We start from the raw sequence: 223,277 nt of genomic DNA, 5'->3' as shown, positions 1-223,277 counted from the left end.
CGTTCACCGGTGTGCGGATCGCCATTGGTGTGGTGCAAGGTCTGGCGTTTGCGCTGGATCGTCCGGTGCTGCCGGTGTCCAACCTCGCCGTCCTGGCGCAACGTGCATATCGCGAACACGGCGTGAGTCAGGTCGCGGCGGCTATCGATGCGCGGATGGATGAAGTGTATTGGGGCTGCTACCGCGAGACCGCCGGCGAGATGCGTCTGGTCGGTGCCGAAGCGGTGCTGCCACCGGAAGCCGCGGCGCTGCCGGGCGATGCCAGCGGTGAGTGGTTCGGTGCGGGCACCGGTTGGGGCTATGGCGAGCGGATCGCGCTCAGCCTGAGCGGCTCGGATGCCGGCATGCTGCCTCACGCCGAAGACCTGCTGACCCTGGCGCGATTTGCCTGGGAACGCGGCGAGTCGATCCCGGCCGACGAGGCGCAACCGGTTTACCTGCGCGATAAAGTCGCTACTCCAAAGGCTCGCTGAGCCCTTAAAAGATCGCAGCCTGCGGCAGCTCCTACAGGGATTGCATGCTTTTGTAGGAGCTGCCGAAGGCTGCGATCTTTTGCTTCTACAGCTGCCAATCATCAGTTTCCATCCCCTCGCTTTAAACCTTTTACGCTTTATGTGTTCTAGTTATCACTCGGCGGTTTGCTAAGTCGGTCAAGTGCCGCTAAATTGCCATCATCGATACCGAGCATGAAATTATGCGTATAGACGGCCTTTCCTCTCAGTCCTACCCCATCAAGCGCAAGCCTCGCAAAGGCAATGTGGTGCTGGATGAGTCCGTCGACGATATCGATGGCGAGCTGGAATTCCCGACTGAAGAGCAACTGGCCGCCCGCGCTGCCAAAGCCTCCGCACAACGCCTGGCCAATCTGCCTGCCCGTCAGCAAGACATGATTTATCACCGCGCCATGAGCAAAAGCGTAGCGATGGCCCTGGCCAGCTACCTGAGCACCGCCGGTTTTGTCGATTGGGATGCGGATGTGCTGGGCCTCGACCTGTACATCTGATGGATCTGCCTTACTACCTCGGTTGTCCGTCCTGGAGTGAAAACGCCTGGCGCGAGTATCTGTATCCCGAAGACGCCAAGACCTCCGACTTCCTCGCTCTCTACTCCCAAGTATTCAATGCCGTCGAAGGCAACACGACCTTCTACGCCAGCCCCTCGCCGGCCACCGTGCAGCGTTGGGCCGAGACCATGCCCGAACATTTTCGCTTCACCGCCAAGTTTCCCGGCGATATCAGCCACAGCGGTGACCTGCGCGATCAGCTGACCGCCGCCGAAACGTTCGTAAATCTTCTCAGCCCGCTCGGCGAACGGGTTTCGCCGCTGTGGCTGCAATTGTCGAAAAGCTTCACCCCGCATCGATTGCCCGAGCTGACGGCGTTCATCGACGCGCTGGACCGGCCACTGGCAGTGGAAGTCCGTCACGAACAGTTTTTCGCCAAGGGCGAGAGCGAGCGCCTGCTCAATCGTCTGCTGCTTGAACGTGGCGTGGAGCGCATCTGCCTCGATCCACGGGCGCTGTTCAGTTGCCTGTCGACCGAGTCTTCGGTGATCCACGCGCAATCGAAAAAGCCTCGGGTGCCGACCCGTCCGGCGGCGTTCACTCAATGTCCGCAGGTGCGCTTCATCGGCCACCCGGAGCTGGAAGCCAACGATCCGTTCCTCGTGCCATGGGTGGCGAAAATCGCCGAGTGGATCGAAGAGGGCCGCACGCCGTACATCTTCCTGCACACCGCCGACAACGTGATGGCGGCGAAGCTGGCGCAACGTTTTCACGCACAATTGATGCAACGTTTGCCTGGCCTGCCGTCCCTGCCTGAGCTATACAGAGAACCCGCCGCCGAGCAACTCGGCTTGCTCTGAAGGCGGATTTTTCCCCTGCCCAGGAGCCTGCCGATGGACGCCCACGCCCTTCAAGAACAAGCCCGCAAAGCCCAGGCCTTCAAGGCTCTGCATGAAGGTGCGGGGATTTTCGTCATCCCCAATCCGTGGGATGCCGGCTCGGCGAAAATGCTCGCCAGTCTGGGCTATCAGGCGTTGGCGACCACCAGTGCCGGTTATGCGTTTTCCCAAGGCAAAGCCGATGGCGCCCTGAGTCTCGATGACACCTTGGCCAATGTCCGGGCAATTGTCGCAGCGACCGATCTGCCGGTGGCGGTGGACCTGGAAAACGGTTTCGCCGATGACCCGGCCGAGTGCGCCAAAAGCTTGCTGCGTGCGGCCGAGGCCGGCGCGGTCGGTGGTTCGATCGAGGACGCCACGGGCCGTGCCGACGCACCGATCTACTGCTTCGAACACGCCGTGGCACGCATCGAAGCCGCCGTCGCTGCGGTGCGCACGCTGCCATTTCCCTTCATCTTGACCGCCCGCGCGGAAAACTACCTGCACGGCAATCCCGATCTCAACGACACCATTCGCCGCCTGCAAGCCTTTGCCGAGGCGGGCGCCGACGTGCTGTATGCGCCGGGTCTGCGCAGCGCCGAAGAGGTGTTGGCGGTGGTGCGCGCGGTGGCGCCAAAACCGGTCAACGTGCTCATGTCCGGCGGTTTGAAACTGACCGTACAGGAGTTGGAAGAAATGGGTGTGCGCAGGATCAGCACCGGCTCCGCGCTGGCCTTGGCAGCGTTCGGCGAGTTCTTCCGCGCGGCTGAAGAGATCCAGCAGCGCGGCACCTTCGGCTTCACTGCGCAGTCGATGCCGTACGCCCAGGCCAATCAGTTCTTCAAAGGCTGAGCATGGGCCGCTGGATCGCGCTGTCGGTACTGTTGATGATTGCTGGCGCCATGGTCAGCGTCTGGCGCGGCTGGCTCGACGTGCCGGCCGAGTGGAACCCGTGGGCGCCGCTGGACGTAAAGTCTGCGCCGAACTGGCTGACCGGTTTCAAGCTGATGCGCCTGCGCGGCAATCCCGAGTTATGCGCACAAGTGCTCAGCAACTCGGGTCTGCGCATCACCGCGCAAGCCGACAGCCCCGACGCCAAGTGCCCGCTGATCGGCGCCGTGCGCGTGCAGGGCGGCGAGGTGGCGCTGAGCAGCAGCTTCCTCGCCAGTTGTCCGTTGGCGGTGGCTTACGCGATGTTTGAACGGCACACCCTGCAACCCGTCGCGCAAGCGCTTTACGGACAGCCTGTGGCGCGGCTCGATCACCTTGGCAGCTTTGCCTGCCGTAATGTCTACAACCGCGAGAGCGGGGCGCTCAGCCGCCATGCCAGTGCCGATGCGCTGGACATCAGCGGTTTTCGGCTGGCGGACGGGCGCAGCGTCAGTGTGCTCAAAGACTGGCCGAAGCAAAATCAGGACGCGCAGTTTCTGCGCCAGGTGCGCAATGGCGCCTGCGAGGCGTTCAGTGTGGTGTTGAGTCCGGATTACAACGCCGCCCACCGCAATCACTTTCATGTCGATGTCGGGCGCTGGAGCGTGTGTCGCTGAGGGATCAGGCGGCGAGGCGCAGGTTCTGCAACACGATCGGGCGCGCCCAGCCGTTATCGAAGTCCAGCGCTTTCTGCTGCTCGACGATTTCTTCCGGCGGGAACGGCGGATAAGGTTTTTGCAGCAGGTCGAGGTCGAATTCGGCAATCGGCAGGTACAGCGGCTTCTTCTGTGGCGCCGGGCCAGGCTCTGGCACAGGCTGACCGTTGTTGATTACGATCGGGCGAACCCAGCTGCTGTCGAAGTCCTGCTGCTCTTGCTGAGCCTTGAGTTCTTCTGGCGGGAACGGTGGGAACGGCTTGTCCAGCAGATCGGTTTCGAACTCGGCGATCGGCAGGAACAGCGGCTCCGGCGGGCGCACTTCGGTCTCGACCACATCGCACTGACGCTGCTCGACGATGTGCGCGTGCAGCTCGCTGCCCAGGGTCGGTTCTTCCGGGCTGTTCAGGTCAACCGGTGGAAAGGTGCCACAGGCCGGCACCACATCACTCGTTTGTTCGGCCATCGCCTGGGCAAAGAAATCCTGCCACAGGTGACTGACGCCGCCCAATGCTTGAGTGTTATGACGGCTGAAGTCGCCCTTGGGCGAAATGTAGCCAATCGATGTGGAAAGAATGCCTGACATTTTTTTCGGTTGACGCTCAGCTCTGGCAAAATGCGCGTTGATTGGTTTATCGGCCACTTTTTGCCGATCCTTAACTTTTTTGAGCGTGTTTTCATGATTGAGCAACCCGCGGCCTGCCGCATCCATGTCCAGGCCCTCGGCCCGACGTTTGAAGCGCAAGCCGAGCAATGGGCCGAGCGCCTGGGCCTGCCGCTGCAGGAGGACGACGGCGAGTTCGCCTTGCAGGTCGGCGAGCAGGGTTTGCAGCTGCAACAGCTCGGCCCGGATGCGCCGGGACCGGTGCGGGTGGACTTTGTCGAGGGTGGCGCGGCGCATCGGCGTCTGTACGGCGGCGGCAGCGGGCAGATGATTGCCAAGGCGGTTGGCATCGCCCAGGGCGTGCGCCCTCGGGTGCTGGACGCTACGGCGGGGTTGGGCAAGGATGCGTTCGTGCTGGCCAGTCTGGGCTGCGAGATGAGCCTGATCGAGCGTCAGCCGTTGATCGGGGCGTTGCTGGAGGATGGTCTGGCGCGGGCGGCGGAAGATTTCGACGTGGCGCCGATTGTCGCGCGGATGAAGTTGCTCAAGGGCAACTCCATTGAGGTCATGTGCAATTGGCAAGGCGAGCCGCCGCAGGTGATCTACCTCGACCCGATGTTTCCGCACCGCGAGAAAACCGCGTTGGTGAAGAAAGAGATGCGCCTGTTCCGGCCGCTGGTCGGCGATGATCCCGATGCGCCGGCATTGCTAGAAGCGGCGCTGGCCCTGGCGACACATCGTGTGGTGGTCAAGCGCCCGCGCAAGGCGCCGTGTATTGAGGGACCGAAGCCGAGCCATGCGCTGGATGGCAAGTCGAGCCGGTATGACATCTACCCGAAGAAAGCACTCAAGGCTTGATACCGAGTCGCCTCAATCGCTGGCAAGCCAGCTCCCACAAGTTTTTGTGTCGTTCGCACAATTTGTGTTCAGCACGATCAATGTGGGAGCTGGCTTGCCAGCGATGACGTCAGATCAGGCGCTAAAAAATCAGGGCCGATACGCCCGCATGAACAACCCCACCACTTCTTGCACATGACTCTCTGCCGCTTCTTCGCTCAGCGGCTCACCGCAGCAATACAGCAAACGAAAATTCCCCGCACCCTTGAGCAGGCAGAAAAAGTGCTCGGCGGCATTGCGCGGCAGGTCGATGCTCAGCACGCCGGTCTCGTCGATGCGTTTGAGTAGCCGCTCCATGCCTTGCACCATGCGCTCAGGGCCAGCGTCGAAGAAGATCTGCGACAGCTTCGGATCCTGCGTGCCCAGCGCCATCATCAAGCGATGCAAATTCACCGACTCGTCGCTGTTGATCAGCTGATGAAAGCCCCGGGCAATGTTCAGCAACACATTTTCCACGGGGATGCCGGCGGGCAATTCGAAGAACAGCGGCGGTAACTGCTCCTCGCATTTGGCCATTACCGCGGAGGAGAACAACGTCTCCTTGTCGTTGAAGTGGCTGTAAACCGTCAGTTTCGACACGCCCGCCTCGGCGGCGACCGCGTCCATGCTGGTGTTGGCGTAGCCGTGACTCAGAAACAGGGTTTTCGCCGCATCGAGGATCGCCCGGCGCTTGGCCGGATCCTTCGGACGGCCCGGGCCGTTTGGAGCTGAAAGATTGTTCGACATTCTTCGCTTTTAATACTGGACTGGTGAGTTTGCTATTAATACCATACCGGCCAGTATAAATATTCCAAGCACCATAAGCGAAAGGTCCGTCACCATGTTCCGCTATGCGTTGTCCTTTGCCGTGCCAGTCAGCCTGGCTGTTTTATTGTCCGCATGCGGTCAGGAAGAGGCGACGCCAGTCAGCATTCGACCGGCCATGGTGGTGCAGCCAGAGCCTTCAGCGCAGGCGATGGAAAGTTATCCGGGCGAGGTGCGCGCCCGTTACGAACCGGATCTGGCGTTCCGCATTGGCGGCAAAGTCAGCCGACGACTGGTCGAGGAAGGTCAGCGCGTGAAGGCTGATCAACCATTGGCCGAACTCGATCCGCAGGATGTGCGCCTGCAACTGGAAGCCACCCGCGCCCAGGTCGCCGCCGCTGAAGCCAATCTGAACCTGGTGCGCGCCGAGCGTGACCGCTACAAAACCTTGATGGAGCGGCAGATGGTCAGCCGTTCCGCCTATGACAACGCGGAAAACCTCTACCGCTCCGGCGAAGCCCGCCTCAAGCAGATCAAAGCCGAATTCAACGTCTCGACCAACCAGGCCAGTTACGCCGTGCTGCGCGCGCCGCAGGACGGTGTGGTGGCCAAGCGTTCGGTGGAAGTCGGGCAGGTGGTCGCCGCCGGGCAAACCGTGTTTACCCTCGCCACCGACGGCGAGCGCGAAGTGTCGATCAGCCTCCCGGAGCAGAGCTTCGGGCGGTTCAAGGTCGGCCAGCCAGTCACCGTTGAACTGTGGACCCAGCAGAACCAGCGCTTCGCCGGGCAGATTCGTGAGCTGTCGCCGGCGGCCGATCCGAAATCCCGTACCTTCGCCGCGCGCATCTCGTTCACCAGCGGCAAAGTCCCGGCTGAACTCGGGCAGAGCGCCCGGGTGTTCGTGCAATCGGCAGACAGTGTGCCGCTGTCAGTACCGCTTTCGGCCCTGAGTGCCGAGAACGGTGCGACCTATGTCTGGGTCGTCAGCGCCAACAACACCCTGAAGAAGACCCCGGTGCGCATCGGCCCGTTCGGCGAGAAAAGTGTGCCGGTGCTCGAAGGCCTCAACGCCAGCGACTGGGTGGTGGCAGCCGGCGTCCATGTGTTGCTCGATGGTCAGCAGGTGCGTCCCGTGGATCGCTCCAACCGAGTAGTCAATCTGGCGGACAAGGAGTAAGTCCCGATGCGCTTCAACCTTTCCGAATGGGCGTTGCGTAATCGCCAGATCGTCCTGTTCCTGATGCTTTTGCTGGCCATCGTCGGGGCCTTGTCCTACACCAAACTCGGCCAGAGCGAAGACCCACCGTTCACCTTCAAGGCCATGGTCATCCAGACCCGCTGGCCGGGGGCGACCGCGCAGGAAGTCTCGCGGCAGGTCACCGAACGCATCGAAAAGAAATTGATGGAAACCGGCGAGTACGAGCGCATCGTGTCGTTCTCTCGCCCCGGTGAGTCGCAGGTCACCTTCATTGCCCGTGACTCGATGCACTCCAAGGAAATCCCCGACCTCTGGTACCAGGTGCGCAAGAAGGTCAGCGACATTCGCCAGACCTTGCCGCCGGGAATTCAGGGACCGTTTTTCAACGATGAATTCGGCACCACGTTCGGCAATATTTACGCGCTGACCGGCGACGGTTTCGATTACGCAGTGCTCAAGGATTACGCCGACCGCATCCAGATCCAGCTGCAGCGGGTCAAGGATGTCGGCAAGGTCGATCTGCTCGGTTTGCAGGACGAGAAAATCTGGGTCGAGCTGTCCAACGTCAAACTCGCCACCCTCGGTTTGCCACTGGCCGCGGTGCAGCAAGCGCTGGAAGAGCAGAACGCGGTGTCCACCGCGGGGTTCTTTGAAACCGGCAGTGAACGTGTGCAACTGCGGGTTTCGGGGAATTTTCAAACGGTCGAGGAGATCAAGAACTTCCCGATCCGCGTCGGTGACCGGACGTTCCGTATCTCCGATGTCGCCGATGTGCATCGCGGTTTCAACGACCCTCCGGCGCCACGCATGCGCTTCATGGGCGAAGACGCCATTGGCCTCGCTGTCGCGATGAAGGACGGCGGCGACATTCTGGTGCTGGGCAAAGCGCTGGAAGGCGAGTTCTCGCGCCTGCAGAAAAACCTCCCGGCCGGCATGCAACTGCGCAAAGTCTCTGACCAACCGGCGGCGGTGAAGACCGGTGTCGGCGAGTTCGTCCAGGTGCTGGTCGAGGCGCTGGCGATTGTGTTGCTGGTGAGCTTCTTCTCCCTCGGCGTGCGCACCGGCATGGTGGTCGCGCTGACCATTCCGCTGGTGCTGGCGATGACCTTCGCCTGCATGTATTACCTGGGTATCGGCCTGCACAAAATCTCGCTCGGCGCGCTGGTGCTGGCGCTGGGCTTGCTGGTGGACGACGCGATCATCGCCGTGGAAATGATGGCGATCAAAATGGAGCAGGGCTTCGACCGGATCAAGGCCGCGAGCTACGCCTGGACCAGCACCGCGTTCCCGATGCTCACCGGTACGCTGATCACCGCCGCCGGGTTTCTGCCGATTGCCACCGCGCAGTCCGGCACTGGCGAATACACCCGTTCGATCTTCCAGGTGGTGACCATCGCCTTGCTCGCGTCATGGGTGGCGGCGGTGATGTTCGTGCCGTATCTGGGGGAAAAACTCCTGCCGGATCTGGCGAAGATTCATGCGGCCAAACACGGCACGACTGACGGGCAAGCCGACCCGTATGGCACGCCGTTCTATCAACGGGTGCGGCGTCTGGTGGAGTGGTGCGTGGCGCATCGCAAAACCGTGATCGTGCTGACGGTGGGGCTGTTCATCGCGTCGGTGATGCTGTTCCGTTTCGTCCCGCAGCAGTTCTTCCCGGCCTCCAATCGACTGGAGTTGATGGTCGATCTGAAATTGGCCGAAGGGGCGTCGCTGGCCAACACCACGGCCGAGGTCAAACGCCTGGAAGCGCTGCTCAAGGATCACGCCGGCATCGATAACTACGTGGCGTATGTCGGCACCGGTTCGCCGCGTTTCTACCTGCCGCTGGATCAGCAACTGCCGGCGGCGAGCTTCGCCCAGTTCGTGGTATTGGCGAAAAACATCGAGGAGCGCGAGACCCTGCGCACCTGGTTGATCGAGACCCTCAACGAGCAATTCCCGGCCCTGCGCTCGCGGGTCACGCGTCTGGAAAACGGTCCGCCGGTGGGCTACCCGGTGCAGTTCCGCGTCACCGGTGAGCACATCGAGGAAGTCCGTGCGCTGGCGCGCAAAGTGGCGGCCAAGGTGCGCGAGAACCCGCATGTGGTCAACGTGCACCTGGACTGGGAAGAACCGAGCAAAGTGGTGTACCTGAACATCGATCAGGACCGCGCCCGGGCACTCGGTGTGAGCACGGCCAATCTGGCGAAATTCCTCCAGAGCTCGCTGACCGGTTCGAGTGTCAGTCAGTATCGCGAGGACAACGAACTGATCGAGATCCTGTTGCGCGGCACGGTGCATGAGCGTACCGAGTTGTCGTTGCTGCCGAGTCTGGCGGTACCGACCGATAACGGTCGCAGTGTGGCGTTGTCGCAGATTGCCACGCTGGAATACGGGTTTGAGGAAGGGATCATCTGGCACCGTAATCGTCTGCCCACCGTGACGGTGCGTGCCGACATCTATGGCAAGGAGCAGCCGGCGACGCTGGTGAAGCAGATCGCTCCGACGCTGGATCCGATCCGTGCCGAATTGCCTGACGGGTATCTGTTGGATGTCGGCGGGACGGTGGAGGATTCGGAGCGTGGGCAGAAGTCGGTGAATGCCGGGGTGCCGATGTTTATCGTGGTGGTGCTGACGTTGCTGATGGTGCAATTGCGTAGCTTCTCGCGCACGGCGATGGTGTTTCTGACGGCGCCGTTGGGGTTGATCGGGGTGGTGTTGTTTCTGATGGTGTTCCGTCAGCCGTTCGGGTTTGTGGCGATGCTGGGGACGATCGCGCTGTCGGGGATGATCATGCGTAACTCGGTGATTCTGGTGGATCAGATCGAGCAGGATATAGCCTCTGGTCTCAAGCCTTGGCAGGCGATTATCGAGGCGACGGTGCGGCGGTTTCGGCCTATTGTCTTGACGGCTTTGGCGGCGGTGCTGGCGATGATTCCGTTGTCGCGCAGTGTGTTTTTCGGGCCGATGGCGGTGGCGATCATGGGGGGGTTGATTGTGGCTACGGCTTTGACGCTTTTGTTTTTGCCTGCTTTGTATGCGGCTTGGTTCCGAGTGCGTCGGGAGGGATGAGGCTTTTTTGGACTTGGCGGCCTTTGGGCCGACCAGGTTCTTGGGGTTTTGGGTGTTTATCCGTTGCTTCGGAGGTTGCGGCTGGCGGTTTCGCCCTTACGGCGAGTCACTTTGGCAAACGCCCCAAAGTAACCAAAGGTCTTGGCCCCGGCGTACGGCCCTCGCCTAGGCTCGGGTTCCTTCGTTACGAGGTTCATCCGGGGGCATCGCCTCCGGTTTGCTTCGCTGCACCTCCTTTCGATGTGTTTGGCTACGCCAAACGGTCGCTGCGCTCCCACCCCCGGATAACCCCCGCCACTCAGCCTGCCGAAGGGGCCGGCACGGCAAGATCAAAAGCTGCAGCCGAGCTAACGCTCATCCTGTTGAGTGGTGAAAAGCATGCGGTCTGCCTGGGCTGCTTTGCTTTTTTGTGGGAGCGAGCTTGCTCGCGAAGGCGGCCTATGGGCCGACCAATTTCCAACAGACCGCACCCAATCCACCTGTGGGGGCTGGCTTGCCAGCGATGGCGGCCTGACAGCCGACCAGTCTCCAGCTGCCAACACCCATTCCCACTGTGGGAGCGAGCCTGCTCGCGAAGACGGCCTATGAGCCGACCAATCTCCAACTGCCTGCACCCAATCCAAATGTGGGAGCGAGCTTGCTCGCGAAGAGGCCCGCCCAGCCACCCAACATCTTTGGTCTTTTTAAAGATGTTCCAGATATCCAGAACTTTCCCATAAGGTTTTCAGGTTGCCCGTCGCAAGCGCGATCCCTAGCCTGAGTCTGTCGCTGCCAATTCACCGACCGGATCTGCAAGCCCGCCCATCATCTTCAAACACACCCCGAATCCCCCCGAATCCGAACCAGAATGTCCAAGCGACCCTGCACCTTACGCCTTCCTCGATTCGCGCAAGCTCCACGACGCCCTCGGTCAAACGCCTCCTCGATCAAGTCGATCCGCAAGGCTGACACGCAACAAAAAGCCCGCTGACCTTCACCGGTTCAGCGGGCTTTTGCGTGCAACGGCAAAAATTACAAAGTGCCGAACACTTTCTTCGCCAGACCGGTCGCTGCAGCCGCCGGATTCTTGCGGATGGTTTCTTCCTGTTTGCCGATCATTTCGAACAGGCCATTGAGCGCTTGTTCGGTGACGTAGTTTTCGACGTTGGCGCTTTTCGCATCCACCACGCCCAAGGTCGCGGCCTGGCCGGCGAAGGCGTTGTACTTTTGCGCTACGCCGACTTTGTCGGTGGCTTGTTTGACGATGGGCAGGAACTTGGCGCGGATCTGTTCGCGGCTGGTTTTGTCCAGGTATTGGGTGGCCGAGTCGGTGCCGCCGCTGAGGATGCCTTTGGCGTCGGCCACGGTCATTTTCTTCACGGCGTCGACGAGGATCGGCTGGGCCTGGGTCACGGCGCTTTCGGCGGCCTTGTTCATGGCGGTTTCGAGTTCGTCGACCTGGGCGCCCATGCCGAAGGCTTTCATCTTGCCGGCGACTTTGCCGAGTTTGCCCGGCAGTTCGATTTTCACTTCCGGGTTGTTGCTGAAGCCGCCTGGGCTGCCGAGTTGTTTGACGGCGATTTGCGCGCCTTGGGTCAAGGCATCCTTGAGACCGCCGGTGGCGTCTTGTTGTGAGAGGTCGCTGAGCGACAGCGCCAAGGCGCTGGCAGAGATCATCAGGCCCGCGCACAGGCCGGCGAAGCGAAGGGTAGGGCGGAGCATGGCAGCTTCCTTGAAAGACAGTTAGCGAATGGCGTCGACGCGGATTTTCAGCGGCTGCGGATCGTTGCCGTCCAGTTGCACGGCGTGGTTCTCGGTGGTGATGAACATCAGCTCGCCGTTGACTTCGATGCGCGCGCTGACCGAGTAGCGGTGGCCGGGTTTGACCTGGGCCGGATCGTAACTCAAGTGGAACGGCAGCGGCACCTGGCCTTTGACCGGGCCTTTCTGCTCGTCGAGGACCACCGCCGGGGCGTCGGCCAGCGACACGTCCTGCAGGCTCACGCTCAACGTCGCGCTCGGTGGCAGGGCGATGCGTTGCAGGTAGAACACTTCACCGTCGAGGCCGACTTTGCCGGCGGGGGTGGTCGACTGGCAGGCGCTCAACAGGGTGGCTGCGGCGAGAAGGGTGAGTTTTTTCATCGGGACCTCTGAGGCAGGTGCGCCGGAAGAATCCCGGCGCCGATGGAAATCTAGCGGATTTTGCTTTCAGCGTCAGTGAACAAACGTAAGGGTTTTTCCAGCCACTGCGCCAGTGTCTGCATGAACCACCCGCGTTGTTCGCGTGGCGGCGGGCACAGTTCTATTCGACCGGGACTGACCGCAATACGCTGGTGGTAGCGATTTTCGATGCCGCTGAGTGCATAACGTTTGCCGGGAGTAACGCTGGCCGGGTCGTATCGCAGATAGAACGAAGTCGCGGTCTGTTCGTCATAGCTGACGCGCACCAGTTCAACTTCAGGGCTGTCGGCTTCATGCAGGCTGATAGTGACCGCTTCTTCGGTCGGGAAACTTTCCGGCTCTTGAGCTTCAACATACAACAGCCCGATCGGGCTCAAGTGCACAGTCTGGCGATGAGGCAGCGTGTTGACGATAACAAAGTGTTCCTGATCAAGCAGCAGGGGTTGGCGGTTGTGGAACATCCGCACAGTAATCCGGTAGTTCACGCCGATATTGGTATCGGAATGGGCAAACTCGAACTTCCAGTCGCCTTCGAACAGTCTCGCGAAGCGCTGTTCCCTGGCGGGCGTCGCCAACTTCGGATTAACCACCTCGATACTGACAATGGTTTCATGTTCACCGTCGAAGGGGATTTGAAAGGCTGCAGGCAAGCTGAAGTTTAAAGTCACTGCCGAAGCGGGATCTTGTAACAGGCTCATCTCGATATCCTTATCGTGATTGTTTTAAAGAGCCTATTAATTCACGGATCAACTAACGGGGGAACCCGAGTGGCACCCCGTTAGTTGTCGGCAAGTTTCAGACTTGCGGTGTCACTGCCGTTTCCGCGGCATCTTCACTGCGATGCAGGGCCACTTGACGAATCGACAGACGAATCTCCGCCGGCAACACGCGTTTGGCCGCGCCCTCCGCCAGTTCGCCGAGCAGTTCGTGGTAGCTCAACTTGCCGGCTTCGTCGCGGCGCAGGACGTCGAGGTCGAGCATCGTCTGGATGAAATGACGGAACAGGCTCTTGTCGAAGAACTCCGGGGCATTCAGGCCGTGCAGGATCGACAGGCGCTGGGCCATGACCGTGCACAGGTCTTCCAGCTCTTCGGCACTGATGCTGTTCTGCCCGGCGTTGAGCAGCAGCGAGACGGTCATGTAGAAGCGCTGCAGGGTCTGCGCGATGCTTTTCGACAGCAGGGTCAGCAGCACAAAGTGCCGCGAACTTGGAGCGGGGCGCAGGTACACGTCCTTTTCGAAACGCAGCAGGCCTTGCTCGACGAACGCTTCCAGCCATTGATCGATTACCGCGTCCAGTTCCTCCAGGCTCCAGCGGATGAACAGCTCCGACTGCAAGTACGGATACAGCGCGCGGGTGTAGCGCAGGATCTGCTCGCGGCTCATGCGCGAAGTGCTCTGGAAGAAGCTCGCCAGCAGCGCTGGCAAGGCGAAGATGTGCAGCACGTTGTTGCGGTAGTAGGTCATCAGGACGGCGTTCTGCTCGTCCAGATACAGAATCTTGCCCAGCGCATCGTTCTGCTCGGACAGCAGGTCCATGTCCTTCACATGCTCGATCAGTGCGCGACCGTCGCCTTCGGGCAACGTGGTGTGCGGCGAGTAAGGGACTTTGCGCAGCAGCGCCAGATACAGATCCAGCACCCGCGCCATGGCCCGATCGTCCAGCGCCAGGCGGGTGGTCGAGAGCAGCGCCAGCGCCACCAGATTGACCGGGTTAATTGCCGCCGCTTCGTTCAGGTGCTGCGCGACTTTCTCGCCGAGGCGGTTGGTGGTTTCGTTGAGCCAGGCCGGTTTGTACTGCGGGCCGAGTTCCTGCTGGCGCCAGTCTGGCTGTTCGCTGTCGAGGAACTCTGCAAGTTTGATCGGTTCGCCGAAATTCACCGCGACCTGACCGAAGCGCTGCTTGAGCGCGCCGATGACTTTGAAGATGTCAAAGATCGACTCTTTCTTCTTGCTCGCGCCACGCAATTCGCCAAGGTAGGTGCGACCTTCCAGCACGCGCTCGTAACCGATGTACACCGGCACGAAGACGATCGGCATCCGCGATGAACGCAGGAAGCTGCGCATCGTGATCGCGAGCATGCCGGTTTTCGGTTGCAGCATGCGCCCGGTGCGCGATCGGCCGCCCTCGACGAAGTATTCGACCGGGAAACCTTTGGTAAACAGGGTGTGCAGGTATTCGTTGAACACCGAGGTATACAGCGGATTGCCCTTGAACGTGCGGCGCATGAAGAACGCGCCGCCACGGCGCAGCAGGCTGCCGATCACCGGCATGTTCAGGTTGATCCCGGCGGCAATGTGCGGCGGGGTCAGGCCGTTGCGAAACAGCAGGTACGACAGCAGCAGGTAGTCGATGTGGCTGCGGTGGCACGGCACGTAGATCACTTCGTGACCCTGGGCGACCTTCTGCACGCCTTCGATGTGGTTGACCTTGATCCCGTCGTAGATCTTGTTCCAGAACCAGCTCAGCACCACTTCGAGGAAACGGATCGCGGTGTAGGTGTAGTCCGAAGCGATCTCGTTGCCGTAGCGCAGGGCCTGGGCCTTGGCTTTTTCCAGGGAAATGTTCTCGCGTTCGGCTTCGTCGACGATCGCTTGCTTGACCAGTGGCTGATTGAGCAGACCCTTGACCAGATTGCGCCGGTGGGAAATGTCCGGGCCGATCACTGCCGCCTTCAGGTTGCGGAAGTGCACGCGCAGGATGCGCTGGGCCATGCGTACGGTGCGTTCGTGGCCCTTGTTGTGTTCAATCAGTTCGCGCAGGTGGATCGGCGCGGAGAACTGCACACGGGTCTTGCGTCCCAGAACGATGATGCTCAGCAGTCGGCGCAGACGCCCGGTGACGGCCCAGCTGTCGGCGAACAGCAACTTCCACGGACTGTTTTCGCTGTCCGGCGACTGGCCCCAGAACACGCTGACCGGAATGATCTGCGCATCTTCGGCGGCGTTCTGCGTCAGGGCGCTGACCAGACGGGTCAGGGTCGGCGGTGCACCGCGCTTGTCCTGACGGCCGAGCCAGTCCGGGTCCGGCGTCAGGTAGAAAAACGCCGCCGGTTCGATCAACGGTCCCACCGACACCGGCAGCACCGGACGCGGCAGACCGGCCTTGGTGCACTCGGTGTCGACCACCGCCAGATCGGTGAGCGAGGGGTTTTGCAGGACGTAGAACACCGGACGACTGCGGTCGAGGTTGAGGGTGAGCGACGACTGGTTGATCGTCTCGGAGCGAACCCAGAGGTACAACAGTCGGCGCAAGGTGCCAAACACAAGACGGCGGAACGGGGAACGGGTCATACGGCTTCTGCGTGAGTGAATAAAACCGAGCGTTTGCTCGGGCGGTCGACAGTTTGCCGTATTAGTCGAAAATCGGCAAAAAAGCGGCGAAGTAATCTCCTGTTGAGAGTTTTTGCGCCTGTCATATACTCGGCAATCTGTCGCCGGGGCCCTTTATGGACGTCGGGCGCAGGCTGACGTTCCGCAAAGGCTTTCCTGCGAAAAGCCTGTTCAATAATAAAAAAGGAGTATGAACAGATGGCAACACGTGAAACCGGCAATGTGAAGTGGTTCAACGACGCCAAGGGCTACGGCTTCATTCAGCGCGACGACGGGGTGGACGTGTTCGTGCACTACCGCGCGATTCGCGGCGAAGGGCATCGCTCGCTGACTGAAGGTCAGCAGGTTGAGTATGCGGTGATTACTGGCGAGAAGGGTTTGCAGGCTGAGGATGTTGTAGGCCTGTAACTTTCAAGATCAAAAGATCGCAGCCTGCGGCAGCTCCTACAGTTTGGAATGCATTCCCCTGTAGGAGCTGCCGAAGGCTGCGATCTTTTGCTTTCAGGCAGTCTTCCAGGTGATTTCTTCTTCACCGTCGGCGCTGATGCGAATCCAGCGATCCGCCGTTTCCTCACCTTCTTCCTCTACCCACGTGCCCGGTGCGCAACGTACTTCCACGTTCAGCGCGGCAAAGGCTGCACGGGCGCAGGCGATGTCGTCGTCCCACGGCGTCGCGTCGCTTTCCAGGTACAGGCTGTTCCATTTGCCCACGGCCTTCGGCAGCCAGGTCACCGGGATGTTGCCGGCCTTGCACTTGTAGGTCTGGCCTTTCTGTACCCAGTCGCTGCACGGGCCCAGAGCCTCACCGAGCCAGGCGGAAATCGCCTTGTGGTCGACGTCGGCGTCTTTCAGGTAAATCTCGATATCCGGTTGGCGCATGGATGTCCTCACTGCGGGTCTGAAAAATCCATTCGCGGATTTAGCCGGCCCCGGGCACTCGCCCGAGACCAAAAGTTATTGAAGAACGAAATAATCGTAGCGCATCGACACGGTGGTCACGAACGGCTCGGGCTGTTCGATCACTGCGGCGCGGCGTTCGGCACTGGCGCGCCAGCCGTGGGGTGTCATCGCCAACAGGTTGGCGCGGTCCTCGGGCTTGTCCAGTGTCAGTTGGAATTCCAGGGTTTCGCTGTGCGCCAGCGTCATGCCTTCGGGCACTAATGCCAGATGCTTGTCGTCGGTGTACTCGCGTACTTCGTCGTACAGGCGTTCGCGCAGTTCCATCAGGTGGCCGCTGGTCGGGCCGACTTTCATCAAGCCGCCACCGACGCTGAGCAGGCGTTTGGCTTCTGCCCAGTCCAGCGGACTGAAAACGCTGGCGAGAAATTGGCAACTGCCCGACGCCAATGGCACGCGGGCCATGCTGGCGATCAACCAGGTGAGCGCCGGGTTGCGCTTGCAGGCGCGTTTCACCGCCTCGCGGGAGATGTCCAGTGCGTAGCCATCGGCGTCCGGCAGGGCATCGGCGATCTGTGCGGTGTAGTAACCCTCGCCGCAACCGATATCGACCCAGCGTGCCGGGGCATAACTCGCCGCCAGCTCGGCCAGACGCTTGGCCACCGGCGCGTAATGCCCGGCATTCAGGAAGTCGCGGCGCGCCTCGACCATCGCCTGATTGTCGCCAGGGTCACGGCTGTTCTTGTGCTGCACCGGCAACAGGTTCAGGTAGCCCTGACGCGCGCGGTCGAAGCGGTGGCCGGCGGGGCAGACCACGCCGTTGTCCACGCGGCTGAGCGGTTCACTGCAGATCGGGCACGCGAGCATCAGGCGAGCAACTTGATCAGGGTCTGGTAGTAGATCTCGGTCAACACGTCGAGATCGGCCGCCAGCACACGCTCGTTGACCTGGTGAATGGTCGCGTTGACCGGCCCCAGCTCAACCACTTGCGTACCCATGGTGGCGATGAAACGACCGTCGGAGGTACCGCCACTGGTCGACGCGTGGGTCTCGCGGCCGGTGATGTCCTTGATGCTCGACGACACCGCGTCGAGCAGCGCGCCCGGCTCGGTGAGGAACGGCAGGCCGGACAGCGCCCAGTCGATGTGCCAGTCCAGGTTGTGTTTGTCGAGGATGTCGGCCACGCGTTTCTGCAGGCCTTCGACGGTGGATTCGGTGGAGAAGCGGAAATTGAACACCGCCACCAGATCACCCGGAATCACGTTGGTCGCGCCGGTGCCGGAGTTGAGGTTGGAAATCTGGAAACTGGTCGGCGGGAAGAAATCGTTGCCATGATCCCAGTGCTCGGCGGCCAGTTCGGCCAGCGCGGGGGCGGCGAGGTGGATCGGGTTCTTCGCCAGATGCGGGTAGGCCACGTGACCCTGCACGCCGCGCACGGTCAGCTTGGCGCCCAGCGAGCCGCGACGACCGTTTTTCACCACGTCACCGACCAGCGTGGTGCTCGACGGTTCGCCGACGATGCACCAGTCCAGACGCTCCTTGCGCGCCACCAGACGTTCAACCACCGCTTTGGTGCCGTGGTGCGCCGGGCCTTCTTCGTCGCTGGTGATGAGGAACGCGACCTTGCCCTTGTGATTCGGGTAGTCGGCAACGAAACGCTCGGCGGCGACGGTCATCGACGCCAGGCTGCCTTTCATGTCCGCTGCGCCACGGCCACAGAGCATGCCGTGTTCATCGATCACCGCGTTGAACGGGTCGATCTGCCAGGCAGTCACCGGACCGGTCGGCACCACGTCGGTGTGACCGGCGAAGCACAGCACCGGGCCGTCGTCGTTGCCGTGGGTGGCCCAGAAGTTGTCCACATCTTCGATGCGCATCGGCTCGAGGGTGAAACCGGCATCGCCCAGGCGCTGCATCATCTGCTTCTGGCAATCGGCGTCGACCGGCGTCACGGACGGACGGCGGATCAGGTCGATGGCGAGTTGGAGGGTCGGCGAAAGGTCGGCGTGGGCCGTCATGTAATAACTCCGGGGTGCGCACGGTAAACCTGTAGGAGCTGCCGCAGGCTGCGATCTTTTGATTTTGTTTTTTCAAATCTACAGCAAGATCAAAGGATTGCAGCCTGCGGCAGCTCCTACAGGATGTGTTGGCATTGAAAAAGGCGACTATTCTAATGCAAAACGGCGGCCCGAAGGCCGCCGTTTGACGTTCAACAATAACTGATCAAGCGGCGGCCGGTTCAGGCTCCGCCGCCGGTTTTGGCAGCGACGACAGGAACGCCATGATCAGCGCCGCGACGTACGGCAACGACTGCACCAGCAGCATCGCCACCCAGAAGCGCATGTCGTTGCTCGGAATGCCTTGCACCAGGTAAATCCCCAGCGCCGCGCCCCACAACAGCAGCATGATGAACAGCTCTTCCCGTGCTTCGGAAATCGCCACCCAGAAGCCGTGGTTGTCGGCGTTTTTCGGCGTGCGGAAGAACGGAATGCTGCTGGTGAAGAAGCCATACAGCACCGCTTTGGCGATGGTGTGCGACAACGCCAGTCCGGCCAGTGCCGCGCAGAACGCATCCTTGAGGTTCACGCCGACGGCGCGACGGTAGAGGAAGATGATCTTGCCGACCTTGAACACGAACAGCGCCAGCGGCGGGATGGCGAAAATCAGCAGCGGCGGATCGACCCGTTGCGGCACGATGATCATCGCCGCCGACCACAACAGTGCGCCGACGGTGAAGAAAATGTTCATGCCGTCCGCCACCCACGGCAACCAGCCCGCGAGGAAGTGGTAACGCTGGCCACGGGTCAGCTCGGTGTCCTTGCCGCGCAGCAGGCTGCGGGTGTGGCGCTTGATGATCTGGATCGCGCCGTAGGCCCAGCGGAAACGCTGCTTCTTGAAGTCGATGAAGGTATCCGGCATCAGGCCCTTGCCGTAGCTGTCGTGGTAATACGCCGCCGACAGGCCTTTCTCGAACACGCGCAGACCGAGTTCGGCGTCTTCACAAATGCACCAGTCGGCCCAGCCCAGCTCTTCCAGAACCGAACGCCGGGTCATGGTCATGGTGCCGTGCTGAATGATCGCGTCGCGGTCGTTACGGGTGACCATGCCGATGTGGAAGAAGCCTTTGTATTCGGCGTAGCAGAGCTTCTTGAAGGTGCTTTCATTCTGGTCGCGGTAATCCTGCGGCGACTGCACCACGGCGATTTTCGGGTCGGCGAAGTGCGGCACCATGTGCTTGAGCCAGTTCGGGTGTACGCAGTAGTCGGAGTCGATCACCGCGATCACTTCGGCGTCCTTGGCGGTGTGCGGAATCAGGTAGTTCAGCGCGCCGCCCTTGAAACCGGCCAGGGGCGAAACGTGGAAGAACTTGAAGCGCGGGCCGAGGGTTGCGCAGTAGTCGCGCACCGGCTCCCAGACCGCCGGGTCCTTGGTGTTGTTGTCGATGATCAGGACTTCATAGTCCGGGTAATCGAGGGCGGCCAAAGCGTCGAGGGTCTGTTTGACCATGTCTGGCGGCTCGTTGTAGCAAGGCACGTGGATCGAGACTTTCGGCCGGTAGTCCGAATCACCGATCACCGGCAGGAATTCCCGACGACGCTTGTGAATCCACACGGCTTCGGCCAGTTCATGCGCCTCGGTCAGCAACACGATGAATACCCCGAGCGCACCCAACGCCAGGAGGAAACCCACCGTCAGGCTGAACCACGTGCTGTATTGCTGGCTGTAGTCGTAGCCGATCCACACCAGCACCGAACCGCAAAGGAACGCGATAAAGGTCAGGAAGGTACGGCCGCGCTGACGCAGGGCCGAACCGTCGATCATCAGCAGGGTCAGCGACAGCAACGCCAGCACCACCGAACCGATGGCCAGCACGCGCCATTGCGGGATGGCGACCACCGGGCCTTCGAAGTTGAATTTCTGCTGGCGCGCGGCGTTGAACACGCCCCAGTAGGCGCCCACCGAACCTTCGTCACTGGCCTTCCACGGCTGGTCGAAGGCTTCGATCACGAAGTAGTTGAAGCCCTGACGGTTAAGTTTGTTGACCAGCGTGCGCAGGTAAATCGCCTGATCCGCCGGCGACGCATCGGCGCCACCGCGCATGCGCCCGTTGCTCGGCCAGCCGACTTCGGACAGCAGCAACGGTTTTTTCGGGAACAGTTTTTTCAAGTCGCGGGCGCGGTCGAAGACGAACTGCCCGGCCTTGTCCACCGGAATGAATTCCCAGTAAGGCAGCACGTGGGCGGCGATCAGGTCGACGTGTTTGGCCAGTTCCGGGTGTTCTTCCCAGACGTGCCATTGCTCGGAGGTGGTCACCGGCACTTTCACCGCAGCGCGCACGCGATCCAGCAGCACGCTGAGTTGTTCGGCGGTGATTTCCTTACGGAAGATCGCCTCGTTACCGACCACCACCCGCACCACGCTGCGCGAGGTGTTGGCCAGTTCGATGGCGCGCTGGATCTCGCGCTCGTTGCGTTCCTGATCGGGGCTGATCCAGATCCCGAGGGTCACACGCAGACCAAACTCTTCCGCCAGTTTCGGGATGTCCTGCAGCGAACCGTCAACCGAATAGATGCGGATGTTGTCCGTCAGCTTGCTCATGATCTCCAGGTCACGGCGCATTTCATCGTCAGTCGGATACTGATCCTTCTGCGGGAATTGGCCCTGCTGGAATGGCGAATAGGAGAAACCGGAGATCTGCTCCGGCCAGTTGGGCGCGGAGACCGGGCGGTTGATCAGCGCCCAGAAACCGGTGAACAGGGCGGCGATTGCCAGAACCACCACCAGGTTGAGACCAAATTTACGCGATGACATAGCTATTTCGGGTTCCAAAGGCTGTGGAACGAAGGAACGGTTGGCAAGCGCCAAAAGGGCGCGAATCCTACACCGGCAGTTCACTGCTCGTACACCGGACAGGGAAATGCCCGACATTGGGCAGTCCAACCTGATTTAAGTTCTTTAGTAACAGCTTGTAAGAGAAAACTTTGTTATTCAGTTATAGCAATTCCCGGTGGCGAGGGAGCTTGCTCCCGCTGGACTGCGAAGCAGGCCGCTTTCAAAAGGCCGCTTCGCGACCCGGCGGGAGCAAGCTCCCTCGCCACAAGGCTTGTGCAAATCGGCGGCGTTCACCGTTCATAGCGTCAAAGATGCTCTTGGCCGCCGACGGCCCTATAATGCGCGCCGGTTTTTGGGGTAATGGTCATGAGTACAGAAGATCCGCGGTTTGCAGGCATCGCCCGTTTGTATGGCATCGAGGGCCTCGAGCGCCTGCGTGCGGCCCATGTGGCGATTGTCGGCGTCGGTGGCGTCGGTTCCTGGGCGGCGGAAGCCATGGCCCGCTGTGGCGTCGGCGAGATTTCGCTGTTCGACCTCGATGACGTCTGCGTCAGCAACGCCAACCGCCAGTTGCACGCGCTGGACAGCACCGTCGGCAAACCCAAGGTCGAGGTGATGGCCGAGCGTCTGCGCGGGATCAACCCGGACTGCACCGTGCACGCGGTGGCGGATTTCGTCACCCGCGACACCATGGCCGAATACATCACGCCGAACATCGATTGCGTGATCGACTGCATCGACGCGGTCAACGCCAAGGCTGCGCTGATCGCCTGGTGCAAACGCCGCAAGATCCAGATCATCACCACCGGCGGTGCGGGTGGGCAGATCGATCCGACGCTGATTCAGGTCTGCGACCTCAACCGCACATTCAACGATCCACTGGCCTCGAAAGTGCGTTCGACGTTGCGTCGCGACTATGGCTTCTCGCGTACCGTGACTCGCCATTACAGCGTGCCGTGTGTGTTCTCCACCGAACAACTGCGCTATCCGAAACCGGACGGCAGCATCTGCTTGCAGAAGAGTTTTGTCGGCGACGGGGTGAAGCTCGACTGCGCCGGCGGGTTTGGCGCGGTAATGATGGTCACGGCGACGTTCGGCATGGTCGCGGCGACCAAGGCGGTGGACAAGATTGTGGCGGGTGTGCGGCGGCCGGCTGACCGAGTAAAACCTCAGGTTTGATCTGTGAGGCTGATGACCTCATCGCTGGCAAGCCAGCTCCCACACCTCCCTTGTAGGAGCTGCCGAAGGCTGCGATCTTTTGATCCTGATTTTAAAAAACAAGATCAAAAGATCGCAGCCTGCGGCAGCTCCTACGGGGTGGTGGCCAATTCATTCATGCGTTTGAGCACGGCATTCAAGCCATTACTGCGCGAAGGCGACATCTGCCGCGACAGTCCCAACTGATTGAACCAGTCCGGCAGATCCACTTGCTGCAACTCGACAGCGCTCAAACCGTTAACCCGCAACAGCAACAACGCCACCAACCCACGAATCATTCGCGCATCGCTGGCAGCGCTGAACTGCCAGTGGCCGTCCTGCAATTCCCCCACCAGCCACATTTGACTCTCACAGCCATGCACCCGATTGGCTTCGCATTTGTCCGCGTCGTTCAGCGGCGGCAGACGATCGCCAAACTGCATCAGCAACCGCGCGCGTTGTTCCCAACCGGCGGCATTGTGAAAGGTCAGCAGCGCTTCGGCGGCGGCGAGCGGCAGGTTCATCGCAGCAACTCCAGAGCCTGATCCAGCGCGTCGAAGAAACGCTCCAGATCCTCCGAATCGTTGTACAGCGCCAGCGACACGCGGATCGCCCCGGCCAGTTCGAAGCTTTTCAGCAACGGCATGGCGCAGTGATGCCCGGCGCGCACGGCGATGCCTTGCTCGGTGAGCAGGTGCGCCAGATCGGCGTTGTGCACACCCTCGACGACAAAACTGGCCAGCGCCAGTTGCGGCTTGCCCAGCAGACGAATGCCGTTACGCGCGGCCAGGCCTTGCAGCAGATAGGAGTGCAGTGCCGCTTCGTGAGTGGACACCGCGTCCTGATCCAGCCCGGCCAGATAATCGAGCGTGGCACCGAGGCCAATCACGCTGGCGATCGGCGGTGTGCCCGCCTCGAAACCCAGCGGGGCAGGGCGGAAGCGTGAATCGTGATAATTGGCTTCCAGCACCATTTCGCCGCCGAACTGCCACGGCTGCAGTTGCTCAAGCGCCTTGTTGCGCCCGAACAGGACGCCGAGGCCATCGGGGCCGTACAGCTTGTGGCTGGAAAACACATAGAAGTCGCAACCCAGCGCCTGCACGTCGTGCCGACCGTGCACCACACCCTGGGCGCCATCGACCACGGTCAGCGCGTTGTGCGCCTTGGCCATCGCCAGCAGCGCCGGCAGCGGTTGCCAGGCACCGAGCACGTTGGACAGCTGACTGACCGCCAGCAAGCGGGTGCGTGGACCGATCAGGTGAACGGCAGCATCGAGGTCGATCACCCCGTCTTCGTCCAGTGGCAGGATCACCAGTTTCAGTTCGCGACGCTGCGCCAGTTGCTGCCACGGCAGCAGGTTGGCGTGATGCTCCAGGGCGCTGATGACAATTTCATCGCCCGGGTGGAAAAGAGGTTCCAGGCCATAGGCCAGGAGATTCAGCGCGCTGGTGGCGCCGTGGGTGAAGATGATCTGCCCGCTGTCACCGGCATTCAGCCACTGGGCAACCTTCAGGCGACTGTCTTCGAACGCCTGCGTGGCGTGGGCGCCGGGCAGATGCTGCGCGCGATGCACATTGGCCGCGCCGTTGGCGTAGTAATGCGTCAGTGCGTCAAGCAGAGCCTGGGGTTTTTGCGTGGTGGCGGCGTTGTCCAGATAGGTCTGGTCTTGCCGTTGCAGGGCGGCGATGGCCGGAAAGTCAGCGCGCCACGGGGAGGGAATCATCATAGGTTCAGCCCTGTGAACTTGGGCGGGGGTACATCGAACCTTGTGGGAGCGAGCTTGCTCGCGAAAGCGTCGTGTCATTCAGCACTGTTGTTGACTGACCGGACGCCTTCGCGAGCAAGCTCGCTCCCACAGGGGGATCGTACGGCTGCTTAGTTGTGCGCGTGCAGCGCTTCGTTCAGCTCGATCGCCGATTTGTGGGTCTTGCATTCCACGGCACCGGTTTCCGAGTTGCGACGGAACAGCAGGTCGGTCTGACCAGCCAGTTCACGCGCCTTCACCACTTTGACCAGGTTGTTGTGCTCGTCCAGCAGCGCGACCTTGGTGCCGGCGGTCACGTACAGGCCCGACTCGACGGTGTTGCGGTCGCCCAACGGAATACCGATACCGGCGTTGGCGCCGATCAGGCAGCCTTCGCCAACCTTGATCACGATGTTGCCGCCGCCCGACAGGGTGCCCATGGTCGAGCAGCCGCCGCCCAGGTCCGAACCCTTGCCGACGAATACGCCAGCGGAAACGCGGCCTTCGATCATGCCCGGGCCTTCGGTGCCGGCGTTGAAGTTGATGAAGCCTTCGTGCATCACGGTGGTGCCTTCGCCCACGTACGCACCCAGACGCAGACGTGCGGCGTCAGCGATACGCACGCCGGCCGGCACCACGTAGTCGGTCATTTTCGGGAACTTGTCCACCGAGAACACTTCCAGCAGCTCGCCGCGCAGACGGGCTTCCAGTTGCATTTCGGCCAGTTCGCTCAGGTCGATCGCGCCCTGGCTGGTCCAGGCCACGTTCGGCAGCAGCGGGAAGATCCCGGCCAGGCTCACGCCGTGCGGTTTGACCAGGCGATGGGACAGCAGGTGCAGCTTCAGGTACGCCTCTGGCGTCGAGGTCAGCTGTGCGTCTTCGGCCAGCAGGGTGGCGACCAGCGGCTTGTGGCTCTCGGCCAGACGGGTCAGCAGTTTGCCTTGAACGGCGTCGATGCTTTTGACCGCTTCAGCCAGTTGCGCCGCCTGCGCGGTGGTGAAGGTGATGGCCTGGTTGCCTTCGGTGTAGCCGAGGATCGGCGCAACGGCAGCGACCAGTTCGGCCGACGGGTTGAGCAGTGGCTGGGCGTAGAACACTTCCAGCCAGGCACCTTGACGGTTTTGCGTGCCGACACCAAAGGCGATGCTGAACAGAGAGTTGGACATGTGAATACCTCTAGCAATAAGTGACGGGCTGCTTACTTGAGTGCGGCCGCGTAGATGTCTGGCTTGAAGCCAATCAGGGTTCGATCACCGAGATCAAGCACCGGGCGCTTGATCATCGAGGGCTGCGCGAGCATCAGTTCGATGGCTTTCGACTGGTCGAGATCGGCTTTACGTTCGTCGTCGAGTTTGCGAAAGGTCGTGCCGGCACGGTTCAACACCGTTTGCCAGCCGTGCTCGTTGCACCATTGAGTCAGGTGCTCACGGTCGATACCGGCGGTTTTGTAGTCGTGAAAGTCGTAGCTGACAGCGTGTTCATCGAGCCAGGTGCGCGCCTTCTTCATGGTGTCGCAGGCTTTGATGCCGAAAAGGTGCAACGTTTTACTTGAAACGGTCAAGGAATCGCCCCCTTTACAGGTGCTGGAAAAAAATGGTGTCGGATTATGCCATGACCAAACGGTTTCGCGGCGCCCGGCTTCATTACGCTGCACAAATCCCTGTAGGAGCTGTCGAGTGAAACGAGGCTGCGATCTTTTGATTTTGTTTTTAAACATCAAAAGATCACAGCGTGCCGCAGCCCCTACACGGGGATCAGTGTGGACGTGCGACATAGGTGCAAACGCCAGACGCATCCTAAGCGGCTAATATGGCAGTTCAACGCTGTCGATTGTCTGAGATTTCCGCTTTATGCAAACCGCTTATACCGTCCTGATCCTGCTGATGCTGGTCAGCGTCTCGCGGCTGGTCGGACGGGTCATCCCGCTGCCGCTGCCCCTGGTGCAAATCGCCGCCGGTGCCTTGCTGGCCTGGCCGACATTGGGCCTGCACGTAGCGCTGGATCCGGAGCTGTTCCTGTTTCTGTTCCTGCCGCCGCTGCTGTTTTCCGACGGCTGGCGGATGCCCAAACGCGAGTTCTGGCATTTGCGTGGGCCGATCCTGACGCTGGCGGTCGGCCTGGTGCTGTTTACCGTGGTCGGTGCCGGGTACTTCATTCACTGGCTGTTGCCGACAATTCCACTACCGGTGGCCTTCGCGCTCGCCGCTGTGCTGTCGCCGACCGACGCCGTGGCGGTGTCGGCGATCTCGCAGAACCGTTTGCCGACGCCGCTGATGCATATCCTGCAAGGCGAAGCCTTGATGAACGACGCTTCGGGTCTGGTGACGTTCAAGTTTGCCCTGGTTGCGGCAGTGACCGGAGTGTTCTCACTGGCCAATGCCAGCCTGACCTTCGTGCTGGTGGCGGTCGGAGGCTTGGCCGTCGGCGTGGTGCTGAGCTGGCTGGTCGGGCGTTTGCGCGCGTGGATGATCGCCCGGGGCTGGGACGATCCGGCCACCCACGTGGTGTTCATGTTGCTGCTGCCATTCGCGGCTTATGTGCTGGCCGAGCGGTTGGGCGCTTCCGGCATCCTGTCGGCGGTGGCGGCGGGGATGATGCAGAGCTGGCTCGATCTGTTGCCACGACAGACCAGCACTCGTTTGCTCAACCGTAGCGTCTGGTCGCTGCTCGAATTTGCCTTCAACGGTCTGATCTTTCTGCTGCTGGGCCTGCAGTTGCCGGACATTATCAAAGCGGTGGTCAGCCACGAACCGACGTTGTGGCCGACGCTGCTGTACCGTGGCCTCGATGTGGTGGCGATTTTCCTCGCGCTGGTGCTGTTGCGCTTTATCTGGGTGCAGAGCATCTGGCGCCTGTCGGTGCTGCTGCGCCGTTTGCGCGGCAAGGGCGACCTGACGCAAGTGCCGACCGCGCGATCCTGCTGGCTGCTGACCGTCGGCGGTGTGCGCGGTGCGGTGACGCTGGCCGGTGTGATGTCGGTGCCGATGTTGATGGGGGCCGAGGCGTTCCCCGAGCGCGATCTGCTGATCTTCATCGCCGCCGGGGTGATTCTGTTGTCGCTGATTTGCGCCTGCATCGCTTTGCCATTGCTGCTGCGCGGCATCGAGAAAAGCCCGGACGACAAGCGCCGTCAGGAAGTGCGCGACGCCTGGCGCAAAACCGCCGAGGCGGCGATCCATGCGCTGGAAACCGAAGAGGTCGCGCCGCAGGACGCTGCGCAGGCAGCACTCTCGGCCGAACTCAAGGCGCGGATCATGTCCGAGTACCGGCATCAGCTTGAGGTGTTCAACGATTCGGCGGAAGCCCAGGCGCTGGCGTTCCAGATGGATCTGCTGGAGCGCCGTTTGCGACTCAAGGCGTTGCGGGCGCAACGCCTTGAGTTGTATAGCCTGAGCCGTCATCACCAGATTGGTGATGATGTGCTCAGAGAAGTATTGAGCGAGCTTGATTTGAGCGAGGCAAATCTGGGGCAGGTCAAATAACCCGATATGGATCTGGCGCGCTCACTGACTTGCGGGGTAGGGATAAATGTTCGACATGAAGGTTTTATCCTGTTCGCTGAGACCCAGATTGATGAAGATCTGGAAGTCACCGAGTGTCCAGGACTGGCTGACGGGGTAGTGCATGATCGACTTCTGGTCGTACTCTGAATAAATGCTTTCGTCGGGATTGCCGACGTCAAAGTACCAATCGTGCAGTCGTTTGCGCGTCACGCTGGCCTGGTAGTTGTCTTCTTCCGGGTCGGCAGTTATTCCGTGTTGTTTATAAATGGCCGGTTTGTCCCAGGGAATGTTTGCCGTGGGGTTGGTCTGTTCATGTTCTGCACCGAGCATGTGACCGAACTCATGCATGACATTGGCTGCGAAATAACGTGCCTGGCTCGGTGGGTGTGGCCAGAGTCTCATGGTCGGCTCATCGGGATGTAAGAGAGCATCGGTACCGATCAGAGAGGAAAACGTTCCCGGTTGACTGAGTATGCGGATATCGCCTTCTTCACCTTCGACGAAATCGAAACTCAAGTTGATGTGCGGCAACCAGTTGCTGGCGGCGGCGATCGTTTCGTCCTTGAATGCCTGCGTACCGTTGAGGAAGGCGATGCGAAGTGTGCTGCCGGGAGTCCAGAATTTTGCCGGATTGTTTTTAGCCCACATGTTTTTGAATCTCCCAAGTACATTTAATGTTGCGGGAGATGCGTGTGTGTTCGAATTGTTTGTTTGGCTGAAGCCAGGTTGATTGCATTACGGAACATCCATGTTTTCATTCTTCAGGTTTAACTTATCCGGTCGCTTATTGTTCCCGGAAAGTTGCTTTGAATGAGGGATGCTAGTGACTGAGCTGGAGTCGGTAAATTGAATATATGTACGGTTTTATGACCGGTTACCGTGCCAGCGGAACTGGCACGGTAAAGACACTTACGACTGGCGAGAGACAAACGCGCGAATCCGCTCTGCGGCCTCGACGCATTCAGCCAGTGGCGCAACCAGCGCCATGCGCACTCGACCGGCGCCCGGATTCACACCGTCTACCTCGCGGGACAGATACGAGCCTGGCACCACGGTCACGTGTTCCTGCTCGAACAGGTCGCGACAGAACGCCGCGTCGTCACCTTGTACGTTCGGCCACAGATAGAAACTGCCGTCCGGACGCTGCACGTCCATCACCGGGCTGAGGATCGCCAAGACAGCGTCGAATTTCTCGCGGTACAGCGCACGGTTGGCGCGCACATGCACTTCGTCATTCCACGCAGCAACGCTGGCCAGTTGGGTTTGCACCGGCATCGCGCAGCCGTGGTAGGTGCGGTAGAGCAGGAAACCTTTGAGGACATCGGCGTCGCCCGCGACGAAACCGGAACGCAGCCCCGGCAGGTTGGAGCGTTTGGACAAGCTGTGGAACACCACGCAACGTTTGAAGTCCTTGCGGCCCAGTTCGACACACGCGCTGAGCAGGCCCGGCGGTGGGGTCTGTTCGTCGAAGTACAGTTCGCTGTAGCACTCGTCGGCGGCGATCACGAAGTCGTGTTCGTCGGCCAGGGCGATGAGTTTTTTCAGCACATCGACCGGGATCAGCGCGCCGGTCGGATTGCCCGGCGAACACAGGAACAGGATCTGGCAGCGTTTCCAGATGTCTGGTGAGACTGCGTCGAAATCCGGGTTGAAGCCGTTTTCGTCCAGACACGGCAGGTAGTGCGGCTTGGCGCCGGCGAGGAACGCTGCCCCTTCGTAGATCTGATAGAACGGGTTCGGGCTGACCACCAGTGCATCGTCACCGCGATTGACCACGGTCTGGGTGAAGGCGAACAGCGCTTCGCGGGTGCCGTTGACCGGCAGCACGTTGCGCGCCGGATCAATCCAGCCGCTTGGTACGCCGAAGCGACGTTCGCACCAGCCGGCGATGGCTTCGCGCAGGGCCGGGATGCCGAGGGTGGTCGGGTACACCGCCATCTGATCCAGATTGTTCGCCAGCGCTTCGGCGACAAAGCTTGGCGAACGGTGTTTCGGCTCGCCGATCGACAGGGCGATCGGGCGTTTGTCCGGGTTCGGCGTCACGCTGCCGAGCAAGGCGCGGAGCTTTTCGAACGGGTAAGGCTGGAGCTGGTTCAGAGCGTTGTTCATGGGGGCCTCGTTCAATGTGGAGAGAACTCCGTGGCGAGGGGATTTATCCCCGATCGGCTGCGCAGCAGCCGCAAAACCATCGCGTGCGGTGTAACGGATACTCCGCGATTGCCGGTTCGGGGCTGCTTCGCAACCCATCGGGGATGAATCCCCTCACCACAAAAGCCCCGGCAGCTATATCTGCCTCCACAGGGGTAGTTTGCTGATTCAAATACTGATGCGCGAAAGCTTGATATCCGGTTCCTGATTGACGCTCAGTTGCTCGACGATTGCGTCCTGCAGGCGGCTGCACAGCAGCGGGTCGGAGAGCGGCTGGTTGTGGGCGTCGGTGATGAAGAACACGTCTTCCACGCGTTCGCCCAGGGTCGCAATCTTGGCGTTCTGCAGCGACAGGTCGAACTCGAGGAAGATCCCGCCGACCCGCGCCAGCAGGCCCGGGCGATCAGGGGCGGTGAGTTCCAGCACCGTGACCGGACGCTGAGCGTCGTTGTGGATCGTTACCTGCGGCGCGAAGGCGAAGTGCTTGAGCTGGCGCGGCACCCGACGCTGGATGATCGTCGGGTAGTCGTCCGGGTTGCGCAACGCTTCGGTCAAACCGTCGCGAATCTGTTTGATCCGTGTCGGGTTGTCGCCGATGGATTCACCGTCGTTGTCGAGCACGATATAGGTGTCGAGGGTGAACTGGCTGCTTGAGGTGATGACCCTGGCGTCATGAATGTTCAGGTTGAGCTGATCCATCGCGGCCACGGTCACGGCGAAGAAGTCGTGTTGATCCGGTGCATAGATGAAGATCTGCGTGCCGCCCTCGAACTCGCGCTGGGTGGTTTCCTTGATCAGCACCAGCGGGCCGCCATCGGCCGGTTGCTGCAGGATCGCGTCACTGTGCCAGGCCACGTCGCCAGCGGTGTGACGCAGGAAATAGTCATCGCCCAGTTGTGCCCACAACTGCTCGACGTCGTCCGGATCGGTGCCGCCACGCACGAGGATGTCCAGTGCGGCGCTCTGGGTCTGGCGGATCTGCTCTTCGCGATCCACCGGGTTTTCCAGGCCACGGCGCAGAGCGCGTTTGGTCTCGGTGTAGAGCTGGCGCAGCAGGCTGGCGCGCCACGAATTCCACAGGGTAGGGTTGGTCGCGTTGATGTCGGCCACGGTCAGCACGTACAGGTAATCCAGACGGGTTTCGTCGCCGACGATCTGGGCGAAATCATGGATCACCTGCGGATCGGACAGATCCTTGCGCTGTGCGGTGGTCGACATCACCAGGTGGTTCTGCACCAGCCAGACGATCAGGCGGCTGTCCCACAGGGGCAGCTGATGGCGCTGGCAGAACGCTTCGGCATCGACCGCGCCGATGTCCGAGTGATCGCCATGCCGGCCCTTGCCGATGTCATGGTACAGGCCGGCCATGTAAATGAGCTCAGGCTTGGGCAGTTTGGCCATGAGCTTGGCGGCCAGCGGGAATTTTTCCGACACCTGGGTGTACTGCAACTTACGCAGGTGTTTGATCAGATTCAGCGTGTGCGCATCGACCGTATAGATGTGGAACAGGTCGTGCTGCATTTGCCCGACGATAAAGCCGAACTCCGGCAGATAACGCCCGAGGATGCCGTAGCGGTTCATCCGGCGCAGGTTGCGGTGCACGCCGATCTTGCACTTGAACAGCTCGATGAACAGGCTGGTATTGCGGATATCGTTGCGGAAATTGTCGTCGATCAGGTGCCGGTTCTCGCGCAGCAGACGAATGGTGTCGGCGCGCACACCTTTGATTTCCGGCTGCTGGGCCATCAACACGAAAATCTCGAGCATGGCGAACGGCGTGCGACGGAACACGTTGTCGTTGCGCGCTTCGATGTAGCCGTCGTGCAACTGGAAGCGCGAGTTGATCGGCTGTGGCGGCGCTTCGTCTTCCGGGGCGAGGATGACTTCCTCGAAATGCTGGATGATCAGGTCGCTGAGCTGGGCAATGCTCATTACCACGCGGAAATATTGCTGCATGAAGTTTTCGACCGCCTGTTTGGCGTCGTCGCCTTCAAAGCCGAGCAGGCCGGCAATGGTCCGTTGATGATCGAACAGCAGACGGTCTTCGGAGCGACCGGCGAGCATGTGCAGGGCATAGCGCACTTTCCACAGAAATTCCTGGGACGACGCCAGCAGGGCGTTTTCGCTCTCGACCAGAAAACCTTCGCCGGCGAGGGCGCGCAGGTTCAGGGTGCCGTACTGACGCCGGGCCACCCACAGAATCGTCTGGATATCCCGCAGGCCGCCGGGCGAGCCTTTGACGTTGGGTTCCAGGTTGTATTCGGTGTCGTTGTACTTGTGGTGACGGGCCTTCTGTTCGGCGCGTTTGGCCAGGAAAAACTCCTTGGCCGGCCACATGTGGGCCGTGCTGGTGACATCAAGCATGCGCTGACGCAGGCGCTCGGGGCCGCAGATGGTGCGGCTTTCCATCAGGTTGGTGACCACGGTCAGGTCGGCACGGGCTTCCTCGGCGCATTCATCGACCGAGCGTACGCTCTGGCCCACTTCCAGGCCGATGTCCCACAGCAGCGTCAGAAAACGCTCAATGGAGTCGCGGAAAACTTCGTGATCGGCGCTGTCCAGCAGGATCAGCAAGTCGATGTCAGAGTAGGGATGCAACTCGCCCCGGCCATAGCCACCGACCGCGACCAGCGCGATGTCGGCGTCTTCGCTCCAGTTGAACTGCTCCCAGGCCTTTTGCAGGATGTTGTCGACGAACCATGCGCGGTCTTCGATCAGGCGGCGGATGTCGCGGCCATTGCGAAAACGCGTGTCGAGGACCTCGCGCGCCTGGCGGATCGCCTTTTTGAACGCCGCGATAGGACTCGCTTTCAGGGCCAGTTCAGCCTGGAACTGGCCGCGGTCGAAGAGTTCGGGATCCACCTGCGGCATCGATTGGCTTTCCTTCTATAAAGGTGGGAGCGTTCTAGGGGTCAGGCCGAGACGCGCGGGATCGTGTCGTCGGCGCGCAGGGTGAAGATCTCGTAGCCGGTGTCGGTCACCAGCAGGGTGTGTTCCCACTGCGCCGAGAGCTTGCGGTCCTTGGTGATCGCGGTCCAGCCGTCGCCCAGCACCTTGGTGTCGGCTTTGCCCTGGTTGATCATCGGCTCGATGGTGAAGGTCATGCCGGCCTTCAGTTCCATACCGGTGCCGGCGCGGCCGTAGTGCAGGATCTGCGGTTCTTCGTGGAACACCTTGCCGATGCCGTGGCCGCAGAACTCGCGAACCACCGAGAAACCGTTCTTTTCCGCGTGCTTCTGGATGACTTCACCGATGTCGCCGAGGCGGCAGCCGGGCTTGACGATTTCGATTGCCTTGTACATGCATTCCTGAGTGACCTGCGACAGGCGCTCGGCCCAGACGGGCACTTCGCCAACGTGGAACATGCGGCTGGTGTCGCCGTGGTAACCATCCTTGATCACGGTGACGTCGATGTTCAGGGTGTCACCGTTTTTCAGCGGCTTATCGTTCGGGATGCCGTGGCAGACCACATGGTTGATCGAGGTGCAGATCGACTTCGGAAAACCCTTGTAGTTGAGCGGGGCCGGGATGGCCTGCTGCACGTTGACGATGTAGTCGTGGCAGATCTGGTTCAGTTGATCTGTGGTCACGCCCGGTTTGACGTGTTCGGCAATCATTTCCAGCACATCGGCGGCCAGTTTGCCGGCGACACGCATGCCAGCGATGTCCTCGGGGGTTTTGAGGTTGACAGTCATACAGGCTCTCTCTGCGCTCGGCGGCGCTTGCTGATACGGATAGGGTGGCAGGTGTACGTTTCGCGACCCTGAAAAACCCGATTCTAACAGACGAAAGGCGCAAATCCGCGCCTGCGTACATCGTCTCTCTCTATACAATGGTGTGCCTGACGGCGATTCCAAGGGGGCTGCGCCCATGTCTCTGGTGCGAATACAGATTCCGGGTTCCGTTTCTGTGCACCTTGTGGTATAAAATGCGCCGCTTTCCGGGGATGCCCCGAGAAGCTTAAATCCACACACGTGTCGACACGATGACCTGGGTGCTTTTGGCTTTATGCCACTGGTTGGTCATTGGGATACGTGGAGGCCAAACCCGACTTATTAAGGAACTATCATGTCCCAAGTCAACATGCGCGATATGCTGAAGGCCGGTGTGCACTTCGGTCACCAAACCCGTTACTGGAATCCGAAAATGGGTAAGTACATTTTCGGCGCGCGTAACAAGATTCACATCATCAACCTTGAAAAAACCCTGCCAATGTTCAACGAAGCTCTGACTTTCGTAGAGCGTCTGGCCCAGGGCAAAAACAAGATTCTGTTCGTCGGCACCAAGCGTTCCGCTGGCAAGATCGTTGCTGAAGAAGCAGCACGTTGCGGTTCGCCGTACGTCGACCACCGCTGGTTGGGCGGCATGCTGACCAACTTCAAAACCATTCGTGCTTCCATCAAGCGTCTGCGTGACCTTGAAGTTCAAGCCGAAGACGGTACTTTCGCCAAGCTGACCAAGAAAGAAGCGCTGATGCGCTCCCGTGACCTGGAAAAGCTGGATCGCTCCCTGGGCGGCATCAAGGACATGGGCGGTCTGCCAGACGCACTGTTCGTGATCGACGTTGACCACGAGCGCATCGCGATCACCGAAGCCAACAAGCTGGGCATCCCGGTCATCGGCGTTGTCGATACCAACAGCAGCCCGGAAGGCGTTGACTACATCATCCCAGGCAACGATGACGCAATCCGCGCTATCCAGCTGTACATGGGTTCGATGGCTGACGCAGTGATCCGTGGTCGCAACAATGTTGCTGGCGGCACTGTTGAATTCGCAGCTGAAGAAACTCAGGCTGCAGCTGAGTAATCGACGCCCTGGCGTTGGCTCAGTAAGCAAAAAGGGGGCTTGGCCCCCTTTTTGCCACCTCGAAAACCGTTTGTTGGCGCCCACGTGTGGCAGCGCACCTCCTGCATTTGTAACGTGCAGCAGCTACAAGGTGTTTCGGGAAGAATTGAACGCCCGTTCGATCGGGTGGAATGGTTGAAAACCTATCCAAGAGGAATTTGAAAATGGCAGCAATTACTGCAGCGTTGGTTAAAGAACTGCGCGAGCGTACCGGCGAAGGCATGATGGACTGCAAGAAAGCCCTGGAAAAGGCTGACGGCGACATCGAAAAAGCCATTGATGACATGCGTGCTTCGGGCGCGATCAAGGCTGCGAAAAAGGCTGGCAACGTTGCCGCTGAAGGCGCAATCGCAATCAAGGACGACGGTAAAGCTGCCGTTATCCTGGAAGTGAACTCGCAGACCGACTTCCTGGCTCTGCAAGACGACTTCAAAAACTTTGTTGCTGCCAGCGTAGAAAAAGCCTTCGCTGACAAGCTGACCGACGCTGCTCCGCTGATCGCTGCTCAAGAAGCCGCTCGCGAAGCACTGGTTGCCAAAGTAGGCGAAAACGTCAACATCCGTCGTCTGACCCGTATCGAAGGTGACGTTGTAGGTTCCTACCTGCACGGCAACAAGATCGGTGTTGTTGTGGCTCTGAAAGGCGGCGACGTCGAGCTGGCCAAAGACATCGCGATGCACGTAGCTGCAAGCAACCCTGAGTTCCTGCTGCCTTCGCAGGTTTCGGCTGAAGCGATCGAGCGTGAAAAAGCTGTGTTCCTGCAGCTGAACGAAGAGAAGATCAAAGGCAAGCCGGAAAACATTGTTGAGAACATGGTCAAAGGCCGTATCAGCAAGTTCCTGGCGGAAGCGAGCCTGGTTGAGCAGGCGTTCGTCAAGAACCCTGAAATCAAGGTTGGCGAGCTGGCCAAGAAAGGCGGCGCAGAAATCGTTTCCTTCACTTACTTCAAAGTAGGCGAAGGCATCGAGAAGCCGGTCGACAACTTCGCTGAAGAAGTTGCTGCCCAGCTGGCTGCCGCCAAGCAATAAGACGGTTTTTCAACTGTCGCCCGAAAGAGGCTGCCCGCTCACGCGCGCAGCCTCTTTTCAGATGGGTTACCAATTTTTAATTGGTTTCCACTGGGAACTGACTTACAAAGCCAGGTTCCGATGGCGCTGAAGCAGCGCCAAGCTAGAGTGAACGGCAGCTGTAAAACAGCTTGCACAGAATTTTTTAAATACGCCGCAGGAGAGATTCGCAATGGCTCAGCAGGGCAGTGGTTATCAGGCTCGCTATAAACGCATTCTACTCAAGCTTAGCGGCGAGGCCCTGATGGGCTCGGAAGAGTTCGGGATCGATCCAAAAGTGCTGGATCGGATGGCGCTGGAAGTCGGCCAGCTGGTCGGCATCGGCGTGCAGGTCGGTCTGGTGATCGGCGGTGGCAACCTGTTTCGTGGCGAGGCCTTGAGCAAGGCCGGCATGGATCGGGTGACAGGCGACCACATGGGCATGCTGGCCACTGTGATGAACGCCCTGGCCATGCGCGACGCGCTGGAACGTGCCAATATCTCGGCCATCGTGATGTCTGCCATTTCCATGGTTGGCGTGACCGATCACTATGATCGCCGCAAAGCCATGCGCCACCTGAACTCCAAGGACGTGGTAATTTTCGCGGCCGGTACCGGCAATCCGTTCTTTACCACGGATTCGGCAGCCTGCCTGCGAGCCATCGAAATCGATGCCGACGTCGTGCTGAAAGCGACCAAGGTCGATGGCGTCTACACTGCCGACCCATTCAAGGATCCGCATGCCGAGAAGTTCGATCATCTGACATATGATGAAGTGCTGGATCGCAAGCTGGGTGTAATGGATCTGACAGCTATTTGCCTGTGCCGCGATCACAAGATGCCGCTGCGCGTATTCAACATGAACAAGCCTGGCGCCCTGCTGAACATCGTACATGGCGGCGCTGAAGGAACCCTGATCGAGGAAGTTCAACAATGATCAACGAAATCAAGAAAGACGCCAAAGAGCGCATGCAGAAGTCGGTGGAATCGCTGTCCCACAACTTCGGTCGCATCCGTACCGGTCAGGCGCACCCAAGCATCCTGGAAGGCGTGATGGTGCCGTACTACGGCGCTGACACCCCGATCAAGCAAGTGGCCAACATCACCGTCAAAGACGCCCGTACCCTGCAAGTCGTTGCGTTCGAACGCAACATGCTGGGCGCCGTCGACAAGGCGATCGGCAGTGCAGGTCTGAACCTGAACCCGACCAACCTCGGCGAGTTGCTGCTCATCAGCATGCCGGCCCTGACCGAAGAAACCCGTCGTGGCTTCACCAAGCAAGCGCGTGACGTTGCTGAGGACGCGCGTGTTGCCGTGCGCAACATTCGTCGTGACGCGAACAGCTCGCTGAAGGATCTGGTCAAGGAAAAAGAGATCAGTGAAGACGAAGAGCGTCGCGCGACTGGCGAGATCGACGATCTGACCAAGAAATTCGTGGCTGAAATCGACGCGAAGCTGGCAGAGAAAGAAAAAGACCTGATGGCCGTATAAGGGTCGCGTTTCAATGGAAAAGACCAAGCAGTCTGCGCCGTCCGCGGTGCCGCGCCATGTCGCGATCATCATGGATGGCAATAATCGCTGGGCGAAAAAACGCTTTATGCCGGGTGTCGCCGGGCATAAAGCCGGCGTGGATGCTGTGCGGGCGGTAATCGAGGTGTGCGCCGAGGCCAAGGTCGAAGTGCTCACCCTGTTCGCCTTTTCCAGTGAAAACTGGCAGCGCCCGGCCGATGAGGTCAGTGCCTTGATGGACCTGTTCTTCAAGGCCCTGCGTCGTGAGGCCAAGCGCCTCAACGACAACAACATCAGCTTGCGCATCATCGGTGATCGCTCGCGCTTCCACCCTGAGCTTCAGGCGGCGATGCGCGAAGCCGAGGCCATGACCGCGGGTGCCAACCGCTTTATTCTGCAGATCGCCGCCAACTACGGCGGTCAGTGGGATATTGCTCAGGCAGCGCAACGTCTGGCGCGTGAGGTTCAGGCCGGGCATCTGCGTCCGGAAGACATCACTCCGGAGCTGTTGCAAACCTGTCTGGCGACCGGCGACCTGCCGCTGCCGGACTTGTGCATCCGTACCGGTGGCGAGCACCGCATCAGCAACTTCCTGCTGTGGCAACTGGCGTATGCCGAGTTGTACTTCTCCGACCTGTTCTGGCCGGACTTCAAACACGAAGCCATGCGCACTGCGCTGGCCGATTTCGCTTCGCGCCAGCGTCGCTTCGGTAAAACGAGCGAACAGGTCGAAGCTGGAGCCCGGGTTTAATGCTTAAACAACGAATCATCACTGCGCTGATCCTGCTGCCGATCGCTCTGTGCGGTTTTTTCCTGCTCGAGGGTTCCGGTTTTGCGCTGTTCATCGGTCTGGTCGTGAGCCTGGGTGCCTGGGAATGGGCGCGTCTGGCTGGCTTTACCGCGCAGTCGTTCCGTGTCGGCTTTGCCGCTGTCGTCGCGCTGATGCTGTTCGTCATGTACGTCCTGCCGGGTCTTGCCCCTTGGGTGTTGGGCGCTTCGGTATTGTGGTGGGCGGTGGCGACTTACCTGGTGCTGACGTATCCACGCTCGAGCGAGCATTGGTCCACCGCAGCCACCAAACTGGTGATCGGCTTGCTGATCTTGCTGCCGGCCTGGCAGGGGCTGGTGCAGATCAAACAATACCCACTGGGTAACTGGCTGATCATGGCGGTGATGGTGTTGGTCTGGGGTGCCGACATCGGTGCTTACTTCTCCGGTCGTGCTTTCGGCAAGCGCAAACTGGCGCCGCAAGTCAGTCCGGGCAAAAGCTGGGAAGGCGTTTACGGTGGCCTGGCGCTGAGTCTGGTGATCACCGCGATCGTCGGTCTGGTTCGCGACTGGACGGTGGCTGAGCTGCTCAAGGGGCTGGTCGGTGCTGCGCTGATCGTCTTTATTTCGGTGGTGGGCGACCTCACCGAAAGCATGTTCAAGCGCCAGTCCGGCATCAAGGACAGCAGTAACCTGCTGCCCGGTCATGGCGGCGTGCTTGATCGCATCGACAGCCTGACCGCTGCGATCCCGATTTTCGCTGTATTGCTGTGGATGGCTGCACCGTGAGCCGTCCTCAACAGATCACTGTTCTGGGGGCTACCGGTTCGATTGGCCTGAGCACCCTCGACGTCATCGCGCGTCATCCCGAGCGTTATCAGGTGTTCGCCCTGAGCGGTTTCACGCGCCTGAGCGAGTTGCTGGCCTTGTGCGTGCGCCATGTGCCGCAATTCGCAGTCGTGCCGGAAGCGGCAGCGGCGCGCGGTTTGCAGGATGACCTGCGGGCTGCCGGTCTGTCCACTCGCGTGCTGGTGGGGGAGGAGGGCCTGTGTCAGGTCGCTTCCGCGCCTGAAGTGGATGCCGTGATGGCCGCCATCGTCGGCGCCGCGGGCCTGCGCCCGACGCTGGCGGCGGTGGAGGCTGGCAAGAAGATCCTGCTGGCCAATAAAGAGGCGTTGGTGATGTCCGGCGCGCTGTTCATGCAAGCCGTGCACAAGAGCGGCTCGGTGCTGCTGCCGATCGACAGCGAGCACAACGCGATCTTCCAGTGCATGCCGCAGGATTTTGCCCGCGGCCTGAGTACAGTCGGCGTGCGACGGATTTTGCTCACGGCTTCGGGCGGGCCTTTCCGCCAGACGCCGTTGAGCGAGCTGGCGCACGTTTCGCCTGATCAGGCGTGTGCGCACCCGAACTGGTCGATGGGTCGCAAGATCTCGGTGGACTCGGCCAGCATGATGAACAAGGGCCTGGAGTTGATCGAGGCCTGCTGGCTGTTCGACGCCAAGCCGTCGCAGGTCGAGGTGGTGATCCATCCGCAGAGTGTGATTCACTCGCTGGTCGACTATGTGGATGGCTCAGTGTTGGCGCAGTTGGGCAACCCTGACATGCGCACACCGATTGCCAATGCACTGGCCTGGCCCGAGCGTATCGACTCAGGCGTGGCGCCGCTGGATCTGTTTGCTGTTGCGCGCCTGGATTTCGAAGCGCCGGATGAAGAACGTTTCCCTTGTTTGCGTCTGGCGCGACAGGCGGCCGAGGTGGGTAACAGTGCGCCTGCCATGCTCAATGCGGCCAACGAAGTGGCAGTCGCCGCGTTTCTCGACGGACGGGTGGGTTATCTGGAAATCGCGAGTATCATCGAGGACGTGCTGAACCTCGAACCAGTGGTTTCGCTGGGGGATCTGGATGCGGTGTTTACCGCAGACGCGAAAGCGCGGGCTCTGGCCGGGCAGTGGCTGAATCGTCACGGCCGATAGCCGTTGCAGTACCATGGCGTCACGCGGCACTGAACAGGATTGCGGAGAAAGTAGATGAGCGCGCTCTATATGATTGCCGGCACCCTGATCGCTTTGGGTGTGCTGGTCACCTTTCACGAATTCGGCCACTTCTGGGTCGCGCGTCGCTGTGGCGTCAAGGTTCTGCGTTTTTCCGTGGGCTTCGGCATGCCCCTGTTGCGCTGGCACGACAAGCAGGGCACTGAATTTGTCGTCGCCGCGATTCCGCTGGGCGGCTACGTCAAGATGCTCGATGAGCGTGAAGGCGAAGTCCCGGCCGATCAGCTTCATCAATCCTTCAATCGTAAATCGGTGCGCCAGCGCATCGCCATTGTCGCGGCGGGGCCGATTGCCAACTTCCTGCTGGCCCTGGTGTTTTTCTGGGTGCTGGCCATGCTCGGCAGCGAGCAGATCCGCCCGGTGATCGGTGCCGTCGAGTCCGGCAGCATTGCGGCCAGGGCCGGTTTGAGTGCCGGTCAGGAAATCGTTGCCATCGATGGCGAGCCGACGTCTGGTTGGGCGGCGGTCAATTTGCAGTTGGTCCGTCGTCTGGGGGAAAGCGGTTCCCTGCAATTGCTCGTGCGCGAGCAAGGCTCAACGGCAGATACGCCGCGCGAACTGGCGCTGGATCACTGGCTCAAAGGGGCTGATGAACCCGATCCAATCCGCTCGCTGGGCATTCGCCCATGGCGTCCGGCCTTGCCGCCGGTGCTGGCGGAACTCGATCCAAAAGGTCCGGCGCAGGCTGCTGGTCTGAAAACCGGCGATCGTCTACTGGCGCTTGATGGTCAGGCGTTGAATGACTGGCAGCAGGTGGTAGATACCGTTCGTACGCGTCCTGATACCAAAATCATGCTGAAAATTGAGCGTGACGGTGCTCAAATCGACATCCCGGTGACCTTGGCGGCACGCGGAGAAAGCAAGTCGCCGAGCGGTTATCTCGGTGCAGGCGTAAAAGCCGTAGACTGGCCGCCGGAAATGATTCGCGAGGTCAGTTATGGTCCGCTGGCCGCGATTGGCGAGGGTGCCCGTCGTACCTGGACCATGAGCGTGCTGACGCTGGACTCGTTGAAGAAAATGCTGTTTGGCGAGCTCTCGGTAAAAAACTTGAGTGGGCCGATAACCATTGCTAAAGTGGCGGGCGCTTCTGCCCAGTCGGGCGTTGCTGATTTCCTGAATTTCCTTGCTTATCTGAGTATTAGCCTGGGGGTTCTGAATTTGCTGCCCATTCCAGTACTGGATGGGGGGCATTTGTTGTTTTATCTGATTGAGTGGGTGCGTGGTCGCCCCTTGTCGGATCGGGTGCAAGGTTGGGGGGTGCAGATCGGTATCAGTTTGGTGGTCGGAGTGATGTTGCTTGCTCTGGTCAATGATCTGGGTCGACTGTAAAGCTTCGCTGAATTGCGAATCTGCCGCATTTTGCGGCAGTTTGTTTATTGCCAGTTGGAATAAGAAAGGACTTCATGAAACGTCTGCTGCTAACTGCGGTTCTCACCGTATTGATGATCGCCGAAGTTCACGCCGAGTCCTTCACTATCTCTGATATTCGCGTCAATGGCCTCCAGCGGGTCTCCGCGGGTAGCGTCTTTGGTGCCTTGCCGTTGAACGTCGGCGAGCAGGCGGATGATCGTCGCCTGGTGGAATCCACTCGTGCGTTGTTCAAAACCGGTTTCTTTCAAGATATCCAGCTGGGCCGCGAAGGCAACGTTCTGGTGATCACGGTCGTCGAACGTCCGTCGGTTGCCAGTATCGAGATCGAGGGCAACAAGGCGATCTCTACCGAAGACCTGATGAAAGGCCTGAAGCAGTCCGGTCTGTCCGAAGGTGAAATCTTCCAGCGCGCCACCCTCGAAGGTGTCCGTAACGAGCTGCAGCGTCAGTACGTTGCCCAGGGCCGTTACTCGGCGACCGTCGATACCGAAGTGGTCTCGCAGCCGCGCAACCGCGTGGCGCTGAAAGTGAAGATCAACGAAGGCACCGTGGCCGCGATCCAGCACATCAACGTGGTGGGTAACACGGTCTTCCCTGATGACGACCTGATCGACCTGTTCGAGCTGAAAACCACCAACTGGCTGTCGTTCTTCAAGAACGATGACAAGTACGCCCGTGAAAAGCTGTCCGGTGACCTGGAGCGTCTGCGTTCCTACTACCTGGACCGTGGTTACATCAACATGGATATCGCTTCGACCCAGGTGTCCATCACCCCGGACAAGAAGCACGTCTACATCACCGTCAACATCACCGAAGGCGAGAAGTACACCGTACGTGACGTCAAGCTCAGCGGTGACCTGAAAGTCCCTGAAGACCAGGTCAAGTCGCTGTTGCTGGTGCAGAAAGGCCAGGTGTTCTCGCGCAAGCTGATGACCACCACTTCCGAACTGATCACTCGTCGCCTGGGTAACGAGGGCTACACCTTCGCCAACGTCAATGGCGTTCCTCAGCCGCATGACGACGATCACACCGTGGACATCCTGTTCGCCGTCGATCCGGGCAAGCGTGCCTACGTCAACCGTATCAATTTCCGTGGCAACACCAAGTCCGAAGACGAAGTGCTGCGTCGTGAAATGCGTCAGATGGAAGGTGGCTGGGCTTCGACCTACCTGATCGACCAGTCCAAGACCCGTCTTGAACGTCTGGGCTTCTTCAAGGAAGTGAACGTCGAGACGCCGGCTGTACCGGGTGTCGACGACCAGGTGGACGTGAACTACGCCGTTGAAGAACAAGCTTCCGGTTCGATCACCGCCAGCGTTGGTTTCGCCCAGAGCGCCGGTCTGATCCTCGGTGGTTCGATCACCCAGAACAACTTCCTGGGTACCGGTAACCGTGTGAGCGTGGGCCTGACTCGCAGCGAATACCAGAGCCGCTACAACTTCGGCTACGTTGACCCCTACTGGACCGCCGATGGCGTGAGCCTGGGTTACAACGCGTTCTATCGCACCACCGACTACAAAGATCTCAACATCGATGTAGCCAGCTATGCGGTAGACAGCCTGGGTGCCGGCGTCAACGTTGGCTATCCGATCAGCGAGACTTCGCGTCTGACCTTCGGTCTGTCCGCACAGCAGGACAAGATCAAGACCGGTCAGTATACCGTTGACGAGATCTTCGACTTCGTGAACAAGGAAGGCGATCAGTACCTGAACTTCAAGGCGTCGGCCGGCTGGTCCGAGTCGACCCTGAACAAGGGTGTATTGCCGACCCGTGGCCGTTCCCAGAGCCTGACACTGGAAACCACGATCCCAGGCAGCGACCTGTCGTTCTACAAACTCGACTACCGTGGTCAGCTGTTCCAGCCGATCACCGAGAACTACACCCTGCGTCTGCACACCGAGCTGGGTTATGGCGACGGCTATGGTTCGACCGATGGCTTGCCGTTCTATGAAAACTACTATGCTGGTGGTTTCAACTCGGTTCGCGGTTTCAAGGACAGCACGCTGGGTCCTCGTAGTACGCCGAGTCGTGGTACCAACCCGGGCACTTCGATTGACCCTGACCAGGATCCGCTGCCGTTCGGTGGTAACGTCCTGATCCAGGGCGGTGCCGAGGTTCTGTTCCCGCTGCCGTTCGTCAAGGATCAACGCTCCTTGCGTACCTCGGTATTCTGGGACGTGGGTAACGTTTTCGATTCGCAGTGCAAGGACACCACCAACGCAAATGGCTCGACGTCCAACACCAAGTGCAACGACATCAGCCTGAGCAATATGGCCAGTTCCGTTGGTGTGGGTGTGACCTGGGTCACCGCACTGGGTCCTCTGAGTTTTGCTCTGGCGATGCCGGTCAAGAAACCGGATAACGCTGAAACTCAAGTGTTCCAATTCTCCCTCGGCCAGACGTTCTAAGCGTCTGACCCAAGATAACGACAATGGATTTTGTAGGAGTGCATCGTGCGTAAGTTGACTCAATTGGTTCTCCTGGCCTCCGTACTGGTGGCAGGCCCGGCGTTCGCCGACATGAAAATCGCCGTTCTGAACTATCAGATGGCATTGCTGGAATCCGATGCGGCCAAGAAATACGCGGTGGATGCCGAGAAGAAGTTCGGTCCGCAACTGACCAAGCTCAAGACGCTGGAAAGCAGCGCCAAAGGCATTCAGGACCGTCTGATGGCCGGTGGCGACAAGATGCAGCAGGGCGAGCGTGAGCGTCTGGAGCTTGAGTTCAAGCAAAAGGCCCGTGACTTCCAGTTCCAGTCCAAGGAACTGAACGAAGCCAAGGCAGTTGCCGACCGCGAAATGCTCAAGCAACTGAAGCCGAAACTGGATAGCGCAGTGGAAGAAGTCATCAAGAAAGGTGGTTTTGACCTGGTGTTCGAGCGTGGCGCAGTGATTGATGTCAAACCTCAGTACGACATCACGCGCCAGGTTATCGAGCGCATGAATCAGCTGAAGTAACCCATGACCGTGACTATCAAGCTCGGCCAGTTGGCCGAGTTCCTCGGCGCCACCCTGCGTGGCGACCCCGAGACGCAAATTACTGGGCTAGCCACCTTGCAGGAGGCTGGCCCAGCTCAGTTGAGCTTTCTGGCAAATCCTCAATATCGCAAATACCTGGCAAGTTCCCAGGCGGCTGCGCTATTGCTCAAGGAGGCTGATGCCGACGGTTTTGCCGGTCACGCACTGGTGGTGCCGGATCCTTACCTGGCTTATGCACGCATCTCGCACCTGTTCGATCCGAAACCGAAAGCCACTGCGGGTGTTCATCCCACAGCGGTGATTGCGCCGGATGCAGTGGTTGATCCAAGCGCCAGCATTGGTCCGTTCGTGGTGATCGAGGCGGGTGCGCGCATCGGTGCGCAGGTCACGTTGAGCGCCCATTGCGTCATCGGTGCACGCAGTGAAATCGGTGAGGGCGGCTGGCTCGCTCCGCGGGTGACGCTGTACCACGACGTGCGCATCGGCAAGCGCGTAGTGATCCAGTCCGGTGCCGTGCTCGGTGGTGAAGGTTTCGGTTTTGCCAACGAGAAAGGTATCTGGCAGAAGATCGCCCAGATCGGTGGCGTGACCATCGGCGACGATGTCGAGATCGGCGTGAACACCGCCATCGACCGTGGTGCGCTGGCAGATACCGTGATCGGCAACGGCGTGAAACTCGACAACCAGATCCAGATCGCGCACAACGTCCAGGTCGGTGATCACACCGCCATGGCGGCGTGTGTCGGTATCTCCGGCAGCACCAAAATCGGCAAGCATTGCATGCTCGCCGGTGGTGTCGGCCTGGTTGGGCACATCGATATTTGCGACAACGTTTTCCTGACCGGGATGACCATGGTGACCCACTCGATTACCGAGCCGGGTGCTTATTCGTCCGGCACAGCCATGCAACCGGCGGCCGAATGGCGCAAAAGCGCGGCCCGCATCCGTCAGCTCGATGACCTCGCGCGACGTTTGAAGCAGCTGGAAAAGCGCGTCGGGGAAGTGACCCCCGGCAGCAATGCTTCATCTGATGGCTGATACCATTTCCATATCAAGTGTGCACAGCCTCTAGACTGCCTCCTTGATTTGCTAGAGGAGTGCGCGTCAGTCGCGCTCCCAATCTTTACATAGGCTTCCCCCCGAAATGATGGACATCAACGAGATTCGCGAATACCTGCCTCACCGTTACCCGTTCCTGCTGGTGGACCGGGTGGTGGAACTGGACACTGAAGGCAAGCGCATTCGCGCCTACAAGAATGTCAGCATCAATGAGCCATTCTTCAACGGCCACTTCCCGGCGCACCCGATCATGCCGGGCGTACTGATCATCGAAGCGATGGCCCAGGCTGCCGGGATCCTCGGTTTCAAAATGCTTGACGTAAAACCGGCCGACGGCACCCTGTACTACTTCGTCGGTTCCGACAAACTGCGTTTCCGCCAGCCAGTGCTGCCGGGCGACCAGTTGATCCTTGAAGCCAAGTTCATCAGCTGCAAGCGTCAGATCTGGAAATTCGAATGCCAGGCTTCGGTCGACGGCAAGCCAGTCTGCTCGGCTGAAATCATCTGTGCGGAACGCAAGCTATGAGTTTGATTGACCCTCGTGCAATCATCGATCCGTCGGCCATTCTGGCTGACGGCGTCGAGGTCGGCCCGTGGTCGATCATCGGCGCAGGTGTGGAAATCGGCGAGGGTACCGTGATCGGGCCGCATGTGGTCCTCAAAGGCCCGACCCGCATCGGCAAGCACAACCGCATCTACCAGTTTTCCTCGGTAGGCGAAGACACGCCCGATCTGAAGTACAAAGGTGAAGAAACCCGTCTGGTGATCGGTGACCACAACGTCATCCGCGAAGGCGTGACCATTCACCGTGGCACCGTGCAGGACCGTTCGGAAACCACGCTGGGCGATCACAACCTGATCATGGCCTACGCCCACATCGGGCATGACAGCGTCATCGGCAACCACTGCATTCTGGTCAACAACACCGCGTTGGCCGGGCATGTGCACGTTGACGACTGGGCGATCCTGTCCGGGTTCACCCTGGTTCATCAGTATTGCCATATTGGCGCGCACAGCTTCTCCGGCATGGGCACTGCCATCGGCAAGGACGTTCCGGCGTTCGTCACCGTATTCGGCAACCCCGCCGAAGCGCGCAGCATGAATTTCGAAGGCATGCGCCGCCGCGGTTTCAGTGAAGACGCGATTCATGCGCTGCGCCGCGCCTATAAAACGGTGTATCGCCAGGGGCTGACCGTGGAGCAAGCGCTGGCCGAACTGGTCGAACCTGCTGCGCAATTCCCGGAAGTCGCGCTGTTCCGTGATTCGATCCAGTCCTCGACTCGCGGCATCACCCGCTGATCATGGCCAATCTGCGTATTGCGCTGGTGGCGGGCGAAGCTTCCGGGGATATTTTGGGCGCCGGTCTGATGCGCGCCCTCAAGGCGCAACATCCGGCAGTCGAGTTCATCGGTGTCGGCGGTCCGTTGATGCAGGCCGAAGGCCTGACGTCGTATTTCCCCATGGAGCGCCTGTCGGTCATGGGGCTCGTGGAGGTGCTCGGTCGGCTGCGCGAGTTGCTCAAGCGCCGCAAGGACCTGATCGCTACGCTGATCGCCGAGAAGCCGGACGTGTTCATCGGCATCGATGCCCCGGATTTCAACCTCAATATCGAACTCAAGCTGCGTCAGGCCGGGATCAAGACCGTGCACTACGTCAGCCCGTCGGTGTGGGCATGGCGTCAGAAGCGTGTGCTGAAGATTCGCGAAGGCTGCGATCTGATGCTCACCCTGTTGCCATTTGAAGCAAAATTCTACGAAGAGAAGGGCGTGCCGGTGCGGTTCGTCGGTCATACGCTGGCCGATACCATTCCGCTGCAGGCCGATCGCACCGCAGCGCGTGCCGAACTCGGTTTGTCCGACGGTCCGCTGGTGGCGTTGATGCCCGGCAGTCGCGGTGGTGAAGTCGGCCGTCTCGGGGCACTGTTCCTTGATACGGCCGAGCGTCTCCGGGCCATGCGCCCGGGGCTGCGCTTCGTCATCCCGTGCGCCAATGCCGAGCGTCGCGCGCAACTCGAAGCGTTGCTGGTGGGCCGAGACTTGCCGGTGACCCTGCTCGATGGCAAATCCCATCTGGCGCTCGCGGCGTGCAACGCGGTGCTGATCGCCTCCGGCACGGCGACGCTCGAGGCGTTGCTGTACAAGCGGCCGATGGTCGTTGCGTATCGCCTGGCACCGCTGACGTTCTGGATTCTCAAGCGCATGGTCAAGAGCCCGTACGTGTCCTTGCCCAACCTGTTGGCCCAGCGTCTGTTGGTGCCAGAGTTGTTGCAGGATGATGCGACGGTCGAGGCGCTGGCCCAGACCCTGTCGCCGTTGATCGACGGCGGCGAAGAGCAGACCCGGGGCTTCGACGAGATTCACCGCACGTTGCGGCGGGACGCTTCCAATCAGGCGGCGGATGCCGTCCTCAACCTGATCGGTCGGAAACAATGAGCAAGACGATGCAAATGGGCCTGGATTTCACATTGGTCGCTGAAGTCGAAGAACTGGTGGCCGGTGTCGACGAAGTCGGTCGTGGTCCGTTGTGCGGCGCGGTGGTGACGGCGGCGGTGATCCTCGATCCAAACCGGCCGATCCTTGGTCTCAACGACTCGAAGAAGCTCACCGAGGCCCGGCGCGAGAAGCTTTACGACGAGATCATCGAGAAATCCCTGAGCTGGTGCATCGCCCGCGCCGAAGTCGAGGAAATCGACGAGCTGAACATTCTGCACGCGACCATGCTCGCCATGCAGCGCGCGGTGGCCGGGCTGCATGTGCAGCCGAAACTGGCGATGATCGACGGTAATCGTTGTCCGAAACTGCCGATGCGCGCCGAAGCGGTGGTGCAGGGCGACGGCAAGGTGCCGGCCATCGCTGCCGCGTCGATTCTGGCCAAAGTCAGCCGCGACCGGGAAATGGCGGCATTCGAATTGATCTACCCGGGGTACGGCATCGGCGGCCATAAAGGCTACCCGACGCCCGTTCATCTGGAAGCGTTGGCACGGCTGGGGCCTACACCGATTCACCGGCGCTCGTTCGCCCCGGTGCGACAGGCTTACGAGGCGCTGGAAGGTCTGACGCAGGTTTAGGCGCAAGGCTGATGTTTTGTTCGAGGCCCGGTACAATCCGGGCCTTGTTGTCTCTATGTAACTGGACAGGATCACTATGCCGGCTTCATTCGTTCATCTACGCCTGCACACTGAATACTCCCTGGTCGACGGGCTGGTGCGGATCAAGCCACTGGTCAAGGCGCTGACCGGCATGAACATGCCGGCCGTGGCGGTCACCGATCAGAACAACATGTGTTCCCTGGTCAAATTCTATAAAAACGCCATGGGCGCCGGCATCAAACCGATCTGCGGCGCCGACCTGTGGCTGTCGAACAAGGATCCGGACGGGCCATTGAGCCGGATCAGTCTGTTGGTGATGAACGCCAAGGGTTATCGCAATCTCACCGAGCTGATCTCGCGCGGCTTCATCGACGGCCAGCGTAACGGCATGATCATCATCGAGCGCGAATGGGTCGCCGAGGCCAACGAAGGCCTGATCATGCTGTCCGCCGCGAAGGAAGGCGAGATCGGCATGGCCATGATTGGCGGTAACCCGGCCGAAGCCGAGACCTTGGCGCGCGAGTGGATGGCGGTGTTCCCTGACCGTTTCTATCTGGAAATCCAGCGCACCAATCGCCCCAACGACGAAGAGCAATTGCACGGCGCCGTGGCCCTGGCCGACAAGCTCGGCGCGCCGCTGGTGGCGACCAACGATGTGCGCTTCATCAAGCAGGAAGACTTTGCTGCCCACGAAACCCGCGTGTGCATCGGTGAGGGCCGCGCCCTCGACGATCCGCGGCGCTCGAAGAATTACAGCGATCAGCAGTACCTGAAAAGCGCCGAGGAAATGGCCGAGCTGTTCAGTGACATTCCCGACGCGATCGAAAACACCGTCGAGATTGCCAAGCGTTGCAATATCGACGTGAAGCTGGGCAAGCACTTCCTGCCCGACTACCCGATTCCCGATGGCATGACCATCGACGAATACTTCCGCAAGGTGTCGTTCGACGGTCTGGAAGACCGCCTCAGCGTACTGCTGCCCAAGGACACCACCGAAGACTATGAGGCCAAGCGTCAGGTCTACGTCGACCGGCTGAATTTCGAGCTGGATATCATCATCCAGATGGGCTTCCCCGGTTACTTCCTGATCGTGATGGACTTTATCCAGTGGGCCAAGAACAACGGCGTGCCGGTGGGCCCGGGCCGTGGGTCGGGTGCCGGATCGCTGGTGGCCTATGTGCAGAAGATTACTGACCTCGACCCGCTGGAATACGATCTGCTGTTCGAACGTTTCCTTAACCCGGAACGGGTCTCGATGCCCGACTTCGACGTCGACTTCTGCATGGACGGTCGTGACCGGGTGATCGACTACGTGGCCGAGAAATACGGTCGCAACGCGGTAAGCCAGATCATCACCTTCGGCTCCATGGCCGCCAAGGCGGTGGTGCGCGACGTGGCGCGAGCCCAGGGCAAGTCATTCGGCCTGGCGGATCGTCTGTCGAAGATGATTCCGTTCGAAGTCGGCATGACCCTGGAAAAAGCCTACGAGCAGGAGGAGATCCTGCGCGACTTCATCAAGGTCGATGAGGAAGCGGCGGAAATCTGGGAGATGGCGCGCAAGCTCGAGGGCGTGGTGCGTAACGTCGGCAAGCACGCCGGTGGTGTGGTAATCGCCCCGACCAAGCTGACCGATTTCTCGCCGATCTATTGCGACGAGGCCGGCGATGGCCTGGTGACCCAGTTCGACAAGGACGACGTTGAGGCGGCCGGTCTGGTGAAGTTCGACTTCCTCGGCTTGCGGACCCTGACGATCATCGACTGGGCGCTGAAAACCATCAACCGCGACCGCGCCAAGGTCAACGAGCCGCCGCTGGACATCGCGTTCATCCCGCTGGATGACAAACCGACTTATCAGCTGCTGCAAAAAGCTGAAACCACCGCGGTGTTCCAGCTCGAATCCCGGGGCATGAAAGAGCTGATCAAAAAGCTCAAGCCTGACTGCCTCGAAGACTTGATCGCACTGGTGGCCCTGTTCCGTCCGGGCCCACTGCAATCGGGCATGGTGGATGACTTCATCAACCGTAAGCACGGTCGCGCCGAATTGGCTTATCCGCACCCGGATTACCAGTATGAAGGCCTGCAACCGGTACTGGCGCCGACGTACGGCATCATCCTGTATCAGGAACAGGTGATGCAGATCGCCCAGGTCATGGCCGGTTACACCCTCGGTGGTGCGGACATGCTGCGTCGGGCGATGGGTAAGAAGAAACCCGAAGAAATGGCCAAGCAGCGCGGCGGTTTCATTGAAGGTTGTGCGTCGAACAATATCGATGCGGATCTGGCCGGTAACATTTTTGACCTGGTGGAGAAATTCGCCGGTTACGGCTTCAACAAGTCCCACTCCGCCGCTTACGGCCTGGTGTCGTACCAGACCGCTTGGCTGAAAGCCCATTACCCGGCGCCGTTCATGGCGGCGGTGCTTTCGGCGGATATGCACAACACCGACAAGGTCGTGACCTTGATCGAGGAAGTGCGCACGATGAAGCTGCGCCTCGACGCGCCGGACGTGAACACTTCGGAGTTCAAGTTCACGGTGAACGACGAAGGCCGCATCGTATACGGTCTGGGCGCGATCAAAGGTGTCGGTGAAGGCCCGGTGGAAGCGATCACCGAGGCCCGTCAGGCCGGTCCATTCAAGGATCTGTTCGACTTCTGTGCCCGGGTCGACCTCAAGCGCATCAACAAACGCACGCTGGACGGTTTGATCCGCAGCGGTGCGCTGGATCGTCTCGGCCCGTACTTCCACGATGAGCAAAAGGCCTATCAGGCCAACATCGACCGCAACCGCGCCGTCCTGCTGGCGGCGATGGAAGAGGCAATCAAGTCGGCCGAGCAGACCGCGCGCACCCGCGACAGCGGTCATGCCGACCTGTTCGGCGGGCTGTTCGTCGAGGAAGATGCCGACGTCTACGCGACGCACCGCAAGGCCAAGGAGCTGACCCTCAAGGAACGCCTTAAAGGTGAGAAAGACACTCTGGGCCTGTACCTGACCGGTCATCCGATCGACGAGTACGAAGGCGAGATTCGCCGTTTCGCCCGGCAGCGCATCATCGACCTGAAACCGGCTCGCGACACGCAAACCGTGGCCGGGATGATCATTGCCCTGCGCGTGATGAAGAACAAAAAGGGCGACAAGATGGGCTTCATCACCCTCGATGACCGCTCGGGACGGATCGAGGCCTCGCTGTTTGCCGATGCGTTCCATTCTGCGCAGTCGCTGTTGCAGACCGACGCGATGGTGGTGGTCGAAGGCGAAGTCAGCAACGACGACTTCTCCGGCGGCCTGCGCCTGCGGGTGAAGCGGGTGATGAGCATGGAGGATGCACGGACCAATCTGGCCGAAAGCCTGCGCTTGAAGCTGCACACTCAGGATTTGAAAGGCGATCAGCTACGCTGGTTGGGTGAACTGCTCAAGCGTCACCGCGGGGCGTGCCCGATCACCATGGAGTACACCAGTCCCGATGCGAAGACCTTGCTGCAGTTCGGCGAGACCTGGCGAATCGACCCGGCAGATGCGTTGATTCAAGCCCTGCGTGACCAGTTCGGGCGAGACAACGTCTTCCTCCAATACCGTTGACCGGCAAGTGCCATCATTGCGCTTGCCCACAACCTGAATTTTTAATCTCGACCTCAGCGCGCCTCTCCCTTAAGGTAGGGCGCGAATAGACAACCGGCCGGCCCAAGCTCATTTGGGACACGACCCAAGACGGACGCCTATGAACCCGAATTTTCTAGATTTCGAACAGCCGATCGCCGACCTGCAAGCCAAGATCGAAGAGTTGCGCTTGGTCGGTAATGACAATTCGCTGAATATCGGCGATGAGATCTCCCGCCTGCAGGACAAGAGCCGCACGCTGACCGAAGACATCTTTGGCAAGCTGACCAGCTGGCAGATCGCTCGCCTGGCGCGCCACCCGAAACGCCCGTACACCCTTGATTACATCGAGCACATCTTCACCGAGTTCGACGAACTGCACGGTGACCGTCACTTCTCCGACGACGCCGCCATTGTGGGTGGCGTGGCCCGTCTGGAAGACCAGCCAGTGATGGTCATCGGTCACCAGAAGGGTCGCGAAGTGCGCGAGAAGGTGCGCCGCAACTTCGGTATGCCGCGTCCGGAAGGCTACCGCAAGGCTTGCCGTCTGATGGAAATGGCCGAGCGTTTCAAGATGCCGATCCTGACCTTCATCGACACCCCGGGCGCCTACCCGGGTATTGACGCCGAAGAGCGCAACCAGAGCGAGGCCATCGCCTGGAACCTGCGCGTGATGGCGCGCCTGAAAACCCCGATCATCGCCACCGTGATCGGTGAAGGTGGTTCCGGCGGTGCGTTGGCGATCGGTGTTTGCGATCAGTTGAACATGCTGCAGTACTCGACCTACGCGGTGATCTCGCCGGAAGGTTGTGCTTCGATCCTGTGGAAAACCGCCGAAAAAGCGCCGGACGCTGCCGAGGCGATGGGCATCACCGCCGAGCGCCTGAAAGGTCTGGGTATCGTCGACAAGGTGATCGGCGAGCCACTGGGCGGCGCCCATCGTGATCCGGCGGCTGCCGCTGCGTCGATCCGCGCCGAGCTGAGCTCGCAGCTGGCGATGCTGAAGAAGTTCGACAACGAAGCGCTGCTCAAGCGTCGTTACGATCGTCTGATGAGCTACGGTCTCTAACTCGACTGCGCAGTACCCCTGTAGGAGCTGCCGCAGGCTGCGATCTTTTGATTTTGCTGTATCAAGATCAAAAGATCGCAGCCTGCGGCAGCTCCTACAGGGTTCTTTATTAAGCGACCCTCTCTATGAATTCTTCGAAGAGTGATTTGCCGTCGCGACTTATGTCGAGCCTTGAGCCTTGGCGCAATGCCGCTCACTGGCGTATCGCCTTCTCCGGTGGTCTCGATTCCACCGTCCTGCTGCATCTGCTGGCCCATCTCGCCAGACACCATTCCCTGCCGGCGCTCAGCGCCATCCATATCCATCACGGCCTTCAGGCTGCGGCCGATGCGTGGCCGGAACATTGTCAGTCGGTCTGTGATGCGCTGGGCGTTTCTTTGCAAGTGATTCGGGTGTCAGTACAACCCGGCGCCAGTCTGGAGCGGGCAGCGCGGGAGGCGCGTTATGCGGCGTTCACCTCGCTGACCGAGGCGGATGAGGTGCTGCTGACCGGGCAACACCGTGATGATCAGGCCGAAACCCTGTTGTTTCGCCTGATGCGCGGTGCCGGCGTTCGCGGACTTTCGGCAATGCCGGCGCAGCGGCCGTTGGGGCAGGGCACGCTGTTGCGGCCTCTTCTCGATGTCACGCGTGCCGAGCTTGAGGCGTACGCCCGTGCGCATCAGTTGCACTGGATCGAAGATCCGTCGAACGAAGACCGGCAGTTCTCCCGCAACTACTTGCGTCATCAGGTGCTGCCGCTGCTCACCGCGCGCTGGCCGCAAGCGCAGGCGAACATGGCGCGCAGCGCGGCGCACCTGCGTGAGGCGCAAGGCCTGCTCGATGAGCTGGCGCAGCTCGATCTGGCACACGCCGCCACGCCGAGCGGGTTTCCATGGCTGGCTCTGCCGTCGCTGGAGCTGGCGCCGCTGGCGAAGTTGTCCGCCGCTCGTCAGCGCAATGCACTCAGCCACTGGCTCGCACCGCTGACCCGCCTGCCCGACACTGACCATTGGTCGGGTTGGAATGACCTGTGCGGCGCTGCCAGCGATGCATCCCCGGTCTGGCGTCTGGCCGATGGCGAACTGCATCGCAGCGCAGGTCGGATATGGTGGTTGAACGGCGACTGGCTGCGCGCGCCCGCGGTCAGCGTTGACTGGCATGACCCATCGATGCCGCTACCCTTGGCGAATAACGGGCGTGTCATGTTCAGCGGGCAGACTCCCATCGGGCCGTTGCGGATTGGCTATCGACAGGGCGGCGAAGTGATGGACCTGGCCGATCGTGGGCACCGCGATCTCAAGCGCCTGCTCAATGAGCGCGCGGTGCCGGGCTTCGTCCGTGGCAGATTGCCGCTGCTGTTTCGCGGCGCAGAATTGCTCGCCGTGGCGAACCTGCCGGGCCTTGACGGGCAGGGGGCGGACGGCTGGAAATTGCATTGGCAGCCAACAGACGAAGATCAAGGTTTGAGATGAAAGGGGCATTCCGGTAGACTACGCTCCCTTCTTGATACAACTTCTGTGGATTCGCCTGAATTGCAGGAGTTGCCGATTACCAAGCAGTCTTTGCTGGGCGATTCCAAAAAATGTGTAGCGAGCAACGTACCGGTGTTTCATCTGCCGGTCTGTCCCAACGCGGCGGTTTTTTTGAAAGGTGCACTGTGATTAATGCAGGTGATCGGGGGCTTCGGCCTTCCTTCGCTTTCCCCGGCGGCTCGTACCGCTTTAACGCAGACTTCTAGGGTTTTTCATGACGCGCTACATATTCGTCACGGGCGGTGTTGTTTCTTCATTGGGGAAAGGCATTGCCTCGGCTTCATTGGCGGCCATCCTGGAGGCGCGGGGGCTTAAGGTCACCATGCTTAAGCTGGATCCGTACATCAACGTCGACCCGGGCACCATGAGCCCGTTCCAGCACGGTGAAGTGTTCGTCACCCACGACGGCGCCGAGACCGACCTGGACCTGGGCCACTACGAGCGGTTCATCCGCACGACCATGACCCAGAACAACAACTTCACCACCGGCCGTGTCTACGAGCACGTGCTGCGCAAAGAGCGCCGTGGTGATTACCTGGGTGCAACCATCCAGGTGATTCCGCACATCACCGACGAAATCAAGCGTCGCATCATCAAGGGTGCCGGTGATGCCGACGTGGCCCTGGTGGAAATCGGCGGTACCGTTGGCGACATCGAATCGCAACCGTTCCTCGAAGCCATCCGTCAACTGCGTGTGGAAGTCGGTTCCAAGCGCGCGATGCTGATGCACCTGACCCTGGTTCCGTACATCGCCACCGCTGGCGAGACCAAGACCAAGCCAACCCAGCACTCGGTTAAAGAGCTGCGTTCGATCGGCCTGCAGCCTGACGTGCTGATCTGCCGCTCCGACCATCCGGTGGATGTGTCGTCGCGTCGCAAGATCGCGCTGTTCACCAACGTTGAAGAGCGTGCGGTGATCTCCCTGGAAGACGTCGATACCATCTACAAGATCCCGGCCGTGCTGCACGCCCAGGGTCTGGACGATTTCGTCGTCGAGCGTTTCGGCCTGCAATGCAATGGCGCCGACCTGTCCGAGTGGGAAAAGGTCGTCGATGCCAAGCTCAATCCAGAGCACGAAGTGACCATCGCGATGGTCGGCAAGTACATGGAGCTGCTGGACGCCTACAAGTCGCTGATCGAAGCGATGAGTCACGCCGGCATCACCAACCGTACCAAGGTCAACCTGCGTTACATCGATTCCGAAGACATCGAGAACCAGGGCACTGCGCTGCTCGAAGGCGTTGACGCGATCCTCGTTCCGGGCGGCTTCGGTCTGCGCGGCGTGGAAGGCAAGATCACGGCCGTTCAGTACGCTCGTGAAAACAAGGTTCCTTACCTGGGTATCTGCCTGGGCATGCAAGTGGCGGTCATCGAGTTCGCCCGTAACGTGCTGGGCTGGAAAGACGCCAACTCCACCGAGTTCGATCGCGCCAGCGGCCATCCGGTCGTGGGCCTGATCACCGAGTGGGAAGATGCCACCGGCGCGGTTGAAGTGCGTACCGAAGCGTCCGATCTGGGCGGCACCATGCGCCTCGGCGCTCAGGAATGCCTGCTCGAAGCCGGCTCCAAGGTGCACGACTGCTATGGCAAGGACGTGATTGTTGAACGTCACCGTCACCGCTACGAAGTGAACACCAACCTGCTGCCACAGATCATCGAAGCCGGCCTGAAAATCTCCGGTCGCTCCGCTGACGCCGCGCTGGTTGAAGTGGTCGAAGCGCCGGATCATCCATGGTTCGTCGCTTGCCAGTTCCACCCGGAGTTCACCTCGACGCCTCGTGACGGTCACCCGCTGTTCAGCGGTTTCGTAAAAGCAGCGTTGGCTCAACACCAGAAGAAGGCGTAACCCGATGGCACAGAAGATCATCCGCGTCGGCGACATCGAGATTGCCAACGACAAACCCATGGTGCTGTTCGGCGGCATGAACGTGCTGGAAAGCCGCGACATGGCCATGCAGGTTTGCGAGGAGTACGTGAAGGTCACCGAGAAACTCGGTATCCCCTACGTGTTCAAGGCCAGCTTCGACAAGGCCAACCGCTCTTCTGTGACCTCGTATCGCGGCCCTGGCCTGGAAGAAGGCATGCGCATCTTCCAGGACATCAAGCAAGCCTTCGGCGTGCCGATCATCACCGACGTCCACGAGCCTGATCAGGCCGCGGTCGTCGCTGAAGTCTGCGACATCATCCAGCTGCCGGCCTTCCTGTCGCGTCAGACCGATCTGGTCGTCGCGATGGCCAAGACCAACGCGGTGATCAACATCAAGAAAGCCCAGTTCCTCGCGCCTCAGGAAATGAAACACATCCTGAACAAGTGTGTGGAAGCGGGTAACGATCAATTGATCCTCTGCGAGCGTGGTTCGAGCTTCGGCTACAACAACCTCGTGGTCGACATGCTCGGCTTCGGCATCATGAAGCAGTTCGAGTACCCGGTATTCTTCGACGTGACCCACTCGCTGCAAATGCCTGGCGGTCGTTCCGACTCCGCCGGCGGTCGCCGCGCCCAGGTCACCGATCTGGCCAAGGCGGGCATGAGCCAGTCGCTGGCCGGTCTGTTCCTCGAAGCGCATCCGGATCCGGACAACGCCAAATGCGACGGCCCTTGCGCCTTGCGTCTGGACAAACTGGAGCCATTCCTGGCCCAGCTCAAAGCCCTGGACGAACTGGTGAAGAGTTTTCCGACGGTAGAAACCGCGTAACGCTCATTTCTCCGGTAAAGTACCGCACGATTTGTCGCACATGCCCTCGGGCATGTGCGTTGTCGTCTGCAAGCTGCCCGCTGCACACCACTTGCCGACGGTAAAAAGATTTCCTCTAGCTGCGTCGTTTTCGTCAACTTTGGAGTGTTTACAACAATGGCAAAAATCGTCGACATCAAAGGTCGTGAAGTCCTCGACTCCCGTGGCAATCCCACCGTGGAAGCGGACGTGCTTCTCGACAACGGCATCATCGGCAGCGCTTGCGCGCCGTCCGGTGCATCCACTGGCTCGCGTGAAGCGCTCGAGCTGCGTGATGGCGACAAGAGCCGTTACCTGGGCAAAGGTGTGCTCAAGGCGGTAGCCAACATCAACGGTCCGATCCGCGATCTGCTGCTGGGCACTGACCCAAGCGACCAGAAAGCCCTCGACCACGCGATGATCAAGCTCGACGGTACCGAAAACAAGGCAACTCTGGGCGCCAACGCCATCCTCGCCGTGTCCCTGGCTGCGGCCAAGGCGGCTGCACAGGACCAGGACCTGCCGCTGTACGCACACATCGCCAACCTGAACGGCACCCCGGGTGTGTACTCGATGCCGGTGCCGATGATGAACATCATCAACGGTGGCGAGCATGCCGATAACAACGTCGACATCCAGGAATTCATGGTGCAGCCGGTTGGCGCCAAGACCTTCTCGGAAGGTCTGCGCATGGGCACCGAGATTTTCCATCACCTCAAAGCCGTGCTGAAGGCCCGTGGCCTGAGCACCGCCGTTGGCGACGAAGGCGGTTTCGCACCGAACCTGGCGTCCAACGAAGACGCGTTGAAAGTGATCTCCGAAGCCGTGGCCAACGCCGGTTACAAACTGGGCACCGACGTGACCCTGGCGCTGGACTGCGCCGCGAGCGAGTTCTTCGAAGACGGCAAGTACAACCTGTCCGGCGAAGGCCAGGTGTTTACCGCTGAAGGTTTCGCCGATTATCTGAAAGGCCTGACCGAACGTTATCCGATCATCTCGATCGAAGACGGTCTGGACGAGTCCGACTGGGCTGGCTGGAAAATCCTCACCGACAAGATTGGCGAGAAAACCCAACTGGTCGGCGACGACCTGTTCGTGACCAACACCAAGATCCTGAAAGAAGGCATCGATAAAAAGATCGCCAACTCGATCCTGATCAAGTTCAACCAGATCGGCACCCTGACCGAAACCCTGGAAGCCATCCAGATGGCCAAGGCCGCCGGTTACACCGCCGTGATCTCGCACCGTTCGGGCGAAACCGAAGATTCGACGATTGCCGACCTGGCCGTGGGCACCTCGGCTGGCCAGATCAAGACCGGTTCGCTGTGCCGTTCCGACCGCGTTTCCAAGTACAACCAACTGCTGCGTATCGAAGAGCAGTTGAATGGCAAAGCCAAGTACAACGGTCGCGCCGAGTTCCGCGGTTAAGCTGTAGATGGTAAAAAGACACCGGATTGTGTCGGAAAAGTCGTGACAGCGATGGATTTGCCACTAATCTGATGCCTTATATGCACAAGCCTGGATCTTCCAGGCTTCGTGCTATCAGACGTTTCAAAGTTTTCGCGTGGCTGTCTTTTTTCACTGGATACCTGATATTCGATGCGCAGTCCTTACTGGTTGTTTCTCGTTTTGCTCTTGCTGCTGGCCGGTCTGCAGTACCGCCTGTGGGTGGGCAATGGCAGTCTGGCGCAGGTCGCCGAGCTGAAGCAGCAGATTGCTGATCAGCACGCCGAGAACGAAGGCCTGCTGGAGCGCAATCGGGTGATGGATGCTGAAGTCAGCGAGTTGAAAAAAGGCATGGAGACCGTTGAAGAGCGGGCTCGCCATGAGCTGGGCATGGTCAAGGACGGTGAAACCCTTTACCAGCTCGCGCAATGATCGATTCCCTGCCGGCCTTCTGGGCCGTGATTCCTGCCGCGGGCGTCGGTGCCCGAATGGCTGCGGACCGTCCCAAGCAATACCTGCAACTGGGCGGACGGACAATTCTCGAACACAGCCTCGGCTGTTTCCTTGATCACCCAAGCCTCAAGGGGCTGGTGGTCAGTCTGGCTGTTGATGATCCTTATTGGCCGCACCTTGCGTGCGCCAACGACTCGCGGATTCAGCGGGTCGAGGGCGGCGCGGAGCGTTCCGGGTCGGTGCTCAATGCCTTGCTGCATTTGCATGCGCAAGGTGCCGACGATGAAGACTGGGTGCTGGTGCACGATGCCGCGCGCCCGAATCTGAGCCGTGACGATCTCGACAAATTGCTGGCTGAGCTGGCGGACGATGCCGTCGGTGGTCTGCTGGCCGTGCCGGCGCGCGACACCTTGAAGCGGGTCGACAAGCACGGTCGTGTGGTGGAAACCGTGGATCGCAGCGTGATCTGGCAAGCCTACACACCGCAGATGTTCCGCCTCGGTGCCTTGCATCGGGCGTTGGCTGACAGTCTGGTGGCGGATGCGGTGATTACCGATGAAGCCTCGGCGATGGAGTGGGCTGGTCTGGCACCGCGTTTGATCGAAGGGCGGGCGGACAACCTTAAAGTCACCCGGCCGGAAGATCTGGAGTGGTTGCGTCAGCGTTGGGCTAACCGCCGCTGAAAGATCAAAGGATCGCAGCCTGCGGCAGCTCCTACAGGGAGTTCGCGGTTTCCCTGTAGGAGCTGCCGCAGGCTGCGATCTTTTGCTTTTAAATTCGATACTCCGGCCGCTCGGCCAACCCTTCCTTCAAGAAATCCACCAGCTTGCGCACCTTCGGCGACAGATGCCGCTGCTGCGGATATAACGCCCACACCGCCGTATTCGGCGGCTGATGCGCCTCCAGCAACGAAATCAGTGCCCCGCTGTGCAAATGCTCGAGCACGTAGTAGTCCGGCAACTGACACAGGCCGACCCCTTGCAGCGCCGCATCCAGTACCGCCTGCCCACTGTTGCAGCGCCAGTTTCCCTGAACACGTTGGGAAAATTCCCGCCCGTTCTGTTCCAGTTGCCACAGATCCGAGCTGCCGATCAGGCAATTGTGGCGGCTCAGTTCCGACAAACTGTGTGGGCGGCCATACCGTTCCACGTAGGACGGAGACGCGCACAGATACATCCGGCGCGGCGCCAGGCGAGTGGCGACCAATCGCGAATCCTGTAACCGGCCCAATCGGATCGCCAGATCCAGCCCCTCATGCACCAGGTCGAGCTGGCGGTTGGTTAACTCGATGTCGACGCGCAATTGCGGATATTGCCCCATGAAACGTGTCACCAGCGGCACGATGAACCGCTCGCCATAGGCCACGGCACAGGTCATGCGCAGCATGCCTTTGGGCTCGCTGGTCAGGTCGCCAACCGCGCGCAGGGCTTCTTCGCGACCGTCCTGCAGGCGTTGGCAATGCTGCAGAAAAGTTTGTCCGGCTTCGGTCAACGTCACGCGGCGGGTACTGCGATAGAGCAGACGCGTCTGCAAGCGCTCTTCCAGTCGTACGATTTGTCGACTGATGTGCGAGGACGAAACCCCAAGACGCTCTGCTGCGGCGGTGAATTGGCTGCATTCGGCAACGGCGACGAACTCGTCGATGCCTTCCCAACGATTTTCCGACATCGGGATTATCCCTGTATGGCAATAATGTTTTGCTTTGGTCCGGATTATTCATCAGATCGCGCTGTACTACACTGCCGGTCTGGTTTTTTTAATCAATGGATTCACTGGAGAGTCAGCATGATCAAGTCGCGCGCCGCCGTTGCCTTCGAGGCCAAGAAGCCGCTGGAAATCGTAGAAGTCGATGTGGCCATGCCCAAGGCCGGTGAAGTGTTGCTGCGCGTGGTGGCTTCCGGGGTTTGCCACACTGACGCCTACACCCTGTCCGGCGCAGATCCGGAAGGCATCTTCCCGTCGATCCTTGGCCACGAAGGTGGCGCAATCGTTGAAGCGATCGGCGAGGGCGTCACCTCGGTCGCCGTCGGTGACCACGTGATTCCGCTGTACACCCCGGAATGCGGCCAGTGCAAATTCTGTAAGTCGGGCAAGACCAACCTGTGTCAGGCGATTCGCGCTACTCAGGGCAAAGGTCTGATGCCGGACGGCACTTCGCGCTTTTCCTACAAGGGCCAAACGATTTTCCACTACATGGGTACTTCGACCTTCTCGGAATACACCGTACTGCCGGAAATCTCCGTGGCGAAAATCGCCAAGGACGCGCCGCTGGAAAAGGTCTGCCTGCTCGGTTGCGGCGTGACCACCGGTATCGGTGCGGTGATCAACACCGCCAAGGTCAAGCCGGGTGACACCGTGGCGATTTTCGGTCTGGGCGGCATCGGTCTGTCGGCCGTCATTGGTGCGGTGAAAGCCAAGGCTGGGCGGATCATTGCCATCGACATCAACCCGGCCAAGTTCGAAATCGCCAAGCAATTGGGTGCCACCGATTGCGTCAATCCGAAAGATTTCGATCGTCCGATCCAGGAAGTGATCGTCGACATGACCGACGGCGGCGTCGACTTCTCCTTCGAGTGCATCGGCAACGTGCAACTGATGCGCGCTGCGCTGGAGTGCTGCCACAAGGGCTGGGGCGAGTCGGTGATCATCGGCGTGGCCGGTGCCGGTCAGGAGATTTCGACCCGTCCATTCCAATTGGTGACCGGGCGCGTCTGGCGCGGTTCGGCATTTGGCGGCGTACGTGGCCGTACCGAGTTGCCAAGCTACGTCGACATGGCACAGAGCGGCGAGATCCCGCTGGATACCTTCATTACCCACACCATGGGTCTGGAAGACATCAACAAGGCCTTCGATCTGATGCACGAAGGCAAGAGCATCCGCACCGTCATTCATTTCTGATCAATCGCGACGTCCCGGCTACAGATCTTGAAGGGTTTGTAACCGGGGCCGCGTAGGAGTCTTTACATGAGTCTGGAAAACATCTCCTGTCAGAAAAGTTTCGGCGGCTGGCACAAGCGCTATCGCCATCGTTCCGATGTGCTTGGTTGCGACATGGTGTTTGCCGTGTACCTGCCGCCGCAAGCGGAGCAGGGCGGCAAGTTGCCAGTGCTTTACTGGCTGTCCGGTCTGACCTGCACCGACGAGAACTTCATGCAAAAGGCCGGTGCGATGCGCATGGCCGCCGAACTCGGCCTGATCATCGTCGCGCCGGACACCAGTCCGCGCGGCCCGGATGTGCCGGGTGATCCGGATGGCGCCTGGGATTTCGGCCTCGGCGCCGGGTTCTACCTGAATGCCACGCAGGAACCGTGGTCGCGGCACTATCGGATGCATGACTATGTCGTGCAGGAATTGCCTTCATTGGTTGAAGCGCATTTCCCGGCGTCGGACAAACGCAGCATCAGCGGCCATTCCATGGGCGGCCACGGCGCTTTGGTTTGTGCGCTGCGCAATCCGGGGCGTTACCAGTCGGTCTCGGCGTTTTCGCCGATCAACAATCCGATGGATTGCCCATGGGGACAGAAGGCGTTCTCGCGTTATCTGGGTGAAGACCGTTCGAAGTGGAAAGAATGGGATGCCTGCGCGCTGATTGCCGAGGCCGGCGAAAAACTGCCGTTACTGGTCGATCAGGGTGATCGCGACGACTTCCTCGAAAACCAGCTCAAGCCCGAAGCCCTGCAACAAGCGGCAAAACAAGCGGGTCATCCGCTGACGTTGCGCCTGCAACCGGGCTACGACCACAGCTATTTCTTCATCTCAAGCTTCATAGATGACCACTTGCAGCATCACGCACGCGCCCTGCGCGGTTAATGCAGGTAGAATCACGCCCTGACAAAAATCGGGGCGTTTTTTTATGCGTATTGGCCACGGCTACGATGTGCACCGTTTCGCTGAAGGCGATTTCATTACTCTGGGCGGCGTGCGCATTGCTCACAGCTTCGGGCTGCTCGCTCACTCCGACGGTGACGTCCTGCTGCACGCCTTGAGCGATGCCTTGCTCGGCGCGGCCGCGCTGGGTGATATCGGCAAACACTTTCCGGACACTGACCCGCAATTCAAGGGCGCCGACAGCCGCGTGCTGCTGCGTCATGTGGTCGCGCTGATCCACGCCAAGGGCTGGAAAGTCGGCAACGTCGACAACACCATCGTCGCCCAGGCACCGAAAATGGCCCCGCATATCGAAGCGATGCGAGCGTTGATCGCCGCCGATCTGCAAGTTGAACTGGATCAAGTGAACGTGAAAGCTACCACCACCGAAAAGCTCGGCTTTGTCGGTCGCGAAGAAGGCATCGCCGTGCATTCCGTTGCCTTGTTGCTGCGCGCATGAACGAACTGCAACTGCTCGGCCCGCGCGCCTATGGCGAACCCCTCGGCACTGCGGTTCTGAAAGCCATCGCCGAAGATTTTCAGGTCGATGAAGTGCTCGACATCCCGTTCAGCGGCGATGGCGAACACCTGTGGATCTGGGTGGAAAAACGCGGTCTGAACACCGAAGAGGCAGCGCGGCGGATTGCCAAGGCGGCTGGCGTGCCGTTGCGCACCGTCAGTTATGCCGGGCTCAAGGATCGTCAGGCGCTGACCCGTCAGTGGTTCAGCGTGCAACTGCCGGGCAAGGCCGACCCGGATCTGTCGGCGGCGGAAAACGACACGCTGAAGATCCTCAAGACCACGCGCCACAAACGCAAGCTGCAACGCGGCGCGCATTCGGCCAACGGTTTCACCTTGCGCCTGACCCAGTTCGCCGGCGACAAGGACGCAATCGAGCAGCGTCTGCAACTGATCGCCAGGCAAGGCATTCCCAATTATTTCGGTGCCCAGCGTTTCGGCCATGATGGCGGCAACGTCGTCGATGCGCGTGCGTGGGCGGCGCGCAAGGCATTGCCGGAGCAGCGCAATGTGCGCTCGCGGCTGCTGTCGACGGCGCGCAGTTTTCTGTTCAATCAAGTGCTGGCGGCGCGGGTGGCCGATGGCACCTGGCAGCAGGCGCAAGTCGGCGATCTGCTGGCGTTCACCGACAGCCGCAGTTTTTTCCCGGCCGGTGAGGCCGAATGCAGCGATCCGCGCCTGGCGATTCTCGACCTGCACCCGACGGGCCCGCAGTGGGGCGAAGGTGACTCACCGGCCGCCGGCGCTGTCCATGATCTGGAGCAGGGGATTGCCGAGCGTGAGGCGGATCTGCGCGATTGGCTGATCAATGCCGGAATGAGCCACGAACGTCGCATTCTGCGGCTGCCCATTGGCGGGTTGTCGTGGCATTATCCCCAGCCTGACATTCTGCAACTGGAATTCGTCCTCCCGGCCGGATGCTTCGCCACCGTATTGGTGCGCGAACTCGTTGATCTGGTGCCGGTGGGGCAGACGGACAGCCCATGCGTATTCTGATTTCTAACGACGATGGGGTAACCGCACCCGGTCTCGCCGCGCTTTATGCTGCGCTGGCGGATTACACCGAATGCGTGGTTATCGCCCCGGAGCAGGACAAAAGCGGCGCCAGCAGTTCGCTGACGCTCGACCGTCCGCTGCACCCGCAATACCTGGCCAATGGTTTCATCAGCCTCAACGGAACACCGACCGACTGCGTGCATCTGGGCCTCAACGGCCTGCTGGAGCGCGAGCCGGACATGGTGGTTTCCGGGATCAATCTCGGTGCCAATCTGGGCGATGACGTGCTGTATTCCGGCACGGTGGCAGCAGCCCTCGAAGGGCGCTTTCTTGAGCGCCCTTCGTTTGCGTTTTCGCTGTGTTCGCGCCAGGTGGACAACCTGGCGACAGCTGCACATTTCGCGCGCAAACTGGTCGAGGCCCATGCCGGGCTGGACCTGCCACCGCGCACGGTGCTGAACGTGAACATTCCCAATCTGCCGATCGACCATATTCGTGGCATTCAACTGACCCGTCTGGGCCATCGCGCCCGCGCCGCAGCACCCATGAAAGTGGTCGACCCGCGTGGCAAGGCCGGTTACTGGATTGCCGCTGCCGGCGATGCCGAAGACGGCGGGCCAGGCACCGACTTTCATGCAGTGATGCAGGGCTACGTTTCCATTACCCCGCTGCAGCTCGATCGCACCTTCAACGATGCCTTCAGGCATCTCGACGGCTGGCTGGAGGGACTGCGCTAATGGCTCGTGAACACGAAGACAGACTGCGCAGCGGCATCGGCATGACGTCGCAGCGTACGCGCGAACGTCTGATCCAGCGCCTCTATGAAGAAGGCCTGTCCAACGCCAAGGTGCTGGAAGTGATCCGCCGTACGCCGCGTCATCTGTTTGTCGATGAAGCGCTGGCGCACCGTGCCTATGAAGATACCGCGCTGCCGATTGGCCACAACCAGACCATCTCCCAGCCTTATATGGTGGCGCGCATGAGCGAGCTGCTGCTGGAGGCCGGGCCTTTGGACAAGGTGCTGGAAATCGGTACCGGTTCGGGCTATCAGACGGCGGTGCTGTCGCAACTGGTTGAGCGGGTGTTCTCGGTCGAGCGCATCAAGGTCCTGCAGGACCGGGCAAAGGAACGCCTGGTCGAGCTGAACCTGCGCAACGTGGTGTTCCGCTGGGGCGATGGCTGGGAAGGCTGGCCGGCGCTGGCGCCGTACAACGGCATCATCGTCACCGCAGTCGCGACTGACGTTCCGCAGGCGTTGCTCGATCAACTGGCACCGGGCGGGCGGATGGTGATTCCGGTCGGCTCCGGAGAAGTGCAGCAACTGATGCTGATCGTGCGTGAAGAACACGGCTTTTCCCGTCACGTGCTGGGGGCGGTGCGTTTCGTGCCATTGCTCAATGGTCCGTTGGCCTGAGCATTTATTTGCGCGCGCTGAATTCCTTGCGCTGGCCTGTGTCTTACACCGGCAGCGAAGGTTTAAACGCCACCAATTGCCCAAGGGCAAACGTGTGCGTGAAGCGTTTTCGCATCTTTAACGGTAAAGCCCATTCGGCCCGTTATACTTGCGACACTACTTGCCGCGATTCGGCATTCCACATATTTCAGCCACCACAAAGGGAGCGGCGGGTGAGTCTCACAGTCATTGCGCAGCGTATGGGTAACACGAGCTTTCAGCGCCTGGTGACTGGCCTTGTATTGAGCACCTTGCTGGTCGGTTGCTCCAGCACCAAATCGAGCAATGTGCGGGTGGTCGATCGCAACAGTGCGGCGGCTCAACGCCCTGCGGTAACGACCGGGCAGTACGTAGTCCGTCCGGGCGATACGCTGTTTTCCATCGCTTTTCGCTACGGCTGGGACTACAAAGCCCTCGCGGCCCGGAACAATATTCCTACGCCGTATACGATCCACCCGGGTCAGACAATTCGCTTTGATGGCCGCACCGGCTCAACGCCGACGGCGGTGGTCAGCAACAGCAGCTCTTCGCCGTCTTCGTCGAGCAAAACCACGGTAATCCGGCGTCAGGCGAATGGCACGACAACCACGACGGTGACCGGTTCCGGCGCCGGCTCTGCGGGGGCTGCACCGTCCGTCGCCAGCAAACCGGCCCCGGCTCCGCTGCCTCCACCGGGGCCAGCCCCGACCGGCTGGGGATGGCCATCTAATGGCATTCTGATTGGAAAATTCTCTTCAAACGGTAGTTTGAATAAAGGAATTGATATCGCCGGAGATTTGGGACAGCCTGTTTTAGCTGCGTCTGATGGGACGGTGGTTTACGCCGGGAGTGGCTTAAGGGGCTACGGCGAATTAGTCATCATCAAACACAGCGAAACCTACGTCAGTGCTTACGGACATAACCGCAGGCTGTTGGTACGGGAGGGGCAGCAGGTCAAAGTCGGACAGACAATTGCCGAAATGGGGTCAACGGGTACAGACCGGGTGAAACTGCATTTTGAGATTCGCCGACAAGGTAAACCTGTAGATCCGCTGCAGTTCCTGCCCAGACGTTGATTTGAGGCCAGCCTGTTCCGTCGCGTAGAGGGGACAGGCTCCAGCGCTGCCAAGGATAAAGGCGTCGCTTGAGCTTGGGGTCGAACTCACCAAAGGACTATAACAATGGCTCTCAGTAAAGAAGTGCCGGAGTTTGACATCGACGATGAGGTTCTCCTTATGGAGGCCGGCATCGATTCGGAATCTTCGATGTCGAATGATGAAGGGGCTGCTCCACCTTCCGTTCGTTCCAAATCCAAACACTCCGCTTCACTTAAACAACACAAGTACATCGACTACACTCGGGCACTCGATGCCACGCAGCTGTATCTCAACGAAATCGGCTTTTCACCACTGCTCTCCCCGGAGGAAGAAGTTCATTTTGCGCGTCTGTCGCAAAGTGGCGACCCTGCCGGGCGCAAGCGCATGATTGAAAGTAACCTGCGGCTGGTCGTGAAGATCGCCCGGCGTTATGTCAATCGGGGGCTGTCGCTGCTGGATCTGATCGAAGAGGGCAACCTCGGTTTGATCCGCGCGGTGGAAAAGTTCGATCCCGAGCGCGGCTTCCGCTTCTCGACCTACGCCACCTGGTGGATTCGTCAGACCATCGAGCGTGCGATCATGAATCAGACCCGGACCATCCGGCTGCCGATCCATGTGGTCAAGGAGCTCAACGTGTACCTGCGGGCCGCACGCGAGCTGACGCAAAAGCTCGATCACGAACCTTCACCCGAAGAAATCGCCAACCTGCTGGAAAAACCGGTGGGCGAGGTCAAGCGCATGCTCGGCCTGAACGAGCGGGTTTCTTCGGTCGATGTCTCGCTGGGTCCGGATTCGGATAAAACCCTGCTGGACACCCTGACGGATGACCGTCCGACCGATCCATGCGAACTGCTGCAGGATGACGACCTGTCGCAGAGCATCGATCAATGGCTCTCGGAACTGACCGACAAACAGCGCGAGGTGGTCGTACGCCGCTTCGGTTTGCGCGGCCATGAGAGCAGCACGCTGGAAGACGTAGGCCTGGAGATCGGCCTGACCCGGGAACGGGTGCGGCAGATCCAGGTGGAGGGCCTCAAGCGCCTTCGCGAAATCCTCGAGAAGAATGGCCTGTCGAGCGAGTCGCTGTTTCAGTAAGCGTCTCTGACAACCGCCCATAAAAAGCCCCGACTGGTTCGGGGCTTTTTTATTGCTCGGATATCGGCTGAAGACGGTCTGTGGCGAGGGAGCTTGCTCCCGCTTGAGTGCGCAGCGCTCATGAATCTCAGGGGTGGCTGCGCAACCCGGCGGGAGCAAGCTCCCTCGCCACATCGTTCATTGCCGGACAAATGGTCAGCATTTCCATCGTTTGTAGTCTCGCGACGTAAGCCTTGGCTTACTCTCTCGTAAGCGTTCCCTATTTTTGCAGGACGGTAGACGTCGATTGCTCACGGTTAACGTATTTAAGTAATTGATTTTAAAGCTTATTTAATAATATGAAGTGCTTATGACAGCGATCTTCAGCCTTTGGGGCCGATTGCTCTCGGCAGGGAACTCTCTAATATCGGCACTGTGTCGACGGACAGACACGCCCTTCAAGGAAGAGGGGAACGGACATCGCAGGACGCGATTCATCAGGACGATGAAAAGGAATACAGGGAATAGGGAAAAAATGTGGGCGGGTCAAACCGCCCCTTTTTTTGCCTGTAGAAAAGTGAAACCCGCAAAAGCAAAAAGGCCCGCAAGGGGCCTTTTCGTAACGCGCGACAGATCAGCGTTCGAGGTCTTTGATCTTGCCTTTGACGCCATCCCACTCTTCGGCATCCGGCAGCGATTCTTTCTTCTCGGTGATGTTCGGCCAGATTTCAGCCAATTCAACGTTCAGCTGAATGAACTCCTGCATCTCTTCCGGAACTTCGTCCTCGGAGAAAATCGCGACGGCCGGGCATTCCGGTTCGCACAGGGCGCAGTCGATGCACTCGTCCGGGTGAATCACCAGGAAGTTCGGGCCTTCGTAAAAGCAGTCCACCGGACAGACTTCTACGCAGTCGGTGTACTTGCACTTGATGCAGTTGTCGGTGACGACGAAGGTCATTTCTAATTTTCTCCTCAGGCGGCGGCAGCGTAGCCCCTTCACGGTTGGGGTCGCCAGGTTCGGGAGCGATGTCTGCCAGCCAGGCTATTAACCGGCAGCATCCCGAACCGCGCGAGATTCTAACAGCTTGAAGCCGTTTGCGTTATATCCGGTTCTTTGCTGCTTAGATCCGGTTCTTAAGTGCATATAACAATTCGAGTGCTCGACGCGGGGTCAGGTCATCGAGATCCACTTTCGCCAATTCGTCCAGTACCGGATGCGGCAGGCTGGCAAACATGTCGCTTTGCTGAGGGGCCGCCGGTTTGCCTTTGATGGCAGGCTTCGGCGCTTCGTGCGGCAATGCGGTGTCTTCCAGTCGGCTCAGATGCTCACGGGCACGCACGATGACTTCGCTCGGTACGCCGGCCAGTTGCGCCACGGCCAGGCCGTAGCTTTGGCTGGCAGGTCCCGGCAAGACGTGGTGCAGGAACACGATGCGCTCGTTGTGCTCGGTCGCGTTGAGGTGCACGTTGGCCACCAGCGGCTCGGCTTCCGGCAACACGGTCAGTTCGAAATAGTGTGTGGCAAATAAAGTATAGGCACGCAGATGTGCCAGGCGCTCGGCAGCGGCCCATGCCAGCGACAGACCGTCGAAGGTGCTGGTGCCGCGACCGACTTCGTCCATCAGCACCAGACTGCGTTCGGTGGCGTTGTGCAGGATGTTGGCGGTTTCGCTCATCTCGACCATGAAGGTCGAACGGCCGCCGGCCAGGTCGTCGCTGGAGCCGATCCGGGTGAAGATCCGGTCCACCAGCGACAACTCGCAACTGGCCGCCGGGACAAAACTGCCGATATGCGCCAGCAGCACGATCAATGCGGTTTGGCGCATGTAGGTGGATTTACCACCCATGTTCGGGCCGGTGATTACCAGCATCCGGGTGTTGTCATCCAGGCTCAGGTCGTTGGCCACGAACGGCGTGGTCAGCACCTGCTCAACCACCGGGTGACGCCCCTGGGTGATGCGCATGCACGGCTCGCTGACGAAACGCGGGCAGTTCAGGTCAAGGTTCAGCGCACGTTCGGCAAGGTTGCTCAGCACGTCCAGTTCGGCCAGCGCGCCGGCCGTGTCCTGCAGCGGTGGCAGTTGGCTGATCAGATCTTCCAGCAACGCCTCGTAGAGCATTTTCTCACGGGCGAGGGCACGGCTCTTGGCTGACAGCGCCTTGTCCTCGAATTCTTTCAGCTCGGGCGTGATGAAACGCTCGGCGCCCTTGAGCGTCTGGCGCCGGATGTAATCGGCTGGAGCCGATTCGGCTTGCTTGCTCGGCAGTTCGATGAAGTAGCCGTGAATGCGGTTGTAGCCGACTTTCAGGTTGGCCAGACCGGTACGGGCCTTTTCCCGGGCTTCCAGATCGATGAGGAACTGGCCGGCGTTTTCGCTCAACGACTGCAGCTCGTCGAGTTCGCTGTCGTAACCGGTTTTCAGCACGCCGCCGTCGCGGATCACCGCAGGCGGGTTGTCGATAATGGCTTTTTCCAGCAGCGCCGCCAGTTCCGGGTAGGTGCTGGTGGTGGCTGCCAGGCGCTGCAGGTGCGGCGCTTCCAGGTCGGTCATCGCCACTTGCAGTTGCGGCAGGGCACCGAGGGCATCGCGCAGGCGAGCGAGGTCACGGGGGCGCGCGTTGCGCAGGCCGATCCGCGCCAGAATCCGCTCGATGTCGCCGATTTCCTTGAGCTGCGGCTGCAGCTTTTCGAAGCGGTAGCCGTCGAGCAGGCAAGTGATCGAGGTCTGCCGCGCCAGCAGCACAGTCAAATCACGCAGCGGACGGTTCAGCCAACGGGTCAGCAGGCGGCTGCCCATCGCGGTCTGGCAACGATCGACCACCGATTGCAACGTGTTGTCGCGACCGCCAGCCAGGTTGGTATCGAGTTCGAGGTTGCGGCGGCTCGCGCCGTCGAGCACCACGGTGTCGTCCAGACGCTCATGACGCAGGCTGCGCAGATGGGGCAGGGCGGTGCGCTGGGTTTCCTTGGCATAGGCCAGCAAGCAACCAGCGGCGCCGATGGCCAGGGTCAGGGTTTCGCAACCGAAGCCTTTCAGGTCTTGTGTGGAAAACTGCTGGCAGAGACTTTTCAACGCCGAATCGCGCTCGAAATCCCACGGCGCGCGACGACGCACACCACGGCGTTTTTCCGCCGGCAGGTCTTTCGGCCAATCGTCCGGGATCAGCAGTTCCACCGGGTTGACTCGCTCCAGTTCCGCCAGCAGGTTCTCCCAGCCCTTGATCTCCAGCACAGTGAAGTTGCCGCTGGTGATGTCCAGCACTGCCAGACCGAACAGGCGCTCATCGCCCAGCACCGCTGCGATCAGGTTGTCGCGCCGCTCATCCAGCAACGCCTCATCGCTGACCGTACCCGGGGTGATGATCCGCACCACCTGACGTTCCACCGGGCCCTTGCTGGTGGCCGGGTCGCCGACCTGCTCGCAGATCACCACCGACTCGCCGAGCTTGACCAGTTTCGCCAGGTAACCTTCCGCCGCGTGGTAAGGAATCCCGCACATCGGAATCGCTTGCCCCGCCGACTGGCCGCGCGCAGTCAGGGTAATGTCGAGCAACTTGGCAGCCTTCTTCGCATCTTCATAGAAGATCTCGTAGAAGTCGCCCATGCGATAGAACATCAGCTGATCCGGGTGCTGATTCTTCAGGCGCCAGTACTGCTGCATCATCGGGGTGTGGGAGGACAGGTCGGAGACGGCTTTATTCATCGGATTGTCAGGTAACTCGTTAAATGATGTAGGGCAAAAGCGAGGGCAACCGCCGGGCTTTTCCGCGATGGACGCAAGGTTACCATGGGCGGTCGGCTCGACGCAGGCACGACGGCCCGCTGACACTTTCTGCGTTTAATTGTGATTTATGCACGATTTATGCAAATCAGCATTTGTCTTCGGAAAAAACTTCAAGCACTATGCGCGTTATGCAAAAACGCAACGTATCCTCCGTCTTAAGAGCACTGCTCGACCAGCACGGGATCTCCCCCACGGAGCTCCACCGTCGCACCGGCGTGCCTCAATCAACGCTCTCGCGGATTCTCAGCGGGAAGATCGTCGATCCTTCGGATAAACACATCTCGAAGATCGCCGAATACTTCAATGTAAGCACTGATCAATTGCGCGGTCGCGCCGATGTCGCGACCGCGACCGGTGGCGCGCGCGATGACGTGCATGCGGAACTCAAGGACATAAGCCTGTGGGACGACGATACCCCTGTCGATGACGACGAGGTGTCGGTGCCCTTTCTTCGTGAGGTTGAATTGGCTGCTGGATCAGGAAGATTCGTCATCGAAGAGAGCGAACGCTCTAGCCTGCGCTTCGGCAAACGCAGCCTGCGCCATAACGGTGTGCAGTTCGACCAGGCCAAATGCGTGACGGTGCGCGGTAACAGCATGATGCCGGTGTTGCGTGACGGCGCCACTGTTGGTGTGAATGCGGGCAAGTGCGGCATCGGCGATATCATCGATGGTGACCTTTACGCGATTAATCACAATGGTCAGTTGCGCGTGAAGCAGCTCTACCGCCTGCCGACCGGCATCCGTCTGCGCAGCTTCAACCGCGATGAGCATCCGGACGAGGACTACAGCTTCCAGGATATGCAGGACGAGCAGATCGTCATCCTCGGTCATGTCTTCTGGTGGGGCATGTACGCCCGATAGGCCCTCCCCTTTCTTGAAAACCCGTCTCATGACGGGTTTTTTTTCGCCTGGACGAATCCCTCGAACCCTTGATTTATGCGGGATTCATGCGGGATTCATGCGGCTGTGCATTTCTTGCGCATAAATAAATGCATTTATGCATTGACTGTATATGCATCCATGCATATTCTTGCCACCAAGCCGCTCGACAAAGCGGCTGGCAACAACAGCTCTTTAGTTCCACAAGAACAGGCAGCGATGAACCGGCCTCAACGGTTCAGAGGGTTGGCAACTGACCCGGGTGTGCAGCGTAAAGCACCAAGAGCAGTTATCCGGCGGGCAGGGACCGCGGTCGGAAAAACAATTTGAATGGACTCGTACCGCGCCAGTAGCGCCGAAAAGTCAGCTTCCTTCTCGGATACCGGATTTGAAGGAAGGCGAAGGAACGCGAAGGAACGCATTACTGAAAAGCCCGGTGCATTGCCGGGCTTTTTGGAATGTCGACGTGTCGTAATTGCTGTTTGCTCAAATTTTAATCAGTGCATGATTTACATAATGAAAACAATGTTATTTAAACCAGATAATAAGGAAAGATGATGAATCGCTACGTGTTTATTGACGCGTACAGCCGGCCATTTATCCGCGCTGTACAAATTGTGGATGCAGATGAGTTCCCACAGTTTACGCCACCGGGGCCGTCCGGTTATTGGGTAGAAGTATCTATCGATACTCCAGTGCAAGTGGGGTGGAAGGGGAATTACGTTGGTAATGGCTGGGTGTTCACTGAGCTGACCTATCAAGATAACGTCGATGTCCTTGATGTCCGAGCGCGCGAGCTATTAACTCAGGCAGCTAACTGGCTGACGGTCAATCCTCTGCAATACAAACTCGACTTAGGTGTTGCCAGCACTTCCGAGACCGAGCAGCTGCTTGCATATAAGCAGTATTGCGTCGCAATCAGTGAGATAAAAAACCAAACTGGTTATCCCTACACAATTAACTGGCCAGTTGCTCCCTTCTAATTGACCACTTTGAAAAAATCCAGCATCGGGATTGCATTGTGCAATGGCGCGACTTTTTAGCCTCGTCTTCAAAGTGCCTGTGTTCACTCAGACGATCAAAGAACGAGCCAATACTAAAGCCCTTTTTGCTTTCAGCGGCAAGACTGGTGTCGTCACAACTCAATGTGTACTCCTCCGGGCATCCCTGGCATGCCCGCTTTCAGAGATATCGTTTGAACGGACATAAAAAGCGAGTAACTCATCCCCCCGGAGGCGTGACATGACAAACGAGCAACAAGCGTTGGCGGACATGCCTATCTGGCTGGTCATCCTCCTTGCCGTGGTGGGCGGGGTGTCCGGCGAAATGTGGCGCGCCGACAAGGAGGGCGCTCGTGGCTGGTCATTGCTGCGGCGTCTGGCCCTGCGCTCCGGTGCCTGCATGATCTGCGGCGTCTCGGCGATCATGCTGCTGTATGCCGCCGGATTATCCATCTGGGCCGCGGGTGCCTTCGGTTGCCTGACCGCCATGGCCGGTGCCGACGTCGCCATCGGTCTCTACGAACGCTGGGCCGCCAAGCGCATCGGCGTCTGCGAAGTTCCCCCACCGCGCGATCCCCAGTAACTCAAAACTTTCCTGCCTCGCTGCAACTGATGCGGCGGGGCTGCGCGTGGACATTTGAAAAGGAGGTCATGCATGCCCGCACCGATCCAGCAGCCTTCGCAGCTGTTCATGGCGATGGCGACAACCTTGCGCAACAGCGCCGGCCTGAATCTGCAGGTTGGCAATCACGACGACTTCACCGCTCCCGGCGCTCAGGCCTGGGCGTTGATCGACTTCGACCGTAATGCGCCCGGAGTGCGTGGCGCCGACGGACGTATCGCCCACGTCATGACCGTATCGCTGCAAGTCATTCCGGCACTTTCTGCGAGTGCATTTGCCGCGTGCGATCTGATCGCCGTACTGAAAAACCTGATCACCGACAACCGTTGGAACCTGCCCGGCGATCAATGCGATTTGCCGATGAACATTGATGGTTTGCCGTCAGTGCTCACACGCGCCGACCAGCCATACAAGGCGTGGACCCTGACTTTCACGCAGACCCTCTACCTTGGCCCGACGCTGCTCGACGACCCGCTTGGTACGCCTAAATTCGCCCGTACCTGGGAAGTCAGCAACATCGACGACCCCGACCAATACACCGCGCTGGAGGCCTGACCGATGTTCGACGCATTACTGCGCATGCAACTGGGGCCGATCATCGAGCGGCTGGCGGAGATGGAAGCGGAGATCGACGACCTGCACCGCCGTGCCGAGAGTTTCTGTCGCATCGGCGTGTGTCAGGCAGTCGATGCTGAGAGCAACACTTGCCAGGTCAGCCACGGTGGACTGCTCACACCGGCGATCAAGTTCTTCAACCCGAGCGCCGGAGCGCAGAGCGAATCGCGGATTCCGAGCGTGGGCGAGCAGTGTCTGTTGCTCAACTACGGCAGCGGTGAAAGCGGCGCGCAAAGCGTGGCGTTGTTCGGCTTGAACAGTGAGCGCTTTCCACCGACGGCAACGGTACCGACGCTGACGCGCCGCGTTTATGTCGACGGCACTGAAAGCGGCTACGACGACGCCACGCATACCCTGCATTGGCAAAACGGCCCTGCCGCATTCAGTGGCTCTCGCGAGTCGCTTGTACTGAGCATCGGCCCGGCGCAACTGACGATGACGCCGCAGCTGATCAGCCTGCAACTGGGCGGCGTCGGCCTGAGCATCGACGCCTCGGGCGTGCACTTCAGCGGCCCGTTGGTGGATCACCAGGGCCGCGTCATCAGCCCCTGAATCAAGAGCTTCCCATGATCGGAATCGATAGAGACTCCGGGGCCACGGTCGACGACTGGCTGCAGTTTGTGCAGCGCGCGACACGAGCCCTGACCACGCCGCTGGGCACCCGGCAAAAAAGGCCCCTTTATGGCTCGCTGATCCCGACGCTGCTGGGGCAGAACCTCGGTGACGACGTTCTGCTTCTGGCCCAGAGCCACGCGGCTCAGGCGTTCTACAACGCGCAGAACGGGATCAGCGATTTTCAGCCGAGCGTGATCGTCGCCAGCCGTCAGGGCGCGGGCCTGCTGCTGCGCTTCGCCGGCACCTGGAAAAACCGTCTACAGACATTCGAGGTCGTGACATGAGCATGTTGATCCCCGGCCAGAATCAATTGGCCGAACCGGCGCTGATCACCGTCGACGCCTTCGAAGACCTGCTCGCCGAGTTCAAGACCTTCGTCGTCGAATACGTCGGCGCCCGAGCGCCGGACAGCGCGGCGAAACTCAAGACCAGCCTCGACAACGAAAGCGAACTGCTGACCCTCGCGCTGGAAGCCTTCTGCGTACGCCTGCAAACCCACGAGCGCAAATACAACGCCCGCATCAAGCAGATGCTGGCGTGGTGGGCGACTGGCAGCAATCTCGACGCACGGCTGGCGGACATGGGCCTGGAGCGGCAGTTGCTCGACCCCGGCGACCCGGCGGCATTTCCGCCGGTACCGCCGATTTATGAAAGTGACGACGACGCCCGGTTGCGCTATTACCTGGCGCCGCATGCCCCGGCAGCGGGCTCGCGAATGCAGTATCGCCGCGAGGTATTCACCCTCGGTGAACGGCCAACGGTGAAGGTCGAATCCAGCGATGGCGGTGTGGTGAACGTCACCTACACCTTCAACCCGGACGGCCTCGCTGCACAGGTCAAGGACGGCAACGGTCGCCGCACGGCGCCGGGTGAGGTGCAGGTCACAGTGTTGTCCCGCGACGGCGATGGCACTCCGTCTGCAGCGTTGCTGGATGGCGTGCGTCAGCACTTCGCCCGCCCTGATGTGCGGCCGGAAACCGACCTCGTCACGGTCAAGGCTGCCGACATTCAACGCTACAAGATTCGTGTGGTGGCCAAGATCAATTCCGGTCCCGACTCGGGCCTGACCAAAGTCGCCGCACAGCAGCAATTGCAGGCCTACGCCGACAGTTGCCATCGCCTCGAAGGGCGGGTCGATCCGAGCTGGATCGACTACACGTTGCACAGCGCTGGCGCCGTGCAACTGCAGATTCTTGAACCGCTGGAGCCGATCATCACCAGCGCCTTCGAGGCGCCGTACTGCACGGCGGTCGAGGTCGAGGTGCTGACACTATGAGTGAGCCAACGCATAGCCCGACGTTGCTGTCGGCCAACAGCTCTCCACTCGAACGTGGACTGGATCTGGGCTTCGGCGCACTGCTTGATCGCATCGCGCCGCCGTTCCCCGAACTGATGAACCCGAGCGAAACACCGGTCGCATTCCTGCCGTATCTGGCAGCGGATCGCGGTGTCGCCGAATGGAGCACCAGCGCACCGGAAGCGGAAAAGCGCCTGACCGTCGAACTGGCCTGGCCCACTGCGCGCCAGGCGGGCACCCGCAAGGCGCTGGAGAACGCGGCCAAGGGTTTGCAACTGCGCCCCGAAGTCCGCGCCTGGTACGAACAGACGCCGCCCGGCGTGCCTTACAGCTTCTCCGTGCGGGCCTTCAGCGAGCAACCCTACAGCGCAGAAATCGACGCCCGTCTCGACCGACGCCTGGCTGATGCCAAGAGCGAACGGGACATTCTCTCGGTGACGGTTGGCTTGAGCGCGTTCGGCAGCCACTCCATCGCCGCCGCGACTTTCTGCGGTGAGCTGACGACGGTTTATCCGGTGTTCATCGAAGGGCTCGAAACCTCTGGCGAGGCGTTCATGGCCGCCGCGATGTACACCGTCGAAACATCCACTATTTATCCTCAGGGGGCCTGAATGGCTGACTATTACACCCTGCTCACCAACGCAGGGATTGCCTACGAAACGGCGTGCAAGGCTGCGGGCGTGCCGATCAAGTTGACGCAGATTTCTGTCGGCGACGGCGGCGGCGCGGTCTACAACCCGGCCGCGACCGCCACCGCGCTGAAACGCGAAGTCTGGCGCGGGCCGCTCAATGCCCTGTTCCAGGACGAGAAGAATCCGAGCTGGCTTCTCGCCGAAGTCACCATTCCGCCGGACGTTGGCGGTTGGTACGTGCGTGAAGCGGGGCTATGGACCGACACCGGCATTCTCTACGCCATCGTCAAATATCCGGAGTCATTCAAACCGGTTCTGGCGACTTCGGGCTCGGGCAAAGAGTTCTACATTCGCTCGATTTTCGAGACCAGCAATGCATCGCTGGTAACGCTGCTGATCGATGACACCGTGGTTAAGGCCACCCGTGCCTGGGTCATGAGTTACCTCGCCGAGGAACTCGGCAAACTCGATGGCAAGCAATCGGTGCGCGTCGCGGCCTCTACCAACATCGTGTTGAACGGTGCCCAGCAGATTGACGGCGTGGCCGTGATTGCCGGTGACCGCGTGCTGCTGGCGAACCAGACCCTGGCCAAGGACAACGGCCTGTGGATCGTCGCCAACGGTGACTGGATTCGGGCCAACGATGCCAACGTCAGCGCCAAGGTCACACCGGGCCTGACGGTGATGGTGGAGGAGGGTACGCTCAACGGCGATTCGCTGTGGCACCTGACCACCAATGCGCCGATCACTCTTGGCACAACCGCGCTGACATTCAAGATGCTGGCAGGGCGCACCGGGATTGCCGCCGGCACCTACAAAAGTCTGAGCGTCGACGAATATGGCCGTGCGACGGCCGGCTCGAATCCCGACACGCTGGCCGGTTTCGGCATCAAGGACTCCTACACCAAGGCTGAAGTCGAAGCGCTGATTGCCAAGGCCTCCGCTTTGCCGGTGGGTTCGATTGTCGCGTTCCCTGTCGATACGCCGCCACCGGGTTTCCTGGAGCTGGACAACAGCGTCAAGAGCAGCGCGACCTACCCTGACTTGAGCGCCTATCTGGGTGGCAAGTTCAACAAGGGTGATGAGGGTGTCGGGAATTTTCGGTTGCCTGAGGCGCGTGGGGAGTTCTTGCGCGGTTGGGATCATGGACGTGGCATCGATGGCGGTCGGGCAATCGGCAGTTCTCAGACTGACACCCTGCAGAACCTCTACGGCATCTTTGATGGCTATCTCGATATCACCACCGCAAATGGTGTGTTCGGCTTGGGCAACATGAGCAAGTCTTTAACGCAGACCACCCAGAAAGACGCTTATCACAGTGTGATCTTTGATGCTTCAAAGGTGGCTCGTACTTCCACGGAAACCCGCCCCCGCAATATTGCCGTCATGTGGTGCATCAAGGCCTGGAACGCTCCGATCAATCAGGGAAACATTGACGTAGCGGCACTGGTCAAGGAAGTGTCCCGGCTCGGATCTGCCGTTCCGGTGGGCGCCGTCATGGCGTTCCCGACGGGGATCGTTCCACCTGGCTTTCTTGAGCTCAATGGCAGTGTGCAGAGCACTTCGGCCTATCCCGATCTCTCCGCGTACCTGGGCACTACGTTCAACAAGGGCGATGAGGGCACCGGCAATTTCCGCTTGCCGGAGTCTCGTGGAGAGTTTCTGCGTGGCTGGGACCATGGGCGAGGGGTGGATACAGGGCGAGCTGCCGGAAGCTATCAGACGGATACGCTCAAGGCGCATAGTCATTACCTTCCGACAGGATCCGGAGGTGGACAGGCAATAGATCCCAATGGAGAAACTCCTTCTGTTGTGCTGAAGGACACAGCAGCCGATTGGGCTCTAAGGTCGACATTCGGGGGCGATAACGCGGAGTTGTCTATAGGTAGCGTGAGAACCTATAACTACGGCAATGCGACGGAAACTCGCCCACGCAACCTGGCTGTCATGTGGTGCATCAAGGCCTGGAACGCGCCGATCAATCAGGGAAATATTGATATCGCAGCGCTTGCCGTGCTCGCACAGCAAGCTTCTGAAACCAATCAAGGCACAGCGAAAGTTGCCACCCAGGCACAAACCAACGCCGGTGCCGATGACAGTGTTATTGTCACGCCGAAAAAATTGACGTGGGGCTTTCAGTTTCAGAAAAGCGGCATCGGTTACTGCGTTTTTCCGTCCTGGCTGGGTGGATTCATTATTCAGTGGGGGGTGTACAGCATCGTTTCCAGTACGACTGACCAAACAATCGCTTTTCCTCTCACGTTTCCCTCTGCGGCGCTATCAGCCGTCGCGCTCAGTGACTACACCCCCGGTTCCGGGGCAGTCGGATTCGTTGCGATGGGGGCTCTGAACAAGGCTGGTTTTACGGTTCGGTCTTCTATGGGTACGTCCACTCGATGGCTGGCAGTGGGTTGCTAAGGGGAAAACATGACTAACAAATACATGACATTCGATGCGTCCGGGCATATCAAGGAACGCCTGATTCAGGGCGTTTGCGACATTCCTGAAGGGGCGTTGCGCATCAGTGAAGAACTCTGGATTCAGTCGGCGACCGACACGACTGGACGTTGGTGCCTGATCGACGGAGTCCTTACCCGGGTTTCTGCTGAGGTCAAAGTTGATTTTGCACAGCGGATAGCCGCTGAGCGTTATCGTCGCGAAAGTTCTGGTGTGCTTTTTGAAGGCTATACAGCCGATACCACACGAGACGGCCAAGCGTTGATTGCCAGTGCAGTCATAGCGGCGTTACTCGACCCGGCCTACAAGTGCGCCTGGAAGTTTGCTCAGGGATTTGTCGAATTGGAGGCTGCGAGGCTCATTGCGCTGGCGACATTGGTTCGCACCCATGTTCAAGATTGTTTTGATCGCGAGCGAGTCCTTTTGTCAGCCGTTGAAGCTGGAGAGTGCACAGAGGAAATGGTTCTGCAAGGCTGGCCGGATTCAAGCCCGACGCCATAACGTTCCTTTGAATTTCAATTGGCGCCCCGCACCGTCGGGGCGTTTTCTTACCGGTTAAACACCCGCCAAGCCCCTCCCCAAGAGGGGCTTTCCCGTTTATGGAGAAACGAAAAATGGCAACCCGCCAAACCTACACCGTGCTCGTCCCATTCCCCACCGGCGGTGGGCACTGGTCGAGCGTCGGTCAAGACCTGGATCTGCTCGACGTCGAGGCCAGTGCGTTGCACAGCGCCGGTCGACTGGAACTGAAAACACCCTCCACCCAGGCCAAAAAGGCCGCTGCCAAGAAGGCTGACTAACCATGGCTGAGGTTTTGAACTTCGAGCACAACGGCATTACCGTCAATGCCACCGAATCCCCCGAGGCCATGGGTGGCCTGGGTGACAACGTCATCGGTCTGGTCGGCACCGCGCCGAAAGCCGATCCGCTGATTCCGCGTAACGCCCCGTTCCGCATCAACAGCTTCACCACTCACGCGTTGCTCGATCCGACCGGCGCTGAAGAGGGCACGCTGTATCACGCGGTTTACCAGATCCTCAAAGTGGTCAAGGTGCCGGTCTACGTAGTGATCGTCGAGGCGGGCGCGACCCCGGCCGACACCGTCAACGCAGTGATCGGCGGTGTCGAGCCAGCCACCGGCCGCAAGCTCGGTCTGGCGGCACTGGGCAGTGTCCCGGAAGACCTGACCATCATCGGCGCGCCGGGCTTCACCGGCACCAAAGCGGTAGCCAGCGAGTTCGCCTCGTTCGGCAAGCGCATCAAGGCCCGTGTGGTGCTGGACGGCAAGGACGCCTCGGTCGCTGATCAAGTGACTTACAGCCAGGAACTGGGCGGCGCCGACCTCGGTTTCGACCGCTGCCTGGTGGTGCACAACATGCCGGCGGTGTACTCGAAAGCGGCGAAGAAAAACGTGTTCCTCGCACCGTCGAGCCTGGCGATTGCCGCGCTGGCCAAGGTCAAGCAGTGGGAAAGCCCGGGCAACCAGGTGACCTACGCCGAAGACGTGTCCCGCGTCGTTGAATACAACATCCTCGACACCTCCACCGAAGGCGATCTGCTCAACCGTTACGGCGTCAGCTACTACGCCCGCACCGTGCTCGGCGGCTTCTCGCTGCTGGGTAACCGCTCGATCACCGGCAAGTTCATCAGCTACGTCGGCCTCGAAGATGCGATCAGCCGCAAGCTGGTCAAGGCCGGCCAGAAAGCCATGGCCAAGAACCTGACCAAGTCGTTCATGGATCAGGAGGTCAAGCGCATCAACGACTGGCTGCAAACCCTGGTCGCCGACGAAACCATTCCTGGCGGCAGCGTTTACCTGCACCCGGAACTCAACAGCGTCGAGAAGTACAAGAACGGTACCTGGTACGTGGTCATCGACTACGGCCGCTACGCGCCGAACGAACACATGGTTTATCAACTCAACGCCCGCGATGAAATCATCGAGCAGTTCCTGGAGGACGTTCTCTAATGTTTACCAACCGCGTAAGACAGGCCATCGCGGCCACCCTGCAAGGCCTGCCGTTGTCGGCGACCGTTGAGGAATTCACGCCACCGAAGATCGACTTCGACATGGAAAACATGACGGGCGGGCGCTTCATCGTTGAGGAAATGGCCAAGAGCGCCAAGCCGCTGAATGCTCAGATCAAGCTGCAAGGCACCGGTGCAGAAGTGTTGCTGGCAATGGGCGTGAAACTGGGCGACGACATCCTGCTGAATGTGCGTGAAGCCGGTCAGGATCAGGACGGCAACACCTGGTTCACCTATCACACCATCGGCGGCAAGCTCAAAACCATGGGTGAGGACGCGATCAAAATGGGCGGCAAAGCCCTGACGACGCTGGACTTCTCCTGCCGCACCTACAACCGCCTGGAAAACGGCATTCCGGTGATCGACATCGACGTGCGCACCCAGAAGTTCGTGCTTAACGGCGTTGACATCCTCGGTGATGCGCGTCGTGCGGTGCTGATGCCGTAACCCCGTAAGCAAGCCCTGCACCAAAACTTGTGGGAAGGAGCTTTTGTGGTGAGGGGATTCATCCCCGATGGGGCGCGAAGCGGCCCCAACATTGAGTTGGCGATTTAGCCGATACCGCACCCATCCATAAGCGGGGCTGCTGCGCAGCCCATCGGGGATGAATCCCCTCGCCACAAAGGTTTCTTCTCCCAAGTGCTGCAACACCCCCTCAAGAATCACCAAGGAATTCATACATGTCGTGGATGCCACCCCAGCATGACCTGCTGTCGCCAATCACCGGTGACGACGGCGCGCAGATCGAGCAGATCCAGCTCAAGCCACTGTTCTACGCCGCGCAAAAAGAAGCGCTGGAGCGCGCCGGCGATGATGAAGACGATCAGTTCTTCGAACTGGCGCTGCTCGCCACCGGCCTGTCGGTCAAGGAGCTCGACCAGCTCAAACGCCCGGACTACGTGAGCATCGCCCAGTACGTGCACGAGATGTCGACCCGTCCGGCGTCGTACTTTCTGGAGCAGGTCGAGGATGCAGAAAAGTCCGCCGACCCTGACGAAGTGCAACTGCTGCAACCGCTCGCCGTGACTGGCCGCACCGTGACCTCGCTGTCGCTGGAAATGCCCGCACTGCGCGCCACCAAAGTGATGAAGAAACTGAAAACGGCCAAGGAACGCGCCGAGTTCATCACTGCCCATTGCACCGGGCTGATGATCCCCGATCTGGCCCACATGAGCGTCCCTGACTGGACGCAATTGCAGGTGCGCATCGACGATTTTTTAAACCAGCCGGCGGCCTACTTTCGGAACGCGACATCGAAGTAATCCTCGATATCGTCCCGCTCATTTACCCGGTAAGTGAGGCGGAGATTCTGGAATGGGACGCCGAAAAGGCGTTGCGCCGCTACGACATAGCGATCACTCGCCTTGGCGTGAAACAGGAGTAGAGCGGCATGGCAGAGAGTAAAAATGCGCTCATGTACGCCGGTGAGAGCACAGGTTCCGCGAGCCGCAATATTGGTTTGACCACCGCAGCAACGAGCACGACTACAGCAGGCCTGGATCGGGATAAGGTCGCCGACCTGAGGCAAGCGTTGAGAACGGCAAGTGACCGAATCGTTTCGCTGACTGCAGCCATCGATTCGCTGATCCTCACCTTGGCGACCCAACGTTCTTTGTTCAAGAGCGCGGTCAATGGCGACGGCGGATCTTCCGCGCAGAAGGCTGCAGACAAGGTAGCCGGCGCCGTCCCTCCCGAACTGCTCAAAGCCGCTGTCGCGATGGACACAGCCGCTGCGAACCTGAGCGAAGTCGCTCGACTGACTCCGGTTCAGGGCAAGGAAATGGCTCAGGCAAGCCTGATCATGGCCAGCGCCCCGTTGGTGGCTGCCGGAGGAACCACCGGGGTTGAATTGCTCAATGCCGCGGCATTGGGTGCCAAGGCGGGGATTGGCATCGACTTGCCCAATGCCTCGGACAAGCAGTTCGAACTGCTGAAGTTTGCCGATGACGCTGCGCTCACCGCGTCAGCATTCAAGGTGCCTGCGCTACAAGTCGCCGAGATGATGGCGGCCTGGCGTACCTCGATGAAACTGACCCGTGATCAGGCCATCGATCTGGCAGATGCGGCTCACCACTTGGGCAAAATGCCTGGGGATGTAAACGCGGCAGACATCGGCTCGGTGTTGCAGCGTTCCGGCGACGCGGCGATTGCTGCGGGGTTGCAACCCGAGCAAGCCGCAGCGCTGTCGGCAGCCTTGCTGAACACCGGAACGAAAGAAGGTGAAGCAAGCGTCGCGTTGAAGAGCATTTCCACAGCCTTGAGCAAGGGAGACCAGGTCTCTGTTGCCGAACAGGGGGCGTGGAAACAACTGGGGCTCGATCCCAAGGCCGTGTCTGCGGCGATGCGTGATCCGAACAAGGACAATGCGCAAGGTGCGTTGCTGACAGTGTTGGCCGCATTGAACGCCAGACCGCCAGAACAACGCGCAGTGTTGGCCAGGACGTTGTTCTCCGATGGCGGTGATGCTGCGCAGAAACTCTCGCAAAACCTCGGCGAGGTTAATGAGACGTTCTGGCAGGTCAAGGACAAGCAGCGATACGCGACGTCGGAGCTGGGCGAGAAGGGGTCGATAAAACAGGCTGCCCTGACGCTTTCCGGTACTCAGCAAGGACAGCTGAATATTCTGAATGCCCGTAGCGAACGATTGGCCGTCGCCAAAGGCAACGCGTTGGCACCCTCCAGCGATTCGCTGGCCTCTGCCGGGGTCGACAAGCTCAGTGAACTGACTGAAGCCTATCCGAAAACTGCTGGCGTGGTGTTGACGGTGAGCGCGTTTCTCAAACCGTTGTTCGATCAAGCGCTCGATGCCATTGGCAGCGATATCAAAGAACGGGTTGGCAAGAAAGTCGTGGATAAGGGCCTGTCCGTTTTCACCGGCGCCGCCACCGGCACAGCGGGGGCCGCCGCTGCTGGCAGCGGTTTGAAGATCCTCGAGCAAACTTCACGGGTGCGGGCCCCGCTTCTGGAGTCGACCGCTGCTGCCATGCGCCCTCTGTCGCGCGCAATGCCCTGGCCTGTAAAAACCGTCGCTGCCCTCACAGGCCTGGCGGCCGGGGTGGCCAGCGGTGACGAAACCCAGATAGCTAAAAGCGTCGGCGCAGCGGGCGGTGGAATGGCCGGCGCTCTTGCAGGCTCTGCTTTCGGTGCGTCACTCGGAGCCGTGGGTGGCCCACCCGGCATGGCCATAGGTGGCCTTCTCGGTGGATTGCTTGGCGGGTGGCTTGGCAGTGAGGGCGGTTCCCTTCTTGGCGAAAAACTCGGCAATGCCGCACCAGACAAACTGGCAGCACCGGCTCAGGTCAGTCAGGCGCTGGCCAGCGCCCAGGCGCCCACGGTGCCAGCCCCCTACGCGCCCACCGTTCAGGTGTATTGCAGCGACCCGGGCAGTGTGGAAAAGATCGGTCAATTGGTCGACTTTCACCTGAGATCCCAATTCAACAACGAATTCATTCCACTGATGAACACCAACAGCCTCGCCACCCGCCGTGACGCAGCCCTGACCGATGGAGTCGCCTGATGAAACAACAAATGGCGCTGGGCAGTTTCATCTTCGGCCTGTCGCGCAACTTCGCCTACAGCACGCTGGCGCGAAAGTCCGACGGTGGCTGGAGCGACATCCAGATCCTGACCAGCAAACCCAAGTCCAGTCAGACCGGGCAGAAAGCGGAATCGCTGACCATCAGCGGCACCTCGATGTATGCCGTGGCCATGGATCGACTCGATGAATTGCGCGCACTTCAGGCATTGCGTGTGCCGCTGCCGTTGATTGACGGTATCGGGCGCAACTGGGGTCTGTGGCGGATCAACAGCATCGACGAAAACCAGAGCGAGGTCATCGATGACGGCACCGCGATGGTGATCAAGTGGGTGGTCGGATTGACGGAGTTCAACAATGCGTAAAGTCCGAAGCGTGGCCGGTGACTCGGTGAATATATTGCTGTACCGCGAAACCGGGCGCAGTGATGACACCGCCGAAGAGGCCCTGTGGACACTCAACCCGACCCTGGCCGAACACGGCTCGATCCTGCCTGCGGGCGTTTGGGTCACGTTGCCGGAACTCGATTCGAAACCGGCCACGATCAAACCGCTCACGGCCTGGGATTAAGGAGGTTGCATGGCACTGGGTTTCACCCCGGCGGTAAGACTCTACGGGGCCCACTCGGCCCTGCTCAATCAACGCCTGATCAGTTGGGAACACATTGATGCAGCCGGTTTCGAGTCCGATCAGCTGACGTTGACCATCGATCTTGAAGGCCTCGAAGGGCTGCCGGATCTGGGCGGGAAAATCGGCCTTGAGGTCGGTTATCTGGAATCGGGAATGGTCGACAAGGGCCAGTTCAAAGTGACACGCCTGACGCCGACGCTGTTCCCGTTTCGCCTGACGCTGGTGGCCACGGCGGCGCCGTTCAGCAAGGATGATGAGACAGGCTTCAAGCAACGTCGCACGGCCAGTCATGGCCCGACCACCTTGGGTGCGCTATTTGAAAAACTGGTGTCGAGCCATGACTTTTCACCGCGCGTCGCGCCCGAGGTGGCGATGATCAGGATCGAGCACGTCGACCAGTCCAACGAAACCGATATGAGCTTTCTGACGCGCCTGGCGAAAAAGTACAACGCGGTGACCAAACCCTACAACGACGTGTACGTGCTGGCCCGTCCCGGCCAGACCAAATCGTTGTCGGGCCAGGTGCTGGCGGACGTGACCTTGTCGGTGACCAGCAACAACCGTCCCGGCGATCACGCATTCATCAGCGCCACGCTGGAGGAGTCCGCCCGCGAGCAAACCAAGGGTTGCAAGACCTGTTTCGTGGAGGCTGCCACAGGTTTGTTGCAGTGGGTCGAAACGGGGCTTGCGCCGTTCAAGATCATCCGCCAGAAGCAACCCAGCGAAGCCGATGCGATTGCCGTTGGCGAAGGCGAAGTGCGCAAGATGCTCCGGCAGAAGTACAAGGTGAAAATCACTTGTCCCGGCAATCCGCTGCTGGCGGCCGAAGGGCTGGTGCTGCTCGATGAGACCTGGCCGGACTTCATGCGTGGGCGCTGGTCGATCGAAAAAGTCACCGCCAGTGGCAATCGCGAGAACAGCTATCGCTGCGTGATCGATGCCAGCGGCCTTGATCCCAAGGCCGCAGCCAAGGACTGATTCCCCGCTTTGTCACTGCGATGAAGATCCCTGTGGGAGCGGGCTTGCCCGCGAAGAGGCCAGCCCATTCAAAAGAGATGCCGGTTGATCCACCGCCATCGCTGGCAAGCCAGCTCCCACAGGTTTTGCAGTGTTCTGCAGACCGCTTTTCATTCAACTCTGGAACACCACCATGAAGATCACCCCGATCCTCACGCAGCTGCGTGGGCAATGCCCAAGCCTTGCCAACCACATTGCGGTGGGTGTCGATCTGGCCTTGCTGCAAGGCAATGCTGATCTGCCGACACCCTCGGCTCATGTTCTGCCCCTGGCGGATCTCGCCAGCACCAGCACCGCACAAAACCTCACCGCGCAACCGATCCGCGACCGCTTCGAAATCGTCCTGGCGCTCGACGCCACGGACGCTACAAAAGCGCTGGATCTGTTGCACGACCTGCGCGCCGAACTGTGGCGCGCGCTGGTGGGATTCAAACCGGGCACCGACTACAGCGCCATCGTCTACGACGGCGGCGAGATGGCCTCGATCAACAACAGCCGCACCTTCTATCGGCTGCGCTTTTTTACCGAGTTCCAGCTCGGCCGCAATCTGCCCAGTCAGCCTGCGGAGAGTTGGCACGAACGTGAACTGGACGGTTTATCGTCCTTTACCGGGGTCACCGTGCGGGTCGATGCGATCGACCCGGCCGACCCCAATCTGAAACACCCGGGCCCTGACGGGCGCGTGGAACTGACTTTCTCTGGAGACGTAACCCCATGAGCAATCGCATCACCGTACTGCCGGCCGCTGGCCGTGCCGTGCCTGACCCGGAAGCGGGCGATCTGCTGCCCAAGGAAGGCCGTGAAGTGCTGGACAGCGCCTGGTGGCGCCGGCGTCTGGCCGACGGCGATATCACACTCAAAACCGCAAAAGCGGCTAAACCACAGGGAGCCAAATAATGGCGATCGGATTCAGCAACATCCCCGCGGACATTCGTGTACCGCTGTTCTATGCCGAAATGGACAACTCGGCCGCCAATAGCGCGACTTCGGCCATGCGCCGTCTGATCGTCGCTCAGGTCAACGACAACATCGCCCCGACCGAAGTCGGCAAACTGGTGCTGGTCTCCAGCGTCGCGCTGGCAAAAAGCATCGGCGGTCAGGGCTCGATGCTCGCCTCGATGTACGAGACCTTCCGCAAGGCCGACCCGATCGGCGAGATCTGGTGCCTGCCGCTGCACAACACCGAAGGCGCCATCGCCAAAGGCGTGCTGACCCTGACCGGCACCGCCACTCAGGCTGGCGTGCTCAACCTGTACGTCGCCGGTGTGCGGGTGCAGGCCACCGTGGTCAACGGTGCCACCGCTGCTCAGGCAGCTACCGCACTGGCACAGAAAATCAACGCCACCGCCGATCTGCCAGTCAGCGCTGCGGCTGCTGAAGGTGTGGTCACTCTGAGCGCCAAATGGACCGGCGACAGCGGTAACGACATCAGCCTGCAGTTCAATCGTCTGGGCAAGAGCAACGGCGAAGAAACCCCGGCCGGCCTGACCACTGCGATCACCGCCATGACCGGCGGCGCCGGTGTGCCGGACCAGGTCGCAGCCGTGGCTGCACTGGGCGACGAGCCGTTCGAGTTCATCGCACTGCCGTGGTCGGATCTGTCGACCCTCAACACCTGGCAAGCAGTGATGGATGACAGCACCGGTCGCTGGTCCTGGGCCAAGCAACTGTTCGGTCACGTCTACAGCGCCAAACGCGGCACCGTCGGCACCCTGGTTGCTGCTGGCCAGGCACGCAACGACCAGCACATGACCATTCAGGCGCTGGAACCGGGCGTACCGCAACCGTTCTGGGTACAAGCAGCAGCACTGGCTGCGCGCACCGCAGTGTTCATCTCCGCCGATGCCAGCCGTCCGACGCAAAGCGGCAGCCTGCCGGGCGTTGATCCGGCGCCGGCCAGCGAGCGTTTCACCCTGACCGAGCGTCAGTCGCTGCTCAACTACGGCATCGCGACCGCTTACTACGAAGGCGGTTACGTGCGCATCCAGCGTTCGATCACCACCTACCAGAAAAACGCTTACGGTCAGGCCGACAACTCCTACCTGGACAGCGAAACCATGCACCAGTCGGCGTTCATCGTGCGTCGTCTGCAAAGCGTGATCACCAGCAAATACGGGCGCCACAAACTGGCTTCCGACGGCACCCGTTTCGGCGCCGGCCAGCCGATCGTCACTCCGGCGACCATTCGCGGCGAGTTGATCGCGCAGTACGCCAAGCTGGAACTGGAAGGCCACGTGGAGAACGCCGAGCTGTTCGCCGAGCACCTGATCGTCGAGCGTGACGTGCAGGACCCGAGCCGCGTGAACGTGCTGTTCCCGCCGGATTACATCAACGGTCTGCGCGTGTTCGCACTGCTCAACCAATTCCGTCTGCAATACGACGACGCGGCCTGATCGCCGCGTTTGGCCGTAAGCATTCAGCCCACCTCGGTGGGCTTTTTTATTTGAAGGGAGTAACACCATGGGTCAAGTGATTGCAGGCACCTGCTACGTCAAAGTCGACGGTGCACAACTGACTATCAACGGCGGCTGCGAAGCCCCGCTGATGGCCGTCAAACGCGAAACCGTCGTACCGGGTTTCTACAAGGAAACCGACGTCGCGCCGTCGTTCAAAGTGACCGCGCTGCACACCGCCGACTTCCCGCTGAAGAAGCTGATCGAAGGCACTGACATCACCGTCACTTGCGAATTCAGCAACGGCAAAGTCTACGTGCTGGCCGGTGCCTACCTGGTCGAAGAGCCGGTTTCCAAAGGCGATGACGCCACCATCGAACTGAAATTCGAAGGCATCAAGGGGACCTGGCAATGAGCGGCGCCGTGAAGCTTCAGGTTGCGATCGAAGCTCACGGCGAGCCCCTGACCGAACTCGTCCTGCGCCGTCCGACGGTGCAGGAAGTGCGAGCGATCAAGGCGCTGCCGTACAAGATCGACAAGAGCGAAGAAGTCAGCCTCGACATGGACGTGGCGGCCAAATACATCGCCGTGTGCGCCGGCATCCCGCCGTCGTCGGTCAACCAGCTCGATCTGGCTGACCTCAATGCGTTGAGCTGGGCCGTTGCGAGTTTTTTCATGAGTGCGGCGTCGGAGCCATCACCGACCTGATCGCAGTCGCCTATGACCTGGCCTGGTTCTGGAAGGTTGACCCCGAACAGATGATGGCCAGGCCACTGGATGTGCTCCGCGAGTCGCTGGAGCACGCGCAACGGATCAATGCGATGCAGCAGGTGCAGTGATGGCAGACGAAGAAAAGCAAGTCAAAACACCGGTGCTGATCACGGGCATCGATGAACTGTCGCCCAAACTCGGCGCCCTTCGAGTAAAGGTCGAGAGCTTCAAGAAAAATCTCGAACAGACCGGCCTCGGCAAACTGGACATCAGCGGTCTGTTCAAGGGCGGCAGTGTGATCACGCCGTTCGTGGACGGGATCAAATCGGCGGCGGCGTTTCAGGGCAAACTGACTGAAGTCAGCGAGACGGCGAAAACCGTTGATCTGCCCGCCGCACCGCAAACCGCCGCGCAGAACATGAACGTGTTCAGTGCGTCGATGGAAAAGGTTTCCTCCGCTGTCGACGCAGCGCTGGTGCCGGCGGTGGGGGCGTTGGTGATCGGGCTTGAGCCGATGATGACTCAGGTCGGCAGCCTGCTTGCCGACAATCCGAAACTGGTTGAGGGGCTGGCGGCGGGAGCCATCGCCTTTTCGGCGATGCAAACCGCAGTCACTGGCGCGACGCAAGTGTTCGATGTCATGAGCATGGTGCTCAAGACCAACCCGATCATGCTGATTGCCATGGGTATCGCGGTGGCGGCCGGTTTGATCTATGCCAACTGGACACCGATCAGCGCGTTCTTCACCGGGATGTGGGAAGGTGTCAAAAACGTCGGGGCGAATGCCATGGCGATCTTGCGTTCGGTGCTCGACTGGCGCCCGCTCGATGCGCTGGCGGCGCTCTGGCAACCGGTCACGGGATTTTTCTCGGGGATCTGGGACAAGGTCAAGGCGGTCACCCGCCCGGTGATCGACTTCTTTAAAACAGTTTTCTCCTGGACGCCTTACGGCATGATCCTGGACAACTGGGGGCCGCTGACGGGACTGTTTTCGGCGATCTGGGAACTGCTCAAGGCCTTGAGTGTGCCGGTGATGGCGTTCCTCAGAAATCTGTTCGATTTCTCGCCGATGCAGATGATCAACAGTGCGTGGGGCGGTGTTGTCAGGTTCTTCGAGCCGATGTTCGATGGTCTGCGAAAAGCCGCGCAGCCGGCCAAGGCGTTCCTGGCTTCGTTGTTCGACTTCTCGCCGATGCAGATGATCACCAGCGCCTGGGGCGGTGTTGTTGCGTACTTCCAGCCGCTGTGGACGACGCTGCAATCGGCTGTGCAAAGCACCCGGGAAACATTGCGGACGTTGTTCGATTATTTCCCGATGGAAATGATCACCAGCGCCTGGAGTGGTGTCGTCGGGTACTTCGAACCGATCTGGACGGCCCTGCAAACATCAGTGCAGCGGGTCCAGGGCTTTTTCACCAGCCTGTTCGAGTGGTCGCCGCTGGAGCAGATTGCGCAGTACTGGCAGCCGGTCGGCGAGGTTTTTTCAGCGCTGTGGGATGTTGTGCTGGCGGTGTCTGCGCCGGTCGTGGACTTTCTGCACACGCTGTTCGAATGGAAACCTCTGGATCAGCTCATCGAGAGCTGGGGGCCGATCGTCGGGTGGTTCGGCGAGTTGTGGCAAAAGCTGCAAACCGTCATCGCGCCGATCAAGGAACTGTTCGACGGTGGTTTTGCCGGGTTGATCGCCAAGGTCACCGGCAAGGTCGAAACGCTGACTGAGGCGCAACGCCAGACCAATGCCGAAGGCAAGGGTGAACTGGCGCCGGCGTTCTTTGGCGCGAATCCAGCGCCTGCAGGAAACGGGACGTTGCAAAGCGGTTCGCTGCCACAATCCTCCAGCGCCCTGATCCAGCAAAGCGCTGCCAACAACCGCACGCAACTCGAAGGCGGCCTGACCGTGCGCTTCGAAAATGCGCCGGCGGGGCTGCGCACCGATCAACCGCAAACCAATCAACCTGGCCTGGCGCTGTCTTCGCGCATCGGCTATCGCTCGCTGTCGGCAGGAGGTTCCAATGAATTGGCGTGACCGCTTGTTGCCGGCATCGTTTCGCGGTGTCGGGTTCTGGATTGATCAGGCGAAAACCCCGGTCGGTCGCAAAGGTCAGTTGCATGAGTATCCGCAACGCGACCTGCCGTATTTCGAGGATCTCGGCCAGCAGGCCAAGACCCACGACCTGACGGCGTTCATCATCGGCGCCGATTGCCTGGAGCAGCGCGACAAGCTGCTCAAGGCCTTGGAGGCGGGCAGTGGTGAACTGGTGCATCCGTGGCTCGGACGTTTGCAAGTCAAGGTCGGCGAATGCGACATGACCCACACCCGCCAGGATGGCGGGCTGGTGACGTTCAGTCTGAAGTTTTACCCCGACCGGCCGTTGCCGTTTCCGACCGCCACGGTCAGTACGCAAAAAATCCTGTTGGCCAAGGCTGACACGTTGCTGGGGTCAGCCGTGTCGCGTTTCGAGGAGGTGATTGTCCGGATTCAAGCGGCGCGGATCGGCATCAATAATCTGCGAAACAGCCTGACCGGGGTGTTCGATGTCATCAAGGAACAGCTGAAACCGCTGATCGCGCAATACAAGGAAATCACTGAACTGGTCAGAGCCGTCAAGGAATTGCCCAAGGAAGTGGCGGCGGAGTTCAAGGGCTTGCTCGGCGATATCAAGGAACTCAAGGCATTCGCGAAGGAGGGCTACCGTGGCGTGATTGCCGACGTGTCCCAACAACTCGAAGCCATTCGCAAGGCCGATGCGCCGAAGATCACCACCGGCAAGGACACCAACGCGGCGGCCCAAGCCATGGCCGATCTGGTGCAAGACACCCTGATCGTCAAAGTGGCGCAATGGGTCGCCTCGATGCCGGTGGCGTCGAAGCCAGTGAAGCTGGCGTCGACACCTTCGCTTGATCAGCAATCGAAGCAGCAGGTCACGCGTCAGGACGTGCCGGCCACGGATGATTTGCAGGCGCTGCAGAACAACCTGGTCGAGGCGCTCCAGATGGCCAAAAACAAAGCCGGCCCGGCGCACTATCAAGCGATCAGCGATGTACAGGATGCTTTGGTCGCGCACCTCAAAGCGGTAGCGTCTTCGGGTGTGCGTCTGGTCACCAAGTCGTTTCAGGAGAGTTTTCCGGCGCTGGTGGTGGCGTACAAACAGTTCGGAGATGCGACGCGCGTTACCGAAGTGATCCAGCGTAACGCGGTAACCAACCCGTTGTACCTGCCGCCCAATGACGTGAAAGTCTCCCGGGAGTAGTCATGAGCGAGATAGACAACCGCGTCACGCTGACCGTCAACAACATGGAATACGGCGGCTGGAAAAGCGTGGAAATTACCGCCGATCTTGAGCGCCAGTTTCGCACCTTCAAACTCGACATCACCTGGCAATGGCCGGGGCAGACGGTGGACAAACCGATCAAGCCGGGCGACCCGTGTGAAGTGAAAATCGGCCAGGACCTGGTGCTCACCGGCTACGTGTTCAAGGCGCCGATCCGCTACGACGGGCGCCAGATCAGCCTGAGTATCGAGGGCAGTTCCTGCACTCAGGATCTGGTGGACTGTGCCGCGATCAACCGCCCGAACCAGTGGAAAGACCAGCCCATGCTGGGCATCGTCGAGGCATTGGCGTCGTCGTACAAGGTCAAGGTGGTCAGCGAGATTGCCGAAACCACCCGATTGGGCAGCTACACCCTGGTGCCGGGGGAAACGGTTTTTCAATCGATCGATCGTCTGCTGTCGCTGTTTCGGGTGTTCTCCACCGACGATGCATCGGGACGGCTGGTGCTGGCCAGGCCTGGCAGCGCGGGCCGCGCCAGTGATGCGCTGGAGCTGGGCAAGAATATCCTTTCGGCTAACGCGCCGATGGATTACAGCCAGGTGTTCTCTGAATACCGGGTCATCGGCCAGCAGAAGGGCAACGATCAGAAAAGCGGCGCGGCGGTCAGCGAGATTGAATCGATCGCCACGGATCTGGGCTACAAGCGCCGCCGCGTCACCGTGATCAACGAGGGCCTGCAGATCAACCCTGATCTGTCGCTCAAACGCGCGCTCTGGGAAAGCGCCACCCGCATGGGTCGGGCGCAGACCACCACCTATCAGGTGCAGGGCTGGCGTCAGTCCAATGGCGATCTGTGGCGCCACAACACGCTGGTGAAGGTCAAGGATCCGGTGCTCGGTTTTGACGGCGACATGCTGATCTCCAAAGTGACGTATTCGCTGTCGGCGCAAGGCTCGGTGACCACGTTGCAGGTGGCGCCACCGCATACCTTCGATCCTGATCCCACGCCCCCGAAAAAAACCTCATAGGCCCGGAAAAGATCGCAGCCTTCGGCAGCTCCTACAGGTGTACGCCGATCATAGGTAGGAGCTGCCGAAGGCTGCGATCTTTTGACCTCGGCCCGTTTCGTACAGGAACCAAGCATGAGCCTACTGACACGCCTGCTGGCGCGCGGCACTGTCGTGCTCGCCAACTCGGCATCCAAGCTGCAATCGCTGCAAATGCGCCTCACCGCCGGTGAAGTGAACGACGACCTGGAGCATTTCGAACCCTACGGTTTCACCAGCAATCCGCTGGCCGGCGCCGAAGGCATCGTCACGTTTCTTGGCGGTGACCGTTCCCACGCCATCGCCCTGGTGGTCGCCGACCGCCGCTATCGCCTGCAGTCGCTGGCCTCTGGCGAAGTGGCGATCTACACCGACGAGGGCGACAAGATCCACTTCAAGCGCGGGCGCATCATCGACATCGAAACCGCCACCCTGAACATCCGCGCCAGCAGCGCGGTGAACTTCGACACGCCGGTGATCAACCAGACCGGCAAGATCGTTTCCACTGGTGATCAGCTCGCCGGTGGCATTAGCCAGATCAAACACGTGCACGTCGGCGTGCAGGCCGGCAGCGGCCAGACCGGTGCGCCGGCAGGAGGCAAATAATGCTTGTCAGCCAGAACCTCCACGCCGCACTGACCCGCGCCGTGCTCATCAGCCTGTTCACCTGGCGCCGCGCCGCCGATGACGACGCCCTCGACGACGAGGAGCGCTTCGGCTGGTGGGGCGACAGCTTTCCCACCGTCGCCGACGATCGCATCGGTTCGCGGCTGTGGCTTTTGCGTCGGGTCAAGCTGACCCGACAGACCCAGATGGACGCCGAGTTCTATGCCCGCGAAGCCCTGCAATGGCTGATCGACGACGGCCACTGCAGCGCCATCGACATCATCAGCGAACGCCTCGACGCCCAGCGCCTGAACCTGCGCACGGTCCTGACCCTGGCCGACGGCGAACGTCTGGACATCAACCCCGATAACAGTTGGCAGGTGATCTATGCCGTTTGAAACCCCTTCGCTGCCGGTGCTGATCAAGCGCACCCAAAGCGACCTGGCCGGCGATTCGCTGCGCCAGTCCGATGCGCAAGTGCTGGCCCGCACCCTCGGCGGTGCCGCTTATGGCCTGTACGGTTATCTCGACTGGATTGCCGAGCAGATCCTGCCGGACAAGGCCGACGAATCGACCCTGGAACGCATCGCCGCGCTGCGCCTGAACCAGCCGCGCAAACCGGCGCAAGTCGCCACCGGCAGCGTCAGTTTTACCGCCACTGCCGGCGCGGTGCTCGACGTTGACACGCTGCTGCAAGCAAGCGATGGCCGTACTTACAAAGTCACCACCGCGCGCACTACCGTCAATGGCAGCAACACCACCACGATTGCTGCGCTCGATGCCGGCAGCCTGGGCAATGCTGACGCTGGTCTGGCGCTGAACCCGGTACAGCCGATAGCCGGTGTGGTCGGCAATAGCTTCGTCGTGCTGGCGCCCGGCCTCAGTGGCGGCGTGGCGCGGGAAAGCCTGGAGTCGCTGCGTTCGCGGGTGATCCGTTCCTATCGGGTCATTCCGCACGGCGGTTCGGCCAGCGACTACGAGACCTGGGCGCTGGAAGTGCCGGGTGTGACGCGAGCCTGGTGCCGCGGTGGCTTCCTGGGGCCGGGCACGGTGACGGTGTTCATCATGCGCGACGAAGACCCGCAACCGGTGCCCAACGATGAACAACTGGCGGAGGTTCAGGCGTACATCGAACCGCTGCGTCCGGTGACCGCGGAAGTACACGTGCAGCGACCGATTCAGGTGCCGGTGGTGTATCGCTTCAAGAGCGTCAATCCGGACACCACCGCTGTGCGCGCCGCCGTGGAAGCGCAGCTGCGCGACTTGCACAACCGCGAGGCCGACCTCGGCGTGCCGCTGCTGATCAGCCATATCCGCGAAGCCATCAGTAGCTCCGGCGGTGAATACGATCACTCGCTGACCGCGCCGGCCGCTGACGTGCCTGCCGGGCAAAGCGAACTGCTCACCTTCGGAGGTTGCGTATGGGGGGCATAAGAACCGCCGCGCAATACCAGGCGCAACTGCGCGCCTTGCTGCCGAGCGGCCCGGCATGGGATCCGGAACGCGTCCCGGAACTCGAGGACGTGCTGCAAGGCGTCGCCGTCGAGCTGGCCCGTCTCGATGCCCGTGCCGCCGACCTGCTCAACGAGATGGACCCGGCAGGCGTCAGCGAACTGGTGCCGGACTGGGAGCGGGTGATGGAACTGCCCGACCCGTGCCTGGGCGCCACGCCGCTGTTCGACGACCGCCGCCTCGCCGTACGCCGGCGCTTGCTCGCGGTGGGCAGCCAGGCTGTCGGTTACTACCTCGACATCGCCAAAAGCCAGGGCTACCCCAACGCCAGCATCACCGAACACGAAGCCCCACGCATGGGCCGCTCGCGTTTCGGCGCAGCGCACTGGGGCACCTGGGAAGCGCAGTTCATGTGGACCCTCAACACCGGCGGCCGCCTGCTGCTGGGTCGGCGCTACGGCGCGAGTTACTGGGGCGAGCGCTTTGGCGTGAATCCGGGCTCGGCGCTTGAATGCCTGATCCACCGCAGTGCGCCGGCGCATACCAAGGTGCACATCAACTATGACTAGGGAGGAATGACGGGATGGACTATCCGAAGAGTGTGCCCAGCGCCGGTCTGGTGAATGGGAAATTTGTCGATGAAAACCCGCTGACCGGGACGCCGGGGTCGCTGATTCCGGCGCGATGGGGCAACAGCGTTACCGATGAAATCATCAACGCGATCACTGCCGCCGGACTTGTGCCTGACGAGGGTAACAGCACGCAACTGAGATTGGCGATTTCGACGATTGTCGAGAAGAACAAAAATGATTCTTTGGCGAGCAAGGATGAGGCCGAAGCAGGTACCAGCAGCAGCCGTCTGATGACGCCGCAGCGCGTTTTCCAAGCGATCGAAAAGAAAGTGGTTCAAGCCACTGAAACGGTTTTAGGCTGGGCGCGGATCGCGACCCAAAGCCAAGTCAATGCGGGGACTGACGACACCGCCATCGTCACACCGAAAAAGCTCCGGTTTGGTGTTTCCTACAGCATTGGCGCGAACGGCTATATCGCCTTTCCGAGTTGGTTGGGGGGCTTCATGATCCAGTGGGTCCTGATCACCATTGCTGCAGATAAAACCTATGCTGCCCAACCTTGGCCGGTGGCTTTCAAGACCCAGTGTGCCGCTACTTGGGCAAGTTATTCGCACGGCGGAAACGCACCCTATTTCGATATCACCACTCCACCCTTGGTGACCTATTTTGATTCTAGCCAGGTGCAGGTTTTGAGTAATTCCGGTGGCACCGGTTTTGTCACTGTGCTGGGAGTGGGGAACTGAAATGAAACGTTTCTATAGCCGCACCACTGGCAACACTTATTTGTCGGGCTATCACACGAGCTTCCCGGACGATGCCGTTGAAATTGACGACGAGCGTTACGAGTCGGTTATTGCTAACCCTGCAGCCGGAACCGAGCGGTCCCATGACGAGCTCGGCCTGCCGATACTGATCGAGTCGACGCCGCTTTCAGGCGAGCAAGCGCTGATCGAAGCAAAGGCGTGGCGCGACAAGGAATTTGATCGCGTGGTCTGGTTGCGTGACCGCCATCGGGACGAAGTGGAATTGATGAAAGCCACCACGCTATCCGACTCTGAATATCTGACGCTGCTGAATTACCTGCAGGCGCTACGCAAGTGGCCCCAGGCGAAGAAATTCCCCTCCAAACGCTCTCGACCGAAAAAGCCTGCCTGGATGACTGCCGAGTGAATGGATGCTGCATTGTCGGCATCGCCCATCAATGTTCCAGGTAAAGGAAAGTTAACTATGGATTATCCAAAAAGCGTCCCCAGCGTCGGCCTGGTCGATGGCCGCTTTGTCGATGAAAACCCGGTGGCGGGAACCCCGGGTTCGTTGATTCCGGCGGTGTGGGGTAACAGCGTGACTCAGGAGATCCTGAGTGTGATTAACGGCGGCGGGTTGGTGGCTTCTGAAGCCGATACCGGGCAGTTGTACAAGGCGATTCAGTCGATCATCGGCAAAGCGAGCCCGATGCGTTCGGTCATCACCCGACTGGCCGCATCGAAAACCCTGACCGAAGCCGAGCTTGGCCTGGTGCTGATCGACGGCAGCCCGGGGCCAGTGACCTTGCTGCTGCCACCGGCCAACGCCGCCCTCGGTGTGCGCGACGTGATTGTTCGGCGGGTGGACAACAGCGGTAATCGCATGGTCATCCAGGCGTCCGGTACCGACGGGATTCGTTTTCACACCCATCTGTCGGCCAGCGGTTATCCGTTCTTCGTATTGATGGGCGGCGGTGACTGGTGGCATTTGCGCAGTGATGGGGCGGGGAGTTGGTGGCCGGTCGGTCGTTTCGACAATACGCCATTGGGGCGGCCGTTTTTCGAGACGACCCTGATGCTCAGTCCCGGCGGATACGGTGCATTGAACGGCACCGTGATGAAACGCGCGGAATGGCCGTGGCTGTGGGATCACGCACAGCAATCGGGAATGCTGGGGACTGAAGCCTTACGCGTGGGCTCCGAGGGGAAATGGACCACGGGTGACGGTGCGACGACCTTTCGTGGTCCCGAAGGGCGAGGGGAATTTCTGCGGGTTCTGGATGAAGGTCGTGGCGTGGATGCCGGGCGTGCCATGGGCACTTTTCAGACTGGATCGACGCATTCCTATGCACAAGGTGCCAATGGCGCAGGCGCTGTGGGCGCGTACTGGTCAGATAGCTTGACCAATTTTGGCGCGGATACCCGGGAAGAACCGCAATACGTGACGGGATTGATCAATGGTGGTCCGACTTTTCCGGTGAATACCAGTTACCAGAGGGATACCGCAGCAACATTGCTCTACGCCTTCAAATCCCGCCCGCGCAACATCGCCTATCCCGGCCGCATCAAACTCATCTGAGGCACTTCATGTTCAATTATCTATTTGATGGCTCGGGCGCTCTGTCCGGGCCTGTCGAGTTCATTGTCACGCCGGGCATTGGCATCCAGTTACCCGGTAATGCTGTTGAGCTGGCGTACGAGTTGCCTGAGCCGGAAACCGGTCGTAGCTGGGCACTGATCAACGGAGTACCGCGTGAGGTGATCGACCGCCGGGGCATGGTTTATCGCAAGGATGGCGGCGCCCAACAGATCTGGACCGAGCTGGGTGAGTTACCGGACACCCTGACCGCGCAACCATGGCCAGGTGAGTTCCACACCTGGCGCGACAACGCCTGGGTGCTGGATGAGCAGGCTCGTTTGGCGAGCGCCAGACAGCAATCTCTCGGCCAGCGCGACGCACTGCTGCGCGACGCCGTCCTGCGCATCGCCCCGCTGCAATACGCCGAGGATATTGGCGATGCCAGCCATGACGAACAACTGCTGCTGATCGAGTGGAAGCTTTACAGCGTCGAGCTGAACCGGATCGAAAAACAGGCTGGTTTTCCTGACGAAATTACCTGGCCAGTCGCTCCCGGCGCAGCCATAACCAACTGATTTTCAGCACAGGGAGCAGTGCAATGGATTATCCAAAAAGTATTCCCGGCGTGGGCCTGGTCAACGGCGGCTTCGTCGATGAAAACCCGCTCGCCGGTTCACCGGGCTCGTTGATCCCGGCCGCGTGGGGCAACAGTGTCACGCAAGAAATTCTCAACGCGATCAAGGCTGCCGGCCTGACGCCTGATGAAGCGAAAACCGATCAGTTGGCAACGGCTATCGGCGCGTTGGTCGACTTCAACAAACTGAAAAATACCCCGACCACGTTGGCCGGTTACGGCATCACCGATGCGGTGGGGCGGTTGCTGGCGGTGCGGCAGATCGAGACGGTCGGGATCACGGTTTACAAGCCCAATCCCAGGGCCAAACGGATTCGCGTGCGTCTGGTTGGCGCTGGTGGTTCGGGAGGCGGCTGTGCGCCGGTGGCAGCGGGTTATCACAGTATTGGAGGTGGCGGTGGTGGTGGCGCCTACGCCGAGAGCTTGTATGACGTGACCGCAGAAATGATGACCGGCGTTCCTGTTTCTCTGGGGGCTGGTGGCGCCTCACGTAACTCGATGGGGCAGGCTGGCGGAGGCGCTTCTTTCGGCAGTTACCTGAGCGCGTCCGGTGGCCTGGGCGGGCAAATACTGACTTTTCCTGTGACAGCCACGGCAGTCGGCTTCGTTCAGGGGGGCGCTGGAGGACAAACCGTGACGGGTGGCAATCTCGCTAACGCACGTGGAATAGGCGGTGGCTATGCCATGTACAACGCCAATTGGGGTGTATTGGCCGGTGGCGGAGGCGCGAGTCCGTTTGATGGCGGTGGCCCGTTGATGGGCCTCAGTGGCGCTGGAACTTCAGGAAACCGAGGGTCAGGTGGCAGTGGTTCATGTTCGACCAGTGCCTCCGCGTCAGTCCTCAGCGGCGTCGGCGGAAACGCCTTCTGTGAAATCTGGGAGTACGAATAATGGCCCGTTATGTACGAGTGGAAAACGGTGTCGCGGTCGAATTGATCGACACCGGTGACTACGCGATCACCCAACTGTTTGCCCCCGCTTTCGTCGAGACGATGGTGCAGGTGCCGGAGGGTATGCAGATCGAAATTGGCGCGCCCGTCGGCGAATTGCGTCAGGAAATTGCGCCGTTGCCTGTAACGAGCAGCCCGGTCATTACCCCTGAAACAGTCCCCGATGAGCAAGAGCCTCTGGCGGCAGCACGCACCTGGCGCCAGTCCAGCCTGTCGGCCACCGAATGGTGGGTGACGCGTCATCGCGATGAGCAAGAGCTGGGGCGCGGGACGACGCTCAAGGCTGCGCAATATCTGGAATTGCTGGAGTACCGTCAGGCGCTGCGCGACTGGCCTGAAACAAGTCAATTTCCTTCCGCTGTTTCCCGGCCTTCGGTCCCCACGCGGTTAGCCGCACTCATAGGCTGAGACCAGCCCCAAATATTTCAGATTAAGGAGACAACCCTTGGACTATCCCAAGAGTGTGCCCAGTGTCGGACTGGTGAATGGACAATTTGCTGATGAGGACCCGGTTGCCGGCAAACCTGGTTCGCTGATTCCGGCGACATGGGGCAATGGCGTTACGCAGGAAATTCTTAATGTGGTGCAAGCGGCCGGCATGACGCCGAATGAGTCAGCCAATAATCAGTTGCTCGCTGCGCTGCGCAGCCCGACGCTGTTCAACACAGCACCGCAGTTTGATAGCGGACGCTCGGCGGCAACTGCGCAATTTGTACAACGAGCGTTGGGCAGTCATGCGAGTGCTCGCGGAATATCCGCAGCGACTCAGTTGACGCTGGCCGATGTCGGTTCCTCGATTGGTCTGGGCGGCACAGTGACTTATACCGTGACGCTTCCGGACGCAGCCTCGGCGCCGGATGGCGCGACGATCAGTCTGCATTGCCGCAACGCAGGCTCGGTCATGGTAGCCAGCAAAACCGGCTCACAAATCAGCCCTCAAGGGGCTTACGTGGCGTCGATCGTGATGAACGCCGGTGAGAGTGCGAACTTCGTCAGGGAGTCTGGTACTTGGGTGGTTTATGGCACGGCTGCGTTGAAGCACTGCGCCTCCTACGGCGCTCAGTTCACCACGCCGGGTTATCAGAAATTCCCCAGCGGATTGATCCTGCAATGGGTCGTCGGTGGCTCTGACGCCAACGGCAACATGACGCTTTCACTGCCGATCAAGTTTCCGTCGGCCATTTTGGGTGGCGTCGCCAATGAGGCAAATCCGACAGGCTGGAGTGCCGCAAATGCGACCGTCTGGGCGTTCGATCTGGGGTTATCGACCACCACTCAGGTGGTGGCGCGGGTTCGCAACATTGACTCCACAGGGATCAAGCCATCGACGGGAATTTCGGGGCGCATTCTGGTTTGGGGAGTTTGACCATGGCTATTTACTTTTACGCACAAACGCTTGGATTTGACCGGGTTGAAAATCCTGGAGCGGAACCTCCAGCAGGCGCAGTGGAAATCACTCAGGCCCAATACATTGAGCTATTCGCCGGGCAGGCCGCAGGCAAAGTCATCAGCGCCACTGCCACAGGTCAGCCAGTCCTTGGCGAGCCGCAAGTCTCCCCAGTGGCGCTGATTGCCCTGGAGCGCGGCTGGCGCAATAACGTTCTGCAGAGCACTCAATGGCTGGTTCTTCGCGATGCCGAAGAACTGGAAATGGGCGAGGGCACCACCCTGCGCAGCGAAGAATTCAAACAACTCCTGACGTACCGTCAGGCACTGCGCGACTGGCCTGACAATCCGGATTTCCCGAACGTACGTTCGCGGCCGGTTGAACCTGACTGGCTGGAAGGCTTGCTGCAGGCCAATGGTTGAGCGGTTTGCTGAGCAACCGAGGATAAATAAACATGGATTACCCAAAAAGTGTCCCGGGCTCCGGCCTGGTCGACGGCAAATTTGTCGACGAAGACGCCATCGCCGGAACACCGGGATCGCTGATCCCGGCCAGTTGGGGCAACAGTGTTACTCAGGAAATACTCAACGCAATTACCGCGGCCGGTTTGAAACCGGATGAAGCACAGACCGATCAGTTGGCGCAGGCGATCCGGCAATTATCGAAGCCTGACCCACTGCAGCAGTTTCCGGTGCAGGTCTATCGCCGGAATGTGCTGATCAATGGCGGCTTCGATATCTGGCAGCGCGGAACAACCAACCAAGGTCCCAATATCGGTGGGTATGTAGCCGATCGTTTTCGCTGTGACTGGAATGGGAATGCTGCCGTGGCCATTTCCCGCCAGGATTTTGCCCCTGGCCAGACAGACGTGGCAGGTGAGCCGAGCTATTTCTTGCGCTGGCAGCAAACCACGGCGGGCGTTGGCGCTACCGAGCACAAGATTTCCCAAGGCGTTGAATCGGTCAGGACTCTGGCTGGAAAAACCGCCACCGTGACATTTTGGGCGCGCTCCGACGCCGCGCGCCCGTTGAAGGTAACCATCGGTCAGTACTTCGGCAACGGTGGTTCGGAAGCCGTCGTTAAAGTGGTCGATGTCTTTGCATTGAACACTGCATGGACCAAATACAGCGCGACGTTTCAGGTGCCAGTGATCGCGGGAAAAATGCTCGGCACCAATGATTACTTGCGGTTGGCTTTTGATCTGCCACTTAACGTTTTGCAAACCGTGGATCTTGCACGGGTTCAACTCGAGGAGGGACCGGTTTCCACGCCGTTCGAATATCGTCCTGTTGGTGAAGAGCTGATGTTGTGTCAGCGCTACTTCGAGAAGTCGTTTGCCAGTCGTTTACCGATTCGTGCAAACAATGGTGTCGTAACCTGCATCGTTACGTTCACTCAGGCTGCGGCCGGGAATACCGGTCAATACGGCATGGTTATAGACATGCAGGTTCAGAAGAGAGTGCAACCCACCGTCGTCCTGTATTGCCCCGGAAATGAAAGCAGTCAGGTCTGGAACTACTCGCAGGGTGTGGCATGCACGGGGACCACGGTGCAAAGTGTGACACAGCGAAGTTTCGCCATCGGCACCGTGACGCCTGTGAGCAGTCAGCCCGGTAACGGATTGCAGATTGAATGGACAGCGGACGCTGAAATCTAGGGGTAGCTCATGACATATCAACTGACCGCCTGTGGTGTATTGCGCGTTGAAGATGCCGCGTTTATTCCACAGGACACGACCAATCGCGACTGGCTTGAGTATCAGCAATGGCTGTTAACCGGCGGACAGGTGCTGCCATCGAATGACGCACTCGAAGAGTCTGTACCCAACAACACCCTGACAACTCTGGCAAAAAAATGGCTGGGGGCCGTTGCTCGCCAACCATGATTCAATCGGAGCATCCAGGGAGGATTACGCATTATGCAAATAACTGAAGACAACCTTAAAACCATCATGCCCAACGCCCGCTCCCAAGCGGGCGTTTTTGTTTCTGCACTGAACAAAGCAATGACTCGCCGCCATATCGACTCGCCGAAACGCATCGCCGCGTTCCTGGCACAAGTTGGTCATGAGTCGGGGCAGCTGCAATACGTGCGCGAGCTGGGCAACAACCAGTACCTGAGCAAATACGACACCGGCACGCTGGCCTTGCGTCTGGGTAACACGCCCGAGGCCGACGGCGACGGGCAGAAGTACCGCGGTCGCGGGCTGATCCAGATCACCGGGCGCAGCAACTATCGCCAGTGCAGCCTCGGCCTGTTCGGCGATGAGCGTCTGCTGTCCTTGCCTGAGTTGCTTGAGCAACCGCAATGGGCAGCGGAATCGGCGGCATGGTTCTGGGAACAGAACGGCCTGAACGATCTGGCCGACCGCGACCAGTTCAACAGCATCACTCGCCGAATCAACGGCGGGTTGAATGGCCTGCAGGATCGGCTCGACATCTGGGCGCGGGCGAGGGCGGTGCTATGTCCATCTCCTGGCGCCTGATCGGCATTTTGCTGCTGGCTGCGGTGGCCGCTGCGCTGGCTTGGCAGTTTCAGGACTGGCGCTACGGTCGACAACTCGCGGAGCAGGCGCGGTTAAACGCCGACACTCTCAATCAGCTGAATGTGGCGGCAGCCAGCGCGCAGCAGATCGAGCAGGATAAACGTCTGGCCCTCGAGCGACGCCTGGCGGCCAGTGAAAAAACCCACTATCGAGCCATGAGCGATGCCCAACGTGATCAAGATCGCCTGCGCGATCGTCTTGCCACTGCTGATTTGCGCCTGTCAGTCCTCATCGACGCCGGCGACGCTGCCCAAGGCTGCGGGATGCCAGCCACCGCCGGCGCCGGCGGCGTGGATCATGCAGCCGTACGCGCCCGACTTGACCCGGCGCATGCTCAACGAATTATCGCCATCACCGACGCCGGCGACCGCGGACTGATTGCCCTGCAGGCCTGTCAGGCCTATGTCAGAGCGCTGGCGCCCGAACATTTTGAATGAGTCTGTGTATTGAAAGCGCAACCGGGTCGTGTACGGTGGTAGTCATTCCACCCGATCCGGAGCGCACCGTGAAAGAGATCACTCAACTGGCTGCCGAGCTTGGCCGACGTTTGCAGTTGCTCAACGCCCACGTCACCACGGCCGAGTCGTGTACCGGTGGCGGGATTGCTGAGGCGATCACGCGGATTCCCGGGAGTTCGGCGTGGTTCGAGGCCGGTTACGTGACCTACTCCAACCGGCAGAAGACCCAGCAACTGCATGTGCCCGCCGACTTGTTCGGCACGGTGGGTGCGGTCAGTCGCGAAGTCGTCGAGTCGATGGTGCGCGGCGCACAGAAAAACAGCCTGGCGCGGTTTGCTGTCGCCGTCAGCGGCGTGGCCGGGCCCGATGGCGGTACACCGAACAAACCGGTGGGCACCGTGTGGCTGGCGTGGGGCGTGGGCGATGCGGTTTCCAGCGAGGTTCAGCACTTCCCCGGCGGCCGCGACGAAGTGCGCCGACAAACGGTGAAGGCCGCGCTAGAGGGGCTGTTGCGACTAGCGGCACGAGAAATCGAAAATCAGGGGTAGGCGATCCGCGAACGCTGTGGAATAATACTGGCTACTTATACAGGTGTTGGCCGTCAGGCCTTATTGATTACGTGAGGACTTTAATGGACGACAACAAGAAGAAAGCCTTGGCTGCGGCCCTGGGTCAGATCGAACGTCAATTCGGCAAGGGTGCCGTAATGCGTATGGGCGATCAGGACCGTCAGGCGATTCCGGCCATCTCCACCGGCTCTCTGGGTCTGGACATCGCACTCGGCATTGGCGGTCTGCCAAAAGGCCGTATCGTTGAAATCTACGGTCCTGAATCTTCCGGTAAAACCACACTGACGCTGTCCGTGATCGCCCAGGCGCAAAAAGCCGGCGCGACCTGCGCTTTCGTCGACGCCGAACACGCCCTCGACCCTGAGTACGCCGGCAAGCTGGGCGTCAACGTCGACGACCTGCTGGTTTCTCAGCCGGACACCGGCGAACAGGCACTGGAAATCACCGACATGCTGGTGCGTTCCAACGCGGTTGACGTGATCATCGTCGACTCCGTGGCGGCACTGGTACCGAAGGCTGAAATCGAAGGTGAAATGGGTGACATGCACGTGGGCCTGCAAGCCCGTCTGATGTCCCAGGCGCTGCGTAAAATCACCGGTAACATCAAGAACGCCAACTGCCTGGTGATCTTCATCAACCAGATCCGCATGAAGATCGGCGTGATGTTCGGCAGCCCGGAAACCACCACCGGTGGTAACGCGCTGAAGTTCTACGCTTCGGTCCGTCTCGACATCCGCCGTACCGGCGCGGTGAAGGAAGGCGACGAAGTGGTCGGCAGCGAAACCCGCGTCAAGGTTGTGAAGAACAAGGTGGCGTCGCCGTTCCGTCAGGCCGAGTTCCAGATTCTTTACGGCAAAGGCATCTACCTCAATGGCGAGATGATCGACCTGGGCGTGCTGCACGGTTTCGTCGAGAAATCCGGCGCCTGGTATGCCTATGAAGGCACCAAGATCGGTCAGGGCAAGGCCAACTCGGCCAAGTTCCTGGCAGATAACCCGGAAGTCGCTGCCAAGCTCGAGAAGCAGCTGCGTGACAAACTGCTGTCGCCAGCGGTGATCGCCGACTCCAAGGCTTCTGCGGTCAAAGAGACCGAAGACGACCTGGCTGACGCTGATATCTGATCGCAGCGATGACCACCGCTGTACTGGATACCCTCGTCGCGGTGCGGCGAACCGCCATGGACCTGCTTGCTCGACGCGAGCACGGTCGAGTTGAGCTGACGCGTAAACTGCGTCAGCGCGGCGCTGAGGCGGAAATGATCGAAACAGCCCTCGACCGGTTGACGGAAGAGGGGCTGCTTTCTGAAGCCCGTTACCTTGAAAGCTTTGTTTCCTACCGTGCCCGCTCCGGTTATGGCCCCTTGCGCATTCGCGAAGAGCTGGGTCAGCGTGGTTTGCAACGCGCCGACATCGAACTCGCACTGCGTGAGAGCGGTATCGACTGGCAGGAGCAGCTTCGGGATACATGGCAGCGCAAGTTCTCCGGACACTTGCCGATTGATGCCAAGGAACGTGCCAAACAAGGTCGATTCCTCGCCTATCGGGGCTTTTCGATGGAGATGATCAACCGCTTGTTCAGCGGCAGAGGGATGGACGACTAAGTCGGTTTAAATAGAAACGGCCCGCTATGGAAATAGCGGGCCGTTTTTTTTTGCCTTCAAATAACCTTCGAAGGTTCGCGTGTGCGATGTGTGGTCTGCGGTTTGCTATGGGCCCAATTTTCCGGAAGGTTGATGTAATCCACCAGTTCCCTGAGTCGCCCGTGGTCCCGGGCGTTGAAGGCGAACGCCAGCCGCACCAGATGGCTGTACTGCGCTTCGTCGTGTTCTTCACCGCTGTAGGCGTGTTGATGGAACTGGTCGCTCAGACACAGATCGGCGAAAGCCGTCTGCATATGCGCCAATGCCTGGTCGCTGAGCTTGTGGTGCATACGAATAACGAACTGACGTTTGAGCCAGCGGCTGGAGTGGAAGTTGCTGTAGAACTGGTTGATTTGCTGCACCGCCTCATCGACGTTATAGACCAGTCGCATCAGTTTCAGGTCGGTGGGCAGGATGTAGCGGTTTTCTTCAAGTTGCTGGCGAATGAAATCCAGTGCTCCCTGCCAGAACGTTCCACCCAGTGTATCCAGCAATACCACAGGCACCAGAGGACTTTTGCCGGTCTGGATCAATGTCAGGACTTCCAGTGCTTCGTCCAGTGTTCCAAACCCGCCAGGGCACAGCACCAGCGCATCGGCTTCCTTGACGAAGAACAGTTTGCGGGTGAAGAAAAAATGGAACGGCAGCAGATTGCCTGTGCCGTCCACAGTCGGATTGGCATGCTGTTCGAAAGGCAGGGTGATATTGAACCCGAGGCTGTGGTCACGTCCGGCACCTTCGTGCGCGGCTGCCATGATTCCGCCACCAGCGCCGGTGATGACCATCATGTCTGAACGTGTCAGGGCCGCGCCGAGTTCCCGGGCCATTGCATACAGTGGATGCTCGACCGGCGTGCGTGCCGAGCCGAACACGGTGACTTTGCGTCGCCCCTTGAATTGTTCCAGCACCCGGAACGCCTGCTCCAGTTCGCGCAGGGCCTGCAGGGTGATCTTGGCGTTCCAGCGGTTGTGATCTTCCTGGGCCATGCGCAGCACGGTCAGGATCATGTCGCGATAGATCGGCAGGTTCGGGCTGTTGGGAGAAACCTGGTTGAGTTGTTCTTCGACCTTGTTGATGAGGTCGGGAAGTTGTTCCTGAAAATGCCGGCTGAGCAGGTCATTCGGTTGGTAAGGCATTCAACGTCTCCTTCTGCACAGAGCTTGTGGCCCTGACGTGCGGCGTCAGTGCCGCGCTGCAAAAAAACACACACTCGGCAGCTCCTTGTCCTGCCGTGAACAGATGATCGGGAATACTTTGAATCTAGACCCTCGCGAGCCATTGCGCTGAGTTGATCATTACGCCGCGCAGTCTTTTTCTGGCAGCCGTTGGGTGTCATTGGCAAAGAATGTTCACCGCTCGTCCGAACGTACGCCGTAGAGCAATCGCTCTGATTTACTAACTTACAGGCACTGTACGACAGCTTGGAGTCAGCCGCCGTACGCAGGGTGCGCGCTTTTCAGGGATTCGCGGGTAGCAGGCAAGGAGGCGGGATAGATGGCCAGAGTGGTTCTGGAAATCGATACGCAGCTGTATCGGATGTTGAAAGCGTCAGCCGAGGCCAATCAAGTCAGTCTCGAAGAGGAGTGCTGCCGACGTCTGGCAGGTGGTGAACGGCGTTCACGCTATTTACAGGCACTGGTGGCCGAATTGCGCGCCGAGGATGAACAGCGGCGCGCCAATACCCGGTGATTACTTCTTCTTCGCCGGGGCTGCTTTCGGGCAATCGGAATCCTGATAGCTGGCCGAGCCGATGGCTTTGTTGGTTTTATATTCAGTGAAGTCGTAACGCATGACCGCGCCTTTGGCCATCAGCTTGCGGTACGACGGGTTATTGCACACCGAAGCACCCAGCTGGAAATACACCGCTTTTGGATCAGCGCGCATCTTTTCGGCGTGGCTGGCCTGCACGCTCAGGTGGTTGATCAGGGTGATGCCTTCAACGGTGTAGCCCTGATCGAGAATGTCTTCGTTGATCGCCCGTGGCGTACCAACGCTGCTTTGTTCGGCGATGTTGCGCAGTTCTTTGTTCAGATTCTGCTCTTTCAACGACGCCGCTTGTGCGCTGAAGGACAACGCCAGCGCGATGGCGGCGGTGGGAACGATTAGGCGCAGCATGAAACTCTCCTGATTCAGTGACTGGTGGTTCGACCAGTCCTGTGGCTGTGCGTTCAGTGGCGCCGGATTATAGGGGAGCCGGTCGGGACGGTACAGGTTTGCGCTCGCCGCTCTGGTAAACTGCCAGCCTTTATTACCTTGCCGAGTGCTGTGCGTGTCGAGTTTTCCTGCTGTGGTGCGTTGCCTGTGATCAAACATGCCCCCAACGCTGTAGCCCGTTTGCGCGACCAGCGCGAGGACGAGGGCATCAAGCCGATTCAGGCCCGAGGTTTTCGCTCCGAACGTTGCCGCGACTGCCGGGTGATCATCAGCCATTGCCTGTGCGCCTGGCGACCAACGGTCGAGTCCCGTTCCGGCGTGTGCCTGATCATGACCGGCAAGGAAGTGTTCAAACCGAGCAACACCGGCTGGCTGATTGCCGATGTAGTACGCGACAACCACGCGTTCATCTGGTCGCGCACCGAGCCAGACCCGCAGATGCTCGCGCTGCTCAACGACCCGCAATGGCAGCCGTACCTGGTATTTCCTGGCGAATACGTAGAACCGTCACGGGTGACCAACACCGTCGCCGTCGATAGCAGCAAGCGTCCATTGTTCATTCTGCTGGATGCGACCTGGACCGAGGCGCGCAAGATCTTCCGCAAGAGTCCGTATTTCGATCGCTTGCCGATTCTCAGCCTGTTGCCCGACAGACTCTCGCGTTATCGCCTGCGTCGCTCCACCCGTAGCGAACATCTGTGCACCGCCGAAGTCGCGGCGTTGTGTCTGGAGTTGGCAGGGGACAGCGATGCGGCTTCGGCACTGGACGCGTATTTCGATGTGTTCAGCCAGCATTACCTGGGCGCCAAACAACAGCTGGATATGAACGAGTCGACCCCGGCGCATGCCGAGTTGTTGCCTTATATACGAAAGCCGCAGGCAGTGTTGGCGCCATAGTGGCCCATACTTCACGCAGCGGCGGCCGTGCTGCTTGACCACCCCGGCTTCGCTGGGCATGCTTGGCGCCGATTAGGGTGCGGCCAAGGTTTGAAACGCCGTGTTTGCTTGTGATTGGCGTTGAACGTGCCCCTGTGGATAGCGCTGTGCAGCGCTCTCTTGAGTTGCTTTGGCGAGGCCCGAATGCGTCGGGTCTGCCATCAAAAACAGGATCATTTGAATAATGGCCACATACGACATCCTGATTGCCGATGATCACCCTCTGTTTCGTAGCGCACTGCATCAAGCGGTGACCCTGGGCCTTGGCCCGGATGTACGACTGGTGGAGGTGGCGAGCATCGCCGAGCTGGAAACGCGCCTGACCGAGAAGTCCGACTGGGATCTGGTCCTGCTGGACCTGAACATGCCCGGCGCGTTCGGGTTTTCCGGTCTGGTCATGCTGCGCGGTCAATATCCGCAGATTCCGGTGGTGATGGTCTCGGCGCAGGAAGAAGCCTCGGTCATGGTCAAGTCCCGCGAGTTCGGTGCCAGTGGCTTTATTCCCAAGTCCAGCGACCTGAGCGTGATCCAGCAAGCCGTGCGCAAGGTGCTTGATGGCGACGTATTCTGGCCACCGCAGGCGTTCGAAGCGGTCAGCGTCTCCGCCGAAGCCAAAGCTGCCAGCGACGGCCTTGCCAGCCTGACCCCGCAACAGTTCCGCGTATTGACCATGGTCTGTGAGGGCCTGCTGAACAAGCAGATTGCCTATGAGCTGAACGTGTCCGAAGCGACCATCAAGGCTCACGTTACAGCGATCTTTCGCAAGTTGAACGTACGCACCCGGACACAGGCGGCATTACTTCTGCAACAACTTGAGTCAATTCCGAGCCAATAAAGGCTGGCGTCTTCACGCTTTTTTGACTTTTGTTGCTCTAGCTTTCCCACTCCTTTCTGGTTGGTTTTTACCTTATGTCACCTTTCAAGGGCCAGACCGGCCTGAAACGCATCCTCAACGCTTCCGGTTACTCGCTGGACGGCCTGCGCGCAGCCTTCACCGGCGAAGCGGCATTTCGCCAACTGGTGCTGCTCAATGTGGTGCTGATTCCGCTGACGTTCTTCCTGAATGTCAGCCGCGTCGAACAGGCAGTGCTGATCGCCGTCTGCCTGTTGGCGTTGATCGTCGAGTTGTTGAACTCCGCAGTAGAAGCGGCGATTGACCGCATTTCCCTGGAACTTCACCCACTGTCCAAGAATGCCAAGGACATGGGCAGCGCTGCGCAATTCGTAGCCCTGAGCATGATTGCCCTGGTGTGGGCGGTGATTCTGCTTTAAGCGATACTTGGCAAGACGATCTCGTCGCTGCGCTGCACCCCAGCGGTGAAAGCGCGGCACAGATCGAGAAATTCGCGCATGGCCGACGTCTGATATTTCTGCTTGTGCCAGATGAAGTAAAACTGTCGCGCCAGATCCAGATCAGGCGTTTCCACCGCCACCAGGCTGCCGCGCCGAAACGCATCGCGCAGCGCCAGCCGCGAAATACAGCCAATCCCCAATCCTGATTCCACCGCGCGTTTGATCGCTTCAGTGTGTTCCAGCTCCAGGCGGATATTCAGCGCACTGCGATGGTGACGCATGGCCTGATCGAACGTCAGTCGTGTGCCAGAGCCTTGTTCGCGCAGAATCCACGCTTCGTGCGTCAGCTCTTCCATGGTCGCGCTGCCGCGTTTGGCCAACGGATGTTGCGGTGCGCAGAACACCACCAGCTCATCTTCGACCCAGCTCTGCACTTCGATGTCCGGATGGCTGCAGTCACCTTCGATTAGACCCAGATCAATTTCGTAGTGAGCGACTTGATGCACGATATTGGCCGTGTTCTGCACATGCAGCTTTACCTGGCTTTCGGGATGACGCTGCATGAAGCCGCCGATCAACAGGGTCGCCAGGTAATTGCCGATGGTCAGGGTGGCACCCACCGACAGTGAGCCGAAACCGGATTTGCCATTGAGCAGGTCTTCGATTTCCTTGGACTGATCAAGCAGGGCCACGGCTTGCGGCAGCAGCTGTTTGCCCAGCGCGTTGAGGCTCAGTCGTTTGCCAGCGCGGTCGAACAGCTGGCAGCTGGACTGGCGCTCCAGTTCGGTAATGGAGGTGCTTGCCGCCGATTGCGAGAGGTTGAGCAGGCCCGCAGCACGGGATACGCTTTCCTGCTGGGCGACGGCGACGAAGACTTGCAGTTGACGAAGAGTAAATCGCATATCGATATAACCGATAACCCTTATCTTAATAATCCAGTTAACAGATATTGTCGTCGCTATTAGAATGCGTTGCAATTGCGCACTGTCGGCCGCAAAGGCGAGCGCAGACCCAATATCCAGGAGTCCCACGTACATGAGCAACATGAACCACGAGCGTGTCCTCAGTGTTCATCACTGGAACGACACTCTGTTCAGCTTCAAGTGCACCCGCGATCCGGGCCTGCGCTTCGAGAACGGTCAGTTCGTGATGATCGGCCTGCAACAGCCAAATGGCCGCCCGCTTATGCGCGCTTACTCGATCGCCAGCCCGAACTGGGAAGAGCATCTCGAGTTCTTCAGCATCAAAGTGCCTGATGGTCCGCTGACTTCGCAGCTGCAGCACCTCAAGGAAGGCGACGAGATCATCATCTCGAAGAAGCCTACCGGCACCCTGGTACTGGACGACTTGAACCCGGGCAAGCACCTGTATCTGCTGAGCACCGGCACGGGTCTGGCGCCGTTCATGAGCGTGATTCAGGACCCGGAAACCTACGAGCGCTTTGAAAAAGTGATCCTGGTGCACGGCGTGCGCTACGTCAACGAAGTCGCCTATCGCGAGTTCATCACCGAGCACCTGCCGCAGAACGAGTTCTTCGGTGAAGCGCTGCGTGACAAGCTGATCTACTACCCGACCGTGACCCGCGAGCCGTTCGAGAACCAGGGCCGTCTGACCGATCTGATGCGCAGCGGCAAGCTGTTCAGCGACATCGGCCTGCCACCGATCAACCCGCAGGACGACCGCGCGATGATCTGCGGCAGCCCGAGCATGCTCGACGAGACCAGCGAAGTGCTCGACAGCTTCGGCCTGAAGATCTCGGCGCGGATGCGCGAGCCGGGTGATTACTTGATCGAGCGTGCGTTCGTCGAGAAGTAAGCCCCACGAAAAAGCCCCCATTGCCGGCGAAGGCAATGGGGGCTTTTTCATACCCGAAATATTTCATTCCTGCCTGCCACAATCCATGTAGGAGCTGCCGAAGGCTGCGATCTTTTGATCTTGAAAAGGCAAAATCAAAAGATCGCAGCCTGCGGCAGCTCCTACATTGAGCGAGGTCTCAGGTGTTGGCCGGGATGACTTCCAGCACGCAAATCTGCTCCGGCGTCGGGTAATGCCAGCGCACGTCCAGATCCCAGAACTGTGCACCGTACTCGCGCTCCGGCGCCGGCGTCTGATACGCCGGGCGCGGATCTTGGGCCAGACACTGCTCGATCAACTCGACCAGTGGCTCGCCAAGGCGCTGAGCATGGCCGTGCGCCTGTTGCAGCGCGGCGTCCGTCCACTGCACGTCAATCAGCTGTGGCGCGGCGCTGGCGATGCTGTTGGAGGCTTCGGGGATGATGTCGGCGTAAGGCACATAGGGTTTGATGTCGAGGATCGGCGTGCCGTCGAGCAGGTCGATGCCCGAGATGAACAGCCGATGCGCCTCGACCTTGTCCAGCTTTACCACCGACTGGCCGATGCCATTGGGACGGTGAGTGGCGCGGGTGGCGAACACGCCCATGGACTTGTTGCCACCCAGACGTGGTGGGCGCACTTTCAGGCGCGGCTTTTCTTCCAGCGCCTGATGAAACAGGAACAGCAGCCAGACATGGCTGACCTGCTCCAGCCCTTGCACCGCGTCACCCTGATTGAATGGCGCCACCAGCTCCAGCACACCACGAGCGGCGGGGGCCAGTTGTGGCTGGCGCGGAATGGCGAACTTCTCCTTGAAGCAGGAGCGCACAAAACCAATGGGGGAGACGCTGTAAGTCATGTTGCGTGATCAGCCACGAACGCGCAGGGTCAGGCCCTTGAGGAAATTGCGCAGCAACTGATCGCCGCACGGGCGGTAGTTGGTGTGGCCGACCTTGCGGAACAGCGCGCTCAGCTCAGGCTTGGACACCGGGAACTCGGCAGCCTTGAGGATCGCGTGCATGTCGTCTTCCTTCAGTTCGAATGCCACGCGCAGCTTCTTCAGAATGATGTTGTTGGTCACCGGCACTTCGATCGGCTGCGGTGGACGACTTTCGTCCTTGCCACGCTTGAAGATCACCAGGCCATCGAGGAAGTGCGCCATGACCTCGTCCGGGCAGCGCACGAAGCCTTCTTCGTCTTCTTCTTTCTTGTCGAGGTACGCGACGACGTCTTTCAGCTCCACGTCCATGCCGCCGAGCTTGATGATCTCGATGACTTTCTTGTCGCTGATGTCGAGCATGTAGCGCACGCTGCGCAATACGTCGTTATGAATCATGTGGGTCATCCTGATAATCGTTGTGGGCAACGCGCAGGCACGCTGCCGGAATGTGTGGCGGCAACAGAGGTGTCAGAACTTCTCTTTGCCGGACAGGTAGCGCCATTGGCCCACCGGAACCTTGCCGATCGACACGCCGCCGATGCGGATGCGGCGGATGCCGACGACCTTCAGGCCAACCGCTTCGCAGAACTGCGCGATGATCCCCGGCTGCGGGTTCTTCATGGCGAAGCGCAGGCGGTTTTCGTTCTGCCAGCTGGCCTTGACCGGCGGCAGCTCCTTGCCCTTGTGGGTGAGGCCGTGCTGCAGGCGATTGAGGCCGTGGGCAACCATGTCGCCTTCGACCTCGACCACGTATTCCTGCTCGATCTTGGCCGCATCGGCAGTCAGTTTGCGCAGCACTTTCCAGTCCTGAGTGAATACCAGCAGGCCGCTGGCCTTGGGCTGCAGGTCGGCGCTGGCGGTCAGCCGCAGGAAGTGTCCGCGCAACGGACGTTTGCCGTAGCGGTGCTCTTCGCTGAGGGTGTCGGCGCTGAGCGATTGCATGGCGGTGTCGACGTCCATACCGGCCGGCACGTTGAGCAGAATCGTGACCGGCTCCGGCGCGGTGGCCTTGGCGTCCTTGTCGAGTTCGACCTTCTGGTCGCCGACCTTGAACTGCGGTTCGTCGATCACTTCGCCGTCCACGGTGACCCAGCCGCCCTCGATGAACAGCTCGGCCTCCCGGCGGGAGCAACCGACCAGTTCGATGAGGCGTTTGGAGAGGCGAATCGGGTCAGTCATGACAGGGCCGTAACAAAAAAGGGGTGGGCATTGTACCTGCCTGGCGCCGGTTAAGCCCGGTTCCATTTGCAGGGTGTTCGCAATTCCTGTGGGAGCTGGCTTGCCAGCGATGGCGTCACCTCGGTGTGTCTGTCAGACCGAGTCGCCGGCATCGCTGGCAAGCCAGCTCCCACAGGGTTCTACGATATGTCAGCCGTTGCTGGAGCGCTGCTGGTTCTGGCGCAAGCGCATATGCAGCAGCGGATATGGCTGGCCCATACCGTCGACTTCCGAGCGGCCGATCACTTCAAAACCCTGTTTGAAGTAAAACCCCAGCGCCTGCGGGTTCTGTTCGTTGACGTCCAGTTCATCGGCATTCAGATGTTGCATGGCGTAGTTGAGCAGTTTCTTGCCCAAACCCTGGCCGCGATGCTCGGGATCGATGAACAGCATTTCGATCTTGCCCGCCGCCACGCCGGCAAACCCGGTGATGCGCTGGTTGGCGTCCTTGGTGCAGATCAGCATCACCGCATCCAGGTAACGGGTGAGCACCAGATTACGCAGCAATTCGATGTAGCTGTCCGGCAGAAAGTCATGGGTCGCGCGGACCGAGGCCTCCCAGACCCGGGTCAGTTCCTGATAATCGCTGAGTTTCGGTGTATGAATGACCGAATGCTGACGCATGCCCGTCGCCTCTTTCCAGTGGATAAGCGGGATTCCTTCCCACAGCAAACAATAGCCGTAAAAAAGCCCCGCATCTCGTAAAAAGAGCGGGGCTTTTTTGTATTTATTTCGGTGTCTGGCTGGCTGTTAATGTTGCCTGCAAGAGCTTCCCCCTCACCCCAACCCTCTCCCCCCAAGGGGGGCGAGGGGGGAAGGGAGCTGATCTTCATGCTGTTCAAAATCTGAGGTCGACTCGATATTTCAAGTCGCCGTCATTCGAAAGAGCAACTCAATCAGTCCCCTCTCCCTCAGGGAGAGGGTTAGGGGGAGGGGCTTTTGATCTTCAGATCAGATCTGCTCAGCCCACAGGTCGTATTCGTCAGCGTCAGTCACCTTGCACCAGACCTTGTCGCCCGGCTTGAGGTTGCTGCCGTTGTCGATGAACACGTTGCCGTCGATTTCCGGGGCATCGAAGAAGCAGCGGCCGACGGCGCCTTGCTCGTCGACTTCGTCCACCAGCACTTCGATCTCGCGGCCGATGCGCATTTGCAGGCGTGCCGAGCTGATCGCCTGCTGGTGCGCCATGAAGCGCTCCCAACGGTCTTGCTTGACGTCGTCCGGGACCACTTCCAGGTCCAGGTCATTGGCCGGCGCGCCATCGACTGGCGAGTACTGGAAGCAACCGACGCGGTCGAGCTGGGCTTCGGTCAGCCAGTTGAGCAGGTACTGGAAATCTTCTTCGGTTTCGCCCGGGAAGCCGACGATGAAGGTCGAACGGATGATCAGGTCCGGGCAGATTTCGCGCCAGTTCTTGATCCGCGCCAGAGTCTTGTCTTCGAACGCCGGGCGTTTCATGGACTTCAGGACTTTCGGGCTGGCGTGCTGGAACGGGATGTCCAGGTACGGCAGGATCTTGCCGGCGGCCATCAGCGGGATCAGCTCGTCAACGTGCGGGTACGGGTAAACGTAGTGCAGACGCACCCACACGCCCAAGGTGCTCAGCGCTTCGCAGAGTTCGGTCATGCGGGTTTTCACCGGCGCGCCGTTCCAGAAACCGGTGCGGTATTTCACGTCGACACCGTAGGCGCTGGTGTCTTGCGAAATCACCAACAGCTCTTTGACGCCGGACTTGACCAGGCGCTGGGCTTCGTCGAGCACATCACCCACCGGACGGCTGACCAGTTTGCCGCGCATCGACGGGATGATGCAGAAGCTGCAGCTGTGGTTGCAGCCTTCGGAAATCTTCAGGTACGCGTAGTGGCGCGGGGTCAGCTTGATGCCTTGCGGCGGCACCAGGTCGATCAGCGGGTTGTGGTCCTGTTTCGGTGGCACCACTTCGTGCACCGCGTTGACCACTTGCTCGTACTGCTGCGGTCCGGTTACGGCCAGCACGCTCGGGTGTACGTCGCGGATGTTGCCTTCTTCCACGCCCATGCAACCGGTGACGATGACCTTGCCGTTTTCCTTGATCGCTTCACCGATCACTTCCAGCGACTCAGCCTTGGCCGAGTCGATGAAACCGCAGGTATTGACCACCACCACGTCGGCGTCCTGGTAGGTGGACACCACGTCATAGCCTTCCATACGCAGCTGGGTCAGGATGCGCTCGGAGTCGACCAGTGCTTTCGGGCACCCTAACGATATCATACCTACACGTGGGGCTTTCTCTGTCATCATTATAGGTAGATCCTCATCAGGGCTTGTTTTTTCTAATGGCTAAAAGTGGCGCGCGAGTATACAGCTATTTACGATTCTCTGATCCTAGACAGGCGACCGGCAGCAGTGCCGACCGTCAGCTCCAGTACGCACAGCGCTGGGCAAGTGAGAAGGGGCTTGATCTGGATGAGTCACTATCCCTGAGAGATGAAGGGTTATCCGCCTATCACCAGCGTCACGTCAAGCAGGGGGCGTTGGGCGTCTTCCTGCAGGCTGTCGAGGACGGTCTCATTGCGGACGGTTCTGTCCTAGTCGTTGAAGGGCTGGATCGGCTGAGTCGTGCCGAGCCGATTCAAGCTCAAGCCCAATTGGCTCAAATCATCAATGCTGGCATCACTGTGGTTACTGCTAGTGACGGCCGGGAGTACAACCGAGCCGGCTTGAAGGCTCAGCCGATGGACCTGGTGTATTCGCTCCTGGTGATGATCCGTGCGCACGAAGAATCAGACACCAAATCAAAGCGTGTGAAAGCCGCAATCCGCCGGCAGTGCGAAGGGTGGATTGCTGGAACTTACCGGGGCATTATTCGAAACGGCAAAGATCCGCAGTGGTTGCATTGGGATGGCCAGGTATTCGAGCTGCTACCAGAGCGTGTCGAGGGTGTACGCCTGGTGATCGATCTGTTCCGGCAGGGCTATGGTTCTGTTCGTATTATTCGAGAATTGACTGAACGCGGCCTGTCCGTCACCACGAAAGGCATCACAGCATTGCAGGTGCACCGGCTTGTCCGGCTGCCGGCATTGATGGGCGTGAAGGTGCTAGAGCTGGATGGTGAAACGTATCGGCTGGAAGGATATTACCCGTCGATATTGACCGCCGATGAATTCGCTGATCTTTCACTACTCGTTGAGAGCCGGGTCAGGCGCAAGGGTAAGGGGGAAATCCCCGGCCTCGTTACCGGTCTGGGGATCACTTATTGCGGATACTGCGGTACGGCCGTTGTTGGGCAGAACGTTATGCACAGGGCCAAAGCTGACGGCAGCTTATCTGATGGTCATCGGCGTTTGATCTGCGTGGGGTATTCACATAACAAGGGTTGTTCTGTCGGTGGTAGTTGCAGTGTCGTGCCTATAGAGAAAGCGTTAATGAGCTATTGCACCGACCGCATGAACCTCAGCAGCCTGTTGGAAGGCAATGACCAGTCGCAATTGATACAAGCACGGCTGGTGGCTGCAAAGAGCGAAGCGGCACTTATCGAGCAGCAACTGGAGCGGGTGAGTGAGGCTTTGCTGGCGGCAGAAGGTGGTGCGGCGCCGCTGGTATTCGTCCGTAAGGCTCGCGAACTTGAGGAGATACTGTCAGCAAAGCAAAAAGATATAGCTCAGGCCGAGCGCGAATTGGTGGCGGTATCAAACCGTGACCAACCTGGACTTTCTGAGGCGTGGGCAGAGTTGTCCTCAGGTGTTGAGATGATGGACTTCGATGCACGAATGAAAGTGCGGCACTTGGTAAGAGATACTTTCGAGCGAATAGTTGTCTACCATCACGGGATGCAAGCAACTGCAAGAGATGGAAATGTGATCGACTTATTGTTGGTCGGGAAAGGTGGCCAGCCCCGTTTGCTTCGTATTGATCGAAAAACAGGGGAATGGCGAGCAGGGATGGGGGCTTAGTCTAAATCCCCATCCTGCTTGGTAAAGTATTGATATTGCTTAATGGGACGGGCAGGGAAGTTTAGGTTTTTCTAACTGCTCGCCATCCTTTCCATTGTTCGACAGGTTTGGTTTCCTTGAATAATGAATAGAGCCCTCTTTGAGCTCTGCACCATGGATGGTTTTCAGGGGGGCGCCATATCACGTCATCATCAGCAAATAAGTGACTATTCTCGCGTACAAAGTTGCTGAGATTTTTGAATGTCATGGTTACCCTGCTGGGTGTCAAAACCGTATAGGTTTTGGACCGTGCGTTATGTTCTGCTGCTGCACTAAGTCCATCCATGCGTTGAGGTCTTCCCTTCATTTTCTTGCTTGCAAGTGCTGCCCGCTTAGCAACGACCTCGGGGCGCTTTGCTCCCTCCCGCATGGCGTGGATAGTTGCTTCTGGAGGGGGTTTCAATCTCCCTTCTTCGTGTGCTTTCAATAGTCCTCGTTTGATGCTTTCTCGGTGAGCTGGAGAAAGCGCCCGTCCAGTCAACATGGATATTCCAGATTTTTTTAGGCCTAGGGCTAATGCCTTTCGAGTTAATTGTGGAACAGTGCATCCAACTTCTTGGGCTAAATTTTTGTTCACCGTGGATGCATATTTCTCCGTTATCAGCACGACTTGGGCCTGAGTCCATACCCAAGTCGCGCGTTTGATCCCTCTACTTTTCGTCATGTTTTCGCTCTGGATCGGGCTGCGGCTATGCGGCTTTTTCTTGGGCTAGCGGTACAGGTTTGCTTAGTACCCGAAGATGGCCTTGGCCAATCCAGAAGTTGTGTTGCACTTGGATGCACACGTTCCAGGCTTCCTGGGCGACGTGGTTTCCGGCGTCGACAATGTTTCCCTGGTCGTCGACCAAGGCCATGCGGAGTTTTTTTCCGTCGTGGGTGATGCAGGTGAACCCTTCGTGAGTAACGCCGCTGATGGTTGCGGTAGGCAGCGTGTCGGTTTTGGCGTCGAAAATCATTATGCTGCCTCCAGTTTCATGATCGGCTCCCAGCTCGACTCGTTGACATTGTGAGTTCTCATGCATGAGCCTCCTGCTGTGCCACGCTCAGTCCTACTGCGACCGGGCGCACCCAGATCGGCATGCTGTTGAGCATGAAGGTTTCGCCGGCAGCTGCCAGCAGTAGGGTGGTGCCCATCACATGGGCGATTGCTTCGGCTGCGGCCGGCGGTACCGCGTTGCCGATGCGCTCGCGCCATGCCTGATCGCTCAAGCCGTCCAGCTCGAACTGTTCTTCTGGTTCGACCAGACTTTGCAGCGCGGCCAGCTCCAGCGTTGTGAATGGTCGGTGCCAGGTGCCGTCGAGACTTTCAATCACGCAGGTCAACCGGTCATTAGCTTCCGGCATGCGGGGATCAGCGACTGACCAGCGTCCGTTATCCTGCTTGGCACTGGCCGATACGGCGCCGCACTGCTCTTTCCAGCCGACAACGCCGTAGTGGCCACCAGTCAGGTAGGCGTCACCCTTGACACGCTTCATGCCGGGGCGGGGATCTGCGATCGACAACGCACCACTGGCAACCTGCTGCGATCCGGTGACAGTCCCAGCAGTTTTATCCCATGGACAAACACCCAGCTTCCGGCTGCTCGCTCCCAGGTGCCAGTTGTGATACCGGGGATCCTGCACGGCATAGGCGCCTTGCCCAGTGGTACTGCCGGCGATCACCGTTCCGGCGGCGTTGTCGAATGGCGTTACCAGATACTTGCCGAAGCCATCACCAGGCCGGCGAGGATCAGCAACGCTGAAGGTCCCTTGCCCGGGCGACTTGACACCGATTACCGCGCCGCTGGTTTCGTCCCATTTGCGGACGCCGTACTGCTGGTATTGCAGGGCGCCGGCTTTGGCGCGCGGATCGGCAACAGAGAACGCTCCGTTTGTTGGGCTGCTCCGACCTGCAACGGTGCCGGCGGTGTCTTGCCATTCATGCACGCCGAGGTATCCGGCGCGATACTCAGGAACGATCACCAAGTCACGCAGGTAACCGTCCTCTATCGCCAAGTCGTTCAGGCTGCGCCAGTCCTTGCCGGCGGTGACCAGGGCGAGACGAACCCACGTTTTCCACTGGAGTGCTGGAACCCGGTGCATCGGGCCGGCGGCTTCAATATTGCCGGCGAGCGGCATACGTCCGAGGATCGAGCCGACAGACTGGAGCGTTTTCTTTTCCGGCTCGTACAGGAACGGCGGCACCTTCTCGATGTGGCGGGCCACCAGCAAGAAGCGCTTGCGGCTCTGAGCCAGGCCGCCGATGACGCCGCAATCGTGCGTGGTTTCGGCGACTGCGTATCCGTAGTGGTTCAGCAGCTTGTTGATCTGGTCCAGCAGGTGGCGGCCACGGGTGGCTAGGCGGGGTACGTTTTCGAAGACGATCAGCGATACCGGGTCGTCCTTCCACGCCTCACACATCAGCCAGATGCAGCGCAACGTGAGCTCGTTCAGAGCCTGGTACTTCGGCGTCAGGCTCATTGTTTCGGACAGCAAGCCCGAGGCGCCTTTGCAAGGGCTGGAAATGAACACAGCGTCCGGACGTTCGTTGCTGGCAGCGCGGCGCAGGTCGTCAGCGCTCGCCTCAGTCCAGCCGGAAGGCGGCTCTTTACCGTGGAAGCGGATGTACTGGTCGCGGGTGAATAGATCCATCAGCGTTCCCGGAACACCGGAAAGACGTTGAAAGTCGCGCAGGCCGGCGGGGTCCACGTCAACGCCGCCGATGCATTGCCATTCGGCTTGGATATGCCCAACGATGGGCTTGGCCCGGTTGAAACCCTTAGCGCCGCCGCCGAGACCGCAGCACATATGGAAGTGTCTGAGAACGCGCTTAAGCATTGGCGTTCTCCTCGACAATGACCGCTTGCGCTTGGCTCTCACTGGCTTCTGTGTAGCTGCGCAGAACGTCTAGATCATTCGGCTGCGCCGTAGGGGTCTTATACCCCACAACAGGCTGCGCGGGCGGGCGTTTCTGAGCGTTTAGCGTTGCATCAGCGAGCGCTGCCCCGCGCAGCTTTTCGTGGGGTATAAGTGCCTCGGCAGTGGCTCTGGACGAAGCAATAATGCCTGCTGCTGCGCAGCAGAGACTGTTTTTTACAGGCGTGTCGATCCCGCTGTCGTCGCGAAGCAAAGCGGCCTGCACCTGCGTGTTGTCCTGTGAGTGCGTCATGCCGCTTTCCTCCGATGTTCGATAGCAAGTTGATCCATCAGGCGCTGGTGGTAAGTGTTGCGCGCCTCTGCGGCAGACCACGGACGGATGGTTTCAACCATGGGTTCGATGCCGACCAAGCAATCCCAGATAGCCGGATCGGTTGGCATGAGGTCGCGACGTTCGGTGGCCAGCGCTATCAGGTCGGCCTGATGGATGCAGGTAGGGAGTTCTGGGGCGATGTCGAACCGGTCGCAAACGCGCCACCAAATGCAGTCCTCGAAGTGTTGGTAGGCACTAATCCACTGCTTGAGTGGCCGTGTCATATCGCCCAGGTACGCCTCGGGAGCGTCATGGAGCAAGGCCATAAGTTTGTGTTCTTCTGGCACCAGGTCGGCGACGATGCAGCTGTGCTGAGCCACGCTGTAGAACTCGCGGGTGTGGCCGTTGAAGCGGCACAAATGAGCCAGCGAGTGTGCAATATCTCGCGGATCGATCATTTCGGCGTCCGGCTCAAGCAAATCAAAGCGTTTGCCGGTATGGGTGAGGATCCAGCTCATGCTGCACCTCTCGATTGCGCGGTGGTGGCAATGGCCAGGTGGTCTTGTTGGAAAAAAACGGCAGCTTTCTCTGCATCCTCCGTGCTGAGAGGAACACGGAGAGGCACTATCTCAACCTTTGCATGGCCAGTTATTTCGGCGGGCTTCAGTAATTCGGCCATGGCGAGCGCCTCTTCGCGCAGGGCGCGGGTTTCGCGTTCGAGTTTTTTCCCCGTACGGAAGGCGGCGAACGTATCAGCGGCAATGCGGAGCTTTTCGCCGATATCGAGCAGCGTCTGGCGTTCGGGATTGCCGAGCGTCAACGCTTGCTGAAGGCGTTTGCTGAATTGCGCCAAGTGTCCGTGGTCGGCCTTGATGAATTCTAGGGAGGCTCTCAACTCGCGAATGGTCTTGGCGCTTTCGGCGCGCAGGATGTCGTCGCTTTGTTTCATGCCAGCGGACATGCCGTCGGTACGGCCCATGATGTAGCCAGCCCAGACTAATAGTCCGGCAAAAATGATTAGGGCGATGAGTGCGCAGATTTGAATTGCAGTCATTTGGTTTGCTCCTGGTTCAGTGTCGGACTGGTGGTGGCAGTCCTTGGGATAAGGCTTACTCGGTTGGCTCGTCTTGCTGGCTCTGCATGTCTTCATCGGCCTGGTAGGCGCGAATATCGATAAGCGATGCAACGTGTCGAATGTGGGCGTACTTGGGCGCTTTCCGACTTGAGTCCAGAGTTGTGATCGGAAGCTGGATCCGACCGCTGTTGATTTCAATCACGAACTTTTGCTCGTTGAGGTTGCGGAAATACTTCTCGCGCACGGCCTCCAACGGAATCAGCACATCACCGAAGGTGCGGTACAGCAGCTCGATGGTCGTTGATTCAGGAGCGGGGCGTAGCCGCAGTGGGGCTTGGGCTGCATTACTCATGGCTTTGTATGGCCTCCTTGCGTTTGCTTCTTGCTGGATGGTTCCAGGCGTTCAGGCAATGGCGTTTGGTCAATTCCCGCAGATGCTCGGGCACCTCAAGGAGCGCGGCATTGCGCTCCTCTCGTGTCCGCATTGCGATGATCTGTCGGGCGTATTCCCTAGGCCACGTCACGGCGGTCTGCCGGAATTTCAGGTAGGTCGATGCCTAGTTTTTCAGCCAGCCAACGAATGCCGGCTTGCTTAACCCGCGTCGACTGGCTGTATTGCAAGCCGTACTTTTCGTCATACCAGCTGCCGTCCTTGACCCGCAGATACTCTTTGTCCCGTTTTGGGTAGGCCGGTAGGTTGCCCTTGAGCAGGTCTTTCTCCCGCATGAGTGCAATTAGTTTTGGACGTGTGAGGCCGAGTTGCGAGGCTGCTTGGGCGAGGGTGCGTTCCATGTCGTCCACCTCATGCCGCATGTGCGGCAGGCGTTGCTGCGGCCGCGAGATGGTTGATGGACTCGATAACCATTCGATAAATCTCGGCATCGGTGTCGCTCACGGTGAAGCATCGGGTGTTGGGGCTTTTGTTGCCGATGCTCAGGATGACGCTTGCCCCCCGGCGTGTGTGGGTGCGGTGAATGGCAACGTGCAGGGGGAGATCAAATCCCATGTCGAGGCTCAGCACGCCGCCGGTGCGCACCAGCTCAAGCACGCGCTGCTTGTCTTGCGCTTCAAAGCGGCCGTATACGCGGCTGGCATGCGGGAGATGAACCGGGTCGCTGTTATTGCTCGGATCGAGCGGTCCGTTAGCGATCTCTTCAATGAAGTCGGCCAGCTTGAGGTGAGTTTTCTTGTCGCTTGGAAGGGTCAGTGTGTGGCGCTCAGTCCCCAGCTCGACGCTGAATGCGGTCTCAGTTGCGCCCCGTTCTACTTTAAGGCGGAACGCAAGGCACTCGCGCGTGGGAGCGGTTCGTAGGACATGATTGAAGGTCTCGGTCAGGTTGACCTGAGCTTTGAGCAACTGCAGGGTGCGGTTGTCGATTCGGTATTTGCTCATGCTGCGTGCCCTCCGCCATTTGGATCAAATGGAGAGGATTGGGGCTTGGCAATAAGCTTTGGTTTGTTGTTGTGAATGATGACCAGGCAGCCGCTGAAGGACTGCAGCTGCTCGATCATCTTCTTGTTACTGACGCACGCCGGATGGACGTGGAGGGTTGCGTTGGTTTGCATAGGTTACGCCTCGCTCTGTGGTGATAGAGTGAGGCAAAAATAACCTAGGTTTTAATATTCGACAATAACCTAGCGATTATTTTTTTATCTGATCAATGAAACATTTGTCGGATTTAGGGTTGACCACCAGAAAACACGTCCGATGATCTGGATGTGTTGATCCATCACTTGTTCGAACGTGTAATCCTCATCTGCATATTCATCACGGTTGAAGCTGCGGAGTCGTATACCGCCTGGTATACGGTAAAGAAACTTGATCCTCAGAAGCCCGTCGTGCTCTAGCGCGTAAACCTGACCATCGATGATGCTCCTCATTCCTTTATCGATTCCAAGCGTTGCCTTGTCGAGAATCAGTGGGTGGTTTGAGTTGCCTGTGTTGGTCGCGCAGGCTGCATTGGAAGGGTCGATTCCCGCCTTTCTAAGGGTGTAGCTGGAAAAACGAACTTTCCTGCCCTCATCAATCTGGACTGAAGATCTGCCCATTCCTGAAGAAATCTCGACTTCCTTGTAAAGCGGCAATGCGACCTCGTCATCGTCTAATGGGGTTTCATCATCCCAAGGAGACAGCTCGCCCAGAACAAATGGCGTTCCATCTTTGGGGCGCAACTTGGTAACGGGCTGATCATTGAGCTGGTCTTTTGGAGGGGTTCCAAGTTCAAGCCAGTCGACATCAACCTGCAGCGCTCTCGCTATTGCTGCAAGGAACCGGCTCTTTTGGGATTTTCCAGAGCTGATCTTCTGGATGCTTGCCTGTGTACAGCCGGCAGCTATAGCTAGCTGCTCCTGTTTCAGGCCGCGCTCTGTCATCGCATGATTCAGGCGGTCAGCAAGGGTGGGAAGCTGATTTTTGTCTAAATAGTTCATGGATGAGAGGGTATGACTCTGGTTATAGAAAGTCTAACAGCCTATGTTGTTGACTGATTAATCTTTAGGTTATAATCTACGCCGAGTTACTCATGTTGAGACCTAATCATGACCATCAACCAAATCGAGCAGAACGAACACGCAGCGGGAAATAGAGCACTGCTACGCGTCCTAGAGGCTTGTGGCGGAAACCAATCCGAGCTCGCACGGCGTTGTAATGTTAAGCAGCCTCACGTCTGGAAATGGCTGAAATCGGGCCGTGTTCCTACTGAGCGTGTCCATTCCGTTGCTCGTGCTTCAGGGGGCAAAGTCAAGCCTCATGAGCTGCGCCCGGATTTGCCTGATCTATTTCCAATTCCGACTCTTGAAGCAGCCGCATAGTAGTTAGAAAAAAGGCGACCCAAGGGTCGCCCAGTTCCTCCCGACACGCACCACCACAGCGCTGTCGGGCCGCGATAGGGGGGGCGGGCAAACCAAATGCAAAACCGCCCACTCCTATCGCGTTTTCCAAGGCTCGGAAGCTTTGGTGTTGCTGCCTTTTCCACCACAGAGCTGGCAGCTGTTGCGCCTGGGGTGAACAACGGATTGTTCGCCCCGGCACGGTGCCGGTGTTGGTCTTAGGGATCTCGCCGGCGTTTGGGCACTTACACGCCACACGACAAATGTATCACTACTGCCTGTCGTGCGGCACTGGCAACATTCAAGGATTAATGCCATGAGCCGAATCGCTCTGAGTTCTGTTGATCGAGCGCAGCGGGAAGTCCTGCCGCTTGACCTCGCGCTTTACCACGCGGCACGCGACTACCCTGGTGGCGCCGCAGCTATCGCCGCTACCACTGGCCGCAACGCCACCACGTTGCAGCACAAGCTTTCCCCAACCCATCCAAGCCACACCGTGAACATCCAAGAGTTTGGCGAGATCCTGGAACTGACTAAGGATCGCCGCATTCTGGATGCGGTGCATGCGCTGGTGGGCGACACGATCTGGCAGGAACTGGCTGAGGCCTATACCAACGACATGCCCGAGACATTGACGACCGGCATCGCTGAGTATTTCCGGCAGGTGGCGGATCTTGCCGACACCTGGGCCAAAAGCATCGGTGACGGCGTCGTCTCCGATCAAGAGTTAGCAGCGATTCGCCTGCAGGTGTTCAGGGGGATTCAGGGCCTGCTCGGATTATTCAATCGCGCCACCTACGTCAACCAGACGACGCGAGGTGCTGACCATGGCTGACATCGCAGACTTCGCTAATGATCTGGTGCTAGAGCGCGTCGACCAGGCGCTCGCAGCACGTCGCATCGCCGCCAAACCTGCTTTGGCGGTGCATTCGTTTCTGTTCTGCGAAGAGTGCGATGAGGCAATTCCGGAGGCGCGCCGTGTGGCGCAGCCTGGCTGCACGCATTGTGTGGATTGCCTTTCCCTCGCGGAATTGAAGGGAGCTCGTCATGCTCGATGAAGTGCTGGCTCAGTTCGCAGACTACGGCCTTGTACCTGCGCAGCCGCTGGTGTTCGGTAAGCTTACTCGTTGCAAGACGGCGCAGGATAAGGGCACCGAAAAGAACGGCTGGTACGTCGCCCATGAACATCGCACCGAGAAAGGCGAGACGCTTATTTTTGGTTCATTCGGCGATTGGCGTTCGGGCGAGACGCAGAAGATCAAGGTCAAGGCTGGTCGGATGTCACCCGAAGAGCGCGAGGTCATGCGCGCCCGTCAGGAAGAAGGCAAGCGTCGTGCTGCAGAGGTGGCAGCTAATGCGGCGCGTCGAGCGGCAAAGCGAGCGGACAGCTTGTTCCAGCGCATGCCGGAGAAAGGTCGTAGCGAGTATCTGGACCGCAAGCAGATTGTCGGTTTCCGGGTACGCTACGCGCCGCGTTCCGGGGCAGTCCTGGTTCCCATGAGCAATGCGCGGGACGATATTGTCGGGCTTCAGGTGATTTACCCGAGCAAACAGGAAGATACCGGTCGAGACAAGTCTTACTGGCCCTACGGGATGTCAAAAGAGGGTGCTTTCCACCTCATCGGTCCGGATGCCGATCCGGGTGATCCAGTGCTGGTATGTGAGGGCTACGCAACAGGCGCCAGCCTGCATATGGCGACTTCGCTGACTGTGGCGGTGGCATTCGACGCGGGTAACCTGCTGGCCGTGTGTAAGGCCATGCGCGAGCGGTTTGCCGGTTGCCCTCTGATCATTTGCAGGGACGATGACTGGAAGACCACGAAGCCAAACGGTGACGCCTGGAATCCCGGTGAAGAGAAGGCGAATAACGCGGCACTGATCGTCGGTGGCCAGGTGGTTGCGCCGATCTTCTCCAGTGATCGGGAAGTGAAGTGGACCGACTTCAACGATCTGCATGTCGCCGAGGGTTTGGAGGCGGTGCGCCGTCAGGTGCTGGCCGTGGTCAAGCCGCCGGCTGCAGGTGGTTGGAAAGATCTACTAGCTCGCAGCGATAGCGGCGCTCTGATCGCTCACATGCAGAACGTTGAATTGATCTTGGCCAATGATCCACGTTGGGCTGGGGTCATCAGCTACAGCGCCTTCAGTTCGAAGCTCGTCAAGCTGCGTGCGGCGCCTTATGGCGGCGGCACGGGTGACTGGGCGGACATCGATGACGTGCGGGTGATGAAGTGGCTCGCGCAGCAGTACAACCTTCGGGTCAAGGCGTCCCATGTGATCGAGGCGGTCAGTGTGGTCGCACATGATCATGCGTTTCATCCGGTGCGGCAGTACCTGCGCAAGCTCGAATGGGATCGCGTGCCTCGTCTGGAAAGCTGGCTCACCGATGTCATGGGTGTGAAGGCCACCGACTACTCGTCCAAGGTTGGCAAGCGCTGGATGTTGTCGGCCGTGGCGCGAGTGATGAAGCCTGGCTGCAAGGCAGACTCGGTGATGATCCTTGAGGGTGCGCAGGGCGCTGGTAAGTCGACGGCGATGAGCATTCTCGGCGGCGAGTGGTTCATGGATACGCCGTTCGCCCTAGGCGACAAAGACGGCTTTCAGGCGATCCGGGGCAAGTGGATCGTCGAACTGGGCGAGCTGGATAGCTTCAACAAGGCCGAGAGCACCAAGGCCAAGCAGTTTTTCTCTGCGTCCACTGACACCTACCGAGAGAGTTATGGCCGTCGCACGATGGACGTGCCGCGTCAGTGCGTGTTCGTGGGTACGACGAACCAGGACGAATACCTCAAGGACGCTACCGGTAACCGGCGTTATTGGCCGGTGGCATGTACCAAGGTGGATCTGGAACTGCTGCGTTCAATCCGCGATCAGCTGTGGGCCGAGGCGGTGTTCTGTTACGACGCGGGCGACCTTTGGTGGGTAACGTTGGACGAAGCAGCATTGTTCGCGGAAGAGCAGGACGAGCGGTTCGTAGTGGACGAATGGGAAACACCAATCTTGACCTGGTTGGAAGAGTCACAGATCGGTGAGACCACGACCGGCAGCGAGGTGCTGACGCAGGCTCTCAAGCTCGACCCGGGACATTGGGGTAAGCCGGAGCAGATGCGTGTCGGTGCCATCCTTCATCGGTTGGGCTGGAGACGTTACAGGCTCGGTGCTATGACCAAGAGTCGGCAGCGGTTGTGGGGCTACAAGAAGCCAGCGGACTGGGGTAAGGCGCCTGAACTGGAGGTAGAAGTTGCCGAGGAGCTTTGTTTCGATGATTAAGGAGATCGATTCGTTGCTTCAGTTATGGGCTCGGGAGCTTCACTCCGACCATTCGAAAGGCGGTCTGGCCGGTGGAAACATGGTCGCGATGATGATGGAGAGTAACGGCCAGTTAATCCGCGGGCGGCGTGCATTCCGTGCGCCGTTAGAGAGCTCGTTGGATATCGAGCTTATCGTGAACAAGCACCTCGCGCCCGAGCTGGTGACGGTAGTGCGAGAGCACTACTGCACCCTGGATGTGGATATGCGTTTGCGTTATGCGCACTGCGGCTGCGGGCGTGACACCTATTATCAGCGTCTTCATGAGGCGCATTTGGTTATCTGGGGCGTGTTGATGGGGGTGGCTGCTTGACCCCAGGCATGGCTCCGGCAGTTGCTGTCCCACCGGCCCGCCTTGTCCCACTATGTTTTGGCGTAGTGGGACAGGTGCGGGCCTTGTCTTTGCTGGGCTGTCCCACCGTCCCACCTTGTAACGTCACCTGCCCGCATATGCGTAGCAGGCACAATGCACGCGCGCTTCACGCGCAAGCGTGTTTATAAATTTCTCTCTTTACACGAGAAAATAGATAAATAAGTAGGACGGTGGGGCTAAGCCCCGAATTTAGGCGCTCTCAGGCGTCCCACCTTAATTCCGAAAGGTGGGACAGATGGGACGCCGCCGAAACAACAGAATGCCGTGGTGAGTTATTCGCTTACATTCGCTAGACGTTCACACCACATTGACCACTTATTCACCGGGTGGCATTAAACCGGGGTTGCTGCCACCGGAATCGACCTGTAAAAAGTAGTCATCTTCGATAGGTGCGACCGCAGAGAGCGGCACGCACCAACCACCAAACCCGGCCATTGCGCCGGGTTTTTGCGTTTAGGGGTTGGCGATGACAAGCGAGCAACAAGCACTGGCAGAAATGCCGATCTGGTTAGTGATCGTCCTGGCCCTGGTCGGTGGCGTATCGGGGGAAATGTGGCGGGCCGACAAGGACGGGGCGCGAGGCTGGGCATTGTTGCGCAGGCTGGCACTTCGGTCCGGCGCCTGCATTGTCTGCGGGGTGTCAGCGATGATGTTGATGATCGCCGCCGGCATGACGATCTGGACGGCGGGCGCCTTGGGTTGCCTGACGGCAATGGCCGGCGCGGACGTAGCCATTGGGTTGTACGAACGATGGGCCGCCAAGCGACTGGGCGTGTGCGAAGTTCCGCCGAATGGCGGCGGGCCAGCCTGAAACCGCCGGGGACCCTGGGGTTATTCGGTGGGTACGGGGTCGGAAACCCGCGGGAAAGTGTTAGCGGGAGCGCCCCCAGCTTACTGAAATTTCAATCATTGAAATCTTGAAAGGATTCATTGAAAAACGTTGAAAAAGGAGGGCTCATGACAGAACCAACCTACCTGTCGAAGAGTGCCTTCGCGGCCCGGCTCGGCAGGTCGCCGAGTTACATCACCTGGCTAAAAGACAACAACCGTTTGGTGCTTTCGCCCAACGGTAAACAGGTTGATGTACATGCCACCGAAGCGCTGATTCGCGACACCGCAGATCCTAGCAAGGTCGCCGTCGCTGAACGACACCAGCAGGACCGGATTCAGCGTGACGTTTACAGCCAACTGTCCACCCAGACCGAGCCGACTTCCACGGCTGCGCCGCCGCAGGTGCTTACCGTCGACGGCAAACTCCCCGACTTCCAGAAGGCCCGCGCCCTGCGCGAGCACAACATGGCCAAGTTGGCGGAGATCGAGCTGGGCAAAGCCCAAGGCTCGTTGGTCTCCAAGGAGGCGGTCGAAACCGGTGCATACAACGCCGGCCGCTTGCTGCGCGATCAGCTGTTCGGGCCGCTACCACAGCTGTCCCACGATCTCGCCGCCATGACCGATCCTTGGCTGATCGAAAAACACCTGACCGCCACCTTTCGTCGAACGCTGGAGGAAGCCGAGCGGCTCTCTTCAGCAGATCTTGAGCACGCCATGACAACGGACTGAACCTATGCACACGGAATTTCCTGACGGTGCAGAGGTGTACCGTGAGGCTTATTTCCGTGGACTGCGCCCAGACCCCGATCTCTGGATCGATGAATGGGCCGACGAGTACATGCGAATCCCGCGTGACACCGGTGCCCCTGAGCCGGGCCAGTACCGCACCTCACGGACACCTTACGCCCGCGAGCCAATGCGCTGCCTGTCGCCGGCTCACCCTTGCAGACGCGTGATCACCATGGTGGCCTCGCAGTTGATGAAAACGCAGATCGCACTGAACTGGATGGGTGGCCTGATCCACATGGCGCCGTCAAACATCCTGGCGCTGCTCCCCAGCCTTGGCCTGTCCAAGCGGGTTTCCGGACGGATCAGCAAGACAATCAAGGCCACTCCCGTTCTGCGCGAGCGGGTCGCGGCCACCCGCTCGCGGGACGCACGCAACACGATGGACACCAAGGAGTTCGAGGGTGGCTCGCTGTACGTCACCACCGCCGGTTCTGCGGCCAACCTTTCGGAGCTGTCGGCGCGTTATATCTACGGCGACGAAGTCGACCGCTGGGAGAATGACGTCGGCCAGGAGGGTGACCCCATCAAGCTGGCAGAGACGCGGGCGACCAACTTCGGTCGCAACGCCAAGATCTACTTCTCCAGCTCGCCGACGATCAAAGGCGCCTCGCGGATCGCCGACCTGTTCGAGTCCAGCGACCAGCGCTACTACTACGTGCCATGCCCTACCTGCGGTCATATGCAGGTGTTGGAATGGGAGCGACTGCACTACAGCAAGGATCTCAGCACTGTGCATTACGAGTGCGCAGCACCTGAATGCGACGTGCTGATCGAGGAACACCACAAGAGCGACATGCTCGCCCGAGGCGAGTGGCGCGCCCACGCGGGTGGCGACGGCAAAACCGTTGGCTTTCATCTCAACGCGCTGTATTCGCCGACCGGCTGGATGGATTGGGCCGGCCTTGCCGAGGAGTTTGAAGACGCAAAGAAAGCTCAGGCCCAAGGCGACACGAGCCTGATGCAGGTTTTCTACAACACTCGTCTGGCGAAGGTCTGGGACAGCGCACTCGAACAGACCAAAGCGGAAGTGCTGATCGCTCGGGCACGGCTGGAGAATTACACCCTCGGCGCGATGCCGGTCGGTGTGCTGATGCTGACCGGTGCCGTCGACGTCCAGGCCAATCGTCTGGAACTGATGGTGATGGGCTTCGGCGTCGGCATGGAGCGCTGGGTGGTCGACCACCAGATCATCTGGGGTGACCCGGCAGACGAACGCACCTGGGCAGTGCTGGACGAGAAACTCAAAGCCCGTTACCGGCATCCTTGCGGTGTGGGTCTGGCGATCCTCGCCGTGGGTGTCGACTCCGGTGGACATCACACCGATGAGGTCTACCAGTTCTGCCGCGTCCGTCGCTGGCGCAACATCTTCGCCATCAAGGGCGCGAGCAAGCCTGGCAGGCCCGTGATTGCACAGCGTCCATCCATGGTCGACGTGACATGGAAGGGGCAGACCGAACGCAACGGCGCCGAGTTGTGGTTTGTCGGTACCGACACCGCGAAAGACTGGATCTACAACCGCTATCCATTCCCGGACGGTCCGGGATCGCTGCACTTTGCCAACGACCTGCCGGACGAGTTTTTCGCCCAGTGCGTCGCCGAACGCAAGGTCGTGCGCTACGTGCGCGGACATAAGCGCATCGAGTGGGTGAAGGGCAAGGCCGAGCGCAACGAAGCGCTCGACCTGATGGTGTACTGCCTCGCTATGGCGCATTACCTCGGCATCAACCGCTACCAGGAACACGATTGGGACAGGGTGCGACAAGCCCTGGCCCAGTCCGGTTTGTTCGATGACGCCTTGAGTATCAAGCCTGTTCAAGGCGAGCGCCTTGATGCTGAGCAAACACCGGCGCCCGCTGCTGTACGCCAAGCCCAACCCGCACCACCACCCGCTGCACCGGTTACACAATCGCGACCGGCAGCCCCCCCCCAACGCCGCAGCTCTGCCAGCGGCTATCTGAAGAGACGCTGATATGTCCTTTACAAAAAAGCACCTCGACGCGGTTGAGGCGGCCATTGCTCGCGGTGAAAAAACGGTGCGCTATACCGACCGTGCTGTGGAATACCGCACGGTCGATGAGCTGCTCAAGGCGCGCGAGGAAATACGCTCGTCGTTGGCAAGTGCAGCAGGGCCACGTTCGCGCGTGGTCCGGCTGTACCATGCTGGGAAGGGGGTCTGATGGCTCGACACTTCCCAACGCTGACCCGTAACGGATTTGTGCTGCCGTCCAATATCAAGGCCAGTTACGAAGGCGCTGGAGAAGGGCGTCGCTCCACTGGCTGGGACGCTCCCGACAACGGGATCAACAGCATCAACACTCCGGCCCTGCGCAATCTGCGGTCGCGCTCGCGGGCGGCGGTTCGCAACGACCCTTACGCCTTCAACGTCATCGACAAGCGTGTCAGCAACCTGATCGGCACGGGCATCACTCCTCGACCCACAACCGACGACGATGCTCTGCGCAAGCTGCTGCAGGAGCTGTGGGGGGATTGGGTTGATGAGGCGGACGCGGATGATCGCACCGACTTCTACGGCCAGCAGGCGTTGGTGGCGCGCACGGTGGAAACCTCAGGCGAATGTTTCGTCCGGTTGCGTCCTCGCAGCCTGGATGAGGGTTTGGCGGTTCCGCTGCAGCTGCAGATCCTCGCACCGGAGTTTGTGCCGCACGACAAGTTCGAGAGCACCAAGACCGGCAACGTCATCCGCGCCGGTATCGAGTTCACACCCGGTGGCAAGCGGGTGGCGTACTGGATGTACCTGTCACATCCGCGTGATGCGGCCTCGCTGAACGCCGGCTACAACCAGCTGGTGCGCGTGCCGGCGGCTCAGGTGCTGCACATTTTCGAACCGGTGGAGCCTGGTCAGTTGCGCGGTGTGCCCCGATTGTCGCCGGTGCTTAAACGCCTGCGCAGTCTGGACAACTACGACGACGCGGTGCTGTTCCGTCAGGAAGTAGCCAACCTGTTTGCCGGTTTCATCAAGCGTCCAGCACCGGAGTCGGGGCAAGCGCCACGCGATCCAGTTACCGGCGCCTTGCTGGATCTGGACCGCGATGGCTTCACGCCGATGGTTGCGCTCGAACCCGGCACCATGCAGGAACTGGGGGCAGGCGAGGAGGTTGAGTTCTCCAAACCGCCAGACGCCGGCAACAACTACCCGGACTTCATGCGGCAGCAACTGATGGCTGCTGCAGCAGGGTCGGGAACGCCTTACGAGATCCTCACGGGCGACATGCGCGGCATCAACGACCGAGCGCTTCGGGTGGTGCTCAACGAGTTTCGGCGCCGTCTGGAACAACTGCAATTCAGCGTGTACGTGCATCAGCTCTGCCGTCCAGTACGGGCTGCGTGGATGGATATGGCGGTGCTGTCTGGCGTCCTGGTGCTGGACGATTACGCACAGAAACGCCGTCAGTACCTGCGCACTCGCTGGGTGCCTCAAGGCTGGGCCTATATCCAGCCAGTGCAGGACGTGCAGGCACGCCGTATGGAAGTGCAAGCCGGGTTTTCTTCCCGCAGCGAGATGGTCCTGCGCACCGGCTACGACGCCGAAACGGTCGATCTGGAAAACGCTGCCGATCTGGCAAGGGCCACAAAACTTGGCCTCAACTACAACACCCTTGATGCCGTCGAAGACACCGACGACAAGGAGCAACCATGAGCAAACAAGCGCGACCGCGCATTTACAACCGCGCAGGCAAACGCGTCGAGGTTCAGGACAAGACTTGGTACGCCCTGCAGGCCAGCGGAGAAGCCACCGAGCGGGTGATCGAGGTTTTCGTCTATGGCGAGATCGGCGCGTGGGGCATCACTGCCAACCAGTTCGTGCAGGACCTGCGCGCCATGGATGACGGTGTTTCACCCGTGATCGCCGCGTTCAACAGTATTGGTGGCGACCTGTTTGACGGTCTGGCCATGCACAACGCGCTGTCGCGTCTGGGCGAGCGTTGCACCGGACGTATCGATGCGCTCGCAGCCAGTGCCGCCAGTGTCGCCGTGTGCGGTGCACACCGCGTAGTAATTGCGGCGAACGCCATGTTGATGATCCACAACCCATACACCTATGCAGGCGGTGGCGCTGAGGACTTCCGCCGTGTCGCTGATGTATTGGATCAAACCTTGGAGGCCATCATCGCTGCCTATAAGGCCAAGGCGCCCGACATCGATGACGCTGAACTGCGGCGAATGGTTGATGCTGAAACCTGGCTGACTGCTAACGAAGCGGTGGCTCTTGGCCTTGCAGACGAAGTCGGCGACGGCATCAAAGTCAAAGCATGCCTCGGTCAAGGCGCGGTGTTGCAACGGTTCCAGCACGCTCCGGTTGAGTTGGTGGCCCAGCTCGACGAGCCGCCTGAATCGGATCCCGAACTTGAACCTGTCGATCCGCCGCTGGTGCCGCCTGTAGTGGACTCGGCCAAGTTGGCATTGATGATTACTCAGCGTTGCACGGCGGCGGGCATCAGCAATCTGGTCGAGCCGCTGCTCAATTCTACCCAGCTCGAAAGCGAGGAAATCGTTCTCGCCGGTCTGGCTCGCGCCAAGGCGGTGAACGACCTCTGCGTCGCCGCGCGTCTGCCGGAATTCAGCGCCGAGTATGTCTCGGCCGGTCTGGATGCGGCGGCGGTTCGGGCGCGTCTGTTCGACAAGATCGTCACCAGCGGCAAGGGCTTTGAAATCGACAGCAGTCTGCCGTTGGCGGACGATCCGGCACCCAAGGTGCTGGCCAAACAACCTGACCCCAACTCGATTTGGGCTGCTCGCCAAGCGGCACAAACTGGAACCGCGCGCGGCGCGAAAGGAGCACGAGCATGACCATCAAACAGGAACCGATCCATGCAGGTGAATTCCTGCTGTCTGAGGGCGCCGGCACGATCTCGCGCGAAGCGATCAATGTCGCGGCGGGTCCAGCATTGTGGCCGGGGCAAATTCTCGGGCTGGTGACCGCTACCGGCGAATTCGCACCGTACGAACCGACGGCAGAGGACGGCACTGAAAACGCGGTCGCCATTCTGTACGGCCCGCTCGGTGAATCCGACGTAGTGCGTCGCGGTCGTGCCGTGGTGCGGTTGGCCGAGGTCAGCGAAGCGCACTTGACCGGCCTCGATTTGGCGGCCGAGAAAGCACTCGCCACTCATTTCGTGATCGTCCGCTAAGTCGATCTTTCTTTTATATGCATCCCGCCGCGTGCGGGATTTTTCGTTTCTGGAGAGTACCCATGGCCGATATCGCCATTTTTGACGACGAAGCGTTTACCGTTACCTCGCTGACCGCTGCACTCAATGATCAACCCTACCTGCCAGGGCGCATCAGCGCACTGGGTCTGTTTCGCGAGGAAGGCATTACCACCCTGACCGTGCAGATTGAAAAGGACGGCGACACCCTGGCACTGGTGCCTGCTGGCGAGCGTGGTGGTTCTGGCCTGGTGGTCGCGGCCAGCAAGCGCAACCTGATCCCGTTCAACACCGTGCACCTGCCTGAGCGCTTCACCATCAAGGCGGATGAGATCCAAGGCATCCGTGCCTTCGGCACTCGTACTGAACTGCAGGCGGTACAGGACGTGGTGAATGCGCGCCTGGCTAAGGCGCGGCGGCAGTTGGACGCCACGCACGAGTTCCAGCGTATGGGCGCACTGAATGGCCAGATCCTCGATGCCGATGGCAAAACCGTATTGCTCGACCTCTACGATCGTTTCGGTGTGGACCGTCAGAAGTTGCCCATGGGGCTGGCTGATGCGGGAACGGAGCTGCGGGTCAAATGCGGTGAAGCGCTGGATATGCAGGAAGACGCGCTCGGCAGTGTGACCAGCACCGGCTCTCGCGCCTTCTGCGGCAAGAACTTCTGGAACAAGCTGATCGTTCACAAGTCGGTCAAAGAGACCTACCTCAACAGCCAGCAGGCAGCGGCTCTGCGCGGTGATGCTCGTGAAAGCTTCGAGTTCGGCGGCATCATCTGGGAGCGCTACCGTGGCAAGGTGGCCGGCGTGTCATTCGTGCATGACGACAAGGCGCTTTTGGTTCCGGAAGGCGTGCCGGATCTGTACATCTCGGTGTTCGCGCCGGCCGACTACATGGAAACGGTCAACACTCAAGGTATCCCGTACTACAGCATGATCGAGCCGCTGCCTTTCAACAAAGGCATGGCCGGTGAAGCACAGTCCAACCCGCTGCACCTGTGCACCCGGCCGCGTGCGCAGGTCCTGCTGGAACTCTGACCGTGGGCTTTCGCGATCTGATCGCCGACGTCGACGCGGTGGTGTTCGAAACGCTGGGCGATACGGCGCGGATCGAGGGTCGCGACGAGCCAGTGTTCGGCATGTTCGCCGCACCCTGGCTGCAACCTAAGTTCGGCAAGCTCAACACCGGGTTGCGCGAGCCTCGCTTCGAGATCCGCGTCAGCGATTCGCAAGGTCTGGAGCAGGGCATGCTGGTCAGCGTTGACCTGCCTGCCTTGGATGGCGGCGGTGACTACGACTTGATTCAGCTCGAACCGAGCGGTGACGGCCTGGTCGCCCTGATTCTGAGGTTGCGCCCATGAGTGTCGGCAGCTATTTCAAACCCTCGGCCGGGGGCGGGATGATCTCCATCCAGTCATCGGCCGCAGACTTTCAGGCGTTCCAGGACTTTGCCAAGGTGGTACCGAAAGCCGCTGCTGCGGCCCATCGGCGTGCGATCAACAAGACGTTGGGCTGGTTGCGCACGCACATCGCCCGAGCGGTCAGCCGGTCAGAGCGCATCGCTGTTGCGGCGGTGCGTCAGCGATTGCGCAGCTATCCGGTTTCCGGTGGTGCTGCGAGCGGCAAGTTGTGGTTCGGTTTGAATGCCATTGAATCCAGCCGGATCGGCCGGGCGCGGCAAAGCGGCAGTGGGGTGTCAGTGGCCGGGCGGCGTTACCAAGGGGCTTTCCTCAAGAAGGTCTACGGCAACAAACCCGATATCTGGATCCGTACAGCCAGCAAGCATTTCAACGCGGACGATTATCCCGACAGTACGGTGTCACCCGGTCGCGGGCCGAGTTCGGGTTGGGTCGCTGAAAACGGTAGTCGTTTCCCGCTGGCCAAGGCCAAGGTGTCGCTGGAGCAAGCCCGACCGCACTTCGAAAGCTGGGTAAAAAAAGCGGATGAGCGCCTGCTGGAGATTCTCAAACAAGAACTCAACTTTGAGCTGCAGAAATACCTTAAGAGGATCGGCAATGTCTGAAGAACCGTTCAGCCTGGACCAGTTTTATCGGGCGGTAGAACAGCATCTGCGTACCCACTTGCCTGGCGTGCAAACCGTCACAGCCTGGCCAGACATTAAGGATCGCGTGTTGCTGCCAGCGGTGTTTCTGGAGGTGGCCGAGATCGAGCCGGGTAAAGATATCGGCACCGGCGAAACCTCGCTGGTGTGCAAGTTCGAGGCTCGGATCATTGTTGACCCGATCAAGGCGCACCATCATCAACAGGCCGTGCAATTGGCGACGCAGTTGGCGGTGCTGCTGCGTTCGCAGACGTGGGGGTTGCCAGTTGAACCCGCCGAGTTTGTGCAATCGCTGCAGGACTGGACCCAGCCGCACCTAGATGGATACACCGTGTGGCTGGTGGAGTGGACTCAGCAAGTCTATCTCGGCCCAGAGGAATGGCTCTGGCCTGACGAGCCGCCGGGCACGTTGCTCATTGGATTCAACAACGACGCCAAAGAGGACTTTGTCCCTGCGGAGGATGTGTGAGTGGCTACGCGAGCGCCCAGCACGACCGGATGCTCGCCGGCGTGGTCAAGGCTTGCTATGTGGTCGCGCTGGATCTGTCCGCTTCGCCGCCGGTGTGTCGCGTCTCGGATGGCAGTGAATGGGTCAGCGCCTGGGTGCGGTGGCACAGCATCGCGGCGGGCAAGGCCAGACACTGGCGGGCGCCGTCCATGGGCGAGCAGGGCAGTTTGATCAGTCCCAGCGGTGACGTGTCACAAGGCACGTTTGTGCCGGGCCTGTATGGCAATGCCGGACCGCCGCCGGATAACCGTGACCATGTCGAGGTCTGGCGTTTCGATGATGGCGGCTCGCTGATCTACGACTGGCAGGCGAAGTCTTACACCATCACCCTGCCGAGTGGCACGGTGGCGATCAAGGTCGGCGGCACGGACGTCGTTGTAACGGATAACGCGGTGACAGTGAAGTCGGGAACGATCGATCTTGAGGCCACTGTGAACATCAAAGGCCCGGTCAACATTGATGGCGCGTTACGCGTAACGGGCAACATCGACGGCGCCGGCAACATCATGGCCGTCGGTGACAGCGACAACCATCACAAACATTAACCCAAACATTCATCCAGCCCGCCAAGGTCGGGCTTTTTCATGCCTGGAGAAAGACATGGCCAAGATCGATACGACCGTCACTGAGGCGCAAGCGTCCACTGAACCAGTAATTGCATCCTCAATGTTCTCATCGCCGGAGTTCTTGAAATTCCGCGACAAGGTTTACACCTCGCGACTGTTGATCGTGCCAGGTACTGACCGTTCCTACCCGGTAGAGAAGGCGACGGTCGTTGTGCCGGCCTCCGACATCGAAGCGGTCAAGTTCCTGAAAGCCAGCGAAGAATACGAGCCGTTCAAGGAGTGACATAGATGATCGGAATGGATCGCCACACCGGCCAGCCCATTTCCGGCATCGAGCATTTGCGCCAATCCATCGCAGACATCTTGGGCACGCCGCTGGGCAGTCGCCGGCACCGTATGGAGTACGGCAGCAAGCTGCGCCGGTTTGTCGATCTGCCCGTTAACGAGGGCTGGAAAAGCGCCGTACAGGCTGAAGTCGCCCGCGCTCTAGAGCGCTGGGAGCCGCGTTTGAAGTTGGATCAGGTGCGCGTCATTTCCGTCATTGGCGGGCAAATCAATCTACAAATCGTCGGGAAGTACCTGGGCGACAGCGTCACGTTGGAGGTGGCCGCATGAGTACCGTTGATCTGTCGTCGTTGCCGGCACCGACCGTGTTGGAGCCTCTGGACTTTGAAGAGGTTTATCAGGACGGGCTGGGCGTGTTTCGCGGGTACATGGGCGGCAACTGGACGGCCGCGCTGGAAAGCGATCCAGTGGTCAAAGTGCTTGAGGTCGGGGCCTACAACAAGGTCGGCAACCGCGCCCGGGTCAATGACGCCGGCAAGGCGCTATTGCTGGCGCACGCCATTCGCGGCGACCTCGATCACTTGGGGGCCAACGTCAATCTGCAGCGCCTGGTCATTCAGGCCGAGGATCTGCTGGCGGTGCCGCCGGTACCCAAGGTCATGGAAGACGACGACCCGTTTCGCGAACGCATCCAGTTGGCCTATGAGGGTTTGACCACGGCCGGCCCGCGTAACAGCTACATCCTGCACGCGCGTAATGCCTCGGGGTTGGTGGCAGATGCCACGGCTGAAAGCCCGGCGCCTTGCTACGTTACGGTAACGGTGCTGGGGTTTGATGGGGAGGGTGAAGCGCCGCCGGAGCTGCTGGCGACGGTGGCCGCTGCGTTGGATGACGATGACGTCCGCCCGGTCGGTGATCGTGTGACCGTACAGAGCGCGGAGGTGATCCGCTACGAGATTGACGCCATCCTGCACATGGCCGGCGCCGGCCCCGAAGCGGATGCCAGTTTGGCCGAAGCGAAAAGCCGATTGGCCGGTTGGATCAATCCCCGCAAGCGACTGGGCGTCGAGGTCGCACGCTCCGCTGTTGACGCTCAGTTGCACGTTGCCGGCGTTGCCCGGGTTGAGTTGGTCGGTTGGCAGGACTTGGCCCCGACCAAGGCTCAGGCGGCGTTCTGTACGCGCTACAGCGTGAGGCTGGCGGGCTGATATGAAAAGTCTACTGCCACTCAACAGCACGCAACTGGAACGGGCCATGGAGGCCGCGTTTTTCGAAAAGACGATTGTCCCACTGCGCGACCTCTACAACCCCGACACCTGTCCGGTGCATCTGCTGCCGCATCTGGCGTGGGCGTGGTCGGTCGATCGCTGGGACTACCGATGGTCTGAGGCGACCAAGCGCGCGGCCATCAAGGCGTCTTTCTACATCCACAAGCACAAGGGCACGATCGGCGCGATACGTCGTGTGGTCGAGCCGCTGGGCTATCTGATTGAGATTGTCGAGTGGTTCAAGACCGTGCCCGAGGGCGTGCCGGGCACCTTCGCGCTGAAGATTGGCGTTCTCGATACCGGCATCACCGAGGAAATGTATCAGGAGCTTGAACGCCTGATTGACGACGCCAAGCCCGTCACCCGGCACATGACCGGGCTGGCGATCAGCCTGGAAACACAGGGTGATTTGAATGTGGGCGTGACCCTCTACGACGGCGACGAGCTTGATATCTACCCGCCGGAAATGCAGGACATCGAGATAACCGGCAGCTTCGGCGTGGTCGGCCGTGAACACTCCATAGACATCATGGATATTTATTAAATGATTGATGCGAACTCAAAGTTTTTCGCGATCCTGACGGACGTGGGGGCGGCCAAGCTGGCGAATGCCAATGTGCTGGGCGTGCCCTGGAACATCACGGAAATGGGCTTGGGCGATGCCAACGAAACCGATCCGCAGCCCAATGCCAAGCAAACCAAACTGATCAACGAATGGCGCCGCCGGCCGCTGAATCAGTTGCGCATCGATCCGGTCAACCCGGCGGTGATCATTGCCGAGCAAGTCATTCCGGCCGACGAGGGCGGGCGCTGGATTCGTGAGGTCGGTCTGTACGACGCGGACGGCGATCTGGTGGCGGTGGCCAACTGTGCGCCGAGCTTCAAGCCGGTGCTGTCGCAGGGATCGGGCCGCACGCAAGTGGTGCGGATGAACCTGATTGTTTCCAGCACGGCGCAGATCAGTCTCAAAATTGACCCGTCGGTGGTGCTGGCGACGCGTGAGTATGTCGATTCGCGCATTCTGGAAGAGCTGAGCAAGCTCGACATTAAGCAGTCGGTGCGCGCGGCGACCACGGCCAATATCGCTCTGGTCGGTTTGCAGGTCGTGGACGGCGTTTCGCTGAATGCCGGCGATCGCGTGCTGGTGAAGAATCAGGCAGCCGCCAAGGATAACGGCCCGTATGTGGTGGCTGTGGGTGCCTGGGCGCGGGCCAAGGATGCCGATAACAACGCGAAGGTCACGCCGAATCTGACGGTTGCGGTCGAAGTGGGTGCAACGCAGGCCGACACGATCTGGCAACTGGTGACTGATGGCCCGATTGTCGTGGGCACCACGGCGCTCACGTTCAAGGACATTACAGACGGCTTTGCCCGGCTGCTGTCGCCAAGCTTTGCCGGCAATCCCACGGCCCCGACGCCGGCGCAATTTGACAGCAGCAAGTCGCTCGCTACGGCGGAGTTTGTCAAGCGTAGTGGTGTCGAGTTCTCGGGCTTCTCCACGAACGCTGCAAACTTGGCTTTGACGGCCGCGCACGTCGGTGGCCTTCACAGCTTTTCCGGTGCTGCGCAACTTCAGGCCACTTTGCCGCCGACGGCAGGTGTCGCACAGGCTGCGACCATTACGCTTGTTTGCGCCGGCATTGGCGGGCTGAAAATCGTCCCGGCCGGCGCTGACGTGGTGTACACCTCGACCGGTGTGGCCGGCCCGTTGGTGTTGGCCTTGGGCGATACGGCTGAATTCATCCGCCTGCAAGACCAGTGGCGGCTTATCGGCGGCACGGTGGCGTTACGCTTTGCGGGAACGATGAGCGGCGCGCACTTCAGCACGCAGCCCCAATTCGATAGCGGCAAGGCGCTGGCTACGACGGAGTTTGCGCAGCGCGCGCAGGGGAATTTTGCCGGGCGTTTCGATATCGCGGCGTTGCCGGCGACATTGAGTGTTGCGGCCGCTGGCCATCGCATCGTTCTCGCAGCGTCAGGGACGTTGACCCTACCACCTGTTAATTCGGTGCCCACCGGCACCAATTTTTTCATGTTCAACACCACGCCGGGCGTGGTCAATATTGTTCGGCAGGGCACAGATGTAATTAGTGCGATGTCCGTTAATTCCCTGACTTCTGTACCCCTTCAGTCCCTGTCTACCATCGTGATCACTGCTGGCAATGGTCAGTGGGTCGTTGAAGACGGCATGTCTGCCCTGAAATATGCGCCCGAGTTCGCCTGCTACACCGCGTCGGGAATGGGGGGCAATGGTTACCAGCGATTGCCATCGGGAGCCATCGAACAGTGGGGTTCAGGCCAGACGGATGCGAACGGGTACGTTTACATCACATTTCCGATCCCATTCCCCAACGGGTTGCGAAACATCGCGCCGGTGCACGTCGGCTCGTTGTGCCTGATGCATGCGCTCATGGGGGGGAGCGTGACTACAACGGGTTGCACGGTACGAGTGCAAAATCAGTCGGGTGCTTCCCAAGTGAACTGGACGGTTTGGTGGCGAGCGATAGGGTATTGAAGATGAGCAAAATTGTGTTTTTCAGTCCGTCCATGTGTGGGGCTTATCGCCCTGAAATTCATGGCGCGGACATGCCCTCGGACGTGGTCGAGGTGTCGGAAAGTGTTTGGCTGTCGCTGCTCAATGAGTTGTCGGTAAGTCCAAAAAAAATGTCGTCCCGGCCTGACGGTCAGCCGGTGTTGATTGATCCGCCGGCATTGGATGCCGAGGCGCTGGCCGCTGTTGAGCGGGCTTGGCGTGATGGGCAATTGGCGCTGACTGATCCGTTGGTATCCCGGCATCGCGACGAGATCGAGGAGGGCGGCGCGACCTCGATCACCGCTGAGCAATACGCAGAGCTGCAGGCTTACCGCCGGCAGTTGCGCGACTGGCCGCAAGGGGATCACTTCCCGCTCGCCGAACACCGGCCGCAGACGCCGACCTGGCTGTCAGAACAATCCACCTAAACGCCCCTCACTGACGGGGCGTTTTTCTTTTCCGTTACGCGTAACACGAACACCCTCACAGCCTCGCTTATGCGGGGCTTTTTCGTTTCTGGAGACTGACCCTTATGAGTGGTTTATTTCACGGCATTACGACCACGGTGGTGGACACCGGCGCGCGCACCATCTCGCTGCCGTCGTCGTCGATTATCGGCCTGTGCGACACCTTTACCCCGGGCCAACTCGGCGGCGGTACGGCGAAAGCCGGCGAACTGAAGTTGATCACTACCGAGCGCGAAGCCATTGCCGCGTTCGGTGCCGACTCGGCCATCACCAAGGCCTGTCAGGCGATCTACGTCAAAGCCAAGGCCGTGATCGTCGCTATCGGCGTGCCCAAACTGGAAGACGCCGCGCTGCAAACCTCGGCGATCATCGGCGGCGTGCTGGCCTCGGGTCAGCGTACCGGCCTACAGGCGTTGCTCGACGGCAAAAGCCTGTTCAACGCCCAACCGCGATTGCTGATCGCACCGGGCCACACGGCGACTCAGGCGGTGGCCACGGCCATCGATAGCGTGGCGCAGAAACTGCGTGCCATCGGCATCATCGACGGGCCGGGTACTACAGACGAGGCTGCCATGGCCTACGCCGATAACTTCGGCAGTCGCAACCTGTTCATGGTCGACCCGGGCGTCAAGTATTGGGACACCGTCACCAGCGCTACGGTCGACGCGCCCGGCTCGGCTTGGGCTGCAGGCCTGTTTGCGTGGACGGATGCTGAATACGGTTTCTGGGCCTCACCATCGAACAAGGAGCTGACCGGCATCACCGGCACCGGCCGCGCGGTCGAGTACCTGGACGGCGACGAGACCTGCCGGGCCAACCTGCTCAACAACGCCAATATCACCACGATCATTCGAGATGACGGTTATCGCCTGTGGGGTAACCGCACGCTGTCGAGCGATCCGAAGTGGGCCTTTGTTACTCGCGTTCGCACGCTGTTCATCCTCATGGACGCTGTGCAGGCCGGGCACAAATGGGCGGTCGACCGCTCGATCACCAAGACCTATGTGGCCGATGTCACCAACGGTCTGGATGCATTCCTGCGCGACCTCAAAGCCCAGGGCGCGATCATCAACTTTGAAGTGTTCGCCGACACTGAACGGAACACGGCCAGCCAGATCGCCCAGGGCAAGGTGTATTGGCGCATCCGTTTCACCGACGTGCCGCCGGCAGAAAACCCGAATTTCCTTTTCGAAGTCACCGATCAGTGGATGACCGAAGTGCTTGAAGCAGCCTAAGGGGGCGTAGCAAATGATTCCTCAGACTTTGTACAACACCAACCTGTTCGTCGACGGCGTGAACTTCTCCGGCGACGTGCCCAGCCTGACGCTGCCCAAGCTGACCACCAAGACCGACGAATATCGTGGCGGCGGCATGGCCGGCCCCATCGAGATGGATCAGGGGCTTGAGAAAATGGAAGCCTCGTTTGTCACCAAGGGCGTGCGCCGCGAGTCGCTGAAGTACTTCGGCCTGGCCGACGGCACGGCGTTTAACGCCACGTTCCGAGGTGCCTTCAAGGGCCAGAAGGGCGCGGTAACAGCGGGCGTTGCCACCCTGCGCGGCCGGCTCAAAGAGGTCGATCTCGGTGACTGGAAAGCCGGTGATGCGGCCGAGATCAAACACGCCGTTTCGGTCACGTACTACAAGCTCGAAATTGACGGGCGCCTGATGTACGAAATCGACATGGTCGCCGGCATTCAGGTGATCGACGGCAAAGACCAACTGCTCGAAGTGCGTCAGGCGCTGGGCCTGTAAGGAATAGATTCAGATGACTCAAGCAATCGCTAAAAACCTGCCGACCTGGCTGTCGCTCAGTGCAGTCGGTGCCGTCGTAACGCTGACCCGCCCAAGCCAGGCCAACAGCATCGACGTCGAGACGCTTAACCTGCGTAACCCGACCGTGCGTGAAGTGCGGGCGGCTGACCGTGCTGCCAACGGCGATGATGAACAGCGCGAACTGATGCTGTTCGCAGGTCTGGCCGAGGTCGGACTGAAAGATCTGGAAGGCCTCAAGCTGACGGATTATCGCCGCGTGCAGACGGCGTATTCGCACCTGGTACCGAAAACCGATTATTCGGACTCGATGCCGGCGTGGTTGTCGCTGACGACCGATCAGGTAGTGGTAACGCTGTCGTGTCCGAGCGAAATCAACGGCGTGACGGTCGACAAGCTGGCCTTGCGTTCGCCGACTGTGGGCGACGTGCGAGCGGCCAACCGTGAGGTGGGTGGCGACGATGAGCAGCGCGAGCTGGTGTTGTTTGCGGCGTTGTCCGGCGCTTCGGTGGCGGATCTGGAGGGGCTGAAGCTGGTGGATTTTAACCGCTTGCAGGCCGGCTATTTTCGCATGGACAACGACGACGGGCTTTAACCCCAGCGTTATCAAGTCGGCGGCGAAACGTCTGGCGGCGGAAACCGGATTTTCCGCCGCTGAGATCCAGTCGATGCCGTTCGCGGATATGGTGTGGTGGCTCACGGATTGAGCCGCCATCGGTAGTGCTGGGCACATGAGGGCCATGACATGGCAAACAAACTCGCCCTCGGGCTGGTGATCGGCGGTGCCGTCAGTTCAACGGTCGGCGCCGCGTTCAAGGATGTGACCGGGCGCATCAAGCGCCTTGAGGCAGAAGGCAACAAAGCGCGCGTGCTGCAGCGCACGATTGGCGACACCATCCGCCTGCGTGAAGAATGGAAAAAGGCTCACGACACCGGCGCTGCCGGTGCGTCCAAATTACTCAGCCGTTTGAACTCGAACCTCGACAGCTTGAAAAAGCAGGGGGTCGAGGTCGGCCGGCTGGAAAAAGCCTATCGCTCGATGGGGCAGACGGCCAATAAAGCCGAGCTGAAAGCCAAGGGTCATCAGCAGATTGATTCTGGCGTAAAGGGCATGAAGGGCGCCGTCGGTGCGGCGGTGGTCGGTGTCGGTGCCATGGCGGTGCCGGCCAAGGTCAGCGCTGATTTTGGCGCGATTGTCCGTGACATCGCGATCAAGGCCGGCATTGCCAACAAGCCGCAAGAGCAGGAGATGTCGCGCAAGATCATCGACACTTCACGCGATACCGGCATGGCGCGCAACGATGTGGCCGACGTGGTCAATCAGTTGGTCGGCGCCGGTATGGATCTGAGCAAGGCGCTGGAGTACGCGCCTGTCGCGGCCAAGTTTGTCGTGGGGCAGGGATCCAGCGGCGTCGACACGGCGAAGATGATCAACGCCTTGGGGCAGAACGCCAAGATCACCGACCCCAAGCAGATGCAGCAGGCGCTGGAGGCGATCGCCTACCAAGGGCAGGCAGGCAGCTTTGAAGCGGCCGACATGGCCAAGTGGTTTCCCGAGCTGTTGGCCAACATGGCCAGCAACGGCATCACCGGCTTGGATGCGGTGACGCAACTGGGTGCCATGTTGCAGGTCCAGATGAAGCAGGCCGGCAGTTCGGACGAGGCGGCCAACAACCTGAAAAACTGGATGGGCAAAATCGGCTCGACCGACACGGTCAAGGCCTACGAAAAAGCCGGGATTGATTACAAGGGATCGATGCAGACCGGTTTGCAAAACGGCATGTCGACGCTCGAAACCAGTATGTCGCTGGCTCAGAAATACATTCAGGCGACCGATCCGAAGCGTGCGGCGGCCATGGCCGAAGCCACGTCAAAAATCAGCAAGGAAGCCGACCCGGAGAAGGCCAAGGCCATGATGGCCTCGCTGGAAGAGTCCCTGCGCACCGGCGACCTGTTCGCCGACATGCAGGTCAAGGCCGCACTGTCGGCCTACATGCAGAACAAGGCGCTGTACAGCCAGCTCAAAAACGATTCGCGTGACGCCACCGGGATCCTCGACAAAAACCTTGCCGAGCGGCGTGAGTCGTCATCGCAGAAATGGGCGGAAATGGCCCAGTCGATGGATGACGCCATGCGCAGCATTGGCGATGCCTTGCGGCCGGTGACGGATGTCGTCGCGGAATCGTTGACCAAGGTTGCGAAGGGCATCACTTCGCTGTCTGACAGCTCGCCCGGTGTCGTGACGGGAATCGGATTGGTCAGTGCCGCATTGGTTGGACTGTCCGGTCTGTATAGCTCCTTCAAAATGGGCAAAGGGATGCTCAACCTGGCGCGCGGAGCCTTGGGTAAAGGCAAGTCAGGTGAAGTGCAAAAGGTCTTTGTGACCAACGCCGAGGATGTCGACGGCGGCGGTATTGCCGAACCCAAGGGCAAGGCCGGTAAAGCGCTGTCGTTGGTTGAAACCGGCCTCAAGGCAGTGGCTGCGTTCAAGGGCACGCCGGCAGATGGCGCCGATGCCGGCGACAAGAAGCCCGGGAAATTCGATCTGGTCGCCACTGGCCTAAAAGTCGTGTCACTTGCCAAGGAAGCGGCCTCGGATGATGAGGGCGGGCCGGGTGGGGGAGACGATGCTGTTAAGAAGGTTTTCGTCGTCAATGCCAACGCTTTGGGCGGCGCGGATTTTCAAGGGGAATCTCGCAGGCGTGGTCGCGGCTCGCGGCGCAATGCTTCACGGCGTCGGCCGCTACCTCGCCCTGGGTCGTCGCGTCCGCCGGTTACGCGCCCACCTGTTCCCGTGTCCCGGCCACCCATCCCACCGGTACCGGCCGTTCCGGCTGGCACGATGGCCAAGCTGGGCGGGGTTGTGCAGGCCTTTGGTAAGGCCGGCAAAGTTGCCAAGATGATCCCGGGCGGTACGCTGCTGGAGTCCGGGGCCATGGCTTATGAGACGTTTGAAAACGCCAAGACCAAGGACGAAAAAGCCGAGGGCTACGGTGCGGCCGCTGGCAACCTGGCCGGCACCATGGCCGGTGCAGCAGCAGGCGCCGCCATTGGTTCGGTGGTGCCTATCATCGGCACGGCCATCGGCGGCTTGATCGGCGCCTACCTCGGCAGTCAGGGCGGTGCGGCGCTGGGCGGATCTTTGGGTAAGTCGCTGTTCGGTGGCGAGGATGAAAAGCCCGAACAAACGGCAAAGGCGCCGGTGCCGACCACGCCGCTCATGATGGCGTCAGCGGGCCAGCAAGGACCGGCGCTGGGGGATGTCGCGCGCTCGATGGCGGTGACGGCGCCGCTCAAGTCGGCGGCGCTCGTCATTCAACCCAGGGAGCCAGACAAACCGGTACCGGCCAAGGTGGATCAGCAGTTTCAGTATTCGCTGAGCATGCCTGTAACGGTGCAGGGGGATGTCAAAGACCCGCAAACCTTGGCGCAGGATTTGCTGCCGCACATGCAGCGAATGATGGAAGGCGCTGCGAAGCAGAACGCCGCCAAGCTGTACGACGAACCCCATGTGTAAGGAGGCCTCATGGCTTATATGGAGAACATGCAATCGAGCCTGAAGTATTTGGTCGAGGCAGCGGAAACCGGGCGGCGCAGTGCTGACGGCATGCTGACCCCGGTCAACGGCGCGATTCGCGAACTGACTGGCGCCGCGTCCGAGCTGGAAAACATCCCGTTTGTCGGCCCGGCCATTGGCGCCAAACTTCAGCGGGTGATGCGCAGCGTCGACGCGGCTCAGGCCAAGGTCGGTCAGGTGGTAGCGGTGTATGGCCGCGCCACCCGCGCGGCGGCTGAAGTGCAGGATCGGCTGGGCACGTTGAAGGAACAGGCGGGCAAAGCGGCCACGACGATCAACAACGTCGCCGGCAAGGTCAGTCCGTCGCTGGCCAACATCGTGCCCACCAGTTCCTTTGCTGGGGAAGCCACGCCGGCCCCGGAGGCGGTGAAGCCGTTCCCGCACCTGATGATCATTCAGCCGCGCGATCCGAAAATTGAGCCGTATTACTTCAACCTCGACACGGCAGCCTTTGATGAATTGAGCCGTTCAACCGAATTCCGCTGGGCCTCGCAGGAGCGACTGACGCGCAGGCCGGCGAAGCAGGCCGTGGGTATGGGCGATGAAAAGTTGACGCTCAAGGGCACAATCTACCCAGGCTTCAAGGGTGGATTGAAGCAGCTCGACACCCTGCGTTCGATTGGGGCCAGGCTGCAGCCGCTGACCCTGACCACGGGCTATGGCGAGGTGATTGGGACGTGGTGCCTGAAAAATATCAACGAGGAACAGTCCGCGCTGCTGCACGGCGGGATTGCTCGCAAACAGGGTTTCACTTTGGAGTTTGAACGCTATGGCGACGACATGCAGGACGTCTGATGGCGACATGCTCGATGTCATTTGCAACAACGTTTACGGCCATCTGAATGGCAGCGTCGAGGCCGTACTCGATGCCAATCAGGGGCTGGCCGATGAGCCTCAGCCGTTCCGATCTGGCGTGATTATCGTCCTGCCGGATCTGCCGAGTCCGACCAGTGAGGGCGTCAGCTTGTGGGATTGATTTTGGCCGATGCCCAGTGACGCGTTGTTTTTCTAACCCGCCCGGTGCGGGTTTTTTATTGGAAAAAATCCATGACTCCGATGTTTCGCATCGTCGCCGATGGGGCCGATGTCACGGCCAAGATCAATGATCGGCTGTTGTTGCTGCGTACTTCTGACAAGCCGGGTATGGAGTCCGACGAGTTTGAGTTGCGTATCGACGACCGTGATGGGCAAGTGCAATTGCCACGGCGTGGCAGCTCAATCGAGATTTACCTGGGGTATGCCGAAACGACGTTGGCGCGCATGGGGAGTTACACCGTCGACACGGTCGAAGTGTCAGGTCCACCCGATACCATCGTGATCAGGGGTAAGGCCAGCGACATGCGGGGCAGTGGCAAGACCATCCGAAGCGGGAGCTGGGAAGACGTGCCGCTGTCGAAGATCGTGGCTGACGTCTCCGCGCGCAATGGCTGGACGCCGGTGTGTCCAGTGTCGACCAAGGTCGCCCGGGTCGACCAGCTCAACGAGTCCGATTTTAATTTCATCACCCGTCTGGCCAAGCAATACGACTGCACGGCCAAGGTGGCCGACGGCAAGCTGTTGGTGATGCCGCGTCAAGGTGGCCAGACAGCCAGCGGCAAGACGTTTGGCGCCATCACCCTGACTCGACGCGACCTCAGCCGATGGCAATTCAGTCTCGGTGATCGCAACTCACACAAGGCAGTCGCCACCAAGCATCAGAACAAGAAGGACGGCAAGCTGGCAGTGGTCACCATCGACAACGATGATGCTCCGGACGGGTTGCCGGCAGTACATACCGACCGCCATATCTACCCCAACAAAACGGCTGCAGAAGCGGCGGCCAAGGCCCGTCTGTCGGCGTTCAACCGCTCGACCGCCGATGTGCGGCTTGAAATGCCCGGCCGGACGGACATCTTCGCTGAGCGTCCCATCATCGCTCAGGGTTTCAAGGTCGGGCTTGATGGCGAATACCTGGCGGATTCGGTCGAGCAAGTGTTCACCCAGTCCGGCTGGTCCACTACGGTCGAATGCAATGCCGGCAAAGCCGGTAAATCCAAGGGCAAGAAAAAGAAAGGGCCGAAACCACCCCTCAAGGTTGTGAACATCGAGAAGCAATAGCCGCATCCCATCGCCGCCTGAGTGCGGTTTTTTTACGTCTGGAGTTTGTATGTCCATCACTGAACAACAGCTGCAAAGCATCATGCCCAACGCCCGCCGCCAAGCGGGCGTTTTTGTATCCGCCCTCAACGCAGCCATGGCCCATCGACAGATCAACACGCCGAAACGCCAAGCCGCGTTCCTGGCGCAAGTCGGTCACGAGTCGGGTCAGCTGCAGTACGTCCGGGAACTGGGCGGCGACCAGTACCTGAGCAAATACGACACCGGCAGCCTGGCTGGGAAACTGGGCAACACGCCGGCAGCAGATGGTGATGGCCAGCGATATCGCGGTCGCGGCCTGATCCAGGTCACTGGCCACGACAACTACCTGCGCTGCAGCTTGGCGCTGTTCAGTGATGAGCGATTGCTGCGCACGCCTGAATTGCTGGAGCTGCCGCAGTGGGCCGCCGAGTCCGCCGCATGGTTCTGGTTCGTGAATGGGCTGAACGCGCTGGCCGATCAAAACGAATTCAACACGATCACCCGCAGGATCAACGGCGGCCTCAATGGTCTGCAGGACCGGCTGGAGTTGTGGGGGCGGGCGAGGGCGGTGCTATGCGTCTCGGCGAACTGATCCCGGCGCCGTATCGGCTGCTGGCAAAAGGTGTGCTGCTGGTTGTCTTGGCCGGTGCTTCCGCCGCCATCGCCTGGCACTTACAGGATTGGCGGTACGGCAAACAACTCGCCGAGCAGGCCCGACTCCACACCGAAACACTCAACCAGTTGGCCCTGGCCTCGGTTGCGCAGCAGCGTGCCGAACAGGATAAACGCCTCGCGCTCGAGCAGCGCCTGGCAACCAGTGAACAAACCCATTACCGAGTCTTGAGTGATGCCCAACGTGATCAAGGTCGCCTGCGCGACCGTCTTGCCACTGCTGATCTGCGCCTGTCAGTCCTACTCGACGCCACCACCGGCGCCGGCAACGGATCGGTGTCAGCCACCACCGGCACCGGCGGCGTGGTTCATGGCCCCACAAGAGCCGAACTTGACCCAGCGCATGCTCAACGAATTATCGGCGTCACCGATGACGGCGACCGGGGGCTGATTGCCCTCGCGGCCTGTCAGGCATACGCCAAAGAAGTCTCAACACCGAAGTGAAAAAAGAGCGGCCGGTCTGGATGCGTCAACATCCAGATCGACCGCCGTCCCTGCAGATGGTCCCTGCAAGTCCAGCCAAGGCTCTTGCTCCGTGCACAAAGCGCGGCGAGCCTAGCACCTGTTTATCCATACAGTAAAGGTCTTGCTTTTTATGTCTACACCCATCATCCCTTGGATGGGCGGCAAACGCCGCCTGGCCGACCGTCTCATTCCGCTTTTTCCGCCACACGAATGCTACGTCGAAGTCTTTGCCGGCGGTGCCGCGCTCTACTTCATGAAGCCTCAGCCATCGCCGGTCGAAGTCCTCAACGACATCAACGGCGACCTGGTCACGCTTTACCGCGTCGTGCAGAACCACCTCGAAGAATTCGTGCGCCAGTTTAAATGGGCGCTCAGTTCGCGGCAGGTGTTCGAATGGCAGAAAATGACCCGCCCCGAAACTCTCACCGACATCCAGCGCGCCGCCCGATTCTTCTACCTGCAGCACCACGCCTTCGCCGGCAAGGTCTCGGGTCAGACGTTCGGGACGGCGACCACCGCACCGGCCATCAACCTGCTACGCATCGAGGAGAATCTCTCGGCCGCGTGGCAGCGCCTGTCCGGCACCTACGTCGAAAATCTCCCCTGGCTTGAATGCGCTGAACGCTACGACCGTGCCCATACTTTCCATTACATGGATCCACCTTACTGGCAGACCGCCGGCTATGGAGTGGACTTCTCGTTCGAGAACTACGGACGAATGGCCGATTTCATGCGCCGCTGCAAAGGCAAAGTGATGGTCAGCATCAACGACCATCCGGATATTCGCCGTGTATTCGAAGGCTTCCACTTTGAGACCTTGGACATTCGTTACACCACAACCAACCAGCGACAGGGCAGCGCCGAAGTCAGTGGTGAGCTGGTGATCATGAACTGGGAGCCGGCGGCGCTTGGTGGATTGTTCTAGCGCTATGTGTAGCGCGAGATTCGTAAATCTCGCTCGCTACGCTTGATGACACTTAAAAGCTCACCATATAAACCTGCCATCATGCTCTTCGCCTTTTGCGTTTTTAATGATTTGAAAATCATACATTCCGTATTTGTACTTTTTTATAATTTTCAACACAAAACTCGCTTGCATCTGTAATGAGTGTTCAGCGGAGCTAGGTTTTATTGCATAGTTTCGAGAAGATTCCAGAGCTACGCCGCTATAGGCAATTGCATCTAATCCGGGGTTTCGACTAAAAATTAAATTAGCAAGAATTCTTGAGTGGATATAGTTCGTGTTTTTTGCATTTTTGTCTTTTAATAATGAAGAGAGAAAGGAATCTGTGAATACAAAGCTTTTGCCGAATTCGTGAGGCATGCTGCTCATGAATTTGTTTAGTAGGTTTCCTACAGTTTCAGACGTTAAGCCGGTGCCCCATCTGTTCATGTGGGTTATTTCGCCAATGGTCCCGCAGCGGATGGGGCGGTCTGTTAGTTGTTCATAGGCGACAATGTGTATATGGTCACCTTCTTCTGCTTTGATCTCGTCTAGAGTTGAATACTGATTGATTGAAGTATACAGAATGGGGTCATTGACTTCGTTGAGTCTCCCTTCTCGCGTCAGCTCCTTAGGAGGGGGGCCGAGCTCTGATATATTGTCGAATCCATTTTCATCAATGCATTTTCTCGCACGCCAGAATGCATGGCTGTAATGGGATTCGTAATTAATGACTTGATAATGATCAAGTATCAGGTTAAGTTTTTCACGAATGAATACAGGGTCTGTGCTTTTCAATATTAAAGATGATAGCTCGTCAAGGTAACCGAGGTGCAGCGTGCTAAATTTCATTGAGAGATCCTGTTGATTTGGTGGACCTGCTACTCGGTGAGCTCCACTGGGAGTGCCTGACTGTTAAACACTGTAAAGCAGTAGAAGCCAAATTAAAGCTGACTAAGTTAATCTATTCGGTTGATCAATTCAGGCCCGTGATTTCGTACATTGCCGATTGCTGGGTCCACCTTGAACCACTCGAACGCCTCGGTGTGCTCACCCTGCAGCAGCGCCATCTGCTCGGCGCGGTCTTTTGGCGTAGCCGGGTCCAGCCATTCGCGAGCCAATTCCGGCGATAGCGTCACAGGCCGACGGTCGTGAATGTCCACCATGCCGCCTTCACTGTCAGACGTGATGATCACAAAGCCGTCGTGCTCCCCTGGTGGGTGTTCGGTACTGGGGTACTGCCCAATCGCGGCGCACAGGATCGGCGCTCGGTCTCGCCGGCGAATCAAGTAAGGCTGCTTCTTGGGGCCGCCTTCGTCGACCCATTCAAACCAGTTGTTGATTGCAATTATCGCCCGGTGTGGCCAGATCGCACGGAAGAAGGGGCCATGGGCGACTTTCTCTACCCGGGCGTTGATCGGCGCGGCGCGGTCCTTCGCCCAGTGTGGACGCCAACCCCAGCGAACCATGTCGGCACGCAGGTACTGACCCTCCTGATGGAAAATCGCCAGTTGGGTGGTAGGAGCCGCGTTGTACCGCTCGAAAGGTAGGTCGCCGGTGTGATTGATCAGCGCGTTGGGCATGCTTAGCGCCGCTACAAAGTCGTGGATGCCGTCGTATTGTGAAAGTCGTCCGCACATATGTCGCCGCCTATCAGATAATTCCTACAGAAATTGACCGCGAGCGCTTCTGAAAGTTAACTGTATGTTCGTACAGTGTTGGAAGTCGTGCGTCATGAGCTATTCAATTTTAGGCCCAATTGCCGAGGTCGGCCTAAAGCTGCCTCTATGTTTGTTCCAGGTGCCTGCTGGGTTTCCTTCGCCGGCGGCGGATCACATTGAGGCACACATCTCCTTAGATGAGGTGCTCAACATCCGTGCCCCGCATGTCTATCTGGTGAAAATCACCGGGGAAAGCATGCAGGGCGCAGGCATCTTTGATGGGGATCTGGCGGTAGTAGATCGTTCGCTGGAGCCGGCCCACGGTCACATCGTCGTTGCGCTGCTGAACAACGATCCGCTCTGCAAACGACTATGCATTCGGGGAAAGGACGTGATCCTTTTGTCTGAAAACCCCAAGTATCCGCCTCGCTATGTGCTGGAGGGTGATGAGCTAGCCATCTGGGGCGTAATCATCGGCAGCGTGCGCAGCCATGTCTAAGGTGGCGCCGGTATTTGGCCTGATCGATTGCAACAGCTTCTACGCCAGTTGCGAGCGGGTGTTCCGTCCTGACCTGGCCAGGGTACCCATCGTGGTGCTGTCCAACAACGACGGCTGCGTCATCGCCCGAAGCTACGATGCCAAGCCCTACGTGAAAATGGGCGAGCCGTACTTCCAGATCAAGCACAAGCTCAAGCAGCACGGCATCGTCCCGTTCTCCTCGAACTACGCGCTGTACGGCGACATGAGCGAGCGCGTCATGACCTTGATCGAATCGCTGGTGCCGGCCGTTGAGGTGTACAGCATCGACGAAGCCTTCGCCGACCTCACCGGCATCAGTGACTTGGACGGCCTCGGCCGCAAGATCCGCAGCCAAGTACTGCGCTGCACGGGCATACCTGTCGGCGTTGGTATCGCGCACACCAAGACCTTGGCCAAGCTGGCCAACCACACCGCCAAGCGCCTGCAGGCGCAAACCGGTGGCGTCGTGAACATCTGCGACCCCATCAAGCGCGACTGGGTGCTGCGTAACACGGACGTGGCGGAGGTTTGGGGAGTAGGACGCCGCATGAAAGCGCACCTCGACGGCATGGGGATCAAGACCGCCATGGATCTAGCCAAAGCAGACGCGTGGTCGTTGAGAAAAAACTTCAGTGTGGTGATCGAGAAAACTGCCCGGGAATTGGCCGGCACACCGTGCCTTGAACTGGACGAGCCAGATCCGCCCAAGCAGGAGATCTGCTGCAGCCGGATGTTCGGTAAAAGGCTGAAGGAGCTGGCGCCAATTAGGGAGGCGGTGGCGACCTACATGATGCGGGCATCGGAAAAGCTTCGGGCACAGCGGTCGCTGTGCAAGAAGATTCGAGTCAGCATCCGTACCGGCATGTTCAACCCCGATGAGGCTAAGTACGCAAACGGCGTCGTGATCGATCTACCTTATCCAACGGATGACGTTCGGCTGCTAACGACGGCGGCCGTCGACGCACTAGATCGCGTGTACCGTGCTGGTTTCAGTTACAGCAAAGCGGAAGTCATGCTGCTGAATCTATGCCAGCCTGGTGAGTACACGGACGATCTTTTCGCCATTTCTCAGTCTACTGAGGCGTCCAGGGTGATGGCGGTGCTGGATGAAATCAATGGCCGTTGGGGTAGAGGTACGCTCCGGCCAGCGAGTGTGCCGAGCAATCCAGATTGGGGCATGCGGCGGGAGATGATGAGCCAGAGTTATACGACGCGTTTGGATCAACTATGGGAGATCAGGTGTACTTAGCTGATGTCGTCGCACTCGTCGTTTGAACAGCGGTACTGCCGAACGCCGTTAATCTTTGAGTTTTAAATAGGGTTCAATCACGTACGTCGCAAGGCACGAAGCACATTTTATAGTTTCTCCTATTTTAAGCTTTGAATGAAAAAGTTCTAACTCCTGACCACAAGGACAAGGACAATGAATTTTTGAGCCGAATCGTATGTGTTCATCGTCGCGTTCGATGAAATATTCTATCTTGCACTGATCGTTTTGGCATGTGATCTTGTCATGGTTGGTGACATACCAGTTTGTATATAGTATTTGCTGGTTGCAGGCTTCACATTCAAACGTGTCATAGTCCAACTTTAAGATTATTAAGTTACCTATGATGAGTTTCTTTATTGTCTTGAATATCTCAAGAAGTTTGTCTCTTTTGATTTGATACGAAGTTGCTTTAGCGGGCTGTGGGAGGTGCAGGTAGCTGCCTAAGATATTATATATTTTTGAAAGGTCAGAATTTTTTATGTTGTTATATTGAATTATGATAGGATTGCTACCGTCTTGCTCAGAGATTGTTAACCTTAAATCCATATCGGCAAGCCTGTCGAACATTGAAAGCATTTTCATTGCTTTGTTCGGTTCCCATTTTTCTATGACCGACTTTGGCAGTTGATCTGCATCCTTCAATAACCGCTCATATACATGAGCCTCCAGAAAATATCTCATCTCTAGGCATGCGTGTCGTAAAGATTGGATATCACTCCTTTGTAATAGTATTTTTGCGCGAGCTAAATGTTTTCGCTTAATGTAGGGTTTAGCGTCCAATTGCACGTCCTATATAGTGTGACGAGTCGGCGGTTAAATTGGCCATTCAGTATGTTTCTTTCTGACCGCTCAAGACGGCGAATTGGCAGTTGACCAGATTAATTCATAAGCTTGAACCTTCAGCAATGCCGTCTCCTCGTTTAAACGAACAAGTGCTGTTGGGGATCGTGTGGCAAGTGAATTGAAGGATTGTCCTAAACTCCAAGCTGTGCGCCTGTCCACAATTATGAGTCGGTCATGCAAGCTTCGTGGGGAGGTTAGTCGAACATTGATTGGCCGGCCAGTTCCGTATTGACGCTCCCACGCTCTTACTGCTGGGATGAGCCCGGGTTTCAAATACTGGCTGTCAGTCAGGATGTTTATCGCTATTTGTTCGTGAGCTTGAATGGCGAAGTCTGTGAGTAAATTGCTGTCTGCGTACGGATCTATAAAAAGTATTGAGTCAACCGCTCCGGAGATAACTCCAGCCACCGCAGCTAGAGCCGTGAACGGTTCGCCTACAGGGATGAATCCATTCTGCGCGATGGCAGGTGCACGAAGCTCAGCTACCGCTAAGGCGTGATAAAGGATGGAGGTCATTTTTTGAACGGATGCGTCGTGGCCGAGTGAATAAGTACTGGCGGTGAGACTCTGAGCAGTCACCTTGAAGGCAATTGCGTCAACGGTATTTCCACTCTCCTCCACTAAAGCTATTGCTCTGCCGAGCCAGCGCTGACCTGCGGGTGTATTCCATTCGTGATTTCTGAGGTCAGGCATATCCGTAATTAACTGCCCGATTTGAGCGTAAAGAGCTTCTGGGGTGAAGGGCATAATTAGCCTCCGGCTGACATTATTCTCAGAGTGTTTTTTGAGATCGCATTGGATCATAGACGAACATCGCCATGGAGGCGTCGCCCCCGCTCCTCTGTCAAAGCATAGCAATGACATTCATGAGCAAAGTGTTCAACGTTAGGGCTGGTCTAGAAAGGGGGGAGCTTAGAAATTCGACTCGCTTATTTAGGAAAAAGGCTTGGTGTGATTGCCTGGCGAGCCAATGAGGCGGTTCACACGCTCCCAGAAAGCACAATTGGGACTCAACCGATCTCGGACAGTCGAACAATACGACATGCCTAGAAGGTCGTTCGCCCCCTTTGGATGTTAGTTCTTACCTAGGTATAATTTCAGTATCATTCGGGCAACCCAGAGATACGAAGCCAACCTTTGGATTGGCCGGCGCAGGAGTGGTGGACATGTCTAACCTCGGTGTTTTGTGACGTCGCTTGCCCTGTGGGAAAGTCGACGGACGGGCGCTCAGGGTGCGCCTCTGATCAAAAAGTGCGCAATTCTAGCGATGAGCAACGCACTTGACCAGCTTTATGCAGGGAAATACGACGAGTGCTGCGCTATGCTTCGCGCCGTTGAGCTTTACCGTTTTTTTACAGTCAACAAAACGACTGTAACAACAGGTAAAACAGCGCATGCTGCACCACAAAGCATAGTGCTTCATTCAAAGAAGCCGGTTTGAGAATCAGGAGTGTTGGATGGGTCAGGCAAGTAGTCAGGCGGCGGGCGCCGAGCATTCGGCTGCAAAACCGCTGAGCATGCTGGTCGCGGCAGTCGGGGTAGTTTACGGCGACATCGGCACGAGCCCGTTGTACACCCTCAAAGAAGTATTCGCCGGTCATTATGGGGTGCCGGTCAATCACGACGGCGTCTTCGGGATTCTGGCATTGATATTCTGGTCGCTGATCTGGGTCGTTACGATCAAGTACGTGTTGTTCGTCTTGCGGGCCGACAACCAGGGCGAAGGGGGGATCATGGCGCTGACCGCCCTGGCGCGACGCGCATCCAGCCGCTATCCCAAATTGCAGGCGGTGCTGGTGATCCTGGGATTGATCGGTGCCGCACTGTTTTACGGCGACAGCATGATCACCCCGGCGATTTCCGTATTGTCGGCGGTGGAAGGTCTGGAGCTGGCATTCGATGGCCTGGAGCGCTGGGTGGTGCCGATGGCGCTGGTGGTCCTGGTCGGACTGTTCCTGATCCAGAAGCATGGCACCGATCGCATTGGCAAGCTGTTTGGTCCGGTGATGGTGGCGTGGTTCCTGGTGCTGGGCGGTCTGGGTGTCAGCGGGATCGTTCGACACCCTGAAGTATTGAGCGCGCTGAACCCGATCTGGGGCGTGCGATTCTTCATTGTGCATCCGGGCATGGGCGTGGCGATTCTCGGCGCGGTAGTGCTGGCATTGACCGGCGCCGAAGCACTGTACGCCGACATGGGCCACTTCGGGCGCAAGCCGATTGCCCGCGCCTGGCTGGCGCTGGTACTTCCGGCACTGGTGCTGAATTACTTCGGTCAGGGCGCATTGCTCCTGGAGAACCCGGAAGCGGCGCGTAACCCGTTCTACCTGCTGGCGCCGAACTGGGCACTGGTGCCTTTGGTGGTGCTGGCAACCCTGGCCACGGTGATCGCTTCGCAAGCGGTGATTTCCGGTGCGTTTTCGCTGACCCGTCAAGCGATTCAGCTTGGCTACATTCCGCGCATGCACATTCAGCACACCTCCAGTGCCGAACAGGGGCAGATCTATATTGGTGCGGTGAACTGGGCGCTGATGGTGGGCGTCATCCTGCTGGTGATCGGTTTCGAGTCCTCCGGCGCATTGGCGTCTGCCTATGGCGTGGCGGTGACGGGCACCATGCTGATCACCAGTATTCTGGTGGCGGCGGTGATCTTGCTGCTATGGAAATGGCCACCACTGCTGGCCGTGCCGATTCTGGTCGGCTTCCTGCTGGTCGATGGCATGTTCTTCGCGGCCAACGTGCCGAAAATCATTCAGGGCGGTGCCTTCCCGGTACTGGCGGGGATCGTGCTGTTCATCCTGATGACCACCTGGAAACGCGGCAAAGAGCTGTTGGTCGATCGGCTGGACGAAGGCGCGTTGCCGCTGCCGATCTTCATCAGCAGCATCCGCGTGCAACCACCGCACCGCGTGCAGGGCACCGCGGTGTTCCTCACCGCCCGCTCCGACGCCGTACCCCACGCGTTGTTGCACAACCTGCTGCACAACCAGGTATTGCACGAGCAAGTGGTGCTGCTGACCGTGGTCTACGAAGACATCCCGCGCGTGCCGCCATCGCGCCGCTTCGAAGTCGAGGCCCACGGCGAAGGCTTCTTCCGGGTGATCCTGCACTTCGGCTTCACCGACGAACCGGACGTGCCGCAGGCACTGAAGCTATGCCATCTGGATGATCTGGACTTCAGCCCGATGCGCACCACCTACTTCCTCAGCCGCGAAACGGTGATCGCCTCGAAACTCGAAGGCATGGCCCGCTGGCGTGAGGCGCTGTTTGCGTTCATGTTGAAGAATGCCAACGGCAATTTGCGGTTCTTCAATCTGCCGCTGAACCGGGTGATTGAGTTGGGGACGCAGGTGGAGATGTAGTCCTGCATCCACTGAAAAGCCCCCGTCAGCCTTGTGGCTGGCGGGGGCTTTTTTGTGGGCGGCAACTTCAGATCAAAAGATCGCAGCCTTCGGCAGCTCCTACAGGTTTCGCATTCCATGTAGGAGCTGCCGAAGGCTGCGATCTTTTGATCTTTAAACCTCTACGAGCATTCAGGTATCTCTGCTTCAGACTCGGTCTTCGTGCGCGCAGTTCGCGGCATCAGTGTCTGTATCACGTCATCAATCAAGGCTTTGCCCATCACGGTCAGGTAATGCGCAGCCCAGGCGTGGCGGTCAGTGTCTCTGGTGAAGGCAGCGTCTTCGGTGAAGGATTTGGCGAGGGATAACAGGTCGGAAGATTGGGACAATGCATCGAGAATCGGGATGCCAGAGCGGACATTGAAGAGCGCTTGATCCGAGTGGTAGAGGAAGGGGGTGCAGCCGATGGTTTTAACGTTTGCGTGTCCGTGCAGATCAGTTTCGGTCATCGTGTTACTCCTTGGTTCGAAGTGCCGCGACTTTCGTTACCACACGAAAGGGAGGCAACTGTACGCGGGGTGGTAAACCGGGAACCAAGGAAACCGGCACGCTCGAAAGCGTCCCACGCACAGCCGCCATTACTCGATGAGCGGGCTCTTGCGCTGGTTTCTCCGGGTTACCACACCCGATCGCTGAATGGGTCAGCGACGTCCGGAGAGTATCTCGTCAAAAAACATCGCAATAGAGCCGCAAAGCGCCCGAACACGAGTTTCGGAGTTTGCCTACAAGGTCTGTGGGCGTCATCTGATATTGCGAAACTGGAAGTAAACGATACTAAACGTCTGACACGAACTGGCGTGTGCAAATGAGCGAGACGCGTATGACGGAATCATCGAAACAAGAAATGCAGGATGATCTCGAGAACCTTCGGATTGAAGCGCAAGCTATGGAGCGATTGATCAACTTCGATCCGGCTCAAGCGATCAGCCATTACGATATGCGGGCAAGATACGCCCGCCGGGGCTAATGATTACTTGAGTCCAGCGCAATTCCCCTGTGGGAGCGAGCCTGCTCGCGAAGGCGTAGTGTCAGTCGACGAATATGTTAACTGACTAACCGCTTTCGCGAGCAGGCTCGCTCCCACAGGGGATTTTGGTGGCGGCTGGAATGTAAAAAGCCCCCGCAACCATGAGATTGCGGGGGCTTTTTGTTTGGCCGGCTCAGATCACTCTGCCGGCTGATCCTTGCTCTGACGCTTCTCGATCAAGTCCACCAGACGTTTGGCCAGCGCCGGGTAGTTCTCGTCGAAGTGGTGGCCACCAGGCAGTTTTACCGCTTCGCCGACGGCAGTCTTGTCGGTGCAGCCGCTCTCGTCGGTCTCTTCAGCGCCGTAGATGCACACCACTTTGGCCGCTGGCAGCTTGGCCATTTCCGGGCCGGTGGCGGCTTCTTTGCCGGCGTTGCCGAGCCAGCCTTCGACTTCGATTTCGAAGCTGCCGGTGCGTGCGAAGGCCAGCAGGATGATGGCGTCGACGCGTTGCTGCTCGGTGTCCGGCAGGCGGTTGTAGATCGCCGGCAGGACGTCGGCACCGAACGAGTAACCGGTGAGGATGAAGCGCTTGGTGCCCCATTTCTGGCGGTAGTGCTGCATCAGCTCGGTCAGGTCCAGCGCGCTTTGCTCCGGGCTCTTGTGCTGCCAGTAGTAGCGCAGGGTGTCGATGCCGACCACCGGGTAACCGATCTTGGCCATCTCGCCGGCCACGTCGCGGTCGAGGTCGCGCCAGCCGCCATCACCGGAAAGGAACAGGGTCACGGTGTCCTTGGCCTGACCGGCCGGCACTTCAACCACCGGGATCGCCAGACCACCGTTGGCCTTGTCGCCGCCGACGAGGATCTTGCGCAGCTCATTGTTCAGCACTTGCGGCAGATTGATGTCGTAGTCGCTGATGCTGGTTTCGGCGTTCGGTTGATCGCGCACGAAACCGGCGCTGGTGTCGTCCGGGTTGTCGTTCCACGCCACCAGCCAGTGGCCGTGGGCGGCAGATTTCGGCAGCAGGTGGGTGCAGCCAGGTTTTTCCAGGGCCAGGTCGACCGAGATCGCCTGGGCCTCGTCGTCCTTCTGCTCGGACAACCAGCGCCAGGCCAGCACCGCGCCAGGGCCGATACCGCTGACCAGCGTGGCCGGGCCATTCAGTTCGCGCAGGCCGGTTTGCAGGGCGCGGCTCTGTTGCAGGCAGTCCTTGGGCAGAATCACCTGAACGATCTGCGCCGAGGCGCTGCGGCTCAGGGTGCTCAATTGGTTGTCGGTCAGCTTCTGGTCGTCATTGACCGCAACCAGCACCTGAGCTTTGGGCTGGGTGCCGGGAATGACGCGGGTCATGACCGTGCCGTCGGCAGCCGTCAGTGGTTGCAGTGTCGGTTGCGGTGCCGGGCGTTTGAGGTACCAGTAACCGCCGCCGGCAATCACGGCCAGCACGATCAGTGCGGCCAGGATGTACTTCAGGGAGCGTTGAATCATCAGCGTTTCACCAATCCAGTCAAGCCGCCCGCGATCAGGGCAGCAGTATCGGCCAGCGCCACCAGCGGATCGAGTCCGGCGGGCACTGCCATATAACGGGGTTCCCAGTCAGGCTGGAACTTGTCTTTGAAGCGGCGCAAGCCTTGGAAGTTGTACAGCTGCTCACCACGGCGGAAGACCATCGAGCCCAGACGCTGGGTCAGCGGTGCACCTCGCCGGGGTTGCAACCCCGACAACGGCACCATGCCCAGGCTGAAGCGCGCGTATCCGTGACTCTTATAGTGTTGAATCAGGCCGACCATGAGGAACTCCATGGTCAGCTTGGGGGCGTCCGGGTGCGAGCGCATCAGATCGAGGCTGGCCAGGTCATGGCTGTAAGTCTCAAGCAGGTTGGCGAACGCCACCGGGCGGCCTTCGAAGCGAATCACCGCAATGCGGAAATGCTTCAGATAATCGTCGCTGAAACGGCCGAGGGAGAAGCCTTTCTCGCGCACGTTCTTGCCGGTCAGCCACGCATCGGAAATCACTTTCAACTCATCCATCGGCGCCTGGCCCGGCTCATGGATTTCCAGCGACAGACCGTCGCGGGTGCCACGGTTCCAGGTGTAGCGCAGGTCTTTCATCTCCTTGCCCTTGGCTTCCAGGTCAAAGCGATGCAGATCGACCCGGGCTTCTTCGCCGAGCTTGATCGCGGTCAGGCCGATGTCCATGTAGTACGGCAGGTTCTCGGCGCGCACCTGATAGAACACCGGACGGGTGTGATGGATGTCGCACAGGTCGCGGAACTGCCAGATCATCTCGGCACGCTGCTGGCCGGGGCCGATCGGGTCGTACAGCGCCACCAGGCTGCGGCCGCGACGGGCGTACATCAGGAACGCCTCGTCGTTGGGGTGAAACAGCAGCGCCTTGTCACCGGTCAGGGCGAGGCCGCCATCGGGTTGCGACGAGGCCATCAGGATTTTCGCGGCGCGATCCAGTTCGTCCGGGGTGGGCAGATGAATCACCGGGCGTGCGGTGCGCAGCAGCCAGGTCAGGGCGATCACCAGCAACAGCACCGCCGCGCCGAGCAGCGAGCGCAGGCCGCGCGGGGCGTCAGCGTCGAGGGTGAACTGCCACCACAGTTGATGGCTGTACGGCACGTCCTGATAGGCGAACAGCAGCAGCCAGGTCGAAGCGCCCAATACACACAGGCTGGCCACCAGATACAGCGGCGAGAACGGCAGTTCGGTCAGGCGACTCGGACGATAGAACGAACGGCGGAACACCCCGAGCAGCGCCGCGGTGAGCGTCATCAGCGTGGCTTCTTCCCAGTCGAAGCCTTTGAGCAGCGAAAGCAGGGCGCCGACCAGCAACAGAATGGTGGTCAGCATCCACGCGGCCGACAGGCGACGGCGCAGGCCCTGAGCGAGCAACAGACACAACACGCCAATCAGGCTGGCGCCGAAGTGCGAGGCGTCGACCAGGCGATGCGGGATCAGAAACCCGATGTGTTCAAGACGCGTGTCGATCTCCGGGGTGGCGCCGGAAAACAGCAGTACCACGCCGGACAGGAACACCAGCACCGCCAGAATCGGCGCGGCCAGACCGGACGCTGCGCGCATGGTCTGGGTCTGGAACAGGCGCTGGCCTTCGTTGATTAGCAAAAACAGGCAGGCCACCAGCAGCGGCAGCACCACATAGATCAGGCGATACAGCAGCAGCGCGGCGGCGAGTGGCGCGGCGCCGAGGGTGTCAGCGAAAGCGGCCAGCAGGATCGCTTCGAAGACCCCGACCCCGCCCGGCACATGGCTGAGGACGCCAGCGGCCAGGGCCAACAGGTACACCAGCAGGAAGGCGCCGAACGGCGGGGCTTCCGGCAGCAGCAGATAAAGCACGGTGGCGGCGGCGGCGACGTCGAGAGCGGTGATGATCAGTTGCAGGAAGGTCAGGCGCCGGCCCGGCAGGCGCAATGTGCGGCGACCGACCCTGACCAGCAGGTTGTCGCGGTATGGTTGCTCCGGCAGACGGCGGCGATAGATGCCGACGGCCAGAATCGCGCCAAGCCCCAGCACCACCGCGGCGATCGTGCCGAGCAGGCCTTCTGACAAACCCAATGCAGTGGAGGCGGCGGGCAGATCGCTCAGGGTCGCGAGGGCGGCCAGCGGAGGCAGGGCGCAACCCAGCGACAGGCTGGCGAACAGCGTCATGTGCGCGACTTCCGATGCCCCCAGACCATGTCGTGCATATAAACGGTAGCGCACCGAGCCGCCGGACAGCAGCGACAGGCCGATGGCGTTGCCAATCGCAAATGCGGTGAAGCCACCCAGCGCCAGAGTGCGCGGCGGCAGTGTCACGCCGGCATAGCGGCTGGCCGACCATTCATAGCCGAGCAATATGATGAAGCCGACCACCGTCGCACTCACGGCTCCCAGCAGGGCCGGTTTCGGCACGGCCAGGATCGAGTCATGCAGGGCGTAGAGATCGAGTTCGCTCAGCAGATGGCGGCAGGCAATCAGCGCAATGGCAAACAGCAGCAACGTGACCGCCAGACCGATCGGCTGGCGATATTTGCTCAACCGATCCAGCAAGCGCAGGCGCTCGGGTTTGATCGGATGTTCTGCTGTGACGGTGTCTTGTGAATCAGACGAGTTGGCGCGCATCAATCACCTCTTGGATTGTGCGCGACAGGATGGAGGTATCCAGCCAAGTTACCAATCCCTGTAGAAAAAAATAATCACAAAATACTACGCCTCTCATCCGGGATCGGCGAGGGCGGGTCATGGATTGCAGACGTCTTGCCTGCGACTCAAGCATAGTCGCAACTGGGCGGGTCTGATGATCCTGAGCGTTTCACTGCAGCGTGACAGATCATTGTTGCGAAAGGACTTTTTCCACAGATACAAAAAAGGCCACTCTTTCGAGCAGCCTTTTTTGATGTTTGGTTGCGGGAGCCGGATTTGAACCGACGACCTTCGGGTTATGAGCCCGACGAGCTACCAGACTGCTCCATCCCGCGTCTGTGTGGCGGCATTCTACAGGCGAACGGCGAGGTGTCAACCGCTAATCCCGTAAAGGGTCAAATAAGTGTGAATTTACGTCAAACGGTCGCAGCGCAACGGTAAGTTTCGGAAATGCAACGAATTCCTGTTTGCTCGACTGCGCGTTGATTGAAAAACAGACGCGCACAAAAAAGGCCACTCTTTCGAGTAGCCTTTTTTGATGTTTGGTTGCGGGAGCCGGATTTGAACCGACGACCTTCGGGTTATGAGCCCGACGAGCTACCAGACTGCTCCATCCCGCGTCTGTGTGGCGGCATTCTACAGAGGATCACCGGAGTGTCAACCTTGAATCTGGATAAATCTGTTCCTGTTCAATCGCTTAGCGCTTTTTGCAGGGCGGGAGAAGGGACGCAGGGCAGGTGGGACAAGGCTTTCAGCTCTATCGGCCAATGATTTTCGATTGAGAAAATAAATTCATTGTCGTTGTCCTACAGACTGAAAAGAACATTCGGACCACTGGTGCTATATACAGGTGTCAGTGAGATACTGCGTTTCCGGCTCACCATGTTGCTTTTTCTGTCATGACCCAGCGAAAAATCATCCACGTCGACTGCGACTGTTTCTACGCCGCCATCGAGATGCGCGACGACCCGAACCTGGCCGGCAAACCGCTGGCGGTGGGCGGGTCGGCGGATCGGCGTGGGGTGATCGCCACCTGCAACTATGAAGCGCGGGCGTACGGCGTGCGTTCGGCAATGTCGTCCGGGCATGCCTTGAAGCTGTGCCCCGACCTGACCATCGTCAAGCCACGCATGGATGCCTATCGCGAAGCCTCGAAGGAAATCCACACGATCTTTCGCGATTACACCGACCTGATCGAACCGCTGTCGCTGGACGAAGCCTATCTCGACGTCTCCGACAGCGCGCATTTTGGCGGCAGCGCCACGCGTATCGCTCAGGATATTCGCCGGCGCGTTTCCAATCAGTTGCACATCACCGTGTCTGCGGGTGTGGCGCCGAACAAGTTTCTGGCCAAGATCGCCAGTGACTGGAAGAAGCCCAACGGGCTGTTCGTCATTACTCCGGATCAGGTGGAAGATTTCGTCAGCGGTTTGCCGGTGAGCAAGTTGCACGGCGTCGGCAAAGTCACCGCGGACAAACTGGGCAAGTTCGGCATCGTCGATTGCCTGCAATTGCGCGAGTGGGACAAGTTGGCGCTGGTGCGCGAATTCGGCAGTTTCGGTGAGCGACTCTGGAGTCTGGCCCGTGGGATTGATGACCGGCTGGTGCATAACGACAGTCGCCGTCAGTCAATCAGCGTGGAAAACACCTACGACGTCGATCTGCCGGATCTGCGCAGTTGCCTCGACAAGCTGCCGGAGCTGCTGGACACCCTGAAAACCCGCATGGAACGGATCGACAGCAGTTATCGGCCGGGCAAGCCGTTCGTCAAAGTGAAGTTTCATGACTTTACCCAGACCACATTGGAGCAGGCCGGGGCAGGGCGCGATCTGGGCAGTTATCAGTTGATGCTGACGCAGGCATTCAATCGTGGCGGGAAACCGGTGCGGTTGTTGGGGGTGGGGGTCCGGCTGGAGGATTTGCGCGGCGGGTTTGAGCAGATGGAGTTGTTTGAGCGTTAAAAGTCAAAAGATCGCAGCCTGCGGCAGCTCCTACATTGGAATGCGTTCCCTGTAGGAGCAGCCGCAGGCTGCGATCTTTTAAGGCTTAATTCGGTCCTGGATCAGCCACCAGGCGCCCGGCATCCTTGGTCAGCGACTTGAGAAACTCGGCCTGCAACTCAGGATCGTTACGCGTCAGCTCGATCAGACTTTGCTCCAGTTCGCTGGCTTCTTCTTCCAGGCCCAGCTCCGACAGGCGCTTGACTCGGTGGACCCACTGGCTCACTTCGTCGTCTTCCAGATCGTCGTAAATCAACCCGTGGGCTTCGAGCAACTTGCTGCGCAAATGACTGCTGATCGCCAGGGACGAATCGCTGTGCACGTCATCCTTGCCGTCTTCGACGCTGATCTGCAGTTTGCCGATGTGATTCAGGTCATTTTCGGCGAACGGACTGTCCAGCAGGTTCAGGCGCAGCACGCCGTTGCGGTCAGTGGTCATGTCGAAGGTCTGCTTGCCGGCCTTGACCTGCACCGGGCGTTCGCTCCACGGCAGGCTCGAATATTCCGTGCGCTTGTCGCGCTGGACTTCATCGATACCGGCCAGGTTCTGTTGTGCACGACCGTGAGACTGCACGTTCATGAACGGGTTGACCCCGGCAATGCCGTAGTTCAGCCAGTCCTTGGTCACGCTGTCCGGCAGATTGCCCAAAGCGAACACGTTGACCACATTGGCACCGATACCAGCGACCACCGCCACTGCACCCAACGGAATCTCATAGATTTCGCGCCAGGGCTGGTAAGGCGTGTAGCGGTCGTAACGGCGTGTGACTTCGAACTCGGTGACTTCGAAGGTCTTCTGTTCGTTGATCTTCACACGTCGTTGCGGCAGCTCGAGCACCTTAGGCTCACCGACATCGATCTGCAGGCTGTGGTCGAGCAGTTTGCGCTCGACCCGCTCTTCGTGCTCGCTGCGCTGTGACATCTGATTGGCGCAGCCGCTGACCAGCAGGGCGCCGCACAAGGCGGCGCCACCGAGGCCCAAGGTGTTTCGCTTGAACATGAGGTCTCTATCTGGATTCAGCGGCGGATACGGGCCTGAAGGAAGGACAGCACATCGGCGACCGGCAGCGCTTGCGCTTCGGCCTCGGTGCGGCTCTTGTATTCCAGGTTGCCTTCGGCGAGGCCGCGGTCACTGACCACGATCCGGTGAGGAATGCCGATCAGCTCCATGTCCGCGAACTTGATGCCCGGGCTGGTTTTCTTGTCGCGATCGTCCAGCAGCACTTCGAAACCGGCCGCCGTCAGTTCTGCGTACAGCTTGTCAGTGGCTTCGCGCACCTGCTCGGTTTCATAGCGCAGCGGTACCAGGGCGATCTGGAACGGCGCCAGGGTGTCGCTCCAGATGATGCCTTTGTCGTCGTTGTTCTGCTCGATGGCGGCAGCGACCACGCGGGATACGCCGATACCGTAGCAACCCATCTCCAGCGTGACCGGCTTGCCGTTCTCGCCCAGCACTTCGCACTTCATCGCCTTGCTGTACTTGTTGCCCAGCTGGAAGATGTGCCCGACTTCGATGCCGCGCTTGATTTCCAGCGTGCCTTTGCCGTCCGGGCTTGGGTCACCGGCGACGACGTTACGCAGGTCGGCAACGGTTGGAACCGGCAGATCGCGCTCCCAGTTCACGCCGAAGTAGTGCTTGTCGTCGATGTTCGCGCCGATGCCGAAGTCGCTCATCAGTTCGACCGAGCGATCGATGATGATCGGCAGTGGCAGGTTCAGCGGGCCGAGGGAACCGGCGCCGGCGCCAATGGCGTCACGCAGTTCGGCATCGGAAGCCATGACCAGCGGGCTGGCAACGCCTGGCTGGTTGGCAGCCTTGATTTCGTTGAGCTCGTGGTCGCCACGGATGATCAGCGCAATCAGCTTGCCTGGCTCTTCGGCGTGGACGATCAGGGTCTTGATGGTCTTTTCAATCGGCAGATTGAATTTTTCCACCAGCGCGGCAATGGTCTTGGTGTCCGGGGTGTCGACCAGGCGCAGCTCTTCGGCCGGTGCCGGACGCGAGGTTTCGCGTGGCACGGCTTCAGCTTTCTCGATGTTCGCCGCGTAGTCGGAGCCGTTGCTGAAGACGATGTCGTCTTCGCCGGACTCGGCCAGTACGTGGAACTCGTGGGAGCCAGCGCCACCGATCGAACCGTTGTCGGCCTCAACCGGACGGAATTTCAGGCCCAGGCGGGTGAACACGTTGCAATACGCCTGATGCATGCGGTCGTAGGTGACCTGCAGCGAAGCCTGATCGGCGTGGAACGAGTAGGCGTCCTTCATGATGAATTCACGGCCACGCATCAAGCCGAAGCGTGGGCGGATTTCGTCACGGAATTTGGTCTGGATCTGGTACAGGTTGATCGGCAGCTGCTTGTAGCTGCTCAACTCGTTGCGCATCAGATCGGTGATCACTTCTTCGTGGGTAGGGCCCGCGCAGAAGTCGCGACCGTGGCGGTCTTTGATGCGCAGCAGCTCAGGGCCGTATTCTTCCCAGCGCCCCGATTCCTGCCACAGCTCGGCCGGTTGGGTGCTCGGCATCAACACTTCAAGAGAACCGGCAGCGTTCATTTCTTCGCGAACGATGGCTTCAACCTTGCGCATTACCCGCAAGCCCATCGGCAGCCAGGTGTACAGGCCCGAAGCGAGTTTGCGGATCATGCCGGCGCGCAGCATCAGCTGGTGGCTGACGACGACCGCATCGGAAGGCGTTTCTTTCTGTGTGGCGAGCAAAAATTGACTGGTGCGCATGGTTGGCCGTTGTCGGTTGCTATGACTGGAAATGACTGAGCAGTGTACCGGCGAGATTTGCCGACGTACAGGATTGCGCTTGGCGGTGAGGCTCGACGGCGGGAATCCTCCCACCGTATCTGAAATGTCCTACGACTCTTCGACGACGGAGGTCGGTGCAGGCTCGGGCGTTGGCGTCGGGCCCGCGCGGCGATTTTCCTGGAACCAGTGCAGGGCAATCAACACCAGCGTCGGCACACCGAGCAGCGCGGTGATCATGAAGAAGTTGTGGTAGCCGAACTTCTCGACCATGACACCGGAGTAACCGCCCATCAGGCGCGGTAGCAACAGCATGATCGAACTGAGCAGGGCGTACTGGGTCGCCGAGAACTTGAGGTTGGTCAGGCTCGACAGGTAGGCGACGAACGCCGAGGTGGCGAGCCCGGAACTGAAATTGTCGAGGGAGATGGTCACTACCAGCATCTGCAGGTTCGGCCCCATGTCGGCCAGCATCACAAACAACAGGTTGGTCGCCGCCGAAGCCGCGCCACCGATGAACAGGATCGGCAGGATGCCGAAACGCACGATCAGCAGGCCGCCCATGCCGGCGCCGACCAGGGTCATGATCAGGCCAAAGATCTTGCTCACGCTGGCGATCTGATCCTTGGTGAAGCCTTGGTCGATGTAGAACACGTTGGCCATCACGCCCATTACCGTGTCGGACATCCGATACGTGGCGATCAGTCCGAGCAGCAGCAACGCCTGCCAGCGGTAACGCAGGATGAAGTCGTTGACCGGCGTCAGTACTGGCGCCAGGCCGCGACGGCCCATGGTTGACAGGCACAGGCCGGTGAGCAGGGTATAGAGGATGGCACGCAGGAAGGCGCGATCTTCGAGCAGCAGGTCGAGCGGACTCATGCTGCCGAACAGCACACTAGCAAAATCGGTGTTGTAGAGCTGGGTGAACATCGCCGGAACCGACACCAGCAACACGATCAGCACGAATACCGAGGCCAGTTGATGCGCGAAGCTATAGCGGCCGGCCTGCAACTGCGTGCGCAATGGCACGGGCGGTTCGCGCATCAGCAGCGAGGTCAACAGGGCAGGGACCATCAACACCCCGAACAGGGCGTAGGTGCCGGTCCAGGCTGAATGTTGGTAGTTGAAGCCGGTGGACCCGAAACCTTCGGCGAAGAACAGCGCGCCTGCCGTGGCCAGCAGGGCGGCGACGCGATAGCCGGACATGTAACTGGCGGCCAGTGCGGCCTGACGGCTGTCGTCGGCGATTTCCAGGCGATAGGCGTCGACCGCGATATCCTGGGTGGCGGAGGCAAAGGCGACGATGACGGCAATGGCGATCAGCCAGGACAGGTGTTTCTGCGGATCACAGAAGCCCATGCCAATCAGACCCAGAATCACTAACGACTGCGAGAGCACCAGCCACGAACGGCGGCGGCCCAGCTTGCCCAATAAAGGCAGGCGCCATTGGTCGAGCAGCGGTGACCAGACCCATTTGAAGGCGTAGGCCAGGCCGATCAGGCTGGCGTAGCCGATGGTTTCACGGGCAACGCCGGCTTCACGCAGCCACACGGACAGCGTCGAAAACACCAGCATGTACGGCAGGCCGGCAGCAAAACCGAGCAACAACAGCACGAGCGTCGAAGGACTGGCATAGGCGGCTAGCGCGGCGCGCCAGGTTTTACGGGGCATGGGCTGAAGTCTGCCTCAAGATTGCGAAAACAAAGCGCGCACTCTAACCGCTGTGCTCTATCGGACGCCAGCCATGGCGCTGAATATCCACACGATTGTTCAGGATGGTGACGCCTTCAGAACGTAATCGTGCCCGTTGTTCGTCCCCCGAGGGGCTGCCCAGCGGCAGGCTGATCCGACCGCCGGCACCCAATACCCGGTGCCACGGCAGTCTGGTATCGCCGGGTAGTTGGCTGAGGGTCCGGCCGACCCAGCGGGCGGCGCGCCCCAGACCCGCGAGTTCGGCCAGCTGACCATAGCTGACCACTTTGCCTTCAGGTACTTGGGCAAGGGTGGAATAAAGCGCCGTGCGTCGGATTTGCGCTTCGCTTTCATCGGGAGGGTTCGGCTCTTTCACCGGTGCGGTTCCTGAACATCGGTCGTGTGGATGGGCTTAAGCGTAATCGCTTGTCGGCCAGATGAGAAATGAACTCAATGGAAATCGTCCGGTCAGTCCTTGTCAGGGTCTTATTCCTACGGATAATGCCGACCTTTTTTCGCAAACTTGAGCCCTTGAACTGCTTATGCTGTCCAGAACCCTGCTGTGCCTTGCTGTTTTCAGTGCGTCTACGCCCCTGCTTGCCGACACCGTCTGGTTGAAGAACGGTGACAAATTGAGCGGCAAGATTTCCGTTTTCGATGGCGGCAAATTGCTGATTCAGACCCAGTATGCGGGTGCGGTCACCATTGACTGGAAAGAGGTCAAGACTCTGCAGAGCGATCAGGAACTGCTGGTCAAACAGGACGCCTACAACGGTGAAAAGGCCAAGTCGCTGACCGCCGCCGATGATGGCAAGGTCACTCTGGCCAACGGCGAGGCGCCGAAAACCGTCGAGCTGGCGAGTATCCAGCAGATTCTCAAACCGAAACCGGTGGTCGAAGATCTGGTGTGGAAAGGCAATATCGGCCTGGCGATGGACTATCAGCGGGCGGAAAAGGACACCGACGATTACGACATCGACTTCAAGACCACCGCACGTCATGGTCGCTGGCGGCACACTGCCGAGGGCGAATACAACCGCGAAGTGCAGGACGACGCAGTCACCACCAATAACTGGCGCGCTGAATACGCGCTCGACCGTTTCCTCACCGACAAGTGGTTCTGGCAGGGGCGCCTGAACTACAAGCGTGATTACGTTGAAGAGCTGTCACGTCAGCGCGTGGTCGGTACCGGTCCGGGCTACCAGTTCTGGGACGACGAGCTGGGGGCGTTCTCGCTCGGCTCGCTGCTCAACCGCACCGATTACGAGTACAGCGATGGCGGCAAGGACAATTTCTATTCGGTCGCCATGAAGTGGGATTACAACCGCTACCTGATCGGCAAGAAAGTCGAGTTCTTCACCAACGGCGAACTGGGCAAGCCGCTGTCGGACGTGGCCAACTACGCGCTGGATGCCGAGATGGGCCTGCGTTACAAGGTCACTGACTGGGCGTCGCTCAATCTCAAGGCCGAGCGCGACATCATCAGTGGTACCAAGGACGCGGATTTGAACAAGACCCGCTACACCGCAGGGTTTGGCGTGGCCTGGTAAGGCACAAGCAAAAGATCGCAGCCTGCGGCAGCGCCTACAGGGGAATGGTATTTATCCTATAGGCGCTGCCGCAGGCTGCGATCTTTTTTTGCGTCTGGAAAACAGACACCCACAAAAAAGCCCCGCTTTTGAGGGCGGGGCTCTTTTCTAAAGAAGCTACAAGTTAGATAACTTGTACTTCTTCAGCTTGCATGCCTTTCTGACCGCGGGTAGCGATGAAAGAAACCTGTTGGCCTTCTTTCAGGCTTTTGAAGCCGTCGGATTGGATAGCTTTGAAGTGAACGAACAGGTCGTCACCGGATTGTGGAGTGATGAAGCCGAAGCCTTTTTCATCGTTGAACCACTTAACGGTACCGGTTTGGCGATTAGACATGGTGTAACTCCTTGAACAAAGATAACTGCGACTCAGGAAGAACCCTGGCCGAGACTGAGTGCAAAGAGCAGGAAAAATTCTTGTAGATGGTTGGATCGAAATTCAACATATCGTGTAGAGATTCTCAGTGACACAAGCAGCACAGTGGCGCCACCTTAACCCTTTTTCCGGAACGTGCCAATGCTTCTTGCGAAGGTTTCTCTGTTTTAAGGATCGGCGGTGTGACGCTTCGTCGCCAGGGCGCGTATTTCCAGCGTGTTCGCCGAGAATTGCAGCGCACACTTTGAACCCGGCGGCGCGCCCGGTAAGATGCCGGACAGATTTTTTCCACCTCGCTATTCAGGACACCCGCCATGAGCATCAAATCGGACAAGTGGATTCGCCGCATGGCGCAGGAACACGGCATGATCGAGCCTTTCGTCGAGCGCCAGGTGCGCGGCAGCGACGACAGCCGTGTGATCTCCTACGGTGTGTCGAGCTACGGCTACGATGTGCGCTGCACCAATCATTTCAAGGTGTTCACCAACATCAACTCGGCGATCGTCGACCCGAAAAACTTCGACGCCGGCAGCTTTGTCGACATTCACAGCGATGTCTGCATCATTCCGCCGAACTCCTTCGCCCTGGCCAGCACCGTCGAATACTTCCGCATTCCGCGCAACGTATTGACCATCTGCCTGGGTAAAAGCACCTATGCGCGTTGCGGCATCATCGTCAACGTCACCCCGCTCGAGCCTGAGTGGGAAGGTCATGTGACCCTGGAGTTTTCCAACACCACCAACCTGCCGGCGAAGATTTACGCCAACGAAGGCGTGGCGCAAATGCTGTTCCTCGAATCCGACGAACAATGCGAAGTTTCCTATAAGGATCGCGGCGGCAAGTATCAAGGCCAGCGTGGCGTGACCCTGCCGCGTACCTGATCCGTCCGGCAGTTCGCGGGAATTCTTTGGCGGGCAGACACTCTATGGGGTGTACTGCCCGTTTTTGCTTCTGGCAAAACGGGCCTTCGCCGAGGAGGTTGCATGAAGATCGATCCGCATATCACCGCCGAACTGGCAAGGCTTGAGCCCAATCAGGTTGGCGTTTTGGCCTGGTCATTGTTGGCACACCCGGCTTTCCATATGGCTGGCGGCATTCCCGGTCAGCCTGATCCCGATACGCCCAACGAACAACCGACCGAACCGGGCGAGCCGACGCTGCCGGACGAGCCGCCACCCGCGCCAGTGGCTTGAGCCGCTGCCCGATAATGGCCAGTTGGCCGAGGTGTGCCCTATACCTCAGCTGACCGGCCATATTTCGTTGTCGCCGACGACGAAAATCCTGCAGGTGTCATCCTTCTCCACCGCAACGCCGCCGGTAAACGCGCCAAACGCTGGCAGCAGGCTCAAACCCTCGCCCAGCCGGAAACACGCCAGACGCAAACGCTGCCGCCCTTTGCCGTTAAGCCGATAGACGGGATGCACGTGCCCGGCCAGCACATGCCGTTCCGGGTGCGGGTCGGGTTCATGTTGCAAGGCAAACGGTCCGAGCAGCATCGGTTCCGGAACCACGCGAATATTCAGTGCCGCCGGCGGGTCCCCGGCGCGCTTGTCGTGGTTGCCGCGAATCAGTGTCATCGGCAGATCCGCGTGACGTGCGCGCCATTCGGCCAAGGCATTGAGCGTGCCCGCCGCATGCGAACCGGGACCGTGCAGAAAGTCACCGAGGAAAATCAGCTGCCGGCAGGGCAGCCTCGCCAGCAAGCGGTCGAGCACTTCGATGTTCGCCGTCGTGGTGCCCTGTGGCACCGGCTGGCCGAGGCTGCGATAGGCCGCGGCCTTGCCGAAATGCACATCGGCGATCAGCAGTGCTTGCTGCGCCGGCCAGTACAGGGCCTTTTCCGGCAGCAGCCAGAGTTCTTCACCGGCCAGGCGCACTGGATACGCTGCGCTCATGAGGCTTGACCCTTGTCGGCGGATTTCTCCAGATCGCCGACCATGCGCCGGATGCGGTCAGCGAGTTTTTCCGAACTCATGCTTTCGCGCATCCGCTCCACCAGTAACGGAAAGCCTAGCGGTGTAGGACGTTTGATCAGGTGCATGTCCAGTTTCATCCGGTTGATCCGCTCCAATGTCTGTTCCAGTCGACGAATATCCAGCTCTTCACGCAGGACTTCTTCCCCGGCCTGGGCCAGCAGCAGGTTGTCGGCGTCGTATTGCTTGAACACCTCGAAGAACAATCCGCTGGAGGCCTGCACCTGACGGGTACTTTTCGGTGCGCCGGGATAGCCGGCGAACACCAGCCCGGCGATCCGCGCAATTTCGCGAAAGCGCCGCAGCGCCAGCTCCCCGGCATTCAGGCTGGCGAGCACGTCGCGCAGCAGATGCTCGGGGCTGAGCAGCGCTGCATCGAATTGCCCGGACCAATCGACCGGTGTGGCGCTGAGCAACTCCAGCCCGTAATCATTGACCGCAATCGAGAACGTCAGCGGCTGACGCTGGCTCATGCGCCATGCCAGCAGGCTGGCGAGCCCCAAATGCACCTGGCGCCCGGCAAACGGGTAGAGGAAAAGGTGCCAGCCTTCGCGGGATTTCAGCACCTCCGCCAACAGACTGTCGGAAGTGGGCAGACCCGACCAGCGCGCCTGGGTCTGCAGCAACGGTTGCAGCGCGTGCATTTCCGGGCCGGCGAACTCACCGCGCGCGGCCGCTGTGAAGCGACTGACCACGGCGGCGGCCAATTCGTTGGAAAGCGGCATCCGCCCGCCATTCCAGCGCGGCACGGCGGCTTTCTTTGCGGTGCTGCGTTTGACGTACGCGGTCATGTTTTCCACCCGCACCAACTCCAGCAAACGCCCGGCGAACAGAAAGCCGTCACCCGGTTTCAGCCGCGCGATAAACCCTTCCTCGACGCTGCCCAATTGCTTGCCGCCGCCACCCTTGCTCCAGAATTTCAGATTAATGCTCGCGTCGCTGACGATGGTGCCGATGCTCATGCGATGACGGCGGGCGAGCCGTGCATCGGGGACGCGCCAGACGCCGTTTTCGTCCGGTTCGACCCGGCGGTAATCCGGATAGGCCGTCAGAGAAAGCCCGCCGTGACGTACGAACGCCAGCGCCCAGGCCCAGTTCGCCAGCGTTAGGTCTCGATAAGCCCAGGCACCACGGACTTCTTCGTACAGCTCCTCGGGAATAAAGCCACCACCCAGCGCCATGCTGACCAGATGCTGCACCAGCACATCCAGCGGTTGGTGCGGCGACAGGCGCGGTTCAATGTGGCGTTGCGCCACGGCATCACGTGCGGCGACGGCTTCGATCAGCTCCAGGCTGTGGGTCGGCACCAGCGTCACTCGCGAGGTGCGCCCCGGCGCGTGACCGGAGCGCCCTGCACGCTGCATCAGCCGCGCCACGCCCTTGGCCGAGCCGATTTGCAGCACCCGTTCCACCGGTAAAAAATCCACGCCCAGATCCAGGCTTGACGTACAGACCACGGCTTTCAACTGCCCGTCCTTCAACGCTTGCTCGACCCAGTCGCGGGTCTCGCGAGACAGTGAACTGTGGTGCAGCGCGATCAGTCCGGCCCAGTCCGGCCGCGCTTCGAGCAACGCCTGATACCAGATTTCCGACTGCGCGCGGGTGTTGGTGAACACCAGGCTGCTGGCGCAGGCGTCGAGTTCGGCGACAACCTGCGGCAGCATCTTCAGACCAATGTGCCCGGCCCACGGAAAACGTTCGATGGCGGGCGGGATCAAGGTGTCGACCTTGAGTGATTTTTCGCTCTGGCCCTGCACGCTGATCCCGCCGCCCTGTGGGATCAGCACCTGTTCGGCGTGGGCTTGATTACCGAGGGTCGCGGACACGCCCCAGACGATCAGCTCCGGTTGCCAGTGGCGCAGGCGGGCGAGGGCCAGTTGCAGCTGTACGCCGCGTTTGTTGCCGAGCAATTCGTGCCATTCATCGACGACGATCATGCGCAGGCTCGACAGTGCGGTTTGTGCGTCGGCGCGGGCGAGCAGCAGGGTCAGGCTTTCCGGGGTGGTGATCAGCGTGGTCGGCAGGCGTCGGCCCTGACGTGCGCGTTCAGCGCTGCTGGTGTCGCCGGTGCGCAGACCGATGCTCCACGGAATCTGCAAATCGCTGACCGGCGCTTGCAGGGCACGCGCGGTGTCGGCAGCGAGGGCGCGCATCGGCGTGATCCACAACACGGTCAGCGGTTCGCTCTGGGGTTTGCGTTTGCTGGTCGTGGCTGCGGGCGCGGCTGACCGGGCGAAGCGGTTGAGCGCGGCGAACCACACCGCATAGGTTTTACCGGCGCCGGTGCTGGCGTGGAGCAACCCGGACTGACCTTTTTTAACGGCGGCCCACACCTGCTTTTGAAAGGCGAACGGCTTCCAGTTGCGTGCGTTGAACCAGGTTTTTGCGAGGTCGGTGGATTTCGCCATGCCGGTTGTGCGCGCTCTGGAAGTGTTCTTCCAGTGACCACGCCGACATACGAAAGGTTTAAAAACACCGCAATCTCAATGTAGGAGCTGCCGCAGGCTGCGATCTTTTGATCTTGAAAGGCAAATCAAAAGATCGCAGCCTGCGGCAGCTCCTACATTGGAGATTCGGGTTACTTGAGGTTACCGCTCAGGAACTGCTTCAGCCGCTCGCTGCGCGGGTTGCCCAGCACGTCTTCCGGCGCGCCTTCTTCTTCCACCAGCCCTTGATGCAGGAACAATACCTGGCTGGAGACTTTGCGGGCGAAGCTCATTTCATGGGTCACCATGATCATCGTCCGGCCTTCCTCGGCCAGCCCCTGAATCACCCGCAGCACTTCGCCCACCAGCTCCGGGTCGAGTGCCGAGGTCGGTTCGTCGAACAGCATCACTTCCGGCTCCATCGCCAGCGCCCGGGCAATCGCCACCCGCTGTTGCTGGCCGCCGGAGAGAAACGCCGGGTATTGATCGGCGACGCGCGCCGGCAGGCCAACCTTGTCCAGGTAACGGCGGGCGCGGTCTTCCGCTTCCTGCTTGCTGCAACCCAGCACCCGGCGCGGGGCCATGGTGATGTTTTCCAGCACGGTCATGTGGCTCCACAGGTTGAAATGCTGGAACACCATGGCCAGTCGCGTGCGCAGGCGTTGCAGTTCATTCGGGTCGGCGACGTGCATGCCGTGGCGGTCGGTGACCATGCGGATCGCCTGGCCGTCGAGGCTCATGGCGCCATCGTTGGGTTGTTCGAGGAAGTTGATGCAGCGCAAAAAGGTGCTTTTGCCCGAGCCACTGGCGCCGATCAGGCTGATCACGTCGCCGGTTTTGGCCTTGAGCGAAACGCCTTTGAGTACCTGATGGTCGCCATAGCTTTTGTGCAGACCTTCAACCGTCAATTTGTACATGGGACAGACATCCTCAAGGCGAAAGTAGATAGCCGCTGCGATAGGCTTCGGCACCCGCCACGTGGGCGATCACCATGCCGGCAGTGGCCATGCGCCGCAGCGATCGGGCGTACATCACGCCGGCAGCGGTGCAGCAAATGGGGATAACCCGATCACTGATCGGGTCGATGATTTCGGCAATCTGTTGCCCGGCTTGCAGGTACTGGCCGGCTTGCGCGGTGTACACCAGCAGCCCGCCGACCGCTGTCGTGACCGGCTCGACACCGGCCAGCGGTGTTGCGGGGAAGGGCAAGGGCGGTTGCGGCCGGGTCTCGCCGACGATCGCATCGAACTGGATCAGGTAATCGATCAAGGCCTGGCAGTCACGACTGGCCATTGGGTGATTGACGTCACCCTGGCCGCGCAACTCCACGGTCACCGAAAAACTGCCCAGCGGAATCTCGAAGTGCTCGCCAAAGCGTTCCTGCAGTTGCCACCACAGCAGGGTGAAGCATTCGTCGAACGACTGGCCGCCGGAATCGGTGGCCAGCAGACTGGCCTGGGCTTCGATATAACGCGCCAGCGGCTCGACCTGCGGCCACGCCTCGGGCGTGGTGTAGAGGTGAACCACCGATTCGAAATCGCAATGCAGGTCCAGCACCATGTCGGCATCACACGCCAGCCGTTGCAGGGTCAGGCGCTGGGATTGCAGTTGTGTGGCGGGCGTCTGGCGGGCGAGGGCGTTGCGCAGGCTGGCGCGGATCAGCTCAAGATTGCGTTGCGGGTCGCCGCCCAGCTTGCCCTCGATGGCGTTGCCGATTTCTTCGCTGAGGTCGACGAACCAGCGATTGAAATTCTGCCCGCTCTCCAGTTCGTAGCGGCCCAGCGGCACGTCCATCAGCACTTGTTCAAGACCGACCGGATTGGCCACCGGCACCAGCACGATCTGGCTGCGCAGGCGCCCGGCAGCTTCCAGCTCCGCCAAGCGCTGCTTGAGGTGCCAGGCCACGAGCATGCCGGGCATTTCGTCGGCATGCAGCGAGGACTGGATGTAGATCTTGCCTTGGGCCTGCTCCGGGCCGAAGTGGAAGCTGTGGATCTGTCGTGCGGTCCCCGGCACCGGGGCCAACAGGTCATGGATCTGGTGTCGCATTACAGGTTTTCCTAGTGGGTCGGCCCGAGGAATGCCAGCCATCGGCGTTCGGCGAGGCGGAACAGGCCGACCAGCGCGAAAGTGATGGTCAGGTAGATCAGCGCGGCGATGCCGAACGACTGAAAGGTCAGGTAGGTCGCCGAGTTGGCGTCCCGTGCCACTTTCAGGATGTCGGGGATGGTCGCGGTGAAGGCCACGGTGGTCGAGTGCAGCATCAGGATCACTTCGTTGCTGTAATACGGCAACGACCGGCGCAGCGCCGAGGGCATGATCACGTAGGCATACAGCTTCCAGCCGGTCAGACCGTAGGCCTTGGCCGCTTCGACTTCACCGTGGTTCATGCTGCGGATCGCCCCGGCAAAAATCTCCGTGGTGTAAGCGCAGGTGTTCAGGGCGAACGCGAGGATCGTGCAGTTCATCGCATCGCGAAAGAAACTGTCGAGCAACGGTTGCGCGCGCACGGCGGCCAGGCTGTAGATCCCGGTGTAGCAGATCAGCAACTGGATGTAGAGCGGCGTGCCACGGAACAGGTAGGTGTAAAACTGCACCGGCCAGCGCACATAGAAGTGCGACGAGACCCGGGCAATCGACAGCGGTATCGACACCAGGAACCCGATGAAGATCGAGGCGCTGAGCAGCCACATGGTCATCGCCAGCCCGGTGATGTTGGTGCCGTCGGTATAAAGGAAGGGTTTCCAGTATTCCTGCAGGAGTTCGATCATCGTACGGCCTCCCGGGCACCGGCGGCGTAGCGACGCTCGAGCCAGCGCAGGATGACGTTGGATGCACTGGTGATCAGCAGATAGATCAAGGCGGCGAGTACCAGGAAGTAGAACAGTTGATAGGTGCTTTTACCGGCGTCCTGCGCGGCTTTGACCAGATCCGCCAGACCGATGATCGACACCAGCGCGGTGGCCTTGAGCATCACCATCCAGTTGTTGCCGATGCCCGGCAGGGCAAAACGCATCATTTGCGGGAACACCACGAAGCGAAAGCGTTGACCGCGTTTGAGGCCGTAGGCAGTGGCCGCTTCGACCTGACCGCGTGGTACGGCGAGGATCGCCCCACGGAAGGTTTCGGTGAAATACGCGCCATAAATGAAGCCCAGCGTGATCACCCCGGCGGTGAAGGAGTCGATTTCGATGTAGTCCCACTCCATGACGTCGGTCAGGGCGGTCAGCCAGGTTTGCAGGCTGTAGAAAATCAGCAGCATCAGCACCAGATCCGGCACGCCGCGAATCAGCGTGGTGTAGAGTTGGGCAGGCAGGCGCAGCAGTTTGGATTTCGACAGTTTGGCACTGGCGCCCAAGAGACCGAGCAACACGGCCACCAGCAGCGACAACGCCGACAATTTGATGGTCATCCAGGTGCCTTCCAACAGCAACGGACCGAAGCCCTTGAGGCTGAAGGCGGAGAGCCCCAGATTTTGTAAGAGGTTTTCGAACATAAATCAGCAACCTGAGCGGATGGAAAAGGCGCCCATCAAGTGATGGGCGCCAGGGCATTATTTACCGCTGTACAGATTCAGATCGCCAAAGTGTTTCTTTTGAATCTCGGCGTATTTGCCGTCATCGTGTAACGCTTTGATACCTTTATCTAAAAGCGCCTTCAGCTCTTTGTTACCTTTCTTAATACCGACAGCGGTTTTGGCTGGCAGCAATTCGCTGTCGACCGGCTTGCTGACTTCGTAGTTGGCGCCATCCGGCGACTTCAAAAAGCCCAGTTCGGCTTGCAGCATGTCCTGGATCGAGGCGTCGAGACGGCCGTTTTTCAGGTCGGCGTAGACCTGGTCCTGGTTGGCGTAAGCCTGGATTTTCACCCCGGCCTTCTCCAGTACGGCCTTGGCGTAGGCTTCCTGGATGGTGCCTTGCTCGTAACCGACGGATTTGCCCTTGAGGGAAGCGACGTCATCGCTCAGGCCGGAACCCTTCTTGAACACGTAGGAAGTCGGGCCGGAGAACAGTTCGTTGGAGAAATCGATCGCCTTTTCACGGGCCGGGGTCACGGTCATCGACGAAATCACACCGTCGAATTTGTTGGCGTTGAGGCCCGGAATCATGCCGTCGAAGTCGCTTTCAACCCATTTGCACTTGACCTTCAGCTCGGCGCAGATCGCGTTGCCCAGGTCGATGTCGAAGCCCACCAGGCTGCCGTCGGCCGCTTTCGACTCGAACGGTGCGTAGGAAGGATCAACGCCAAAACGCAGCTCTTTGTATTCCTTGGCCAGCGCGGAGCCGGCAGCCATGCACAACGCCAGTGCAGAAAGGGTCAGCAATGCTTTTTTCATTATTCAATCCCTAAGAACCAATATGAGCGCTTGTGGCGCAGAATTATTGTTACTGGAACGCGTACGACCTATAGAAAGTAGCAATTTCCGAACCAGAGTCCCGAACAAGTGTTTTAAAAGGTTGGGGGAGGGGAGAGAGAAAGGGATTGGTGCACGGAACCGGGCGGCTGTTGAAGGTTGCACCAAGTTGGGTCGAGGCACGCATTTTTTAGTGATTCAGAATACTTGTAGCGAGGGGATTTATCCCCGATCGGCTGCGCAGCAGTCGCAAATCCGGTACACGCGGTTTACTGAAAGAATGATGGGGAGCCGCTTCGCGCCCATCGGGGATAAATCCCCTCACCACAAGATCTCCTCACCAGAAAATCCACTCACTACAGGATGTTCATTCAGCACGATTGGAGGTATGTCCCGGGAAACCGGGTCAGACCAGCAAATCCTGCAACGTCGCCAGGCTGTCGGCCTCATCCACCGTCTTGTCCTGCCGCCAGCGCAGCATGCGCGGAAAACGCACGGCAATGCCGCTCTTGTGCCGTCGCGACAGGGCGATCCCTTCGAAACCCAGTTCGAACACCAGACTCGGTTTGACGCTGCTCACCGGGCCGAATTTTTCCACGGTGGTCTTGCGTACGATGCTGTCGACCTGACGCATTTCCTCGTCGGTCAGCCCCGAATAGGCCTTGGCAAACGGCACCAGCGCCCGTTGGCTGGATTCGGGCGGTCCGTCCCACACGGCGAAGGTGTAATCGCTGTACAGACTGGCGCGCCGGCCATGGCCGCGTTGGGCGTAGATCAATACCGCATCGACGCTGAACGGATCGACCTTCCACTTCCACCACACGCCCATGTCCTTGGTCCGGCCCACGCCATACAGGGCGTCGCGGGCCTTGAGCATCATGCCCTCGACCCCCAGTCGCCGTGAGGCTTCACGCTGCCGGGCCAGATCCAACCAGTCACTGCCGGTGAGCATCGGCGAGGCCAGTAACACCGGGTTGTTACCGTGGGCGATGACCTGCTCCAGTTGCGCACGCCGTTCGGCCTGCGGACGGTTGCGCCAGTCTTCGCCCTGCCACTCCAGCAAGTCGTAGGCGAGGACCACCACCGGCACTTCTTCGAGGATTTTCTTGTCGAGGGTTTTGCGCCCGATGCGTTGCTGCAGCAGGGCGAAAGGTTGCACCGCTGGTGGCGCGCTCGATTGCGGATCGAAGGCGTCTTCGGTGCTCGGATGGGTACTTTTCCAGACCACGATTTCGCCGTCGATCACCGTGCCGTCGGGTAACGCGTGGATCAACGTATCGAATTCGGGAAAGCGTTCGGTCACCAGTTCTTCACCGCGCGACCAGACCCACAACCGCCCCTCACGTTTGACCACCTGCGCGCGGATCCCATCCCACTTCCATTCCACCTGCCAGTCGCTCGCCGGGCCCAGCAATGTTTCGAACTCCTCCACCGATTGCGACAAGGCATGGGCGAGGAAAAACGGGTAGGGCTGACCGCCACGCTGAGCGTGTTCGTCGGCGGATTCCGGGGCGATCAGTTTCAGGTAGCTGGCCGCATTCGGCCGGTTCGACAGGTCGGTGTAACCCACCAGTCGCTGCGCCACGCGTTTGCTGTCGAGGCCGGCCATCGACGCCAGAGCGCGGGTGACCAGCAGTTTCGACACGCCGACGCGGAAACTGCCGGTGATCAGCTTGATGCACAGCATCAGGCTCGGCCGATCCAGTTGCGCCCACAGCGCGGGCAGGTGGCGGGCGAGGTACTCCGGGGTTTCACCGCGCAGCGGCAGCAGCTTGTCTTCAATCCATTCGGCAAGACCGGCCTCGGAGCTGTGCAGGTTTTCTGGCAGCACCAGCGAAATGGTTTCCGCCAGATCGCCGACGGATTGATAGCTTTCCTCGAACAGCCACGGCTGCAACCCCGAGACCTCCACCGCCAGTTCGCGCAGGATGCGCACCGGCACCAGTTGTCGCGGGCGCCCGCCCGACAGAAAGTACACCGCCCATGCCGCGTCTTGCGGTGCAGCCTGGGCGAAGTAGGCTTGCATGGCGGCCAGTTTGGCGTTGCTGGACGTGGTGGCGTCGAGTTCGGCATACAACCCGGCGAAGGCTTTCATGCTTGCACCTCGGCGATGGCAGGTTCGGCGTCAATGTTTTCCTCTTCATCGTCGCCGTATTCGGTGTTGAAGCCTTGCGCATCCAGGCCTTGTTCACGCAGATGCCGGACCAGCACGCCGATCGAGCCGTGGGTGACCATCACCCGTTCGGCGCCGGTCTGTTCGATGGCCCAGAGCAGGCCCGGCCAGTCGGCGTGATCCGACAGCACAAAACCACGATCCACGCCGCGCCGCCGGCGGGTGCCGCGCAGGCGCATCCAGCCGCTGGCGAAGGCGTCGCTGAAATCACCGAACCGGCGCATCCAGGTGCTGCCGCCGGCCGAGGGCGGGGCGATGACCAGCGCCTGACGCATGATCGGGTCGGACTTTTTGATGTCGCCGGCGTAGATCGTCGGCGGTAGGTACACGCCAGCCTCGCGGTAGACCCGGTTCAGCGGCTCGACGGCACCGTGACTGAGGATCGGACCGAGGCTGGCGTCGATGCCATGCAGGATCCGCTGAGCCTTGCCGAATGAATAACAGAACAGCACGCTGGCCTTGCCCGCCGCGATGTTTGCCTGCCACCACTGGTTGATCTCGCTGAACACCTGCGCCTGTGGCTGCCAGCGGTAGATCGGCAGGCCGAAGGTCGATTCGGTGATAAAGGTGTGGCAGCGCACCGGTTCGAACGGCGCGCAGGTGCCATCGGGTTCGATCTTGTAGTCGCCGGACGCGACCCAGACTTCACCGCCGTATTCCAGACGCACCTGGGCCGAACCGAGCACATGCCCGGCGGGATGGAAACTCAAGGTCACGCCGTGGTGGGTCAGCCGCTGGCCGTAGGCGAGGGTTTGCAGGTTGATGTCCTGACCCAGGCGCGCGCGCAAAATCCCTTCGCTGGCGCTGCTGGCAAGGTAGTGCTGATTGCCGTTACGGGCGTGATCGCCGTGGGCATGGGTGATTACCGAACGCTCGACCGGGCGCCACGGATCAATATAGAAATCCCCGGCAGGGCAGTACAAACCTTCAGGGCGGGCGATAACAAGGTCCATGTCGTTACCAGAATGGAGGGCTTGTTAGCTATGAGGTGGGCGCGAGTCCGGAAGTTCTATCGGGTTTTTATGTGGGGCGAAAAGCAAAAGATCGCAGCCTTCGGCAGCTCCTACAGGATGTTCACCATTCCCATGTAGGAGCTGCCGAAGGCTGCGATCTTTTGATCTTGCTCTAGCGTTTATTTGCCCGGGGTGAGGGTCAAACGCGTCTTGCCATACACCCGGTCAAAGTTCTGCGGCTGCATCGGCAGACCGATGTACTGACCCTTGAGCCACGCATCAACGCCATTGAGGTAATTCGGGCTGGCCGGGTTGCCGGACTGGCCGGTACCGTTCTGCCCCATCAAGGGTTCGGTCTGGCTGAAGTCGACAATGAAACGCATCGACGGCGCCCGCGTGGTGTTGAAGTCCTGACCCCAGGCAAATGCCGAGGTATTGAGCGTGGTGTGATCGCCGCCGGCTGCCAGTGGGCCGCGAACGGTCTGGCCGTTGGCGTTTTTCCATGTGTAGCTGTGCAGTTTGCCCCACTGCCAGGCCTTGTGATCGCCACCCAACTGACTGTCGCCGGCGTTGATCGCGGCCGCCAGACTGCGCGCCAGAATCTGCGCCTTGTCTTCTTTCTGCGGGGTGTGGATGTCATCCCAGAACGGGCTGTCTTCGCGACCGAGCAGGTGATCGGCCTGCGCCGAGTAAGATAAGTCACCGTTGGCGATAAAGGCTTTCCACGCCGGGCTCGACTCGGGGCCGAGCTCATCGAGGAAGATCTGCTTCATGCTTGCTTGCAGGAACAGCTCATAAATCGCCGCATCCGCCGAGGTCGGGCTGAGTTTGCCGTCGAACGCCATCAAGCGGCTGAAGGCCTCGCGCGCCTTGCTGCGATCGGCTTCCGGCAGAGCGTCGATCGCCTGTTTCAGCGGCTGCTTCATGCCTGGCGCTTCAAACATTTTCTTCAGCTTGGCGGCGAAGGTGGTGGTCTGGTCGTACTGCATGGCGATCACGCTGCGACCGTCCTGTTTGCTGCTGTTGGCCAGTTCCGCCAAGCGCTCGCCGCGCTCCGGCGCCGCCCACGAGTTGGACAACTGCATGCCGTAGCCGTGAGGAATCACCCGCTGGTTGGCCGTGCCGAGCCAGCCCTGGGTCGGGTCCTGATCGTAGGGGTGGAGCATCGGGTCGGCGTAACCGTCCCAGTCGTAGCGACCTTCCCAGCCCGGCGATGGCAGCAGGCCTTCGCCTTCGCGACGGTTGGGGAAGCGCCCGGTGACTTGCCAGCCAATATTGCTGGCGTCGGCGAACACCATGTTCAGGGCGATGGCGCGGATTTCGCGACTGGCGTCCGAAGCGCGTTCAACGTTTTGCGCGCGGGTCAGGTCGAAAAAAGCGTCCAGCGATTTGTCGTCGGTGAAGTTCGGGGTTTGCAGGGCCAGGCCGAAACCGTTGCCCTGTGCCGCAGCCTGGGCACTGTTGAGCAATGCACCGTGACGGGTTTCGTACACCACTTCGCGAATCGGCCGCTGGCCTTTGACGAAATAGGTTTCGTTGCGCACGCCCAGCGGCTGCCATTTGCCGTTGACCTCGTAGGTCAGGCTGCTGCCCTGACGGCGGATTTTTTCGAGGAACAGGTCCTGGTTGTCGCCGAGCACGCTGGTGGCGCTCCACGCCACTTTGCCGTTGAAGCCACCGAGGACCATCGGCAAACCGGCGACGGTGACGCCGGCAGCCTGATATTTCGGCGCGCGGATCTGCACGAAGGTCCACAGCGACGGCGCGGCCAATGGCCCATGACTGTCGCTGGCAAGAAGGCTCTTGCCGCTGCGGCTGCGTTGCGGGGCGATGGCCCAGTTGTTCGAGGTGCTGGCGCCCAGCAGATTCACCGCCGCCAATTGTTGGCTGGCGTTGCTCAGTTCGCTCAGGCCAGGGATCTGTCCGTTGAGTTTGAGGCCTTGCAGCTTGTCGGCCTCGGCCAGCGGCAGGTTTTCATCCGGTGCAGACGGGGTCAGCCAGGCGAGTTTGTCGGTGGTCACGGTTTGCGCCAGCACCAGCGAGGAAATTTCCTCCGGCAGGTTGGCTGACTGGCTGAAGTTCAACAGTGCGAACAGCAGCGCCGAGTCTTCCGGTTTCCAGTATTCCGGCTTGTAGCCGCTGGACGCGAGGTCGCCTGGCAGTTTGTCGGCGTAGCGGAACAGGTAGGCGTTGACGCCTCGCGCATAGACTTCAAAGAAACGCTTGAGGCGTGGCGACGAGGCCTTGTACAGCTCGTCGGCGCTTTTCTTCAGGTTGACTGCGCGCATGTAGCGGTCAGCATCGAGCATTGAGGCGCCGGACATTTCCGCCAGACGGCCCTGGGCCAGCAGGCGCAGGGTCACCATCTGGTTGATGCGGTCGCTGGCATGCACGTAACCGAGGGTGAACAGTGCGTCGTGGAAGCTGTTGCTTTCGATCAACGGCATGCCCATCGCATTGCGACGCACCGAAACGTTCTGCGCCAGGCCCTTGAGCGCTTGCACGCCGGAGGTGGGCGGGAGGGTGTCCTGCGCGTTCCAGGTCTGGCAACCGGACAGGCTCAAGACACCGGTCACTGCTGCGGCAACGCCGAACCGGGGAAGAAAATGTGTAAGGGCTGGCGAGGCCATGGCAAAGCTCCTGCGGGGGTAGAGGCTGGGGGCGCAATAAAGCCGCTACGTTAGTGAGCAGGCGGTGGCCGCGCAAGCGGGCGCGGGGGTTATTTGTGTAATTCTGTCGAATGGAGAAGATCGCAGCCTTCGGCAGCTCCTGCATTGGATTGAGTACCCCCTGTGGGAGCTGCCGAAGGCTGCGATCTTTTGATCTTGGAGGGTTGGTCTTATGCACTTGCCTGATACCTGGAGGTGATGTTGAAGTGCGGGAAATTCACTGACCCGCATGAGAAAAAAACGCCATGGAGCTCAAGGCCAACGCTGCACTGATCATCATCGACCAGCAACAAGGCATTCTGCAGCCGCGCCTGGGCCGACGGAATAATCCACAGGCCGAAGAACGCATGCTTGATTTGCTGAGGGCGTGGCGCAGCAGCGGGAGGCCGGTGATTCATGTGCAGCATCTGTCGCGTGAAGCGGATTCGGTGTTCTGGCCCGGGCAGTCAGGGGTGGAGATTCAGCAGCGATTCATGCCGCAGGACGGCGAATGGCTGATCCAGAAACAGGTGCCGGACGCGTTTTGCGCCATGGGGCTGGAGGCACGGTTGCGTGAGGCGGGGATCGGGCAATTGATCATTGTCGGTGTGGCGACCCACAACTCGGTGGAATCCACAGCGCGAACGGCGGGCAATCTGGGATTTGACGCCTGGGTGGCAGAGGACGCGTGTTTTACCTTCGACAAGGCCGATTATTTCGGTACACCGCGTTCGGCCGAAGAGGTGCACGGGATGTCGCTGGGGAATTTGCACGGGGAGTATGCGACGGTGGTCAGTGCTGCGCAGGTTCTGGCAGTTGCCTGAGAAACCTGTGGGAGCTGGCTTGCCAGCGATAGCGGAGCGTCAGGCTACATCGATGCTGGATGCGCCGACCTCATCGCTGGCAAGCCAGCTCCCACAGTCGACTGCGTTCAGCCAGCGGGAACGCGGTCAACTGTGGGAGCGAGCTTGCTCGCGAAGGCAATGTGTCAGGCGAAGAGTACCTTCACCCGAAACATCAAGCGCCGTGGCACTTCTTGAATTTCTTGCCGTTGCCGCAAGGGCAAGGGTCGTTGCGACCGACGTCTTTCAGGGCGTTGCGCACCGGTTCCTGGTGGGCGTGGCCGCAGTTCGGGCCGTGGACATGGCCATGGTCGTGATCGTGATGATGGTCATGATCGTGGTTGCAGTCAGGGCCATGGACATGAGGTTGCTGAGTCATCGGTTGTGCTCCGGAATTAAATCGGCGGGGATTATCACGCCATTGCGCTCCAGGTGCACGTAGTGGGCGATGAATAAACCGGTTTCCATCTCGCCCTGCAATCGATAGGGCACCTGCTGGTGCTGACTTTTCAGCATTTTCACCACGTCCTTGACCCGCGGCCACAGGTTGGTGCGGATCGGTATCCGATAGAACGCGCTGCTTTTGGGCCCCACGGTGATCCAGTGTTCATGCTCGCCTTCGGCCAGCAACAGGTCTGCCAGATGAATGCGATATTCCATGCCGCGCACCGTCAGGTCGCTGTCGTTGGGGTTGTCGATGCGAAAGTGCAGGATGAATTTCTGTTCGAGCAGCTTGGCCCGCACCACCTCGACTTTCACGAGGTGCACGGCGGGATCGACGCTGTCGTCGCTGAACCATGAGGCGCAACCGCCGAGGTTCAGGATCAGCATCAATAACAAGCCATGCAGTGTGCGACAGTGACCGAGCATCGAAAAAACTCCCTTTGTGCCCCAGTCTAGTCGGCACTTCCCTTTATGCGCCGAAATACCCCGCACAGCACTTCTTAATGTAATGCAACAATTCACTACCAGATAAATGCATGCTCGCTTTGTTGCCCTCTGGAGAGGGTAGGGCAAGCGTAGCTTGCGGGTTGAAGCGGTAGAATCGAATCGCCTCCTCATCGGCTTTTCATTTAAGATGACGAATGGCTATTGACAATTCTGACGAATGGTACTATGCAAATTGCCATTGTCGTGGTACAATAGGTCGTAATAGGGAAGCTTTTCACGCAAGCTTCAGCTTTAATGCAGGACTCTACACCGGGCCAGACGCTAACTCTGAGTTCGGTTTTGTTGTTCCTGCATTTAAGAATTCCAGAATCACCCGCTCCGAACCTGTGTTGCCATAGAGTTTGGTGGTGTCGTGAGGCCGAGGCCCTCAGAATGCCTCTGACGCTGTATTGCAAGACAGTGGCCGTACATTGCTAGACCGGGGCAGCAACCCTCTTTAGCCGCTGACAGGGCGGTGGGTCGATACTCTGTTAACGAGGGCGTGTAGTTAGATCCTCCGCCCTCAATCCGAATTCGCTACGAATATACATATATACATTCTATTTTTAGAAAGCCTCCTACTTCTAGCCGGACATTTGTTCGGCTTCTTTTTGGTTAGGCTTATTTATTCTCACAAACACCCTTAATCTCACTGGAGGCCTAATGGCGCTATCCGTCGTAAGACCGTGCGTGGTCTGTAACGCACCTATGCAAACAAAACGATCATCAAAACAAACATGCAGCCATAAATGCTACATGCAACTACATCGCTCCAAGCAGCGTGAGCAGGAAATAGATACATCCATGAAAACAGAAGAAATCACACAGAGAGGCAATACCCTTATGAGTAAAAAAGCACAAGCCCCAATGCTATTTGTCTTTCAAGAAAGCGAATATCAATCTCGCTGCAATGAAGCGAAGGTGAGATACGAAAATACACTTGAAACATCTGTTATTGCTGCTCAGGGTGCAATCGTTGAGTTCACTCCTTCGTCTGTCGAGAGTGCATTTGAGGACTATCATAATTACCGAGTAGCAGGTTATGCGCCTCTTGATTCAGCATCACCGTTACCTTCAATTAGCGTCATTAGTAGCCCGGTAACCGGAGCATTGGTCGTGCTGTACATGCTAAAACCTGAAGCGTTGCAAGAGGCTGAGCTAAAAACCATTTACGCTGATGTCCGTGCCGAATACCAAGCAGAGCTTGATCGTGAGTTAGAAGCCCATATTGATCGAACAGTGCAAAGTTTGATTGATGCTGAAGATCGTGCCAAGGCGAAAGCAGAGGCTGAGCTATTGGAAAAGCGCCAAGAGGAGAAACGTGCTGAGGCTTTAGCTGCACGTGAAAAGCTGCGTGCTGAATTGATTGAGGCGGGCAAGCTTAACCCCGATGGAAGTGCAGCATGATTGACGGTCTAGAACGGATTCTGCTTGAGAAATACCAGCCTGATAGCCCTAAGTTGCAAAAGCCTCTAGAAGCCCCTATAAGCGCTTCTAAGAGTGAGCTGGTGTCATCAGAAGGAATAACCACTAAAGCCTCTCATATTAGCTCTCAGGGGTCTTTGTATAAGTCTGTAAGTGGTCGCACTGGTGTAATAACTGTCCTGATGGATTCAACGAAGTATCCAGACGAAATTATCGCCAAGGCTTGTGCGGAGTTCAATCGGAACAATCCCAGCCTAATGAGCAATAGCTACCAGCTACCAACAGAATTTGAAGGTGTTCCCGCTGGGAGCTGGATCTATATAAACTACATTGATAAGGAATAAATGAATAATACTGCTACACGGTTCACGGCTCTGAGAAAAGGCCCTTGCTTCACTCTGCTGCACCTAACCAATCCCGATATTGATATCCGCACATTTAACGATAACTGTCGCGCTTATGTTTCTTATGTGTCTGGCGGGCTATTCACATACGATTATTTTTGGTGGATTGCTGAGGACGACTCTGTCTATCTAGCTGTCTCGGGTAATCGTATTGCTATCACTGTCATCATGAATTACATAAATAATTCCTCTCACGCCTTTGAAGTGATGCACCTCAGTCGTGGCGTGCTTACATTCAATGCTCTTGTGTCCAAGCTATTCAAGCAACGTAAGCGCACAGTGGGGCATAAGAGATCATTCGGAGGATCTCGTAAATGAGTATCACTGAAGAGATTGCTCGTTTAACGGGCGTATTGAAATTTAATGTAGACACGAGCGGTCTACAGCGTTTCAACAGCATGATGCGTGCTGTTGAGCGCCAAATGAATCAGTTGGGCAAACAAGCGGACGCTCTAGGCAAAAAACTTAGTGCCAAGATGGGCATCAAGGTTGATGCAACCGGGCAAGCAAAATTGGCTAAGTCTGTTCGGGCGAATCTGGATCGTGAGCTAAAGCTTGAACAGGCTGTGCAACGTACCAGACGTGCAACCTTTGCCGCCGAGCTTCAGGGACAAAAACTCATCAACCTTCGCCAGAAAGAGACGACAGCAACTCAGAACCTGGCCCTCCGCGACAAGATCGCTCAGGCCGTTCTAGATGCCAAATCAGCAAAGGCTGAAGCTGAACGTTTGAAGGTGCAAGGTGTAGCTGTGAAGCAGGCTCAATCGCTTGAACAGCACAAGGCTCGCCAAGCTCGTTGGGAAGCGCTTCTAGGCCAGCAACAGCAGAAGACCGCGATCCTTCAGCAGAAGCAATTCCAAGCAATGACGGCCACCCAGAAAGCAGAGTTTGCCCTACAGCAATCGAGAGTGGCTGCCCACCGTGCAGCGGTGAAATTCGCAGCGTCGCAAGAAGCTGAAAAGCTTCGTGCAAAGCGCCTTGAAGTGAGCCATGCCCAACGAGGGGAGCGCTTCCAATGGGCGCAGACAAGACAAGCTGTATGGGCTGCAAAACAGGCCGAGCCGAAGCCATCCACAGGCTTTATGGGGCTTGGTACAGGTGCTTTGGCTTTGGGTGGAGTTACTGCTGGACTTGCCGCAGTTGTGGGAGCTGTGAGCGCCCTAGGGAATCGCCTTGCCGCTACACAGACCCGAGTGTCTGAGAGCCAGCAACTTGAAAACGTCTTGTCCCAAGCCGGGGGCAAGAATCCCGCTAATGCTGAGTTCGCCAAATCGGAGTGGCTACGGATCAATGCCAAATACGGCACCGAAGCCAGTCTTGAATCAGCCAAGGCATACAGAACATTCCTGATGGCAGAGATGGCCCGTGGTCGTAGCATTAGCCAAGCTACCGGCACATACGAAACACGACAAGCTGCATACCGGGGCGCTGGAATGACTTCTGATGAAAGTCGTAGGGCGAATTTGCAGTTGCAGCAGCTAAATTCCAAATCGGTTGCGGATAAGGAAGACTTAAATACCTTCAGTGAGGCCGCTCCTTTGCTTGTAGAGCCGATTCGTCGTGCATGGGCTGAACGTAACAAGCATCCCCTAGACGCCAATCTTGAAAAGGATTTCAGGGCTAGCACCAAGACGGGCAACTTGAAGGCAATCGACTTCACCAAGGGCATCGAGCTTTTCGTAAAGGAAAACGCCGCTGCTATTGAACGTCAGAGTGGCAGCATCGATGCCAACGCCACTCGCCTTGCCAACCAGCAGTTCCTGCAACAGCAGGGGCTGGATCAGAACCCAGAGCTGATTAGGTCGATCAATGATCGCATCAAGAGCGAAATGGAGCTGACAGAGGCCATGAAGCCACTGAAGGAAGCAGCGATGCAGGCGGATATTGCGCTCAACAAAATGGCTGCTTCGTTCTTCAGATTTGCCTTTGGCAAGGGTGATACGCCGGAGCAGTCTGCGAAGAAGATTGATGTGTTCTCACCGGATCAGCCAGCCATTGATCCAAGTGCATTGAGTTCACCTCAGCCATCAACCGGCGAGAAAGTGAAAGATCCAATCGACAGGTTTTACCGTTGGCTCACCAATGCACCGGATTACGAAGAGGGGCCAGCCAAGGAGCTGAAAGTGCGGGAGCCTAATCTTCTAGGCGTTCAGTTTCCGAAGCTGGATTTGTCAGCGTTTGAAGAGAAGCTTGCCGACATCGCTGAGCGCGTTGGGGAATACAAACGCTTCCGTGAGGACTCGATTCAACCCATCACCTCAAGGGAGTTGATGAGGGCGTCTGGTTCATCTGTGCAGTACCCAGTGCAACAGATCACTACTACGAACGAGCACGTCACGAACAACAATAACGAAGTGCGTAACGAAATCACTGTCAATGTAACGGCTCCTGCCGGTGCAGATGCTCCCGAAATTGGGAGAGTCGTTCGGGAAGAGGTTGGGAAGATGCTGCGTGAGACAGGCGTCAACCAACAAGAGGTGCAGTGAGGATGATGTCCATCATCAAGGCAATCCTGCTTGGTGCGTTGTTGCAGATAGCGGTGGGAGCTGGTCTCACCGTTTATTTGTTCAATCACACAAGCGATATGGCTCTGCAATATGCCCAAATGGCTGAGCGTAACGCTAATATCTACACCGATGTAACAGTGCGTGATCAATACAATCGCCTCCAGCGTGAGCAGAGCAGTGAGCGTGAGGATATGAAGAGTTGGGTTGATCGTCGTATATATTTGAAGGTGTCTCAGGCGTTAGGGGAGATCAAGCATTGAAATACGAAGACCTCCCTAACGAAGCTAATCACATGCAAGCATGTCGTGAATACGTCGCTGCTGTTTACGGAGAAACTGTGGTGCATCAAATGCCTGCTGTAATTGAAACTCTGTGGGATTGCGTCCTATTCGGTATGCCTGAAGGGCTGGCACACATTGCCATCTTTGGTCGGCACGGATTAGCGATACTCACGCAGAACTAACTGCACTCCATGCACATAAAAGACCTTGACAAAATAAGGTAAAAAAGCGTATAAGGGTGCTCTTTCCAGCAGTCCGCACCGAACGTTCTCGACACGCCATAGAGTGATGTCAGGCGTTGGTTTTCGTTCGTCTGGAATTCGACCCAACCCAATACACGACGAGGCACACGCCTATGTAATGAACTGACACAGGAGATACACAATTGAATAACCAAACACCGCTTTCGCAACAATGCCATACCAGTAACATCAATGGATTCAGAGTCGATCAAGAAACTGGTGAAATCTATGGCGAATACACCGTTACCCATTACACAGCAGCAACGGATGCGCTGAAGCCAGAGCTTGGTAAGTGCCGAAGCGTTGATGATCTACACATATTCCTTAAGCACGTAGACCTTCGCACACTGCCTCCCTTTTCCAAGTTTCCACTTGTTGATGCACAAGATCACGCTCATGGACAATGGAAAAGAACCGGGGTGGATTGTCGTATCACTCTTCCGATGATGAACACGCTTTACACTCTCCATGGTCTTGTGAGATACGCTAACATTATAATTATGACCAAGGCGGACTTGGCGAAGGCCCTGGGTGTCGCCGAATCCAACCTGACGAAGAAACTTGCACCTCTGGTCAAGGCGAAGCTTTTAAGGACATATACCTCCCGCGATGGCATTAGAAAGGGTGAAATCAAATTGCTCGTAAACCCTCGCCTGATTTTCCGTGGCTTCGACACTGTCCGCGAAGCATACGTAGAGAAATGGTACTTGGATGAAGCTAGAGAAAGTTGCCTGCTTTATGATCGAGATTTTCTTGCAGCTGCTGCGTAAGAATTTAAAAAAAATTACGCAAGAAATGGGCTGCAAGCCTTTGTATTCAAGGGGGGGTCAAAAGTCCTCTTATATATAAAAAATTTGCCTAGTGCGAAGCACTGAGGTGATAACACGTTGATGGACAATAGCCGCATCGTCCCGATTCTGGATCAGCTCACCAATAAATACATAAAATCAACACACATCAAAGCTCTTCGCTTTTGATCTGCTACACCGAAGGTGACGTGCAATGACTGTCAGCGGAGGCTGACGGGGTAACTACTGAATGCGTACGCATTCGTTTATGCACCGAAGAAAAAGGCAAGATCAAAAGCAAGAGCTGGATTTTTGTTATATTTTATTTATGTCGAGGTACACCCGGAGGGTAGTCGGCGGTCACGCCATAGCTTAATCAGATGAAAGCTAAACGCTTTCGGTGCGACCACCAACGCACATCAATCTTCGACGCTGTCAATTGCGAAGTTGATGAAGGCTGAACAACAGATGAGCATGAAACGAGCGTCAGCTTTAGTTGGTGCAGTGGCATTGTCTAACAGCGCATGCCTAATACCACTAGCATCACTGGTGTAGCCATAGAGTGTGAGGAATGCTGACTTCAAGCTTCCATGCAAATTGTGCTTGGTCTCAAGAATCTTCAGTGCTTGTCCTAACGTAGCTTTGTCATCGCCCACAAGTTTCTTTGCAAGAGACTCAACAGCACTGATGCTTTCTTTGATCGAGTTTCGATAATCAGGATTCTGTCTGTCGGTGAGGAATCCTAGAGACGTAGAAAGGTGAACTTTCACACCTCCATACTTATCTGAATTGAGAATCGCTTGCTCAATCTCATCAATCTCTTCAGGAGAGGTTACCTCCGTTATTTTTCCAGCAACAAAGCGGTAGGCTGAGTTCTCTTTCTCAAGTGTAGTATTGCAAAGGGAAAAATAACTTTCACCTAAATTTTCAGGAGCATGTATCGGTACAAACTCTAAAAGGCTATATATTCTATGCCATGAGATTGTAAAGAAGGTTTTACGCACTGAGGCAAGGAAATCATCCCAGTGTCGAGGAAGCTGATCTATAGGGGCTTTGAAAAATTCTGAATATAGTGCTATGGAAAATTGATGGAAATTCGATCCACGCAAAAGATCAGAGCTTACTCTATAAGACCTTCGGTAGTTAGAAAAGTAGCATGCTGTTAATACGTTCCAAAGGGAGTTTTTTAATTCGATGTCAATATTGTCAGCCTGAACGGCCTTTGCCTGTATCAGCCCCATCCGCTGCGAGAAGTCCATTACCACCTCGTTCGTGTGATCGCTTGCCTTGGCCAAAGCTGGCCGCGTCCTGACAGTTCCATTGTACATGATGGCTGGTCGCCAGTTGAGTCTCAGAGAAAACCTCTGAAAACCACCCGAAAACCCGTGCCAAACATGCCCTTGTGGCCGGTTATAACCAAGCTTCTGGTTAGATCCTCAGTCTATAGGCCAGCATTTCCGGGGCTTCCCATATTTCAGGATAAGTTCGATCCGCTGGCGGCACCTCAAAACTGACGTTTTCACACCAAAACGGTAGTTTTGAACCGGAATCACGGATTTTGTGCGAAAGCACGCTTTCCTTTCAGCCTTCTTGCACAAAGGCCTTCCTCTACTAGCTTTGATGGTGTCGCCGACGTGGCGACGTGCCATTAAGGAGCTGACATGGCAACGAGATATCGTGATGCGGTCACTGGTGAATACGTCACCAAGGAAGAGGCGGAGAAAAGGCCTAGGGAGACGGTAAAAGAAAAAGACAAGCCTCCACCCAAGAAGCCTAGCGGCCCCAAGAAGAAGTAGCGTTTCCGTGAGGGAAGTCGCTAGTCTCCCTCGCACCCTTCAAGGATGACCCTCCATGCCTAACACCCCTGATGCCAACATCGCCACAGCAGACGCACTCACGCTCCCGTTGCACAACCAGCATGCAATAGCCGCTGCCATCGAAGAGTTATCCCTGTGGGTGAGGTTACAGGGCGAGCCTGTGGTTCATCTGAATGTCATGACCGCACTGAAAACCATCGACAAGAACGCGGCTGCTATCAGCGCTGAAATTTACAAGCTCAGGCAATAATCGCTATCAAAGAAGTCTAGTTTATTGGTAGTGCGATAACCGTCTGTCTGAGGATTGATCTGACTATCAAATATCTATGGTTTGCTTGCTATCTGATAGACTATCATTGGTCTATCGGTTTATTACTCTATAGGATAGCCAGCCATGAACGCCCATCTCTACCTGAGAGCATCCACCAAGGATCAAGACGCAAACCGTGCTCGGGCAGCGCTGGAAGCGTTCGCTGCTGAAAAGGGTCTGACCATTGTCGGTGTATACGCTGAGAACATCAGCGGAACCAAGCTCAACCGTCCTGAGTTGATGCGTTTACTAGATGCAGCCAAGCCGGGAGAGATAATCACCTGTGAGTCAGTAGACCGTCTAAGTCGCCTTTCGCATGCTGATTGGGAGACTTTGAAGGCAGCGATCAAGGCTAAGGGTCTACGTTTGGTAATCGCTGATCTACCAACCACTCACATGATGGCTCAGGACAAGGGCATCACCGGTCAAATCATGGAAGTGATCAACGCAATGTTGCTTGACCTGATGGCTACCATGGCACGCCTCGACCAAGAGAAACGTGTTGAGCGGATCAATGAAGGGCTGAAGAACAAACGTGCTGCTGAACCTGACTGGAAGCCAGCGGGGAAGAGTAAGAACGCTGAACTCTGGAAGAAGGTGCAAGCGCTGATCAGTAAGAATCCAACCCTGTCAGCCGATGACGTGGCTAAGCTCTCTGACTGTGGTGTGGCGACTGTGTATAGGATCAAGCGTGAAATGAAATAGGAGTTCAGACAGCCTATCAGCCCGCCTTGAGCGGGCTTTGTCGTCTCTGATGTCACATGTGATTCAGGTTGGTATGGCGTGGCTTGTAGAGGCTCTGAGAGTGCCTGATAGGCTCATTATTTCCATATTCCGGCGCTCTGCATGTTCATCCGTGTCGTGGCGTTCAACACCTCTCGCTTAGTCACCGAGAGTAGGCCACTAGCTTATTTTTCCAGTTCTGAACACAGTCAACCCCACCCTTTGCAAAGTCTGAAAACGGCGGGGGAACCAAGAGCTCAAAAAAGGTGTAGTTCAAAAGGCTCGTACCAAGAATGCAAATACAAGCCCTTCGGCTTACCAGTCAGCAAAGCCCGCCTGCCCATATCCACACGCCATCACCGTTGCAGTGCATGGTTTTCCCGTTGTCGCAGACGGTGCCGCCGGGTGAATAAGTCGCACCATTCCATGAGCAGGTTACGCCGCTCGGCATGCCCTTGATATCACCGAGTGAAGACTTGCCCTCTAAAATCTTAGAGTTTTTCAATGATGGGTCTTGGGGTTTTACAACGACCGGTTTTTCAGTGGTCATGACAAATACCTCCTATCGTGGGAGGTATCAGTTAAGTTTAATTATATTATTTAAGTCCATTTTTCCGACGGCTGGTTGAAAAGTGTCTCGATTGGTTAACAGTTGTCGCCCTAGAATAATTGCGTTGTTATCGGGCTAGGAACTGAGATTCGCTATTTCAGATTGCAAGCCTGAAGAAACTTATCTGTCTCGCGAGTTGATCCAGTCGCAGGCACTGTTCCAGACCATTTGGAATCAAATTCTTCTGATTGCAATCCTAGCAAAATAGGCGCTTTCGCATTGCGAAGTTCTGTCAACAATTTAAGGATTTCTCCCTTCTCGTATGTGATGAACTGAACATATGCATCATTACGTTGAGCGCTTTGAGCCTTGAATCGGTGAATCTCGCCTTTGTCCACCTTAACCAGTAGATCCCAGTCGGTGCTCGCTCTAGTATCGGCCCACTTTTCTTTTTGTAGCAGTGCAAGGGTCAACTGTTCCGCGTCGCAATCGAAAGCAATGGCTTGAGCAGGGCTTATGGAGCCGAACATCATTGCCTTTTTTCCACCTGAGAAAATGTCGTCTTGAGTCGTTGTATTCCATTCAGCGAGCGTGGGTGATGAAAACGCTAATCCTAGTAATGCAATTGTTACCGCTATCCCTGTTCTCATGGCAAATCTCTTAGGCGTGAGTGTTTGCAAGAGCTTAGATCCTCATTGGGCACTGCGCTATCACGTGGCGCATTGTTCAATGGTTGGGATTGTCGCTCGATTGCTTCTGTAGATGATTTTCCGCCCGCTCAATTACCTCTGCTATCCACATCTTAGCTTCGTTCCAGCTTCTGAGTTGGTCGCCACAAACAGGGCAGTACAGTTCGTCTTTATCTCTCACTCGAAGCTTGATGCATCGGATGGAGAGGGTAGACCCGCACTTACTGCAATTAACGTGTTCTGTAGACAATTCTTGCTCCTCATCTCGTTTGAAGGGAATCACCAACCTGAATCAAGTTGGTGATTCGTCTCATTGATTACAGGTCGAGAACATATTGGAAAGGCGGGCTACGGAAATGCTGCCTCACGTGCTCCCACCGCCCAAAGCGCCAGCGGGGGTAGTCGTGGACGAAAACACTTTTGGTGCGTTGAGACGACGAGCGGTGACGGGGACGTCTAGCCATGAGAAATGGAGCCTCTAGAGAAATTGCAGTGATGCAATCCTCTGGGCGTGACAACGTACACTCAAAGTGTTGTTGACGTGACGGTCACGCTGTTGGCTTAATAACCGCCTGCCCAGATTCATGCGTTTTTGAAACGTGTGTGTCGGGGGTGGTGCGGGTGGATCACGTTCTGTCGCCAAACTTCGCGTGACCACTCGCAAGCATTTCCCTTCTACAGACCTATTACGGTCTTCCATCTACGGCAAAAACCCAATATGTAGGGTTTCTCTTGCCGTCGGGTACAGGATATTGCGTATCGTGTGGTGATTGCAATGTACTGCCTGTGGATAAACCTATGCGTAAATTGTGTAAGAAATCCGGAATTCCCGTGTAGGCCGCGAACCTGCTGAGCTAGACCGTCTGTCACTGTTTTTTCGACTGTAGAAACGTTCGCGATGTTTTTTAAGGGCGCGAACGCTATCACAAGAATTCTTGCTTTCAGCGGAGCTGACGTTTCAGTTCTGGCCGGGCGGGCACTTTGATTTCCTTCATCCAGTGCGTCGCCGCCCGCTGCCATTTTGGCGAATCGCCGTGGAGCTTTTGCAGTTCGTCAAACGCATCCGATGCGCTGTCGATCCGAATCCGCTTATTGGTATGGGTGATGGCCCCGATGACTGACGACTCTGATCCACCAGCCGACGTCACGCTGATCAAATATGTTTCATTACAGCGCCCGTTCTTCCGAACAAAGATTTTCGTGCCTAGCCGTTTAGTCAGGTTATTCGCAGCGTTGCGCCCCTCGAAGGACGTTAGGTCGAGCCTTTCAAAGAAGTGTTCTTTACTCATTACCCGGTCAACTGCCATTTGCTGACGGAGTGCATCCCTCTCAGCGTCTACAGCCGCAAGTTGGCTTTCCAGCTCGTGGAGTAGTTTTGCCGTTGTCCTGCTGGGGTATTCGTTGTGTGCATCTTCAGCGGCTGCAAGCTTGGCTCGCAGTTCTTCACCACGACCCTCCGCAACGTCCAGCTTCTTACGTATGGCCCCTGAACTCCCTTGAACAAGACTCAAGGAGTCCAGCTTCGCAAGGATTTCCCGAAACACAGTCTCGGTGCGTGTGGCGCTGACAACTCCCGCGCTGCACATTCCCCGGATGCTGAAGCTGCACTTGTAATATTTGTGGCCTCTCTGGCTTTGCAGGTGCATGGCAGCGCCACAATCGAAGCAAAAGAAGACGCCCGCCATCACGTTGAAGTCTTTCGTCTGTCTGGTGATCTTGTGTAGTCGCCGAGAGCCTCGTGCAGCCTGTGCCCGGTAGAAGGTTTCTTCATCCACGACAGCCGGGAAAAAGTCCTTGATGGGATCGCCATCTGGCGTCCTGACGCCGTCAATGAAGATGTGGGGCTGATACTCGCCTAACGTTGTTCGGCTATCTAGGATGTGGCGGACGGTGCTAAATCCCCAGAGGCCGGAGAAGTTCTTTCGCCCCGCAGAGAACGCCGGTATGCCTTCCTGATTCAGCGTGGCTGCAATGTTGCGCGACCCGTGTCCTTGCGTTGAGAGATCGAAGATCCGTCGCACCACTTGAGCGTGGTCAGGGTTGAGGGTGTAACCCTCCGGGGTGATATCCAGCCAAAGCGGCCTGAGCTTTCCTAGAGGCTTGCCTGTGGCACGGGCATCAGCCTGTTTCTTCCGCCACGCAGATGAAACCCTATTCCCCTTAATGGAAGACTCTTCATGAGCACGTGCCATTGAGATGATCGAGATGATCAAATCGAGTTCGTTGTACTCACGGGTATACAGACGCTTGTCAGTGCTGGTGTAGACGTTGATTCCCTTGGCAAGCAAATCAAGAAAGCGGGGTAGGGCGTCCCGCACCTTTTCACGTGACAGACGATCCAGTGACTCAACCACCAAGAAGCTACCGGGCGGAATGGTGCCGTCGTCTACGAAGGCGAGGAATCGCGCCAACTCACCTGTGTCGTCTAGATGCTTACCCTTGTAGGCGGAACGACCACGGTCGAAGAACAGATATTCAGTTGGGTCTGCGAGTTGGAGCCCGCGCTCTACAGCAAACTCCTTCGCGGCTCTCATCTGGCGGGCTTCGCTGTCGCCCGCTGACTGCTTCGCTGAACTGAAGCGAATGTAACTGAACACCTTGGACATCACACTACCTACTGATTCACGTTCCTTGTAGGTAGTTGTAGCAGCATTTCTTGAACTTCTGCCCGCTGGCACATGGACACGCGTCATTGCGCCCCAGCTTCAACTGCACGGTCGGGTCGATGAAGTACCAGCGCCCGGCGTTCTGCACGAATGAAGAGCGCTCGCGGTGGCTGTGTTCGCCCTGGCTGTCGTGCCAGCGCGCGGTGAAGGTGACGAAGGCGTGCTCGGGCTGGCCGCCGAACACTTCCGAGCTTTCGACCTCAAGGCCGAGCCAGGTGCTTTGCGCGCTCCAGGCACTGATCGACTGGCGATCCAGACCGGCCTGCTGGGCGGGCAGGGTAGTGGCCACCAGATAATCGATCAGCCCCAAAACGTAGGCGCTGTAGCGCGACCGCATCAGCGCTTCGGCGCACGGCGCCGGGTGGCCTTCGTGGTAGGGACCGCAGCAGGCCAGCAGCAGGTTGCCGCTGCCGCATGGGCAAATGGCTGTACTCATTGCATTACCACCAGTATTTGCCGAAGTTTTCCGGATTGGCCCAGAACCGCGAGTTGAGCCAGTCGGGGACTTGCTTGTAGTCAAGCAGATCGTAAGTGAACAGGGTCAGTACCTGCTCGTCACGCTGAAAGCGCTCACTGGCTTGCAGCGCCAGCGAGTAGAAATCGGTTTCCTGCCAGCCGCTGGCCGGCAGATCCGCCAGCACCGCAATGCGACTGGCGTTGAGGTTGCGAATCCCGCCCAGCAGGTTCAGACCGTCACGCTTGGGCAAGTGCTCCAGGCAATCGACCACCAGCGCCAGGTCGAAGCGCCGCGCCGCGAGTTCGGCGGGCAACGCACCGGGTTCGGCGTGGGCCACGCAGCAATCCGGGTGCGCCTGTTTAAAAGCGGCGAGCGCCGGAAATTCGCTGGCGCCGATCAGCAGCAAACGCGCCGGGGCATAGCGATCCAGTAAAGCGGCCAGCGCCTGTTGCGGCGTGCGCGAAGAAATGGCGACGTTCATCGAAGCTCCTCAATCAGATCGCCAAGACTAGCGCGCCAGACGGATCCGGCCTAGACCCCGATTTGTCGCGCGTGGCAAAAGTGCCGAATCCCTGTGAACACGGTCCCAAATGCCAGTGGCCTATTGCTGGCGGAGATTAAAACTCCGGTCTTTACTCCGTGAATCGGTTCTAAGCCGATCCCTCAGGAGAAAACCAGATGAGCATAGTTCGGACAGCATTACCTTTGATTCTGCTAACCAGTGTGTTGACTGGTTGCGCAGGTTTGCAGAAAACCGATTGGCCGACCTGTGCGGCGGTCGGCGGTGTGGTCGGGGCCGGTCTCGGTGCGACGGAAAGTTCGGCGTGGGCCGGCTACGGCGCACTGTTGGTCGGCGGTACGGCAGCGGCCTATTGCTGGGTGCACGGTGATGGCGACGAAGACGGCGACGGTGTGCCGGACAGCCGCGACAAGTGCCCGCACACGCCTAAAGGCGTGCAGGTCGATGCTGACGGCTGCCCTCCACCAGCCCCGGCGCCTGTGGTAGAAGAGGCGGTTGTGGTCAAGGAAGAAACCATCGTCATCCGCGATGTGCACTTCCAGTTCGACAAAGCCACCCTGACCGGCTCCGATAAACAGGTGCTGGACAAAGTTGCCACGCGCCTGAAACAAGAGTCGTCCACGGCGCAACTGACCGTGACCGGTCACACCGACAGCGTGGGCAGTGATGCCTACAACAAGAAACTGTCGGATCGTCGTGCGCACTCGGTGGTGGAATACCTGATCCAGCAAGGTGTGCCGCGTGCCAGCTTCGTTTCGGTCTCGGGCATGGGTGAAAGCCAGCCAGTGGCGGATAACAAAACCGCTGACGGTCGCGCACAGAACCGTCGTACCGAAATCAAAATCGTCCGCTAGCCCCTCACGCATCCGCGGCTTGTGCAGTCGCGGATGCGCGTCTTTACTCCTGTGTAACCGGTATGGGCCGGTGACACAGGAGCTTTCACAATGACTGTTTTCTCAAGGTCCGTCTTGCCGGTGCTGCTGCTGGGCAGCTTGCTCACCGGTTGCGCCACTCACAGCGACGGCGACGCCCCCCTCAATCAACGTACGTGGCCGATTTGCAGCCTGATCGGCGGGCTGGTCGGTGGCGGCCTCGGCGCCATTGAAAGTGGCGGCTGGGCCGGTGGCGGTGCCGCGCTGGGGATCCTTACCGGCGGGCTGATCTGTTATGCCCAGGATGGCGATGAAGATGGCGATGGCGTGTTCGATCGCCGCGACCGTTGTCCGGACACTCCGGCCAATACCCCGGTCGATCATCGTGGTTGTCCGCTGCCGCAATACCCGGTCACGGAAAAAGCGCCCGAGCCTGCACCGCAATCGGAAGTCATCACCCTCAGCGATGCCGGAAATGTGTTGTTCGATTTCGACAAGTCGGACCTGACCCCGGCCGCGAAAGCCCAGCTCGATACGCTGATGGACAAGCTGCGCAATGCTGACGTGGTCAGCATCAAAGTCATCGGCCATACCGACAGCAAGGGTTCGGACGCCTATAACCAGGCGTTGTCGGAGCGGCGTGCCAGCAGTGTGGCGGCGTATCTGCTGAGCCAGGGCCTGGAACCGGCCAAACTGACCAGCGAAGGGCGCGGCGAGAGCGAGCCGGTGGCCGATAACGCGACGGACGAAGGGCGGGCGAAAAACCGTCGGGTAGAGTTGCATATCAATCGCTAGGACTTGTCTGTAGTCCGCAGGCTAGAGCTGCCGGGCGACGATCATCGTCGAACCGGCAGCGATCCGACGACTGACAAAAGTTTTTTCTTTTGCCCCTCTGGCTTATCCCCCGCGTAAGCCGTTACTGTGCGCCCAAAGAATAATTCCGAGACGGGGGAGCGTATGAAGGTTTTCTGGGGGCTGGGGCGTTTGCTGACCCTGCTGTTCTGGTGCGTGGTGGTGGTCAATCTGCTGCTGCCGTTTGTGCATCCGCTGCATCTGCTGGTCAATCTGGCCGGCGCCTTGTTGCTGGCGCTGCATGGGCTGGAGTTGCTTTTCTCTCGCCTCAAAGGGCGTCCCAACCCGTGGCGCGACCGTCTGCGCATCCTGCTGTTCGGCGTTTTTCACCTGCAAACCATCCCGGCCCCGGCCGCTCCGGAGGCTTCTTCCCATGCGTAAACTTTGCCTGCTCGCTGCACTCATCAGTCCTCTGGCCTGCGCCCAGGTGGTCAGCGTCGAAACCAATTCCCTGATGCGTTTGCCCAACACGGCCAGCACCCTGCAGTTGGAGCGGCTGGACGTCGCGGACTACGGCACCTTGCTGATTCCTGCCAACGTGACCGAACTGACCGTCGGCGAATTGCGTCTGGGCCATGAAGCGCGCATTGCGATCGTCCCGAGTGAACAGGCACTGGACATGAAAGTCATCCGTGCCGAACTGTCCGAAGGCAGCCTGATCACCTCACGCGGCGCGCCGGGCACCTATGAAAAAGCCGCCCGTGCCGGGCGTAATCTGAATTTGCAGTTCAAGGCACTGAACGCGCCAAAACTGTTTGTGGATGCTCGCGGCGGTACCGGCGCGCCGGGTTTTGTTGGCCTCGATGGCGGCAACGGCGAAGATCCGGGCTGCACTTGGGGCGCGGCCGGTCACGGTTTTGATGGTAGTAATGGCAGTGACGGCCAGCCGGGTGCACCGGGTGCGTTGGTGCGTCTTGAAGTGCCGCGCGAGTTTCCGGCTGAGCTGATCAAGGTCAATGTCGCGGGCGGCGCCGGCGGCCCGGCGGGTATTGGCGGCAAGGCCGGCCAGGGTGGCAAGTCCAAGGGCTGCCTGGTGTATCGCGCCGATGGCGGCAAGAACGGCAAGCCCGGGGCGGATGGTCAGCCGGGGCCGACGGGTGCGGCGGGGGCGGTGACTGTGCAGCGCCTCTAAACACAGCACTTCTTGATTGTGGTGAGGGGATAAATCCCCTCACCACAAAAAGTGCAGGTCGTCAGAACATCGGCCTTGCCGCTGCAATCGCCACCAGCACCAACCCCACAATCAAGTTGATCCCCACCACCCGGCGAATCCGCCCCAGCACTGCCGCACCCACCGGCCATTCCTTGGCTTCAACGGCTTTGCGCAACTCTGGCAGCATCAAACCCTGAATCCGGATAAACAGCGCCGTCATCACCACATACAGTCCGATCATCACCTGCACGTATTTCGGCGCGGTCTCGAAGCCGACCTGCTGCAAGTGCAACATGCCCACGCCGCTGATCGGCAAGAGGATCACCGCGACCCAGACCCAGCGGAAAAAACCTTGAAACACTTCTACCCACAAGGTCAGGCGGGCGGGGCCGTCGAGCGCCTTCACCGCCGCCGGGCGCAGGACCATCCAGGCGAAAAACATGCCGCCGACCCAGACCAGGGCGGACAGGACATGCAGCGGATAAACGAGGCTAAAAGGTGTCATTGGGGTACTCCGTTCTGCGCGGGACTGATTAGCGGGGTATGATAGCGGCCGATCCGAACTACTGAAAATTTATCCAGCGTTTTTACGCCCGACATTCAATGATCAGCACTGAACTCAAAACCACGATCCAGGGCGCCTATTCGCGTTTTCTTGAAGCCAAGAGCCTCAAACCGCGTTACGGCCAGCGCCTGATGATCGCCGAAGTCGCCAAAGTCCTCGGGGATATCGACACCGACGACGAAGGCCGGCGCAGTGGCGACCCCGCGATTGTCGCGGTGGAAGCCGGCACCGGTACCGGCAAGACCGTGGCCTACAGCCTGGCGGCAATCCCCACGGCGAAGCTGGCCGGCAAGCGTCTGGTGATCGCCACCGCGACCGTGGCCCTGCAAGAGCAGATCGTCTACAAGGACTTGCCCGACCTGATGCGCAACAGCGGGCTGAACTTCAGCTTTGCGCTGGCCAAGGGCCGTGGCCGCTACATGTGCCTGTCCAAGCTCGACATGTTGTTGCAGGAAGGCCACGCGCAAACCGCCACCGCGCAGCTGTTCGAAGAAGAAGGCTTCAAGATCGAGGTCGATGAGGCCAGTCAGAAGCTGTTCACCAGCATGATCGAGAAACTCGCCGGCAATAAATGGGACGGCGACCGTGACAGCTGGCCCAACGCTCTCGAAGATGCCGACTGGGCACGGCTGACCACCGATCACAGCCAGTGCACCAATCGCCATTGCCCGAATTTTGGCCAGTGCGCCTTTTACAAGGCGCGTGAAGGCATGGGCAAGGTCGATGTGATCGTCACCAACCACGACATGGTGCTGGCTGACCTGGCCCTCGGTGGCGGTGCGGTGCTGCCGGATCCGCGTGACACCATTTATGTGTTCGACGAAGGCCATCACCTGCCGGACAAGGCCATCGGCCACTTCGCTCATTACACGCGCCTGCGTTCCACCGCCGACTGGCTGGAAACCACGGCCAAGAACCTCACCAAACTGTTGGCCCAGCATCCGTTGCCGGGCGACCTCGGCAAGCTGATCGAGCAGGTGCCGGAGCTGGCGCGGGAAATCAAGACCCAGCAGCAGTTCATGTTCACCGCGTGCGAGCAGATTGCCGATTTCAAACCCGGCGAAGACGTTGAAGGCCGCGAGCGGCCACGCCATCGTTTCGTCGGCGGGGTAATTCCCGAGCACATGCGCGAGATGGGCATCGAGCTGAAAAAGGGTTATTCGCGGCTCAACGATCTGTTCACCCGCCTGACCGACCTGCTCAAGGAAGGCATGGACGGCGAGGTCAACATCGGCATCGCCAGCAATCAGGCCGAAGAGTGGTATCCGCTGTTCGGCAGCCTGTTGTCCCGTGCCTCGGGCAACTGGGAACTGTGGACCGCGTTCACCGCCGAAGACCCGGAGGACAGCCCGCCAATGGCCCGCTGGCTGACGCTGGCCGAAAGCGGCTCGCTGTTCGACATCGAGGTCAACGCCAGCCCGATTCTCGCCGCAGAAACCCTGCGCCGCAGCCTGTGGAACGTCGCCTACGGCTGCCTCGTAACGTCGGCAACGCTGACCGCGCTGGGCACCTTTGACCGCTTTCGCATGCGCGCCGGGCTGCCGAAGAAAGCCGTCACCGCTGTGGTGCCGAGCCCGTTTCATCATGCCGACGCCGGCGTGTTGCGCGTGCCGGACCTCAAGGCTGATCCGCGTGATGCAGCGGCCCACACGGCGGCGATCATCCGCGATCTGCCGGAACTGGTGGAAGGCTCGCGCGGCAGTCTGGTGCTGTTCTCTTCGCGCAAACAGATGCAGGACGTGTTCGACGGCCTCGACCGCGACTGGCGCAAGCAAGTGTTCATTCAAGGCAACCTGTCGAAACAGGAAACCCTGAACAAGCACAAGGCGCGGGTCGATGGCGGCGATTCCAGCGTGCTGTTCGGCCTCGCCAGTTTCGCCGAAGGGGTGGACTTGCCGGGCGCCTATTGCGAACACGTGGTGATCGCCAAGATCCCGTTCTCGGTGCCGGACGATCCGGTCGAGGCGGCGCTGTCGGAGTGGATCGAGGCCCGGGGCGGCAATCCGTTCATGGAAATCTCGGTGCCCGACGCCTCCTTGAAACTGGTTCAGGCCTGCGGCCGCCTGCTGCGCACCGAAGAAGACCGCGGCACCATCACCTTGCTCGATCGGCGCCTGGTCACCCAGCGCTATGGCAAGGCGATCCTCAATGCGTTACCGCCATTCCGTCGTGAAATATCCTGAGACAACGGTGGGCAGTTTTGCCCGCCGCGCTGTCTATCTCTCTGCCATGCTTTTCCATTGGCCTTTTGGTCGTTAGGGAGAACTCCGTTCTTATGATTCGCCGCTCGTTGCCTGCCGTTTTTGCCTTGATCTTTGCCGCTCCGTTACTGGCGGCGCCTGCCGGTCAGCAGACCCTGTTCAACTTCGTCCGTCCTGCCGATGTGGTGAAAGTCGTCACCGAAAACACTGACCTGCCACAAGCCAACGCCGAGCAAACCCCGGAAGGTGAAGTGCTGCGCCGGGTGACGTTCAACCCGGTGGCTCGCCCGACCCTGCGCCTGACCCCACAAACCGGCGCCTGGGACTGGTCGCAGTCGGGCATGATGAGCCTGCGTCTGCAGAGCGCAATGAACTGGGCCGTGACGGTCTACGTGCAAATCCAGAGCAACAACGGCCAGACCCTGACCAGCCGCGTTGACCTGCCGGCCGGCCCTGCGCAAACCCTGCTGGTGCCGCTGGTGGCAACTTCGCCGCTGAGCCAGGGCATGAAGGCCGGGCCGCCGATGCCGATGACTGTCGATGGCCAGCGAATTCTGCTGGCCAGCAGCAGCGGTGAACTGGATCGCAGCCAGGTGGTGTCGGTGAGCCTGTGGATGGATCAGCCGAAGGCCGCGCAGAGCCTGCTGCTCGAGCGATTCGGCGTGCAGGACGGCGATGCTGTGACCCACGCCGTCTACGGCAATCTGGTGGACGCCTACGGTCAATCGACCCGCAGCAAATGGCCGGAAAAAATCAGCAACGACGAACAACTGAAATCCGCCGCCGCCAAGGAACAGCAACAGCTGAAAACCTGGCTGGCCGAGCGCGAAAAGTCCTCGCTGGACAAGTTCGGTGGCTGGAATAAAGGCCCGGCGTTCAAGGCCAGCGGCTTTTTCCGCACCGAAAAGCGTGACGGTCGCTGGTATCTCGTCACGCCGGAAGGACATCCGTTCTATTCGCTGGGGGTCAACACCGTCAGCCCGCAGGTCAACCAGACCTACGTGGCCGGGCGTGAGTGGATGTTCGAATCCCTGCCCAAGCCTGACGAACCACTTGCCAGTCATTTCGGCGAAGGCGATAACCGTGGCGGCAACGGTGCCGATCAGGGCCGAGGCTATGGCAACGGGCGCTGGTACGATTTTTACGGCGCCAACCTGCAACGCCTGTACGGCGAACCTTGCGCAGCACCGGCGCAAGCCGAACCGCCAGCCGCGCCGTGCAAGGCCACGGTCGATCAGCAGAAGTGGGCCACCCACACCCTCGACCGCTTGCAGGCCTGGGGCTTCAACACCGTCGGCAACTGGAGTGCGGACTCGCTCGCCGACGCCGAGCGGGTGCCGTACACCTTGCCGCTGTCGATCGTCGGCGACTACACCAGCATCAGCACCGGCAGCGACTGGTGGGGCGGCATGCCTGATCCGTTCGACCCGCGTTTCGCGATGGCCACCGAGCGTGCCGTGGCCATCGCCGCCCGCGATCATCGCGATGATCCGTGGCTGATCGGTTACTACGCCGACAACGAATTGGCCTGGGCCGGTCCGGGCGATGATCCGCAGTCGCGCTATGCCTTGGCCTATGGCACGTTGAAAATGACCACCGACGTGCCGGCCAAACGCGCGTTTCTCAAGCAGCTGCGCGACAAGTACCGCAACCAGGCGGGCCTGTCGAAAGCCTGGGGCATTGATCTGCCGGCGTGGGAGTTGATGGAAGACCCGGGTTTCGTGCCACCGATGCCGAATCCGGAGCACCCGGAAATCGAAAACGACTTCAAATACTTCCAGAAGGTGTTCGCCGACACCTACTTCAAAACCATCTCGGATTCGCTGAAATGGCACGCGCCGAACCAGTTGCTGCTCGGCGGCCGTTTCGCCACCAGCACTCCGGAAGCGGTTGCGTCCTGCGCGCAGTATTGCGACGTGCTGAGTTTCAACCTGTATACGCTGAAACCGCAGGACGGCTATGACTTCGCCGCTCTGCGTGCCCTCGACAAACCGGTGCTGATTACCGAGTTCAACTTCGGCTCCAGTGATCGCGGCCCGTTCTGGGGTGGCGTGACGCAACTGGCGAAGGAAGAAGATCGCGGCCCGGCGTATGCCAACTTCCTCAAACAGGCGTTAAGCGAACCATCGATTGTTGGCGTGCACTGGTTCCAGTATCTGGACCAACCGGTAACCGGGCGTCTGCTTGATGGCGAGAACGGGCACTTTGGTCTGGTGGGGATTACCGATCTGCCGTATCAGGGTTTCGTCGAAGCGGTGCGCAAGAGCAATCTGCAGGCGATCGATCAATTGGGCAAAGAGGCTGAGAAGGCCGCTGCGGTCGCCGGTCATGAAGCCGAAGGCGGGCGCAAGGCTGAAGCTGGAAAAGGCCCGGGGGCCGGGCATGCGGGTGGGCATTCGGGCAATGGTCATTGAGGTTTGATGGCTTAAAGATCGCAGCCTTCGGCAGCTCCTACAGGGAATGGAATTTTGTAGGAGCTGCCGCAGGCTGCGATCTTTTGATTTTGCTTTGAAATGACCACCCGGCCCGCAGCTGTTCCCAAATCCCTCAAGGGCTGGAACAATGCGGGCCACTTTGTAGAGCGTTTTCGCGGGGGAGTTGCGGGTGCAGATTCAGGGTCATTACGAGCTTCAATTCGAAGCGGTGCGCGAGGCTTTCGCGGCACTGTTCGACGATCCCCAGGAGCGCGGCGCAGCCCTGTGCATCAAGGTCAGCGGCGAAACTGTCCTCGACCTCTGGTCCGGTACCGCCGATAAGGACGGCGCCGAGGCCTGGCACAGCGACACCATCGCCAACCTGTTTTCCTGCACCAAGACGTTCACTGCGGTCACCGCGCTGCAACTGGTGGCCGAAGGCAAGCTGCAACTGGATGCACCGGTTGCCCGCTACTGGCCGGAATTCGCTGCCGCCGGCAAAGAAACCGTCACGCTGCGCCAATTGCTCTGCCATCAGGCCGGTCTGCCAGCGCTGCGCGAGTTGCTGGCGCCCGCCGCCCTCTACGAATGGCAGACCATGGTCGACGCCCTCGCAGCCGAAGCGCCGTGGTGGACGCCGGGCACCGGTCACGGCTATGCCGCCATCACTTATGGCTGGCTGGTCGGCGAGTTGCTGCGCCGTGCTGACGGTCGTGGGCCGGGCGAGTCGATCGTCGCTCGTGTCGCCAGGCCGCTGGGGCTGGATTTCCAGGTCGGTCTGGCGGACGAAGAATTCTACCGCGTGGCGCATATTGCTCGCGGCAAGGGCAACGTCGGCGATGCCGCGGCCCAGCGTCTGCTGCAGGTGACCCTGCGCGAACCGACCGCCATGACCACCCGTGCCTTCACCAATCCGCCGTCGGTGCTCACCAGCACCAACAAACCGGAATGGCGGCGCATGCAGCAGCCGGCCGCCAATGGTCATGGCAACGCGCGCAGCCTGGCCGGTTTCTACGCTGGCTTGCTCGATGGCAGCCTGCTCGAAAGCGAAATGCTCGAAGAACTGACCCGCGAACACAGTTACGGCGAAGACAAGACCCTGCTGACCCGTACCCGTTTCGGCCTGGGCTGCATGCTCGATCAGCCGGACATGGCGAACGCCACCTATGGCCTCGGCCCGCGGGCGTTTGGTCATCCGGGGGCGGGCGGTTCGGTGGGTTTTGCTGATCCCGAGCACGATGTCGCGTTCGGTTTTGTGACAAATACCCTTGGGCCGTACGTCTTGATGGATCCGCGCGCGCAGCAACTGGCGCGGGTACTTGCCACTTGTCTGTAAAGCGTTACATGAGGTTCCAGGGTTGGAACCAGATCCGGTTTTTTGATTCAAAGCGTCTGTTTATCCGGGCAAAAGAGCTCTGATCTTTCATTACTTCACTTTGTGGATTTTCAATGTCATCCAAAAAAACTCTCGCCCTGGCCCTGTGTGTTGCGATCACCGGTTGCGCACAGACTCCTAAAAACGATGCGGACGGCGGCAGCTGGTGGCCGTTCGGATCTTCCGACAAAGTGGCGGCCAAAGAGCCGGCCCCAGCCCCGGCTTCTGTCGCAGCCCCGGCGCCGCTCAAACCTGCCGCGACCGCACCTGTGGCCAAGACTGAAAGCAGCAGCCACTGGTACTGGCCGTTCGGCAGCTCCGATGACGCGGCGGCCAAGGCCGACGTGAAACCCGAAGTCAAACCAGAAGCAAAACCGGCGGTAGTGGCCAAGGCCGATGCTGACACCGGCACAAAGTGGTGGTGGCCGTTCGGCGGCAAGGACCAGTCCACGGCCAAAGTGGTGCCGATGCCTGACCCGAAAGTCACTCAGGCCTGGCTGGATGACTACGAGCCACGCCTGCGTGCAGCGATCAAGGACAGCAATCTGCAACTCGAGCGCCGCGACAACGTTCTGGTGGTGATCGCGCCGGTTGAAGGCTCGTTCAACCCGAAACGTCCAGCGATGCTGTTGCCAGTGACCCTCAGCCCGTTCACCAATGTCGCGAAAATCCTCGAAGCTGACCCGAAAACCGCTGTCCTGGTGCTCGGTCACAGCGACAACACCGGCGCCGCGCCGGCCAACGTCAAGCTTAGCCAGGAACGCGCTCAGTCCGTGGCGGCGATTTTCCGCCTGAGCGGCTTGCAGCGTGATCGCCTGATGCTGCGCGGCATGGGTGGCGATGCCCCGCGTGCGGCCAACGACAGCGCCGAAGGCCGTGCCCTGAACCGTCGCGTCGAACTGCTGGTGACCCCGCAGAACACCATGGTGGCCCTGCTGAGCAAATACAACATGCCGGCGCCCGCACCGACCACGATGCTTGCCGCACAGGACGTCAAGCCTGCAGCCAAACCGGTAACCCCGGCGCCGGCCGCTTCGAAGGCCGCCGTACCTGCAACCAAAAAGGCTCCGGCGAAGAAAGCCGCTGCCAAGGCACCAGCGAAGAAGGCGGCGACCAAGGCTCCGGCGAAAACCCCAGCCAAGAAAACCGCTCCGGCCAAAGCCGCGACGACTGACAAGAAAGTTGCCGCCAGCGATACTTCCAAGCAGTGATCCGCTAACGAAAAGGAATGCGCCATGACCCAGGCTCTGGCAGATATGCGTCGTGATTACACCCGGGATGGTCTGACCGAGGCGCAAGCCCCGGCTGAACCCTTTGCGTTGTTCCACCAGTGGTTTGCCGATGCGGTGAAAACCGAACAGGCGCCGGTGGAGGCCAACGCCATGACCCTGGCCACGGTCGATGCGGACGGTCGCCCGCACTGCCGCATTCTGCTGCTCAAGGGCCTGGACGAGCAGGGCTTCACCTTTTTCACCAATTACGACAGCGCCAAGGGCCAGCATCTGGCGGCCAACCCGTTGGCTGCCATGACGTTTTTCTGGCCGACCCTGGAGCGCCAGGTGCGCATCGAAGGGCGTGTGGTGAAAGTCACGCCTGCTGAGTCCGATGCTTATTATCAGGTGCGTCCGCTGGGCAGTCGGCTCGGGGCCTGGGCTTCACCGCAGAGCCGGGTGATCAACGGGCGCGGCGAACTGGAAGAGTTGCTCAAGGCCACCGAGCAGCGTTTCAGCGATGCGCAACCGCACTGTCCGGAACACTGGGGCGGTTATCGCCTGCTGCCTGAGCGCATCGAGTTCTGGCAGGGCCGTCCAAGTCGTCTGCACGATCGCCTGAACTACCGTCAGCAGGGTGCCGACTGGATTCTTGAACGTCTGGCGCCTTAAGCAGTCTACCGAGCGGGATAGCTTGCCGCAGCGGCCTCAAGCCACTTCGGCAGGTCCCGACGCTTGATCTTCTGCACGCGGGCATCGGCCAGTCGTTGCAGCATGAAGGCGCGTTTGTCTTCATCCTTGCCCGCCAGCGACAGGGCCAGGTCACGATCCATCCAGCGTTTGATCCGCACGTACAGCCACCCATGGAAGTACAGACCGGCGACGGTGGTGACGAAAATGATCAGGTAATCCATGAAAATCCTTGGGTTGGCAGGGCGGATTGGGCGATTTGGCGCTACTGTTGGGTGGGTCTGCAGGTGCCTGTACCGGGCCTGAATAAAATCAAGTTTATCCGGGCTGCGTCGTGACAGGCGTCAAGCAGCGGGGTTTAATGAACACCTGTTCTTTTGGAGTTGATGCTATGCGTAAGTCTGTTCTGCTGGTTGCTTCCTTTTCCACGATGGCGATGTTGCTGACCGGCTGCCAGTCGAGCCTGACCGGTGACTCCTACTCCCGTGACGAAGCGCGTCGTGTGCAGACGATTCGCATGGGTACCATCGAATCCCTGCGTCCGGTGAAAATCGAAGGCACCAAGACCCCGATCGGCGGCGCTGCAGGCGCAGTGGTCGGCGGTGTCGGCGGCAGCGCCATCGGTGGCGGCAAGGGCAGCATCGTTGCGGCGGTCATCGGCGCCGTGGCCGGCGGCCTGATCGGTTCGGCCACCGAAGAAGGCCTGACCCGCACCCAGGGCGTGGAAATTACCGTGCGCGAAGACGACGGCAGCATGCGCGCCTACGTGCAACAGGTTCAGGAAAACGAAGTGTTCCGTGTCGGTGAGCGCGTACGCATCTCCACCGTCGGTGGCACCAGCCGCGTTTCGCACTAAGCGCGAACGAGCGGTAAAACAAAACCCCGATCAGGTGACTGGTTGGGGTTTTTTATGATCTGAGGTGCCGCTTACCAGACGTCGCTGTAGTCGAACGAAATTTGATAGTCGTAAGTCGTTAGGGAAATATTATTTTGAAAGTAAGGTTGAAGGACAGGTTTCCAACTTTCGAGTACGTTGAAGCCGCCATTATTAATGTTGTTTTCCACCGGTATACCCAAGGCATTCAAAACGGTTTCATCGTCGCCTAAATCCTCGGAATATTCTTCGCCCTCGCATAGATGGGTTTGCTTGTCGTACCACTCCAGCCTTAGTTTTAATCCCATCATCACCCTCACAAGTATTTTTTTCTGATGCTTCTTTCATCTTTCGGGTCTTCTCGTCGCTCTCCTGTAAAAGGGTCAAAAGCGCCTAGGTGAGTTCCGTCACTTGCACGGTAAACTTCCAACTCGCCGTGCATCGAGTCCCACTCATAAATTCTCCTGCCTTTTGCATCCTTCCATCGTTCCCGAAGTCCGCCACCTCCTTGTACGGGATTCATTTTCTGTGCCTTTTTCAGGCCGGGAAACGCGGTAATTTCCTCTGCTTTCGGAGGTTTATGATAGCTGTGTCCTACTGGTGGTAAGCCTTTGCGCGAGGTGTTGACCACGATGTATAGAGGCCGAACCCCCGAATCCGCCGGAAACACCAGAATGAAATCCCGATACTCCGGCGGATAAACCGGATTCACCAGAATCCCGTCCGCCGCTTTCGTCGGCGGATACACCCAGATGTGCGGTGGTTGCGGTGCAGCCTCCAGCGCCGGAATACCGAGAACGTCCGAGCCATCCACCGCCGGCGTCCAGATCAGTTCGATGCCTTCACCCAGGTCGGCGACGAAACGGTTACCGCGCGCGGTGAACTGTGCGACATCGACCATTTCCCAATCGCGATTCCTGCCGGTGTAGAAGCCGTAGCCCCGCAGGCTGCCGTCGGCCTGTTGTTCGACGCGCAGGCGCACGCGGGTGCGCGCCTGTTTGAGGGCGAGCAACTGGTCTTCGGTATAGAGGGCGCTGTCGCCCAGGTTCGATGGCATGAGCAACGCCACCAGCCCGACCAAAGGGGTCACAACGGCGGCGGAAGCGATGGCGGGCAATGCCTTGAACGCCTCACCCGCAAGGGCGAAGGTGCCCAGGCCTGCGGGAATGGCAGTGCCGCTGATTTTCTTGAGTGGAACGCCGCCGCTGTCATCGGCTTCACGGCCGCCGAGCAGGATCAGATCTCCGTAATCTTTCAGGCTGTCGGTCGGCACCATCCCCGAAGCATTCGCGTAGTCGATGATCGCGTCCGGCAATTTGCAGGACTTGGCGAACACGCATCCGGCACGCACCGGATCCGGCTTTTTCGCCGCAACCTCTCGACTGCGCTCGAAGGCCTCCTGCCGCGCCAGCATGGCGTCGTAAGCGTTCTGCCGGGCTTCGCGCTCGGCCAGTTCAGTGGCCGTCATGTAGCGCCATGTGACGTGATGCCCGTCGCCCGCCGGCGGGTTGGGAACCCGGGGAATGTCCTTGTTGCGAGCCACTGAGCGTCCTTTCGTTCATCCATCGACAACCCTTCGAAAGGGCTGCACGACGTTAACGAAGCGGACAAAGGCTGGCTGTAGGACGGATCTTTGATTAAGTGCGGATTGTTCGCTATTGGTCAGGCAGGGGGGCGAGCAGGCCGCTTCAGCGCAGAGAACGGGAGGAAAGGTTCTGCGCCGTTACTGAAAAAGCCTGATACCCATTTGCACAGAACCTGGCAGTTGGTGGATGAATTGAGCCTCAGCTGTATCTGTGAGGCCTGCAGGTTTTTTCCTATGCTTGAGCGCTGAGCCTGTGACGAGGCAATTCCTGCCCGAATCAACGAGAACATGACCATGAGCGACAACCGCCAGTGGGCCCGCGAAGCCATCCGCATCATCGAAGCGGACTTCCAGCGCAGCGCCGACACCCATCTGATCCCCTTGCCGCTGCCGGGTTTTGCAGGCATCGAGTTGTATTTCAAGGACGAGTCGAGCCATCCCACCGGCAGCCTCAAGCATCGCCTGGCGCGTTCGTTGTTCCTGTATGCATTGTGTAACGGCTGGCTCAAACCCGGCGCGCCGGTGATCGAGGCGTCCAGCGGTTCGACGGCGATTTCCGAGGCGTATTTCGCGCGCATGCTCGGTTTGCCGTTCATTGCGGTGATGCCGGCGACCACCTCGAAAGAGAAGATCGCGCAGATCGCTTTCTACGGTGGCCAGAGCCATCTGGTGAAAGATCCGACGCAGATTTACGCCGAATCCGAACGTCTGGCCCGCGAGCATGGCGGCCACTTCATCGACCAGTTCACCTACGCCGAGCGGGCCACCGACTGGCGGGCGAACAACAACATCGCCGAGTCGATCTTCCAGCAGATGCGTTTCGAGAAACATCCGGAACCGAGCTGGCTGATTTCCAGCCCCGGCACCGGCGGCACCACCGCGACTCTCGGCCGCTACGTGCGTTATCGCCAGCATTGCACCCGGGTGTTGTGCGCCGATGCCGAGCGTTCGGTGTTCTTCGATTACTACCAGACGGGCGACGCGAGCCTGCGCCTGGACTGCGGTTCGCGGATCGAAGGCATCGGTCGGCCCCGGGTCGAGGCGTCGTTCCTGCCCAAGGTCATCGATGCGATGGTCAAGGTGCCGGACGCCTTGTCGCTGGCGGCCATGCATTATCTGGCGCAGCGTCTGGGACGGCATGTCGGCGGGTCGAGCGGGACCAACCTGATCGGCGCGCTGATGGCGGCGCAGCAGATGAATGTGGCGGGGGAGTCGGGGTCGATCGTGGCGATTCTGTGCGATGGCGGCGAGCGCTATGCCGACACCTATTACGATCAGGCCTGGCTGAAGGCGCAGGGCTATGAGCTGGAGGGATTGATTGCAGCGGTGGCGGCGAGTGCCGAGCGCGGTGAGGCGCTGCCAACCACAGTACTGCGCGCGAATATCTGATACACCAAAAACCACTCTGGGAGCTGGCTTGCCAGCGATAGCGGATTGTCAGTCAACATCAATGTCGAATCTGAGTCCGTCATCGCTGGCAAGCCAGCTCCCACAGGGTTGCGCGTTTTGCAGATTTGGCTGATCAGGCTTCCAGGCCGAGGATATCCCGCGCCACGGCCTCGGCAATCCGAATCCCGTCTACACCCGCCGACAGAATCCCGCCGGCATAACCCGCACCTTCACCCGCCGGGAACAGACCTTTGACGTTCATGCTCTGCAGCGACTCGTTACGCGTAATGCGCAGCGGCGACGAGGTACGGGTTTCGATGCCGGTCAGTACGGCATCGTGCAGCGAGTAGCCACGAATCTGCTTCTCGAACGCCGGCAACGCTTCACGAATCGCTTCGATGGCAAAGTCCGGCAGCGCCAGGGCCAGGTCGCCCAGGGCCACGCCCGGTTTGTACGAGGGCTCGACTTCACCCAGCTCGGTCGACGGGATGCCGTTGATGAAGTCGCCGACCAGTTGCGCCGGGGCTTTGTAGTCGCTGCCGCCGAGGATGAACGCGTGGGATTCCAGGCGCTCCTGCAACTCGATACCGGCCAGCGGGCCGCCCGGGTAATCGACTTCCGGGGTGATGCCGACGACGATCCCGGAGTTGGCGTTGCGCTCGTTACGCGAGTACTGGCTCATGCCGTTGGTGACCACGCGGTTCAGCTCGGACGTCGCCGCGACCACGGTGCCGCCCGGGCACATGCAGAAGCTGTAGACCGAACGGCCGTTCTTGGCGTGGTGCACCAGTTTGTAATCGGCAGCGCCCAGCTTCGGGTGGCCGGCGTACTTGCCCAGCCGCGCACGGTCGATCAGCGACTGCGGGTGTTCGATGCGGAAGCCCACCGAGAACGGCTTGGCTTCCATGAACACGCCACGGCTGTGGAGCATGCGGAAGGTGTCGCGGGCACTGTGGCCGAGGGCCAGGATCACGTGTTTCGAATGCAGGGTTTCACCGCTCGCCAGCTCGACGCCGACCAGTTGGCCGTCTTCGATCAGCACATCGGTGACGCGCTCCTGAAAGCGTACTTCGCCGCCCAGGGCGCGGATCTCTTCACGCATGGTCTCGACCATGCCGGTCAGACGGAAGGTACCGATGTGCGGTTTGCTGACATAGAGAATTTCTTCCGGCGCGCCGGCCTTGACGAATTCGTGCAGGACTTTGCGGCCGAGGAACTTCGGGTCCTTGATCTGGCTGTACAGCTTGCCGTCGGAGAACGTGCCCGCGCCGCCTTCGCCGAACTGCACGTTGGACTCGGGGTTGAGCACACTTTTGCGCCACAGACCCCAGGTGTCCTTGGTGCGCTGGCGGACTTCAGTGCCGCGTTCGAGGATGATCGGCTTGAAGCCCATCTGTGCCAGCAACAGGCCGGCGAAGATCCCGCACGGGCCGAAACCGACCACGATCGGGCGCTGGTTCAGGTCGCTCGGCGCCTGACCGACGAATTTGTAGCTGACATCCGGCGCCACGTTGACGTTACGGTCGTCGGCGAACTTGCCCAGCACCTTGGCCTCGTCGCGCACGGTGAGATCGATGGTGTAGATGAAGCACAGTTCGGAGGACTTTTTGCGCGCGTCGTAGCTGCGCTTGAACAAGGTGAAATCGAGCAAATCATCGCTGGCGATGCCCAGGCGCTGCACGATGGCAGCACGCAGGTCCTCTTCGGGATGGTCGATTGGCAGCTTGAGTTCGGTGATTCGTAACATGGCGAGGATCCGGGTTCGCGGGGCGCACAACTGCGCCAGGGCGTTTGAAGGCCGCGATTATAAGCCGCAAAGGCCGGATCCGGTGAGGCTAAAACGCTCAGTCGTTGCGCGATCCGCCGAAATACCCGCAACCACGCTCGACCTTGCCGTCGATGCGCAGTTCGGCGCTCATGTGCTGCACGCTGCCGGTGCTGCTGTCGACGCAGCGTTGCGGCGCGACCCATAACTCAATGCGCTGGTTGTTGGCTTCGCTGCTGAGGTTGAAGCGGCCATCGCCCAGTTGTTCTTCGACATACGGCACGGCCAGCGCCGGTTGGCCTTCACGGTCGATGACCATGCCCTTGCCACTGACTTTGACGTTCCACTCGGGACCGTGGCCGGCGGCGCGCAG

At 59.4% G+C, this 223,277-nt stretch carries 233 protein-coding genes, 2 tRNA genes and 2 pseudogenes (2 of these 237 running past the window's edge); 157 read left to right on the top strand and 80 right to left on the bottom strand.

The window, feature by feature from the left end; all coding sequences use genetic code 11:
• From tsaB to KVQ82_RS24535, 5 genes are all read left to right on the top strand, one after another.
• Positions 1 to 473, top strand: partial view of a tRNA (adenosine(37)-N6)-threonylcarbamoyltransferase complex dimerization subunit type 1 TsaB gene (gene tsaB / locus KVQ82_RS24555; protein WP_041063283.1) — the 3' portion only. The gene continues 202 nt to the left of window position 1, outside the view; only the last 473 of its 675 coding nucleotides appear in the window; its start codon lies off the left edge, out of view; it ends in the stop codon at positions 471 to 473.
• A gap of 221 nt (positions 474 to 694) precedes the next feature.
• Positions 695 to 1,003, top strand: a complete 309-nt coding sequence (locus tag KVQ82_RS24550) for a hypothetical protein (protein WP_086792184.1) — start codon at positions 695 to 697, stop codon at positions 1,001 to 1,003.
• The gene (locus KVQ82_RS24545; protein ID WP_041063287.1) at positions 1,003 to 1,863 is read left to right on the top strand and encodes a DUF72 domain-containing protein; all 861 of its coding nucleotides are present in this window, start codon (positions 1,003 to 1,005) and stop codon (positions 1,861 to 1,863) included. The genes KVQ82_RS24550 and KVQ82_RS24545 overlap by 1 nt, the downstream gene beginning before the upstream one ends.
• A 33-nt stretch (positions 1,864 to 1,896) precedes the next feature.
• Complete coding sequence (locus tag KVQ82_RS24540; protein WP_222016326.1) at positions 1,897 to 2,733, top strand: oxaloacetate decarboxylase; 837 nt, start codon at positions 1,897 to 1,899, stop codon at positions 2,731 to 2,733.
• Between the two features lie 2 nt (positions 2,734 to 2,735).
• On the top strand, positions 2,736 to 3,428 hold the full coding sequence (locus tag KVQ82_RS24535) for an extensin family protein (RefSeq protein WP_222016324.1): 693 nt from the start codon (positions 2,736 to 2,738) through the stop codon (positions 3,426 to 3,428).
• A 4-nt stretch (positions 3,429 to 3,432) separates the two neighbouring features.
• On the opposite strand, the gene KVQ82_RS24530 is transcribed toward KVQ82_RS24535, so the two are convergent.
• Entirely contained in the window at positions 3,433 to 4,053 is a 621-nt protein-coding gene (locus KVQ82_RS24530; protein ID WP_222019442.1) for an energy transducer TonB, read from the bottom strand.
• Positions 4,054 to 4,149: 96 nt separating this feature from the next.
• Here KVQ82_RS24530 and KVQ82_RS24525 point away from each other — a divergent pair, with 96 nt between their 5' ends.
• On the top strand, positions 4,150 to 4,929 hold the full coding sequence (locus KVQ82_RS24525; RefSeq protein WP_222019441.1) for a class I SAM-dependent methyltransferase: 780 nt from the start codon (positions 4,150 to 4,152) through the stop codon (positions 4,927 to 4,929).
• A 129-nt stretch (positions 4,930 to 5,058) separates the two neighbouring features.
• On the opposite strand, the gene KVQ82_RS24520 is transcribed toward KVQ82_RS24525, so the two are convergent.
• The gene (locus tag KVQ82_RS24520; RefSeq protein ID WP_041063295.1) at positions 5,059 to 5,694 is read right to left on the bottom strand and encodes a TetR/AcrR family transcriptional regulator; all 636 of its coding nucleotides are present in this window, start codon (positions 5,692 to 5,694) and stop codon (positions 5,059 to 5,061) included.
• Positions 5,695 to 5,788: 94 nt separating this feature from the next.
• Between KVQ82_RS24520 and KVQ82_RS24515 the strand changes: the two genes are divergently transcribed.
• Together KVQ82_RS24515 and KVQ82_RS24510 are read left to right on the top strand one after the other, a co-directional pair.
• The gene (locus tag KVQ82_RS24515) at positions 5,789 to 6,889 is read left to right on the top strand and encodes an efflux RND transporter periplasmic adaptor subunit (RefSeq protein ID WP_222016322.1); all 1,101 of its coding nucleotides are present in this window, start codon (positions 5,789 to 5,791) and stop codon (positions 6,887 to 6,889) included.
• Between the two features lie 6 nt (positions 6,890 to 6,895).
• On the top strand, positions 6,896 to 9,964 hold the full coding sequence (locus KVQ82_RS24510) for an efflux RND transporter permease subunit (RefSeq protein WP_222016320.1): 3,069 nt from the start codon (positions 6,896 to 6,898) through the stop codon (positions 9,962 to 9,964).
• Positions 9,965 to 10,975: 1,011 nt separating this feature from the next.
• Here KVQ82_RS24510 and KVQ82_RS24505 read toward each other — a convergent pair.
• From KVQ82_RS24505 to plsB, 4 genes are all read right to left on the bottom strand, one after another.
• Positions 10,976 to 11,665 carry a DUF4197 domain-containing protein gene (locus KVQ82_RS24505; protein WP_222016318.1) on the bottom strand — a complete coding sequence of 230 codons (690 nt, stop codon included), beginning with the start codon at positions 11,663 to 11,665 and terminating at the stop codon, positions 10,976 to 10,978.
• Positions 11,666 to 11,686: 21 nt separating this feature from the next.
• Entirely contained in the window at positions 11,687 to 12,085 is a 399-nt protein-coding gene (locus tag KVQ82_RS24500; protein ID WP_003222082.1) for a YbaY family lipoprotein, read from the bottom strand.
• A gap of 50 nt (positions 12,086 to 12,135) precedes the next feature.
• The gene (locus KVQ82_RS24495) at positions 12,136 to 12,822 is read right to left on the bottom strand and encodes a hypothetical protein (protein ID WP_222016317.1); all 687 of its coding nucleotides are present in this window, start codon (positions 12,820 to 12,822) and stop codon (positions 12,136 to 12,138) included.
• Between the two features lie 97 nt (positions 12,823 to 12,919).
• A complete protein-coding gene (gene plsB, locus KVQ82_RS24490; protein ID WP_041072371.1) occupies positions 12,920 to 15,418 on the bottom strand; it encodes a glycerol-3-phosphate 1-O-acyltransferase PlsB in 2,499 nt (832 codons plus the stop codon).
• A gap of 237 nt (positions 15,419 to 15,655) precedes the next feature.
• Between plsB and KVQ82_RS24485 the strand changes: the two genes are divergently transcribed.
• Entirely contained in the window at positions 15,656 to 15,865 is a 210-nt protein-coding gene (locus KVQ82_RS24485) for a cold-shock protein (RefSeq protein WP_016771489.1), read from the top strand.
• Between the two features lie 93 nt (positions 15,866 to 15,958).
• On the opposite strand, the gene KVQ82_RS24480 is transcribed toward KVQ82_RS24485, so the two are convergent.
• The 4 genes from KVQ82_RS24480 to KVQ82_RS24465 all read right to left on the bottom strand — a co-directional run bounded on the left by KVQ82_RS24480 (position 15,959) and on the right by KVQ82_RS24465 (position 21,166).
• Positions 15,959 to 16,336, bottom strand: a complete 378-nt coding sequence (locus tag KVQ82_RS24480; RefSeq protein WP_007964251.1) for a hypothetical protein — start codon at positions 16,334 to 16,336, stop codon at positions 15,959 to 15,961.
• A 75-nt stretch (positions 16,337 to 16,411) separates the two neighbouring features.
• Positions 16,412 to 17,221 carry a putative RNA methyltransferase gene (locus KVQ82_RS24475; protein WP_222016316.1) on the bottom strand — a complete coding sequence of 270 codons (810 nt, stop codon included), beginning with the start codon at positions 17,219 to 17,221 and terminating at the stop codon, positions 16,412 to 16,414.
• On the bottom strand, positions 17,221 to 18,372 hold the full coding sequence (gene dapE, locus KVQ82_RS24470; protein WP_041072365.1) for a succinyl-diaminopimelate desuccinylase: 1,152 nt from the start codon (positions 18,370 to 18,372) through the stop codon (positions 17,221 to 17,223). Before dapE ends, KVQ82_RS24475 begins: the two co-directional genes overlap by 1 nt.
• Before the next feature lie 205 nt (positions 18,373 to 18,577).
• Positions 18,578 to 21,166: a glycosyltransferase gene (locus KVQ82_RS24465; protein ID WP_095667400.1), complete on the bottom strand. Its 2,589-nt coding sequence runs from the start codon at positions 21,164 to 21,166 to the stop codon at positions 18,578 to 18,580.
• A 381-nt stretch (positions 21,167 to 21,547) separates the two neighbouring features.
• Between KVQ82_RS24465 and tcdA the strand changes: the two genes are divergently transcribed.
• Positions 21,548 to 22,366, top strand: coding sequence for a tRNA cyclic N6-threonylcarbamoyladenosine(37) synthase TcdA (gene tcdA / locus KVQ82_RS24460; protein ID WP_003222099.1), 819 nt, complete (start codon positions 21,548 to 21,550; stop codon positions 22,364 to 22,366).
• 131 nt (positions 22,367 to 22,497) lie between these two features.
• On the opposite strand, the gene KVQ82_RS24455 is transcribed toward tcdA, so the two are convergent.
• The 5 genes and pseudogenes from KVQ82_RS24455 to KVQ82_RS24440 form a co-directional block, all read right to left on the bottom strand.
• Positions 22,498 to 22,908, bottom strand: coding sequence for a SufE family protein (locus KVQ82_RS24455; protein WP_222016315.1), 411 nt, complete (start codon positions 22,906 to 22,908; stop codon positions 22,498 to 22,500).
• The gene (locus KVQ82_RS24450; RefSeq protein ID WP_222016311.1) at positions 22,905 to 24,110 is read right to left on the bottom strand and encodes an aminotransferase class V-fold PLP-dependent enzyme; all 1,206 of its coding nucleotides are present in this window, start codon (positions 24,108 to 24,110) and stop codon (positions 22,905 to 22,907) included. The genes KVQ82_RS24455 and KVQ82_RS24450 overlap by 4 nt, the downstream gene beginning before the upstream one ends.
• Before the next feature lie 37 nt (positions 24,111 to 24,147).
• Positions 24,148 to 24,240 (bottom strand): annotated as a pseudogene (locus tag KVQ82_RS31700) (metal ABC transporter ATP-binding protein); the annotation flags it as partial.
• Positions 24,241 to 24,259: 19 nt separating this feature from the next.
• Positions 24,260 to 25,294, bottom strand: a complete 1,035-nt coding sequence (gene dapD, locus KVQ82_RS24445; RefSeq protein WP_222016310.1) for a 2,3,4,5-tetrahydropyridine-2,6-dicarboxylate N-succinyltransferase — start codon at positions 25,292 to 25,294, stop codon at positions 24,260 to 24,262.
• A 32-nt stretch (positions 25,295 to 25,326) separates the two neighbouring features.
• Positions 25,327 to 25,635 carry an arsenate reductase gene (locus KVQ82_RS24440; RefSeq protein ID WP_230679362.1) on the bottom strand — a complete coding sequence of 103 codons (309 nt, stop codon included), beginning with the start codon at positions 25,633 to 25,635 and terminating at the stop codon, positions 25,327 to 25,329.
• A gap of 343 nt (positions 25,636 to 25,978) precedes the next feature.
• On the opposite strand from KVQ82_RS24440, the gene KVQ82_RS24435 reads away from it, so the two are divergent.
• A complete protein-coding gene (locus KVQ82_RS24435; protein WP_041072355.1) occupies positions 25,979 to 27,610 on the top strand; it encodes a Na+/H+ antiporter in 1,632 nt (543 codons plus the stop codon).
• 21 nt (positions 27,611 to 27,631) lie between these two features.
• On the opposite strand, the gene KVQ82_RS24430 is transcribed toward KVQ82_RS24435, so the two are convergent.
• The 4 genes from KVQ82_RS24430 to map all read right to left on the bottom strand — a co-directional run bounded on the left by KVQ82_RS24430 (position 27,632) and on the right by map (position 33,474).
• Positions 27,632 to 28,279, bottom strand: a complete 648-nt coding sequence (locus KVQ82_RS24430; RefSeq protein WP_222016308.1) for a hypothetical protein — start codon at positions 28,277 to 28,279, stop codon at positions 27,632 to 27,634.
• Between the two features lie 261 nt (positions 28,280 to 28,540).
• On the bottom strand, positions 28,541 to 29,740 hold the full coding sequence (gene dapC / locus KVQ82_RS24425; RefSeq protein WP_095667396.1) for a succinyldiaminopimelate transaminase: 1,200 nt from the start codon (positions 29,738 to 29,740) through the stop codon (positions 28,541 to 28,543).
• 207 nt (positions 29,741 to 29,947) lie between these two features.
• A complete protein-coding gene (locus tag KVQ82_RS24420; RefSeq protein WP_047291863.1) occupies positions 29,948 to 32,650 on the bottom strand; it encodes a [protein-PII] uridylyltransferase in 2,703 nt (900 codons plus the stop codon).
• Between the two features lie 41 nt (positions 32,651 to 32,691).
• On the bottom strand, positions 32,692 to 33,474 hold the full coding sequence (map, locus tag KVQ82_RS24415) for a type I methionyl aminopeptidase (RefSeq protein WP_047291865.1): 783 nt from the start codon (positions 33,472 to 33,474) through the stop codon (positions 32,692 to 32,694).
• A 373-nt stretch (positions 33,475 to 33,847) separates the two neighbouring features.
• On the opposite strand from map, the gene rpsB reads away from it, so the two are divergent.
• The 23 genes from rpsB to ispD all read left to right on the top strand — a co-directional run bounded on the left by rpsB (position 33,848) and on the right by ispD (position 59,971).
• Complete coding sequence (gene rpsB / locus KVQ82_RS24410) at positions 33,848 to 34,585, top strand: 30S ribosomal protein S2 (RefSeq protein WP_003222119.1); 738 nt, start codon at positions 33,848 to 33,850, stop codon at positions 34,583 to 34,585.
• 203 nt (positions 34,586 to 34,788) lie between these two features.
• Positions 34,789 to 35,652 carry a translation elongation factor Ts gene (gene tsf / locus KVQ82_RS24405; protein ID WP_025110889.1) on the top strand — a complete coding sequence of 288 codons (864 nt, stop codon included), beginning with the start codon at positions 34,789 to 34,791 and terminating at the stop codon, positions 35,650 to 35,652.
• 211 nt (positions 35,653 to 35,863) lie between these two features.
• The gene (gene pyrH, locus KVQ82_RS24400; protein ID WP_011332683.1) at positions 35,864 to 36,607 is read left to right on the top strand and encodes a UMP kinase; all 744 of its coding nucleotides are present in this window, start codon (positions 35,864 to 35,866) and stop codon (positions 36,605 to 36,607) included.
• The gene (gene frr / locus KVQ82_RS24395; protein ID WP_008019552.1) at positions 36,604 to 37,161 is read left to right on the top strand and encodes a ribosome recycling factor; all 558 of its coding nucleotides are present in this window, start codon (positions 36,604 to 36,606) and stop codon (positions 37,159 to 37,161) included. Before pyrH ends, frr begins: the two co-directional genes overlap by 4 nt.
• A 13-nt stretch (positions 37,162 to 37,174) precedes the next feature.
• Entirely contained in the window at positions 37,175 to 37,930 is a 756-nt protein-coding gene (uppS, locus tag KVQ82_RS24390) for a polyprenyl diphosphate synthase (RefSeq protein WP_041072340.1), read from the top strand.
• Complete coding sequence (locus KVQ82_RS24385; protein WP_108181818.1) at positions 37,930 to 38,736, top strand: phosphatidate cytidylyltransferase; 807 nt, start codon at positions 37,930 to 37,932, stop codon at positions 38,734 to 38,736. Before uppS ends, KVQ82_RS24385 begins: the two co-directional genes overlap by 1 nt.
• Complete coding sequence (gene ispC / locus KVQ82_RS24380; RefSeq protein ID WP_222016306.1) at positions 38,733 to 39,923, top strand: 1-deoxy-D-xylulose-5-phosphate reductoisomerase; 1,191 nt, start codon at positions 38,733 to 38,735, stop codon at positions 39,921 to 39,923. The genes KVQ82_RS24385 and ispC overlap by 4 nt, the downstream gene beginning before the upstream one ends.
• 54 nt (positions 39,924 to 39,977) lie before the next feature.
• Complete coding sequence (rseP, locus tag KVQ82_RS24375; RefSeq protein ID WP_108181820.1) at positions 39,978 to 41,330, top strand: sigma E protease regulator RseP; 1,353 nt, start codon at positions 39,978 to 39,980, stop codon at positions 41,328 to 41,330.
• 74 nt (positions 41,331 to 41,404) lie between these two features.
• Positions 41,405 to 43,780: an outer membrane protein assembly factor BamA gene (bamA, locus tag KVQ82_RS24370; RefSeq protein ID WP_108181821.1), complete on the top strand. Its 2,376-nt coding sequence runs from the start codon at positions 41,405 to 41,407 to the stop codon at positions 43,778 to 43,780.
• Between the two features lie 45 nt (positions 43,781 to 43,825).
• Complete coding sequence (locus tag KVQ82_RS24365; RefSeq protein ID WP_003222140.1) at positions 43,826 to 44,329, top strand: OmpH family outer membrane protein; 504 nt, start codon at positions 43,826 to 43,828, stop codon at positions 44,327 to 44,329.
• A gap of 3 nt (positions 44,330 to 44,332) precedes the next feature.
• On the top strand, positions 44,333 to 45,388 hold the full coding sequence (lpxD, locus tag KVQ82_RS24360; RefSeq protein ID WP_086792165.1) for a UDP-3-O-(3-hydroxymyristoyl)glucosamine N-acyltransferase: 1,056 nt from the start codon (positions 44,333 to 44,335) through the stop codon (positions 45,386 to 45,388).
• 106 nt (positions 45,389 to 45,494) lie between these two features.
• Entirely contained in the window at positions 45,495 to 45,935 is a 441-nt protein-coding gene (fabZ, locus tag KVQ82_RS24355) for a 3-hydroxyacyl-ACP dehydratase FabZ (RefSeq protein WP_003222142.1), read from the top strand.
• Entirely contained in the window at positions 45,932 to 46,708 is a 777-nt protein-coding gene (gene lpxA / locus KVQ82_RS24350; protein WP_086792164.1) for an acyl-ACP--UDP-N-acetylglucosamine O-acyltransferase, read from the top strand. The genes fabZ and lpxA overlap by 4 nt, the downstream gene beginning before the upstream one ends.
• Positions 46,709 to 46,710: 2 nt before the next feature.
• A complete protein-coding gene (gene lpxB, locus KVQ82_RS24345) occupies positions 46,711 to 47,841 on the top strand; it encodes a lipid-A-disaccharide synthase (protein WP_222016305.1) in 1,131 nt (376 codons plus the stop codon).
• 8 nt (positions 47,842 to 47,849) lie between these two features.
• A complete protein-coding gene (rnhB, locus tag KVQ82_RS24340; protein ID WP_025110878.1) occupies positions 47,850 to 48,476 on the top strand; it encodes a ribonuclease HII in 627 nt (208 codons plus the stop codon).
• 76 nt (positions 48,477 to 48,552) lie between these two features.
• Positions 48,553 to 52,074 (top strand): DNA polymerase III subunit alpha, encoded by a 3,522-nt coding sequence (gene dnaE, locus KVQ82_RS24335; RefSeq protein WP_086792161.1) that lies wholly within the window; start codon positions 48,553 to 48,555, stop codon positions 52,072 to 52,074.
• A gap of 139 nt (positions 52,075 to 52,213) precedes the next feature.
• Complete coding sequence (locus tag KVQ82_RS24330) at positions 52,214 to 53,161, top strand: acetyl-CoA carboxylase carboxyltransferase subunit alpha (protein WP_041072320.1); 948 nt, start codon at positions 52,214 to 52,216, stop codon at positions 53,159 to 53,161.
• Positions 53,162 to 53,286: 125 nt separating this feature from the next.
• Complete coding sequence (gene tilS, locus KVQ82_RS24325; protein WP_222016303.1) at positions 53,287 to 54,615, top strand: tRNA lysidine(34) synthetase TilS; 1,329 nt, start codon at positions 53,287 to 53,289, stop codon at positions 54,613 to 54,615.
• A 274-nt stretch (positions 54,616 to 54,889) separates the two neighbouring features.
• Positions 54,890 to 56,521, top strand: coding sequence for a CTP synthase (locus KVQ82_RS24320; RefSeq protein ID WP_222016301.1), 1,632 nt, complete (start codon positions 54,890 to 54,892; stop codon positions 56,519 to 56,521).
• Positions 56,522 to 56,525: 4 nt separating this feature from the next.
• Positions 56,526 to 57,371 carry a 3-deoxy-8-phosphooctulonate synthase gene (gene kdsA, locus KVQ82_RS24315; protein ID WP_007954807.1) on the top strand — a complete coding sequence of 282 codons (846 nt, stop codon included), beginning with the start codon at positions 56,526 to 56,528 and terminating at the stop codon, positions 57,369 to 57,371.
• 156 nt (positions 57,372 to 57,527) lie between these two features.
• Positions 57,528 to 58,817: a phosphopyruvate hydratase gene (gene eno, locus KVQ82_RS24310; RefSeq protein WP_041072316.1), complete on the top strand. Its 1,290-nt coding sequence runs from the start codon at positions 57,528 to 57,530 to the stop codon at positions 58,815 to 58,817.
• A gap of 171 nt (positions 58,818 to 58,988) precedes the next feature.
• Positions 58,989 to 59,267 carry a cell division protein FtsB gene (ftsB, locus tag KVQ82_RS24305; protein ID WP_007964293.1) on the top strand — a complete coding sequence of 93 codons (279 nt, stop codon included), beginning with the start codon at positions 58,989 to 58,991 and terminating at the stop codon, positions 59,265 to 59,267.
• Entirely contained in the window at positions 59,264 to 59,971 is a 708-nt protein-coding gene (gene ispD / locus KVQ82_RS24300; RefSeq protein WP_086792159.1) for a 2-C-methyl-D-erythritol 4-phosphate cytidylyltransferase, read from the top strand. Before ftsB ends, ispD begins: the two co-directional genes overlap by 4 nt.
• A gap of 88 nt (positions 59,972 to 60,059) precedes the next feature.
• Here the strand turns inward: ispD and KVQ82_RS24295 are convergent, their stop codons facing one another.
• A complete protein-coding gene (locus KVQ82_RS24295; protein WP_041072312.1) occupies positions 60,060 to 60,956 on the bottom strand; it encodes a LysR substrate-binding domain-containing protein in 897 nt (298 codons plus the stop codon).
• 117 nt (positions 60,957 to 61,073) lie between these two features.
• Between KVQ82_RS24295 and KVQ82_RS24290 the strand changes: the two genes are divergently transcribed.
• From KVQ82_RS24290 to rpoS, 8 genes are all read left to right on the top strand, one after another.
• Positions 61,074 to 62,186, top strand: a complete 1,113-nt coding sequence (locus tag KVQ82_RS24290; protein WP_095667387.1) for an S-(hydroxymethyl)glutathione dehydrogenase/class III alcohol dehydrogenase — start codon at positions 61,074 to 61,076, stop codon at positions 62,184 to 62,186.
• Between the two features lie 66 nt (positions 62,187 to 62,252).
• Positions 62,253 to 63,098 carry an S-formylglutathione hydrolase gene (gene fghA / locus KVQ82_RS24285; protein WP_182403964.1) on the top strand — a complete coding sequence of 282 codons (846 nt, stop codon included), beginning with the start codon at positions 62,253 to 62,255 and terminating at the stop codon, positions 63,096 to 63,098.
• Positions 63,099 to 63,141: 43 nt separating this feature from the next.
• Positions 63,142 to 63,615 carry a 2-C-methyl-D-erythritol 2,4-cyclodiphosphate synthase gene (gene ispF / locus KVQ82_RS24280; RefSeq protein ID WP_007964300.1) on the top strand — a complete coding sequence of 158 codons (474 nt, stop codon included), beginning with the start codon at positions 63,142 to 63,144 and terminating at the stop codon, positions 63,613 to 63,615.
• Positions 63,612 to 64,670, top strand: coding sequence for a tRNA pseudouridine(13) synthase TruD (gene truD / locus KVQ82_RS24275; RefSeq protein ID WP_098967473.1), 1,059 nt, complete (start codon positions 63,612 to 63,614; stop codon positions 64,668 to 64,670). The genes ispF and truD overlap by 4 nt, the downstream gene beginning before the upstream one ends.
• Complete coding sequence (gene surE / locus KVQ82_RS24270; RefSeq protein WP_041072306.1) at positions 64,658 to 65,407, top strand: 5'/3'-nucleotidase SurE; 750 nt, start codon at positions 64,658 to 64,660, stop codon at positions 65,405 to 65,407. The genes truD and surE overlap by 13 nt, the downstream gene beginning before the upstream one ends.
• A gap of 41 nt (positions 65,408 to 65,448) precedes the next feature.
• Positions 65,449 to 66,084, top strand: coding sequence for a protein-L-isoaspartate(D-aspartate) O-methyltransferase (locus KVQ82_RS24265; RefSeq protein ID WP_169841266.1), 636 nt, complete (start codon positions 65,449 to 65,451; stop codon positions 66,082 to 66,084).
• A gap of 212 nt (positions 66,085 to 66,296) precedes the next feature.
• Positions 66,297 to 67,178 carry a peptidoglycan DD-metalloendopeptidase family protein gene (locus tag KVQ82_RS24260; RefSeq protein ID WP_041072302.1) on the top strand — a complete coding sequence of 294 codons (882 nt, stop codon included), beginning with the start codon at positions 66,297 to 66,299 and terminating at the stop codon, positions 67,176 to 67,178.
• Between the two features lie 105 nt (positions 67,179 to 67,283).
• Entirely contained in the window at positions 67,284 to 68,294 is a 1,011-nt protein-coding gene (rpoS, locus tag KVQ82_RS24255) for an RNA polymerase sigma factor RpoS (protein WP_016985073.1), read from the top strand.
• A gap of 613 nt (positions 68,295 to 68,907) precedes the next feature.
• Here the strand turns inward: rpoS and fdxA are convergent.
• Together fdxA and mutS are read right to left on the bottom strand one after the other, a co-directional pair.
• Positions 68,908 to 69,231: a ferredoxin FdxA gene (gene fdxA / locus KVQ82_RS24250; protein ID WP_007908827.1), complete on the bottom strand. Its 324-nt coding sequence runs from the start codon at positions 69,229 to 69,231 to the stop codon at positions 68,908 to 68,910.
• A gap of 163 nt (positions 69,232 to 69,394) precedes the next feature.
• The gene (mutS, locus tag KVQ82_RS24245; RefSeq protein WP_041072297.1) at positions 69,395 to 71,977 is read right to left on the bottom strand and encodes a DNA mismatch repair protein MutS; all 2,583 of its coding nucleotides are present in this window, start codon (positions 71,975 to 71,977) and stop codon (positions 69,395 to 69,397) included.
• Between the two features lie 209 nt (positions 71,978 to 72,186).
• Here mutS and KVQ82_RS24240 point away from each other — a divergent pair, with 209 nt between their 5' ends.
• The 45 genes from KVQ82_RS24240 (at position 72,187) to recX (ending at position 107,905) form a co-directional block, all read left to right on the top strand.
• Positions 72,187 to 72,921, top strand: a complete 735-nt coding sequence (locus KVQ82_RS24240) for an XRE family transcriptional regulator (RefSeq protein WP_108181831.1) — start codon at positions 72,187 to 72,189, stop codon at positions 72,919 to 72,921.
• A 575-nt stretch (positions 72,922 to 73,496) separates the two neighbouring features.
• On the top strand, positions 73,497 to 73,922 hold the full coding sequence (locus KVQ82_RS24235) for a tail fiber assembly protein (protein WP_174376860.1): 426 nt from the start codon (positions 73,497 to 73,499) through the stop codon (positions 73,920 to 73,922).
• 259 nt (positions 73,923 to 74,181) lie between these two features.
• Positions 74,182 to 74,523: a phage holin family protein gene (locus KVQ82_RS24230; protein ID WP_003222183.1), complete on the top strand. Its 342-nt coding sequence runs from the start codon at positions 74,182 to 74,184 to the stop codon at positions 74,521 to 74,523.
• Between the two features lie 72 nt (positions 74,524 to 74,595).
• Positions 74,596 to 75,117 carry a hypothetical protein gene (locus KVQ82_RS24225; RefSeq protein WP_222016299.1) on the top strand — a complete coding sequence of 174 codons (522 nt, stop codon included), beginning with the start codon at positions 74,596 to 74,598 and terminating at the stop codon, positions 75,115 to 75,117.
• Between the two features lie 3 nt (positions 75,118 to 75,120).
• The gene (locus KVQ82_RS24220) at positions 75,121 to 75,729 is read left to right on the top strand and encodes a phage baseplate assembly protein V (protein WP_222016297.1); all 609 of its coding nucleotides are present in this window, start codon (positions 75,121 to 75,123) and stop codon (positions 75,727 to 75,729) included.
• 14 nt (positions 75,730 to 75,743) lie between these two features.
• Positions 75,744 to 76,076 carry a phage baseplate protein gene (locus KVQ82_RS24215; protein ID WP_222016296.1) on the top strand — a complete coding sequence of 111 codons (333 nt, stop codon included), beginning with the start codon at positions 75,744 to 75,746 and terminating at the stop codon, positions 76,074 to 76,076.
• Positions 76,073 to 77,068 (top strand): baseplate J/gp47 family protein, encoded by a 996-nt coding sequence (locus KVQ82_RS24210; protein WP_222016295.1) that lies wholly within the window; start codon positions 76,073 to 76,075, stop codon positions 77,066 to 77,068. The genes KVQ82_RS24215 and KVQ82_RS24210 overlap by 4 nt, the downstream gene beginning before the upstream one ends.
• Positions 77,065 to 77,700, top strand: coding sequence for a phage tail protein I (locus KVQ82_RS24205; RefSeq protein WP_222016294.1), 636 nt, complete (start codon positions 77,065 to 77,067; stop codon positions 77,698 to 77,700). The genes KVQ82_RS24210 and KVQ82_RS24205 overlap by 4 nt, the downstream gene beginning before the upstream one ends.
• On the top strand, positions 77,701 to 80,139 hold the full coding sequence (locus KVQ82_RS24200) for a phage tail protein (protein ID WP_222016292.1): 2,439 nt from the start codon (positions 77,701 to 77,703) through the stop codon (positions 80,137 to 80,139).
• Between the two features lie 9 nt (positions 80,140 to 80,148).
• Positions 80,149 to 80,679, top strand: coding sequence for a DUF4376 domain-containing protein (locus KVQ82_RS24195; RefSeq protein WP_222016290.1), 531 nt, complete (start codon positions 80,149 to 80,151; stop codon positions 80,677 to 80,679).
• A gap of 113 nt (positions 80,680 to 80,792) precedes the next feature.
• Complete coding sequence (locus tag KVQ82_RS24190; RefSeq protein WP_007964321.1) at positions 80,793 to 80,978, top strand: hypothetical protein; 186 nt, start codon at positions 80,793 to 80,795, stop codon at positions 80,976 to 80,978.
• A gap of 2 nt (positions 80,979 to 80,980) precedes the next feature.
• A complete protein-coding gene (locus KVQ82_RS24185; protein ID WP_095695851.1) occupies positions 80,981 to 82,147 on the top strand; it encodes a phage tail protein in 1,167 nt (388 codons plus the stop codon).
• Complete coding sequence (locus KVQ82_RS24180; protein WP_007908799.1) at positions 82,147 to 82,653, top strand: phage major tail tube protein; 507 nt, start codon at positions 82,147 to 82,149, stop codon at positions 82,651 to 82,653. The genes KVQ82_RS24185 and KVQ82_RS24180 overlap by 1 nt, the downstream gene beginning before the upstream one ends.
• Positions 82,654 to 82,886: 233 nt before the next feature.
• The gene (locus KVQ82_RS24175; protein WP_086792156.1) at positions 82,887 to 83,468 is read left to right on the top strand and encodes a phage tail assembly protein; all 582 of its coding nucleotides are present in this window, start codon (positions 82,887 to 82,889) and stop codon (positions 83,466 to 83,468) included.
• Positions 83,469 to 83,596: 128 nt separating this feature from the next.
• The gene (locus KVQ82_RS24170; RefSeq protein ID WP_222016288.1) at positions 83,597 to 85,723 is read left to right on the top strand and encodes a phage tail tape measure protein; all 2,127 of its coding nucleotides are present in this window, start codon (positions 83,597 to 83,599) and stop codon (positions 85,721 to 85,723) included.
• The gene (locus tag KVQ82_RS24165; protein WP_222016286.1) at positions 85,723 to 86,106 is read left to right on the top strand and encodes a phage tail protein; all 384 of its coding nucleotides are present in this window, start codon (positions 85,723 to 85,725) and stop codon (positions 86,104 to 86,106) included. The genes KVQ82_RS24170 and KVQ82_RS24165 overlap by 1 nt, the downstream gene beginning before the upstream one ends.
• Complete coding sequence (locus KVQ82_RS24160; protein WP_222016284.1) at positions 86,099 to 86,311, top strand: tail protein X; 213 nt, start codon at positions 86,099 to 86,101, stop codon at positions 86,309 to 86,311. The genes KVQ82_RS24165 and KVQ82_RS24160 overlap by 8 nt, the downstream gene beginning before the upstream one ends.
• 9 nt (positions 86,312 to 86,320) lie before the next feature.
• A complete protein-coding gene (locus KVQ82_RS24155; protein WP_222016282.1) occupies positions 86,321 to 87,349 on the top strand; it encodes a phage late control D family protein in 1,029 nt (342 codons plus the stop codon).
• A gap of 172 nt (positions 87,350 to 87,521) precedes the next feature.
• Positions 87,522 to 88,106 (top strand): hypothetical protein, encoded by a 585-nt coding sequence (locus KVQ82_RS24150; RefSeq protein WP_222016279.1) that lies wholly within the window; start codon positions 87,522 to 87,524, stop codon positions 88,104 to 88,106.
• Positions 88,103 to 88,285 carry a DUF2635 domain-containing protein gene (locus KVQ82_RS24145; RefSeq protein WP_041072263.1) on the top strand — a complete coding sequence of 61 codons (183 nt, stop codon included), beginning with the start codon at positions 88,103 to 88,105 and terminating at the stop codon, positions 88,283 to 88,285. Before KVQ82_RS24150 ends, KVQ82_RS24145 begins: the two co-directional genes overlap by 4 nt.
• Entirely contained in the window at positions 88,285 to 89,781 is a 1,497-nt protein-coding gene (locus KVQ82_RS24140) for a phage tail sheath subtilisin-like domain-containing protein (protein WP_222016277.1), read from the top strand. Before KVQ82_RS24145 ends, KVQ82_RS24140 begins: the two co-directional genes overlap by 1 nt.
• Before the next feature lie 67 nt (positions 89,782 to 89,848).
• Positions 89,849 to 90,196, top strand: coding sequence for a phage tail tube protein (locus KVQ82_RS24135; RefSeq protein WP_007964335.1), 348 nt, complete (start codon positions 89,849 to 89,851; stop codon positions 90,194 to 90,196).
• Positions 90,193 to 90,489: a phage tail assembly protein gene (locus KVQ82_RS24130; protein ID WP_003222226.1), complete on the top strand. Its 297-nt coding sequence runs from the start codon at positions 90,193 to 90,195 to the stop codon at positions 90,487 to 90,489. The genes KVQ82_RS24135 and KVQ82_RS24130 overlap by 4 nt, the downstream gene beginning before the upstream one ends.
• Before the next feature lie 130 nt (positions 90,490 to 90,619).
• Positions 90,620 to 92,518: a phage tail protein gene (locus KVQ82_RS24125; RefSeq protein ID WP_108181843.1), complete on the top strand. Its 1,899-nt coding sequence runs from the start codon at positions 90,620 to 90,622 to the stop codon at positions 92,516 to 92,518.
• On the top strand, positions 92,505 to 93,743 hold the full coding sequence (locus KVQ82_RS24120; RefSeq protein WP_222016275.1) for a DNA circularization protein: 1,239 nt from the start codon (positions 92,505 to 92,507) through the stop codon (positions 93,741 to 93,743). Before KVQ82_RS24125 ends, KVQ82_RS24120 begins: the two co-directional genes overlap by 14 nt.
• Before the next feature lie 2 nt (positions 93,744 to 93,745).
• The gene (locus KVQ82_RS24115) at positions 93,746 to 94,792 is read left to right on the top strand and encodes a phage baseplate assembly protein (protein ID WP_222016273.1); all 1,047 of its coding nucleotides are present in this window, start codon (positions 93,746 to 93,748) and stop codon (positions 94,790 to 94,792) included.
• Between the two features lie 114 nt (positions 94,793 to 94,906).
• A complete protein-coding gene (locus KVQ82_RS24110; protein ID WP_007964341.1) occupies positions 94,907 to 95,416 on the top strand; it encodes a phage baseplate assembly protein V in 510 nt (169 codons plus the stop codon).
• Positions 95,416 to 95,814 (top strand): phage GP46 family protein, encoded by a 399-nt coding sequence (locus tag KVQ82_RS24105; protein ID WP_007964342.1) that lies wholly within the window; start codon positions 95,416 to 95,418, stop codon positions 95,812 to 95,814. The genes KVQ82_RS24110 and KVQ82_RS24105 overlap by 1 nt, the downstream gene beginning before the upstream one ends.
• Positions 95,804 to 96,850: a baseplate J/gp47 family protein gene (locus KVQ82_RS24100; protein WP_222016272.1), complete on the top strand. Its 1,047-nt coding sequence runs from the start codon at positions 95,804 to 95,806 to the stop codon at positions 96,848 to 96,850. Before KVQ82_RS24105 ends, KVQ82_RS24100 begins: the two co-directional genes overlap by 11 nt.
• Complete coding sequence (locus tag KVQ82_RS24095; protein WP_108181847.1) at positions 96,838 to 97,437, top strand: YmfQ family protein; 600 nt, start codon at positions 96,838 to 96,840, stop codon at positions 97,435 to 97,437. Before KVQ82_RS24100 ends, KVQ82_RS24095 begins: the two co-directional genes overlap by 13 nt.
• 14 nt (positions 97,438 to 97,451) lie before the next feature.
• Entirely contained in the window at positions 97,452 to 98,183 is a 732-nt protein-coding gene (locus KVQ82_RS24090; protein WP_041072249.1) for a hypothetical protein, read from the top strand.
• Position 98,184: 1 nt separating this feature from the next.
• Positions 98,185 to 98,610 (top strand): phage tail assembly chaperone, encoded by a 426-nt coding sequence (locus KVQ82_RS24085; protein ID WP_222016269.1) that lies wholly within the window; start codon positions 98,185 to 98,187, stop codon positions 98,608 to 98,610.
• A gap of 57 nt (positions 98,611 to 98,667) precedes the next feature.
• Complete coding sequence (locus tag KVQ82_RS24080) at positions 98,668 to 99,762, top strand: phage tail protein (RefSeq protein ID WP_222016267.1); 1,095 nt, start codon at positions 98,668 to 98,670, stop codon at positions 99,760 to 99,762.
• Between the two features lie 8 nt (positions 99,763 to 99,770).
• Positions 99,771 to 100,337, top strand: a complete 567-nt coding sequence (locus tag KVQ82_RS24075; protein WP_222016265.1) for a tail fiber assembly protein — start codon at positions 99,771 to 99,773, stop codon at positions 100,335 to 100,337.
• A gap of 23 nt (positions 100,338 to 100,360) precedes the next feature.
• Positions 100,361 to 101,287, top strand: a complete 927-nt coding sequence (locus KVQ82_RS24070; protein WP_222016263.1) for a hypothetical protein — start codon at positions 100,361 to 100,363, stop codon at positions 101,285 to 101,287.
• On the top strand, positions 101,287 to 101,754 hold the full coding sequence (locus KVQ82_RS24065; protein ID WP_222016261.1) for a phage tail assembly chaperone: 468 nt from the start codon (positions 101,287 to 101,289) through the stop codon (positions 101,752 to 101,754). Before KVQ82_RS24070 ends, KVQ82_RS24065 begins: the two co-directional genes overlap by 1 nt.
• A 37-nt stretch (positions 101,755 to 101,791) precedes the next feature.
• A complete protein-coding gene (locus KVQ82_RS24060; protein ID WP_198759532.1) occupies positions 101,792 to 102,712 on the top strand; it encodes a phage tail protein in 921 nt (306 codons plus the stop codon).
• A 2-nt stretch (positions 102,713 to 102,714) separates the two neighbouring features.
• Positions 102,715 to 103,155 carry a phage tail assembly chaperone gene (locus KVQ82_RS24055; RefSeq protein WP_222016259.1) on the top strand — a complete coding sequence of 147 codons (441 nt, stop codon included), beginning with the start codon at positions 102,715 to 102,717 and terminating at the stop codon, positions 103,153 to 103,155.
• Between the two features lie 32 nt (positions 103,156 to 103,187).
• Positions 103,188 to 104,390 (top strand): carbohydrate binding domain-containing protein, encoded by a 1,203-nt coding sequence (locus tag KVQ82_RS24050; protein ID WP_041072234.1) that lies wholly within the window; start codon positions 103,188 to 103,190, stop codon positions 104,388 to 104,390.
• Positions 104,391 to 104,399: 9 nt separating this feature from the next.
• Positions 104,400 to 104,618 carry a hypothetical protein gene (locus KVQ82_RS24045; protein WP_041072232.1) on the top strand — a complete coding sequence of 73 codons (219 nt, stop codon included), beginning with the start codon at positions 104,400 to 104,402 and terminating at the stop codon, positions 104,616 to 104,618.
• Between the two features lie 33 nt (positions 104,619 to 104,651).
• Positions 104,652 to 105,218: a glycoside hydrolase family 19 protein gene (locus tag KVQ82_RS24040; RefSeq protein WP_086792126.1), complete on the top strand. Its 567-nt coding sequence runs from the start codon at positions 104,652 to 104,654 to the stop codon at positions 105,216 to 105,218.
• Entirely contained in the window at positions 105,197 to 105,715 is a 519-nt protein-coding gene (locus KVQ82_RS24035; RefSeq protein ID WP_222016257.1) for a lysis system i-spanin subunit Rz, read from the top strand. Before KVQ82_RS24040 ends, KVQ82_RS24035 begins: the two co-directional genes overlap by 22 nt.
• Positions 105,716 to 105,783: 68 nt before the next feature.
• Complete coding sequence (locus KVQ82_RS24030; RefSeq protein WP_222016256.1) at positions 105,784 to 106,284, top strand: CinA family protein; 501 nt, start codon at positions 105,784 to 105,786, stop codon at positions 106,282 to 106,284.
• Between the two features lie 83 nt (positions 106,285 to 106,367).
• Positions 106,368 to 107,426, top strand: a complete 1,059-nt coding sequence (gene recA / locus KVQ82_RS24025; RefSeq protein WP_003222269.1) for a recombinase RecA — start codon at positions 106,368 to 106,370, stop codon at positions 107,424 to 107,426.
• Positions 107,427 to 107,434: 8 nt separating this feature from the next.
• Positions 107,435 to 107,905 carry a recombination regulator RecX gene (gene recX / locus KVQ82_RS24020; RefSeq protein WP_041072226.1) on the top strand — a complete coding sequence of 157 codons (471 nt, stop codon included), beginning with the start codon at positions 107,435 to 107,437 and terminating at the stop codon, positions 107,903 to 107,905.
• A 56-nt stretch (positions 107,906 to 107,961) separates the two neighbouring features.
• Here the strand turns inward: recX and KVQ82_RS24015 are convergent, their stop codons facing one another.
• A complete protein-coding gene (locus tag KVQ82_RS24015; protein WP_222016254.1) occupies positions 107,962 to 109,080 on the bottom strand; it encodes a TIGR00730 family Rossman fold protein in 1,119 nt (372 codons plus the stop codon).
• Between the two features lie 358 nt (positions 109,081 to 109,438).
• Here KVQ82_RS24015 and KVQ82_RS24010 point away from each other — a divergent pair, with 358 nt between their 5' ends.
• Positions 109,439 to 109,633 (top strand): hypothetical protein, encoded by a 195-nt coding sequence (locus tag KVQ82_RS24010; protein ID WP_041072222.1) that lies wholly within the window; start codon positions 109,439 to 109,441, stop codon positions 109,631 to 109,633.
• Here KVQ82_RS24010 and KVQ82_RS24005 read toward each other — a convergent pair whose 3' ends face one another.
• Entirely contained in the window at positions 109,634 to 110,059 is a 426-nt protein-coding gene (locus tag KVQ82_RS24005; RefSeq protein ID WP_041072220.1) for a PA3611 family quorum-sensing-regulated virulence factor, read from the bottom strand.
• A gap of 189 nt (positions 110,060 to 110,248) precedes the next feature.
• Here KVQ82_RS24005 and KVQ82_RS24000 point away from each other — a divergent pair, with 189 nt between their 5' ends.
• A complete protein-coding gene (locus KVQ82_RS24000) occupies positions 110,249 to 110,995 on the top strand; it encodes a tRNA-uridine aminocarboxypropyltransferase (RefSeq protein WP_186448507.1) in 747 nt (248 codons plus the stop codon).
• Between the two features lie 72 nt (positions 110,996 to 111,067).
• On the opposite strand, the gene KVQ82_RS23995 is transcribed toward KVQ82_RS24000, so the two are convergent.
• Positions 111,068 to 111,226, bottom strand: a complete 159-nt coding sequence (locus tag KVQ82_RS23995) for a hypothetical protein (RefSeq protein WP_155416796.1) — start codon at positions 111,224 to 111,226, stop codon at positions 111,068 to 111,070.
• Between KVQ82_RS23995 and erdR the strand changes: the two genes are divergently transcribed.
• Positions 111,219 to 111,869 carry a response regulator transcription factor ErdR gene (gene erdR, locus KVQ82_RS23990; protein WP_222016253.1) on the top strand — a complete coding sequence of 217 codons (651 nt, stop codon included), beginning with the start codon at positions 111,219 to 111,221 and terminating at the stop codon, positions 111,867 to 111,869. The two genes, KVQ82_RS23995 and erdR, sit on opposite strands and share 8 nt — an antisense overlap.
• A gap of 74 nt (positions 111,870 to 111,943) precedes the next feature.
• A complete protein-coding gene (locus KVQ82_RS23985; RefSeq protein ID WP_042607041.1) occupies positions 111,944 to 112,306 on the top strand; it encodes a diacylglycerol kinase in 363 nt (120 codons plus the stop codon).
• On the opposite strand, the gene KVQ82_RS23980 is transcribed toward KVQ82_RS23985, so the two are convergent.
• Positions 112,303 to 113,229, bottom strand: a complete 927-nt coding sequence (locus tag KVQ82_RS23980) for a LysR family transcriptional regulator (RefSeq protein ID WP_007964377.1) — start codon at positions 113,227 to 113,229, stop codon at positions 112,303 to 112,305. The genes KVQ82_RS23985 and KVQ82_RS23980 overlap by 4 nt on opposite strands.
• A 133-nt stretch (positions 113,230 to 113,362) precedes the next feature.
• On the opposite strand from KVQ82_RS23980, the gene fpr reads away from it, so the two are divergent.
• Complete coding sequence (gene fpr / locus KVQ82_RS23975) at positions 113,363 to 114,142, top strand: ferredoxin-NADP reductase (RefSeq protein ID WP_003222277.1); 780 nt, start codon at positions 113,363 to 113,365, stop codon at positions 114,140 to 114,142.
• A gap of 178 nt (positions 114,143 to 114,320) precedes the next feature.
• On the opposite strand, the gene tsaA is transcribed toward fpr, so the two are convergent.
• The 5 genes from tsaA to rimO form a co-directional block, all read right to left on the bottom strand.
• Entirely contained in the window at positions 114,321 to 115,019 is a 699-nt protein-coding gene (gene tsaA / locus KVQ82_RS23970; protein WP_222016252.1) for a tRNA (N6-threonylcarbamoyladenosine(37)-N6)-methyltransferase TrmO, read from the bottom strand.
• A 9-nt stretch (positions 115,020 to 115,028) separates the two neighbouring features.
• Positions 115,029 to 115,496 (bottom strand): DUF1456 family protein, encoded by a 468-nt coding sequence (locus tag KVQ82_RS23965; protein WP_108181863.1) that lies wholly within the window; start codon positions 115,494 to 115,496, stop codon positions 115,029 to 115,031.
• 72 nt (positions 115,497 to 115,568) lie between these two features.
• On the bottom strand, positions 115,569 to 116,279 hold the full coding sequence (locus KVQ82_RS23960; protein ID WP_047291998.1) for an rRNA pseudouridine synthase: 711 nt from the start codon (positions 116,277 to 116,279) through the stop codon (positions 115,569 to 115,571).
• Between the two features lie 189 nt (positions 116,280 to 116,468).
• Positions 116,469 to 116,942, bottom strand: coding sequence for a GNAT family N-acetyltransferase (locus KVQ82_RS23955; protein ID WP_041072208.1), 474 nt, complete (start codon positions 116,940 to 116,942; stop codon positions 116,469 to 116,471).
• Positions 116,943 to 117,269: 327 nt separating this feature from the next.
• Complete coding sequence (rimO, locus tag KVQ82_RS23950) at positions 117,270 to 118,595, bottom strand: 30S ribosomal protein S12 methylthiotransferase RimO (RefSeq protein WP_222019440.1); 1,326 nt, start codon at positions 118,593 to 118,595, stop codon at positions 117,270 to 117,272.
• Between the two features lie 38 nt (positions 118,596 to 118,633).
• Here rimO and KVQ82_RS23945 point away from each other — a divergent pair, with 38 nt between their 5' ends.
• Positions 118,634 to 120,250: a recombinase family protein gene (locus KVQ82_RS23945; protein WP_222016251.1), complete on the top strand. Its 1,617-nt coding sequence runs from the start codon at positions 118,634 to 118,636 to the stop codon at positions 120,248 to 120,250.
• A 61-nt stretch (positions 120,251 to 120,311) separates the two neighbouring features.
• On the opposite strand, the gene KVQ82_RS23940 is transcribed toward KVQ82_RS23945, so the two are convergent.
• The 11 genes from KVQ82_RS23940 to KVQ82_RS23890 form a co-directional block, all read right to left on the bottom strand.
• A complete protein-coding gene (locus KVQ82_RS23940; protein ID WP_222016249.1) occupies positions 120,312 to 120,953 on the bottom strand; it encodes a hypothetical protein in 642 nt (213 codons plus the stop codon).
• A gap of 25 nt (positions 120,954 to 120,978) precedes the next feature.
• Entirely contained in the window at positions 120,979 to 121,245 is a 267-nt protein-coding gene (locus tag KVQ82_RS23935; RefSeq protein WP_222016247.1) for a hypothetical protein, read from the bottom strand.
• Positions 121,246 to 121,303: 58 nt separating this feature from the next.
• Positions 121,304 to 123,106 carry a DNA cytosine methyltransferase gene (locus KVQ82_RS23930; RefSeq protein WP_222016245.1) on the bottom strand — a complete coding sequence of 601 codons (1,803 nt, stop codon included), beginning with the start codon at positions 123,104 to 123,106 and terminating at the stop codon, positions 121,304 to 121,306.
• A complete protein-coding gene (locus KVQ82_RS23925; RefSeq protein ID WP_260687751.1) occupies positions 123,099 to 123,437 on the bottom strand; it encodes a hypothetical protein in 339 nt (112 codons plus the stop codon). The genes KVQ82_RS23930 and KVQ82_RS23925 overlap by 8 nt, the downstream gene beginning before the upstream one ends.
• A complete protein-coding gene (locus KVQ82_RS23920) occupies positions 123,434 to 123,976 on the bottom strand; it encodes a phosphohydrolase (RefSeq protein ID WP_222016243.1) in 543 nt (180 codons plus the stop codon). Before KVQ82_RS23920 ends, KVQ82_RS23925 begins: the two co-directional genes overlap by 4 nt.
• Positions 123,973 to 124,512: a hypothetical protein gene (locus tag KVQ82_RS23915; protein WP_313902812.1), complete on the bottom strand. Its 540-nt coding sequence runs from the start codon at positions 124,510 to 124,512 to the stop codon at positions 123,973 to 123,975. Before KVQ82_RS23915 ends, KVQ82_RS23920 begins: the two co-directional genes overlap by 4 nt.
• Positions 124,513 to 124,567: 55 nt before the next feature.
• Positions 124,568 to 124,885, bottom strand: coding sequence for a pyocin activator PrtN family protein (locus tag KVQ82_RS23910; protein WP_038362343.1), 318 nt, complete (start codon positions 124,883 to 124,885; stop codon positions 124,568 to 124,570).
• A gap of 158 nt (positions 124,886 to 125,043) precedes the next feature.
• Positions 125,044 to 125,325, bottom strand: coding sequence for a phage antirepressor KilAC domain-containing protein (locus KVQ82_RS23905; RefSeq protein WP_222016241.1), 282 nt, complete (start codon positions 125,323 to 125,325; stop codon positions 125,044 to 125,046).
• 10 nt (positions 125,326 to 125,335) lie between these two features.
• Positions 125,336 to 125,926, bottom strand: a complete 591-nt coding sequence (locus KVQ82_RS23900) for a hypothetical protein (protein ID WP_222016239.1) — start codon at positions 125,924 to 125,926, stop codon at positions 125,336 to 125,338.
• A complete protein-coding gene (locus KVQ82_RS23895; protein ID WP_222016238.1) occupies positions 125,923 to 126,099 on the bottom strand; it encodes a hypothetical protein in 177 nt (58 codons plus the stop codon). The genes KVQ82_RS23900 and KVQ82_RS23895 overlap by 4 nt, the downstream gene beginning before the upstream one ends.
• Positions 126,100 to 126,183: 84 nt before the next feature.
• On the bottom strand, positions 126,184 to 126,963 hold the full coding sequence (locus KVQ82_RS23890; protein ID WP_222016236.1) for a helix-turn-helix transcriptional regulator: 780 nt from the start codon (positions 126,961 to 126,963) through the stop codon (positions 126,184 to 126,186).
• A 108-nt stretch (positions 126,964 to 127,071) separates the two neighbouring features.
• Here KVQ82_RS23890 and KVQ82_RS23885 point away from each other — a divergent pair, with 108 nt between their 5' ends.
• The 34 genes and pseudogenes from KVQ82_RS23885 (at position 127,072) to KVQ82_RS23725 (ending at position 155,047) form a co-directional block, all read left to right on the top strand.
• Positions 127,072 to 127,344 (top strand): YdaS family helix-turn-helix protein, encoded by a 273-nt coding sequence (locus KVQ82_RS23885; RefSeq protein ID WP_222016234.1) that lies wholly within the window; start codon positions 127,072 to 127,074, stop codon positions 127,342 to 127,344.
• Between the two features lie 334 nt (positions 127,345 to 127,678).
• Positions 127,679 to 128,197 carry a phage regulatory CII family protein gene (locus tag KVQ82_RS23880; protein WP_222016232.1) on the top strand — a complete coding sequence of 173 codons (519 nt, stop codon included), beginning with the start codon at positions 127,679 to 127,681 and terminating at the stop codon, positions 128,195 to 128,197.
• Positions 128,190 to 128,420, top strand: a complete 231-nt coding sequence (locus KVQ82_RS23875; RefSeq protein ID WP_222016230.1) for a TraR/DksA family transcriptional regulator — start codon at positions 128,190 to 128,192, stop codon at positions 128,418 to 128,420. The genes KVQ82_RS23880 and KVQ82_RS23875 overlap by 8 nt, the downstream gene beginning before the upstream one ends.
• Positions 128,410 to 130,629, top strand: coding sequence for a VapE domain-containing protein (locus KVQ82_RS23870; protein ID WP_222016229.1), 2,220 nt, complete (start codon positions 128,410 to 128,412; stop codon positions 130,627 to 130,629). The genes KVQ82_RS23875 and KVQ82_RS23870 overlap by 11 nt, the downstream gene beginning before the upstream one ends.
• Positions 130,622 to 130,981, top strand: a complete 360-nt coding sequence (locus tag KVQ82_RS23865) for a hypothetical protein (RefSeq protein WP_100847395.1) — start codon at positions 130,622 to 130,624, stop codon at positions 130,979 to 130,981. The genes KVQ82_RS23870 and KVQ82_RS23865 overlap by 8 nt, the downstream gene beginning before the upstream one ends.
• Positions 130,982 to 131,507: 526 nt before the next feature.
• Positions 131,508 to 131,852 carry a phage holin family protein gene (locus tag KVQ82_RS23860; protein WP_186633590.1) on the top strand — a complete coding sequence of 115 codons (345 nt, stop codon included), beginning with the start codon at positions 131,508 to 131,510 and terminating at the stop codon, positions 131,850 to 131,852.
• A 146-nt stretch (positions 131,853 to 131,998) separates the two neighbouring features.
• On the top strand, positions 131,999 to 132,601 hold the full coding sequence (locus KVQ82_RS23855; protein WP_222016227.1) for a terminase small subunit: 603 nt from the start codon (positions 131,999 to 132,001) through the stop codon (positions 132,599 to 132,601).
• A 4-nt stretch (positions 132,602 to 132,605) separates the two neighbouring features.
• Positions 132,606 to 134,630, top strand: a complete 2,025-nt coding sequence (locus KVQ82_RS23850; RefSeq protein WP_222016225.1) for a phage terminase large subunit family protein — start codon at positions 132,606 to 132,608, stop codon at positions 134,628 to 134,630.
• A 1-nt stretch (position 134,631) separates the two neighbouring features.
• Positions 134,632 to 134,838, top strand: a complete 207-nt coding sequence (locus KVQ82_RS23845) for a phage head-tail joining protein (protein ID WP_222016222.1) — start codon at positions 134,632 to 134,634, stop codon at positions 134,836 to 134,838.
• Positions 134,838 to 136,319 carry a phage portal protein gene (locus KVQ82_RS23840; protein ID WP_222016221.1) on the top strand — a complete coding sequence of 494 codons (1,482 nt, stop codon included), beginning with the start codon at positions 134,838 to 134,840 and terminating at the stop codon, positions 136,317 to 136,319. Before KVQ82_RS23845 ends, KVQ82_RS23840 begins: the two co-directional genes overlap by 1 nt.
• Positions 136,316 to 137,470 carry a head maturation protease, ClpP-related gene (locus KVQ82_RS23835; RefSeq protein ID WP_222016219.1) on the top strand — a complete coding sequence of 385 codons (1,155 nt, stop codon included), beginning with the start codon at positions 136,316 to 136,318 and terminating at the stop codon, positions 137,468 to 137,470. Before KVQ82_RS23840 ends, KVQ82_RS23835 begins: the two co-directional genes overlap by 4 nt.
• Positions 137,467 to 137,811 carry a head decoration protein gene (locus KVQ82_RS23830; protein ID WP_222016217.1) on the top strand — a complete coding sequence of 115 codons (345 nt, stop codon included), beginning with the start codon at positions 137,467 to 137,469 and terminating at the stop codon, positions 137,809 to 137,811. The genes KVQ82_RS23835 and KVQ82_RS23830 overlap by 4 nt, the downstream gene beginning before the upstream one ends.
• Before the next feature lie 62 nt (positions 137,812 to 137,873).
• The gene (locus tag KVQ82_RS23825; RefSeq protein ID WP_159245158.1) at positions 137,874 to 138,869 is read left to right on the top strand and encodes a major capsid protein; all 996 of its coding nucleotides are present in this window, start codon (positions 137,874 to 137,876) and stop codon (positions 138,867 to 138,869) included.
• Between the two features lie 2 nt (positions 138,870 to 138,871).
• Positions 138,872 to 139,192 (top strand): hypothetical protein, encoded by a 321-nt coding sequence (locus KVQ82_RS23820; RefSeq protein ID WP_222016214.1) that lies wholly within the window; start codon positions 138,872 to 138,874, stop codon positions 139,190 to 139,192.
• Entirely contained in the window at positions 139,189 to 139,854 is a 666-nt protein-coding gene (locus KVQ82_RS23815; protein ID WP_116254766.1) for a hypothetical protein, read from the top strand. The genes KVQ82_RS23820 and KVQ82_RS23815 overlap by 4 nt, the downstream gene beginning before the upstream one ends.
• Entirely contained in the window at positions 139,847 to 140,362 is a 516-nt protein-coding gene (locus KVQ82_RS23810; RefSeq protein WP_222016213.1) for a hypothetical protein, read from the top strand. Before KVQ82_RS23815 ends, KVQ82_RS23810 begins: the two co-directional genes overlap by 8 nt.
• 29 nt (positions 140,363 to 140,391) lie before the next feature.
• On the top strand, positions 140,392 to 140,946 hold the full coding sequence (locus KVQ82_RS23805; protein WP_222019439.1) for a phage baseplate assembly protein V: 555 nt from the start codon (positions 140,392 to 140,394) through the stop codon (positions 140,944 to 140,946).
• 55 nt (positions 140,947 to 141,001) lie between these two features.
• Entirely contained in the window at positions 141,002 to 141,250 is a 249-nt protein-coding gene (locus KVQ82_RS23800) for a hypothetical protein (RefSeq protein WP_222016210.1), read from the top strand.
• 5 nt (positions 141,251 to 141,255) lie between these two features.
• Complete coding sequence (locus KVQ82_RS23795) at positions 141,256 to 141,582, top strand: GPW/gp25 family protein (RefSeq protein WP_222016208.1); 327 nt, start codon at positions 141,256 to 141,258, stop codon at positions 141,580 to 141,582.
• Entirely contained in the window at positions 141,579 to 142,460 is an 882-nt protein-coding gene (locus KVQ82_RS23790) for a baseplate J/gp47 family protein (RefSeq protein ID WP_222016207.1), read from the top strand. Before KVQ82_RS23795 ends, KVQ82_RS23790 begins: the two co-directional genes overlap by 4 nt.
• Before the next feature lies 1 nt (position 142,461).
• On the top strand, positions 142,462 to 143,064 hold the full coding sequence (locus tag KVQ82_RS23785) for a phage tail protein I (protein WP_222016204.1): 603 nt from the start codon (positions 142,462 to 142,464) through the stop codon (positions 143,062 to 143,064).
• Complete coding sequence (locus tag KVQ82_RS23780) at positions 143,065 to 145,035, top strand: phage tail protein (protein ID WP_222016202.1); 1,971 nt, start codon at positions 143,065 to 143,067, stop codon at positions 145,033 to 145,035.
• Positions 145,036 to 145,037: 2 nt separating this feature from the next.
• Positions 145,038 to 145,481 carry a phage tail assembly chaperone gene (locus KVQ82_RS23775; RefSeq protein ID WP_222016200.1) on the top strand — a complete coding sequence of 148 codons (444 nt, stop codon included), beginning with the start codon at positions 145,038 to 145,040 and terminating at the stop codon, positions 145,479 to 145,481.
• A 104-nt stretch (positions 145,482 to 145,585) separates the two neighbouring features.
• Positions 145,586 to 146,755: a phage tail sheath family protein gene (locus KVQ82_RS23770; RefSeq protein ID WP_222016198.1), complete on the top strand. Its 1,170-nt coding sequence runs from the start codon at positions 145,586 to 145,588 to the stop codon at positions 146,753 to 146,755.
• A gap of 13 nt (positions 146,756 to 146,768) precedes the next feature.
• Entirely contained in the window at positions 146,769 to 147,272 is a 504-nt protein-coding gene (locus KVQ82_RS23765) for a phage major tail tube protein (RefSeq protein WP_222016196.1), read from the top strand.
• 13 nt (positions 147,273 to 147,285) lie between these two features.
• Positions 147,286 to 147,576 (top strand): annotated as a pseudogene (locus tag KVQ82_RS31695) (phage tail assembly protein); the annotation flags it as partial.
• A 24-nt stretch (positions 147,577 to 147,600) separates the two neighbouring features.
• A complete protein-coding gene (locus tag KVQ82_RS31690) occupies positions 147,601 to 147,885 on the top strand; it encodes a phage tail assembly protein (RefSeq protein ID WP_259740617.1) in 285 nt (94 codons plus the stop codon).
• Positions 147,886 to 148,035: 150 nt separating this feature from the next.
• On the top strand, positions 148,036 to 150,807 hold the full coding sequence (locus KVQ82_RS23755; RefSeq protein ID WP_222016192.1) for a phage tail tape measure protein: 2,772 nt from the start codon (positions 148,036 to 148,038) through the stop codon (positions 150,805 to 150,807).
• A 9-nt stretch (positions 150,808 to 150,816) separates the two neighbouring features.
• Positions 150,817 to 151,662, top strand: coding sequence for a phage tail protein (locus tag KVQ82_RS23750; RefSeq protein WP_222016191.1), 846 nt, complete (start codon positions 150,817 to 150,819; stop codon positions 151,660 to 151,662).
• Entirely contained in the window at positions 151,637 to 151,843 is a 207-nt protein-coding gene (locus KVQ82_RS23745) for a tail protein X (RefSeq protein ID WP_064596196.1), read from the top strand. The genes KVQ82_RS23750 and KVQ82_RS23745 overlap by 26 nt, the downstream gene beginning before the upstream one ends.
• 71 nt (positions 151,844 to 151,914) lie before the next feature.
• Positions 151,915 to 152,964: a phage late control D family protein gene (locus KVQ82_RS23740; RefSeq protein WP_222016189.1), complete on the top strand. Its 1,050-nt coding sequence runs from the start codon at positions 151,915 to 151,917 to the stop codon at positions 152,962 to 152,964.
• A gap of 49 nt (positions 152,965 to 153,013) precedes the next feature.
• Positions 153,014 to 153,577: a glycoside hydrolase family 19 protein gene (locus KVQ82_RS23735; RefSeq protein ID WP_222016187.1), complete on the top strand. Its 564-nt coding sequence runs from the start codon at positions 153,014 to 153,016 to the stop codon at positions 153,575 to 153,577.
• Positions 153,559 to 154,101, top strand: a complete 543-nt coding sequence (locus KVQ82_RS23730; RefSeq protein ID WP_222016185.1) for a lysis system i-spanin subunit Rz — start codon at positions 153,559 to 153,561, stop codon at positions 154,099 to 154,101. The genes KVQ82_RS23735 and KVQ82_RS23730 overlap by 19 nt, the downstream gene beginning before the upstream one ends.
• A gap of 151 nt (positions 154,102 to 154,252) precedes the next feature.
• Complete coding sequence (locus KVQ82_RS23725; protein ID WP_222016183.1) at positions 154,253 to 155,047, top strand: DNA adenine methylase; 795 nt, start codon at positions 154,253 to 154,255, stop codon at positions 155,045 to 155,047.
• Between the two features lie 60 nt (positions 155,048 to 155,107).
• Here KVQ82_RS23725 and KVQ82_RS23720 read toward each other — a convergent pair whose 3' ends face one another.
• Complete coding sequence (locus KVQ82_RS23720) at positions 155,108 to 155,917, bottom strand: hypothetical protein (protein WP_222016181.1); 810 nt, start codon at positions 155,915 to 155,917, stop codon at positions 155,108 to 155,110.
• Positions 155,918 to 156,024: 107 nt separating this feature from the next.
• A complete protein-coding gene (locus KVQ82_RS23715) occupies positions 156,025 to 156,705 on the bottom strand; it encodes an SOS response-associated peptidase (protein ID WP_222016179.1) in 681 nt (226 codons plus the stop codon).
• A 94-nt stretch (positions 156,706 to 156,799) separates the two neighbouring features.
• On the opposite strand from KVQ82_RS23715, the gene KVQ82_RS23710 reads away from it, so the two are divergent.
• Positions 156,800 to 157,225, top strand: a complete 426-nt coding sequence (locus KVQ82_RS23710; RefSeq protein WP_085683350.1) for a LexA family transcriptional regulator — start codon at positions 156,800 to 156,802, stop codon at positions 157,223 to 157,225.
• Positions 157,218 to 158,495: a translesion error-prone DNA polymerase V subunit UmuC gene (gene umuC / locus KVQ82_RS23705; RefSeq protein WP_222016177.1), complete on the top strand. Its 1,278-nt coding sequence runs from the start codon at positions 157,218 to 157,220 to the stop codon at positions 158,493 to 158,495. Before KVQ82_RS23710 ends, umuC begins: the two co-directional genes overlap by 8 nt.
• A gap of 48 nt (positions 158,496 to 158,543) precedes the next feature.
• Here umuC and KVQ82_RS23700 read toward each other — a convergent pair whose 3' ends face one another.
• Together KVQ82_RS23700 and KVQ82_RS23695 are read right to left on the bottom strand one after the other, a co-directional pair.
• On the bottom strand, positions 158,544 to 159,296 hold the full coding sequence (locus KVQ82_RS23700) for a hypothetical protein (RefSeq protein WP_222016175.1): 753 nt from the start codon (positions 159,294 to 159,296) through the stop codon (positions 158,544 to 158,546).
• Positions 159,297 to 159,365: 69 nt separating this feature from the next.
• Positions 159,366 to 160,106 (bottom strand): phospholipase D family protein, encoded by a 741-nt coding sequence (locus KVQ82_RS23695; RefSeq protein WP_222016173.1) that lies wholly within the window; start codon positions 160,104 to 160,106, stop codon positions 159,366 to 159,368.
• Between the two features lie 520 nt (positions 160,107 to 160,626).
• Here KVQ82_RS23695 and KVQ82_RS23690 point away from each other — a divergent pair.
• Complete coding sequence (locus KVQ82_RS23690; protein ID WP_260687748.1) at positions 160,627 to 160,800, top strand: hypothetical protein; 174 nt, start codon at positions 160,627 to 160,629, stop codon at positions 160,798 to 160,800.
• A gap of 16 nt (positions 160,801 to 160,816) precedes the next feature.
• A complete protein-coding gene (locus KVQ82_RS23685; RefSeq protein WP_041072204.1) occupies positions 160,817 to 162,718 on the top strand; it encodes a potassium transporter Kup in 1,902 nt (633 codons plus the stop codon).
• Positions 162,719 to 162,879: 161 nt separating this feature from the next.
• Here KVQ82_RS23685 and KVQ82_RS23680 read toward each other — a convergent pair whose 3' ends face one another.
• On the bottom strand, positions 162,880 to 163,206 hold the full coding sequence (locus KVQ82_RS23680; protein ID WP_222016170.1) for a DUF3077 domain-containing protein: 327 nt from the start codon (positions 163,204 to 163,206) through the stop codon (positions 162,880 to 162,882).
• A gap of 356 nt (positions 163,207 to 163,562) precedes the next feature.
• Here KVQ82_RS23680 and KVQ82_RS23675 point away from each other — a divergent pair, with 356 nt between their 5' ends.
• Positions 163,563 to 163,724 (top strand): hypothetical protein, encoded by a 162-nt coding sequence (locus KVQ82_RS23675; protein WP_222016168.1) that lies wholly within the window; start codon positions 163,563 to 163,565, stop codon positions 163,722 to 163,724.
• A 198-nt stretch (positions 163,725 to 163,922) separates the two neighbouring features.
• Here the strand turns inward: KVQ82_RS23675 and KVQ82_RS23670 are convergent, their stop codons facing one another.
• The 4 genes from KVQ82_RS23670 to KVQ82_RS23655 all read right to left on the bottom strand — a co-directional run bounded on the left by KVQ82_RS23670 (position 163,923) and on the right by KVQ82_RS23655 (position 168,495).
• Complete coding sequence (locus KVQ82_RS23670; protein WP_222016166.1) at positions 163,923 to 165,215, bottom strand: virulence factor family protein; 1,293 nt, start codon at positions 165,213 to 165,215, stop codon at positions 163,923 to 163,925.
• Positions 165,215 to 167,854 carry a bifunctional lysylphosphatidylglycerol flippase/synthetase MprF gene (mprF, locus tag KVQ82_RS23665; RefSeq protein WP_222016164.1) on the bottom strand — a complete coding sequence of 880 codons (2,640 nt, stop codon included), beginning with the start codon at positions 167,852 to 167,854 and terminating at the stop codon, positions 165,215 to 165,217. Before mprF ends, KVQ82_RS23670 begins: the two co-directional genes overlap by 1 nt.
• Positions 167,855 to 168,133: 279 nt before the next feature.
• Positions 168,134 to 168,210: transfer RNA gene (locus KVQ82_RS23660), tRNA-Met, on the bottom strand.
• A gap of 208 nt (positions 168,211 to 168,418) precedes the next feature.
• Positions 168,419 to 168,495 (bottom strand) — tRNA-Met (locus KVQ82_RS23655).
• Between the two features lie 279 nt (positions 168,496 to 168,774).
• Between KVQ82_RS23655 and dinB the strand changes: the two genes are divergently transcribed.
• Positions 168,775 to 169,836 (top strand): DNA polymerase IV, encoded by a 1,062-nt coding sequence (gene dinB / locus KVQ82_RS23650; RefSeq protein WP_222016162.1) that lies wholly within the window; start codon positions 168,775 to 168,777, stop codon positions 169,834 to 169,836.
• A gap of 85 nt (positions 169,837 to 169,921) precedes the next feature.
• Here dinB and KVQ82_RS23645 read toward each other — a convergent pair whose 3' ends face one another.
• From KVQ82_RS23645 to KVQ82_RS23630, 4 genes are all read right to left on the bottom strand, one after another.
• Positions 169,922 to 170,875: a hypothetical protein gene (locus KVQ82_RS23645; protein WP_027614341.1), complete on the bottom strand. Its 954-nt coding sequence runs from the start codon at positions 170,873 to 170,875 to the stop codon at positions 169,922 to 169,924.
• Between the two features lie 17 nt (positions 170,876 to 170,892).
• Complete coding sequence (locus KVQ82_RS23640) at positions 170,893 to 172,608, bottom strand: proline--tRNA ligase (RefSeq protein ID WP_041070725.1); 1,716 nt, start codon at positions 172,606 to 172,608, stop codon at positions 170,893 to 170,895.
• 129 nt (positions 172,609 to 172,737) lie between these two features.
• A complete protein-coding gene (locus tag KVQ82_RS23635; RefSeq protein WP_222016160.1) occupies positions 172,738 to 174,297 on the bottom strand; it encodes an AmpG family muropeptide MFS transporter in 1,560 nt (519 codons plus the stop codon).
• A gap of 43 nt (positions 174,298 to 174,340) precedes the next feature.
• Entirely contained in the window at positions 174,341 to 174,694 is a 354-nt protein-coding gene (locus tag KVQ82_RS23630) for an MGMT family protein (protein ID WP_145597769.1), read from the bottom strand.
• Positions 174,695 to 174,860: 166 nt separating this feature from the next.
• Here KVQ82_RS23630 and KVQ82_RS23625 point away from each other — a divergent pair, with 166 nt between their 5' ends.
• Positions 174,861 to 175,868, top strand: a complete 1,008-nt coding sequence (locus KVQ82_RS23625) for a DUF481 domain-containing protein (RefSeq protein ID WP_198759682.1) — start codon at positions 174,861 to 174,863, stop codon at positions 175,866 to 175,868.
• Between the two features lie 163 nt (positions 175,869 to 176,031).
• Here KVQ82_RS23625 and KVQ82_RS23620 read toward each other — a convergent pair whose 3' ends face one another.
• Positions 176,032 to 176,241, bottom strand: a complete 210-nt coding sequence (locus tag KVQ82_RS23620; protein ID WP_002554837.1) for a cold-shock protein — start codon at positions 176,239 to 176,241, stop codon at positions 176,032 to 176,034.
• A gap of 353 nt (positions 176,242 to 176,594) precedes the next feature.
• Here KVQ82_RS23620 and dcd point away from each other — a divergent pair, with 353 nt between their 5' ends.
• Both dcd and KVQ82_RS23610 read left to right on the top strand, forming a co-directional pair.
• The gene (gene dcd / locus KVQ82_RS23615; protein ID WP_003222308.1) at positions 176,595 to 177,161 is read left to right on the top strand and encodes a dCTP deaminase; all 567 of its coding nucleotides are present in this window, start codon (positions 176,595 to 176,597) and stop codon (positions 177,159 to 177,161) included.
• A gap of 102 nt (positions 177,162 to 177,263) precedes the next feature.
• Positions 177,264 to 177,473 carry a hypothetical protein gene (locus tag KVQ82_RS23610; RefSeq protein ID WP_047292047.1) on the top strand — a complete coding sequence of 70 codons (210 nt, stop codon included), beginning with the start codon at positions 177,264 to 177,266 and terminating at the stop codon, positions 177,471 to 177,473.
• 45 nt (positions 177,474 to 177,518) lie between these two features.
• Here the strand turns inward: KVQ82_RS23610 and pdeM are convergent, their stop codons facing one another.
• From pdeM to KVQ82_RS23560, 10 genes are all read right to left on the bottom strand, one after another.
• Positions 177,519 to 178,175, bottom strand: a complete 657-nt coding sequence (pdeM, locus tag KVQ82_RS23605) for a ligase-associated DNA damage response endonuclease PdeM (protein WP_222016157.1) — start codon at positions 178,173 to 178,175, stop codon at positions 177,519 to 177,521.
• Positions 178,172 to 180,661 (bottom strand): ligase-associated DNA damage response DEXH box helicase, encoded by a 2,490-nt coding sequence (locus KVQ82_RS23600; protein ID WP_222016156.1) that lies wholly within the window; start codon positions 180,659 to 180,661, stop codon positions 178,172 to 178,174. The genes pdeM and KVQ82_RS23600 overlap by 4 nt, the downstream gene beginning before the upstream one ends.
• Positions 180,662 to 180,831: 170 nt before the next feature.
• Positions 180,832 to 181,596, bottom strand: a complete 765-nt coding sequence (locus KVQ82_RS23595) for an ABC transporter ATP-binding protein (RefSeq protein WP_123586990.1) — start codon at positions 181,594 to 181,596, stop codon at positions 180,832 to 180,834.
• Positions 181,597 to 181,609: 13 nt separating this feature from the next.
• Positions 181,610 to 182,728, bottom strand: coding sequence for a succinylglutamate desuccinylase/aspartoacylase family protein (locus tag KVQ82_RS23590; protein ID WP_222016154.1), 1,119 nt, complete (start codon positions 182,726 to 182,728; stop codon positions 181,610 to 181,612).
• A gap of 11 nt (positions 182,729 to 182,739) precedes the next feature.
• Entirely contained in the window at positions 182,740 to 183,450 is a 711-nt protein-coding gene (locus tag KVQ82_RS23585) for an ABC transporter permease (protein WP_041070638.1), read from the bottom strand.
• On the bottom strand, positions 183,447 to 184,175 hold the full coding sequence (locus KVQ82_RS23580) for an ABC transporter permease (RefSeq protein ID WP_003222319.1): 729 nt from the start codon (positions 184,173 to 184,175) through the stop codon (positions 183,447 to 183,449). The genes KVQ82_RS23585 and KVQ82_RS23580 overlap by 4 nt, the downstream gene beginning before the upstream one ends.
• Before the next feature lie 57 nt (positions 184,176 to 184,232).
• The gene (locus KVQ82_RS23575; RefSeq protein ID WP_103521848.1) at positions 184,233 to 185,015 is read right to left on the bottom strand and encodes a transporter substrate-binding domain-containing protein; all 783 of its coding nucleotides are present in this window, start codon (positions 185,013 to 185,015) and stop codon (positions 184,233 to 184,235) included.
• A 424-nt stretch (positions 185,016 to 185,439) separates the two neighbouring features.
• Positions 185,440 to 187,128, bottom strand: a complete 1,689-nt coding sequence (locus tag KVQ82_RS23570) for an ATP-dependent DNA ligase (protein ID WP_222016152.1) — start codon at positions 187,126 to 187,128, stop codon at positions 185,440 to 185,442.
• Positions 187,125 to 188,159, bottom strand: a complete 1,035-nt coding sequence (locus KVQ82_RS23565; protein WP_047601187.1) for a ligase-associated DNA damage response exonuclease — start codon at positions 188,157 to 188,159, stop codon at positions 187,125 to 187,127. The genes KVQ82_RS23570 and KVQ82_RS23565 overlap by 4 nt, the downstream gene beginning before the upstream one ends.
• A 179-nt stretch (positions 188,160 to 188,338) precedes the next feature.
• Positions 188,339 to 190,789 (bottom strand): penicillin acylase family protein, encoded by a 2,451-nt coding sequence (locus KVQ82_RS23560; RefSeq protein ID WP_222016150.1) that lies wholly within the window; start codon positions 190,787 to 190,789, stop codon positions 188,339 to 188,341.
• Positions 190,790 to 191,073: 284 nt separating this feature from the next.
• Here KVQ82_RS23560 and KVQ82_RS23555 point away from each other — a divergent pair, with 284 nt between their 5' ends.
• On the top strand, positions 191,074 to 191,631 hold the full coding sequence (locus KVQ82_RS23555; RefSeq protein WP_108181880.1) for a cysteine hydrolase family protein: 558 nt from the start codon (positions 191,074 to 191,076) through the stop codon (positions 191,629 to 191,631).
• A 193-nt stretch (positions 191,632 to 191,824) separates the two neighbouring features.
• Here KVQ82_RS23555 and KVQ82_RS23550 read toward each other — a convergent pair whose 3' ends face one another.
• Positions 191,825 to 192,028 (bottom strand): SEC-C metal-binding domain-containing protein, encoded by a 204-nt coding sequence (locus KVQ82_RS23550; RefSeq protein ID WP_003198420.1) that lies wholly within the window; start codon positions 192,026 to 192,028, stop codon positions 191,825 to 191,827.
• Complete coding sequence (locus KVQ82_RS23545) at positions 192,025 to 192,519, bottom strand: LEA type 2 family protein (RefSeq protein ID WP_027614355.1); 495 nt, start codon at positions 192,517 to 192,519, stop codon at positions 192,025 to 192,027. Before KVQ82_RS23545 ends, KVQ82_RS23550 begins: the two co-directional genes overlap by 4 nt.
• 864 nt (positions 192,520 to 193,383) lie before the next feature.
• On the opposite strand from KVQ82_RS23545, the gene KVQ82_RS23540 reads away from it, so the two are divergent.
• From KVQ82_RS23540 to KVQ82_RS23515, 6 genes are all read left to right on the top strand, one after another.
• Positions 193,384 to 193,986, top strand: coding sequence for a hypothetical protein (locus KVQ82_RS23540; protein WP_222016148.1), 603 nt, complete (start codon positions 193,384 to 193,386; stop codon positions 193,984 to 193,986).
• Positions 193,983 to 194,348 (top strand): hypothetical protein, encoded by a 366-nt coding sequence (locus tag KVQ82_RS23535; RefSeq protein WP_222016146.1) that lies wholly within the window; start codon positions 193,983 to 193,985, stop codon positions 194,346 to 194,348. Before KVQ82_RS23540 ends, KVQ82_RS23535 begins: the two co-directional genes overlap by 4 nt.
• Positions 194,349 to 194,726: a hypothetical protein gene (locus KVQ82_RS23530; RefSeq protein WP_222016144.1), complete on the top strand. Its 378-nt coding sequence runs from the start codon at positions 194,349 to 194,351 to the stop codon at positions 194,724 to 194,726. It abuts the gene before it with no gap.
• Entirely contained in the window at positions 194,723 to 196,894 is a 2,172-nt protein-coding gene (locus tag KVQ82_RS23525) for a hypothetical protein (RefSeq protein ID WP_222016142.1), read from the top strand. The genes KVQ82_RS23530 and KVQ82_RS23525 overlap by 4 nt, the downstream gene beginning before the upstream one ends.
• Before the next feature lie 2 nt (positions 196,895 to 196,896).
• The gene (locus tag KVQ82_RS23520) at positions 196,897 to 197,175 is read left to right on the top strand and encodes a hypothetical protein (RefSeq protein ID WP_222016141.1); all 279 of its coding nucleotides are present in this window, start codon (positions 196,897 to 196,899) and stop codon (positions 197,173 to 197,175) included.
• Positions 197,176 to 197,581: 406 nt separating this feature from the next.
• Positions 197,582 to 198,208, top strand: coding sequence for a hypothetical protein (locus KVQ82_RS23515; RefSeq protein WP_086792109.1), 627 nt, complete (start codon positions 197,582 to 197,584; stop codon positions 198,206 to 198,208).
• A 437-nt stretch (positions 198,209 to 198,645) separates the two neighbouring features.
• Here the strand turns inward: KVQ82_RS23515 and KVQ82_RS23510 are convergent, their stop codons facing one another.
• Entirely contained in the window at positions 198,646 to 199,485 is an 840-nt protein-coding gene (locus KVQ82_RS23510) for an AbiJ-NTD4 domain-containing protein (RefSeq protein ID WP_086792108.1), read from the bottom strand.
• Positions 199,486 to 199,887: 402 nt separating this feature from the next.
• Here KVQ82_RS23510 and KVQ82_RS23505 point away from each other — a divergent pair, with 402 nt between their 5' ends.
• The 3 genes from KVQ82_RS23505 (at position 199,888) to KVQ82_RS23495 (ending at position 201,058) form a co-directional block, all read left to right on the top strand.
• Entirely contained in the window at positions 199,888 to 200,022 is a 135-nt protein-coding gene (locus KVQ82_RS23505; protein WP_086792107.1) for a multidrug transporter, read from the top strand.
• Between the two features lie 55 nt (positions 200,023 to 200,077).
• A complete protein-coding gene (locus KVQ82_RS23500) occupies positions 200,078 to 200,293 on the top strand; it encodes a hypothetical protein (protein WP_222016139.1) in 216 nt (71 codons plus the stop codon).
• Positions 200,294 to 200,437: 144 nt separating this feature from the next.
• Positions 200,438 to 201,058: a recombinase family protein gene (locus KVQ82_RS23495; RefSeq protein WP_222016137.1), complete on the top strand. Its 621-nt coding sequence runs from the start codon at positions 200,438 to 200,440 to the stop codon at positions 201,056 to 201,058.
• Between the two features lie 340 nt (positions 201,059 to 201,398).
• Here KVQ82_RS23495 and KVQ82_RS23490 read toward each other — a convergent pair whose 3' ends face one another.
• The 5 genes from KVQ82_RS23490 to KVQ82_RS23470 form a co-directional block, all read right to left on the bottom strand.
• Positions 201,399 to 201,626, bottom strand: coding sequence for a hypothetical protein (locus KVQ82_RS23490; RefSeq protein ID WP_140395994.1), 228 nt, complete (start codon positions 201,624 to 201,626; stop codon positions 201,399 to 201,401).
• Positions 201,627 to 201,778: 152 nt separating this feature from the next.
• Positions 201,779 to 202,306: a hypothetical protein gene (locus tag KVQ82_RS23485; RefSeq protein ID WP_140395993.1), complete on the bottom strand. Its 528-nt coding sequence runs from the start codon at positions 202,304 to 202,306 to the stop codon at positions 201,779 to 201,781.
• A 950-nt stretch (positions 202,307 to 203,256) separates the two neighbouring features.
• On the bottom strand, positions 203,257 to 204,921 hold the full coding sequence (locus KVQ82_RS23480) for a recombinase family protein (protein ID WP_222016135.1): 1,665 nt from the start codon (positions 204,919 to 204,921) through the stop codon (positions 203,257 to 203,259).
• Positions 204,922 to 204,937: 16 nt separating this feature from the next.
• Complete coding sequence (locus KVQ82_RS23475; RefSeq protein ID WP_222016133.1) at positions 204,938 to 205,417, bottom strand: YchJ family protein; 480 nt, start codon at positions 205,415 to 205,417, stop codon at positions 204,938 to 204,940.
• Between the two features lie 4 nt (positions 205,418 to 205,421).
• Positions 205,422 to 205,919, bottom strand: coding sequence for a DUF6231 family protein (locus KVQ82_RS23470; protein WP_041070621.1), 498 nt, complete (start codon positions 205,917 to 205,919; stop codon positions 205,422 to 205,424).
• Between the two features lie 197 nt (positions 205,920 to 206,116).
• Between KVQ82_RS23470 and KVQ82_RS23465 the strand changes: the two genes are divergently transcribed.
• From KVQ82_RS23465 to KVQ82_RS23450, 4 genes are all read left to right on the top strand, one after another.
• Positions 206,117 to 206,812, top strand: coding sequence for an OmpA family protein (locus KVQ82_RS23465; RefSeq protein WP_041070618.1), 696 nt, complete (start codon positions 206,117 to 206,119; stop codon positions 206,810 to 206,812).
• Between the two features lie 90 nt (positions 206,813 to 206,902).
• Positions 206,903 to 207,625, top strand: a complete 723-nt coding sequence (locus tag KVQ82_RS23460) for an OmpA family protein (protein WP_041070617.1) — start codon at positions 206,903 to 206,905, stop codon at positions 207,623 to 207,625.
• Between the two features lie 162 nt (positions 207,626 to 207,787).
• On the top strand, positions 207,788 to 208,063 hold the full coding sequence (locus tag KVQ82_RS23455; RefSeq protein WP_041070615.1) for a DUF1145 domain-containing protein: 276 nt from the start codon (positions 207,788 to 207,790) through the stop codon (positions 208,061 to 208,063).
• Positions 208,056 to 208,814 (top strand): collagen-like protein, encoded by a 759-nt coding sequence (locus tag KVQ82_RS23450; protein ID WP_222016132.1) that lies wholly within the window; start codon positions 208,056 to 208,058, stop codon positions 208,812 to 208,814. The genes KVQ82_RS23455 and KVQ82_RS23450 overlap by 8 nt, the downstream gene beginning before the upstream one ends.
• Before the next feature lie 61 nt (positions 208,815 to 208,875).
• On the opposite strand, the gene KVQ82_RS23445 is transcribed toward KVQ82_RS23450, so the two are convergent.
• On the bottom strand, positions 208,876 to 209,340 hold the full coding sequence (locus KVQ82_RS23445; protein ID WP_041070611.1) for a DUF2269 family protein: 465 nt from the start codon (positions 209,338 to 209,340) through the stop codon (positions 208,876 to 208,878).
• A gap of 98 nt (positions 209,341 to 209,438) precedes the next feature.
• Here KVQ82_RS23445 and dinG point away from each other — a divergent pair, with 98 nt between their 5' ends.
• The 5 genes from dinG (at position 209,439) to pdxH (ending at position 217,273) form a co-directional block, all read left to right on the top strand.
• Entirely contained in the window at positions 209,439 to 211,583 is a 2,145-nt protein-coding gene (gene dinG / locus KVQ82_RS23440; protein ID WP_047292082.1) for an ATP-dependent DNA helicase DinG, read from the top strand.
• A gap of 92 nt (positions 211,584 to 211,675) precedes the next feature.
• On the top strand, positions 211,676 to 214,015 hold the full coding sequence (locus KVQ82_RS23435) for a beta-galactosidase (protein ID WP_222016131.1): 2,340 nt from the start codon (positions 211,676 to 211,678) through the stop codon (positions 214,013 to 214,015).
• Between the two features lie 190 nt (positions 214,016 to 214,205).
• Complete coding sequence (locus KVQ82_RS23430) at positions 214,206 to 215,351, top strand: serine hydrolase domain-containing protein (protein WP_222016130.1); 1,146 nt, start codon at positions 214,206 to 214,208, stop codon at positions 215,349 to 215,351.
• Between the two features lie 113 nt (positions 215,352 to 215,464).
• Complete coding sequence (locus KVQ82_RS23425) at positions 215,465 to 216,601, top strand: OmpA family protein (RefSeq protein WP_041070603.1); 1,137 nt, start codon at positions 215,465 to 215,467, stop codon at positions 216,599 to 216,601.
• A 24-nt stretch (positions 216,602 to 216,625) separates the two neighbouring features.
• Positions 216,626 to 217,273: a pyridoxamine 5'-phosphate oxidase gene (pdxH, locus tag KVQ82_RS23420; RefSeq protein ID WP_222016128.1), complete on the top strand. Its 648-nt coding sequence runs from the start codon at positions 216,626 to 216,628 to the stop codon at positions 217,271 to 217,273.
• A gap of 5 nt (positions 217,274 to 217,278) precedes the next feature.
• On the opposite strand, the gene KVQ82_RS23415 is transcribed toward pdxH, so the two are convergent.
• A complete protein-coding gene (locus tag KVQ82_RS23415; protein ID WP_047292092.1) occupies positions 217,279 to 217,515 on the bottom strand; it encodes a hypothetical protein in 237 nt (78 codons plus the stop codon).
• A 167-nt stretch (positions 217,516 to 217,682) separates the two neighbouring features.
• Between KVQ82_RS23415 and KVQ82_RS23410 the strand changes: the two genes are divergently transcribed.
• Positions 217,683 to 218,147: a glycine zipper 2TM domain-containing protein gene (locus tag KVQ82_RS23410; RefSeq protein ID WP_007969461.1), complete on the top strand. Its 465-nt coding sequence runs from the start codon at positions 217,683 to 217,685 to the stop codon at positions 218,145 to 218,147.
• 71 nt (positions 218,148 to 218,218) lie between these two features.
• On the opposite strand, the gene KVQ82_RS23405 is transcribed toward KVQ82_RS23410, so the two are convergent.
• Positions 218,219 to 218,473, bottom strand: coding sequence for a colicin E3-like toxin immunity protein (locus tag KVQ82_RS23405; protein ID WP_097086746.1), 255 nt, complete (start codon positions 218,471 to 218,473; stop codon positions 218,219 to 218,221).
• Positions 218,474 to 218,481: 8 nt separating this feature from the next.
• Positions 218,482 to 219,708 carry an S-type pyocin domain-containing protein gene (locus KVQ82_RS23400; RefSeq protein ID WP_222016127.1) on the bottom strand — a complete coding sequence of 409 codons (1,227 nt, stop codon included), beginning with the start codon at positions 219,706 to 219,708 and terminating at the stop codon, positions 218,482 to 218,484.
• 330 nt (positions 219,709 to 220,038) lie between these two features.
• Here KVQ82_RS23400 and KVQ82_RS23395 point away from each other — a divergent pair, with 330 nt between their 5' ends.
• Positions 220,039 to 221,139 (top strand): PLP-dependent cysteine synthase family protein, encoded by a 1,101-nt coding sequence (locus tag KVQ82_RS23395; RefSeq protein WP_222016125.1) that lies wholly within the window; start codon positions 220,039 to 220,041, stop codon positions 221,137 to 221,139.
• 133 nt (positions 221,140 to 221,272) lie between these two features.
• On the opposite strand, the gene KVQ82_RS23390 is transcribed toward KVQ82_RS23395, so the two are convergent.
• Both KVQ82_RS23390 and KVQ82_RS23385 read right to left on the bottom strand, forming a co-directional pair.
• Positions 221,273 to 222,886 (bottom strand): NAD(P)/FAD-dependent oxidoreductase, encoded by a 1,614-nt coding sequence (locus KVQ82_RS23390; protein WP_222016123.1) that lies wholly within the window; start codon positions 222,884 to 222,886, stop codon positions 221,273 to 221,275.
• Positions 222,887 to 222,983: 97 nt separating this feature from the next.
• On the bottom strand, positions 222,984 to 223,277 hold the final stretch of the coding sequence (locus tag KVQ82_RS23385; RefSeq protein WP_222016121.1) for a COG3650 family protein. 360 nt of this gene lie beyond the right edge of the window; only the last 294 of its 654 coding nucleotides appear in the window; its start codon lies off the right edge, out of view — the gene reads right to left on this strand; the stop codon is at positions 222,984 to 222,986.

Origin of the sequence: Pseudomonas sp. AO-1, from assembly GCF_019775695.1 — a bacterium.
In the GTDB taxonomy this organism is placed as follows: domain Bacteria; phylum Pseudomonadota; class Gammaproteobacteria; order Pseudomonadales; family Pseudomonadaceae; genus Aquipseudomonas; species Aquipseudomonas parakoreensis.
Note: the sequence above shows the minus strand (reverse complement) of the source record. Positions and strands in the feature narration are given on the sequence as shown.

Coding starts and splice junctions, on each gene's coding strand:
- KVQ82_RS24550 (WP_086792184.1), top strand. CDS start 695: ATGCGTATAGACGGCCTTTCCTCTCAGTCCTACCCCATCAAGCGCAAG.
- KVQ82_RS24545 (WP_041063287.1), top strand. CDS start 1,003: ATGGATCTGCCTTACTACCTCGGTTGTCCGTCCTGGAGTGAAAACGCC.
- KVQ82_RS24540 (WP_222016326.1), top strand. CDS start 1,897: ATGGACGCCCACGCCCTTCAAGAACAAGCCCGCAAAGCCCAGGCCTTC.
- KVQ82_RS24535 (WP_222016324.1), top strand. CDS start 2,736: ATGGGCCGCTGGATCGCGCTGTCGGTACTGTTGATGATTGCTGGCGCC.
- KVQ82_RS24530 (WP_222019442.1), bottom strand. CDS start 4,053: ATGTCAGGCATTCTTTCCACATCGATTGGCTACATTTCGCCCAAGGGC.
- KVQ82_RS24520 (WP_041063295.1), bottom strand. CDS start 5,694: ATGTCGAACAATCTTTCAGCTCCAAACGGCCCGGGCCGTCCGAAGGAT.
- KVQ82_RS24515 (WP_222016322.1), top strand. CDS start 5,789: ATGTTCCGCTATGCGTTGTCCTTTGCCGTGCCAGTCAGCCTGGCTGTT.
- KVQ82_RS24510 (WP_222016320.1), top strand. CDS start 6,896: ATGCGCTTCAACCTTTCCGAATGGGCGTTGCGTAATCGCCAGATCGTC.
- KVQ82_RS24505 (WP_222016318.1), bottom strand. CDS start 11,665: ATGCTCCGCCCTACCCTTCGCTTCGCCGGCCTGTGCGCGGGCCTGATG.
- KVQ82_RS24500 (WP_003222082.1), bottom strand. CDS start 12,085: ATGAAAAAACTCACCCTTCTCGCCGCAGCCACCCTGTTGAGCGCCTGC.
- KVQ82_RS24495 (WP_222016317.1), bottom strand. CDS start 12,822: ATGAGCCTGTTACAAGATCCCGCTTCGGCAGTGACTTTAAACTTCAGC.
- plsB (WP_041072371.1), bottom strand. CDS start 15,418: ATGACCCGTTCCCCGTTCCGCCGTCTTGTGTTTGGCACCTTGCGCCGA.
- KVQ82_RS24485 (WP_016771489.1), top strand. CDS start 15,656: ATGGCAACACGTGAAACCGGCAATGTGAAGTGGTTCAACGACGCCAAG.
- KVQ82_RS24480 (WP_007964251.1), bottom strand. CDS start 16,336: ATGCGCCAACCGGATATCGAGATTTACCTGAAAGACGCCGACGTCGAC.
- KVQ82_RS24475 (WP_222016316.1), bottom strand. CDS start 17,221: ATGCTCGCGTGCCCGATCTGCAGTGAACCGCTCAGCCGCGTGGACAAC.
- dapE (WP_041072365.1), bottom strand. CDS start 18,372: ATGACGGCCCACGCCGACCTTTCGCCGACCCTCCAACTCGCCATCGAC.
- KVQ82_RS24465 (WP_095667400.1), bottom strand. CDS start 21,166: ATGTCATCGCGTAAATTTGGTCTCAACCTGGTGGTGGTTCTGGCAATC.
- tcdA (WP_003222099.1), top strand. CDS start 21,548: ATGGTCATGAGTACAGAAGATCCGCGGTTTGCAGGCATCGCCCGTTTG.
- KVQ82_RS24455 (WP_222016315.1), bottom strand. CDS start 22,908: ATGAACCTGCCGCTCGCCGCCGCCGAAGCGCTGCTGACCTTTCACAAT.
- KVQ82_RS24450 (WP_222016311.1), bottom strand. CDS start 24,110: ATGATGATTCCCTCCCCGTGGCGCGCTGACTTTCCGGCCATCGCCGCC.
- dapD (WP_222016310.1), bottom strand. CDS start 25,294: ATGTCCAACTCTCTGTTCAGCATCGCCTTTGGTGTCGGCACGCAAAAC.
- KVQ82_RS24440 (WP_230679362.1), bottom strand. CDS start 25,635: ATGAAGAAGGCGCGCACCTGGCTCGATGAACACGCTGTCAGCTACGAC.
- KVQ82_RS24435 (WP_041072355.1), top strand. CDS start 25,979: ATGCAAACCGCTTATACCGTCCTGATCCTGCTGATGCTGGTCAGCGTC.
- KVQ82_RS24430 (WP_222016308.1), bottom strand. CDS start 28,279: ATGTGGGCTAAAAACAATCCGGCAAAATTCTGGACTCCCGGCAGCACA.
- dapC (WP_095667396.1), bottom strand. CDS start 29,740: ATGAACAACGCTCTGAACCAGCTCCAGCCTTACCCGTTCGAAAAGCTC.
- KVQ82_RS24420 (WP_047291863.1), bottom strand. CDS start 32,650: ATGCCGCAGGTGGATCCCGAACTCTTCGACCGCGGCCAGTTCCAGGCT.
- map (WP_047291865.1), bottom strand. CDS start 33,474: ATGACTGTCAACCTCAAAACCCCCGAGGACATCGCTGGCATGCGTGTC.
- rpsB (WP_003222119.1), top strand. CDS start 33,848: ATGTCCCAAGTCAACATGCGCGATATGCTGAAGGCCGGTGTGCACTTC.
- tsf (WP_025110889.1), top strand. CDS start 34,789: ATGGCAGCAATTACTGCAGCGTTGGTTAAAGAACTGCGCGAGCGTACC.
- pyrH (WP_011332683.1), top strand. CDS start 35,864: ATGGCTCAGCAGGGCAGTGGTTATCAGGCTCGCTATAAACGCATTCTA.
- frr (WP_008019552.1), top strand. CDS start 36,604: ATGATCAACGAAATCAAGAAAGACGCCAAAGAGCGCATGCAGAAGTCG.
- uppS (WP_041072340.1), top strand. CDS start 37,175: ATGGAAAAGACCAAGCAGTCTGCGCCGTCCGCGGTGCCGCGCCATGTC.
- KVQ82_RS24385 (WP_108181818.1), top strand. CDS start 37,930: ATGCTTAAACAACGAATCATCACTGCGCTGATCCTGCTGCCGATCGCT.
- rseP (WP_108181820.1), top strand. CDS start 39,978: ATGAGCGCGCTCTATATGATTGCCGGCACCCTGATCGCTTTGGGTGTG.
- bamA (WP_108181821.1), top strand. CDS start 41,405: ATGAAACGTCTGCTGCTAACTGCGGTTCTCACCGTATTGATGATCGCC.
- lpxD (WP_086792165.1), top strand. CDS start 44,333: ATGACCGTGACTATCAAGCTCGGCCAGTTGGCCGAGTTCCTCGGCGCC.
- fabZ (WP_003222142.1), top strand. CDS start 45,495: ATGATGGACATCAACGAGATTCGCGAATACCTGCCTCACCGTTACCCG.
- lpxA (WP_086792164.1), top strand. CDS start 45,932: ATGAGTTTGATTGACCCTCGTGCAATCATCGATCCGTCGGCCATTCTG.
- lpxB (WP_222016305.1), top strand. CDS start 46,711: ATGGCCAATCTGCGTATTGCGCTGGTGGCGGGCGAAGCTTCCGGGGAT.
- rnhB (WP_025110878.1), top strand. CDS start 47,850: ATGCAAATGGGCCTGGATTTCACATTGGTCGCTGAAGTCGAAGAACTG.
- dnaE (WP_086792161.1), top strand. CDS start 48,553: ATGCCGGCTTCATTCGTTCATCTACGCCTGCACACTGAATACTCCCTG.
- KVQ82_RS24330 (WP_041072320.1), top strand. CDS start 52,214: ATGAACCCGAATTTTCTAGATTTCGAACAGCCGATCGCCGACCTGCAA.
- tilS (WP_222016303.1), top strand. CDS start 53,287: ATGAATTCTTCGAAGAGTGATTTGCCGTCGCGACTTATGTCGAGCCTT.
- KVQ82_RS24320 (WP_222016301.1), top strand. CDS start 54,890: ATGACGCGCTACATATTCGTCACGGGCGGTGTTGTTTCTTCATTGGGG.
- kdsA (WP_007954807.1), top strand. CDS start 56,526: ATGGCACAGAAGATCATCCGCGTCGGCGACATCGAGATTGCCAACGAC.
- eno (WP_041072316.1), top strand. CDS start 57,528: ATGGCAAAAATCGTCGACATCAAAGGTCGTGAAGTCCTCGACTCCCGT.
- ftsB (WP_007964293.1), top strand. CDS start 58,989: ATGCGCAGTCCTTACTGGTTGTTTCTCGTTTTGCTCTTGCTGCTGGCC.
- ispD (WP_086792159.1), top strand. CDS start 59,264: ATGATCGATTCCCTGCCGGCCTTCTGGGCCGTGATTCCTGCCGCGGGC.
- KVQ82_RS24295 (WP_041072312.1), bottom strand. CDS start 60,956: ATGTCGGAAAATCGTTGGGAAGGCATCGACGAGTTCGTCGCCGTTGCC.
- KVQ82_RS24290 (WP_095667387.1), top strand. CDS start 61,074: ATGATCAAGTCGCGCGCCGCCGTTGCCTTCGAGGCCAAGAAGCCGCTG.
- fghA (WP_182403964.1), top strand. CDS start 62,253: ATGAGTCTGGAAAACATCTCCTGTCAGAAAAGTTTCGGCGGCTGGCAC.
- ispF (WP_007964300.1), top strand. CDS start 63,142: ATGCGTATTGGCCACGGCTACGATGTGCACCGTTTCGCTGAAGGCGAT.
- truD (WP_098967473.1), top strand. CDS start 63,612: ATGAACGAACTGCAACTGCTCGGCCCGCGCGCCTATGGCGAACCCCTC.
- surE (WP_041072306.1), top strand. CDS start 64,658: ATGCGTATTCTGATTTCTAACGACGATGGGGTAACCGCACCCGGTCTC.
- KVQ82_RS24265 (WP_169841266.1), top strand. CDS start 65,449: ATGACGTCGCAGCGTACGCGCGAACGTCTGATCCAGCGCCTCTATGAA.
- rpoS (WP_016985073.1), top strand. CDS start 67,284: ATGGCTCTCAGTAAAGAAGTGCCGGAGTTTGACATCGACGATGAGGTT.
- fdxA (WP_007908827.1), bottom strand. CDS start 69,231: ATGACCTTCGTCGTCACCGACAACTGCATCAAGTGCAAGTACACCGAC.
- mutS (WP_041072297.1), bottom strand. CDS start 71,977: ATGAATAAAGCCGTCTCCGACCTGTCCTCCCACACCCCGATGATGCAG.
- KVQ82_RS24240 (WP_108181831.1), top strand. CDS start 72,187: ATGCAAAAACGCAACGTATCCTCCGTCTTAAGAGCACTGCTCGACCAG.
- KVQ82_RS24235 (WP_174376860.1), top strand. CDS start 73,497: ATGAATCGCTACGTGTTTATTGACGCGTACAGCCGGCCATTTATCCGC.
- KVQ82_RS24230 (WP_003222183.1), top strand. CDS start 74,182: ATGACAAACGAGCAACAAGCGTTGGCGGACATGCCTATCTGGCTGGTC.
- KVQ82_RS24225 (WP_222016299.1), top strand. CDS start 74,596: ATGCCCGCACCGATCCAGCAGCCTTCGCAGCTGTTCATGGCGATGGCG.
- KVQ82_RS24220 (WP_222016297.1), top strand. CDS start 75,121: ATGTTCGACGCATTACTGCGCATGCAACTGGGGCCGATCATCGAGCGG.
- KVQ82_RS24215 (WP_222016296.1), top strand. CDS start 75,744: ATGATCGGAATCGATAGAGACTCCGGGGCCACGGTCGACGACTGGCTG.
- KVQ82_RS24210 (WP_222016295.1), top strand. CDS start 76,073: ATGAGCATGTTGATCCCCGGCCAGAATCAATTGGCCGAACCGGCGCTG.
- KVQ82_RS24205 (WP_222016294.1), top strand. CDS start 77,065: ATGAGTGAGCCAACGCATAGCCCGACGTTGCTGTCGGCCAACAGCTCT.
- KVQ82_RS24200 (WP_222016292.1), top strand. CDS start 77,701: ATGGCTGACTATTACACCCTGCTCACCAACGCAGGGATTGCCTACGAA.
- KVQ82_RS24195 (WP_222016290.1), top strand. CDS start 80,149: ATGACTAACAAATACATGACATTCGATGCGTCCGGGCATATCAAGGAA.
- KVQ82_RS24190 (WP_007964321.1), top strand. CDS start 80,793: ATGGCAACCCGCCAAACCTACACCGTGCTCGTCCCATTCCCCACCGGC.
- KVQ82_RS24185 (WP_095695851.1), top strand. CDS start 80,981: ATGGCTGAGGTTTTGAACTTCGAGCACAACGGCATTACCGTCAATGCC.
- KVQ82_RS24180 (WP_007908799.1), top strand. CDS start 82,147: ATGTTTACCAACCGCGTAAGACAGGCCATCGCGGCCACCCTGCAAGGC.
- KVQ82_RS24175 (WP_086792156.1), top strand. CDS start 82,887: ATGTCGTGGATGCCACCCCAGCATGACCTGCTGTCGCCAATCACCGGT.
- KVQ82_RS24170 (WP_222016288.1), top strand. CDS start 83,597: ATGGCAGAGAGTAAAAATGCGCTCATGTACGCCGGTGAGAGCACAGGT.
- KVQ82_RS24165 (WP_222016286.1), top strand. CDS start 85,723: ATGAAACAACAAATGGCGCTGGGCAGTTTCATCTTCGGCCTGTCGCGC.
- KVQ82_RS24160 (WP_222016284.1), top strand. CDS start 86,099: ATGCGTAAAGTCCGAAGCGTGGCCGGTGACTCGGTGAATATATTGCTG.
- KVQ82_RS24155 (WP_222016282.1), top strand. CDS start 86,321: ATGGCACTGGGTTTCACCCCGGCGGTAAGACTCTACGGGGCCCACTCG.
- KVQ82_RS24150 (WP_222016279.1), top strand. CDS start 87,522: ATGAAGATCACCCCGATCCTCACGCAGCTGCGTGGGCAATGCCCAAGC.
- KVQ82_RS24145 (WP_041072263.1), top strand. CDS start 88,103: ATGAGCAATCGCATCACCGTACTGCCGGCCGCTGGCCGTGCCGTGCCT.
- KVQ82_RS24140 (WP_222016277.1), top strand. CDS start 88,285: ATGGCGATCGGATTCAGCAACATCCCCGCGGACATTCGTGTACCGCTG.
- KVQ82_RS24135 (WP_007964335.1), top strand. CDS start 89,849: ATGGGTCAAGTGATTGCAGGCACCTGCTACGTCAAAGTCGACGGTGCA.
- KVQ82_RS24130 (WP_003222226.1), top strand. CDS start 90,193: ATGAGCGGCGCCGTGAAGCTTCAGGTTGCGATCGAAGCTCACGGCGAG.
- KVQ82_RS24125 (WP_108181843.1), top strand. CDS start 90,620: ATGGCAGACGAAGAAAAGCAAGTCAAAACACCGGTGCTGATCACGGGC.
- KVQ82_RS24120 (WP_222016275.1), top strand. CDS start 92,505: ATGAATTGGCGTGACCGCTTGTTGCCGGCATCGTTTCGCGGTGTCGGG.
- KVQ82_RS24115 (WP_222016273.1), top strand. CDS start 93,746: ATGAGCGAGATAGACAACCGCGTCACGCTGACCGTCAACAACATGGAA.
- KVQ82_RS24110 (WP_007964341.1), top strand. CDS start 94,907: ATGAGCCTACTGACACGCCTGCTGGCGCGCGGCACTGTCGTGCTCGCC.
- KVQ82_RS24105 (WP_007964342.1), top strand. CDS start 95,416: ATGCTTGTCAGCCAGAACCTCCACGCCGCACTGACCCGCGCCGTGCTC.
- KVQ82_RS24100 (WP_222016272.1), top strand. CDS start 95,804: ATGCCGTTTGAAACCCCTTCGCTGCCGGTGCTGATCAAGCGCACCCAA.
- KVQ82_RS24095 (WP_108181847.1), top strand. CDS start 96,838: ATGGGGGGCATAAGAACCGCCGCGCAATACCAGGCGCAACTGCGCGCC.
- KVQ82_RS24090 (WP_041072249.1), top strand. CDS start 97,452: ATGGACTATCCGAAGAGTGTGCCCAGCGCCGGTCTGGTGAATGGGAAA.
- KVQ82_RS24085 (WP_222016269.1), top strand. CDS start 98,185: ATGAAACGTTTCTATAGCCGCACCACTGGCAACACTTATTTGTCGGGC.
- KVQ82_RS24080 (WP_222016267.1), top strand. CDS start 98,668: ATGGATTATCCAAAAAGCGTCCCCAGCGTCGGCCTGGTCGATGGCCGC.
- KVQ82_RS24075 (WP_222016265.1), top strand. CDS start 99,771: ATGTTCAATTATCTATTTGATGGCTCGGGCGCTCTGTCCGGGCCTGTC.
- KVQ82_RS24070 (WP_222016263.1), top strand. CDS start 100,361: ATGGATTATCCAAAAAGTATTCCCGGCGTGGGCCTGGTCAACGGCGGC.
- KVQ82_RS24065 (WP_222016261.1), top strand. CDS start 101,287: ATGGCCCGTTATGTACGAGTGGAAAACGGTGTCGCGGTCGAATTGATC.
- KVQ82_RS24055 (WP_222016259.1), top strand. CDS start 102,715: ATGGCTATTTACTTTTACGCACAAACGCTTGGATTTGACCGGGTTGAA.
- KVQ82_RS24050 (WP_041072234.1), top strand. CDS start 103,188: ATGGATTACCCAAAAAGTGTCCCGGGCTCCGGCCTGGTCGACGGCAAA.
- KVQ82_RS24045 (WP_041072232.1), top strand. CDS start 104,400: ATGACATATCAACTGACCGCCTGTGGTGTATTGCGCGTTGAAGATGCC.
- KVQ82_RS24040 (WP_086792126.1), top strand. CDS start 104,652: ATGCAAATAACTGAAGACAACCTTAAAACCATCATGCCCAACGCCCGC.
- KVQ82_RS24035 (WP_222016257.1), top strand. CDS start 105,197: ATGTCCATCTCCTGGCGCCTGATCGGCATTTTGCTGCTGGCTGCGGTG.
- recA (WP_003222269.1), top strand. CDS start 106,368: ATGGACGACAACAAGAAGAAAGCCTTGGCTGCGGCCCTGGGTCAGATC.
- recX (WP_041072226.1), top strand. CDS start 107,435: ATGACCACCGCTGTACTGGATACCCTCGTCGCGGTGCGGCGAACCGCC.
- KVQ82_RS24015 (WP_222016254.1), bottom strand. CDS start 109,080: ATGCCTTACCAACCGAATGACCTGCTCAGCCGGCATTTTCAGGAACAA.
- KVQ82_RS24010 (WP_041072222.1), top strand. CDS start 109,439: ATGGCCAGAGTGGTTCTGGAAATCGATACGCAGCTGTATCGGATGTTG.
- KVQ82_RS24005 (WP_041072220.1), bottom strand. CDS start 110,059: ATGCTGCGCCTAATCGTTCCCACCGCCGCCATCGCGCTGGCGTTGTCC.
- erdR (WP_222016253.1), top strand. CDS start 111,219: ATGGCCACATACGACATCCTGATTGCCGATGATCACCCTCTGTTTCGT.
- KVQ82_RS23985 (WP_042607041.1), top strand. CDS start 111,944: ATGTCACCTTTCAAGGGCCAGACCGGCCTGAAACGCATCCTCAACGCT.
- KVQ82_RS23980 (WP_007964377.1), bottom strand. CDS start 113,229: ATGCGATTTACTCTTCGTCAACTGCAAGTCTTCGTCGCCGTCGCCCAG.
- fpr (WP_003222277.1), top strand. CDS start 113,363: ATGAGCAACATGAACCACGAGCGTGTCCTCAGTGTTCATCACTGGAAC.
- tsaA (WP_222016252.1), bottom strand. CDS start 115,019: ATGACTTACAGCGTCTCCCCCATTGGTTTTGTGCGCTCCTGCTTCAAG.
- KVQ82_RS23965 (WP_108181863.1), bottom strand. CDS start 115,496: ATGATTCATAACGACGTATTGCGCAGCGTGCGCTACATGCTCGACATC.
- KVQ82_RS23960 (WP_047291998.1), bottom strand. CDS start 116,279: ATGACTGACCCGATTCGCCTCTCCAAACGCCTCATCGAACTGGTCGGT.
- KVQ82_RS23955 (WP_041072208.1), bottom strand. CDS start 116,942: ATGCGTCAGCATTCGGTCATTCATACACCGAAACTCAGCGATTATCAG.
- rimO (WP_222019440.1), bottom strand. CDS start 118,595: ATGACAGAGAAAGCCCCACGTGTAGGTATGATATCGTTAGGGTGCCCG.
- KVQ82_RS23945 (WP_222016251.1), top strand. CDS start 118,634: ATGGCTAAAAGTGGCGCGCGAGTATACAGCTATTTACGATTCTCTGAT.
- KVQ82_RS23940 (WP_222016249.1), bottom strand. CDS start 120,953: ATGACGAAAAGTAGAGGGATCAAACGCGCGACTTGGGTATGGACTCAG.
- KVQ82_RS23935 (WP_222016247.1), bottom strand. CDS start 121,245: ATGATTTTCGACGCCAAAACCGACACGCTGCCTACCGCAACCATCAGC.
- KVQ82_RS23930 (WP_222016245.1), bottom strand. CDS start 123,106: ATGCTTAAGCGCGTTCTCAGACACTTCCATATGTGCTGCGGTCTCGGC.
- KVQ82_RS23925 (WP_260687751.1), bottom strand. CDS start 123,437: ATGACGCACTCACAGGACAACACGCAGGTGCAGGCCGCTTTGCTTCGC.
- KVQ82_RS23920 (WP_222016243.1), bottom strand. CDS start 123,976: ATGAGCTGGATCCTCACCCATACCGGCAAACGCTTTGATTTGCTTGAG.
- KVQ82_RS23915 (WP_313902812.1), bottom strand. CDS start 124,512: ATGACTGCAATTCAAATCTGCGCACTCATCGCCCTAATCATTTTTGCC.
- KVQ82_RS23910 (WP_038362343.1), bottom strand. CDS start 124,885: ATGAGTAATGCAGCCCAAGCCCCACTGCGGCTACGCCCCGCTCCTGAA.
- KVQ82_RS23905 (WP_222016241.1), bottom strand. CDS start 125,325: ATGGAACGCACCCTCGCCCAAGCAGCCTCGCAACTCGGCCTCACACGT.
- KVQ82_RS23900 (WP_222016239.1), bottom strand. CDS start 125,926: ATGAGCAAATACCGAATCGACAACCGCACCCTGCAGTTGCTCAAAGCT.
- KVQ82_RS23895 (WP_222016238.1), bottom strand. CDS start 126,099: ATGCAAACCAACGCAACCCTCCACGTCCATCCGGCGTGCGTCAGTAAC.
- KVQ82_RS23890 (WP_222016236.1), bottom strand. CDS start 126,963: ATGAACTATTTAGACAAAAATCAGCTTCCCACCCTTGCTGACCGCCTG.
- KVQ82_RS23885 (WP_222016234.1), top strand. CDS start 127,072: ATGACCATCAACCAAATCGAGCAGAACGAACACGCAGCGGGAAATAGA.
- KVQ82_RS23880 (WP_222016232.1), top strand. CDS start 127,679: ATGAGCCGAATCGCTCTGAGTTCTGTTGATCGAGCGCAGCGGGAAGTC.
- KVQ82_RS23875 (WP_222016230.1), top strand. CDS start 128,190: ATGGCTGACATCGCAGACTTCGCTAATGATCTGGTGCTAGAGCGCGTC.
- KVQ82_RS23870 (WP_222016229.1), top strand. CDS start 128,410: ATGCTCGATGAAGTGCTGGCTCAGTTCGCAGACTACGGCCTTGTACCT.
- KVQ82_RS23865 (WP_100847395.1), top strand. CDS start 130,622: ATGATTAAGGAGATCGATTCGTTGCTTCAGTTATGGGCTCGGGAGCTT.
- KVQ82_RS23860 (WP_186633590.1), top strand. CDS start 131,508: ATGACAAGCGAGCAACAAGCACTGGCAGAAATGCCGATCTGGTTAGTG.
- KVQ82_RS23855 (WP_222016227.1), top strand. CDS start 131,999: ATGACAGAACCAACCTACCTGTCGAAGAGTGCCTTCGCGGCCCGGCTC.
- KVQ82_RS23850 (WP_222016225.1), top strand. CDS start 132,606: ATGCACACGGAATTTCCTGACGGTGCAGAGGTGTACCGTGAGGCTTAT.
- KVQ82_RS23845 (WP_222016222.1), top strand. CDS start 134,632: ATGTCCTTTACAAAAAAGCACCTCGACGCGGTTGAGGCGGCCATTGCT.
- KVQ82_RS23840 (WP_222016221.1), top strand. CDS start 134,838: ATGGCTCGACACTTCCCAACGCTGACCCGTAACGGATTTGTGCTGCCG.
- KVQ82_RS23835 (WP_222016219.1), top strand. CDS start 136,316: ATGAGCAAACAAGCGCGACCGCGCATTTACAACCGCGCAGGCAAACGC.
- KVQ82_RS23830 (WP_222016217.1), top strand. CDS start 137,467: ATGACCATCAAACAGGAACCGATCCATGCAGGTGAATTCCTGCTGTCT.
- KVQ82_RS23825 (WP_159245158.1), top strand. CDS start 137,874: ATGGCCGATATCGCCATTTTTGACGACGAAGCGTTTACCGTTACCTCG.
- KVQ82_RS23815 (WP_116254766.1), top strand. CDS start 139,189: ATGAGTGTCGGCAGCTATTTCAAACCCTCGGCCGGGGGCGGGATGATC.
- KVQ82_RS23810 (WP_222016213.1), top strand. CDS start 139,847: ATGTCTGAAGAACCGTTCAGCCTGGACCAGTTTTATCGGGCGGTAGAA.
- KVQ82_RS23805 (WP_222019439.1), top strand. CDS start 140,392: ATGCTCGCCGGCGTGGTCAAGGCTTGCTATGTGGTCGCGCTGGATCTG.
- KVQ82_RS23800 (WP_222016210.1), top strand. CDS start 141,002: ATGGCCAAGATCGATACGACCGTCACTGAGGCGCAAGCGTCCACTGAA.
- KVQ82_RS23795 (WP_222016208.1), top strand. CDS start 141,256: ATGATCGGAATGGATCGCCACACCGGCCAGCCCATTTCCGGCATCGAG.
- KVQ82_RS23790 (WP_222016207.1), top strand. CDS start 141,579: ATGAGTACCGTTGATCTGTCGTCGTTGCCGGCACCGACCGTGTTGGAG.
- KVQ82_RS23785 (WP_222016204.1), top strand. CDS start 142,462: ATGAAAAGTCTACTGCCACTCAACAGCACGCAACTGGAACGGGCCATG.
- KVQ82_RS23780 (WP_222016202.1), top strand. CDS start 143,065: ATGATTGATGCGAACTCAAAGTTTTTCGCGATCCTGACGGACGTGGGG.
- KVQ82_RS23775 (WP_222016200.1), top strand. CDS start 145,038: ATGAGCAAAATTGTGTTTTTCAGTCCGTCCATGTGTGGGGCTTATCGC.
- KVQ82_RS23770 (WP_222016198.1), top strand. CDS start 145,586: ATGAGTGGTTTATTTCACGGCATTACGACCACGGTGGTGGACACCGGC.
- KVQ82_RS23765 (WP_222016196.1), top strand. CDS start 146,769: ATGATTCCTCAGACTTTGTACAACACCAACCTGTTCGTCGACGGCGTG.
- KVQ82_RS31690 (WP_259740617.1), top strand. CDS start 147,601: ATGCCGGCGTGGTTGTCGCTGACGACCGATCAGGTAGTGGTAACGCTG.
- KVQ82_RS23755 (WP_222016192.1), top strand. CDS start 148,036: ATGGCAAACAAACTCGCCCTCGGGCTGGTGATCGGCGGTGCCGTCAGT.
- KVQ82_RS23750 (WP_222016191.1), top strand. CDS start 150,817: ATGGCTTATATGGAGAACATGCAATCGAGCCTGAAGTATTTGGTCGAG.
- KVQ82_RS23745 (WP_064596196.1), top strand. CDS start 151,637: ATGGCGACGACATGCAGGACGTCTGATGGCGACATGCTCGATGTCATT.
- KVQ82_RS23740 (WP_222016189.1), top strand. CDS start 151,915: ATGACTCCGATGTTTCGCATCGTCGCCGATGGGGCCGATGTCACGGCC.
- KVQ82_RS23735 (WP_222016187.1), top strand. CDS start 153,014: ATGTCCATCACTGAACAACAGCTGCAAAGCATCATGCCCAACGCCCGC.
- KVQ82_RS23730 (WP_222016185.1), top strand. CDS start 153,559: ATGCGTCTCGGCGAACTGATCCCGGCGCCGTATCGGCTGCTGGCAAAA.
- KVQ82_RS23725 (WP_222016183.1), top strand. CDS start 154,253: ATGTCTACACCCATCATCCCTTGGATGGGCGGCAAACGCCGCCTGGCC.
- KVQ82_RS23720 (WP_222016181.1), bottom strand. CDS start 155,917: ATGAAATTTAGCACGCTGCACCTCGGTTACCTTGACGAGCTATCATCT.
- KVQ82_RS23715 (WP_222016179.1), bottom strand. CDS start 156,705: ATGTGCGGACGACTTTCACAATACGACGGCATCCACGACTTTGTAGCG.
- KVQ82_RS23710 (WP_085683350.1), top strand. CDS start 156,800: ATGAGCTATTCAATTTTAGGCCCAATTGCCGAGGTCGGCCTAAAGCTG.
- umuC (WP_222016177.1), top strand. CDS start 157,218: ATGTCTAAGGTGGCGCCGGTATTTGGCCTGATCGATTGCAACAGCTTC.
- KVQ82_RS23695 (WP_222016173.1), bottom strand. CDS start 160,106: ATGCCCTTCACCCCAGAAGCTCTTTACGCTCAAATCGGGCAGTTAATT.
- KVQ82_RS23690 (WP_260687748.1), top strand. CDS start 160,627: ATGAGCAACGCACTTGACCAGCTTTATGCAGGGAAATACGACGAGTGC.
- KVQ82_RS23685 (WP_041072204.1), top strand. CDS start 160,817: ATGGGTCAGGCAAGTAGTCAGGCGGCGGGCGCCGAGCATTCGGCTGCA.
- KVQ82_RS23680 (WP_222016170.1), bottom strand. CDS start 163,206: ATGACCGAAACTGATCTGCACGGACACGCAAACGTTAAAACCATCGGC.
- KVQ82_RS23675 (WP_222016168.1), top strand. CDS start 163,563: ATGAGCGAGACGCGTATGACGGAATCATCGAAACAAGAAATGCAGGAT.
- KVQ82_RS23670 (WP_222016166.1), bottom strand. CDS start 165,215: ATGATTCAACGCTCCCTGAAGTACATCCTGGCCGCACTGATCGTGCTG.
- mprF (WP_222016164.1), bottom strand. CDS start 167,854: ATGCGCGCCAACTCGTCTGATTCACAAGACACCGTCACAGCAGAACAT.
- dinB (WP_222016162.1), top strand. CDS start 168,775: ATGACCCAGCGAAAAATCATCCACGTCGACTGCGACTGTTTCTACGCC.
- KVQ82_RS23645 (WP_027614341.1), bottom strand. CDS start 170,875: ATGTTCAAGCGAAACACCTTGGGCCTCGGTGGCGCCGCCTTGTGCGGC.
- KVQ82_RS23640 (WP_041070725.1), bottom strand. CDS start 172,608: ATGCGCACCAGTCAATTTTTGCTCGCCACACAGAAAGAAACGCCTTCC.
- KVQ82_RS23635 (WP_222016160.1), bottom strand. CDS start 174,297: ATGCCCCGTAAAACCTGGCGCGCCGCGCTAGCCGCCTATGCCAGTCCT.
- KVQ82_RS23625 (WP_198759682.1), top strand. CDS start 174,861: ATGCTGTCCAGAACCCTGCTGTGCCTTGCTGTTTTCAGTGCGTCTACG.
- KVQ82_RS23620 (WP_002554837.1), bottom strand. CDS start 176,241: ATGTCTAATCGCCAAACCGGTACCGTTAAGTGGTTCAACGATGAAAAA.
- dcd (WP_003222308.1), top strand. CDS start 176,595: ATGAGCATCAAATCGGACAAGTGGATTCGCCGCATGGCGCAGGAACAC.
- KVQ82_RS23610 (WP_047292047.1), top strand. CDS start 177,264: ATGAAGATCGATCCGCATATCACCGCCGAACTGGCAAGGCTTGAGCCC.
- pdeM (WP_222016157.1), bottom strand. CDS start 178,175: ATGAGCGCAGCGTATCCAGTGCGCCTGGCCGGTGAAGAACTCTGGCTG.
- KVQ82_RS23600 (WP_222016156.1), bottom strand. CDS start 180,661: ATGGCGAAATCCACCGACCTCGCAAAAACCTGGTTCAACGCACGCAAC.
- KVQ82_RS23595 (WP_123586990.1), bottom strand. CDS start 181,596: ATGTACAAATTGACGGTTGAAGGTCTGCACAAAAGCTATGGCGACCAT.
- KVQ82_RS23590 (WP_222016154.1), bottom strand. CDS start 182,728: ATGCGACACCAGATCCATGACCTGTTGGCCCCGGTGCCGGGGACCGCA.
- KVQ82_RS23585 (WP_041070638.1), bottom strand. CDS start 183,450: ATGATCGAACTCCTGCAGGAATACTGGAAACCCTTCCTTTATACCGAC.
- KVQ82_RS23580 (WP_003222319.1), bottom strand. CDS start 184,175: ATGTTCGAAAACCTCTTACAAAATCTGGGGCTCTCCGCCTTCAGCCTC.
- KVQ82_RS23575 (WP_103521848.1), bottom strand. CDS start 185,015: ATGAAAAAAGCATTGCTGACCCTTTCTGCACTGGCGTTGTGCATGGCT.
- KVQ82_RS23570 (WP_222016152.1), bottom strand. CDS start 187,128: ATGAAAGCCTTCGCCGGGTTGTATGCCGAACTCGACGCCACCACGTCC.
- KVQ82_RS23565 (WP_047601187.1), bottom strand. CDS start 188,159: ATGGACCTTGTTATCGCCCGCCCTGAAGGTTTGTACTGCCCTGCCGGG.
- KVQ82_RS23560 (WP_222016150.1), bottom strand. CDS start 190,789: ATGGCCTCGCCAGCCCTTACACATTTTCTTCCCCGGTTCGGCGTTGCC.
- KVQ82_RS23555 (WP_108181880.1), top strand. CDS start 191,074: ATGGAGCTCAAGGCCAACGCTGCACTGATCATCATCGACCAGCAACAA.
- KVQ82_RS23550 (WP_003198420.1), bottom strand. CDS start 192,028: ATGACTCAGCAACCTCATGTCCATGGCCCTGACTGCAACCACGATCAT.
- KVQ82_RS23545 (WP_027614355.1), bottom strand. CDS start 192,519: ATGCTCGGTCACTGTCGCACACTGCATGGCTTGTTATTGATGCTGATC.
- KVQ82_RS23540 (WP_222016148.1), top strand. CDS start 193,384: ATGAAAACAGAAGAAATCACACAGAGAGGCAATACCCTTATGAGTAAA.
- KVQ82_RS23535 (WP_222016146.1), top strand. CDS start 193,983: ATGATTGACGGTCTAGAACGGATTCTGCTTGAGAAATACCAGCCTGAT.
- KVQ82_RS23530 (WP_222016144.1), top strand. CDS start 194,349: ATGAATAATACTGCTACACGGTTCACGGCTCTGAGAAAAGGCCCTTGC.
- KVQ82_RS23525 (WP_222016142.1), top strand. CDS start 194,723: ATGAGTATCACTGAAGAGATTGCTCGTTTAACGGGCGTATTGAAATTT.
- KVQ82_RS23520 (WP_222016141.1), top strand. CDS start 196,897: ATGATGTCCATCATCAAGGCAATCCTGCTTGGTGCGTTGTTGCAGATA.
- KVQ82_RS23510 (WP_086792108.1), bottom strand. CDS start 199,485: ATGGACTTCTCGCAGCGGATGGGGCTGATACAGGCAAAGGCCGTTCAG.
- KVQ82_RS23505 (WP_086792107.1), top strand. CDS start 199,888: ATGGCAACGAGATATCGTGATGCGGTCACTGGTGAATACGTCACCAAG.
- KVQ82_RS23500 (WP_222016139.1), top strand. CDS start 200,078: ATGCCTAACACCCCTGATGCCAACATCGCCACAGCAGACGCACTCACG.
- KVQ82_RS23495 (WP_222016137.1), top strand. CDS start 200,438: ATGAACGCCCATCTCTACCTGAGAGCATCCACCAAGGATCAAGACGCA.
- KVQ82_RS23490 (WP_140395994.1), bottom strand. CDS start 201,626: ATGACCACTGAAAAACCGGTCGTTGTAAAACCCCAAGACCCATCATTG.
- KVQ82_RS23480 (WP_222016135.1), bottom strand. CDS start 204,921: ATGTCCAAGGTGTTCAGTTACATTCGCTTCAGTTCAGCGAAGCAGTCA.
- KVQ82_RS23475 (WP_222016133.1), bottom strand. CDS start 205,417: ATGAGTACAGCCATTTGCCCATGCGGCAGCGGCAACCTGCTGCTGGCC.
- KVQ82_RS23470 (WP_041070621.1), bottom strand. CDS start 205,919: ATGAACGTCGCCATTTCTTCGCGCACGCCGCAACAGGCGCTGGCCGCT.
- KVQ82_RS23465 (WP_041070618.1), top strand. CDS start 206,117: ATGAGCATAGTTCGGACAGCATTACCTTTGATTCTGCTAACCAGTGTG.
- KVQ82_RS23460 (WP_041070617.1), top strand. CDS start 206,903: ATGACTGTTTTCTCAAGGTCCGTCTTGCCGGTGCTGCTGCTGGGCAGC.
- KVQ82_RS23455 (WP_041070615.1), top strand. CDS start 207,788: ATGAAGGTTTTCTGGGGGCTGGGGCGTTTGCTGACCCTGCTGTTCTGG.
- KVQ82_RS23450 (WP_222016132.1), top strand. CDS start 208,056: ATGCGTAAACTTTGCCTGCTCGCTGCACTCATCAGTCCTCTGGCCTGC.
- KVQ82_RS23445 (WP_041070611.1), bottom strand. CDS start 209,340: ATGACACCTTTTAGCCTCGTTTATCCGCTGCATGTCCTGTCCGCCCTG.
- dinG (WP_047292082.1), top strand. CDS start 209,439: ATGATCAGCACTGAACTCAAAACCACGATCCAGGGCGCCTATTCGCGT.
- KVQ82_RS23435 (WP_222016131.1), top strand. CDS start 211,676: ATGATTCGCCGCTCGTTGCCTGCCGTTTTTGCCTTGATCTTTGCCGCT.
- KVQ82_RS23425 (WP_041070603.1), top strand. CDS start 215,465: ATGTCATCCAAAAAAACTCTCGCCCTGGCCCTGTGTGTTGCGATCACC.
- pdxH (WP_222016128.1), top strand. CDS start 216,626: ATGACCCAGGCTCTGGCAGATATGCGTCGTGATTACACCCGGGATGGT.
- KVQ82_RS23415 (WP_047292092.1), bottom strand. CDS start 217,515: ATGGATTACCTGATCATTTTCGTCACCACCGTCGCCGGTCTGTACTTC.
- KVQ82_RS23410 (WP_007969461.1), top strand. CDS start 217,683: ATGCGTAAGTCTGTTCTGCTGGTTGCTTCCTTTTCCACGATGGCGATG.
- KVQ82_RS23405 (WP_097086746.1), bottom strand. CDS start 218,473: ATGGGATTAAAACTAAGGCTGGAGTGGTACGACAAGCAAACCCATCTA.
- KVQ82_RS23395 (WP_222016125.1), top strand. CDS start 220,039: ATGACCATGAGCGACAACCGCCAGTGGGCCCGCGAAGCCATCCGCATC.
- KVQ82_RS23390 (WP_222016123.1), bottom strand. CDS start 222,886: ATGTTACGAATCACCGAACTCAAGCTGCCAATCGACCATCCCGAAGAG.